The organism is Nostoc sp. DedQUE05 (assembly GCF_034530955.1).
Classification (GTDB): Bacteria; Cyanobacteriota; Cyanobacteriia; order Cyanobacteriales; family Nostocaceae; genus Nostoc.
In genome coordinates, this window is sequence record NZ_JAVRCB010000003.1 from 1 (window position 1) to 230,686 (window position 230,686).

Annotated in this window: 143 protein-coding genes, 1 tRNA gene, 9 pseudogenes and 1 riboswitch (1 of these 154 cut by a window edge); of the genes and pseudogenes, 79 read left to right on the forward strand and 74 right to left on the reverse strand. The window is 42.1% G+C overall.

Going from position 1 to position 230,686, the window contains the following annotated elements; genetic code table 11:
- Positions 1–35: 35 nt before the first annotated feature.
- The 6 genes from RMZ42_RS03225 to RMZ42_RS03250 all read right to left on the reverse strand — a co-directional run bounded on the left by RMZ42_RS03225 (position 36) and on the right by RMZ42_RS03250 (position 5,433).
- Positions 36–548: a hypothetical protein gene (locus RMZ42_RS03225; RefSeq protein ID WP_322670049.1), complete on the reverse strand. Its 513-nt coding sequence runs from the start codon at positions 546–548 to the stop codon at positions 36–38.
- 140 nt (positions 549–688) lie between these two features.
- A complete protein-coding gene (locus tag RMZ42_RS03230; protein WP_322670050.1) occupies positions 689–1,642 on the reverse strand; it encodes a class I fructose-bisphosphate aldolase in 954 nt (317 codons plus the stop codon).
- Complete coding sequence (gene gnd / locus RMZ42_RS03235; RefSeq protein ID WP_416211783.1) at positions 1,639–2,667, reverse strand: phosphogluconate dehydrogenase (NAD(+)-dependent, decarboxylating); 1,029 nt, start codon at positions 2,665–2,667, stop codon at positions 1,639–1,641. The genes RMZ42_RS03230 and gnd overlap by 4 nt, the downstream gene beginning before the upstream one ends.
- Positions 2,668–2,748: 81 nt before the next feature.
- The gene (locus RMZ42_RS03240) at positions 2,749–3,213 is read right to left on the reverse strand and encodes a hypothetical protein (RefSeq protein WP_322670052.1); all 465 of its coding nucleotides are present in this window, start codon (positions 3,211–3,213) and stop codon (positions 2,749–2,751) included.
- A 189-nt stretch (positions 3,214–3,402) separates the two neighbouring features.
- Positions 3,403–4,695 (reverse strand): NAD(P)/FAD-dependent oxidoreductase, encoded by a 1,293-nt coding sequence (locus RMZ42_RS03245; protein ID WP_322670053.1) that lies wholly within the window; start codon positions 4,693–4,695, stop codon positions 3,403–3,405.
- A 450-nt stretch (positions 4,696–5,145) separates the two neighbouring features.
- Positions 5,146–5,433: a hypothetical protein gene (locus RMZ42_RS03250; RefSeq protein ID WP_322670054.1), complete on the reverse strand. Its 288-nt coding sequence runs from the start codon at positions 5,431–5,433 to the stop codon at positions 5,146–5,148.
- 773 nt (positions 5,434–6,206) lie between these two features.
- On the opposite strand from RMZ42_RS03250, the pseudogene RMZ42_RS03255 reads away from it, so the two are divergent.
- The 8 genes and pseudogenes from RMZ42_RS03255 to RMZ42_RS34620 all read left to right on the forward strand — a co-directional run.
- Positions 6,207–6,329 (forward strand): annotated as a pseudogene (locus RMZ42_RS03255) (IS630 family transposase); the annotation flags it as partial.
- Positions 6,330–6,748: 419 nt separating this feature from the next.
- Positions 6,749–8,422 (forward strand): efflux RND transporter periplasmic adaptor subunit, encoded by a 1,674-nt coding sequence (locus tag RMZ42_RS03260; RefSeq protein ID WP_322670055.1) that lies wholly within the window; start codon positions 6,749–6,751, stop codon positions 8,420–8,422.
- A gap of 50 nt (positions 8,423–8,472) precedes the next feature.
- Complete coding sequence (locus RMZ42_RS03265; RefSeq protein ID WP_322670056.1) at positions 8,473–11,649, forward strand: efflux RND transporter permease subunit; 3,177 nt, start codon at positions 8,473–8,475, stop codon at positions 11,647–11,649.
- A 166-nt stretch (positions 11,650–11,815) separates the two neighbouring features.
- Positions 11,816–11,932: pseudogene (locus RMZ42_RS03270) on the forward strand (CemA family protein); the annotation flags it as partial.
- Positions 11,933–12,302: 370 nt separating this feature from the next.
- Entirely contained in the window at positions 12,303–12,788 is a 486-nt protein-coding gene (locus RMZ42_RS03275; RefSeq protein WP_322670057.1) for a hypothetical protein, read from the forward strand.
- A gap of 31 nt (positions 12,789–12,819) precedes the next feature.
- A complete protein-coding gene (gene rppA / locus RMZ42_RS03280) occupies positions 12,820–13,557 on the forward strand; it encodes a two-component system response regulator RppA (protein ID WP_322670058.1) in 738 nt (245 codons plus the stop codon).
- Complete coding sequence (gene rppB / locus RMZ42_RS03285; protein WP_322670059.1) at positions 13,535–14,932, forward strand: two-component system sensor histidine kinase RppB; 1,398 nt, start codon at positions 13,535–13,537, stop codon at positions 14,930–14,932. The genes rppA and rppB overlap by 23 nt, the downstream gene beginning before the upstream one ends.
- A 253-nt stretch (positions 14,933–15,185) precedes the next feature.
- Positions 15,186–15,281 (forward strand): annotated as a pseudogene (locus RMZ42_RS34620) (ATP-binding protein); the annotation flags it as partial.
- Positions 15,282–15,495: 214 nt separating this feature from the next.
- Here RMZ42_RS34620 and RMZ42_RS03295 read toward each other — a convergent pair.
- The 8 genes from RMZ42_RS03295 to RMZ42_RS03330 all read right to left on the reverse strand — a co-directional run bounded on the left by RMZ42_RS03295 (position 15,496) and on the right by RMZ42_RS03330 (position 53,571).
- Positions 15,496–17,532, reverse strand: coding sequence for an ABC transporter ATP-binding protein/permease (locus RMZ42_RS03295; protein ID WP_322670060.1), 2,037 nt, complete (start codon positions 17,530–17,532; stop codon positions 15,496–15,498).
- Positions 17,533–17,708: 176 nt separating this feature from the next.
- Positions 17,709–18,554, reverse strand: coding sequence for a phytanoyl-CoA dioxygenase family protein (locus tag RMZ42_RS03300; protein ID WP_322670061.1), 846 nt, complete (start codon positions 18,552–18,554; stop codon positions 17,709–17,711).
- A 66-nt stretch (positions 18,555–18,620) separates the two neighbouring features.
- Entirely contained in the window at positions 18,621–27,311 is an 8,691-nt protein-coding gene (locus tag RMZ42_RS03305; RefSeq protein WP_322670062.1) for a non-ribosomal peptide synthetase, read from the reverse strand.
- On the reverse strand, positions 27,308–37,324 hold the full coding sequence (locus RMZ42_RS03310) for a non-ribosomal peptide synthetase (RefSeq protein ID WP_322670063.1): 10,017 nt from the start codon (positions 37,322–37,324) through the stop codon (positions 27,308–27,310). The genes RMZ42_RS03305 and RMZ42_RS03310 overlap by 4 nt, the downstream gene beginning before the upstream one ends.
- A gap of 54 nt (positions 37,325–37,378) precedes the next feature.
- Positions 37,379–41,629, reverse strand: a complete 4,251-nt coding sequence (locus RMZ42_RS03315) for a beta-ketoacyl synthase N-terminal-like domain-containing protein (RefSeq protein WP_322670064.1) — start codon at positions 41,627–41,629, stop codon at positions 37,379–37,381.
- Positions 41,630–41,631: 2 nt separating this feature from the next.
- Complete coding sequence (locus tag RMZ42_RS03320; protein ID WP_322670065.1) at positions 41,632–46,845, reverse strand: non-ribosomal peptide synthetase; 5,214 nt, start codon at positions 46,843–46,845, stop codon at positions 41,632–41,634.
- Complete coding sequence (locus RMZ42_RS03325; RefSeq protein ID WP_322670182.1) at positions 46,842–52,628, reverse strand: type I polyketide synthase; 5,787 nt, start codon at positions 52,626–52,628, stop codon at positions 46,842–46,844. The genes RMZ42_RS03320 and RMZ42_RS03325 overlap by 4 nt, the downstream gene beginning before the upstream one ends.
- On the reverse strand, positions 52,603–53,571 hold the full coding sequence (locus RMZ42_RS03330; protein WP_322670066.1) for a polyketide synthase: 969 nt from the start codon (positions 53,569–53,571) through the stop codon (positions 52,603–52,605). Before RMZ42_RS03330 ends, RMZ42_RS03325 begins: the two co-directional genes overlap by 26 nt.
- Before the next feature lie 872 nt (positions 53,572–54,443).
- On the opposite strand from RMZ42_RS03330, the gene RMZ42_RS03335 reads away from it, so the two are divergent.
- From RMZ42_RS03335 to cheB, 8 genes are all read left to right on the forward strand, one after another.
- Positions 54,444–56,135 carry a CheR family methyltransferase gene (locus RMZ42_RS03335; RefSeq protein WP_322670067.1) on the forward strand — a complete coding sequence of 564 codons (1,692 nt, stop codon included), beginning with the start codon at positions 54,444–54,446 and terminating at the stop codon, positions 56,133–56,135.
- A complete protein-coding gene (locus RMZ42_RS03340) occupies positions 56,125–57,210 on the forward strand; it encodes a chemotaxis protein CheW (protein ID WP_322670068.1) in 1,086 nt (361 codons plus the stop codon). Before RMZ42_RS03335 ends, RMZ42_RS03340 begins: the two co-directional genes overlap by 11 nt.
- 530 nt (positions 57,211–57,740) lie before the next feature.
- On the forward strand, positions 57,741–59,198 hold the full coding sequence (locus RMZ42_RS03345; protein ID WP_322670069.1) for a methyl-accepting chemotaxis protein: 1,458 nt from the start codon (positions 57,741–57,743) through the stop codon (positions 59,196–59,198).
- 113 nt (positions 59,199–59,311) lie between these two features.
- Positions 59,312–59,557, forward strand: a complete 246-nt coding sequence (locus RMZ42_RS03350) for a hypothetical protein (protein WP_322670070.1) — start codon at positions 59,312–59,314, stop codon at positions 59,555–59,557.
- 216 nt (positions 59,558–59,773) lie between these two features.
- Positions 59,774–61,180: a HAMP domain-containing methyl-accepting chemotaxis protein gene (locus RMZ42_RS03355; protein WP_322670071.1), complete on the forward strand. Its 1,407-nt coding sequence runs from the start codon at positions 59,774–59,776 to the stop codon at positions 61,178–61,180.
- A 21-nt stretch (positions 61,181–61,201) separates the two neighbouring features.
- Positions 61,202–62,782, forward strand: coding sequence for a methyl-accepting chemotaxis protein (locus tag RMZ42_RS03360; protein ID WP_322670072.1), 1,581 nt, complete (start codon positions 61,202–61,204; stop codon positions 62,780–62,782).
- Positions 62,783–62,809: 27 nt separating this feature from the next.
- Positions 62,810–65,167 carry a hybrid sensor histidine kinase/response regulator gene (locus RMZ42_RS03365; protein ID WP_322670073.1) on the forward strand — a complete coding sequence of 786 codons (2,358 nt, stop codon included), beginning with the start codon at positions 62,810–62,812 and terminating at the stop codon, positions 65,165–65,167.
- A 156-nt stretch (positions 65,168–65,323) separates the two neighbouring features.
- Complete coding sequence (cheB, locus tag RMZ42_RS03370; protein ID WP_322670074.1) at positions 65,324–66,448, forward strand: chemotaxis-specific protein-glutamate methyltransferase CheB; 1,125 nt, start codon at positions 65,324–65,326, stop codon at positions 66,446–66,448.
- 37 nt (positions 66,449–66,485) lie between these two features.
- On the opposite strand, the gene RMZ42_RS03375 is transcribed toward cheB, so the two are convergent.
- The 6 genes and pseudogenes from RMZ42_RS03375 to RMZ42_RS03400 form a co-directional block, all read right to left on the reverse strand.
- On the reverse strand, positions 66,486–67,076 hold the full coding sequence (locus tag RMZ42_RS03375; protein ID WP_322670075.1) for a Uma2 family endonuclease: 591 nt from the start codon (positions 67,074–67,076) through the stop codon (positions 66,486–66,488).
- A gap of 94 nt (positions 67,077–67,170) precedes the next feature.
- Complete coding sequence (locus RMZ42_RS03380) at positions 67,171–67,764, reverse strand: Uma2 family endonuclease (protein ID WP_322670076.1); 594 nt, start codon at positions 67,762–67,764, stop codon at positions 67,171–67,173.
- A complete protein-coding gene (locus RMZ42_RS03385; RefSeq protein WP_322670077.1) occupies positions 67,703–67,864 on the reverse strand; it encodes a hypothetical protein in 162 nt (53 codons plus the stop codon). Before RMZ42_RS03385 ends, RMZ42_RS03380 begins: the two co-directional genes overlap by 62 nt.
- Before the next feature lie 162 nt (positions 67,865–68,026).
- A complete protein-coding gene (locus RMZ42_RS03390) occupies positions 68,027–68,410 on the reverse strand; it encodes a response regulator (RefSeq protein ID WP_322670078.1) in 384 nt (127 codons plus the stop codon).
- A gap of 97 nt (positions 68,411–68,507) precedes the next feature.
- A complete protein-coding gene (locus RMZ42_RS03395) occupies positions 68,508–70,550 on the reverse strand; it encodes a GAF domain-containing protein (protein WP_322670079.1) in 2,043 nt (680 codons plus the stop codon).
- A gap of 150 nt (positions 70,551–70,700) precedes the next feature.
- Positions 70,701–71,102: pseudogene (locus RMZ42_RS03400) on the reverse strand (transposase-like zinc-binding domain-containing protein); the annotation flags it as partial.
- Positions 71,103–71,387: 285 nt separating this feature from the next.
- Here RMZ42_RS03400 and RMZ42_RS03405 point away from each other — a divergent pair.
- The 11 genes from RMZ42_RS03405 (at position 71,388) to RMZ42_RS03455 (ending at position 101,170) form a co-directional block, all read left to right on the forward strand.
- Positions 71,388–77,582 (forward strand): non-ribosomal peptide synthetase, encoded by a 6,195-nt coding sequence (locus RMZ42_RS03405; RefSeq protein WP_322670080.1) that lies wholly within the window; start codon positions 71,388–71,390, stop codon positions 77,580–77,582.
- Positions 77,583–77,699: 117 nt separating this feature from the next.
- On the forward strand, positions 77,700–78,722 hold the full coding sequence (locus RMZ42_RS03410; RefSeq protein ID WP_322670081.1) for a TauD/TfdA family dioxygenase: 1,023 nt from the start codon (positions 77,700–77,702) through the stop codon (positions 78,720–78,722).
- A gap of 251 nt (positions 78,723–78,973) precedes the next feature.
- Positions 78,974–83,029 (forward strand): amino acid adenylation domain-containing protein, encoded by a 4,056-nt coding sequence (locus RMZ42_RS03415; RefSeq protein WP_322670082.1) that lies wholly within the window; start codon positions 78,974–78,976, stop codon positions 83,027–83,029.
- A gap of 11 nt (positions 83,030–83,040) precedes the next feature.
- The gene (locus RMZ42_RS03420) at positions 83,041–84,357 is read left to right on the forward strand and encodes an MFS transporter (protein WP_322670083.1); all 1,317 of its coding nucleotides are present in this window, start codon (positions 83,041–83,043) and stop codon (positions 84,355–84,357) included.
- 429 nt (positions 84,358–84,786) lie between these two features.
- Positions 84,787–86,013, forward strand: a complete 1,227-nt coding sequence (locus RMZ42_RS03425) for an ABC exporter membrane fusion protein (RefSeq protein ID WP_322670084.1) — start codon at positions 84,787–84,789, stop codon at positions 86,011–86,013.
- 27 nt (positions 86,014–86,040) lie between these two features.
- Positions 86,041–87,198, forward strand: a complete 1,158-nt coding sequence (gene devC, locus RMZ42_RS03430; protein ID WP_322670085.1) for an ABC transporter permease DevC — start codon at positions 86,041–86,043, stop codon at positions 87,196–87,198.
- Between the two features lie 84 nt (positions 87,199–87,282).
- The gene (locus tag RMZ42_RS03435) at positions 87,283–87,978 is read left to right on the forward strand and encodes a DevA family ABC transporter ATP-binding protein (RefSeq protein WP_322670086.1); all 696 of its coding nucleotides are present in this window, start codon (positions 87,283–87,285) and stop codon (positions 87,976–87,978) included.
- A gap of 297 nt (positions 87,979–88,275) precedes the next feature.
- Positions 88,276–89,763 (forward strand): serine/threonine-protein kinase, encoded by a 1,488-nt coding sequence (locus tag RMZ42_RS03440; RefSeq protein ID WP_322670087.1) that lies wholly within the window; start codon positions 88,276–88,278, stop codon positions 89,761–89,763.
- 378 nt (positions 89,764–90,141) lie between these two features.
- The gene (locus tag RMZ42_RS03445; RefSeq protein ID WP_322670088.1) at positions 90,142–90,687 is read left to right on the forward strand and encodes a hypothetical protein; all 546 of its coding nucleotides are present in this window, start codon (positions 90,142–90,144) and stop codon (positions 90,685–90,687) included.
- Between the two features lie 57 nt (positions 90,688–90,744).
- Positions 90,745–95,658: a polyketide synthase gene (locus RMZ42_RS03450; RefSeq protein WP_322670089.1), complete on the forward strand. Its 4,914-nt coding sequence runs from the start codon at positions 90,745–90,747 to the stop codon at positions 95,656–95,658.
- Between the two features lie 205 nt (positions 95,659–95,863).
- Entirely contained in the window at positions 95,864–101,170 is a 5,307-nt protein-coding gene (locus RMZ42_RS03455) for a non-ribosomal peptide synthetase (RefSeq protein ID WP_322670090.1), read from the forward strand.
- A 537-nt stretch (positions 101,171–101,707) separates the two neighbouring features.
- Here RMZ42_RS03455 and RMZ42_RS03460 read toward each other — a convergent pair.
- Positions 101,708–103,360: an alpha-keto acid decarboxylase family protein gene (locus RMZ42_RS03460; RefSeq protein ID WP_322670091.1), complete on the reverse strand. Its 1,653-nt coding sequence runs from the start codon at positions 103,358–103,360 to the stop codon at positions 101,708–101,710.
- A gap of 175 nt (positions 103,361–103,535) precedes the next feature.
- On the opposite strand from RMZ42_RS03460, the gene ppsA reads away from it, so the two are divergent.
- Together ppsA and RMZ42_RS03470 are read left to right on the forward strand one after the other, a co-directional pair.
- Positions 103,536–106,160, forward strand: coding sequence for a phosphoenolpyruvate synthase (gene ppsA, locus RMZ42_RS03465; RefSeq protein ID WP_322670092.1), 2,625 nt, complete (start codon positions 103,536–103,538; stop codon positions 106,158–106,160).
- Positions 106,153–106,437, forward strand: coding sequence for a hypothetical protein (locus tag RMZ42_RS03470; RefSeq protein WP_322670093.1), 285 nt, complete (start codon positions 106,153–106,155; stop codon positions 106,435–106,437). The genes ppsA and RMZ42_RS03470 overlap by 8 nt, the downstream gene beginning before the upstream one ends.
- Positions 106,438–106,550: 113 nt before the next feature.
- Here RMZ42_RS03470 and RMZ42_RS03475 read toward each other — a convergent pair whose 3' ends face one another.
- The 5 genes from RMZ42_RS03475 to RMZ42_RS03495 all read right to left on the reverse strand — a co-directional run bounded on the left by RMZ42_RS03475 (position 106,551) and on the right by RMZ42_RS03495 (position 112,915).
- Positions 106,551–106,928, reverse strand: a complete 378-nt coding sequence (locus RMZ42_RS03475) for a VOC family protein (protein WP_099099723.1) — start codon at positions 106,926–106,928, stop codon at positions 106,551–106,553.
- Positions 106,929–107,006: 78 nt separating this feature from the next.
- A complete protein-coding gene (locus tag RMZ42_RS03480) occupies positions 107,007–107,735 on the reverse strand; it encodes a peptidylprolyl isomerase (RefSeq protein WP_322670094.1) in 729 nt (242 codons plus the stop codon).
- Between the two features lie 63 nt (positions 107,736–107,798).
- The gene (locus RMZ42_RS03485) at positions 107,799–109,232 is read right to left on the reverse strand and encodes an HlyD family secretion protein (protein ID WP_322670095.1); all 1,434 of its coding nucleotides are present in this window, start codon (positions 109,230–109,232) and stop codon (positions 107,799–107,801) included.
- Between the two features lie 60 nt (positions 109,233–109,292).
- Complete coding sequence (locus RMZ42_RS03490; RefSeq protein ID WP_322670096.1) at positions 109,293–112,334, reverse strand: peptidase domain-containing ABC transporter; 3,042 nt, start codon at positions 112,332–112,334, stop codon at positions 109,293–109,295.
- Positions 112,335–112,360: 26 nt separating this feature from the next.
- On the reverse strand, positions 112,361–112,915 hold the full coding sequence (locus tag RMZ42_RS03495; protein ID WP_322670183.1) for a helix-turn-helix domain-containing protein: 555 nt from the start codon (positions 112,913–112,915) through the stop codon (positions 112,361–112,363).
- Between the two features lie 465 nt (positions 112,916–113,380).
- Between RMZ42_RS03495 and RMZ42_RS03500 the strand changes: the two genes are divergently transcribed.
- The 6 genes from RMZ42_RS03500 (at position 113,381) to RMZ42_RS03525 (ending at position 118,000) form a co-directional block, all read left to right on the forward strand.
- Positions 113,381–113,575 carry a hypothetical protein gene (locus tag RMZ42_RS03500; protein ID WP_322670097.1) on the forward strand — a complete coding sequence of 65 codons (195 nt, stop codon included), beginning with the start codon at positions 113,381–113,383 and terminating at the stop codon, positions 113,573–113,575.
- 143 nt (positions 113,576–113,718) lie between these two features.
- Positions 113,719–114,891, forward strand: coding sequence for an aminoglycoside phosphotransferase family protein (locus tag RMZ42_RS03505; protein ID WP_322670098.1), 1,173 nt, complete (start codon positions 113,719–113,721; stop codon positions 114,889–114,891).
- A gap of 51 nt (positions 114,892–114,942) precedes the next feature.
- Positions 114,943–116,034: a T3SS effector HopA1 family protein gene (locus tag RMZ42_RS03510; protein ID WP_322670099.1), complete on the forward strand. Its 1,092-nt coding sequence runs from the start codon at positions 114,943–114,945 to the stop codon at positions 116,032–116,034.
- Positions 116,031–117,047: an aldo/keto reductase gene (locus RMZ42_RS03515; protein WP_322670100.1), complete on the forward strand. Its 1,017-nt coding sequence runs from the start codon at positions 116,031–116,033 to the stop codon at positions 117,045–117,047. Before RMZ42_RS03510 ends, RMZ42_RS03515 begins: the two co-directional genes overlap by 4 nt.
- Before the next feature lie 46 nt (positions 117,048–117,093).
- The gene (locus RMZ42_RS03520) at positions 117,094–117,849 is read left to right on the forward strand and encodes a peptidylprolyl isomerase (RefSeq protein ID WP_322670101.1); all 756 of its coding nucleotides are present in this window, start codon (positions 117,094–117,096) and stop codon (positions 117,847–117,849) included.
- A complete protein-coding gene (locus RMZ42_RS03525) occupies positions 117,836–118,000 on the forward strand; it encodes a transposase (protein ID WP_322670184.1) in 165 nt (54 codons plus the stop codon). The genes RMZ42_RS03520 and RMZ42_RS03525 overlap by 14 nt, the downstream gene beginning before the upstream one ends.
- A 9-nt stretch (positions 118,001–118,009) precedes the next feature.
- Here RMZ42_RS03525 and RMZ42_RS03530 read toward each other — a convergent pair whose 3' ends face one another.
- On the reverse strand, positions 118,010–118,138 hold the full coding sequence (locus tag RMZ42_RS03530) for a hypothetical protein (RefSeq protein WP_322670102.1): 129 nt from the start codon (positions 118,136–118,138) through the stop codon (positions 118,010–118,012).
- Positions 118,139–118,308: 170 nt separating this feature from the next.
- Between RMZ42_RS03530 and RMZ42_RS03535 the strand changes: the two genes are divergently transcribed.
- The 9 genes from RMZ42_RS03535 (at position 118,309) to RMZ42_RS03575 (ending at position 138,688) form a co-directional block, all read left to right on the forward strand.
- Positions 118,309–119,034, forward strand: coding sequence for an AraC family transcriptional regulator (locus RMZ42_RS03535; protein ID WP_322670103.1), 726 nt, complete (start codon positions 118,309–118,311; stop codon positions 119,032–119,034).
- A 297-nt stretch (positions 119,035–119,331) separates the two neighbouring features.
- Entirely contained in the window at positions 119,332–119,700 is a 369-nt protein-coding gene (locus RMZ42_RS03540) for a hypothetical protein (RefSeq protein WP_322670104.1), read from the forward strand.
- 869 nt (positions 119,701–120,569) lie between these two features.
- On the forward strand, positions 120,570–120,899 hold the full coding sequence (locus RMZ42_RS03545; protein ID WP_322670105.1) for a beta/gamma crystallin-related protein: 330 nt from the start codon (positions 120,570–120,572) through the stop codon (positions 120,897–120,899).
- 249 nt (positions 120,900–121,148) lie between these two features.
- Positions 121,149–123,368, forward strand: coding sequence for a peptidase domain-containing ABC transporter (locus tag RMZ42_RS03550; RefSeq protein WP_322670106.1), 2,220 nt, complete (start codon positions 121,149–121,151; stop codon positions 123,366–123,368).
- A gap of 88 nt (positions 123,369–123,456) precedes the next feature.
- A complete protein-coding gene (locus RMZ42_RS03555; protein WP_322670107.1) occupies positions 123,457–124,827 on the forward strand; it encodes a polysaccharide lyase family 7 protein in 1,371 nt (456 codons plus the stop codon).
- 167 nt (positions 124,828–124,994) lie between these two features.
- The gene (locus RMZ42_RS03560; RefSeq protein WP_322670108.1) at positions 124,995–126,377 is read left to right on the forward strand and encodes an HlyD family secretion protein; all 1,383 of its coding nucleotides are present in this window, start codon (positions 124,995–124,997) and stop codon (positions 126,375–126,377) included.
- Between the two features lie 153 nt (positions 126,378–126,530).
- A complete protein-coding gene (locus RMZ42_RS03565; RefSeq protein WP_322670109.1) occupies positions 126,531–131,666 on the forward strand; it encodes a filamentous hemagglutinin N-terminal domain-containing protein in 5,136 nt (1,711 codons plus the stop codon).
- A 53-nt stretch (positions 131,667–131,719) separates the two neighbouring features.
- Positions 131,720–134,302, forward strand: a complete 2,583-nt coding sequence (locus RMZ42_RS03570) for a CHAT domain-containing protein (protein WP_322670110.1) — start codon at positions 131,720–131,722, stop codon at positions 134,300–134,302.
- Positions 134,303–134,560: 258 nt separating this feature from the next.
- Positions 134,561–138,688 carry a filamentous hemagglutinin N-terminal domain-containing protein gene (locus RMZ42_RS03575; protein WP_322670111.1) on the forward strand — a complete coding sequence of 1,376 codons (4,128 nt, stop codon included), beginning with the start codon at positions 134,561–134,563 and terminating at the stop codon, positions 138,686–138,688.
- A 168-nt stretch (positions 138,689–138,856) separates the two neighbouring features.
- On the opposite strand, the gene RMZ42_RS03580 is transcribed toward RMZ42_RS03575, so the two are convergent.
- The 5 genes from RMZ42_RS03580 to RMZ42_RS03600 all read right to left on the reverse strand — a co-directional run bounded on the left by RMZ42_RS03580 (position 138,857) and on the right by RMZ42_RS03600 (position 146,368).
- Positions 138,857–139,618, reverse strand: a complete 762-nt coding sequence (locus tag RMZ42_RS03580; RefSeq protein WP_322670112.1) for a DUF928 domain-containing protein — start codon at positions 139,616–139,618, stop codon at positions 138,857–138,859.
- A 25-nt stretch (positions 139,619–139,643) separates the two neighbouring features.
- Entirely contained in the window at positions 139,644–141,998 is a 2,355-nt protein-coding gene (locus RMZ42_RS03585) for a CHASE2 domain-containing protein (protein WP_322670113.1), read from the reverse strand.
- A 23-nt stretch (positions 141,999–142,021) separates the two neighbouring features.
- Entirely contained in the window at positions 142,022–142,987 is a 966-nt protein-coding gene (locus RMZ42_RS03590) for a DUF1822 family protein (protein ID WP_322670114.1), read from the reverse strand.
- Between the two features lie 33 nt (positions 142,988–143,020).
- On the reverse strand, positions 143,021–143,710 hold the full coding sequence (locus tag RMZ42_RS03595) for a sigma-70 family RNA polymerase sigma factor (RefSeq protein WP_322670115.1): 690 nt from the start codon (positions 143,708–143,710) through the stop codon (positions 143,021–143,023).
- A 138-nt stretch (positions 143,711–143,848) separates the two neighbouring features.
- Positions 143,849–146,368 (reverse strand): molybdopterin-dependent oxidoreductase, encoded by a 2,520-nt coding sequence (locus RMZ42_RS03600; RefSeq protein WP_322670116.1) that lies wholly within the window; start codon positions 146,366–146,368, stop codon positions 143,849–143,851.
- A 447-nt stretch (positions 146,369–146,815) separates the two neighbouring features.
- Between RMZ42_RS03600 and RMZ42_RS03605 the strand changes: the two genes are divergently transcribed.
- Positions 146,816–147,598 carry an alpha/beta hydrolase gene (locus RMZ42_RS03605; RefSeq protein ID WP_322670117.1) on the forward strand — a complete coding sequence of 261 codons (783 nt, stop codon included), beginning with the start codon at positions 146,816–146,818 and terminating at the stop codon, positions 147,596–147,598.
- Positions 147,599–148,273: 675 nt separating this feature from the next.
- Here the strand turns inward: RMZ42_RS03605 and zwf are convergent.
- The 3 genes from zwf to RMZ42_RS03620 form a co-directional block, all read right to left on the reverse strand.
- Complete coding sequence (gene zwf, locus RMZ42_RS03610) at positions 148,274–149,656, reverse strand: glucose-6-phosphate dehydrogenase (protein WP_322670118.1); 1,383 nt, start codon at positions 149,654–149,656, stop codon at positions 148,274–148,276.
- Between the two features lie 73 nt (positions 149,657–149,729).
- A complete protein-coding gene (locus RMZ42_RS03615) occupies positions 149,730–150,896 on the reverse strand; it encodes a DUF1822 family protein (protein ID WP_322670119.1) in 1,167 nt (388 codons plus the stop codon).
- A gap of 238 nt (positions 150,897–151,134) precedes the next feature.
- Positions 151,135–152,301, reverse strand: a complete 1,167-nt coding sequence (locus RMZ42_RS03620; protein WP_322670120.1) for a sigma-70 family RNA polymerase sigma factor — start codon at positions 152,299–152,301, stop codon at positions 151,135–151,137.
- A 184-nt stretch (positions 152,302–152,485) separates the two neighbouring features.
- On the opposite strand from RMZ42_RS03620, the gene RMZ42_RS03625 reads away from it, so the two are divergent.
- From RMZ42_RS03625 to RMZ42_RS03645, 5 genes are all read left to right on the forward strand, one after another.
- On the forward strand, positions 152,486–152,920 hold the full coding sequence (locus tag RMZ42_RS03625) for a hypothetical protein (protein WP_322670121.1): 435 nt from the start codon (positions 152,486–152,488) through the stop codon (positions 152,918–152,920).
- A 501-nt stretch (positions 152,921–153,421) separates the two neighbouring features.
- Positions 153,422–153,847 (forward strand): hypothetical protein, encoded by a 426-nt coding sequence (locus RMZ42_RS03630; RefSeq protein ID WP_322670122.1) that lies wholly within the window; start codon positions 153,422–153,424, stop codon positions 153,845–153,847.
- An 89-nt stretch (positions 153,848–153,936) separates the two neighbouring features.
- Positions 153,937–154,722: a hypothetical protein gene (locus tag RMZ42_RS03635; RefSeq protein ID WP_322670123.1), complete on the forward strand. Its 786-nt coding sequence runs from the start codon at positions 153,937–153,939 to the stop codon at positions 154,720–154,722.
- On the forward strand, positions 154,719–156,350 hold the full coding sequence (locus RMZ42_RS03640) for a hypothetical protein (RefSeq protein ID WP_322670124.1): 1,632 nt from the start codon (positions 154,719–154,721) through the stop codon (positions 156,348–156,350). Before RMZ42_RS03635 ends, RMZ42_RS03640 begins: the two co-directional genes overlap by 4 nt.
- A gap of 301 nt (positions 156,351–156,651) precedes the next feature.
- On the forward strand, positions 156,652–161,982 hold the full coding sequence (locus tag RMZ42_RS03645) for a caspase family protein (RefSeq protein WP_322670125.1): 5,331 nt from the start codon (positions 156,652–156,654) through the stop codon (positions 161,980–161,982).
- On the opposite strand, the gene RMZ42_RS03650 is transcribed toward RMZ42_RS03645, so the two are convergent.
- A complete protein-coding gene (locus tag RMZ42_RS03650; RefSeq protein WP_322670126.1) occupies positions 161,936–162,277 on the reverse strand; it encodes a hypothetical protein in 342 nt (113 codons plus the stop codon). The genes RMZ42_RS03645 and RMZ42_RS03650 overlap by 47 nt on opposite strands.
- A gap of 693 nt (positions 162,278–162,970) precedes the next feature.
- Between RMZ42_RS03650 and RMZ42_RS03655 the strand changes: the two genes are divergently transcribed.
- Positions 162,971–163,501: a hypothetical protein gene (locus RMZ42_RS03655; protein WP_322670127.1), complete on the forward strand. Its 531-nt coding sequence runs from the start codon at positions 162,971–162,973 to the stop codon at positions 163,499–163,501.
- A 285-nt stretch (positions 163,502–163,786) separates the two neighbouring features.
- A complete protein-coding gene (locus RMZ42_RS03660) occupies positions 163,787–164,059 on the forward strand; it encodes a hypothetical protein (RefSeq protein ID WP_322670128.1) in 273 nt (90 codons plus the stop codon).
- Here RMZ42_RS03660 and RMZ42_RS03665 read toward each other — a convergent pair.
- The 7 genes from RMZ42_RS03665 to RMZ42_RS03695 form a co-directional block, all read right to left on the reverse strand.
- Positions 164,043–164,558, reverse strand: a complete 516-nt coding sequence (locus RMZ42_RS03665; protein WP_322670129.1) for a GNAT family N-acetyltransferase — start codon at positions 164,556–164,558, stop codon at positions 164,043–164,045. The two genes, RMZ42_RS03660 and RMZ42_RS03665, sit on opposite strands and share 17 nt — an antisense overlap.
- Positions 164,559–164,721: 163 nt before the next feature.
- Positions 164,722–165,231: a GNAT family N-acetyltransferase gene (locus RMZ42_RS03670; protein ID WP_322670130.1), complete on the reverse strand. Its 510-nt coding sequence runs from the start codon at positions 165,229–165,231 to the stop codon at positions 164,722–164,724.
- A gap of 558 nt (positions 165,232–165,789) precedes the next feature.
- A complete protein-coding gene (locus tag RMZ42_RS03675; RefSeq protein ID WP_322670131.1) occupies positions 165,790–166,206 on the reverse strand; it encodes a hypothetical protein in 417 nt (138 codons plus the stop codon).
- Complete coding sequence (atzF, locus tag RMZ42_RS03680; RefSeq protein WP_322670132.1) at positions 166,203–167,588, reverse strand: allophanate hydrolase; 1,386 nt, start codon at positions 167,586–167,588, stop codon at positions 166,203–166,205. Before atzF ends, RMZ42_RS03675 begins: the two co-directional genes overlap by 4 nt.
- On the reverse strand, positions 167,585–171,181 hold the full coding sequence (gene uca / locus RMZ42_RS03685; protein WP_322670133.1) for an urea carboxylase: 3,597 nt from the start codon (positions 171,179–171,181) through the stop codon (positions 167,585–167,587). The genes atzF and uca overlap by 4 nt, the downstream gene beginning before the upstream one ends.
- Before the next feature lie 223 nt (positions 171,182–171,404).
- Positions 171,405–172,046 (reverse strand): urea amidolyase associated protein UAAP2, encoded by a 642-nt coding sequence (locus RMZ42_RS03690; protein WP_322670134.1) that lies wholly within the window; start codon positions 172,044–172,046, stop codon positions 171,405–171,407.
- 59 nt (positions 172,047–172,105) lie between these two features.
- On the reverse strand, positions 172,106–172,864 hold the full coding sequence (locus RMZ42_RS03695; RefSeq protein WP_322670135.1) for an urea amidolyase associated protein UAAP1: 759 nt from the start codon (positions 172,862–172,864) through the stop codon (positions 172,106–172,108).
- Positions 172,865–172,990: 126 nt separating this feature from the next.
- Positions 172,991–173,100, reverse strand: a riboswitch (guanidine-I (ykkC/yxkD leader).
- Between the two features lie 715 nt (positions 173,101–173,815).
- On the opposite strand from RMZ42_RS03695, the gene RMZ42_RS03700 reads away from it, so the two are divergent.
- From RMZ42_RS03700 to RMZ42_RS03710, 3 genes are all read left to right on the forward strand, one after another.
- The gene (locus tag RMZ42_RS03700) at positions 173,816–174,874 is read left to right on the forward strand and encodes an ABC transporter substrate-binding protein (RefSeq protein ID WP_322670185.1); all 1,059 of its coding nucleotides are present in this window, start codon (positions 173,816–173,818) and stop codon (positions 174,872–174,874) included.
- Between the two features lie 110 nt (positions 174,875–174,984).
- Positions 174,985–175,782 (forward strand): ABC transporter permease, encoded by a 798-nt coding sequence (locus RMZ42_RS03705; RefSeq protein WP_322670136.1) that lies wholly within the window; start codon positions 174,985–174,987, stop codon positions 175,780–175,782.
- A gap of 39 nt (positions 175,783–175,821) precedes the next feature.
- Entirely contained in the window at positions 175,822–176,592 is a 771-nt protein-coding gene (locus tag RMZ42_RS03710; RefSeq protein WP_322670137.1) for an ABC transporter ATP-binding protein, read from the forward strand.
- A gap of 111 nt (positions 176,593–176,703) precedes the next feature.
- Here the strand turns inward: RMZ42_RS03710 and RMZ42_RS03715 are convergent, their stop codons facing one another.
- From RMZ42_RS03715 to RMZ42_RS03730, 4 genes are all read right to left on the reverse strand, one after another.
- Complete coding sequence (locus RMZ42_RS03715) at positions 176,704–176,919, reverse strand: hypothetical protein (protein WP_322670138.1); 216 nt, start codon at positions 176,917–176,919, stop codon at positions 176,704–176,706.
- 201 nt (positions 176,920–177,120) lie between these two features.
- Positions 177,121–177,693: a DUF3611 family protein gene (locus RMZ42_RS03720; RefSeq protein WP_322670139.1), complete on the reverse strand. Its 573-nt coding sequence runs from the start codon at positions 177,691–177,693 to the stop codon at positions 177,121–177,123.
- 167 nt (positions 177,694–177,860) lie between these two features.
- Positions 177,861–178,070, reverse strand: a complete 210-nt coding sequence (locus RMZ42_RS03725) for a glycoside hydrolase family 15 protein (RefSeq protein WP_322670140.1) — start codon at positions 178,068–178,070, stop codon at positions 177,861–177,863.
- Positions 178,067–178,288 (reverse strand): SDR family NAD(P)-dependent oxidoreductase, encoded by a 222-nt coding sequence (locus RMZ42_RS03730; RefSeq protein WP_322670141.1) that lies wholly within the window; start codon positions 178,286–178,288, stop codon positions 178,067–178,069. The genes RMZ42_RS03725 and RMZ42_RS03730 overlap by 4 nt, the downstream gene beginning before the upstream one ends.
- A 446-nt stretch (positions 178,289–178,734) precedes the next feature.
- On the opposite strand from RMZ42_RS03730, the gene RMZ42_RS03735 reads away from it, so the two are divergent.
- A complete protein-coding gene (locus tag RMZ42_RS03735; protein WP_322670142.1) occupies positions 178,735–179,631 on the forward strand; it encodes a c-type heme family protein in 897 nt (298 codons plus the stop codon).
- Between the two features lie 45 nt (positions 179,632–179,676).
- Here the strand turns inward: RMZ42_RS03735 and RMZ42_RS03740 are convergent, their stop codons facing one another.
- Together RMZ42_RS03740 and RMZ42_RS34625 are read right to left on the reverse strand one after the other, a co-directional pair.
- Entirely contained in the window at positions 179,677–181,911 is a 2,235-nt protein-coding gene (locus RMZ42_RS03740) for a caspase domain-containing protein (protein ID WP_322670143.1), read from the reverse strand.
- 872 nt (positions 181,912–182,783) lie between these two features.
- Positions 182,784–182,872 (reverse strand): annotated as a pseudogene (locus tag RMZ42_RS34625) (IS5/IS1182 family transposase); the annotation flags it as partial.
- Between the two features lie 66 nt (positions 182,873–182,938).
- Between RMZ42_RS34625 and RMZ42_RS03745 the strand changes: the two are divergent.
- Positions 182,939–184,144: a sigma-70 family RNA polymerase sigma factor gene (locus RMZ42_RS03745; RefSeq protein ID WP_322670144.1), complete on the forward strand. Its 1,206-nt coding sequence runs from the start codon at positions 182,939–182,941 to the stop codon at positions 184,142–184,144.
- A 7-nt stretch (positions 184,145–184,151) separates the two neighbouring features.
- Positions 184,152–185,333, forward strand: a complete 1,182-nt coding sequence (locus RMZ42_RS03750) for a DUF1822 family protein (protein ID WP_322670145.1) — start codon at positions 184,152–184,154, stop codon at positions 185,331–185,333.
- Between the two features lie 523 nt (positions 185,334–185,856).
- On the opposite strand, the gene RMZ42_RS03755 is transcribed toward RMZ42_RS03750, so the two are convergent.
- On the reverse strand, positions 185,857–186,378 hold the full coding sequence (locus RMZ42_RS03755) for a phosphoribosyltransferase (RefSeq protein ID WP_322670146.1): 522 nt from the start codon (positions 186,376–186,378) through the stop codon (positions 185,857–185,859).
- A gap of 76 nt (positions 186,379–186,454) precedes the next feature.
- Here RMZ42_RS03755 and RMZ42_RS03760 point away from each other — a divergent pair, with 76 nt between their 5' ends.
- On the forward strand, positions 186,455–187,906 hold the full coding sequence (locus RMZ42_RS03760) for an MFS transporter (protein WP_322670147.1): 1,452 nt from the start codon (positions 186,455–186,457) through the stop codon (positions 187,904–187,906).
- Positions 187,907–188,056: 150 nt separating this feature from the next.
- On the opposite strand, the gene RMZ42_RS03765 is transcribed toward RMZ42_RS03760, so the two are convergent.
- Both RMZ42_RS03765 and RMZ42_RS03770 read right to left on the reverse strand, forming a co-directional pair.
- Positions 188,057–188,869, reverse strand: a complete 813-nt coding sequence (locus RMZ42_RS03765) for a pentapeptide repeat-containing protein (RefSeq protein ID WP_322670148.1) — start codon at positions 188,867–188,869, stop codon at positions 188,057–188,059.
- 10 nt (positions 188,870–188,879) lie between these two features.
- Positions 188,880–189,521: a hypothetical protein gene (locus tag RMZ42_RS03770; RefSeq protein ID WP_322670149.1), complete on the reverse strand. Its 642-nt coding sequence runs from the start codon at positions 189,519–189,521 to the stop codon at positions 188,880–188,882.
- A gap of 520 nt (positions 189,522–190,041) precedes the next feature.
- On the opposite strand from RMZ42_RS03770, the gene RMZ42_RS03775 reads away from it, so the two are divergent.
- From RMZ42_RS03775 to RMZ42_RS03785, 3 genes and pseudogenes are all read left to right on the forward strand, one after another.
- Entirely contained in the window at positions 190,042–190,272 is a 231-nt protein-coding gene (locus RMZ42_RS03775; RefSeq protein WP_322670150.1) for a hypothetical protein, read from the forward strand.
- Positions 190,273–190,362: 90 nt separating this feature from the next.
- Positions 190,363–190,686 (forward strand): annotated as a pseudogene (locus tag RMZ42_RS03780) (nitrogenase component 1); the annotation flags it as partial.
- 53 nt (positions 190,687–190,739) lie between these two features.
- Complete coding sequence (locus RMZ42_RS03785) at positions 190,740–191,999, forward strand: glycoside hydrolase family 10 protein (RefSeq protein WP_322670186.1); 1,260 nt, start codon at positions 190,740–190,742, stop codon at positions 191,997–191,999.
- A gap of 171 nt (positions 192,000–192,170) precedes the next feature.
- On the opposite strand, the gene RMZ42_RS03790 is transcribed toward RMZ42_RS03785, so the two are convergent.
- Genes RMZ42_RS03790 through RMZ42_RS03800 form a run of 3 tightly spaced genes read right to left on the reverse strand, consistent with a single transcriptional unit; the run spans position 192,171 to position 194,022 of the window.
- Positions 192,171–192,362: a DUF6887 family protein gene (locus RMZ42_RS03790; protein WP_190942379.1), complete on the reverse strand. Its 192-nt coding sequence runs from the start codon at positions 192,360–192,362 to the stop codon at positions 192,171–192,173.
- On the reverse strand, positions 192,359–192,535 hold the full coding sequence (locus RMZ42_RS03795; RefSeq protein ID WP_292828677.1) for a DUF6888 family protein: 177 nt from the start codon (positions 192,533–192,535) through the stop codon (positions 192,359–192,361). The genes RMZ42_RS03790 and RMZ42_RS03795 overlap by 4 nt, the downstream gene beginning before the upstream one ends.
- Before the next feature lie 5 nt (positions 192,536–192,540).
- Positions 192,541–194,022, reverse strand: coding sequence for a site-2 protease family protein (locus RMZ42_RS03800; protein ID WP_322670151.1), 1,482 nt, complete (start codon positions 194,020–194,022; stop codon positions 192,541–192,543).
- A gap of 102 nt (positions 194,023–194,124) precedes the next feature.
- On the opposite strand from RMZ42_RS03800, the gene RMZ42_RS03805 reads away from it, so the two are divergent.
- On the forward strand, positions 194,125–194,295 hold the full coding sequence (locus tag RMZ42_RS03805) for a hypothetical protein (RefSeq protein ID WP_322670152.1): 171 nt from the start codon (positions 194,125–194,127) through the stop codon (positions 194,293–194,295).
- 33 nt (positions 194,296–194,328) lie between these two features.
- Here the strand turns inward: RMZ42_RS03805 and RMZ42_RS03810 are convergent, their stop codons facing one another.
- The 3 genes and pseudogenes from RMZ42_RS03810 to RMZ42_RS34630 form a co-directional block, all read right to left on the reverse strand.
- A complete protein-coding gene (locus RMZ42_RS03810) occupies positions 194,329–195,351 on the reverse strand; it encodes a spore photoproduct lyase family protein (RefSeq protein WP_322670187.1) in 1,023 nt (340 codons plus the stop codon).
- Positions 195,352–195,454: 103 nt separating this feature from the next.
- The gene (locus tag RMZ42_RS03815) at positions 195,455–195,811 is read right to left on the reverse strand and encodes a hypothetical protein (protein ID WP_322670153.1); all 357 of its coding nucleotides are present in this window, start codon (positions 195,809–195,811) and stop codon (positions 195,455–195,457) included.
- Positions 195,812–196,029: 218 nt separating this feature from the next.
- A pseudogene (locus RMZ42_RS34630) lies at positions 196,030–196,377 on the reverse strand (hypothetical protein).
- 257 nt (positions 196,378–196,634) lie between these two features.
- On the opposite strand from RMZ42_RS34630, the gene RMZ42_RS03825 reads away from it, so the two are divergent.
- Positions 196,635–197,015 (forward strand): hypothetical protein, encoded by a 381-nt coding sequence (locus RMZ42_RS03825; RefSeq protein WP_322670155.1) that lies wholly within the window; start codon positions 196,635–196,637, stop codon positions 197,013–197,015.
- 521 nt (positions 197,016–197,536) lie between these two features.
- Here RMZ42_RS03825 and RMZ42_RS03830 read toward each other — a convergent pair.
- Positions 197,537–198,202 (reverse strand): 2OG-Fe(II) oxygenase, encoded by a 666-nt coding sequence (locus RMZ42_RS03830; protein WP_322670156.1) that lies wholly within the window; start codon positions 198,200–198,202, stop codon positions 197,537–197,539.
- 280 nt (positions 198,203–198,482) lie between these two features.
- The gene (locus RMZ42_RS03835) at positions 198,483–198,818 is read right to left on the reverse strand and encodes a hypothetical protein (RefSeq protein WP_322670157.1); all 336 of its coding nucleotides are present in this window, start codon (positions 198,816–198,818) and stop codon (positions 198,483–198,485) included.
- A 629-nt stretch (positions 198,819–199,447) separates the two neighbouring features.
- Between RMZ42_RS03835 and RMZ42_RS03840 the strand changes: the two are divergent.
- Positions 199,448–200,138: pseudogene (locus RMZ42_RS03840) on the forward strand (MotA/TolQ/ExbB proton channel family protein).
- Entirely contained in the window at positions 200,098–200,502 is a 405-nt protein-coding gene (locus tag RMZ42_RS03845) for a biopolymer transporter ExbD (protein ID WP_322670158.1), read from the forward strand. Before RMZ42_RS03840 ends, RMZ42_RS03845 begins: the two are co-directional and overlap by 41 nt.
- A gap of 171 nt (positions 200,503–200,673) precedes the next feature.
- Here the strand turns inward: RMZ42_RS03845 and RMZ42_RS03850 are convergent, their stop codons facing one another.
- From RMZ42_RS03850 to RMZ42_RS03875, 6 genes are all read right to left on the reverse strand, one after another.
- The gene (locus RMZ42_RS03850) at positions 200,674–202,107 is read right to left on the reverse strand and encodes a vWA domain-containing protein (RefSeq protein WP_322670159.1); all 1,434 of its coding nucleotides are present in this window, start codon (positions 202,105–202,107) and stop codon (positions 200,674–200,676) included.
- A 315-nt stretch (positions 202,108–202,422) separates the two neighbouring features.
- A complete protein-coding gene (locus RMZ42_RS03855) occupies positions 202,423–202,602 on the reverse strand; it encodes a hypothetical protein (protein ID WP_322670160.1) in 180 nt (59 codons plus the stop codon).
- A 113-nt stretch (positions 202,603–202,715) separates the two neighbouring features.
- Positions 202,716–202,784 (reverse strand) — tRNA-Phe (locus RMZ42_RS03860).
- A 32-nt stretch (positions 202,785–202,816) separates the two neighbouring features.
- Entirely contained in the window at positions 202,817–203,539 is a 723-nt protein-coding gene (locus RMZ42_RS03865; RefSeq protein WP_322670161.1) for a hypothetical protein, read from the reverse strand.
- A gap of 472 nt (positions 203,540–204,011) precedes the next feature.
- Positions 204,012–204,212 carry a hypothetical protein gene (locus tag RMZ42_RS03870; RefSeq protein WP_099100993.1) on the reverse strand — a complete coding sequence of 67 codons (201 nt, stop codon included), beginning with the start codon at positions 204,210–204,212 and terminating at the stop codon, positions 204,012–204,014.
- A gap of 510 nt (positions 204,213–204,722) precedes the next feature.
- Positions 204,723–209,465: a GAF domain-containing protein gene (locus RMZ42_RS03875; RefSeq protein WP_322670162.1), complete on the reverse strand. Its 4,743-nt coding sequence runs from the start codon at positions 209,463–209,465 to the stop codon at positions 204,723–204,725.
- A 291-nt stretch (positions 209,466–209,756) separates the two neighbouring features.
- Between RMZ42_RS03875 and RMZ42_RS03880 the strand changes: the two genes are divergently transcribed.
- Positions 209,757–210,080, forward strand: coding sequence for a YnfA family protein (locus RMZ42_RS03880; RefSeq protein WP_322670163.1), 324 nt, complete (start codon positions 209,757–209,759; stop codon positions 210,078–210,080).
- Positions 210,081–210,424: 344 nt separating this feature from the next.
- On the opposite strand, the gene RMZ42_RS03885 is transcribed toward RMZ42_RS03880, so the two are convergent.
- A complete protein-coding gene (locus RMZ42_RS03885) occupies positions 210,425–210,553 on the reverse strand; it encodes a hypothetical protein (protein ID WP_322670164.1) in 129 nt (42 codons plus the stop codon).
- 351 nt (positions 210,554–210,904) lie between these two features.
- On the opposite strand from RMZ42_RS03885, the gene RMZ42_RS03890 reads away from it, so the two are divergent.
- The 3 genes from RMZ42_RS03890 (at position 210,905) to RMZ42_RS03900 (ending at position 214,643) form a co-directional block, all read left to right on the forward strand.
- Positions 210,905–212,302: an ammonium transporter gene (locus RMZ42_RS03890; RefSeq protein WP_416211785.1), complete on the forward strand. Its 1,398-nt coding sequence runs from the start codon at positions 210,905–210,907 to the stop codon at positions 212,300–212,302.
- 178 nt (positions 212,303–212,480) lie between these two features.
- Entirely contained in the window at positions 212,481–213,338 is an 858-nt protein-coding gene (locus tag RMZ42_RS03895; RefSeq protein WP_322670166.1) for an SGNH/GDSL hydrolase family protein, read from the forward strand.
- 96 nt (positions 213,339–213,434) lie between these two features.
- Positions 213,435–214,643, forward strand: a complete 1,209-nt coding sequence (locus RMZ42_RS03900) for a 4-hydroxy-3-methylbut-2-enyl diphosphate reductase (RefSeq protein WP_322670167.1) — start codon at positions 213,435–213,437, stop codon at positions 214,641–214,643.
- A gap of 279 nt (positions 214,644–214,922) precedes the next feature.
- On the opposite strand, the gene RMZ42_RS03905 is transcribed toward RMZ42_RS03900, so the two are convergent.
- Together RMZ42_RS03905 and RMZ42_RS03910 are read right to left on the reverse strand one after the other, a co-directional pair.
- Positions 214,923–215,075, reverse strand: coding sequence for a lmo0937 family membrane protein (locus RMZ42_RS03905; protein ID WP_322670168.1), 153 nt, complete (start codon positions 215,073–215,075; stop codon positions 214,923–214,925).
- 171 nt (positions 215,076–215,246) lie between these two features.
- Positions 215,247–215,426 carry a hypothetical protein gene (locus RMZ42_RS03910; RefSeq protein WP_322670169.1) on the reverse strand — a complete coding sequence of 60 codons (180 nt, stop codon included), beginning with the start codon at positions 215,424–215,426 and terminating at the stop codon, positions 215,247–215,249.
- A 363-nt stretch (positions 215,427–215,789) separates the two neighbouring features.
- Here RMZ42_RS03910 and RMZ42_RS03915 point away from each other — a divergent pair, with 363 nt between their 5' ends.
- The 3 genes from RMZ42_RS03915 (at position 215,790) to RMZ42_RS03925 (ending at position 217,551) form a co-directional block, all read left to right on the forward strand.
- Positions 215,790–216,800, forward strand: a complete 1,011-nt coding sequence (locus RMZ42_RS03915) for a VOC family protein (RefSeq protein WP_322670170.1) — start codon at positions 215,790–215,792, stop codon at positions 216,798–216,800.
- A gap of 62 nt (positions 216,801–216,862) precedes the next feature.
- On the forward strand, positions 216,863–217,168 hold the full coding sequence (locus RMZ42_RS03920) for a hypothetical protein (protein WP_322670171.1): 306 nt from the start codon (positions 216,863–216,865) through the stop codon (positions 217,166–217,168).
- The gene (locus RMZ42_RS03925; RefSeq protein WP_322670172.1) at positions 217,168–217,551 is read left to right on the forward strand and encodes a type II toxin-antitoxin system VapC family toxin; all 384 of its coding nucleotides are present in this window, start codon (positions 217,168–217,170) and stop codon (positions 217,549–217,551) included. Before RMZ42_RS03920 ends, RMZ42_RS03925 begins: the two co-directional genes overlap by 1 nt.
- A gap of 10 nt (positions 217,552–217,561) precedes the next feature.
- Here the strand turns inward: RMZ42_RS03925 and RMZ42_RS03930 are convergent, their stop codons facing one another.
- Together RMZ42_RS03930 and RMZ42_RS03935 are read right to left on the reverse strand one after the other, a co-directional pair.
- A complete protein-coding gene (locus RMZ42_RS03930; RefSeq protein ID WP_322670173.1) occupies positions 217,562–218,128 on the reverse strand; it encodes a DoxX family protein in 567 nt (188 codons plus the stop codon).
- The gene (locus RMZ42_RS03935; protein ID WP_322670174.1) at positions 218,125–219,054 is read right to left on the reverse strand and encodes an SMP-30/gluconolactonase/LRE family protein; all 930 of its coding nucleotides are present in this window, start codon (positions 219,052–219,054) and stop codon (positions 218,125–218,127) included. The genes RMZ42_RS03930 and RMZ42_RS03935 overlap by 4 nt, the downstream gene beginning before the upstream one ends.
- A 612-nt stretch (positions 219,055–219,666) precedes the next feature.
- Between RMZ42_RS03935 and RMZ42_RS03940 the strand changes: the two genes are divergently transcribed.
- From RMZ42_RS03940 to RMZ42_RS03950, 3 genes are all read left to right on the forward strand, one after another.
- Positions 219,667–221,241: a GMC family oxidoreductase gene (locus RMZ42_RS03940; RefSeq protein ID WP_322670175.1), complete on the forward strand. Its 1,575-nt coding sequence runs from the start codon at positions 219,667–219,669 to the stop codon at positions 221,239–221,241.
- A gap of 56 nt (positions 221,242–221,297) precedes the next feature.
- On the forward strand, positions 221,298–221,414 hold the full coding sequence (locus RMZ42_RS34635) for an HPP family protein (RefSeq protein ID WP_416211784.1): 117 nt from the start codon (positions 221,298–221,300) through the stop codon (positions 221,412–221,414).
- Positions 221,415–221,639: 225 nt separating this feature from the next.
- Positions 221,640–221,987: a hypothetical protein gene (locus tag RMZ42_RS03950; RefSeq protein WP_322670176.1), complete on the forward strand. Its 348-nt coding sequence runs from the start codon at positions 221,640–221,642 to the stop codon at positions 221,985–221,987.
- 169 nt (positions 221,988–222,156) lie between these two features.
- Here the strand turns inward: RMZ42_RS03950 and RMZ42_RS03955 are convergent, their stop codons facing one another.
- Positions 222,157–225,120 carry a calcium-binding protein gene (locus RMZ42_RS03955; protein ID WP_322670177.1) on the reverse strand — a complete coding sequence of 988 codons (2,964 nt, stop codon included), beginning with the start codon at positions 225,118–225,120 and terminating at the stop codon, positions 222,157–222,159.
- Positions 225,121–225,706: 586 nt separating this feature from the next.
- Between RMZ42_RS03955 and ggt the strand changes: the two genes are divergently transcribed.
- Positions 225,707–227,470, forward strand: coding sequence for a gamma-glutamyltransferase (gene ggt, locus RMZ42_RS03960; RefSeq protein WP_322670178.1), 1,764 nt, complete (start codon positions 225,707–225,709; stop codon positions 227,468–227,470).
- A gap of 54 nt (positions 227,471–227,524) precedes the next feature.
- Here ggt and RMZ42_RS03965 read toward each other — a convergent pair whose 3' ends face one another.
- Positions 227,525–227,788, reverse strand: coding sequence for a hypothetical protein (locus tag RMZ42_RS03965; RefSeq protein ID WP_292785151.1), 264 nt, complete (start codon positions 227,786–227,788; stop codon positions 227,525–227,527).
- A 616-nt stretch (positions 227,789–228,404) separates the two neighbouring features.
- On the reverse strand, positions 228,405–229,004 hold the full coding sequence (locus tag RMZ42_RS03970) for a DUF1802 family protein (protein ID WP_322670179.1): 600 nt from the start codon (positions 229,002–229,004) through the stop codon (positions 228,405–228,407).
- Between the two features lie 71 nt (positions 229,005–229,075).
- Between RMZ42_RS03970 and RMZ42_RS03975 the strand changes: the two are divergent.
- Together RMZ42_RS03975 and RMZ42_RS03980 are read left to right on the forward strand one after the other, a co-directional pair.
- Positions 229,076–229,589 (forward strand): annotated as a pseudogene (locus tag RMZ42_RS03975) (aldo/keto reductase); the annotation flags it as partial.
- Positions 229,590–230,229: 640 nt separating this feature from the next.
- Positions 230,230–230,686 carry the 5' portion of a hypothetical protein gene (locus RMZ42_RS03980; RefSeq protein WP_322670180.1) on the forward strand. 263 nt of this gene lie beyond the right edge of the window, so only the first 457 of its 720 coding nucleotides appear in the window; the start codon lies at positions 230,230–230,232; its stop codon lies off the right edge, out of view.

The following is a 230,686-nucleotide window of genomic DNA, read 5'->3' on the forward strand; positions in this document are numbered from 1 at the left end:
GCTATTTTACCAATTAGAGGTTTTACTTAGCAAAGTTACCTTGGTAGACTACTAGCAACGATCGCACTGACAAAACTACCCGCGACTGTAGAGAGGTAGAGAATGGGTGTAATAATTTCTGGCTTACGTCCTCCCATCCATAGCTGACCAGAACGATATACGCCAAAGCTTAACTGACCAATTGCACCGACAACAAATAATGTGATGGCGATCGCACGAGAGTAGGGTGCGATCGCTAGCGCCACAAACATCGTAGACACAGGCACTAACCCGATAAAGCAACACAAAACAGGATGCTCAAATTCAGCTAAGGCATCTGCTCTCGCCCACAGCCATTTACCCACATAAAGCAGCAACAACACGAGCCAGATTGCAATTGTCAGCAACATAATTGCTTCGCTAATCCAGGTAGGCAAGTGCCAAAGTTTAGCAGCTACTCGCCAGCAACTACCTAATCCTGCCAAACCCAAAATCATGCCAAAAAAGGAAGCAGGAATGATGGCACGATAATCTTTCAATAGGGTAGGCTTTGGACGTGATTTTCTCATGATCTTTCCTGGCAGCAGTAGAGAGATGCAAGCGATGAAAAAAGTCAGGCATATTGGGGTGGGGAAGATTGCTTCAAGGTGAGGAGTCGGTTCGTAATAGAAACAAAAAACCCAATTTTTAGGCTGTTTTGATAGACAAATTAGGTCAGTGCAGGAGTGCGAATGGGTGCAGACTGTTCACTGTAAATATCCATGATTGTGTTGAGCAATCGCAGTGCATCTGGTTTGGAACGCTGGAAAGAATTGCGTCCGATAATCGAACCAAATCCATGTCCGGCATGAATGGCACGAACTTCATTGAGGAAAGCATCATCACTGTCGATCGGCCCACCCGAAAAAATGACAATCCGCCGTCCGTTAAAGGCACATTGCACCACATGATGCACTCGTTGAGATAATGTTGCGATCGGAATTTGCTCTTGCTCATACACCTTGCGGGCTGCATCCTGTTCGACGTGTTCGTTTGGTAGCTTCACCTTGATGATGTGAACGCCCAATTGAGCCGCAATCTGAGCCGCATAGCCAATCACATCGATCGCTGTCTCACCGACTTTACTTAAACCCGATCCCCGCGCATAAGACCAAATCATCACGACCAATCCATGTCGCTTTGCTATCTCGGCACAGGCTCGAATCTGCTGATACATCTCAAACCGATGAGCTGAACCTGGATAGATAGTGAAACCGATCCCCACACATCCTAACCTCAGCGCATCCTCCACGCTGCCAGTGAGTGCTTGCGTTGGGTCTGACTCAGCTAGTAACACATCGCGATCGTTAGCTTTTAGAATTAGGGGAATTTCACCTGCAAATTCTCGCGCTCCCGCTTCCAAAAATCCTAACGGTGCGGCATAGGCATTGCATCCTGCTGCGATCGCTAACTCAAAATGATAGCGAGGATCGTAGGCTGGTGGATTGGGCGCAAAACTGCTAGCTGGCCCATGCTCAAAGCCTTGATCCACAGGCAGCATCACGACTTTGCCAGTTCCAGCTAGTTTGCCATGATTCAGCAACCGGGCTAAATTAGTCAACGTTCCGGGATTGTCGCTGCCATACCAACTGAGAATTTCTTTTACTCGATGAGTCATTGTCATGATTTTATCTCCGCCTGTTGTTCTACGTGTCCGCCAAACTGGAAACGCATGGCAGACAGTAGCTTATCCGCAAAATCATTTTCGCCGCGTGAGCTAAACCGTTGATACAAGGCTGCGCTGAGTACAGGAACAGGAGTGCCTTCGTCAATGGCGGCTGCGATCGTCCAGCGTCCTTCGCCTGAATCAGACACGCGCCCCTCAAAGCCTGATAGGTCTGGTTGTTCCAGGAGGGCGATCGCAGTTAGATCCAGTAGCCAGGAGGCAATTACACTGCCCCGTCGCCAAACTTCGGCAATATCGGGCAGATTCAATTCATACTGATAGTGTTCAGGATTGCGGAGGGGGGTCGTTTCAGCATTAGCCACACGGTTTTGCTTACCCACATTGGCGTGATGCAAGATATTCAATCCTTCTGCGTAGGCTGCCATCAAGCCATATTCGATGCCATTATGCACCATCTTGACAAAATGCCCCGCCCCATTCGATCCGCAGTGCAGATAGCCTTCTTCAGCCGTACCGCCCACCTTTTCCCGCCCAGCAGTACGCGGAATATCACCCCGTCCAGGAGCTAATGATTTAAAAATGGGATCGAGATACTGAACCGTCATCTCAGATCCACCAATCATCATGCAATAACCCCGCTCCAAACCCCACACTCCGCCACTGGTTCCCACATCTAGGTAGTGAATGCCCTTTTGCATCAGATCGTTTGCCCGTCGAATATCGTCAATGTAGTAAGAGTTGCCCCCATCAATTAAGATGTCATCAGAATCCAGTTTTGCAGCCAGTTCCTTCACCATCTGCTCGGTTGGTTCTCCAGCTGGCACCATCAACCAAATCGCACGAGGTCTATTGAGCTTCTGGACAAAATCATCCAAGCTGTAAGTGCCGATCGCCCCTTCTGATGCAAGCAGTTTCACTTTTTTAGGTGTGCGATTGAACACCACACATTCATGGTTGTTTTGCAGCAATCGCCGAACAATGTTCGCACCCATACGTCCCAGACCAATCACTCCCATCTGCATAATTTTTCTCCAATGTAATTCTCGTTTGCATACAGTCAGTTCTGATTAGGAGGCGATCGCGACTCAGTTCGATGTATTGTTTTATCGATTGGATCGCTCAAATGTATATAACTGTGAGTGACCCGTTCTAGTGGGGGCTGAAATGACAAATCGACTCACACCTTGCTCCCACTTTGCGGTTGCATCAACAGTGTAAGGACTAGCGGTGCCAAACTGGTTAAGGCTGCTGGGTGGAGGGGTGAAAACCAGATGAAACTTACTTCCGCGATGGTAACCGCTAATTTGAGCAAAGTTCTCACCATCATTAGACTTCAAACTTCCGTACAGTTTGCCGGCAGGATCAATAAATATGAGTATCTGCCCCTGAGAACCGACAGTGCGGAAGGTTCCCGTCCAACTGCCCCGGTAGGAAAGTACATAGTCTTGAGAGGGATTTGGTTGAGCTTGGCTGACTATAAGCGCGAAGAGAGGCTGCGAACGTAGCAGTCCAATCATGCCAATCGTTAAGATTCCACCAATCAATCGTTTTGTTGTTCGTGTCTTCATCAGTGGTTCTCTTTAAATAGATGATTGATCAACTGTCAATCTGTCAGATCCCTCGTAACCATAGGGTTCTGAGGTGATGGTAGGAATCTCTTCAAAGTTTTCGCTTGGCGGCAGTGAGGAGGTTGTCTAATCCAGTGGCATACACAGATAGATGAGTGATCGCTCTCGTTGTTCAACCGAAGAGAGAGGCTATTTTGCAGTGGTTTCTGGCTTCATCTTGGGTCTGTGATAGCGATAGAAAGTTTCTTCCCTCAGCCATTCTGTGGTTGCCTTAAAGTCATGCAGTGGGGTGGGCAGCATTTCTAAATACACTGCACTGCGAATTAGATCGCCAGGTTTGCCAGTTATCTGCACTTTGTCAAACAACCTTGCTACCCCATTTCCTAAACCCAATTTCATTAGCGTACCCCGAAGACTCACATGGGCTGGGCTAGCGGATGCTCCTTTAGTAAGGGCAATCAAATTGTGAGCAATGCTTGCACCTTGCTGATATGCCACCTGGGCTAGAGCCGGTAAGGGTTGTGGCTGCACGGAAGCGCAATCGCCTGCGGCAAACACTTCTGGAAAATCCAGCAGTTGCAGAGTTGATGAGGTGACAAGCGGTAGCCCATGTTTATCCAGGTGATCTGCGGGAATTTGGGACTTGAGATTTTGGATGAGTGGGTTCACAGCTGTCCCGGCTGTCCAGATGGTGGTTTGAGTCAACAGCGTTTTTATCTCAGTGCTGTTGGCAGGTTGATACTCCAGGTGGTCTTGAGCAACTGCTTTCACCCCTACGCCTAGTATCAATTCAACAGGTACTGTTCGAGTTTTGAAAGCTTGGAGAGCCTCTTCCTGCAAACCCGCGTTGACATCGCCTGCGAGAATCGTCTTGCCATGATTGATTAAGAAAATGCGAATCTGACGAATATCGCCGCCAAGTTGGGCGTACCAGTCGGGTAACAAATCTGCCAGGGTTGCCGCCATTTCTACCCCTGTCGGCCCTGCCCCAACGACAGCAAATGTGAGGAGCGATCGCCGTTGTGTTTCGTCATCCGTTTGGCTAGCACGTTGCAAGCATTCTCGTAACTGGCTCTCCAGAGCGATCGCATTCTCTTGTGTCCGAAATGCGAATGCGTTTTTTTGTGCGCCCTCTGTTCCTAAATAACCCTGAATGCTGCCAACAGCTAAAACCAGATGATCGTAGATATAATCTGAGCCAGAAGCTAACTTAAGACGTTTTTCTTGCAAGTCGATCGCCACTACTTTGTCCTGTACAAAGTTGATATCACTGCCTTGCAGCAACTCTTTATAAGTCGGACAAACGACATCTTCTGACAATTCACCTGTCAATAGTTCATACAACATTGGCTTGAAGACAAACCGTTCTTGTGGATCGATCAAAACGATTGAGCGCAAGTCTTGCTGATGACGCAGATGCAAGGCTGTAAAAAGACCTGCAAAGCCTGCTCCGATAATCACTGTGGGGCGAGAAGAATTCATTTTAGGAAGTGGTTAATAAACAGCAGCAAGCAATTTAACCAACGGCTTAACAATGTCGCTCTCTTTGGTCAATTAAAGATGGGTAAGCAATCAACTACGATCGCCACTGATAGCAACATCATGTAAACGATCGACTACTTGAATAACGATCTGGCCAACTCCAAATCTGAGGGAGACTGCATTAATAACCAGACTTTATGAACAAAAATGCTTTCCAGGGCGATCGCAATAACTAGATACAGCCAATTGGTGATTTGGAACGGGTAGGTGAGCAGTAAGCTAACTGGAACCAGAATCAAAGTGTAGGCAAAAATTTATCAATGTCGTTTTGTACATCATGTTTACCCTACTCTTGAACGAGGCAGAAAAACTAGTCCAAACAAATTACCAGATGGGAAAAGCCTTCATTTACACAGGCGGTTTCTGTTTTCACATGAGATGGAAAAATATTCACAGCTTCGTGTTTGTCTGACATAGATTTGACTCTAACTCTTGCTCAGTCAACGTTTCAATAGTAAGGATTTGGCTGGATTCCGGTTCTATGGCTCGAATTGCAATTGTTTCAGCGTGGTTGTTGCCATCAGCTTGAACAGGATTTGCGTGTTGAAGCAATCTAGCAACCTCTTGGGCTACAGCAGTGAGTGCATGATTAATAGGAGAATTTCCAAAAAAGTTACTCTGAGTTGGAACTTTGGAATACTCAAAATTATCTTCAACTGGTAATGGTATACGTGTCATAAAATTATCCTCAACGAAATATTGATTGAGATTACTGACTCAATTAGTAGACGATCTAAGCTGTTTGAAATACTGAGAAATTATTCTGTTGCCATTCGACCATGAATAAGAATCAATAGCACAATTTAACTGACGATGACGTAAAGCCGATCGTGCTGTTGCCAAAACGCGAACATTGATGCGAGCAATGTACACTTGTTTAGATATATCAGGCAGGAATTGGGAAATATCAGGTCACGGTCAAGGCTAACTGATACTGTATGTTCAGCATCAGCGTTGAGCATACAACCCTCTTCTTACTCTCTTTGTGTCAAGTAAACTGAAATGTTGCAACTAAATTGCTCTCAATATTTGCTTGAATTAAATATATGCAATTAACTCTCACTTGTCGTCCATTCAAAGTTTAAAATTTTGTACAATACAATGATTGATGAATCAGTCCATATATCAATGTAAAGTTAGCTCCAACTAAGGTTGGAATCTAAATTCATACTAAAGTTCAACACTTAGAGCTTGTCAAGAAACAACTTTTACATTTTAAGCTGTAGATGATAGACTCAAGCGATAGCTTGTTGGTATGGCAAAAAGTAGACATGGCAACCTTAGAAGCTGTCAAGAAACAACTTTTACAAGTCTTAGAGAATATTGAGGTTTGATGAGATAGTGTAATTCCATTCGCCATGAAATTCATGTGGTGTAATTTGCACAGCTGCTATAGCAATCTGGAATCATTCATGAGAAAATACGGAAGAACTAGTAAGTAGTTTAAATGACTAAAAAGAGAATTTTACTTTTTTTTTCATTCTTTCTCTGTGGTCAAGGAGTTATTTGAGTTAGCAATCAATTGTCAAATTTTTGACTTCCCTAAGCTGCATGAATATAGTGTTTTCTCATGAATGATTTAGGATTGCTATATCTACAGAAATCCAAAAGTCTCTATATTCTGTGTACTTTATACTTATTAAAAACCTGTAATATTTAAAACAGAAATATAGTTTAAAGCTAATATAGTAATTTTATTTGATTTATCAGAAAAAACCTTTGAGATACCTATAGATACTTATTTTATGTTTACGTATTTTCTCAGGTTTTAATTTGGATTGCTATAGTTTTTTTTAATAGCGATCGCCATTAAAAATTTCACCCAAATTTCATATCGATATGAAACACTAAAAAAGGAGTACTATTCAAACTCCTTAAATTACTCACAAAAGCAATGTAACTAGCTAAAGAAAGCGGTAGTCCAAATTTGCACATTAAATGCCAACATCCAAAGGCGATTCTGCTTTCTCACTAACTTAGGACACAACAAGCTATGGGAATCTCTAATTTGTTTCAATCTTCTACTCCACTGCGTTATGTTTCATTGACAATGTTGATGTTACTACTAAGTACTCCTACTACTGTTTTAGCTGGTGGTGGTCATGACCACAGTGGCAGCAGTTCCTTTCAGGCAGGAGGCGAATCGACGAGTTCCGTTGAAGTAGATGCAGAAACCGCAAAACTGCTAGGAGTTAAGGTAGAACCAGTGCAACGCCAACGATTAGCTGTAGGTATTAAAACTACTGGGCAGATTGAAACTTTGCCTAGCCAGCAAGTAGAAGTCACCACCCCAATTCAAGGAGTAAAAGTAGTTGAACTGTTGGTAGAACCAGGCGCACTAGTAAAGAAAGGTCAACCCGTCGCCATTCTAACTAGTCCTGATTTAGTGGAACTGCGAGTTAACTCTCAGGAAAAACTGGCACAAGGACAGGCTGATTTACAGCAGGCTGAAGCTGACTTGAGGTTAGCACAACAAAACCGCGATCGCTATCAACAAATAGCCGACGCTGAAATCGCCCAAGCCCAAAGCCAAGTGGCATTTGCTCAAGAAAAGTATGAGAAAGATCGAGTGTTAGCTACTGAAGGTGCTTTGGCACGTCGCAACGCTCTAGAATCTCAAACCCAGCTAGCAGAAGCTAAAGCTAAACTAACTACAGCCAACAGCCGCCGCGATGTCATTGCGTCTGAAAATCAGCTAAAGCGCGCTCAGGCAGCAGTTAGTCTAGCAAAGTCAAATATTAGTCGCAGCAGTGCTATTTATGAAACGCGGCTGCTACAACTAGGAAACAGCGCTAATGCTAAAGGGCTAATTACAGTAACAGCTCCGATTTCCGGCAAGATTGTTGACAGGGAAGTTACTATCGGCCAATCGTTTGAGGACGCAGGTGGCAAGTTAATGACGATTGTAGATGATAGTCGGGTGTTTGCCACAGCGAATATTTATGAAAAAGATTTAGGCAAGGTAAGAACAGGTCAACCCTTAAGGATGAAGGTTGCTAGCGTACCTAATCAAACCTTTACAGGCAGAATTACACGAATTGGCTCAGTAGTGGCAGGAGAAACACGAGTAGTACCAGTACAAACCGAAATCAATAATGCCAGAGGACAGCTCAAACCCGGAATGTTTGCCGAACTTGAAGTTTTAACCGACCAAAAATCTTTAGCTACTTTAGTAATTCCCGCTTCTGCTGTAGTCGATGCCAATAATAAGAAATTGGTTTATGTCCAAAACGGTAATGCCTTTCAATCTGTGGAAGTTGAGTTAGGACAAATCTCTGGAGATTTAATTGAGATTAAAAGTGGTTTATTTGAGGGAGATTCAGTAGTTACTCAACGTGCGCCACAACTTTATGCACAATCGTTGAAGGGTGGTAGTAAAGAAGAAAATCACGAAGAAGGTGATTCGCACTCAGAAGAAATTGATGCTCAAACTAACAGCTTCCCTCTACCTTTATGGTTGCTAGGTGCAGGGGGAGGATTAGGCATTGCTATCGTAGCTTTCATGGGGGGTAGCTTCTGGTCTAGCCGTCGTATCCGTTCCGGTCTAGTACCAGTAAATGATGGTTTTAATTATGAAACCGAGGTTTATATCGATAACCACAAACAACCAACTGCCTCTATGTCTGCCGAAGAATATGAAAAATCACATCGTTCAGATAGTCATTAACATTTCATGAAAACAAAACCAAAAATTAGCAATCAACAATTTAATAAATAATGATTAGTGCAGTCGCTAAATGGGTAATTGCTCGACGCTGGTTAGTAGTAATTGCAGCATTTATTTCCACAGCAATCATATTATTTAATACCATCCCGCAAATGCCGCTGGATGTTTTTCCCAACTTCGCACCTCCCCAGATCGAAATTGAAACAGAAGCTCCTGGACTCGCTCCTGAAGAAATAGAATCTTTGGTGACATTACCAATTGAAAGCTCAATCAACGGTACACCAGGGATTAACTCAGTTCGTTCTTCCTCCTCAGCAGGACTATCTGTAGTCAGAGTCGTTTTTGGCTGGGGAACAGATATCTATCAAGCCCGCCAGTTGATACAAGAACGACTGCAACAAGCAGCGAATAAGCTACCCGAAGGAATTGAAACACCTAGACTTGCTCCGATTAGTTCGCCTATCGGCACTGTATTAAAATATGCTTTCACAGTAGAAAATGAGGGAGAAAACCAAAACCTCAAATCCACAATCGATTTGATGGAAGTACGCCGCATCATTGATTGGCAAGTGACAAACCGCCTTTTAGGAGTCCCTGGCGTTAGTCAAGTGTTAGTGTATGGCGGTGATGTGCGTCAGTATCAAGTATTAGTAGATCCGAACAAACTCAGAGCTTTTAATGTATCCTTACAGCAAGTATCTGAAGCAGTACAGGGAGCAAATGTCAATGCTCCTGGTGGCTTTTTAATCACACCTGATAAGCAAACTTTGATTCGGGGAATAGGGCGAATTGAATCCCTGAACGATCTAAAACAATCTGTAATTGTTGCCCGTCAAGGAACGCCTGTGCGGTTGGGAGATGTTGCCGACATTCAAATTGGCAGTGCGATTAAAATTGGCGATGGTAGCTTAAATGGCAAAGATGCTGTAGTGGTGATGGTAAATAAACAACCCCTAGCTGATACTCCTACCGTTACCCATGCCATTGAAACTGCAATGACAGAGTTGCAAGCAGGTTTACCGAAAGGAGTAAAGGTAACACAAACCTTCCGTCAAGCAGATTATATTGATGCTTCAGTAGAAAATGTCAGATCCGCCTTGATGGAAGGTAGTATTATTGCCGCAATTATCCTCATTCCTTTTTTGATGAATTGGCGGACTCTGGGAGTTGTGCTGTTGAATTTTGCCCTAACTTTTATATTTTCATTGCAAGTATTATCTTTTTTGGGTTTAGGGCTAAATACAATGACTTTGGGAGGATTAGCCGTAGCTATTGGGACAGCGATTGATGATGCGATTGTCTATGCGGAAAATATTGTTCGTCTATTGCGACAAAATAAGTCCTCTTCCAAACCTCGTCCAGTATTAGAAATTGTTTTTGCAGGAGTACAGGAAGTCCAGGAATCTCTAATTGGGGCAACTTTAATTACGATTGTTGTTTTTTCTCCAGTATTTGCCCTCGCAGGTGTAGAAGGTCGAATTTTTGGCCCAATGGGCATAACTTATCTAGTAGTGGTCATGGTTTCCAGTTTAGAATCATTACTGATAAGTCCGGCATTGTGTGCGATTTTACTTCCACAGGAAAAAATGCCGTTAAAAGAACCATTAATACCCCGAATTTTCAAGCAGTTATATTATCCTTGTTTAGATTTTGCTATCCACAGTCCCGTGATGATTATCTCTGTGGCTGTGGCGGGAATGGTAGCGGCAATAGTGATTTTTCCAGCTTTAGGACGGGCTTTTTTACCAGAGTTTCAAGAAACAACTTTGGTCAATACTTTAGCTCTTTATCCAGGCTCATCTTTAGAAGCTACTAACAGTGCCGCCTTTGTATTGGAGACTAAACTAAAAGATGATTCCAGATTAAAATATGTGCAATTACGGGCAGGACGCGCCCCTAATGACCCAGATGCAGCACCCGTAAATCTCGCTCACCTCGACATTGGCTTGAGCGACCAAGGAATGGAGAAACGTCAAGAAACAGTAGAATGGTTGCGAGAAGAATTTAATCAAGTACCGGGTGCAGCTGCCAATATTGGTGGATTTATTTCCCACAGAATTGATGAAATATTATCCGGGATCAGAAGTCAAATCGCTGTGAAAATATTTGGCTCAGATTTAGAAGAACTCCGCCGAATTGGTAAACAAGTTGAAGGTGTAATGTCATCTGTTTCTGGACTGGTGGATTTGCAATTAGAACCGCAAGTTCCCATCGAACAGATGCAAATAAAATTTGACCGCGTTGCTGCATCACGTTATGGTTTAACTGTTGGGCAACTATCTGAAATAATTGAAACTGCGCTCAATGGCAAAGTGGTATCGCAAGTTTTGGAGCAGCAACAAAGTTTTGATTTAGTGGTGTGGTTACAACCACAATACCGGAATAATTTACAAACAATTGAAAATTTATTAGTTGATATCCCTTCTGCTGGGGGAGATGCAGAGGCAAATAAAATTCCTTTAGCTAAGGTGGCTAAAGTTACTTATGCTACTGGCCCTAATACTATTAACCGGGAAAATGTCTCTCGTCTAATTGTAGTATCTGCGAATGCTCAAGGTAGAGATTTGCGATCGCTAGTCAATGAAATTCAAAACAAAGTCAAGGCACAAGTGCAATTGCCCTCTGGTTACTTTATTCAGTATGGCGGTCAATTTGAAGCCGAAGAAAGAGCCTCACAAAATATTTTGATTTTCAGTGGCATTTCCTTCGTAGTAATTACGGTATTAATGTATCTTTCTGTCAAATCTCTTGCTTCTACAGCAATGATTATGATTAACTTGCCCATCGCTTTAGTCGGAGGTGTAATTGCTGTAGCATTAACAGGAGGCGTTGTCTCAGTTGCTTCCTTAGTAGGTTTTGTGACTTTATTTGGTGTAGCTACTCGCAACGGACTGCTTTTAGTAGACAATTACATAACTAAATTTGGCATTGGAATGTCGTTAAAAGAAATCCTTATAGCCGGGTCAATGGAGCGACTCAATGCTATTTTGATGACATCATTTACTTCGGCTTTGGGATTAGTACCATTAGTCATTGCAGTAGGGCCAGGTAAAGAAGTTTTGCAACCACTTTCGATAGTAGTTTTGGGTGGTTTGTTTACTTCTACAGCTTTAACCTTGATAGTTTTACCAGCTTTATATTCTAAATTTGGCAAATTTTTATTGCCTCAGAAAAATCCAGCCTTTGTGGAGGATGGAAAAGTTACTAATTCTGTTTTAGAAAATTAATTTTCTCTATTCAAGTCCTTTTAAAATTTTTACATTACCATTCTGTACTTTCTGAAAAAGCAGCAGGTGAGTATAAAGTTGCTATTCTGTCTGATATCAATGCTGAAAAGGTGAACGGTCGCTTTACCTTTAAGCGATAATTAACAGCAAGTGGTAGCAATAATCTTTAGTTATTGATACTGTCCCAGTGGTCATGGATCCAGTTTTTAAATATTGGATATTCCGCTACCTCAATCGCAGTTCTCCTTCATCTGTTGCCACTTACCATAACATGAATGAATAATTTTTATAAATATATCTAACTTTCTACAAATACAAAAAATACTATATTTATGTCAATTTGTAACATAATGACAACAACTTTAAATACTAATATTTTGCTTCTTCAACTGTTTGTCAATATCGTTATATTCTAAAAATGAAGTTAGAGAGAGCTTTGAATCTATAACCAGACTACAAAAAAGTATACGTTTACGAAACCGTTACGGCTCCATCAAAGATCCTTATTTATTTTTATTTTTAAAAAATTCCTTGAACTAGCTAAAATTTCACCCAAATTTCATCTCACTTTGTCAAGCTATTAAGAGGTAACATCTTTCCCCGAAGATGATTCTGATAATTAATGGATATAGTGAGGTAATCATCAGAGCGTAATGAATAGAAAATTGATACACACTACGATTTTAGCCTTAATTATGGCAGTTTTAGTTCCAGCTACTTATGCAAATTATACACCACAATCTAGTAACTTTCCTCACGTTATTAGCTTAGGGGAATCTCCTCAAGGTATTCGCCACTGGAGAATTCTCAGACATACTTTAAAAATAGCAGTTCCCCAAAACGGCAAGGCTATTTCTCAGCTAATAATCGAAGCTCCAGCTAACATTGTTCTTAGAGAAAGTATTGATGTGTCCGAGGAATATGGTAAAGAAATTGCGGCAAAAGTTTCTATTCAAGGCAAAAAAGCTACGCTAGAATTTTCTGAGTCAGTCGCTCCTGGAACTATCATCATCGTAGAAATGAAAAATGTTAAAAAAATAGCAATGACCACTGGCGATCAGTTCTACAAGATATCTACAATTCTTGCTGGTATGAATGTAGAGTTACCAATTGGTGTCGCTCAATTGCGTGTAATTTAATGAACAAATTGCTAAGATACATCTCTTGATTATGAAAGTTTTGCTAGTGGAAGATGAGCCAGATTTGGGTGCATCGATTCAGCGAAAGTTGAGTAAAGAAAGATATATTGTTGACTGGGTTTTGGATGGAAATGAAGCCTGGATTTATCTAGAACATGATTGGACTCAATATACACTGGCAATTTTTGATTGGTTGCTGCCGGGAATGTCAGGTTTAGAACTGTGCAAGCGTTTAAGGGATCGGGGCAACGCTTTACCAGTGCTAATGTTAACCGCTAAAGATAGCATGGCAGATAAGGTTGCTGGACTAGACGCAGGGGCTGATGACTATCTGATCAAGCCGTTTGGCATGGCAGAACTACTGGCACGGTTGCGGGCTTTGCAAAGGCGAGCTTCCTTTGGAGGTGCAACACTTAGACCCCAGTTCCAGCCTTTACAATTGCACGTTGGTGGCCTTATCCTAGATTGCGGTAATTGTACAGTTTCTCGTCAGTATCCTAATGGGGAAAATAAGGTAATTTATTTAACAAAAAAGGAATTTCAATTATTAGAGTACTTGATGAAACGTCCTAATACAGTTATTACTCGCGACCAGATTTTGAATCATCTGTATGCTTTTAGTGCAGAACGCGTTAGTAATGTAGTAGCAGCTCAAATCCGACTTTTGCGACGTAAATTATCGGAGTATGGTTGTGATGGGCTAATCGAAACAATCCCTAGTATGGGCTATCGTTTCAATCCTGGCAATGCAAATTCGACTATTTCGTAAGACTCGCTGGCAATTGGCTACCTGGTATGCGGTAGTTATGGCTTTAATTCTGTCCTTATGCGGTTTCGTGGTTTATGAGGTAATTATTGATGCTTATGTGGTTTCTATCAACCGGGAACTGGAATCGGTAGCGGGTACACTTCATGATGTAATTGAACCAAATTTGAAACAACCTGGTATTACAGAGCCAGTTTTTCGGCAGGTTTTACCGAATATTTGTTTAGCCCAGTCCAGTTGTTCTACCCAAAAGATCCTTCGGCACGGTAAAACCACCCCTGATGAACACGGTATTTTTAGTCCTGTATACAAAGATAAGCAATATTACATCCGTTTTGTCGATGGTTCAGGACGGTTAATTGCAGTGGCAGGTTTCCAAGCGGATGAATTGCCATCGGCTGTGCTTCCCCAAGTTTGGCAAACACTCAAAGACTTACAGGGTAATCGTTACAGTCAAAAGTCTTTACTGCTGCACACTCAAGATAATCAATATTGGGGCTATATTCAGGTAGGGCGCAGTTTAAATGACCTTGATAATCGTCTCGCGGCTTTGAAAGTAATTTTGGCGCTAGGATTGCCAATTACGGTATTGTTAGTTGGTGGTTCTAGTTGGTGGCTGGCAGGGTTAGCAATGCGACCAATTGACTCTTCGTATAAACAAATGCAACAGTTTACGTCTGATGCCTCTCATGAGTTGCGTACTCCTCTAGCAGCGATTAATGCAACGGTAGAAACTTTATTTGATATGGAGTATCTATCTGAGGAAGCGCGAGATATTTTGGCATCTATTCAACGTCAAAATTATCGACTAGCTGAATTAGTTCAGGATATGCTGTTACTGTCTCGATTGGAACAGCAAACGCAGGCGACACAACAAATACATTGCTGTTTGAATATTTTGATTAATGACCTCTTGGAAGAATTTTCAGCATTAGCGGCTGCGGCTTCTTTGCAGCTAACATCTTTGGTGTTATGTCAAGAGCTTTTATACGTAATGGGAGATGAAGACCAACTGTTACGTGTACTTTCTAATCTAATTGCTAATGCTATTCAATACACCCCTGCTGGCGGTTATGTAACTGTCATCCTCAAACGCACCAACGGTCATGCTGTAATTGAAGTTCAAGATACAGGTATTGGCATTGCATCGCACGAGCAAAAGTGGATTTTTGACCGTTTTTATCGAGTGAACAGCGATCGCTCACGTCGTACTGGTGGATCTGGATTGGGATTAGCGATCGCGCAAGCAATTGTTCAGGCTCATGGAGGTAGTATACAGGTGCAAAGCCAAGTTGGTAAAGGTAGCTCCTTTATCGTTCACTTACCCTTGACAGAAAAACAGAAGCAACTGACCTGTCTATCAACAGATGAAAATTGAATACCCTCCTAAAAAAACTTAAGTTTGACAACTTGTCTTTTGACGTAGGCTATAGCTTGTGTGAAAGTTCCAAATAAAATGCCATATCTATTAAAAATCTTTAATATTTAGATGCGTTGCCCTGTAATGATAGCAGACACTAATTTTATCCTTAGTGATGCTAAATTTTCATCATCTTATTAATCCTTCAGACTTAAATGATTGGATTTCTCGTTACTTAAATCGCAGTTTTTTTCAGGCTTGGTTACTTAATGCTGTAATTAAAGTTCAAGATACAGGTATTGAAATTCCACAACACGAACTTAAGCGAATTTTCGATCGTTTTTATCGGGTGAGTAGTGTCAGGAGCGATCGCCTCATACCAACCACAAGATTTTCTCTGGGCAGGGTGTTGGGGGTAGGGTGTCGGGTGTCGGGAAAAATCAAGAAAAGTAAATATGAGTGGGGATACAAATAAATTTCTGACTCACTAGACCCACTCAGCCACACCCCACACCTAAAAGCCTGATATATAATGGGTTTGCCGTTAACAAGCGTGCCATTCGACTCTTATCCAGTCCGCTTTATAACTTTTTTGTCACCCCTTCAACCCATTTCCACACCTTTAAGTCTTTGTCATAGTGGCAGGTCAAGCCGTCCCTAGTAGTGATAGACTCACCTTTACTTGCCTTACTTCTAATCGTCTTAATGGAATAGAAGGTTAAGTCAGTCATTTCTTTATGAGAAAGTCCTATACTTTTAGCTTTTTGAGTCAATATTTCTGATTGATTTTGGGATTCATTGTTAGGCAAACTGTCTATAGTAATGCGAGTATTTTCAGTAGAGTTCTGGATAATTGTTTTTTGATTTTGATAATCTTGCACCGTCAAAAGTTGCCAACTGGAATCTTGTGAAAGTTCCAGAACCCAATGATGATAATTAAATAGACTTTCTCTATGCCCAACGCTAATAAACGTTGTTTTTGTTGCTTGTAATTGTTGATATAAACTTCCTTCATTTTTTAAATCCAAAGCACTTGTTGCTTCATCTAATATGGTGAACCTTGGATGAGTCACTAACAGGCGTGCGAAAGCGAGGCGTTGTTGCTCTCCCAGCGATAATATATTTTCCCAAGGAACTTCAGTATCAAAACCTTCAACTCGACTTAACAAGTTTTGCAGGTTTACTTGTTGCAAAACTTCTTTGAGTTCTGCGTCGGTCATTTGACGATTAGTTTTAGGATAGAGTAACTGTTGGCGCAAAGTTCCCAAAATGATATAAGGACGCTGGGGTAGGAATAAGACTTCTTTTAGGGAAGGACGCACTAGACGACCAGTTCCTGCGTTCCATAAACCTGCGATCGCTCTCAACAGAGAACTCTTTCCTCGACCACTCGGCCCTACAATTAATAAACCTTCTCCAGGCTGAACGTTTAATGACAAGTCTTCGACGATTACCTGCTCATAGTTTGGTGTTTGTAAGGTGACATGCTCAAAAGCGAAATGATTCTCTTCTATTGTTTTAATAGTACTGACATTCTCTGGTTCTTTAGTTACTGCTTCTAAGGCATCTGAGAACTCAGATAAACGCTCAACATAACTAGAAAATCGCCCAGAAACGCCAAATTCAGCGATTAATTCTTCCACAGCACTAGCAAACATATAGCAAGCTGTAGTAGCTTGTCCAATTTCTCCAAAATCCATATCACCTCTAATAAATAAAGGTGCGAGTACTAAAAGCGTAAAAAATTCAATTCCAGCACGGTATCCTCTGTTAAAAATTGCTTGATTTCTCTCCCAATTAATTTTTTGTTTAGCATTTTTTATGAGATTAATAAATCGGCGTTGAATTATATTCAGTTCCTGTTCTTCTCCTTGAAAAAAAGCTATCGACTCAGCATGATTGCGCACATGAGTTAGACAATAATTATAATTAGCTTTAGATTCGATTTCCGCTTGATTAATATTCATCAATTCTTGATTTAAGTAAACACCAATTAAATTGCCTATAACTGTATAAATAATTAAAACAACAGCTATTTGTTGAGAAATTGTCCAGACAATTATTATAAAAGTCATCATTTCCAGTATTTTTTCTAGAAAAATAGCTGAAAAACTGAGGGCACTACTGGTAATTGGTTCAATTTCTTGAGCTAAACGTTGATCTGGATTATCAATATCGACTTTAAAGTTAATTTTGTAATAAGCACGATTGTGCAAATATTTATTTAAAATATGCTTATTAAGCCATTGATACCAATCAATAGCAATTTGGTTTCTAATAAATTTAGAAAATCCTATTGAAAGCGTTATCAATACAAGTCCAACACCATAGATTAATAGAATATCAATAAATTTAGAATAGTCTTTTTCTTGAATAATAACATCAACTAAATAGCGGTGAACAAAACTATTAAAAGTATTTGCACCTACAACAGTGATTATTAGTAATATTAGGAGAATGAGCATTCCCCAGGCACGAATAACATCTGAAAAAGCTCTTTCTCCTGGCTTTGTTGGATACCAGTAAGGGCCAGCGATCGCTTTTACATCTTCCCAAAATTGAATAAAATCTGAGAAAGCATTTTTTGAGGGTTTAGCTTGAATAACTTGGGGTGCCATATTTTATAAATAAGCTGCAATCTTTAAGTTAACTTTAATGCTTTTTAGTGTTGAATAATCAGTAATCACTACCGTAGAAAATCTCCTTCATAATTATTTGAGTAGTTTCCACCCTTTGGTGGGCTAGAGGGGATCGCAAGACTTTGAAAACATCCTCTAGCCTCTCGTCTTGTAGGTTAAATCAGAACTTTGTCGCATAGAAGCTTTAGTGGTGTGTGGTCGCGGCTTACTAAAAATTCTGGTCTGGGTTGCCCTTTGAAGGTTGGTATATTATTGATACTGTTATAAGTAATAATCAACAGCCTGCGATCGTAGGGAGAAATATTAGGTGCTGATCCGTGGACTAAATTACAGTGAAAGAAGAGGACAGAACCTGAAGGGCCTTTTGGTGCGACGATACCTTTTTCATCAGCTAGCTTGGCGATCGTTTCTTTATCGAGGGAATACTTGAGAGCCGCACTTACATTAGATTTCCAGTCTTTTTCTTGACCGTTAACTTCAGATGATTTTATTTGTCCCAAGTGGAAAAGGCTCTCTTTATGAGAACCTGGAATGAAATAGACAGGCCCATTAAACTCATTACACTCATCTAAGAAAACTGCAACATTCAAGGCTTTTGGAGATGGCATTCCATCTTCTTCATCCCAAAATACAAAGTCTTGATGCCACGGCCATAAATCTCCGCCAAAAGCTGCTTTAAAGTTAATTTTAAATTGGTAAACATATACATCGCTATTGAGAATTTCATAAGCAGATGTTAAAAGGCTAGGGTGACGAGTTAAGGCATTAAAAGTCTCTGAATCGAGGTGGCATCCATGAAGGGCACGCACTGTTGTGTTGTCTTTTTCTAATATCCGCCCTGGCGTATCTTTTACTATCAAATCTTCAACAGCAACGTGCATTGCCTCAACTTCTTTTTGAGAGAAAAGCTCTGGGATAAATAATAGCCCATTCTCTCTATAATCCTTTATTTGCTCTGCTGTTAATGTTACGGTTTTTTCGATTGAATTGGTGTATAACATAACTATTGTTTTGATGGTGTAAATTAACTAAGTAAATTGAATTAATATTGCCAAACTTGGGCAGGCTTATACCTCATCATCTGTAGCTTTCTGTGCTTGTTCAATACAAGCTTGCAAACGTTCTGCTAATATCTGAACGTGGGGCTGATTTATCATCGTTACATGATTGCCTGGAACAAAATGGACATCTACTGGTTCGTCAGAAAAATTTCCCCAGCCCCAAGTTAAATCCTGCAAAATTTCAGCAGGTACTTCACTATTAGACTCATCAACAGTAGCAGTTTCACTAGCACGTAAGAGGGTAATTCGGCTGGAATAAAACTGTTGTGGTACATAACTAACTAAGCAGTTATTTTTGAGAAATTGCACCTTATTATTAAGCTGCGTAATTTCATCATCGGGGGGCAGAAGATCGGCATCTTTTAGTCGTTCGAGAACATATTTCAGCTGATCTTCCCAAACCAAAGATTCAAGAGTATCAATAGAAATATTCAAGTTCTTGGCGTAAACAACTTCGATCGCACGCGCAAATTCAAACAACCATTTACCGTTATTCCAATCAAAACCGATTGGATTTTCCTGATAAAACGGTGCTTTGGTATCAAGAATGGCAACTAAAGCAACCTTATGACCTTTGTCAAGTAACTGCTGCGCTATTTCAAAAGCTAATTTACCCCCAAAAGAATGCCCTGCCAAAAAATACGGCCCCTGCGGTTGGATAGCTAAGAGTGCTTGAATATACTGGGTGGCTACATCCTCAACGGAGGTAATTGGTTCATCTCCTTTACAAAGAGCATCTGCTTGAAAACTGTAAAATGGTTGGTCTGAACCCAGACAACGGGCTAAGTTGTACAGGTAAAAGGGATCGCCAGCCGCCCCTGGAAGACAAAACAGAGGTGGTTTAGAACCGTGGGACTGAATTGCTACTAAGGGAGATTTAGTTAAGAAGTTGGAATCCGCTTGTATAACAGTCGCCAATTGTTCAACAGTGGGATTTTGGTATAAGCTAGCGATCGCAATATCCTTACCAAACTGCTGTTTAATTTGCGCCATTAAGTAAGGCGTTAAAAGCGAGTGACCACCAAGGTCAAAGAAGTTATCTTGTACTCCTACCCTGTCAACTTTTAAAATCCTTGACCAGATTTGTGTTAGTTGCAGTTCTACTTGGCTACGTGGCGCAACAAATTTGTCTGCGTCACTGCTGTCAGAAGGTGCTTGCAATGCACGCCGATCTACTTTACCGTTGGGTGTTAGGGGCAAGGAATCCAGAATAACTATTACTGGGATCATGTAAGCTGGCAGTTTTGCTTTTAAGAACTGACGCAGTTGGCTAAGTGTCGGTACACATTGTTCATGGGGTACTACATAGGCGACTAAACGTTTATCACCTGGGGTATCTTCCCGGACAATGGCGACAGTTGTTTGAATTTCTGGATGTTGATTGAGTACAGTTTCAATTTCTCCGGGTTCAACCCGAAATCCCCGAATTTTCACCTGATGGTCAATACGACCCAAAAATTCAATATTGCCATCTGGTAAATAACGGGCTAAATCCCCAGTTTTATACAAGAATTCAGAATGAGAAAATTGGCCTTCTCTATCTCCCCTGCTTCGACCAAAGGGATTGGGGATAAATTTTTGCTTCGTTAATTCAGGACGGTTAAAGTAACCGTTAGCCAATCCAACGCCGCCTATGTACAGTTCACCAGTAACGCCGATGGGGACAGGTTGGAAATTACTATCGACAATGTACATTTGTGTATTGTCAATAGGTTTTCCTATAGGAGGATAAGCAGGCCAAGTATTTGGTGTACCTGAGAAAGTAAAAGCTGTTACCACATGGGTTTCCGAAGGGCCGTAATGGTTATGAAGCGAACAATTTTCTAAGTTATTAAATAAATTAACAATTGGTCGATTTACTTGCAGTTGTTCGCCAGTGGTAATAATTTCTGTGAGATTTTTGAACAAATGTTTTTGCTGTCCGTATACCTCTGCCAATTGCTGAAGCACAACAACTGGAAGAATCACCTTCTGTATAGGTTTGCTTGCCAGGAAGTGAATTAAACTGTCCAAATCCAAACGCACAGCTTCGGAAACTATAAATAGCGTTCCACCAGAACACCAAGCGGCGAACATTTCGTGAATGCTGGCATCAAAACTTAATGATGCAAATTGAAGAACTCCTACTCCTGTTTGTAGAGTAGCTAAATGCCATTGAATCAAATTAGTGATTGCTCGATTGGGCAAAGCTACACCTTTTGGTTTACCTGTAGAACCAGAGGTAAATATTACGTAAACTAAGTTACTAGCTTCTACATGAGTAACGAGATTTTCTTGGCTCCATTGAGAAATTACTGCCCAGTCAGTATCTAAACAAACAAGCTTTCCTTGATGTTCAGGTAGTTTGCTAATAAGTTGCTTTTGGGTAAGCAGTACCTTTACCTGGGTATCTTCGAGCATAAAGTGCAAACGCTCAATCGGATAGTCTGGGTCAAGTGGCACATAAGCACCACCAGCCTTCAGAATCCCCAAAAGCCCCACGACCATTTCTAATGAGCGTTCAACACACAATCCAACTAGCACATCTGGTTTTACGCCCAAGGACTTCAGGTAGTGTGCTAACTGATTTGCCCGACAATTCAATTCGTGGTAAGTAAGTTGTTGATTCTCAAACTCTACCGCTACTGCATCTGGAGTACGTTCTACTTGTTCCTCAAACAACTGATGGATACATTTATCAATTGGGTCATCCGTCTGAGTATCGTTCCATTCAGCTAATAACTGATGCTGTTCCCTTGGTGTTATCAGTGGCAAATGGGCGATTTGTTGCTGTGGGTTAGCTATAATTCCCTCAAGCAATGTTTGGAAATGACATAACAAACGAGCGATCGCACCATCATCAAATCGGCTCGTATCATAGTTAATCTTCATCAACAATTGCTTACCAGGAGCAGCAATTACAGTTAGAGGATAATTGGTTTGTTCAATGCTGTGAATACTTTCAATAGAGAAACTGTGATTGTGCGATTGTACTGCCTCATCCACAGGATAATTCTCGAAGACAACAATGCTCTCAAACAAAGGCGTTCCTCTAGAAACTTCGCTCCACCCTTGAATATCTACTAATGAATTATATGAGTATTGCTCAGACTCTACTTGTTGTGTTTGTAAATCCTTCAACAAAGTCCAGACTTGGGTATCATCTCCAACTTGAACTCGCACTGGCAAGGTGTTAATAAATATTCCTACCATTGACTCAATACCAATGAGAGACGGCGGACGACCAGAAACAGTAGCACCAAAAACTACATCTTTTTCTTGGTTGTAGCGACTTAGTAGTAATGCCCAAGTCGCTTGCACTAAATTATTTATCGTTAGTTGATGCTGCCGTGCAAAAGTCTGTAGGGCAGCTGTCGCTTGCTCTGTCAGTTGGATTTGTTGTTCGCTGTAACTAGAATTTAACTGCTGTCGTTTTGACGATGGTTTATCAACTGTCAAAGAAGTAGGTGAGGTAAAACCTTGAAGTTTTTCTCTCCAGAATTGTTCAGCTTGGGTTAAATCTTGTTTCTGTAGCCAAGCAATATAGTTGCGGTAGTTTTGGGCTGGTTGAACGGCTACAGTTTCACCCTGAGAAATTGCTTGATAAAAATACAATAAGTCTTTGAAAACCAAAGGCATTGACCAGCCATCAAGCAATAAATGATGAGAACTCCAAACGAATTGATAACTATCTGCACTCAATTGAATCAGACCCAGGTACATCAATGGTGCTTGATTCAGTTGGAAACCCTGTTGTCGCTGTGACTGTAAGAAAAGCTCTAATTGCTGTTGCTGCTCTTGGCTAGATAGCTGTTGCCAATCATGCCTGTTAAGGTTAATCTCCAACTGCCGATACACTACTTGAAGTGGCTGGGCTAATTGCTGCCAAACAAAAGCAGTCCGCAAGATGGAATGCCGTGCTACCACTTGCTGCCAAGCTTGCTCAAAAGCTGCTACGTTCAACTCACTTTTTAAAGTGAAACTTAACTGCTCAAAATATACTCCTGTATTTGGAGCATACAAACTTTCAAATAGCATCCCCTGTTGCATAGGAGAAAGCGGGTAAATATCTTCAATATTTTTGGAGTTAGTCTTGCCTAAACTTGCTAACAGTTGGTCAAGTTCTAGCTGTTTGAGCTTGGTTAACGGAAAATCTGAAGGTGTATAACCTCCACTCTCACCAGATGAACAATGAGCAATTAACCCTTGCAATGTCTCGACAAATTCTTGCGCCAGACTTGCGATCGTGGTTTGCTGGTGAACATTCGTGCTATAAATCCACTCAATTTGCAACCGATCTCCAGTAATAATGCTGTTAATGTCTAATAAATGAGCGCGGTTGTTCTGCAAACTTTGGCTGTGTCCGGCAGCTTCGCTAGCTGGCTGTATCCAAGAAGATGTATTGAGAAGTTGATCGAATTGACCTAAATAATTGAAACTGATTTCTGCGTGCGGTAATGCCTGTAGTTGAGCAGCGATTTCTACATCTTGACTTAGATAGCGTAATAAGCCATAGCCAATTCCTTTGTTGGAAATAACCCGTAGTTGTTCTTTGACAGACTTTAAGGCATCGGCTAGATTTTCTGTAACTCCCAGTTCTAAAACTACAGGGAAAATGGTTGTAAACCAGCCGATAGTGCGTGATAAATCCACACCATCAATAATATCTTCCCGGCCATGACCTTCTAAGTTGAACAGCACACAGTTAGAGTTAGTCCATCTGCTCAAAACCAGCACTAAGGCAGTTAATAACACATCGTTAATCTGAGTGTTGTAAGCCTTCGGTACATCTTGTAGTAAGGCACGAGTTTGTGCCTCACTTAACGAAACCGATACTGTACTGGCTCCTTCAACAGTATTTGCTCTTTGTGTATAGTCTACTGGGATGGAAGGAACTGCGATACGAGATTCATTCAGCCAATAAGCCACTTCAGATTTGAGGACTTGTGACTGTGCATATTCGGTTAATTTATTAGACCAATCTTTGAAAGAAGTTGTTTTAGTAGGAAGTTTAATGGCTTTACCTTGAGCAAGTTGCTGGTAAGCTGTTTGCAAATCCTCTAACAAAATTCGCCAGGAAACGCCGTCAACTACCAAGTGGTGGATGACTATAAGTAATCGCGCTCTTTTGTCAATACCCAGATAGAAAAAGGCGACTTGCACTAGATTTTCTAACAGATTCAAACTCGCCTGGAAGGAAGCCGCTTTAGCTTCAATAGTCGTTTGTTGCTCGCTCTCTGGGAGTGTCAATAAGTCTATTTGAGAGAAAGCAACGCTATCAGTCACAGCAGAGTGAATTTGCTGCCAAGTAGAGTCAGACTGTATAAAACGTAAGCGCAAAGCATCATGATGTACTAGTAATTGCTGTAATACTTGCTTTAATAACTCTGGCTTGAGGTCAGATGGTACTGAAAGCAGAAATGCTTGATTAAAGTGGTGCGGCTGTGAGAGATTTTGCTCAAAGAAATAGTGTTGAATTGGCGTTAGAGGTAATGTCCCTGTGACTAATCCTTGTTCTATTTGAATAACACTCTCTACGTTTGCCACTGTTGCTAACTGGGCAATTGTTTGATGTGCAAATAATTGCTTGAGAGTCAGTTGCAATCCTGCTTGCTTTGCTCTACTGATGATTTGAATACTAAGAATAGAATCTCCGCCAAGTTCAAAGAAGTTATCATGAATGCCTACTCGTTCTATTCTCAGGACTTCTGCCCAAATCTGCGCTAGTATTTCCTCGATTTGATTGCGTGGGGCTACAAAACTGACTTGGAGTTCTCCACGAGAGTCTGGTGCAGGTAAAGCACGGCGGTTTACCTTACCATTTGGCAAAAGCGGTAGGGACTCCAGCATCACAAAAGCATGAGGAACCATGTAAGCAGGCAGTTGGCTAGAGAGGTACTGACGCAGTTGGTTAATTGTAGGTGTTTGTCCGAGATACGGTACTATGTAAGCAACTATGCGTTTATCACCTGGAGTATCTTCGCAAACAATGACACAAGATGCTTCTACATCCCCGTGTTGGCTCAATACTGTTTCGATTTCTCCCAACTCAATGCGGAAGCCGCGAATTTTAACTTGATTGTCAATTCGTCCTAAGTAGTCGATATTACCGTTACTTAAGTAGCGTACCAAATCCCCAGTTTTGTAAAGGCGGGAATTTGGATTAGTACTAAATGGATTGGGAATGAATCTTTCGCTTGTCAGCTGTGGACGGTTGAGATAACCTTTTGCCAACCCCATACCACCAATGTACAATTCTCCTGGCACACCAATGGGAACAGGCTGTAAATACCTATCTAAAATATATACAGTCCTGTTAGGTAAAGGACGACCAATAGGAATTTTTTTCAGATTAATGTCTTGACTCAACTGGGGAAGAATTTCAAATAGGGTTGCCGTGATAGTCGTCTCTGTAGGGCCATAAGCGTTGATTAGACGAACACCAGACATTGGGCTTTGTTGCCAAATGGCAACATATTCGGGCAACATTACATCTCCGCCAACAATCACAAGTCTGAGTTTGCTGTTGGTATCTAACACTTGTGTTTTGACCCACTCTTGAGTCAATTGTTGCCAATAGGCTGTTGGGAGATTAACGACAGTAAGTTCAAAATCCGAAACTATTTTTTGGAAGTTTGTCGGAGTCCATACATCCGAGCCTCGGAGTACTAAGGTAGCGCCAACTATTAGTGTAGGTAATATCTGTTCTAATGAGGCATCGAAGTTGATTGAGGCAAACTGGAGTACGCGATCGCTCTTTCTAAGTGCATAAGCTTGTTGAATAATACAGCAGTGGTTGGCGATCGCGCCATGTGGAATCATAACCCCTTTGGGCTTTCCAGTCGAACCGGAAGTGTAAATTACATAAGCCAAGTTAGTTGCTTGCACAGAGGCGATACCTACGGTAAGCTGCGCGATCGCATTATCTTGACTTGATTGTGAAATAAATTCCCACTCAGTATCTAAACATACAACTTGCGCTTGATGCTGGGGCAACTTTTCAACGACTTGCTGTTGCGTTAGCAGTACCTTAACTTGAGCATCTTCTAGCATAAAGCTCAAGCGTTCTTGGGGATAGTCTGGGTCAAGTGGCACATAAGCCCCTCCCGCTTTGAGAATACCCAGTAGTCCCACGACCATTTCTAAAGAACGCTCTACACAAATACCCACCAGTGTATCTGCTGTTACACCCAAAGACTGCAAGTAATGTGCCAACTGGTTAGCGCGACAATTCAATTGCTGGTAAGTCAGTTGTTGATTGTCAAAGATAACTGCTACAGCATTGGGGGTACGCTCTACTTGCTCCTCAAACAACTGATGGATACACTTATCAAAAGGATAATCTACTTGAGTATCATTCCATTCAACTAATAATTGTTGTTGCTCAACTTGTGTAAGCATTGGTAATTGCGAAATTCGCTCCTTTGAATTAGTTACAATCCCTTCTAGCAAATTCACAAAATGACCAGTCATCCGCTCAATTGTGCTGGCATCAAACAAGTCAGTGCTATACTCCCAAACACCCACTAATCCAGCACCTGAGTTGTACATTGATAAACTCAAGTCAAACTTAGTAGTTGTGCTTTGTGCTGGTAAAGGACTGATAGTTAAGCCTGCAAGCTCTAGTTCCGACATTGGCGCATTTTGGAGTGCAAACATCACTTGGAACAGTGGTGTATGACTGAGATTCCGTTCTGGCTGTAATGCCTCAACTAACATTTCAAAAGGCAAATCCTGATGATTATATGCTCCTAGAGCTATTTCCCGAACGCGTCCAAGTAATTCGCTAAAAGTGGGGTTGTCTGCCAAGCTGGTACGCATGACTAAGGTATTGACAAAAAAGCCAATTAACCCTTCTATTTCAGAGCGATCGCGGTTGGCGATCGGTGTTCCCACCAAGATATCTGATTGTCCAGTGTAGCGGTAAAGTAGGATATCAAAGGCTGTTAACAGAGTCATAAAGAGAGTACAACCTCTCTCCTGGCTGAGTTTTGCTAATCTATTAGTCAACTCAACTGAGAGTGTAAATTCTTGAGTTGTGCCTGTGAAAGTCTGCACAGCAGGTCTTGGTCGGTCTGTAGGTAACGGCAATAAAGCTGGTGCATCTTTTAGTTGTTGTTGCCAGTAATTCAGTTGAGTTTGCAGTACATCCCCTTGCAACCAATCTTTCTGCCATAAGGCGAAATCTGCGTACTGAATCGGTAGAGGTGCTAAAGGTGACGGCTGACCTTGAGAATAAGCCTTATACAGTGTTGCTAGTTCAGAGACAAACACACCCATTGACCAGCCATCAGAAACCACATGGTGCATACACACTAACAAGATGTGTTCTGTCTGGGACAAAACTACTAATGTTGCTCTGATTAATGCTCCCTTTGCTAAATCAAACGGTTGAATAGCTTGTTGTTGCACCAATTTCTGTGTAGCAATTTCTTGTTCGCTTGGTGATAGATTTTGCCACTCAAGAACTGAGACTTTCCAATTCGTTTGTGTGTGAATGATTTGTATTGGTTGTTCATCAACAGTTACGAAGTTGGTGCGTAACGCTTCATGGCGATCGATAATTTCTTGTAAGCTTTGTTCTAAGGCAGCCCGATTGAGATTTCCGACTAGACGCAAAGCTAAGGGGATGTTGTATGTAGAACTGTTCGGCTCTAACTGGTCTAAAAACCACAAACGCTGTTGAGCATAAGATAGGGGTAATTCTTCAGTAATCATCTCTTGCTCCTTGGTAGAATGCGTGGAACAGTTAAGTCTAAGTTTTGTTGCTGTAACTTCCCGATAGATTGCGCTAGTTCAGCTATGGTTGCAACATTGAACAATTCGCTTAAAGAGAGTTGGACTTTGAAGCGATCGCGGATGCGTGAAACTAGTTGAGTTGCAAGTAGCGAGTGTCCGCCAAGTTCAAAGAAGTTATCATAAATTCCTACTTGCTCTAATCCCAGCACTTGTGACCACATTTGTGCCAGTGTTTCTTCTATTGGTGTGCGCGGGGCAACATATTTATCTGAAATTTCGCTTTGTAAATCCGGTATGGGCAAAGCACGGCGATCTATCTTGCCGTTAGGAGTTAGCGGCAATGACTCTAAGATGACAACAGCATTTGGCATCATGTAGTCTGGTAATTTTGTTTTCAAGAATTGCCGCAGTTCGCTGCCTAAAGTGGGTGTACAGTCCTGATGCGCTACCACATAGGCAACTAAGCGTTTATCACCTCTATTATCTTCACAGAGGATGACGCAAGATGCTTGCACATCACTATGTTGGCTCAGGACTGTTTCGATTTCTCCCAATTCGATGCGGAAACCGCGCATTTTTACTTGGTTGTCAATACGTCCCAAGTATTCAATATTGCCATCAGGTAAATAGCGTGCTTTATCGCCAGTTTTGTAGAGGCACGAATAGGAGTCAGAACTAAAAGGGTTGGGAATAAATTTCTGTTGTGTTAACTCTGGTCGGTTAAGATATTCCCTTGCTTGACCATCACCTCCAATATAAATTTCTCCTGGTACACCAACGCCCACGGGCTGTAGTTGGGAATTTAACAAATAGATTTGCGTGTTGGAAATTGGTTGACCGATGGGAATAGTTTTAGCGTTTTCGGGTACATCCTGCACCAAATACCAAGAAGTAAATGTTGTATTCTCTGTTGGCCCATAAACGTGGAGTAGTCGCTGCGGCGCACCATTTTTCAATACTTCTTTGACCCATTTCGGCTCGACAGCTTCACCGCCGAATAGAAGATGCCGCAGTGAATGGAAAACACAAGGGACTTCTTGAGCAATTTGATTGAACAAGGCAGTTGTCAAAAATAACACGCTAATACCTTGTGCTTGAATAAAGGTTGCAAAGTCTTGTGGCGAAAGTGCCAAATCTTTGCTCACCCCCACCAATCGCGCTCCGTTAAGTAGTGCGCCCCAAATTTCAAAAGTAGCAGCATCGAAGGCGTAATTTGAGGCTTGTGCAATTACATCTTGAGCAGAAATGCTCACATAGTTGGTTTGTTTGACTAATCGAACTACACCTCGATGGAGAACGCTAACACCTTTGGGTTGACCTGTAGAACCGCTTGTGTACATTACATAAGCTAAGTTATCAGCTTTGACGCTGGTAGTTGGGTTGTGTTGTGTTTGTTGGCTGATGATATCCCAGTGTGAGTCTAAGCAAACTACATTAGCTTGGCTGCCTAGCTTATCAACTAGCTTTTCTTGAGTCAATACGACTGATAGCTGAGTGTCTTCGAGCATGAAGTTTAATCGCTCTTGGGGATATTCTGGATCGAGTGGCACATAAGCACCACCCGCCTTGAGAATTCCCAACATTGACACCACCATTTCTAATGAACGTTCAACGCACAACCCAACCAATACTTCTGGTTTGATCCCAAGGGTTTGGAGATAGTGGGCAAGTTGATTTGCTCTGGCGTTTAACTCGGCATAAGTCAGCTGTTGATCCCCAAATATCACCGCCGTTGCATTGGGTGTTTGTTCTACTTGTACTTCAAACAACTGGTGAATACATTTATCTTGGGGATACTCTACTGCTGTGTTGTTCCACTCCACTAAAAGTTGATGGCGCTCCTCACTAGACACAAGAGAGTGCAACTCATAGCGTCCTTGTGGCTCCTTCGCCATTGCCGCTAGAACTCTCAGATAATAATCACTAATCCTGTTAACTTGTTCGGTGGATAACTCGCAGGAATCGTACTTTAAATTCAGTGTTATGTCAGAAGAGTTGGGACTGACGCTGAATTGAGCTAAGAAAGTAAAGTTTGTTTGTTCAAAAAACTTTCCACCTAGCAACTGTAAATTATCGAGTTCCAGTAGCTGTTCGTAGACATGGAAATGAGTGAAATTAAACGCCGTTTCAAACAGAGACTCACCACCCAAACTCCTCTGTATCTCCGCCAAAGGATAGCGACGGTGTGGCAACATTTCTCGTTCTGCTGCAAACACTTGTTGCACCAAATCTATCCAAGTGCCTCCAGCAAATTGCAGGCGGAATGGCAATGTATTCAGGAATAGTCCCAGAATTCGCTCACCATCATTTTGTTCAGGTCGTCCGTTAGCGGCTACCCCCGTTACTACATCCTGTTCACCACTGAGGAAATTTAATACTCGCAGATGGGCAGCCAAAAGCACACTCTTGAGTGTAGCTTCTGCGGAGTGAGCCAGCTGTTTTAAGCCAGCAAAAATCTCAGGAGCTAAATTTACCTCTTGCACACCAAGTTCTTTAGCATTGGTATGTTTTGGTACAGAAGACCAGCGAGGTAATTTGGTGAAAGTGCTGTCATTTAACTTTTCACTCCAGTATCGCTGAGTTTCTGGTGAAGCGATCGCTTGTTGCTCTAAAGCTACAAAATCCCGGAACGCAATACTAAATGGCGATACATAATCTACTGATTTGCCTAAAAGTGACAAGTAACGTTTAAAAAACTCACTCATCATTGAAGCAACACTCCACCCATCAAGAATGGCATGGTGGAAGCTCAAAGACAAATTAAATGTTTCCGGTGTGCGACGATGCACAAAGAAACGCAATAGAGGAGGATGAGTCCAATCAAAATGACGTTTCTTTTCAGCTTCAAACCAATTAGCTAAGGCAACTTCATGCTGAGAATGATCTAAATGACACCAATCTTCTACCTGCAAGGGAATCTCAATTTGCTGATGAACCAGTTGCAACGGAATACTAAATTTACTAAGCTCAAACGAAGTCCGCAGTACAGGGTGATGATTGATTAAATCTTGAATAGCAACTTGTAAAAGTTGAACATCAAACGGGGTTTTGAGATGGAAACTGAAAATGTCGTGATATGTACTATCTTGGCTGTACTCACTGTGGTAAACCATTCCCATTTGCAGTATAGCCAGAGGATAGGCATCCTCTACACCGTCGGGTAAATGTTCTTTGTCTGTTTCAGAAATGAGACTGAATGGTTGAGTTAATTCTAATTTTGTAGCGTCATTCTTTTGTGTTTTTAGTTCTTGAACTAGCTCGTGAATCGTCTGATATTGGAATAGCTGTGCAAGAGAGAGATTCAAACCTTGTTCTTTAGCTTGAGACAGCACTTGAATGCTACGGATAGAATCTCCACCTAAAGCAAAGAAGTTATCATGAATACCCACCTGCTCAATACCGAGAACATTAGCCCAGATAGTGGCTAATATTTTTTCTTCTCTTGTGCTAGGCGTGACAAAAACATCTTCTAGTTCTGGTCTTGCAGTGTCAGGTACAGGTAAAGCGCGACGGTCTATCTTACCATTTGCTGTCAGTGGGAGAGCTTCTAACTGTACAAAAGCACTTGGAACCATGTAGCTTGGCAGTTGGTTGCTGAGGAAGCGACGTAGTTCTTGGATTGTCAAAGATTGCCCCACCTGCGGCACTACGTAAGCCACTAAACGTTTACTTCGACTCCGGCTCCATCGAGCGAAGTCGAGATGCTCAGTACAAGTGTCCCCCGGTTCATCTTCTCGCACCACCACCACACTTTCCCAAACATCTGGGTGAGCAGCTAGTAATGCTTCAATTTCTCCCAACTCAATGCGGAAACCACGAATCTTGACTTGATTATCAATTCGCCCCAAATACTCTAACTCGCCATTGGGCAAATACCGTGCCAAGTCCCCTGTTTTATATAGTCGCGCTTTGTCGTAGTTGCTAAAAGGATGAGAAATAAAGCGTTCTGCTGTCAGTTCTGGACGATTCAGATAACCGCGCGCCACCCCAGCACCACCAACGTACATCTCACCAGGAACGCCAATTGGTACTGGCTGAAAATATTCGTCCAGCACATACACCTTGAGGTCAGGTATCGGACGACCTATAATACTGGCTGTGTGATTTAAATCTTCCTTGCTCAATGGACGATAAGTGACGTGTACAGTAGTTTCCGTAATCCCGTACATATTCACTAATTGGGGTGAGGTGTCGCCATGTCGCTCAAACCAAGGCTGTAAGCTCTTGATTTCTAAGGCTTCTCCACCGAAAATTACCAAGCGTAAGTTCAAATCGTTAGTGGTTAAACCTGACTGTTCAGCTTGAATTAATTGGCGGAAGGCGGAAGGTGTTTGATTGAGAATTGTGACTTGCTCTTGAGCTAATAACTGATAGAAGGATTCGGGCGATCGCGTCACTAAATACGGAACTACTACCAATCGCCCACCATACAGCAATGCGCCCCAAATTTCCCACACGGAAAAGTCAAATCCATAAGAGTGGAACATTGTCCATACATCATCTTGACTAAAGTGATACCAAGAATCCGTGGCTGCAAACAGACGCACTACATTTGAGTGGTTGACTAAAGTGCCTTTTGGTTGACCTGTTGAGCCTGATGTGTAGATGACATAAGCTAAGTTATCAGTTGTAGAGCCACTAACTGGATTGTCTTCACTTTCTGTAGATATGTCTTCCCAGTCTCGATCTAAGCAGAATACACGGGCGGTATGTTCCGGTAAGCTAGTGAGCAATTTCTTTTGAGTCAACAGTATCTGCACCTGTGAATCATTGAGCATATATGCCAAACGGTCAGTAGGGTAGTCTGGGTCAAGTGGCACATAAGCCCCGCCTGCTTTGAGAATTCCCAAGAGTCCCACAAGCATTTCTAAAGAGCGTTCTACACACAACCCAACCAGCGTATCTGCTTCCACACCCAATGAGCGCAAGTAATGAGCCAACTGGTTAGCGCGACAATTCAACTGGTGATAGGTGAGTTGTTGATTTTCAAATACAACTGCTACTGCATTTGGGGTACGCCCGACCTGTTCTTCAAACAATTCATAGATACACTTATCCTGAGAATAATCCGCCTGAGTATCGTTCCACTCTACTAATAACTGTTGTTGCTCAGGTTGTGTCAGCAGTGATAATTGAGAAATGCGCTCAGTAGGGTTAGAAACGATACTTTCCAGCAAGGTTACAAAATGCCCACTCATCCGCTCAATTGTGCTGGCATCAAATAAGTCAGTACTATACTCCCATACACCCACCATTCCAGTACTTGTACTGAGCGTAGTCGAAATAGGAGTGTTCTGCATTAATAAAGACAAATCAAACTTAGCTGTTGCGCTTTCTGCAATCAATGGGGTGACACTTAACCCAGCCAACTCGACTTCAGACATAGGCGCATTCTGGAGTGCAAACATCACTTGGAACAGTGGTGTATAGCTGAGGTCTCTTTGTGGCTGCAATGCCTCAACTAGCATTTCAAAAGGCAAATTCTGATGAGCATAAGCATCCATTGCCATTTCTCGAACACGAGTGAGCAATTCGCTAAAGCTGGGATTATCTGCCAAGTTACTACGCATCACTAAAGTGTTGACAAAAAAGCCAATTAACCCTTCTGTCTCACTGCGATCGCGGTTTGCAATAGGAGACCCTACTAAAATGTCTGCTACACCTGTGTAGCGATAAAGTAAAGTATCATAAGCTGCCAAGAGCGTCATGAACAAAGTTACTCCTTGCTCCTGGCTCAGTTTTGTCAGTCTATTAGTTAACTCAACTGACAGTGCAAACTCTTGATATGTGCCAGTGAAAGTCTGCACCGCAGGTCTAGGGCGGTCTGTAGGTAGGGACAATAAAGCTGGTGCATCTTTGAGTTGTTGTTGCCAGTAACTTAGTTGGCTTTGCAGTACATCTCCTTGTAACCAGTTTCTTTGCCATAAGGCAAAATCTGCATACTGAATCGGCAGTGGTGTTAAAGGTGACGGCTGACCTTGAGAATAAGCACTGTACAGTGCTGCTAATTCTTGGATAAACACACCTATTGACCAAGCATCAGACACCACATGGTGCATACACACTAACAAAATGTGTTCTGTCTCGGACAGCACTACTAAGGTCGCCCTGAGTAATGCAACACTTGCTAGTTCAAAAGGCTGAATAGCCTGTTGTTGTATTAATTGCTGTGTGGCTATTTCTTGTTCGCCTGGTGGCAGATATTGCCACTCAAGAACTGAGAGCGTCCAATTCGTTTGTGTTTGAATGATTTGAGAAGGTTTTCCATTAACAGTGACGAAATTGGTGCGTAAGGCTTCGTGACGATGAATAATTTCTTGTAAGCTTTGTTCTAAGGCTGCTTGATTGACATTTCCCACTAGACGCAAAGCTATAGGCAAGTTGTATAAGGCACTGTTCGGCTCTAATTGGTCTAAAAACCATAGACGCTGTTGAGCATAAGACAGTGGTAAGTCTGAATTATTTGCTCTTGGCAAGATAGGCGGCGCAGAGAGTTCTATCTCTTGTACTGAGCGACTTGTACCGAGCATCTCGACTTCGCTCGATGGAGCCGGAGTCGAGGTAAGTCGAAGTATTTGTTGCTGTAACTGCTCAATTACCTGTGCTAATTCGGCAACTGTCGCTTTGGCAAACAACTCACGCAATGGTAGTTCTACTTTGAAAATGTTACGAATGCGTGAAACTAGTTGCGTTGCTAGTAGCGAGTGTCCCCCAAGTTCAAAGAAGTTATCATAAACTCCTACTTGCTCCACTTTCAGCACTTGCGCCCAAATTTGTGCCAGTAGTTCTTCAATCGGAGTGCGTGGGGCTACGAATTTGTCTGAATTACTGCTGTCTACATCAGGTGCAGGTAAAGCACGGCGATCTACTTTACCACTAGGAGTCAGTGGCAAGGAATCCAACATCACAAAAGCATTAGGTACCATGTACTCTGGCAGCTTTGCTTTCAGGAATTGCCGCAGTTCGCTGATTGCCAATGTACAGTTCTGATGTGCTACCACGTAGGCAACTAAGCGTTTACTTCGGCTTCGCTCAGTACAAGTATCACCTGGAGTATCTTCGCGGACGATCGCACAAGATGCTTGCACATCACCATATTGGCTCAGTACTGCTTCAACCTCGCCTAACTCAATGCGGAAGCCTCGGATCTTAACCTGATTATCAATGCGTCCCAGATATTCGATGTTGCCATCTGGTAAATAGCGTGCTAAGTCCCCAGTTTTATATAATCTACTCCCTACTGCCTTCTCAAAGGGATTGGAGATAAATTTTTCTTGTGTTAACTCCCTTCGATTAAGGTAGCCCCGCGCCAAAGAGACACCACCAATGTACAATTCTCCCGGTATACCAACGGGTACAGGCTGTAGACACTTATCTAAAATGTAAATTTGTGTATTCGCGATCGGTCGTCCAATTGGAGGAAGTAACGGCCAATTCTCTATTGGATTAGCCAAAGTAAAAGTGCTGATTACATGGCTCTCTGATGGCCCGTAATGATTGTGCAAAGTACAATCGGTTAGTTTGCCCAACCACCCAGAAATAGCGGGAGTAATCTGCAACTGCTCCCCAGCAGTAATAATTTCCCTTAGATGACTATTAACTAATTCACTATCAACAGCGATTTCAGCTAATTGCTGTAAAGCAACAAAGGGAACAAACAGTCTCTCAACAGATTTTTGTTGGAGAAAACCTAACAAAGCTACTGGATCTCGGCGCAACTCCTCCGTAATTAAGAACAATGTGCCTCCCGAAAACCAGGTAGTGAATATTTCTTGGAAGGAGACATCAAAGCTAATAGGAGCAAATTGCAGCGTTTTTGCTCCAGTAGAAATTGTAGTATTTTGCAGTTGCCACAGAATCAAATTGCAAAGAGCAAGCTGATTCAGAGCTACACCTTTAGGTTGACCTGTAGAACCAGAGGTATAAATTACATATGCTAAATTAGTTGCTTGTACGCCAGGGATGAAATTATCCTGACTAGACTGGGAAATTTGTTGCCAGTCAGTATCTAAGCAGACAAGTTTTGCTTGATGCTGAGGTAGTCTCTCCTGGAATGATTGCTGGGTCAACAACACTGAAACTTGAGCATCTTCTAACATGAAACTCAGGCGTTCAGTTGGATACTCTGGATCAAGTGGCACATAAGCCCCACCTGCCTTAAGAATCCCTAATAGTCCCACGACCATTTCTAAGGAACGCTCGACACACAACCCAACCAATACATCGGCTTCAACTCCTAAAGACTTCAAGTAGTGCGCCAACTGGTTAGCACGGCAGTTTAATTGGTGGTAAGTCAGTTGTTGATTGCCAAATTCCACCGCTACAGCATTGGGTGTGCGCTTAACCTGCTCCTCAAACAACTGATGGATAGATTTATCTTTGGGATATTCAGTTTGAGTATCGTTCCATTCGACAAGTAACTGTCGTTGTTGTGCTTGTGTCAGTAGAGGCAATTGGGAAATTTGCTGCTGTGGATTAGTAACAATGCTTTCGAGCAAGGTCACAAAATGACCCGCCATCCGCTCTATGGTGGGCGCATCAAACAAGTCTGTGTTGTATTGCCACACAGTTGCCAGCCCAGAGGTAGTATTTTTAATGAATAAAGTCAAATCAAACTTGGCAATTGTTCTTTCTGTCGCTAACGGACTGACACTTAACCCAGTAAACTCTACTTCAGACATGGGAGCATTTTCGAGAACAAACATCACCTGAAACAGTGGTGTATGGCTGAGGTCTCGTTGTGGCTGTAATGCTTTTACCAACTCTTCAAAGGGCAGGTCTGGGTGAGCAGAAGTTAAGAGTGTCAGTTGCCGCACTCGGTTCAGTAACTGTTGAAAAGTGGGGTTGCCTGACAAATCGGTACGTAATACTAAAGTGTTGACAAGAAAGCCAATTAACCCTTCAAGTTCTAAGCGATCGCGTTTAGCAATGGGTGTGCCTACTAAAATGTCATCGGAGCCTGTATACCGATAAAGCAAGGTAACATAAGCTGCGAACAGCGTCATGAACAGAGTAGCTCCCTCTTGCCTGGTGAAATTAGCAACTGCTTGACTCAGTTGATTTGAAAGTTCAACACTGTAGAGTGCGCCTCGGAAAGTTTGAATGGCTGGTCTTGGTCTGTCTGTGGGTAACTCTAGTAAGGTAGGAGCGTTTTTGAGTAGTTGTTTCCAATAGTCAAGCTGTGTTTCGAGTATTTCTGCTTGTAACCACTGCCGTTGCCAAATAGCAAAGTCGGCATACTGAATTGGTAGCTCAGGTAACTCTGGAGATAAGTTATTGCTAAGGGCTGAGTAAATGGTTGCTAATTCCCGCATTATCACACCCATTGACCAACCATCAAAAACAATGTGGTGTATTGTGATTAGCAAGACGTGTTCTACCTCTGTGAGTTTAAGCACAGAAGCTCGAATTAAAGGAGAATTAGCAAGGGCAAAGGGTCGAGTTGTTTCTGCTGTGGCTAATTGCTGACAAGCGATCGCTTTTTCACTTTCAGGTAAATCTGTTAAATCTATGATTGGCAGACTTAAGATTAAGCTGTCAGCAATTACTTGGACTGGCTGCTCGTTGATGGTGTCGAAGTTGGTACGTAATGCTTCGTGGCGAGAGATAATTTTGTTGAGACTTTGCTCTAGTGCTACGACGTTCAACTGACCGTGCAGTTTTAGAGCTGCTTGTTCGTTGTAGAAGGGGTTATCTGGTTCCAACTGGTTCAATAACCAGATTTGTTCTTGGCCAAAAGACAGAGGTAAGTTCTGAGGACGATCGACTTTGATCGGGGATAAATCTGTGTTAGTAGCGATACCTCCAGTGAACTTTACTAACTCATTTTTCTGGTGCAGCAACGAAACAAGTTCTGCTTTACGGTTAACCAGTAAATTACGAGTGTCTGGTGTCAATACTCCTTTGGGGGCATTAACACGCAACTGCTCGCTCTCAACCCACAACTTCACACCCTGCTTAGTCAGATCGGCTACCAATTCTTCGATATTCATAGAAACTTACCTCCACGTCACTTAATTAGTAATTCTTAATTAAAATTTATTTAATCAAATTGTTATTTCTTCTCTATCAATTGCACCTAAATTAATATCTGATTCTGGTTGTTTCTCCAACTTTGGTGCTATTTCAGCTATAGTAGGAAATTCAAACAGATTTGTTACAGTTAATTGAATAGAAAAAGTATTTCGTAATCTAGATACAACTTGAACCGCTATTAAAGAATCTCCTCCTAATTGAAAAAAGTTATCATAGATTCCTATCTGTTTAATTCCCAAAAATTCTTGCCAAACAATGACAATTTTTTGCTCAATTTCATCACGAGGAGCTACATAAGTATTGGGTAAATCAGGTCTTGAATGGAGCGGAGATAATTCTTGCTGAAAAACATTCGGATTTCTTTGTAATGAAATCTCTGCTTCAAAGCCAGTTTCTTTTTGCTTATAAATTCGGCTAAATGCAGCTGATGCAGAAGCTTGAGCCATAATAATTTTATGCTCAAATGCTTCATTTTCAGGAAAAGCGGCAACTTGAACAAAATCTTGAGCGTGTAATGCGTCAAACCATTGGTCTTTAATGATAAAAGGCTGACCTGGGCTGCGTCTTGTATCATTTAAAGGTTTTAATAGCAGACCCCAACTAATATCAAAATCTATTTTCGCTTGAGTAATTTCCCACAGTAAGAGGAAGCCGCCAGGAGCTAATAAAGACCGGACATGGTAGAGTGTTTGATCTATATTTTGAGTTGCGTGCAAAACATTAGAAGCTATAACTATATCAAAGCTATGCTTCTCAAATCCTTGCTCAGTTGGTGACTTGTCTATATCTAATAACTTATATTCAACAAATGAATATTCCTTAAACTTCTGTTGCGCTTGAGTCAGAAACGCACTACCAATATCAGTAAAAGTATAGTTGGTTTGTTGGAATGGCAACACAGGTAATAAAGCTTGTGTAGACATACCAGTACCTGCGCCGATTTCTAGCACTCTCAGATGAATCGATGGTGGCAATAATTTGACTACCTGTTCTAAGCTTGAGCGCAAAATAGAGTTGTAGTAATTCATTAAAACAGATTCTGTATGTGAACCTTTATGTTCTTTTTGGTAAACCAGTTCATTGAAAATTTCTAATGGTTCTTGTTCACCAACAACAATAGCAGCTAAATTTTCACCACAGCGTTGCACTAAATCTAAATCTACTAAAGATGAATCAGCAAACCTCACTCTGACTTCTTCTAAATATTCATCAATATCATTTTGTGAACATGGCACTAGCCCAAAAAATAATTCCTCTTGTTGTTGTAGTTGTCCTTGTTCTACTAATATTTGTAACCATCTACAGAACAATTGTTGATAGCGGGAAGAAATATGGTATTGCGTTAAAAAATTCTCCAAAAAATACTTTTCTTCGGGATTACTAAAAGCCCGTAATTGCTGCAATGCATAATTTATGTAGGCTGTACATAAACTATCTAACCACTGTTTGTTTCCTTGATAGGTTAACTCGTTAAATTCTGCATTGTTCACACTTGCTTGTTTTTGACCTGCTTGTGTAAGCGATGTCCATAATTGCGATGTTGTGGGTATTTGCAACTTTCCCCAAGCTGCTTTTTGTGGAGGGTCAATCCAATAACGTTGGCGTTCAAAGGGATAAGTTGGTAAGGGAAGACGATAATATTCATCATGACTATAAAATCCAAACCAATCTACTTTGACACCAGTCAACCAGAGTTGACCTAATGTGGTCAATAAAACATGACTATCAAATTGCTTTTCTTGGGGATGACGTACCGAAGTTAAGACCGTTTGTGTGTCTGCTTTGTCTGGATGTCTTTTGACTAATGTAGTTAGTGTGTGTCCTGGCCCTACCTCTATTAAGACTTGCTCTGGTGTTGCTAATAATTTCTCTACGCCAGAGGCAAACAGTACTGTAGAACGCAGATGTTGAGCGTAGTAGTCGGGATTTGTGGCTTGACTGACTTTAATCCAAGTACCAGTCAGGTTAGAGATATAAGGAAGTTTTGGTGGATTTAAAGTAACTTTTTTGACTCGCTCTGCAAATGCCTCTAAGATTGGTTCCATCATTTGCGAATGGAAGGCATGGGAAGTATGCAGACGACGGCATTCAATCCCTTGAGTAGCAAGCTGACTTTGTAGTACTTCGATTTCTGGTATGGAACCGGAAACTACACATTGCAAAGGTTGATTAATTGCTGCTAGAGAAAGTTCTGTCCCTAATAGAGATTTTACCTTGTCTGCGGGCAGCGGAATTGAAAGCATTGCTCCAGTGGGTAGTTGCTGCATCATCTGTCCGCGTGCTGCTACCAAAGATAAGGCATCTTCTAGGGAAAAAACTTCTGCTAGAGTTGCTGCTACATATTCGCCAATACTATGACCGATCGCAGCTTGTGGTTCCACTCCATAAGACTGCCATAATCTAGCTAGGGCGTATTCAATTACAAAAATAGCGGGTTGAGCAATTCCTGTCTGTTGAAGTTGCTTTGATGCCTCATCAATATTTGATTCACTAGGATAAATAATATGGCGTAAATCCAGCCCTAGTAAAGGTTTAAGAATTTCTGAGCAATAATCAACTTGTTCTCTAAACACTGTCTCAGTTTCATAAATTTCCCGCGCCATGTTGACGTACTGAGAACCTTGTCCGGGAAACATAAAAGCAACAGGTCGTTCTGTAATTTCTGTGTAATTAGTAAAAACTTGTTTTGGATCTAAACTACTGAGAGCTTTAACAGCATCTTCTAAATCGTGACAAACTAACATCCGTCGATAATTAAAACCCCGGCGACCACTATTGAGGGTATAAGCAACATCACTTAAGTTAACTTCTGGATGCTCTTTTAAATACACTATCAAATTAGCTGTTGCCTTCTCAAGCGCACTCGCGGTTTTAGCCGATAAACACAACAATAAATATTTATTTTTGAATTTTGAATTTTGAATTTTGAATTGAGTTGCTTCTTCTAAAATCACATGAGCATTAGTCCCTCCCATACCAAAAGAACTAACCCCAGCACGGCGAGGAGTGTTATTTGTTTTCCATTCAGTCAGGGTTGTATTGACATAAAAAGGACTGTTGGCAAAATCAATTTTGGGATTAGGTGTCTGGTAGTGCAAACTAGGAGGCAGCATTTTATGTTGCAGTGCTAATACAGTTTTAATTAAACCTGCGACACCTGCTGCTGTATCCAAATGTCCAAAGTTAGTTTTTACCGAACCAATAGCGCAGAAGCCTTTTTTATCTGTAGTTTGATTAAAAGCTTGAGTTAAAGCGGCAATTTCTATCGGATCTCCTAAAGGTGTAGCTGTGCCATGAGCTTCGATGTAGGAAATTGTTTCGGCATCTACATCTGCTATAGCTTGAGCTTCGCCAATGACTGCTGCTTGACCACTCGCACTAGGCGCAGTGTAGCCAACTTTTATTGCACCATCATTATTGATGGCTGAACCTTTAATGATTGCATGGATGTGGTCGCGATCGCTTATTGCATCCTTTAATCTTTTCAACACCACAATCCCAGCACCGCTACCAGCAATTGTCCCTTGTGCCTTAGCATCAAAAGCACGGCAGTGTCCATCAGGAGAAAGAATCATCTCCGGTTGATGCAAATAACCTGTTTTTTGAGGAATGCTGATAGAAACTCCACCAGCTAAAGCTATGTCACATTCACCATTTAAGAGACTTTGACAAGCAAAGTGAACTGCAACCAAAGAAGTAGAACACGCTGTTTGCACATTTACTGCGGGGCCAGTCAAGTTGAGTTTATATGCAACTCGTGTCGGTACAAAATCTTTATCGTTAGAGATTCCCAGTTGTAGAGGGTCAATTGTTTCTAATAATTGATGATGAGGAATGAGATTATTGAGCAAATACCTACTCATCCCCACACCACCATAAACCCCAATTAAACCATTGTAAGTTTCCGGGTCATAACCAGCTTTTTCTACAGCTTCCCAAGCTAATTCTAAAAATAGGCGTTGTTGTGGGTCTATTAACTCAGCTTCTTTTGCACTATAAGTAAAGAAATTTGCATCAAACAAATCAATGTCTGATATAACAGCACTAGCTTTTACATAACTTGGGTTATTTAGTAAATCTAGGGAAACGCCAGAATTTATTAATTCTTCATCAGTTAGCGACGAGATAGTTTCTACTCCATCACGTAGATTCTGCCAAAATGATTCGATATCTTTTGCCCCTGGAAATCTACCAGCAACAGCAATTATAGCTATTTCAGAACCATTAAATTCATTATTTTTATGAACTGAATTTATTGTCATTTTTACCTTTTCCTCTGAGAACGATATTGTTGCCTGGATTCCAATTGTTGTTTTCTTAAAGATTTAACTTCGTTATCAGATTGAGTCCGATAATTATTTTGCTTTGTGGATTCTTCTTTGTAAGACTTAGTATTTAAGTATTGGCTCAAACTATGTATGGTTGGGTAATTAAACATATCAACTATTGACAGTTCCAGCCCCAATTCTTCTTGCAATTCGTGATTAATTTTTACCAGTAGTAACGAATGACCTCCTAGCTCAAAGAAATTATTGTAGATTCCTACCTTTTCTACTGCTAATGCTTTTTGCCAAATGCCAGCAATGATGCTTTCTACTTCTGTATTTGGCATTACATAATCTGATAGTTCCTGTTGTAAATCTGGAGCAGGCAAAGCACGACGGTCTACTTTGCCGTTGGGTGTCAGAGGTAAAGACTCCAGCATCACAAAAACATTTGGAATCATATACCCAGGCAATTTATTAGAAAGGAATTGCCGCAGTTCGCTCGTTGTGAGTGTACTTCGACTTCGCTCAGTACAAGTTATATCTTTTTGCGGCACTACGTAAGCGACTAAACGCTTACTTCGACCTCGCTCAGTACAAGTATTACCTGGAGTTTCTTCACGAGCAATGATACAACATATCTGCACATCACTATGTTGGCTCAGAGCTGCTTCAATTTCTCCTATCTCGATGCGGAAGCCCCGAATTTTTACCTGATTGTCAATGCGTCCTATGTATTCGATATTACCATCTGGTAGATAACGCGCTAAATCCCCAGTTTTGTAGAGACGACCAGTACCAAAGGGGTTAGTAATGAATTTTTCCTGGGTTAGTTCGGGACGGTTGAGGTAGCCTCTTGCTAACCCGACACCACCAATGTGTAGTTCCCCTGGTACACCCACAGGTACGGGTTGTAAATACTCGTCTAAAATATGAATCTGTGTGTTAGCGATCGCTTTACCAATAGATATTTTCTCATCGTCATCAGTGCATTTTGCGTTCGCCTTCGGCGTAGCTTTGCCAATCGTGGCGCAGACAGTAGCTTCTGTCGGGCCGTAGGCGTTGAAGAAGTTTCTACCTACAGACCATTGCTTAATTAATTCCGCAGAACAAGCTTCACCAGCTACGATGATTGTTTGCAGTGTCGGCAGTTCCTCACTAGGCATGACTGCTAACGCCGATGGTGGTAGGGTAATGTGGGTAATGCCATTCAGTGGTACTAATGGAGAAGGCCGACCTTGAGCATAAGCATTGTACAGCGCTGCTAATTCAGAGACAAACATACTCATTGACCAGCCATCAGAGACAACGTGGTGCATACACATTAACAATATGTGTTCTGTCTCGGACAGCACTACTAATGTCGCCCTAATTAATGCTCCCTGGCTCAAGTCAAACGGTTCAATAGTGTTTTGTTGAACTAACTTTTGTGTGGCTATTGCTTGTTCTGTTGCAGATAAATGCTGACACTCAACAACTGAAACTTTCCAATTCGTTTCTGTTTGAATAATTTGAGTTGGTTGTTCGTTAACTGTAATGAAGTTGGTGCGTAAGGCTTCGTGGCGATGAATAATCTCTTGTAAGCTTTGTTCTAGACCAGCTCGATTGAGATTTCCCACTAGGCGCAAAGCTATAGGAATATTATAGAAGGGGCTGTTTGGCTCGAACTGGTCTAAAAACCACAGACGCTGTTGAGCATAAGACAGTGGTAATTCTGCATCCTTTGTCCTTGGTAAAATAGGCGGCGAAGTTAGTTCTAAGTCTTGTACTGAGCGACTTGTGCCGAGCGGAGTCGAGGTAAGTCGAAGTATTTGTTGCTGTAACTGCCCAATTGATTGGGCTAATTCAGCTACTGTCGCTCTTGCAAATAACTCACGTAATGCCAGTTCTACTTTAAAGCTGGTACGAATGCGTGAAAGCAGTTGAGTTGCTAGTAGCGAGTGTCCCCCTAGTTCAAAGAAGTTATCATGTATCCCTACCTGCTCTACTTTTAGGACTTCTGCCCAAATCTGTGCCAGCATTTCTTCCATTGGAGTGCGCGGGGCGACAAATTTTTCTAGCAGTATGCTGTCTAATTCTGGTTTTGGCAGGGCGCGACGGTCTACTTTTCCGTTAGACGTGAGAGGTAAGGATTCTAAAAGCACAAAAGCACTGGGTACCATGTACTCTGGGAGCTTTGCCTTTAAAAACTGACGCAGTTCTGAGACTGTGGGAGATTGTTCTACCTGCGGCACTACATAAGCAACTAAACGTTTACTTCGACTCCGGCTCCATCGAGCGAAGTCGAGATGCTCAGTACAAGTGTCGCCCGGTTCATCCTCTTGCACCAACACCGCACTTTCCCAAATGGCAGGGTGAGAAGCCAGTAATGTCTCAATTTCTCCCAACTCAATGCGGAAACCGCGAATCTTGACTTGATTATCAATGCGTCCTAAATACTCTAAATCGCCATTGGGCAAATACCTTGCTAAGTCCCCGGTTTTATATAATTTTGACTGATTAAATATGTTAGAAATAAACCTTTGTTTCGTCAATTCTGGACGATTGAGATAACCACGCGTCACTCCAGCGCCACCCACATACATTTCACCCCTGACACCAATTGGCACTGGCTGAAAATATTCATCTAATATATACACCTGAAGATCGGGTATCGGACGACCAATAACACTAGCACTGTGATTTAAATCAACTTTGCTCAGTGGGCGATAAGTGACGTGTACAGTCGTCTCCGTAATCCCGTACATATTCACTAATTGCGGTAAAGTGTCGCCGTGTCTGTCAAACCAAGGCTGTAAGCTCTTGATTTCTAAAGCTTCACCACCGAAAATCACTAAGCGTAGGTTCAATTCCCCAGCAGTTATTCCTGACTGTTCAGCTTGAATTAATTGGCGGAAGGCGGAAGGCGTTTGATTGAGAACTGTAACTTTTTCAGTACACAATAACTGGTAAAAAGATTCAGGCGATCGCGTCACCAAGTAAGGCACAACTACCAGTCGTCCACCATACAGCAATGCGCCCCAAATTTCCCACACGGAAAAGTCGAATGCATAAGAGTGGAACATTGTCCACACATCATCTTGACTAAAGTGATACCAAGAATCCGTGGCTGCAAACAGACGCACTACATTTGAGTGGTTGACTAAAACGCCCTTGGGTTTGCCTGTGGAACCTGAAGTGTAAATGATGTATGCTAGGTTCTCGGCTGTTGCGGTGTTATCCAGATTTGACTTGCACTCTTGAGCAACTTTTTCCCAGTCGCTGTCTAAGCAAACAAGATGCACCTGATGTTGAGGAATAGAGTCTACTAATTGCTGTTGAGTTAATATCACCTTAACTTGAGCGTCTTCTAACATAAAGCTTAAACGCTCAGTTGGATACTCTGGGTCAAGTGGTAGGTATGCACCACCTGTCTTAAGAATACCTAGTATTCCCACAATGGTGTAGAGCGTTCGCTCCACACACAAACCAACCAAGGTATCTGATTTTACACCTAATGAGCGCAAGTAATGTGCCAACTGGTTAGCGCGACAGTTCAACTGGTGATAGGTAAGTTGTTGATTTTCAAATACAACTGCTACTGCATCAGGGGTACGCGCTACCTGTTCTTCAAACAACTGATGGATACATTTATTCTGGTGATACTCCACCTGTGTGTTGTTCCATTCGGCGAGTAACTGTTGCTGCTCAGGTTGTGTCAACAGGGGTAATTGCGAAATATTTTGCTGTGGATTTGCTACAATCCCTTCAAGCAATGTCACAAAATGCCCCGCCATTCGCTCGATAGTACTGGCATCAAAAAGGTCAGTGTTGTACTTGAAAATCCCAGCTAAAGAAGAATTTCCTTCTGCGAGCGTCAGATTTAGATCGAACTGACCATCCATCTGGGCTATTTCAAAAGGTTTGAGTTTTAATACTTCTTTATCTACTTCACCTCCTAACCAAAGTTGTTGCGTATGCTCAAACTGCCGCAAGTTCTGGAGAAGGAAGTTAAATACAGCCTGAAAAATAGGAGAGCGGCTCAGATCGCGCTGTGGCTGCAATCGCTCTACCAGTAGAGCAAAAGGAAAATCTTGATGCGCTATAGCTTCTGATACTGTTCTTCCAACTTGAATCAGAAACTCTTGAAAACTGGGATTTCCTGACAAACTCGCCCTTATGACCACAGGATCGACAAAATAGCCAACTAGCGGCATAAATTCAGGTTGAGTTCTACCTGAAGTGGGAGCGCCGACCAGAATATCCTCTTGTCCCGTATAACGATACAAGAGAACCTGAAATGCAGCTAGCAAAACTATGTATTGAGATATGCCTTCTGTTTGAGCTAGCCCTTTCAGTTCTTCTGTGAGTTTTTGAGGTATTTTGAAATTATAAGAAGCGCCGTTGTAGGTTTGTATGGGTGGTCTTGGTCTATCTATTGGCAAGTTAAGTACAGGTAATTCTCCTGCCAGTTTTTGCTGCCAATAGTTCCAAAGTTTTTCTCCTTGAACACTGGTTAATAATTCTCTTTGCCAACGAACGTAATTTATATAAGAGTGATCTAAAGGAATAAGAGTTGGCTGAACACCTGACTCTAATGCAAGATAGACCGTTATCAACTCTTCTATTATTAATAGAATAGACCAAGCATCAACAGCAATATGATGTACGGTCATTAACAATATATGTTCTTGCTGTGAGCGAGTGAACAAACGCACTCGCATCATTGAGTCGTTTTCGATGTTGAAGGGTTGTTGGTGTTCTTGAAGAACTCCTTCCTCCAAATCCTGTTCTCTCCAGTCACAGGAATTTATCTGTTGAAAGTCTGTGAACTGAGTTTGATGAATCTGCTGAACAACATTATTACCTTGCTTAAAAAATTTACTACGCAACTGCGGATGGCGGTCAAAAATAACTTGGAAACTTTTTTGTAAAGTCCTAACATTTACAGGAGAACATATACGGCACGCAAAGGATACGTTATAGGCGGAACTTTCAGGTGCTAGTTGCCACAAAAACCACAGTGCTTGTTGACCGTAGGACAGAGGATAAATATTTAAAATATCTGGGCGATCGCGCAGTAAATATAAAATTTCAGTTTTATGTTGTTGGAGTTGAGCAATTACATCAGGAGTCAACAAACTTTCAGAACCATCTATTAGTAATTTTTCTCCATCATGGCTCAACTCAAGTCCTTGAAAAGAAAGGTTTTGTAAAAATTTTAATAAATTCATAACTCTATCCTAATCTTCTTGCTATTCTTGACATTTCCTATTTGAAGTAGCTCATTCTTCTGCTGAATTTCTTGAGCAGATTCGTTATCAGAATCTAAATCTAGTTCTTGTATTAAATAATCAGTTAGCAACTCTACATTAGGATACTCAAAAACTAAATTTATTGGCAAAGAACATTTTAAAGTCTTTTGTAAATGATTTTTCAAGTCTAAAGAAGTTAGCGAATCCATACCTAGCTCAAAAAACTTTTTGTGTAAATCTATTGGTTCTGATTGCCAACCGAGGACTTTGGCTACTGCTGAACAAATACGATCCTGCAAAAGGTTTCGACGTTTGGTAATATTTGTTTTCTTTAATTCTTCAACCAAATCATGTTGCACAACCACAGTTTTTACTGAAGTTTCGATAAAGTTAGCAAACAACGGCGAAACTGAAGTTGATTTTTCCAAAAACTGCACCCAATTAATGGGCATAACTGCAACTTGGGTTGAGGATTGATACAGTAATTTATCGAGAGCAGCTAATCCCTGTTCTGGGGTAAATGTTCCAATACCCCGCGTTTTTGTTTGCTCATCTAGCTGACGCTGTGCAAAGGCTCCTATTTGCGACCAAGCGCCCCAGTTGATGCTCAAACCTGGTAATCCCTGAGCCTGACGATGATACGCTAAAGCATCAATAAAAGCATTGGCTGCTGCATGGTTGGATTGACCTGGATTACCAATTAAAGAAGCTATAGAAGAAAACATCACAAAGAAGTCTAAATGCTGCTTCTGAGTTAAAGTATGCAGATGCCAGGCTCCTTGTACCTTTGGAGCCAAAACTTTTGCAAAGCGTTGCCAGTTCTGTTGTTGTATAACGCCATCATCCAAAACACCAACAGAATGAATAATTCCTCGCAGTGGTGGTAAAGTTTGCTCAATTTCTCTTAGTAATTTTGCGATTTGTTCGATATCAGACACATCTGCCTGAACAACTTTTACTTGAGCGCCAGCTTGTTCTAATTCTTGAAGTTGTTCATTAACAGCAAGACTTGCAGGACTACGCCCAACTAGCACCAAATGTCTTGCTCCCTGCTGTACCATCCAATGAGCTACCAATAAACCCAAACCACCCATACCGCCAGTTATTAGGTAGGTACTATCCTCACGGAACCTTAGCCGCTTGTGTGCTGCTGTTTCTATGTCGTCTTTAGACTGGTAACGAACTAATCTGGCGACATAACGTAGGCGATCTCTGAAGGCAACGTGGTCTTCTTTTATGGGAAACCACATTTCTTCAAATAAGGCTTGCATCACTTCAGCATCTGCTTTTGGAGACAAATCTACTTGCACACAGTTGAGTTCTGGATGTTCTGTAGCAATTACCCTTGCCATTCCCCACAAGCTTGATTGAGCTACTCCTTCTAGGTTGGTAATTGCCACTGCTTCTTGAGTTACTAACCAGAGACGAGGATGAGTCAAGAAATTAACCCCTGTTAATGCCTGAACTAAATGCAGAGTGCTTCCACACCCTAGCAAAGATGCCGTAGCTAAATCGGCTGTGGTGAGTTCTGCGGCTTTAACTGTATCTAAACTCCAGCAATGAACGACACCATACAAAGGCAAGGTGCTATTAATTGCCTGCAATAACTTTTGATAATGTTGTGGATCGCTTGGGTTAATTTTGAACTGTTGTGGCGCTAATTGTTCATATTCCTCGCCGGCGAACACCAATGTACAAACTTGTGAGTGAGCATCTAGCTTTTGTGCTAACTGTTGCGCTATACCTAACCGATCTGCGAATAACAGCCAATGTTTTGGCTCAATTTGTACTGACTCATTTGGCGGTGCTACTTGTGCCAGCATCACCATTGCTGAAGACTGTTGAGATGGTGATAGATTAACTGTGCTTGTAAACCCAGTTTCTTGCAATATTTTTTGCCATTGAGCAGCACTAATCAAGGGATAGTCTGGACGCAATTGCAAATCGTTAAATCGCCACCATCCTGGAGTTAAGCCAAAGATTAAGTCTACCCAACGCTGACGTTGAGTTGTTTCCAATAAAATTAATATGCCCTGTGGTGCTAATAATTGCTTGGTGTGCTTGAGGGTTTGTTGCAAATCTTGGGTAGCGTGTAAGACATTGGCAGCCACAATTACATCATATTGCTGCTTTTCAAATCCTTGATTTAAGGGGTCTTTTTCAATGTCTAATACTTGATATTTTACAAATGGAAAATCCTGGAATCTTTCTTGGGCTTTTTGGGTAAAAGAGATACTAATATCACTGAAATGATATTGGGTTTGTTCTCCGGGTAAATGTGGTAGTAGGTAAGCAGTTGTTCCACCAGTTCCGGCACCAATTTCTAATATTCTTAATCCGCGTCCAGTTGGTAAATGCTCGACAATTGAGACTAGGGTTTGTTGGGCTAAGATATTCGTCACCTTTGTCAATGGCGAATTCTCATATAACTGGGCTGTAGTTGAGTCGTTTTCAGGGAAAAGCAATTGCAATGGGTCACATTCGCCCCGTAGAACTTGGGCTAATGATGCGCCGCAACGTCCTAGTAGGATGAATTCGGCATTTGCTATTGGATATTGAGTTAATAGGGTATTTAATTTAGCTTGCAAATCGCTAACTTCTGGCTGGCGAATAACTTGCCACTCCAAAGCTTTTGCCTCTAACACCCCTACTTCGGCTAACATCTCTAACAGTCGCTTGAATAGCCTTTGGTGTTGGCTGATTATACCTAATTGGTTAGCGATCGCATCTGTAGTGAAGCATTGCCCTAGTTGCGGTTTCCACCCCATTGCTATCAAGGCTTGCAGCACATAGTCAATACTGAGTGCTTCTAGCTCTTTGACTGCTGCTTCATAAAATTTTAGCTGTGGTTCAGCCATCAATTGAGAATGTTGTGGCTGAAGTTTACGACTAATTTCTGCAATTGCTGGCAGATAATCTGGAGACAGCTGCTCATTGCTAAAGCGCACTTGAGGTTGCCACTCTACTTTATATAGCCAATTCTCTAAAGAATTTTCTTTAAAGTCTCGCTGGAGACTTTGTAATAAAGTGTTAGGAGTTGCTTTTTTAGCCTCAAAACCTTTGATGTCTGCAATCAACTGTCCGTTAGCATCAAAAAGTTTGATATCTGCTAATAGCTTGTCGCTATTAGAATTATCTAACTGCCGTTGCATTGCATGACACCATAATTGCTGATTTTGAGGACGTTGGTAAAATCGGAAACTCTCAATTGCAGAGGGTACAAAAGTGTCTTCGCTAGGAAAGAAAGTGCCGATTAGTTGCAAGCAAGAGTCCAAAAGCCCCGGATATAATTGATACTTTTCTAAACCGTCTACTACTGAAAGCCATTTGAGCTTGCCTAAAGCTTCTCCTTCTTTGCACCAGACCGAATCAAGCCACTGGAAGCTGACACCATATTCAATCTGTCGCTTTTGCCAACTTTGGTAAATTTCCCCAGCAGTGATTTGTTGAGTACAGCGTGTCTGTATCTCTTGGAGTAAGACGGTTTCTGGTGTAGTATTAACGCCTTTCGTGATTTTTCCTGTGGCATGGACTAACCACTCACTTACTTGATTACTTGCGTTGGAGACTGTATCAAAGCTGATGAGTTTGAAAGATGCGTCACTCGCCTCTGGAGAAAGTACCAGTTGTACTGTGCGGACTTCGCCTTCAGGGACGACCAATGCCTGGGGGAAAACTATATTTTCTAACAGACAGGACTCACTGGCGAAAGTCAGATTTGCTGCACCCAATAGCAAGGAGAGATGACAGGCTCCAGGTACAACAATTTGGTTATAAACTTGATGATCTAATAAAAACGGTAGGGTTTGAGTACTGAATTCAGACTCAAACACGATTTCTTTGCTTAAGGGTAACTGGAGTTTTTTGTCTAATAATGGGTGCAGCTTTGTCGAGTTTCGTTGCTGTTGATGGCGACGCGGAGTATTCTCAATCCAATAGCGCTGCCTTTGAAATGGATAAGTGGGTAATGTAACTTTCTTGCGGGAATAGTCACGGTCAAACCCTGACCAATCTATTGCCATTCCGCCTACGTATAACTCACCCAAACTAGAAAGCAGTTGTTGCCATTCTGATACTCCCGGACGCAGAGAAGGCAACCATGAACCCACGCCTTCAGGCAAGCACTCACGCCCCATACCCAACAAAATTGGTTTAGGCCCAACCTCCAAAAAGACTTCATACCCAAGCTGATGTAATGTCTGCATACTATCGGCAAACCGCACTGTTTGCCGGATGTGAGTCACCCAGTATTGAGCATTGGCGATATTCTCGTCAGCAAGTTTCCCGGTGACATTAGAGACTAATGGTATCTGGGGTTGCTTGTAGGTTATTTGACTAGCTACTTGCTCAAACTCCTTCAACATGGGTGTCATCAACGGAGAATGGAAAGCGTGGGATACTTGTAACCGCTTCGTTTTTACCCCCTGTATTGAAAGTTGCTGACAAATAGCAGCAATGTCTTCACTGGCTCCAGATATAGCTACACTTTCGGGGCCGTTGATAGCTGCGATGCCTACGGCGGGCTTCTCTACGAGACGCTGCGCGAACGCCAACGCCACTGTGTCGTTAAATGGTGCTATAACTTTCCGCACTCTTTCCTCTGAAGCCATTAGTGAAACCATCTCCCCACCAGAAGGCAACTGCTGCATCAACTGTCCGCGATAGGCAATGAGTTTGAGTCCATCTTCTAAGCTAAAAACGCCAGCCACACAAGCAGCAACATATTCGCCTACACTATGACCTAGTACCACATTTGGCTCAATGCCCCAAGATTTCCATAGTTGATACAAAGCATATTCAATAGCAAACAACGCTGGTTGAGTATAGGCGGTTCGATCCAGTAAATGCTCAAAAGCTTCTTGGCTAGGATACAGTACCTCTAACAGAGAATGCTCCAAATAAGGACGGAGAATTTCATCGCACTGCTCTATAGTTTGGCGGAATATGGGTTGGCGATCGTAGAGTTGGCGACCCATGTTGATATACTGGGAGCCTTGGCCAGTAAACAAGAAGGCTATTTTTGGTGGCTGTTTGCTTAGTTGACCACTAATTAAGCCGACGGTGTCTTTCCCAGATGCGAAAGCAGTGAGTCGATCGATTAACTGCTCTCTAGAATCCGCCACAATAGCAAGACGGTAGTTAAAATGCGATCGCCCAGTGTTGGCAGTGTAACAAATATCTGTTAGCGGTATCTTTAAATCGGAGCTTCTTAAATAAATTTGATATTCTTTTGCCAGTTCTTTTAGAGCGCGATCGGTTTTTGCCGAAAGTGTCATCAAGTGGCTTGGACGCTCAATTTTTGTAGCCAGCGTTTCTTCTGACACTGGTGACTCTTCTAGGATTACATGGGCATTAACACCCCCAAAACCAAAGGAACTTACACCTGCTCGTCTAGGAATAATTTTTCCTTCTTTTGTCTTTAAATGTTGCCAGTCTTCTGTTTCTTTAACTATATAAAATGGACTACCATCTAACTTAATTCGGGGGTTTAATTCCTGAAAATTATTTATTCCTGGCAATTTTTTATATTTCATTGCCAATAAGATTTTTATGACTCCAGCAATACCTGCTGCTGATTCTAAATGTCCAATATTTGTTTTTACCGAACCTAATCCACAATAGTTTTCTGTAGTGGGTTCAATAGCATAGTGCTGATACAGTTGTGTATATGCCCGTTTTAAACCATTAATTTCAATTGGGTCGCCTAATGGCGTACCTGTTCCATGAGCTTCTATATTAAGATACAGTATCAGGTTGAATATTTGCTTTTATATATGCGGCTCTCACAACTTTTGATTGGGAATAAGCATTAGGAGAAGTTAAAGTTCGGGTATGACCACCATGATTTATGGCGCTTCCTTTAACTATTCCATAAATATAATTTTTATCTTCAACTGCTTTTTTTAAGGGTTTTAATAAAATAATACCTGCGCCTTCACCTCGCACATAACCATCTGCTTTGGCATCAAAGGCTTTGCATTTGCCTTCAGGTGATAACATCCCCAATTTGCTGAAAGATATATAGCTAGTTGGTGTACACAATACACTGACACCACCAACTAATGCCATTTCACATTCATTTTGATTAAGCGCATTTACAGCTTGATGAATTGCCACAAGTGAGCTAGAACAAGCAGTGTCTACAGGAATACTAGGGCCATGAAAGTTGAAAAAATAGGAAATTCGATTAGGGATAATACAAGTATATGTACCTGTAGAATTATATCCTTCAATGACTTCGCCCTTATCTTGTAATTCTTTATAATCGAAATTACAAACGCCAATAAAAACACCAACATTATTTCCTGATAATTCTAATGGTGAATAGCCAGCATCTTCAATGCATGACCAACTCAGTTCTAGCATCAACCTTTGTTGGGGGTCTATTCGATTAGCTTCACGAGCTGATGTCTGAAAAAAATTTGCGTCAAATTTATCTATATCTTCGATAAATTCTCCCCATTTGCTATTACTTGTATTAGGAATTTCAATATTTGAAGAATAAAAATTCTCAAGATTCCAACGCTCTTGAGGTATCTCTGTTATACTATCCGTTCCTTGTTCTAGATTTTTCCAAAACTCGTTATAATTGTTTGCTCCTGGAAACCTACACGCCATACCAACGATGGCGATCGCCTCTGTTTGAATATTAAACGATGACAAATCACGATCAAAATTATCTATTATTTCAGTCTCATTGTTCATCTTTAAATTTTAATAAATATTGGTTTAATTATTTAATTACTTATACTTCAAAATATCAGTTTTATAAAGGAAATGCAATCGACAATTAAGACACCTAAGTGGACAGTTAAGACATTTAAGCGGAAAGTTAAGACAGTTAAGACACTTAAGCGGAAAGTTAAGACAGTTAAAAATTTAATAAATAATAATTAGTAGCGGGCGTCGTATAATATTAAGTATGAATTGAGGCTCTCTACTTTCAGTAGTCCGATAAAAAATATCCTACATATGTGTAAGCACGGGAGACAGTGCAATCGCCACTCCTGCGCAGTGACGCTCCTGCATGGCTAACGCTCAGGAGAAAGGAGAAACCCTTCCACATGGCTGGCTCGACTTGACGATCCACCAGTTACTTTCAGAGCTTCTCCGACTTTCCCTTTTTAATTCGTTCATAAAACCCAATACTGCTTGATAAATTTTATACTAACTTCTAGATTAAAATTAATTATAGATTTAATTAATACAGCGTATTAATATTTTGTTATAGATATTTTTTGAAGTAATCCTCAAACTACGCGCCCATAAACCCTTTGAAGTATCTCATCAGGGTTAATTGTCATGTTTTATCAGTACTGCTAATGTTAATAAAATAACTTTAGGCTGAGATATGTGTTTTAGCGATCGCTTGTTTTTTGCCTGACCTCACAAAATCGCGTTGCTCCCGGAAGTGAGGTCAGTCACGACAACTTGCTCAAGGCAGTGAAAGTCTGTAGATGCATTCTCCGTATTTACTTATCTTTACATAATTTGGTTTTTTCGCGCCGACTTACTAAATCCAAATCAAGAGATTGAAATGGGAAACCTAAGCGTATTGGCTCGAAAATTATATAGTGATGAATCAAACGCTCGGCGATCGCCCCATTTTATTTGAATCCAATTCTCAACATAGTGATGACTTTATTTTGTTACAGATGGTCGATCTGATTGCTGATACATTCGGCATTCACATCAAACCACAGTATCAAGATAGATTAAAGAAAAATCTTTTAACTCGCATCCGGGCGCTAGGATTATGCTCACTCAATGATTACTATCAGTTCTTGGTAGCAAATCAATTAGTTCCTGGTGCGAAAGAGTGGCAAGAACTAATCTCTTTACTCACTGTCACTGAAACTTATTTTTTTCGGGATCAGGGGCAGATGTCGCTGCTCAAAAATCAGCTGCTCCCAGAGTTAATCGAGCGCAAAACTGTACTTAGTTTAACTCAGTACAACGCTGCTAATGGAGAATTTTCTCGGCCGACATTACGGCTTTGGAGTGCCGGGTGTTCGACTGGTGAAGAAGCTTACTCACTTGCCATTCTAGTGAAAGAACTAATCCCTGACAATCAGACATGGGACATTCTGATTTTAGGCACAGATATTAATCAACCCGCGATCGCCCTGGCTCAACAAGGAATTTACAGCGATTGGTCTTTTCGGACAACCACTGAAGAAATCAAAAATCGCTACTTTCGATCCCACAAAAAAGGTTGGAAAATCGATCCTGCTATTCAAGCAATGGTTACATTTCAACCTGGAAACCTGATGCAGGATAACTTTCTTGCTTACGCGTCTAGCATTCACGATTTCGATTTGATTATTTGCCGCAATGTGTTTATTTATTTTGACTTCGACGCGATCGCACAAATTATAAGCAAGTTTTACTGCTCTCTGACACCAGGAGGTTTTCTGCTCACAGGCCACACGGAATTATACGGACAAAAAACTGAACCGTTTCAAATCAAAAATTTTCCCCAATCTGCGGTTTATCAAAGACATACCTCACTCGACGAGCAGAGCAAAGTCTTGAATACCATAACACCTGCTGCCATTGAGAGCAGGGAAACCGAAATTTTTTCCCCCTCTCTCAATCCGGTTTGGTTAACAAATTTATCTGTTGAGGCGAGCAGGGAGAGAACAGAAGCAGAGGAAGAGAAATTGTTTAATATTAATAACTCTCTTCCCTCCCCTGCCTCCCCTGCTTATCCGAACCATCCCTCTCTCCCAAGCTTGGAGACAGGCTTCGACGTGAGCGCAAACACTCAAAGTCTTTTAGATGCAGCCAAAGCATCGCTAATTCAAGAAGCTTATGCCGATGTCATTCAAATAGCCCAACAAGTGATTGCTCTTGCCCCCCAAGACTTTCAGGCATATTGTTTGATGGCAGAAGCTTACGCGAATTTTGGCGATTACTCCCAGGCGAATCAGGCGTGTCAGCAGGCACTCCAAATCAGCCCATTGGCGATCGAACCCTATCATTTATTGGCTCAAATCGCCGAAGAGCAAGGAGATCGCGACAGTGCCAAATTATTTTTAAAACGTATTATTTATCTCGCTCCTAATTCTGTTACTGCTCACCTGGAATTGGGTTCTATATACGAACGAGAGGGAAATGAAAAACAGGCTCAAAAAACCTGGCGATCGCTTCTAGAAATTTTGCAAAATTTACCCCAAGAAGCGATCGATTCCCATAACCAGCAAACCACTGCTGAACTAAAAGCACACGTTCTTAAGCACTTAAATTCAACTAGTTATGAGCCATGAATCTTATTTAATGTTTAAACTCAATCATTCACGCTATGGCATTCCGGCTACAGCCGTGCAAGAACTCTTCTTTCTGCCAGAAGTGACTGCGATCGCACAAACTCCCAGCACAATTTTAGGCGTGATTAACCTACGAGGGAAGTTTCTCCCCGTGATGGATTTATATCAACGTTTAGAACAAGCGCGTCCCCCTTTTCAATTGACTGACAGCATGATTGTCGTGGAGTGGCAAACTCAACGAATCGGAATCATCGTCAATCAAGTGGATAGCGTACAAGCGATCGCACCCGATCGGATCGCTGCCAATGTTTGCGATCGATCGAAAGAGAGTTTGCCGGATAGATTGGTGGCTGGCATTGCCAATGTTGAGGAGGGCATCGTTACATTGCTCAATCCCGAACTGTTGGTGGAACACGCCTTTATAGAGACTGTTTTCAATCTAAATTCTGATTTTAACAACGGCTCAGTCAATGATGCACTAAAACATTCCTCTGATTCAGCCCTAAATCAGGGCTTATACGCTCATTTTGATTCGCAAGAGCGACAGATTTTGCAAGAGCGAACTGAAACTCTGCGGTGTTCGGTTGATGACGAAGATTCGGCGTCGCTCTTGCCTCTAGCGGTTGTGGGGTTGGCGGGTGAGTACTTTGGGTTTGGCTTGGAAACGGTGCATGAGTTTACCGATATTCACAAGATTACCCCGATTCCCTGCTGTCCGCCGCACATTGTTGGCAACATCAACTTGCGGGGCGAAATTGTCACCTTAATTAACATCAATAATGTGGTCGATCTGCCCATAAATGAGGTGCGATCGCCTACGGCGGGGCGTAGCCCATCGCATCAGCAAGCGGTTGTCGTGCGTCTGGAGCAACGAGTGGCGGGCATTGCCGTAGATGACATTTTTGATGTGACGTATATCCATCCCTCCCAAATGATCGCGGCTCCAATTGCCCTGCATTCTGCCAAAGACGACTATCTCCAGGGTGTCGCACCTTATCGCGATCGGATGATGAGCATCATCAATTTATCTAAATTGCTTACTTCAGAGGTGTTGGTTGTCAATGAAGAAGTCTAAGAGGATGTTTGAAAAGTCCTCTTGTTGGTATCGAAAAGTTATAGATCCCCCTAAATCCCCCGATAAATTGGGGGACTTTGATTCCAGTTCCCCCCTTTTTAAGGCTACCGTGTACACACAAGTTATCGAATTACTACCAGTTCTCGAATTACCCCACCCTAACCCTCCCCGTATGTATTGGGGAGGGAACCGGGTTTTTCTTGTTTCCCCCCAATACATCGGGGGGACTAAGGGGGATAATTCGACTTGTGTGTACACCGTAGCCTTTTTAAGGGGGGTTAGGGGGGATCTAAACGTGCTTAAAATCACAGCAAAACATTTTTCAAACAACCTCTAACGCTTATAAATCTAGGGTTAGGTTTTGTTTTACAGATTATCAATGAGATTCGCAGCAAACTCGCAGAGATAACGCAGTCGATATACAGAATGTTGTGCAATCTTCCGTTGATTCAAAAGTCCGATCGCAAAGATTACAAATGATAGAAATATTGGGAAATCCTTGAACTCATTCATTCACAACAGATAACAAAATGCAAAGTAAGCGAAATTGGAAACTGAGATACTGGATTATGGGCAGCTATGGAGTTCCCATTCTGGCGTTGATAATTTCTGCGGGGCTGATATTTATTAATATCAACCTGGTGAGTCAGCGATCGCAAGATTTAGTTTCTTCCTATAACGTTAATTCAGCGATTAATGCCCTTGCCACGAATGTGCAGAGCGGTTCTAAGTCAGTTCGGGGCTATTTGTTAGAAAAAAATCAGACATCCTTTGACGAATACCAAAAATCTCAAAGAAGCTTCAACGAGCTTTTGTCAAAGCTAATGTCGCTTGCCAGAACAGAGCAAGAGCAACAGTCATTAACCAGGCTAGAGGGACTGCTGAATAATTTAATGCTTGTCGAGGATGATTTGATTGGCAAAGTGAATCAAGGTAAGGTTCAGGAAGCTGTTGAAACCTGGAGTCACGAAAATGCTCGCAGTATGGTCGATCGCCTGACAAGTGCGATCGATGAAGTTCAGCGCCGAGAAGACCAGAATGTAATTTTGGCTGCCAAGCAACAGCAAGCAGCGCTCGATACGCTCAAGCTCACAATTTTGTCTGCGACTGGACTTTCCTTGCTGTTGTCGGTTTTGACTGGCATCTGGGTAATTAGCCGCACTGCTCGACGGATAAATGAATCAGCCAGTGCGATCGCTACCTCAACGGCTGAAATTGCCGCCACAATCGAGCAACAAGAGCGCACTGCTAACCAACAGGCAGCCTCGGTCAGCGAAACCACCACTACAATGGACGAACTCAGCGCCTCTGCTCAACAGTCTGCCCAGCAAGCATCCACTGCCTCAACCAGCGCTCAACAGGTCTTAAATTTGGCAGATCAAGGCAATCAATCACTGAACCGCACCCTGGAAGGAATGGCAGCCTTGAGCCACAGAGTCAGTGCGGTAGCAGACCAAATGCTGCGCCTGAACGAACAAACCAAGCAAATTGGCAATATTTCCGGGTTGGTGAGCGACTTAGCAAATCAAACCAATATGCTAGCGCTAAATGCAGCAGTAGAAGCAGTCCGGGCAGGGGAACAGGGGAAGGGCTTTGCAATCGTCGCCGCCGAAATTCGCAAACTGGCAGATCGGAGTAAGCGATCGGCTGAAAAAATTAATGTGCTGGTGAATGACATTCAATCCGCCATCAACTCAACCGTTGTGATGACAGATGAAAGTACAAAAACTGCTCAACAGGGGGCGGCAATAACTAAGCAGACGGTGGAGGTCTTTATCAGTGTCACCGATGCCGTCAACCGGATGGTGTTGAATATTCAGCAAATCTCGCTAAACGCTAGCCAGCAATCCATTGCGGTTCAGCAAATTTTACAAGCAATGAATGCACTTAATAACTCTGCTAGAGAGACAGCGATCGGCATCAGTCAGACTCGCGTTAGCACTCAGCAACTCAATGATGCAGCTTATAAGCTACAGAGTGTTGTGTAATCAGGGGCAGGGGGGCAGGGGGAAGGGGGAAATGGCTCCTTCCTGCTGCTGTGAAGCCTACTGTTACACACAAGTTTTTTAGAGTTACTGCGTAACGGAGAGTAAGTTAATTTTTGCAGGTCGATGTAACAAAGGTGCAGGTCAATGCAACAAAGATGCAGGTCGATGTAATAAAGATGCAGGTCAATGCAACAAAGATGCAGGTCGATGTAATAAAGGTGCAGGTCAATGCAACAAAGGTGCAGGTCGATGTAACAAAGGTGCAGGTCAATGCAACAAAGGTGCAGGTCAATGCAACAAAGGTGCAGATTAAGAGATTTGTGTGTATACCGCAATACTGTTCGGTTAAGCATTTTTAACTTGAAATTGGGCTTTGGTAAAAGTTACTGGGTTTGGGTTAAAAGCTTTTATTTCCCCTTTTCCCTTTCCCCCTGCCCCCTTCCCCCTTAACCAAAAGGTATTGATGTATACCGTAGCTTGATGGGTCAATCTAAAATCTAAAATCTAAAATCCAAAATTGTGTAATAGCAATATCTGGAAATTCTCGAATTTATTCACTTACAGGAGATCGCAAGATGGAAAGCAAACGAAACTGGAGACTAAGATACTGGATTATTGGCGGGTATGCAGTTCCCGTGCTGGCATTGTTAATTTCTGCCGGAGCAACGATCGTCAATATCAACACGGTGAACCAACGGTCAGAAAATTTATTGTCTTCTTATGACATTAACTCAATACTCGACGATCTTTCTGTTAGTGTGCAAAGTAGTTCTAAGGCAAATCGAAGCTATTTGTTAGAAAAAAATCAGCAATCGTTTGAGAGCTACCAAAAGGCTCAAAAGGATTCCAAGGAATTTCTAGCAAAACTGATGACACTTGCCCGATCGCAAGAAGAACGACAGTCTTTAACCAAACTAGAGGAACTGCTGAATAAACAGATTGCTTTTGACGATAACCTGATGGCAAGAGTGGATCGGGGCAAAGTCAAAGAAGCCGTTGCAAGCTGGAGTCAAGGAAATTCCCGCAATCAAGGGCAGGATGTGGTAGACATGATTGGAGAAATGCAGCAGCGAGAAGATCAGACTTTTGCAATTGCCGCAAAAGAGCAGCAAGAGGCGCTCAATGCGCTTAGGTTCACGGTGATGTTAGCTAGTGGACTCTCTTTGGTGCTATCTATTTTAATTGGCATCTGGGTCATTAGCCGCACTTCCCGCCAGATGAACGCCTCTGCTGGCGCGATCGCAACTTCTACAACCGAAATTGCTACGACGATCGAGCAGCAAGAACGTGCCACCATCCAACAAGCCACTTCTGTCAACCAAACTACCACGACAATGGATGAATTGGCGGCTTCCTCGCGCCAGTCTGCCGAACAAGCAGAAGCCTCAGCCGCAGGGGCGCGGCAGGTGTTGTTGCTGGTAGACGGTCGCACTCAAGAGGGTCAGTTCAGCCAATCGAGTCTACGCGAGAAAGTAGGCGATATTGCCGCCCAAATTCTCCATTTAAGCGAACAAACCAATCAAATCGGCACGATCTCCACCCTGGTTAGTGATTTAGCAAGTCAAACTAATATGCTGGCGCTCAACGCAGCAGTAGAAGCCGTGCGAGCCGGGGAACATGGCAAAGGCTTTGCGGTTGTTGCTGCCGAAATTCGCAAACTGGCAGACCAGAGTAAGCGATCGGCTGAAAAAATTAATCTACTGGTTTTAGACATTCAAAAGTCGACCAATTCCACCGTGATGGTGACAGATGAAGGCACGAAAACCGTAGAAAAGATTGTGGATGCCATCAAAACGATCGCGCTAAATGGTCAACAAATTTCCCTTACTTCCAATCAACAGGCGATCGCGGTGCAACAGGTGGTAGAAGCCATGAACTCGCTGAATATTTCCGCTAGGGAAACCGCCTCTGGTATTAGTCAAATTAAAGTCGGTACCCAACGACTGAATGATGCCGCCCAAGAACTAAAAGCCGTTGTCTAAAAATGTATTTGAGTTACAGCTATGTTAAAAAATATGTCTTTGCATGGACGATTGATGGGTTCGTTTTTGCTGATGGGCGGTGTTGTTTTGGTCGTTGGGTTTTTCGGCTGGCGGGGTACTCATCAATTAAGCAGCCATATCGACACCCTCAGTAATAACAGCCTCCCCAGCATCGACGGATTGTGGAGAGTTAATGAAGGGCAGACCCAGATCCAGTCGGCAGAGCGAGCGATTATCAACCCCGAACTCCCCGCAGCAGCCAAACAGTCTGAGTTAAATCGAATGCAGGCAGCCTGGAAGCAGATTAACGCAGGTCTTGAGGAATATGAAACCACACCCCGCAGCCCCGACGAGGACAAACTCTATCAGACGTTTAAGCAACAGTGGCAGGCGTGGAAGCAAGATCATGCTGCCTACCTTCAGGCTTACCAGGATTTTGCCCAATTAGGTGTTGTAAACCCCACTGCCAGACAGCTGGAATTGACCAGCCAGAAGCGAGAAAATTCTCCAGAAATGAAGGTGGCGATCGCTGCTGCCGAACGACTGACAAAACTCAGACAAAACGCTGTTGTCAAAAATGATGTTTCCTTTGCGGCTGCAACTAATTCATTGTTGCAACTGATCAAAATTAATCAGGATACTGCTGAAGATGCAAATAAAGCCGCCAGTGACGATACCCGCTTGACCACAGGTTGGGTGGTTACTGGGATTATTGCTGGGCCTCTAGGGGCAATCTTACTAGGATTTTTTCTGAGCAACAAAATTGCTAAACCGTTGACAGGCAAAATTGCTCAAATTGTTCAAACAATGGCTGCTTCCACCAATGAAATCGCCGCCACGGTTGAGCAACAAGAACGGACTGCGACTCGGCAGGCAAGTTCTGTCAATCAAACCACTATCACCATCGATGAATTGGGAGCCTCATCGCAGCAGTCAGCCGAACAAGCAGAATCGGCGGTAGCAGGCGCACGGCAGGCGTTGATCCTTGCAGGTAACGGTGCTGATGCTGTAAAACGCACCCTCAAGGGCATGGAAACCCTACAGCAGAAAGTCGCAGCGATCGCCGACCATATCGCACGCTTAAATGAACAAACCAAGCAGATTGGCAGTATCTCTGGTTTGGTGGGCGAGTTGGCAAGTCAGACTAATATGCTGGCGTTAAATGCGGCTGTAGAAGCAGTCCGGGCAGGGGAGCATGGGAAAGGCTTTGCTGTTGTCGCTGCTGAAATTCGCAAACTAGCAGACCAGAGCAAAAAATCAACCGAAAAGATTAACACCTTGGTAGGCGACATTCAATCTGCCATCAACATCACTGTCATTGTCACCCATGAAGGCACTAAAACTGTGGAAGAAGGGACGCGAATTGCCCAGGAAACGTCAGAATCCTTTGCAGGTGTAGAAGGTGCAGTGAATAACATCGTCATCAATAGTCAACAGATTTCACTCAATATCAATCAGCAAGCGATCGCCATTCAGCAAATTGTCTCTGCCATGAATGACCTAAATATTGCTGCGCGTGAAACTGCCAGTGGCATTAGCCAGATCCGCTCTGGTACTCAACAAATAAACGAGTCAGCGCAAGCACTTAAGGCAACCATTTAGTCGCTCAACCCCTAATTACTTAAAACTATGATGATCGATGATGAAGAACTGAGAGACGTTTTCAAAGTAGCCAGCGAAGAACATCTGCAAAACCTGGATGATGGATTACTGCATCTGGAAAACCATCCCAACGATCTGGCTGTCCTGGAAGCCTTGATGCGAGAGGCGCATTCCCTCAAAGGCGATGCCAATATGCTGGGAGTCAAAGATGTAGGCACTCTAGCACATCAAATTGAGCATATTTTGACTCAACTCAAGCAACAAGAAAACCCTGCGTCCTCGTTGGGCAATGATACAACAGAATCACCCTATGAACGCCTCGCTCATGCGATCGCCGCTATCCGCAAACTCGTTCATGAAGCCGTCACCGGAGAACCTGCCAAGGTTGATACCTTTTCTGTTCTGGCCGAATTGATGGGAGCGCAGCCAGTAAAAAGGGAAGATAATCCGACTCAAGAGCTAGAAGTCAACAGTACTGAAGTAATAAATACAGTAAAAAACAATACTTTTGATAAAGAGCGAGAGTCAAAGGAAAACGGAGCAATCCAAAATCCAAAACTTGTACTGAGCGAAGTCGAAGTATCCAAAATCGTTCGACTGAGCGAAGCCGAAGTCCAAAATCCAAAATCCCCCACCAATAGCTACCGCATCGAAACCATCCGCGTTGGTACTCGCCACCTGGATACGTTGATGACGCAAGCAGGGGAGTTAACTGTTACCAAAATTCGGATTGCTCATCGGCTGGGAGAAATTGAGGCGATCGCTAATTTGTGGGAAGAATGGAATCGAGATTTGTTCACTAATCGGTTTGCCTTCAGCCGAGAGCAACAAGGTGATTTCGCCCTCCAACGTCTAGAAACTTTTCATCATCACTCGGAAAAACGATTAGAGCAATTGGGCCATTTGGTGAAAACCTTGCAGAGTTCCCTTTCGGAAGACACAACCCGACTCGAACAACTAAGTAGCGATCTAGAAGAGGGTATTCGTACCCTGCGATTGCTGCCCTTTGCAACGATTTTCAACCTCTTTCCTCGGATGGTGCGCGATCTGGCACAGCAGCAGGGAAAATTGGTGCAGTTGATCGCAGAAGGCAAAGACACCCTTGCCGACAAACGCCTGTTGGAAGAAATGAAAGATCCGCTAATGCACATTCTGCGAAATGCGATCGATCACGGGATTGAGCCACCACAGGAACGGGAACGGCTAGGAAAACCAACAACGGCAACGATTCGGCTCAAAGCTTACCAAACTCCCACTAACATTGTGCTGGAAATCAGTGATGATGGGCGGGGGCTTGACCTGGATAGAATCAAACAAATAGCGGTGAAACGGGGCATTTGCGGGGAGGAAGAATCAGCAGCAATGACTCCCAGCCAGATCCAGGCGTTGATCTTCGCACCGGGATTTTCAACAGCCCCCCTAGTGACAGAAGTATCAGGGCGGGGTGTGGGGCTGGATGTGGTGCAAACCAATGTCGAGAAATTGAAAGGTACAATTCAGGTAGAATCGGTTCCTGGACTGGGATGTACGCTGCGCGTCAATCTCGGTATCACCTTGGCAACCGCCCATGTCTTGATTGTGCAAGTGAACCAAATGCCCTATGCCATCCCAGTGGAGTTTGTACAAACCGCTTGCTTGATAAAATCAGAAGAGATTTTTCCCTTGGAGGGACGGGACACAATAATTCGGGATAGTCAACCCATTTCGATTGTGCAGTTGGCCGATCTATTAGAACTGCCCCCGATGCCATCTGGGTTAACTCAAGAAACAGCACTTTCCTGTATTATTCTTCAGGTTGGGCAAGCACAACTGGGTGTAGTGGTGGATGCCTTAGTGGATGAGCAAGATGTATTGATTAAACCCCAAAGTCATTTACTTAAACGAGTCCGCAATGTTTCCGGGGCAACAATTTTAGGCACTGGAGATGTGTGTATGGTGCTGAATCCCCAGGATTTGGTGAAGTCAGCCCGATCGCGATCGCAGTCCATTTCTTCTACCCAAACTCGTCAACTTGCGCCTACAAAACCAACCGTTTTATTAGTGGAAGATTCTATTGCCACACGCACGCAAGAAAAGCGAATTTTAGAAACCGCAGGTTATCAAGTGATTACTGCTGTGGATGGTTTGGATGGATTGAACAAACTGCGATCGCACACCGTTGATGCTGTTGTTAGCGATGTGCAAATGCCAAATCTCGATGGCTTGGGGTTAACTGCTAAAATCCGCCAATATCAGGAATATAGCGAACTTCCAATTATCTTGGTTACTTCGCTTGCCAGCGATGAAGATAAACGTCGGGGTGCGGAAGCCGGAGCCAATGCCTACATTATCAAAGGCAGCTTTAATCAAGAAGCCTTGCTGTCAGCCCTCAAACGGTTAGTGTAGAGGTTTTCAGATGAATGAAGAATAATTTTCTCGTATAGCCGTAGTCACATAAGTTAGGACATTTTGAAAATGTGAATGCTAGGAATAGTTTTACCTTCTGCCTCCTGCCTCCTGCCTTCTGCCTCCTTCTATAAAATCTCAACTTAATGTCAATTCATGAAAAACTCTGCCCCGATTCGCGTCTTTCTGGTGGAGGATTCGCTCGTCGCCTTAACCATCCTCAAGCGAATTCTGGCGAGTTCCCCGGAAGTGGATGTGGTGGGAACTGCTCCCAATGGCGTGGAAGCATTGGAGCGAATTCCAGCCGCACAGCCGCAGGTAATCTGCACCGATTTACACATGCCCAAAATGGATGGACTGGAACTAACCCGCCGGATTATGGCAGACTATCCCCGTCCCATTCTGGTGATCAGCACCTCCGTCAACACTCAAGAAGATTCTCGCAATGTTTTTAAACTGCTGCAAGCGGGTGCTTTGGATGTTTTTCCCAAACCCAACATTGACTCACTTTCAGACTATGAACACATCAAGCACGAATTAATCAACCGGATCAAAGTTCTGGCAGGGGTTACAGTCTTTACTCGCCACACTTCCCGTGCGACGGTAGAACCCAGAAAGTATCCTGTTAGCCCTAAAAGTAAGCCAGAACCATTCAACTCAAAACCTGCCAGTAACTCGCAATTCCCGATTCGTAATTCCCCGTCCCTGCCGAAAGTCGTGGCGATCGGAGCCTCCACAGGCGGCCCCCAGGCATTGTACGCGATCCTAAAACAACTGCCTGCAAACTTTCCCGTACCCATTCTGTGCGTCCAACATATCAGCGAAGGATTTCTGCAAGGACTGGTAGATTGGCTAGCAGCAGAATGTTTCCTGCGGGTGACGATCGCCCAACCGGGAGAATTTCCCAAACCGGGTACTGTCTACTTCGCTCCCGAACGACAACACTTACAACTCGACACTCAAGGGCGATTTATCACCATCAGCACCCCTGCCGTTTCCGGGCATCGTCCCTCCGTCACAGCTTTGTTTCAAGCCGTTGCCACCTGTTACCCGCGATCGGCGGTTGGTATTTTGCTGACTGGCATGGGACGGGATGGTGCAGATGGATTACAAGCGATCGCTCAAGCCGGAGGCACTACCATTGCCCAAGATGAACAAACCTGCGTTGTCTTCGGGATGCCCAAAGAAGCGATCGCTTTGGGAGCCGCGCAACATATTTTGGCGATCGGCGAAATTGCTCCCATGCTATTGAATCGAATTTTCAGTTATAGGCTAGGTTAGGTATACCTATAACGTGCAACGCATCTTATCCAAGGGGCTAATTTTGTCCGAATGCTAGAATTTGAGCAGCACTCAGCTTAAAACTAGGAATAACTGTCGATGCCAGAGGAGTGTCGCCCATATAAATCGTGTCTTCATATTGCCCGTTCACCCATAAGCACAGCGTCACTTGCTGTATTTCCGGGTCAATAATCCAGTATTCCGCAATCCCTCGCGCCGCATATTCTGTGCGTTTGTAGCGGTAGTCTCGATCGCGATTCTGCTGTCCGGGTGACACCACTTCAATTACGATCGCAGGTGGCGGCATATCCCGTGTTAAGGTTGCCCGCTTTGCTCCTGCCAAGGCAGTTCGTGATTCTTCTGTATGAATCAGGATATCTGGCAATCGACACTTTGCCCGTCGCCCAGTTACTTCAACCTCTGTTCCCACAGCAATTAATGCAATTGGAAAATATTTTGCCAACTCAAATAACAGATATTTAGCAATGTCTAAATTGCCCTGGCTTTCAGTTGGCATTTCCACTAACTCTCCATCTACAAGCTCATAGCGCGTGTCAGTCCCGTCGTCATAGGCAAGGTATTCCTCCATTGTCATCAACTTTGGGACATTGAGTGCAATTTGAGTCATGGTTAGGAATCTCCGCGATCGCTGCCGTAAGGCTGTCAGGATAGAAAACTGGCTGTGCCAATTTTAGCAAATCTAATTCTGCACCAATGGTTTACTAATTTTGTCCAAATGCCAAAATCTGAGCAGCACTCAGCTTGAAACCAGGAATAACTGTCGATGCCAGAGGGGTATCACCCATATAAATCGTGTCTTCATATTGCCCGTTCACCCATAAACACAGCGTCATTTGTTGCCTTTCAGGGTCAATAATCCAGTATTCCGCAATCCCTCGCGCCGCATATTCTGTGCGTTTGTAACGATAGTCTCGGTCGCGGTTGTCTTGTCCAGGTGAAACCACCTCAACCACCAAGATTGGCGGTGGCATATCTTGGGTAATCGTGTTGCTGCGTTGTCCTGCCAGCGTTGCGTATCCTTCTTCACTCAGTATGGTCAGATCGGGTAAGCGCACCTTTGCTCGTTTGCCACTCACGACAATTTCCATATCTTTGAGGTTGATCAGCACAATCGAAATGTATTTTGCTAATTCCAACATCAGGAGTTTGGCAAGCTTGCAGTTTTCTGGGGATTCAGTCGGCACTTCTACTAACTCTCCATCTACAAGCTCATAGCGCGTGTCAGTACCGTCGTCATAGGCAAGGTATTCCTCCATTGTCATCAACTTGGGGACGTTGGGTGCAGTTTGAGTCATGGGTAGAAATCTCCGCGATCGCCGCCGCAAGGCTGTCAGAATAGAAAACTGGCTGTGCCAATCTTAGCAAATCCTCATTCTGCGCTAATGTTTTACCCATCGCACCCTGTTAAGCTAAACCACATCTAGTTTGCATATCTAAGATTTATATAACTATTGTGGGGTGGGCAGCGTTCGACTGAACTTCGACAAGTGTTACAGTGAGCCTGTCGAACTGCTCAGTTACCGCGATCGCGCCGAAGTCTGATGAACAAGCAGCAGATCAGGAGCCAATAAATTTTCGTACAGCTTCTCGCAATTGTTCAGCATCAAAAGGTTTGATCAGATATTCTGTTGCACCCGCCAGATGACCCTTCACCCGGTCGAAGGGGGAATCTTGAGAAGTCACCATAATCACGGGCAAATGCTGAAACTGGGGCAGGCTCCGCACCGTGCGGCAAAACTCCAACCCGTTTACATCCGGCATCTGCACATCCAATAGCAAGACTGAAATCGGTTGATGATAAATGATCGACAAGGCATCAACCGCGTTAGCGGCTGTTATTACTTGATAGCCCGGTTCTAACGCTCGTTTAATCATTTGATGAATCACAGGGCTGTCATCAAGTGCGAGAACAATCGGTGAGCTTGTCGTATCATTTGACATACTTTACAAGTCGATGAGTCAATCATCGTTGGCATTTAGCCTAGCATTCCCAAAGGAAGACTTGAACAATTGATATGTTGATAATTTTATACATACTTTAAGTACTTTTAACCAGAGGCTCAACCGGAATTTGAATCAAGAACTCGCTGCCTTTCCCAAGTTCTGAGGAGCATTTTAAAATGCCGCCATGTTTTTCAACCACAATTTGATAGCTGATGGACAGTCCTAGACCGGTTCCCTTGCCGATGGGTTTGGTGGTGAAGAATGGATTGAACAGTTTTTGCTGGGTTGTTTCTGTCATGCCAGAACCGTTATCTCGAATCCGAATCACTACACTATCTGCGTGCGAAAATTGGGATAGATCGGAACTACCCGATTTTTCTCTACTAATGAGTTCTGTTTGAATGGTAACGATCGGATTAGGCGTTTCATCTAAGGCATCGATCGCGTTACCCAAAAGATTCATAAATACTTGATTCAATTGCCCCGCATAACAATCAACAGGCGGTAAATTGTCGTATGCTTTAATCACTTGAATCTCAAACTTGGCACTAGTTAATTTCAACCGACTCTTCAAAATTAACAACGTGTTGTCAATCCCTTCATGGATATCCACAGGTTTCATCTCTGCTTCATCCAGACGCGAGAAGTTCCGCAGAGATAGGACAATTTGCCGAATTCGTTCTCCACCCATTTGCATCGATGACAATAGATTAGGCAAATCTTGCATCAAGAAATCAAGATCGATGGACTCTATCTTTTCCTGAATAGCATCAGTTCCATTGGGATAGGTTGCTTGATAAAGATGCAATAGTTCCAGCAAATCCCCAACATAGTTGGTTGCATAAGTAATATTACCGTTAATAAAGTTAACCGGGTTGTTGATTTCGTGGGCAACTCCGGCCACCAATTGTCCCAGGCTAGACATCTTCTCTTGCTGTACCAGTTGCATTTGGGTTTGCTGCAACTGGCTCAGGGCGTTTCCTAGATAGGTGGCTTGAGTTTGAGCTGCAAAGGCGGTTGCTCGTGTTTGGGCAAGCAGTTCTGCCTGATCGAGAGCGATCGCTACTTGATCGGTGACAGCTTTGAGTAACCGGACTTCGCTATCAGTCCATTGGCGCGAACCGCGACAGTGATGGCAAACAATAGCACCCAATTGACTAGAATGGGTTCTCAGTGGCAGCAACAGCACCGAGGTTACTGCCAGTTGATGCAGCAGGGCGCGATCCTCCGGGGTGAGTGCCTCTGAGGTAGTAGAAACATCCTCAATCCTTAGCATATCTAGATTTAAGATAGTTTCTGCCAGAACGGAGCTTGGGCCAAGGGAAAGTTCCCCCAACGCCATCTGAATCTCTGGGTTAGTCGCTTCGTGAGTCACCATAAAGTTGAACCGATCTTTGTTGGGCAGACACCACACAAAGTCACAGCGATCGACTTGCAACAGACTATGAATCTCATTTACTGCCGTTTGTAAAATCGTGTCCAGATCCAGAGAATTACGGATTTGATTTGCCAGATTAAACAGAATTGAATCTTGTTGACCAACTAATTCCTGAGTAATCAATTGCTGTTTTAGTTGTTTGATTTCCGGGATCGTTTGACGCAGCTTCGTGGTGTTGCGCTTTAGCTCCAATTGCGCTACCACTTGGTGGCTGAGTGTCTGCAATCCTTTTTGTTGTTTCTGACTCAGATCGCGCGGTTCAATGTCCATGACGCAGAGTGTACCCAAGACACAACCGCCAGTTATTACCAGGGGCACTCCGGCATAAAACCGGATATTGGGAGCATTTATAACGAAGGGATTGGTGGCAAAGCGGGGATCGGCCAAGGTATCTGGAATTACAAATACATCTGACTGGCGAATGGTGTAGTTACAAAATGCGAGGTCTCGGCGAATTTCTGTTAATGTGATTCCCACCTTAGACTTAACCAACTGGCGATCGGCTCCGATAAAACTCACCAGTGCCATTGGAGTTTGGCACAGATCGGCTGCCAGTGCTGTTAAGTCATCTAATGCCCGATTGGGTACAGCATCCAAACCCTGAAATTGATACACTGCTTTGAGCCGTGTCAGTTCGTTGGTGCAGGCCATCTTTGTGCAGGGGAGCATGGAATCAAGTAATAATTCAGGGATTTTCATAGTTTTATTTTAATTGAGGGGCGATCGCTAATTTGACACTGAAACAGGTACATTTGCAATCGCTACTCTAAGTTTTCTAAAGCTTTAGTTTTTATCAGTTTTTCTTTTTTATAAATATTTTAAATCAAATTATGAATGCGAGTTTAAGTATAACGCCGTCCATATGCAAATTTTGTTTTTTTGACCGCACAAAAGTTTCCAGTTTATCTAATTCCCTAACGGATGGTATTTTATCCGTTGGCGGTGCCTCCGGTAAGTTTTCGCTAATTTGTTTTACCCAGTTAATTATAGTCGTGCGATCAACCCCTGTCTGACGTTCAATTGCTCTAAAGCTAGCACCATTAACGTATGCTTTTAAGCATTCTATTTTTTCTCATCTGAGTATCCTTTTGGTGGGCTGTAGACATCAATGAATTGGCGTTAGCGTTCGCGTAGCGTCTCGTAGAGAAGCAGGGCGGAACGCACGTCGCAATTAGTACATATGTAATTCTGTTTACCTCGCCGCCAGCCATTTTTCCTAATCTCAGTACAGCCGCAGTATGGAAAATTCACAGTATGGCACCTCAATTCCTCCCACTATTATGCAACCCCGACTTTTCAATAAAGCAGCGAGGGTTCAGTTTTTCTGCCAGACATCTTCTCAAAGCCGCTTTACAACTAGCATACGAGCTTAACTTCTCGCTTATACGCCCAAGATCGGCAATGCCAAAACAAGATATGTAAAGAAGTGACTGCATAAATTTATTGAGCTTGCCCTATAGAAGTTTTGACCTACACTAGCCACTTACGTTGTGTAACTTTACTAAAGTTATCTTTTTAAATAAAAGCAATAAATTTATGAGTGATTTACTAAAGCGTTTAGAACATCTATCGCCTCAAAAACGCGAACTTGTTCTGCAAAAATTGTTGGCACAGCAATCTTCTCCAATCAACAATAAACCTAAAGTTCCACGAATTGAATCTGTTAGCACTGATAAACTAATTCCTTTATCTTTTCCTCAACAAAGACTTTGGTTTCTCGACCAAATAGAGGGTAATAGCGCTGCATATAATATGGCTGCTGCGGTAGAAATTACTGGTAATTTGCAAGTATATATCCTCGAAAAAATTATTACAGAAATCATTCAACGTCATGCAATACTTCGCACTAAATTTAAAACAATTGATGGAAATGCTGTCCAGATAATTACACCTTGTTTAACAATAGCTGTTCCAGTAATTGACTTACAAACATTGCCAGCAGAAGAACAGTTTGCCGAGGTAGAATGTTTGGCAATTGAGGAGCAACTACAACCTTTTGACCTGACAAAAGATTGTTTGTTGCGAGTGACATTACTACATTTGGCATCAGAGTCTTATGTATTGCTAGTAACGATGCACCATATTGTTTCTGATGGCTGGTCGATGGGGGTATTTCTTCAAGAGTTTTCCAGTTTATACACAGCTTTTTCTCAAAATCAACCTTCTCCACTACCGGAATTAGCCATCCAATATGCTGATTTTGCTCATTGGCAGAGGCAATGGTTGCAAGGTGAGGTATTAGAAAATCAACTCAACTACTGGCGGCAGCAGTTAGCTGGTATCCCACCAATATTAGAATTACCTACAGACCGTCCGCGTCCTCCAGTTCAAACCTTTCAAGGTCAAACTTTACATTTTGAACTCAACCAAAATCTTACAAAACAATTAAATATCCTGTGTCAAAAGTCAGGGGCAACTATGTTTATGACCCTGATGGCAGCTTTTGTAACTTTACTGTTCCGCTATAGTAACCAGTCAGATATTGTTATCGGTTCCCCGATTGCCAACCGCGATCGCCAGGAAACACACTCACTAATTGGTTTATTTGTCAATACATTAGTACTGCGGACTAATTTAGAAGGAAATCCGAGTTTTGCAGAATTACTAGAAAGGGTGCGACAAGTTGCTTTAGATGCCTATGCTCATCAAGATATGCCTTTAGAGAGATTAGTTGAAGCTTTGCAACCAGAGCGATCGCTTTCTCACATGCCTTTATTCCAAGTAGCATTTGCCATGCAGAATGCACCGATGGGTAAATTAGAATTACCCAACTTGAGCTTAAATCTCTTAAAAATCGAAAATCGTACAGCGAAATTCGATCTGACGTTATCAATGCAAGAAACCGAGTCAGGACTTTTAGGAGAATGGGAATTCAATAGCGATTTATTTGATGCTACGACTATTAGCCGCATGGCAGGACATTTTCAGACTTTGCTGGAAAATGTTGTGGCTAACCCTCAGCAAAAAATTGCGGAATTATCATTATTAAGTGCTAGGGAGCAGCACCAGTTACTTGTAGAGTGGAACGATACCCAAACTGATTATCCCCAAGGTAAATGCATTCATCAGTTGTTTGAAGAGTGGGTAGAACAAACACCAGATGCAGTGGCGGTAGTCTTTGAGAATCAGCAACTTACTTACCGAGAGTTAAATCATCGCGCCAACCAATTAGCACACCAGTTGCAAAACTTAGGTGTAAAACCAGATGTCCTGGTGGGTATCTGTGTTGAACGTTCCCTAGAGATGATCGTTGGGTTATTAGGGATTCTCAAAGCAGGTGGTGCTTATGTACCTTTAGATCCTAATTATCCGAGCGATCGCTTGGCTTTTATGCTCGATGATGCTCAATTACCAGTGCTATTGACACAACAGCGATTGGTTGAGAAGTTACCACAGCATCAAGCAGTCACAATTTGCCTGGATGCAGACTGGAACCAAATTGCCAACAATAGCAGCTCTAATCCTGTTAGTGCAGTTACCGCTTCTAATTTAGCGTATGTAATTTATACCTCTGGGTCAACGGGTAAACCCAAGGGCGTGATGGTGGCACATACTGGGTTATGTAACTTAGTAATAGCGCAAATTCAGATTTATAACGTCCAAACTGATAGTCGCATTCTCCAGTTTGCCTCCTTTAGTTTTGACGCTTCTATTTTTGAAGTTGTGATGGCTCTGGGAACGGGAGCTAGACTTTACCTGGGAACAAAAGAATCTTTATTGCCTGGTTCATCGTTAATTGAACTATTGCAAAACTACGGCATTACCCACATCACTTTACCACCATCAGCTTTAGCGGTCTTACCTGCCGAAGAACTCCCAGCTTTGCAGAATATTACTGTAGCCGGAGAAGCTTGTCCTCCCGACTTGGTTGAACGTTGGTCTTGTGGTCGGCGTTTCTTCAATGCCTACGGCCCAACAGAAGCGACTGTCTGGTCAACAGTTGCAGAATGCAGGGGTAACATCACTAACAAACCCCCCATTGGTCGTCCAATTGCCAATACACAAATATATTTGCTCGATGGAAATTTGCAACCTGTACCCGTTGGTGTTTCTGGGGAACTGCATATTGGTGGCATTGGATTAGCCAGAGGTTATCTCAACCGTCCTGAGTTGACACAACAAAAATTCATTCTTCACCCCTTTCAAAGAGGCAGGGGAGCAGGGGAGCAGGGGAGCAGGGGGGAAACAGAAGACCAATCCTTTAATTCCAAACGCCTCTATAAAACTGGGGATTTGGCACGTTATTTACCTGATGGTAATATTGAGTACTTAGGACGTATCGACCATCAAGTTAAATTACGCGGCTTTCGCATTGAATTAGGAGAAATTGAAGCTTTACTCAGCCAACACCCAGGCGTAATTCAAAATACAATCATTGTCCGTGAAGATATCCCTGGCAGTCAACGTTTAGTTGCTTATACAGTTCCTAATTCAGACCAAGTACCAACAATTAGTGACCTGCGACGATTCCTGAAGGAACGGCTACCTGAGTACATGGTACCGTCGGCTTTTGTGATGTTAGATACTCTGCCTTTAACACCAAACGGCAAAGTAGACCGTCGGGCATTACCTGCACCAGAATCCCGTCCTGAGTTAGAAGTCAACTTTGTAGCTCCACGTACCCCACAAGAAGAAAAGTTAGCAGCGATATGGGCGGATGTGTTGAGATTGCAGCAAGTTGGGATTCACGATAACTTCTTTGAAATTGGTGGCGATTCTATCCTGAGCTTGCAAATTATTGCCAGAGCCAACCAAGCCGGAATTCAATTAAATATCAAGCAGTTATTTCAGCATCAGACAATAGCTGAGTTGGCTGCTGTGGAAAACACAACACAGAGTATCAAAGCAGAACAAGGTTTAATTACAGGTTCCTTACCATTAACACCTATCCAGCATTGGTTTTTTGCACAAAATCTACCTCAACCAGCCCATTTTAATCAGTCAGTGTTGTTGGAAGTACCAGCAGACCTGAAACCAGAAATATTAGAACAAGCCTTGCAGCAATTATTATTGCACCACGATGCTTTACGTTTGAGATTTATCCAAGAAGGGGAAAGCTGGTTACAAACTAATGCTGATGCTGATGGTACAGTAACTTTAACTTGTGTAGATTTATCAGCCATGTCTGCGACAGGGCGAAGCGCGATCGCCTCACAAGAAAAACAAGCAGCCCTAGAAACTACTGCTAACAGGCTACAGGCTAGCTTAAATCTGTCACAACAGTTAATGCAAGCTGCCCTGTTCAACTTTGGTGCCGAACAACCCGCTAGATTGCTGATCGTTGTGCATCACTTAGCTGTGGATGGTGTTTCGTGGCGAATTTTGGTAGAAGACTTATTTAATGCTTATCAACAACTAAATCGGGGAGAAACAATTCAACTTCCAGCCAAAACATCTTCCTTCAAAGAATGGTCGCATCGCTTAGTTGAATATAGCAACTCAGAAGCACTCGCAGCCGAAATAGACTTTTGGTTGGCTCAGTCATCCGGCTCTACTTCTTTGCCTGTAGACTATACTCAAGCAGTTAATACCGTTGTTTCATCTGCACAAGTTTCGGTATCTCTCAACGAAGAACAAACCCGTGCTTTGCTGCAAGAAGTTCCTGCTGTTTACAACACCCAAATTAACGATGTGTTGTTAACTGCTTTGGTACAAAGTTTTGCTCAATGGACTGGTGAATCTTCCCTACTCGTTGATGTTGAAGGTCACGGACGAGAAGAACTGTTTGCAGACATCGATTTGTCGCGCACTGTCGGGTGGTTTACTTGTCTTTTCCCCATTAAATTAGAATTGGCAGCGATCGCCGATGCTGGTAAAACTTTAAAATCAATTAAAGAACAACTACGCCCTTGCCAAAAACGGGGTATTAACTACGGGATTCTCCGCTATCTCAGTCCCAATTCAGCAATTCGCCATCAACTCGCAACTGTACCCCAAGCACAAGTTAGTTTCAACTACTTGGGACAATTTGACCAATTATCGGAATCTGGATCGTGGAAATTGACCCAAGAATCTGCTGGTGCAGAGCAAAGCAAATTAGGCGATCGCACTCACTTACTAGAAGTTAACGCCTTAGTAGCATCAGGTAAGCTGCAACTTAATTGGACTTATAGCCAAAACATTTACCAACAATCGACTATTGAGGCTTTAGCTGCTGGTTTCATCAATGCACTAACAGATATTATCAATCACTGTCAGTCTGCTAATGTTGGTGGTTATACACCTTCAGATTTTCCCGAAGCTGAGTTAACTCAAAAATATCTGGACAATTTGATTGCAGAAATGGCAATCCGTGACACAGCCAGCAAAAAGAAAAATATTGAGTCGATTTATCCCCTTTCCCCGATGCAGCAAGGTATTCTCTTTCATAGCCTGTATGACCCAGAGTCTGGGGTGTATTGCGAACAGTTAAGCTGCACTCTCCACGGATATATTAATCCAACAGCCTTTGCCCAAGCTTGGCAACGAGTAGTTGAGCGTCATCCAGCTTTGCGTACCTTCTTTGTCTGGGATAATCTTGACAAGCCGCACCAAGTCGTTTGCAAAACTGTAAATCTACCTTTTGCTGCTGATGACTGGCGTTCTCTATCGCCTACCCAGCAACAAGAACAACTTACAGCTTTTCAAGAAGCAGATAGAAACAGGGGTTTTGAACTTAACCAAGCTCCCTTGATGCGTTGTAGTCTCATCCAAACAGCAGATGATACTTACGAATTTGTCTGGACTTTCCATCATTTGTTGATAGATGGATGGTCTTTACCTATCGTGGTTCAAGAAGCTTTTGCTTTCTATGAAGCTGCGAATCGGGGTAATGATTTATATCTAAAAACCCCCCGTCCCTTCCGAGATTATATAACTTGGTTGCAACAACAAGACCTTTCCCAAGCCAAAGAATTTTGGAAGCGATCGCTTCAAGGTTTTACAGCCCCAACTTTACTAATTGCAGATAAGTCTGTTGTTCACAATTCCCAGCAAAAGCAAACTTATCACGAGCAGCATATTCAATTATCACAAGCATTAACAACTACGCTGGAATCTCTAGCTAGACAACATCAATTGACTCTTAACACTGTAGTACAAGGAATTTGGGCACTGTTACTCAGCCATTACAGCAGTCAAAAAGATGTAGTATTTGGCACAACTGTATCCGGTCGACCTCCATCTCTTGTGGGTGTAGAAACTATGGTAGGCATGTTTATCAATGCGTTACCAGTACGGGTACAAGTATTAGAAGATTCTCAAATATTACCTTGGCTGAAAAATTTACACATACAGCAGGTAGAACGGGAGCAATACTCTTATACTCCCTTAGTGGAAATTCAACGGGTAAGTGAAATAGTTAGCGGCACACCAATGTTTGAGACTAACGTCGCATTTTATAATTACCCGGTAGATCCTGCTTTGCAAAATTCCAATAGGGGCTTAAAAATTGACAACATCAGTAATTATGAACGCACAAAATATCCTTTGATGTTAGTAATTATGCCTGGTGAAAATTTATCTGTGGGACTGAGCTATGAAGGCAACCGCTTTACTCACGATACTATTGCTGACATTCTAGACAACTTTGCAACTATTGCTAACAAAATTACTGAACAGCCTGATGCTAAGTTGAAAACATTAGCAGAAATACTTGTCCAAGCAGACAAACAAAAACAACTCATCAAAGACCAAAAAATGGCAGCAACAGCAATTAATAAGTTGAACAAATTCAAACGTAAATCCGCTTAAGTTTCTGGCGTTGCTAATCAAGTGTAAATGTTCCTCACGCAGAGAAGCAAAGCATAGTCTTTTATCCTCTGCGTCTCTGCGTGAAACAAAAAAATATATTAACCAACACGAATCAAAATGAACGACTTAGAACTAACAACAAACAGCATCAAAAAACTACAAATCGGCAAGCGCAAAGTAGTTGAAAAATTAGTCAACATAGAACTGCTCAACTCAGCCAATCCTCTACCGTTAGTTATTTCACCTGCTGTAGATGGAATCAATTTAATTAATTGGACGCAGCAAAACCGCGATCTGATTGAAACTAATTTACTTAAAAATGGTGGCATACTTTTCCGAAATTTCCACGTCAATACAGTCGAAGATTTCCAAAGGTTTGTGCAGGTGGCTTCAACCGGAGAACTCTTAGATTACACCTATCGTTCAACGCCACGCACAGAAGTAAGCGATAAAATCTACACTTCAACTGAATATCCCGCAGATGAAGCAATTCCCCTACATAACGAAAATGCTTACTCTCCCATTTATCCCATGAAGATATGGTTTTTCTGCGTTAAAGCATCTGAAATTGGCGGAGAAACACCAATCGCTGATAGCCGTAAAATTTTTGAACGCATCAACCCGTCTATCAAAGAACGGTTTATCGAAAAGAAAGTTATGTATGTGCGAAATTATGGCGATTTAGATTTGCCTTGGCAAGAAGTTTTTCAAACCACAAATAAATCTGAGGTAGAAAGTCATTGCCGCAAGTTGGGTATCTCTTTTGAATGGACAGGTAACAATACCCTCAGAACAAGCCAAGTTTGTCAAGCTGTTGCCAGACATCCAAAAACTGGTGAAATGGTATGGTTTAACCAAGCTCATTTGTTCCATATTTCCAGCTTGAAAGTAGAAGTACGCGACTCATTGTCTGCATTACTCAAAGAAGATGAATTTCCTCGCAATGCCTATTATGGTGATGGTTCTCCTATTGAAGTCTCTGTTTTAGATGAAATCCGGGAAATATATCGCCAAGAAGCAGTTATTTATCCTTGGCAGGAAGGAGATGTGTTGATGCTGGACAATATGTTGGCAGCACATGGACGGATGCCATTCGTCGGCAAAAGAAAAATTGTAGTTGCGATGGCAGAATCTTGTTAAAGCAGTTTTCTTTTGCTTTTTTTCAACGCAAAGGTACGCGGAGGTTAGCGCAAAGGTACGCAGAGGGTTTTTAATGTTATCCTCCCAAATGCTTATTAGGTAAGTATTTGGGAGTTTTTGTTTAAAATCTGGCAACTTACAGCATAAATTGATTTGACTACCCCTATTAAAACATTGATGCAGGTGCGACTTCGTTCAATTTACATAACTTGTATCGCCAGTATTGATTAATTGAAAAGGATTTCAATTTTATGCACGCTGAAATGACCAATTTGATTCGCATTTCTCCTCAGCAAAAGCATTTATGGTTGCAACAAAAGGATAATTATCAAGCTTATTGCTCCCAAATTGCGATAAATATCGGAGGTAATCTTAACCCTGATATTCTTAAATTAGCTTTAGCAAATATCAGCGATCGCCACGAAATATTTCGCACTGCTTTTCATTCCTTACCAGGTATGAATATTCCATTACAATCAATTAGCGATGCTCCGAAGAGAGCTGCCAAGGGCGATCGCAGCACAATTTCACTTGGAGAAGACGACTGGAGTAGTTTAACTTCTCAAGTACAACAAGCTAAAATTGATGCGCTTTTCCAAGATCAAAGCCTCCGAGTTTTTGATTTTGAACAAGCCGCAAGTTTACATTTTATCTTAAGTAAATTAGCTTCAGACAAGCATATACTGTTTATCAGCTTGCCTGCTTTATATGCAGATATAACAACACTCAATAATCTTATATGTGAAATCGGTCGTTCTTATACAGCATGTTTACACGGCGAAGAACTATCAGATGAAGCGATGCAATATGCAGATATTTCTGAATGGCTAAATGAATTATTAGAGTCTGAGGAGACAGAGACAGCAAGAACTTATTGGCATCAGCAAGATATTTCTTCTGTATTAAATTTGCGAATTCCCTTTGAAAGTAAAAATGTCAATCAGTCATCTGGAGAAATTGTATTTGTACCTCAATCGCTCTTTTTGAAGGTTAATCGAGATACGGTAGAAAAACTGGAAATATTGCAAGAAAATTATCAAACTTCAATTGAAGCAATTTTATTAGCTTGTTGGCAAGTACTACTTTGGCGGTTAAGCGGTCAGTCTGATATTGTGATTGGGACTGCTAGCGATGGACGCGAATATGACGAATTAAAAGAAGTTTTAGGACTTTTAACTAAATATTTGCCCACTCATTCGCACTTAGAGGATACTTTAAAATTCTCAAAACTTATGGAAAAAGTTTCTGAGTCTTTTCGTTTTGCCAAACAATGGCAAGAGTATTTTGACTGGGAACATCTAACCGCTACAAATGAGAAATTTGCTTCTCGTGCATTTTTTCCTTTCTGTTTTGATTTTACAAAACAATCACAGAGCTATGTAAATGCTGATATTTCCTTTTCGGAATCTAAAAAATCCGCCAACGTAGAGAAATATCAAATTAAGCTCTCCAGTGGCTACAGCCAAAATAATTTATTTTTGAATTTTGATTACGATTCTAGTTTAGTTTCAGAGGATAGTATCAAAATCATTGCTGGACAATATCTGACATTAATAGAAAGTGTCACTCATAATCCAGAAGCAGCAATCATTGATTTAAATATGATTGGTGAAAGCGATCGCCAAAAACTATTGATTGATTTTAACAATACAAAAACAGAATTTCCACAAGATAAATGTATCCATCAACTATTTGCAGAACAAGTAGAACGCACACCCAAGAACATCGCCATTGAATTTAATAACGAGCATCTCACTTATGCACAATTAAACGCCAAGTCCAACCAGCTAGCGCATCAACTACAAAAGTTGGGAGTAAAACCAGAAGTATTGGTAGGAATTTGTGTAGAACGTTCCTTAGATATGCTGATTGGTATCCTTGGTATCCTCAAAGCAGGTGGTGCATATATACCATTCGATCCCACATATCCCCAAGAACGCCTGGGATTTATGTTAGAAGATGCTCAAATTCCTATACTGTTAACTCAACAAAGACTTGTAGATAAGTTTGTTGAACATAACACCCATTTAATTTGTCTCGATCGAGATTTCCCGGAAAATGTCACACTCAGCATTGAAAATCCTGTAAGCGAAGTCACGCCTGAAAATTTAGCTTATATAATCTATACCTCTGGTTCTACAGGAAAACCCAAGGGAACTATGATTCCTCACAGAGGTTTAGTTAATTACCTGAGCTGGTCTACAAACGCTTATGCGATCGCCCAAGGTTACGGCGCTCCAGTACAATCTTCCATAGGGTTTGACGCAACGATTACCAGCTTATTCTCACCGTTATTGGTCGGACAAAGGGTAGTACTGTTGCCTGAGAAGGAAGAAATTGAAGCATTGTCAGCACTTTTGCAGTCTGATAAAAACTATAGCTTGGTTAAAATTACTCCAGCTCACCTAGAAATGCTCAATCAGATGTTACCTAACCGCGAAGGTGTAACGAAAACGAGAGCATTAATCATCGGTGGTGAAGCATTATTGGGTAAAAGCTTGAAATTTTGGCGCGATAATGCTCCAAATACCAGAATAATTAACGAATACGGCCCAACCGAAACTGTTGTTGGTTGTTGTGTTTATGAAGTTGACGAGCAAACTTCTTTATCAGGTGCAATTTTAATAGGTCGTCCTATTGCAAATACTCAACTTTACTTGCTTGATAAAAATCAAAAACTTGTACCAATTGGTGTTCCCGGCGAACTATATATTGGTGGTGCAGGAGTAGCTAGGGGTTATCTCAATCGCCCAGAATTAACACAACAGCGATTTATTCTCAATCCTTTTAGCGATGAACCTAATTCTCGCCTATATAAAACAGGGGATTTAGCGCGATATTTACCTGATGGTAATATAGAGTACCTCGGACGCATTGACCATCAAGTTAAAATTCGCGGCTTCCGCATTGAACTAGAAGAAATTGAGTCTTTACTGGCTCAACATCCCTTAGTAAATTCTGTTACGGTTATTGCCAGGGAAGATCAACCTGGAGACAAACGTTTAGTAAGTTATATTGTTCCTCAAGAGCAAGCCCCAACAAGTAGCGAACTGCGCCAATTTTTACAGGAAAAGTTACCCGAATACATGATACCTTCTGCCTTTTTAATGTTAGAGGTAATACCTCTAACCGCTCATGGCAAGGTAGACCGGCAAGCTTTACCGCAACCCGATACATCTCGTCTCGGTACACTCAAAACCGAATTTTTAGCACCACAAAATGATTTAGAACAGAAATTAGCTAATATTTGGGAAAATCTACTCAACGTCCATCCTGTGGGAGTAAAGGATAATTTCTTCGATTTGGGCGGTCACTCGCTGTTAGCTGTACGCTTAATGGCTCATCTTAACCAAGAGTTTGGTAAAAACTTGTCTTTAGCGACACTTTTCCAAAATCCTACAATTGAAAAACTGGCTAATATTCTTCGCCTAGAAACAGAAATATTATCTTGGTCTGCCTTGGTAGAAATTCAAAAAGGTAATTCCAAGTATCCTTTTTTCTGCTTACCTGGGGGTGGCGGCAATGTCCTCTATCTACATAATTTAGCTCGTTATTTAGGGGAAAACCAAACATTTTATGGGTTGCAAGCACCTGGTTTAAATGGGGAATCAGAACCATTGATTTGTGTTGAGGATATGGCAGCTTATTATATCCAGGCGATAAAAACCGTTCAGCCTGAAGGGCCATATTTTCTTGGAGGTCACTCTTTTGGAGGTATTGTTGCTTATGAAATGGCTCAACAGTTAATCAAATCAGGAAATGAGGTTGCTCTGGTTGCGATTTTAGACGCTCCGGCCCCGGTTGCTAGCGACAAACCCTTATATATTGATGTCGATGATGCAACTAGACTGACCGAAACTGCTCGTCTCATCGAACGCTGGGCAGGCAAAAACCTAGATATATCCTATGAGATGCTCCAGCCGCTAGAACTCGACGAACAATTGGAATATCTCAAAGAGCGATTAATCACCGTTGATTTACTGCCTGCTGGTACTGATACAAAGCAAGTGCGTGGTTTGGTGCAAGTTTTCGAGGCAAATCTGCAAGCTAGTATCAAATATTTACCACAAGAAGCTTATCCCAATCGCCTGACTCTGTTGCGAGCTAGCGAAGTGAATGCGGAGGATGCTGCACTTTTAACTGATTTACGCGAAGATCCCGCTTGGGGATGGGGACAGTTTTCCGCTCAAAACATCGATATTCACGTTGTTCCAGGCGACCATATTACGATGATGGCTCAACCTCATATTCTAACTGTTGCAGAACAGCTAGGAATCTGCATTGAGCAAGCAAATGTAGGTAAATAAGGAGTATTGAAATGAGCCAACATCCAAAAAATACAGGAATGCAAATTTTTACCCTCATCTGGTTTGGACAGATGATTTCCCTCATCGGCTCTCAGTTAACTAACTTTGCCTTGGGTGTATGGGTATACCAGCGAACTGGTTCGGTAACACAGTTCGCCCTCATTTCACTATTTACTAGCTTGCCCATGATTCTGATTTCCCCTGTAGCAGGTACGCTGGTAGACCAATTTCCCCGCCGTTGGATGATGGTATTTAGTGACTTAGGAGCAGGTATTTCTACGGGGGTAATTGCGATTTTGTTAGCGACAGATGATTTAGCCATTTGGCACATATACGTAGGCGCTGCCATTAGTTCCTGCTTTAGTGCCTTTCAATGGCCAGCTTATACAGCTGCTACCACTCTCCTTGTCCCGCCACAAAAACTGGCACGCGCCAACGGTATGCTGCAAATCGGGGAAGCAGCTGGTCGGTTGGTTGCACCAATGCTAGGAGGTGTACTGCTGCTGTTTCTCGAAATTGATGGCATTATCTTCATTGATTTTGCCACCTTTGTTTTTGCTCTGAGTACTCTGTTACTAGTTCCGTTTCCCAAACAGTACATTGATAGACATCGCGCCGAAAAAACTCTTTGGTTTAAGGAAGCATCCTACGGCTTGGTATATTTAGTGAAAAGAAGAGGACTGTTTGCACTGCTACTTTTCTTTGCCGTTAACAATTTTCTTGTCGGCATTGTGCAGATGCTAATTACACCTCTAGTCTTGTCTTTTGCTTCAGCTACAGACTTAGGTACAATTATGACCGCTGGTGGTGTGGGAATGCTGGTCAGTAGCGTTCTCATCAGTACAGTCAAATCGCCGCAGCATTTAATTCTCAGTATATTTACTTTTATGCTGCTAGGTGGAATCTGCATTACCTGTGCAGGATTTTATCAATCTGTTTTAGTCTTAGCACTGATAGCTTTTCTATTTTTCTTTGGTCTACCAATTATTAACAGTTCAGCCCAAGTTATTTTCCAAAAGAAAGTACCCTCCAGTCTCCAAGGTCGAGTTTTTGCAACAATCGGAGCGATCGCTAACGCGTCACAGCCTTTTGCTTACACAGTTGCAGGGCCAATGGCAGATAAAATCTTTGAGCCATTAATGACTCCGAACGGACTTTTAGCAGGAAGTATAGGAAAAATTATTGGTGTCGGTCAAGGACGTGGTATTGGTTTGATGTTTATTGTCATGGGAATACTAACTGTATTGGTAACAATTATTGCTTATCAGTATAAATCGTTGAGACTGGTAGAAAAGATTGTGCCCGATGCTATTAACCCAAGTTGCTAAGTAGAAGGCAGGAGGCAGGAGGCAGAGGGCAGAAGGTAAAACCCAATTACTGACAGGGTTTCACAGGTTGACGTTTTACATTTAATTATGTCCACCTACTTAATTGTACTTCCTTAAGTCATAAAATCCCCTCCAGATGAGAAATACGAGGGGTTTATGCTCAACGAAATAATGCCATCTATACTTAGCACTTAACACTCTTGCTCCCCCAGCTTAACTTTATTAACTGAACCATATTGGGTGGGGAAAGCCATACCACAAGACAATTTGGGATATTTTTTGATTTATCAGTTCCCAAGCAAATGCATAAAAGAATTGGCTTACCCCCTATCAAGATACAGAGCGAGATGATTCGGAATTGAAGAATATTTACGAATTACAAATCTCAACATCTAAAATTGCACGAATATTAAATGAGGTTGACCTCCAATGGACATTTTTCGCAAACCAATAAACTTTGATACAAAATCTAAAAAGTGGAGGCTAGCTTTAATAGTTCCTGTAGGACTAGCGGCTGTTGGTGTACCAACCTATATTTTTTCCACTAGCTCAAATTTTAATTTGCAATCTACGAAGCAGAGTAATATTGCCCCAGTAGTTCCAGTTCAACAACCTGTAAATCCAACAGTTGCAGCTTTGGGACGTATCCAAACAAAGGATAAAATCATTAACTTATCTGGTCCATCAGCTTTGCAAACTGCTAGGTTAGATCGGGTTGTGGTAAAAGAAGGCGATAATGTTCGTCGCGGACAATTAATTGCTGTTCTTGATAACGTCAGTCAACTGCAAACAAGCCTAAATAAAGCACAAATAGGTGTTCGAGTTGCTCAAGCGCAACTGATGCAAGCTAAAGCGGGGACTACAAAACAAGGAGAAATTGCCGCTCAACAAGCACGCATTGCAGATTTAGAAGCGCAGTTTCAAGGAGATATTAACATTCAAAAAGCTAAGATTGCTGGATTGCAAGCGCAGTTGAGAAATGCCCAGACGGAATATGCACGCTTTCAATCTTTATACGACCAAGGAGCTATATCTGCGGTCACTAAAGATACTAAAGTTTTAGCAGTAGAAACTTTGCAAGCACAATTCAAAGAAGGTAAAAGTTCTCTCAACCAAACTTTATCGTCGTTTCCCAATCAGATTAGACAAGCTAAAGCTAGCTTGGAAGAGTTAAAAGAAGTTCGTCCTGTAGATGTGCAGGTTGCTCAAAGCGAGTTGGAAAAAGCAAAAGCAGCTGTTCTGGAAGCCAAAGCTAACTTAGATTTAGCTTACGTGAAAACCCCAATGGGTGGAAAAATTTTAAAAGTTAATACTTTTCCGGGAGAAACTATTAGTGAAAAGGGAATAGTCGATCTAGCTCAAACTCAAACTATGTATGTAGTTGCAGAAATTTACGAGACTGACATTAACAAAATTAAAGTAGGTCAAAAAGCTTTGATATCGAGTATTGCATTACCTAGAAAATTTTCTGGAACTGTTGAAACAATAGGTGTCCAAATAGGTAAGAGAAATGTTGTCAACAATGACCCAGCCATCAATATAGATTCAAGAATTGCAGAAGTAAAAGTTCGCTTAAATCCCAATGATACTGACGAAGCCGCTAAGTTTATTAATCTGCAAGTCAATGTCAAATTAGAAACTGATATCAATAGTTAAGTTAAATTAATAGATAAATACTAAAATATGAGCGCTACAACACCAGTTGCTTGGTTACAATTAATTCATCGCAAATCCCGACTAGTAGTAACAATTACTGGCGTTACTTTTGCTGTGATGTTGATGTTTATTCAATTGGGTTTTCGAGACGGTCTTTTTGAAGATGCTGTTGTATTCCATAAAAAAATACAAGCAGATTTAGTACTGTTACATCGCGATACCGAGCGCTTTTTTGATATGAAAGTCTTTCCACGACGCTATTTGTATAACATCTCAGCAGTTGATGGCATCGCATCAGTTAATCCTTTCTATTTTTCCGTTACAAATTTCAAAAATCCTGAAACTTTTGTCAATAGACCAATCGCTATTGCTGGTTTTACACCCGATCAACCTGTTTTTAATTTGCCAGAAGTAAATCAACAGAAAGAACTGATAAAAGCTGCTAACACTATACTATTTGATAGACTTTCTCGACCTGAATTTGGCCCAATCGTTGCAGAATTAGAAAAGCATGGAGAAGTAATAACAGAAGTATCTAATCGCCAAATAAAAGTGAAAGGATTATTTTCTCTAGGAGGTGGGGTGATGACAGCTGATGGTGTAATCATCACCAGTGATTTAAACTACTCTGAGATTTTAAACCACCCATTAGAAAAAGTTCAGATGGGAGTCATTCAGGTTAAACCTGGTGTTGACCCTGAAAGTATAATCAAAAAAATCTCAAAAGACTTACCTCAAGACGTGAAATTAATGACTCTAGAAAATTATATCAAACTAGAGAAAGACGTTTTAGCACAATCTACACCTATAGGATTTATTTTTAATATGGGTACTGTGATTGGCTGTGTATTTGGTGGCATTATTGTTTATCAAATTCTATACACACAAATTTCTGATAGCTTATTTATTTATGCAACATTTAAAGCTATTGGATACGCAAATTCTTACTTGGTAAAGGTGGTTTTACAACAAGCAATTTTAATGTCCTTGATTGGATATATCCCTGGATTTGCTGTTTGCATGTATCTTTATAACTTTGTTCAAGAGGCTACCCGTTTACCAATGATTATGACTATTACTAGGGGTGTAACAGTTATGTTGCTCACAATTGTTATGTGTTCTCTTGCAGGAATGTTAGCGATGAATAAACTTCGTTCTGCTGACCCTGCCGAACTTTTTGGCTAAAGTCATACCATCATTAATAACCTTAGCCTTTTCGGAATATTTACACCACAAATTTATCTATCCTCTAATTTTGAGGTAATCACTATGTCACAAGGTTCTATCATATCTGTTCAGCATCTCAACCACTACTTTGGTAAAGGCTCATTACGAAAACAGGTTTTATTTGATGTTAGCTTGTCAATTCAATCTGGTGAAATTGTAATTTTGACTGGCCCTTCTGGCTCAGGTAAAACAACTTTATTAAGTCTAATGGCTGGTTTACGGAGTGTGCAAGAAGGTAGCGTGAAAGTTTTGGAAAGGGAAATATATCGAGCTAGCAATCAGAAGCTATTACAACTACGCCGTCAAACTGGATATATTTTCCAAAAACATAATTTAGTACCTTTTCTAACTGCTAGTCAAAATGTACAAATGACTATGGAATTGGCTCGAAATATGTCTCGTAAAGAAATGTGTAACCGAGCAGAAGCAATGTTGGAAATAGTAGGTTTGAATCACCGCATTCATTATTATCCTGAGCAACTTTCAGAAGGACAAAAACAACGTGTGGCGTTTGCACGAGCGCTAGTTACTCAACCTAAATTAATTCTTGCTGACGAACCAACAGCATCGCTAGATAAAAACAGTACTCATACAGTCGTTGAAATTTTAAAAGAATGCGCCAGATATCAAGGTTGTTCCATTCTTTTAATTACTCATGATAATCGCATCCTTGATATGGCTGACCGCATCATTCACATGGAAGATGGTCAGTTAAAAAATGATGTACGCGCTGCCTAATAAGTAGTAGACAAAAATTCATAAGGTCAAATAAAACTTGATTTCTAGAGACCTTAACTGTAAGGTTTCTATTTACATCTAACTAAAGTAAAGCTAAATTATCTATGACAATTTAACTGCTTGGCAAGGCCATACTAGCAGTATATTTTTGATACATATGTTCTTTAGCGTTTGTTTTCCCATGAAGGAGGAAAGTTTTATTTATTCGCTAAATGTCTGTTTTCTGCATAATTCTTGAGGATGCAACACTATTAAAGAAAAAAATAATGTTTGCTCCAAATTAATCGGGTATTAGAAATGATTACAAAAATTGAGTCAGGAACTTTAATAAATAACCGTTATCAGATTCAGAAATTTCTTGGTAAGGGAGGATTTGGACGAACTTACCTAGCATTAGACAATCAGCGATTTGATGAACCTTGTGTTTTGAAAGAGTTTGTACCAACAGCGTCAAAAGCAGAAAATCTACGGAAATCCCAGGATTTATTCGAGCGTGAAGCAAAAGTTTTATACCAGATTCAGCATCCTCAAGTCCCCAAATTTTTAGCTTGGTTTATAGATAACCAACGAATCTTTATTGTTCAGGAATATATTAACGGCAAAACTTATTCTGAAATTTTCTCAGAACGCTTGGTGCAGACAGGTCAGCCTTTTTCTGAAATAGAAGTGAGAACATGGCTGACAGATGTATTGCCAGTTTTAGACTATCTCCACGAACGTAAAATAATTCACAGAGATATTTCACTAGAGAATATCATGCTACCTCATAATCAATCTAAACCTGTGTTGATTGATTTTGGCACAGTTAAAGAAAATTACACGCAGATTATGTCTGCTGATTCTCTAAACTTTTATAACTCAATTCGTATTTCAGTAGTTGGAAAGTTTGGTTATTCTCCACCTGAGCAGTTACGTTTAGGATATTCCTATCCTTCTAGTGATATCTATGCACTTGGTGTTTGTACAGTGATTCTTTTAACTGGAAAAATGCCACATGCTCTCTTAGATGAATCACTAAATTGGCAATGGCGTTCTCAAGTCAATATAAGCGATGATTTTGCCAAAATTATCGAAAAAATGTTAGTAGAAGAACCAAATGCCCGCTTTCAGTCAGCTAAAGAAATTCTCCTTGTCTTGAATAATCTAGACAGTAGTTCATCTGTTTTACCTCGTTTTGACTTCAAAATCACATCTCCGATAAAGGCTATTAAGATTCGTAGACAAAAAAAAGAAACTAATAAGGCATTAGAAGAACTATTAATTTTACAAAATTTAGAACGTAATCTGAGACAATCTAATAATATAAATGAAAATATTAGTCTGCAAAAACCTATTTATCTCAACTTAAATTTATCAGAGTATATAAAGCAAAAATCGAGTGTTAATTCTGAGTCTTCTACTCATGCCTTGATTAAAAACTCGACAATACTCACAAAAATTAATAATTTTTTAACGAAAATAACTACTAAGGAAGTAGCAGAAAATAATGAGTGTAATAACAAAATTTATATTCAACTTAACATACATAATTTTCTGGATAATTGTTCGGTAACTAGTAATTTACAGCTTTTTGAACTTCTCAAGAAAGAATATACTAACTTTGTTGGGCCAATTGCACAGCTAATTATTAATCAAGTACTAGTAAGTTTTCCAGATTGTTCTATTAAACAAATTATTGAAATATTAACAGCAGAAATTCCTGAAAAATTAATGGCAGAACAGTTTCAAAAGCACATGTATAAGATAATTGAATCAAAATTGTATATTTTACAAACTACTGAATAAGTAGCTGTAATCAACTGTATGTCAGAATAACTTTTGTAGGCGATCGCAGCTCCCAAAGCGCTTTAAATCTAGGGTTTTTCGCCACATCAATATTTATAAGTTAACTATATCGCTTATAAATCCTTTATAAATTACTTAATATTTTATTTTTTACTCTTTTCCTTCAAAGACGCTATATGAAAAGCGATGGCGGAGGCGTTCGACAAATTATTTAGGGTTTTATATATTTATTAATATTTGCTATTTACGGTTATCTTTTCTAAAAACTGCTTTTTACTTGCATAATTTTGTAGATTAGATCGGTAATATACATTGTAAGCAACTTTCCTAATCTTTTGAATGAATTTACTCATCTTAGTTATATATTAGAGTAGAAAAATGAACTTTTTAGTATTGGTTAATCAGCAGCAAGAAGAAAGACAAATTCTTGATGAAAGTAACCTCAACCTAAATAAACATTCTGTCAGGAACATAATTAGTATTCGAGGTGCTAATTATTCCACTCAAACTATTGAAAAAGCCGTAAATCAAAGCCATCCTTCCTTAAGACAAAATGCAGGAGTGGCATTTACCGTCGAAGTTAATTATCTAGAACGACTAGTAGTTATTCAGGAAGTAAAGAGAACCTATTCACGTATTCTGAACGTGGATGAAGTAATTCAAGCTATCCGTTTTGCTGTGTTGGAAGAACATGGATTGCAAATATATGCTGTAGTACTTCTAAAGGCAACTAGTCTCCCAAAAGACTCTGATGGAAAGATTGACCGTCAAACTTGTCAGAAAATTTTTCTGAATGCAACTTTGGATGCAATCCATACTTGGACAGTAAACCCTCAACAAGATTTGCAGCAACTACAGGCAGATGTAGATGCTTTGTTAGAAAACATACAAATGTCTCAACAGGCACAGTTCAAAGTCTCTTAACTTCACTATTAATTACAAACTCCGTCCATTACTAGATTTCTTATAAGGAAAAAGCAAATGATTACTAGCCTCAACAATTTTGCCAATAAAAATAATGTTAACTTTTCTACTTTAATAGGCCTTTTAACTTATAGAGCGCACAATCAACCTGAGCAAACAGCTTATACTTTTCTTGTTGATGGAGAAACAGAAAGCGTTAACTTAACTTATCAAGAATTAGATCGAAAAGCACGCGCGATCGCTACTCAACTTCTGCAACAGGGAGTACCAGGTTCGCGGGCTTTGTTACTGTATCCACCTGGACTAGAATTTATCGCCGCCTTTTTTGGTTGTTTATATGCTGGTTTTGTCGCAGTTCCAGCTTATCCACCCCGACGCAATCAAAAAATGTCTAGGCTACAGGCGATCGTAGCTGATGCTGAAGCGGTAGTAGCATTGACTACAGAATCTATATTGACAACCATCTCGCCTCAATTAGCTGAAAATATTACATTGGCGGTGATACCCTGGATCGCAACTGATAGTATTAACATCGGTATAGTTGAAAATTGGCAGCATCCAAATGTCAATAGTGATACTTTGGCTTTTCTGCAATACACTTCGGGTTCTACTGGCACACCGAAAGGAGTAATGATTACCCACGGTAATTTATTGCATAATTCCCAATTAATCTATAACTTTTATCAACACACACCCCAAAGCCAAGGTGTAATTTGGCTGCCACCATATCACGATATGGGATTAATTGGCGGGGTTTTGCAACCGATATATGGTGGTTTTCCAGTAACGCTGATGGCACCGGTTGCTTTTCTGCAAAAGCCTTTCCGTTGGTTGCAGGCGATTTCTAATTACAAAGCAACTACCAGTGGCGGCCCAGATTTTGCTTATGACCTCGCCTGTCGCCAAATTACCCCCGAACAACTAGCAAGTCTTGATTTGAGTAGTTGGAAAGTTGCGTTTACAGGTGCTGAACCGATACGGGCCGAAACACTGGAACGTTTTGCCGAAACTTTTGCTCCTTGCGGTTTCCGTCAAGAAGCTTTCTATCCTTGTTATGGGATGGCGGAAACGACTTTAATTGTATCTGGCGGTTTAACATCTGAAGTTCCAATTGTTCGTCATATTCAAACCACAGCTTTGTCACAAAACCAAGTCATAGATACTACTGCTGAAGCTGGCGGCAAAGCGATTGTTGGTTGCGGTAAAAGTAGCCCAGACCAAAAAGTATTGGTTGTAAATCCCGAATCATTTATGCCTTGTGCAGATGGACAAGTGGGAGAAGTTTGGGTATCAGGGCCTAGCGTTGCTCAAGGTTACTGGAATAATCCCGAACAAACAAAAAATACTTTTCATGCGTATCTTGCAGACAATACAACTGGCCCTTTTTTGCGGACTGGAGATTTAGGCTGTTTACAGGATGGTGAGTTGTTTATCACTGGCCGTCTCAAAGATTTAATTATTATTATGGGTCGCAACCATTATCCGCAAGATATTGAATTCACCGTGGAAAATTGTCATCCGGCACTACGTCCTGCTAGTGGTGCAGCCTTTGCAGTCGAAATCAATAACTCAGAAAGGTTGGTCATAGTCCAAGAAGTCGAACGCTCTCATCTCCGCAAACTCAACGCTGATGAAGTCATAGCAGCAATTCGTAAAGCTGTAGCCGAACACCATGACTTGCCAATTCATGCCATTGTCTTAATTAAAACAAACAGTTTGCCGAAAACTTCTTCCGGCAAAGTGCGACGCAGTACCTGCCGGGCTGAGTTGGAAGGTGGTACTCTTGATGTAGTTGCCCAGTGGAGTGCTGATGCTCCCAACAAAACGCAAGAATCAATTGCACTACAAGTAGAACAAACAGTCAACACCGAAGCGATCGCAGCTTGGTTAGTTGCAAAAGTTACTGAACAATTGCAATCTCCCCAGGAAATTAATATTGACGAACCGCTGGCACAATACGGGCTGGGTTCGTTGGCAGCCGTGAGAATTTCTGGAGAATTACAAGAATGGTTAGGACGGGAACTTTCACCGACGCTGTTATATGATTACCCTTCTATCGCTGTTTTGGCACAATATTTAGGTGATGGAGTGTCACAACCGAAGATAATAGCGCAGCCGCAAACAGAAAATAATGCGATCGCGATCGTTGGTATTGGTTGCCGTTACCCTGGTGCTAATAACCCAGAAGCCTTTTGGCAATTACTCCGTAATGGTGTTGATGCTATTAGTGAAGTACCTAAACAGCGATGGAATATCGATACTTTCTACGATCCAAACCGTGCAACACCAGGCAAAATGAATACTCGTTGGGGTGGCTTTTTAGAGCAAGTAGACCAATTTGACGCGCAATTTTTTGGCATTTCCCCACGCGAAGCAGAATCTCTCGACCCGCAACAGAGATTATTACTAGAAGTTAGCTGGGAAGCGCTAGAAAATGCAGCTTATCCACCAGATAAATTAGCAGGAACCAATACAGGTGTCTTTGTCGGGATTAGTAATTTTGATTACTCTCAGTTGCAATCCAAACAAATTACTGGATTAGATGCTTACACGGGTACAGGTAACGCTTTTAGCATCGCCGCTAACCGTATTTCCTATTTGTTAGATTTGCGCGGGCCGAGTTTGGCAGTAGATACAGCTTGTTCTTCATCTTTAGTTGCAGTTCACCAAGCTTGTCAAAGTCTGCGTCAGGGAGAATGCGAACTGGCCTTAGCTGCTGGTGTAAACTTAATTCTCACCCCACAATTGACGATTACATTTTCCCAAGCCGGGATGATGGCTAGTGATGGTCGTTGTAAAACTTTTGATGCCGATGCTGATGGTTATGTCCGGGGAGAAGGTTGTGGTGTAGTAGTTCTCAAGCGTCTTAGCGATGCGCGCCGGGATGGTGATAATATCCTGGCAGTGATTAAAGGTTCGGCAATTAATCAAGACGGACGCAGCAACGGACTGACAGCACCCAACGGCCCAGCCCAACAAGCAGTGATTCGGCAAGCGATGCAAAATGCAGGTGTGTCACCTGATGAAATCAGTTACATTGAAGCCCACGGTACTGGAACCTTTTTAGGCGATCCTATCGAAATCAATTCCCTAAAAGCTGTACTGACGCCAGGGCGATCGCCGGAAAATCCCTGTGTGATTGGTTCGGTCAAAACCAACATTGGACATTTAGAAGCAGCAGCGGGAATCGCTGGTTTAATTAAAACTGTACTATCGCTAGATCGCGAGGAAATTCCACCCCATCTGCACCTCAAACAAGTTAACCCCCACATTTCTTTGGCTGGAACGTTATCCATCCCCACTGCATGTGTACCTTGGCATCGAGACGATAAACGGCGCTTGGCTGGTGTATCTTCTTTTGGTTTTGGTGGTACTAATGCCCATGTAATTTTAGAAGAAGCACCTCTTCAAAAACAAACAGGCGGCGATGAACGGCAGATGCATCTTTTCACACTCTCTGCTAAAAGTGAAAATGCTTTGCGCGATTTAGCACGAGATTATGAAAATTATCTTAGTAATAACCCTGATGCGTCATTAGCAGATATTTGTTTTACGGCTAATACCGGACGTTCTCATTTCGAGCATCGCCTAGTTGCGATCGCTCAATCTAACATCCAATTACAAACGGGACTTGGTGCTTACACGGCTGGTAAAAAAACATCTCAGTTAGAAAGCGGTAAAATTAGCGGCAAAAAGCATCCCAAAATCGCTTTTTTATTCACAGGTCAGGGTTCCCAATATCTAAATATGGGTCGCCAACTTTACGAAACTCAACCGACCTTCCGCGCTTGTATCGACCAATGCGATGAAATTTTGCGGTCACATTTAGATAAACCTCTGCTGTCGGTTTTATATCCTAAAACTGAAAGTAGCTGCATCGATGAAACTGCCTATACCCAACCAGCTATATTTGCTGTAGAGTACGCTTTGGCGCAATTATGGAAGTCTTGGGGTGTGGAACCAACAGCAGTAATTGGTCACAGTTTCGGTGAATATGTGGCTGCTTGCATTGCTGGAGTATTTAGTTTGGAAGCAGGACTGAAGCTAGTTACCGAACGATCGCGCTTGATGGAAGAAATCAAGTCAATCGGTGCGATGGCTGCGGTGTTTGCCAATGAAGCGCAAGTGCAAGCTGTGATTGAATCTTACACAGAACTTACCATATCTGCGGTTAATGCTCCTAATAATATCACCATCTCTGGTGCGATCGCCAAAGTTGAGGCAGCGATCGCCCAATTCACAGCCCAAGGAATTGAGACTCGACGCTTGAATGTATCTCATGCTTTCCATTCTCCTTTAATGGATGAAATGCTTGATGCTTTTGAACAAGTAACAAGCCAAGTCAAATTTCAAGCACCACTGATTCCTTTAGTTTCCAATGTCACCGGGAATTTTCTACCAGCAGGACAAGTACCTGATGCCAAATACTGGCGATGCCATACGCGCCAAGCTGTAAGATTTATGGCAGGGTTGAATACTTTATTGGCAGAAGGTTACGAATTATTCATAGAAATTGGTGCTAAACCAGTTCTTTCTAGTCTGGGTAAACGTTGTCAGCAAAGCGAAGATTCGGTTTGGTTGCCTTCTTTGACTGCAAAGCGAGATAATTGGCAAACATTATTGGAAAGTGTATCAGTATTGTATCTGCGAGGAGTAGATATTGACTGGACGGGATTTGAAAGGGATTATTCGCATCAGGTACTTCCAGTTCCTACTTATGCGTTTCAAAGAAAACGTTACTGGGTTCAATCGCAAAATTCGGTTGACAGTACACAAGTAAATCTCAATAGCAATGGTTCTAAACCTGTTGCTTTTAATGGTGATGCTAGAAGAATACCATCTCAAGCATTGGTAGAAAAAATGCTCAAACAACAACTACAGATTATGTCTGAGCAATTAGAAGTTTTGCGTAGTCATAATTTGTCTACAGACAAATTCTTGCCATTCCAGAATGGAATACGGTCAAGATAAGCCCAAATTTAGCGAAAAATAGAACGGTAAGTCAGTGATTGCATAAATTAATTGACTTACCCCTATGAAAACATAGGCGATATATAGGACTCATTTTATTTTTGCGAAGCTCAGTACACATTTATTTCTTCTCTTCTTCCTTTTATATATAGCCCCTGAAAAAACTAATCAGATTAAATTCCAACCAAGCAATTGATAAAAACTCATGAACACATATACTCTTAACACTGATAATTCTTATTTTCAAGTTCCCAGTCAACCCTATAAATGCCAAAAATTATTAACAGAACTACGTACAATTATTGCAAATTTACTCAAATCCGATCCAGAAGATATTGATGTTCATGCTCATTTTTTAGACATGGGTGCTGATTCAATAGTGCTAATTGATGCCATTCGTCAAATTGAAAATACTTTTGGAATTAAAATTACGATTCGTCAGTTATTTGAAGAACTAACAAACCTGAATGCGTTAGCAAATTATATTGATGAGAGTATACAACAAGAACCTATCAAATCTCAAATTCAAGAACAACCCGAAATATCACCCTCTCAAGCCTCAGAAACGACATCTGAAACATTAGTAGAAATCGTTCTTCGGCAGCAGTTTGAATTGATGTCCCAACAGTTGGAAATCTTGCGTAATTCAAGCTTATCAACAAATTTAAATTCTTCCCCTAGCCCACATAAAGAAACGAAATTTGCCCATAACCCAGTAGAATTACACAACTCAACCGCAAAAAAAGATTTTCCCTCTTCTTTCTGGCGAGTTGAACAATCGTCAGCCAAAATCCTCACCCCACAACAACAACAATATTTAGATTCTCTGATCGCCCGTTATACCAAACGTACAGCAAAATCCAAACAGCGATCGCAAACCTATCGCCCTGTCCTCGCCGACAGAAGGGCTTCTGTCGGATTTCGTCCCGAAACTAAAGAAATCCTCTATCCTATTGTTGGCGATCGTTCTCAAGGTTCAAAAATTTGGGATATTGATGGCAATGAGTATATAGATATTTCTATGGGTTTTGGCGTACATCTTTTTGGTCATGATGTTCCCTTTATTACAAAAGCTCTAGAAAATCAACTCAAGCAAGGGACGCAAATCGGCCCCCAATCTCAACTTGCTGGTGAGGTAGCAACTTTAATCTGTGAAATGACAGGAATGGAACGAGTCACTTTCTGTAATTCAGGTACAGAAGCGGCGATGACAGCAATGCGTATAGCCCGTGCAGCTACAGGTCGTGCCAAAATTGCTATTTTTAAAGGCGCTTATCACGGTCATTTTGATGGCACCTTAGCCATACCACAAACATCTGAGGATGGAAAATTACCAGCACACCCAATGGTTCCAGGGGTGCTGCAAAATATGGTTGATGATGTTTTGCTTCTGACTTATGGGGCTTCTGAATCGCTTGATATTATCAAAGCCAATGCTCATGAATTAGCAGCAGTTTTAGTTGAGCCTGTACAAAGCCGCAAACCCGATTTACAACCTAAAGAATTTCTGCAACAGTTGCGAGAGGTAACACAACAACTAGATATCACCTTGATTTTCGATGAAGTAATCACAGGTTTCCGCGTTCATCCGCGTGGAGCGCAAGCATGGTCTGGTGTTGATGCAGATATTGTCATTTATGGCAAGTTAATTGGTGGGGGAATGCCAATCGGGGTGATAGCTGGAAAAGCAGCTTATATGGACAAAATTGATGGTGGTATGTGGAACTATGGAGATGAATCTTATCCAGAAGTGGAAACGACATTTTTTGCTGGTACTTTCTCCAAACATCCTTTGACGATGGCAGCAACACGAGCCACACTCCTACACCTCAAAGCTGAAGGAGCTACCCTCCAAGAGCGATTGAATCAACGTACATCACAGTTAGCCGCAACACTCAATACTTACTTTGAACAAGAAAATATCCCTGTCCAGATAGTGCATTTTAGCTCGCTTTTTCGCTTTACTTTATCGGGCAATTCTAGCTATCTATATCAGCCTTTAGAAATGGATTTGCTGTATTACTCTTTAATTGCAAAAGGCGTTTATATTTGGGAAGGACGCACCTGTTTTCTATCTACTGCACACACAGATGAAGATATAAATTATGTAATTCAATCAGTCCAAGATAGTGTACAAGAATTACGCACAGCAGGTTTTTTTCCCAAAAAGCTAAAATTATCGATAGTCCAAAAGCAGACACATAACACATCAGACAAATTGAGAAATTCTGTAGCTTTGGAAACCCAAATTAAAAGTGAATTAGAACTAAAACCAGCATTCAAAATTCCTCTGAGTGATGCCCAAAAGCAGCTTTGGTTTTTAGCTCAAATTGGTGACAATGGGTCTTTAGCTTACAACATTTCCCTCAATATTCAATTACGGGGTACACTTCATCTAGCAGCCATGCGTCAAGCAGTGCAGCAAGTGATACAACGTAATGAGGCTCTACGTACAACTATCAGCAGTCAAGGCGATTTTCAAGAAATATTACCATCACTGCAAATAGACGTTCCTGTAATTGACTTTTCAAATGTAGAAGATGGCAACTTTCAACTAGCCCAGTGGTTGCAAAATGAAAACCGCGAATCTTTTGACCTCACCAACGGGCCTTTATTCCGCGTTCGGATTTTGAAATTAAAAGACCAATTGCATATATTAGTTGTTAGCGCCCATCACATTATTACTGATGGCTGGTCAATCAGCGTTATCTTGCAAGAAATGATTGCATTGTATTCAGCAACTTGTCAGGGTGATGTTTGCCGGCTAGAACCACCAATGCAATATAGTTCATATCTCGACTGGCATCGTCAATACTGTGAAACAGACGAGATGAAAGCTCATGAATCTTATTGGTTACAGAAGTTTGCTAGCCCAGTTCCAGTTTTAGACCTGCCCACTGACCGTCCTCGCCCACTAATCAAAACTTATCAAGGTGGCAGACAACAGTTACAGCTTGACAGTAGCTTAAGTGGTGCCATCAAACAATTCAGCAAGCAAAACGGTTGTACCCTATTTATGATGCTGCTGTCTGCATATACTGTCTTACTCTATCGCTTAACCAACCAAGACGACATTACCATTGGTATTGCTGCTGCTGGACGCTCTCTTGAAGGTAGTGAGCGACTAGTTGGTTATTGCAGCCATCTGCTACCGATACGCGGTCAAATTGTCGGCGATGCGACATTCGTCGAACATCTCAAAACTTGCAAAAGTTTGTTGTTGGATGCCTATGAGCATCAAGATTATCCTTTCGCTAAATTAATTGACAAACTGGGAGTAAAGGCTAGTAGCAGCATATCTCCTTTGGTGAACGCCACCTTTAACCTGGAGCGCCCCGTAGACATTCCCCAAATGTATAATTTGTCAAGTAGCTTGTTATCTCAATCTATAAGTTTTGCTGACTACGATCTAGGCTTGAATGTGACTGAGATTGAAAACGAGTTACTGTTGGAATGTGATTATAATGCAGACTTGTTTGATGCTGCCACTATTGACCGCATACTTGGACATTACCAAACGTTATTGATGGCGATTATTGCCAGCTCCCAAACATCGCTCTCGCAATTATCCTTATTAACAGCAACCGAACGCCATCAAATACTGGTTGAGTGGAATAACACTCAAACCGACTATCCTCAAGATAAATGTATTCATCAAATATTTGTACAACAAGCACAATTGACTCCGAATGCTGTAGCAGTAGAATTTGCTGAAGAAAAACTGACCTACCGAGAGCTAAATCAGCGTGCTAACCAATTAGCGCATTTCCTACAAAGTTTAGGTGTAAAACCAGAAGTGCTTGTAGGCATTTGCGTTGAACATTCTGTAGAAATGTTAGTAGCGATGCTGGGTGTTCTCAAAGCTGGTGGTGCTTACGTACCCCTAGACCCGGCTTATCCTCAAGAACGCTTGGCTCATATGCTAAGTGATTCTCAAGCCTCAGTGCTACTGACAAGTGCTGAATTAGAGAGTCAACTGCCTCCACACTCTGCAAAACTAGTACTATTGGATACGGATTGGCAAGCGATTTCTCGTCAATCAATCACGAATCCTGTTAGTGTTGTTGAGCCGACAAATTTAGCCTATGTGATTTATACTTCTGGTTCTACTGGCAAATCGAAAGGGGTACTAATTCCGCACCAAGCCTTAGTAAACCATAACTACGCTATAGCTAAAAATTATGAGCTAAAAGTGAGCGATCGCGTCCTACAATTTGCAAGCTTTAGCTTTGATGTAGCTGCCGAGGAAATATTTCCTACTTGGTTGAGTGGAGCAACTTTGGTACTACGACCAAAGAAAATGTTTGCGATTGCAGATTTTGTGCAATTTGTCAAAAAACAAGAATTGACTGTCCTAAACCTGCCAGTAGTATACTGGCAAGAGTGGGTTTCCCAAATGCCCCATATCAGCTGGGCAGAGAATGTACGTTTATTGGTTCTTGGTAGCGAAAGAGTCCCATTAGAGCGGTTTATTACTTGGCAACAGCAAGTAGGTAGCAACGTTAGTTGGCGAAACGCTTACGGCCCTACTGAAGCTACAATTACAGCTACAGTCTATGATTCCCAAGTGAGTTTAGAACATCAAACAGCTTCTTCACTGTTTATTGGTCATCCCATAGCTAATACTCAAATTTATATTCTCGACCATCATTTGCAACCAGTGCCTATCGGTGTTGTAGGTGAATTGCATATTGGTGGTAATGGTTTGGCACGAGGTTATCTTAACCGTCCAGAATTAACAGTCGAAAAGTTTATTTTCAACCCCTTTAGTAATGAACCGACAGCCCGCTTGTACAAAACAGGAGATTTAGCCCGCCACAGAAGCGATGGTACTATTGAATTTATCGGTCGAATTGATAACCAACTGAAGATTCGCGGTTTCCGTATTGAGTTGGGAGAAATCGAAGCAGCGCTGAGTCAACATCCACAAGTCAGAGAGTGTGTAGTTATAGCCAGCGACGATCAATTAAATAATCAGCGATTGCAAGCATATATTGTTTTTCATCAAGAGCAAAATGTAGATAGTAGGGAACTGCATCGCTTCCTCAAGCAAAAATTGCCTGAGTACATGTTACCCTCTACTTTCTTCCAAATAGAAACCATACCGCTTACCCCTAATGGTAAAATCGATCGTCTTACTCTAAATCGCTTGGGTGTGTTAATCAACAATATTGAAGTGAATATGGTTTCACCCCGCAACCCTATCGAGGAGTTACTAGCTTCTATTTGGGCTGAAGTTCTAAACTTAAAACAAGTCGGTATCCACGATAATTTCTTTGAATTGGGAGGCAATTCGCTCTTAGCTATGCAACTTGTAAATCAGATCAACGAAGCCTTCTTGATAGAGTTACCGTTGCGTAGTTTATTTGAATGCTCGACAATCGCTCAAATAAGCGAATTGGTACAGACTCACAAACTTGAACAAGTAGAAAGTGATGCTATAGAACAAATTTTAGCTGAAGTTAATGAGTTAATGGATACAGAAATCGAACAAATGCTTGCCAACTTTTAGTAGACTAACATAGCAGGGTAAGCGCATCTCAAACGCTATTGACAAGCGGGTTTAGAGGTATCCTTATGTTGGGATAAACAAGCAGCAAGAATAGTCAGCATTCTGAAGCATGAATTACCCAACTCTTTACCAAAGCTTTCTCGTTGAACAAGAAAAAACTTTTCCCCACAATGCCAAGAAGTCAAGAAGTCTATTTTTTACTAACTCAAACAATGTACCAATACGAGTTCTCGATATGCTATCTGACGTTGGTGTGCGACTAGAATTTTGGTAAGGCTCAAAGACAGCCCCGCCCCCATAGTTAATAATCCCATGATGCTGGATAAGAGTTAGCTCTTTTTGCTTGGGAGGAACTGACCTTTTAGCGATCGCTTTCTGTACCCAACTTTTTCATGCCATCCATTCAGTCCACTGGGGCGCATCTGTCACCAGTTGAGCAAACAAGTCTTGGCAAGCGTCTTCAAACTCCAACATCACGCCACAGCGCCGATCGATCGTTAAGGTACTGAGTAATTGATGAGGCAGTATGTTGCTTTATTACTGCAACATCTTTAACAGAACCTCTGGGCTGTCCATTTTATCCATTACAACCTCAATAAAAGCAAGTTGGTCACGGTTTTGTTGAGCTGTTTCTAATGCTTTGTCTAACTGCGATTCGGTACTAACTTTAATTGCCCAGGCATTGCCAGCAAAAACCTTAGGGAGCTGATGATAATTCCAAGGTTGAATGTCGTTATATGGCATACGTTCACCGTGAATATCACGCTCTATAGTATATCCATCATTGTTAATCAACAAAATAATCGGTTTTAGATTATAGCGTAAGATGGTTGAAAGTTCTTGTGCAGTCATTTGGAAAGACCCGTCACCAACCAGTAGGATAGAGCGACGTTGTGGTGCGGCGATGGCACAACCAAGTAATGAACCAACAGAGTAACCAATCGATCCCCAAAGTACTTGCCCAACAAAAGTAGCTCCTTTTGGCAAAGGAACGATAGAAGCGCCAAACAAACAAGTTCCAGTCTCAGCAACGATAATGTCATCTTCTTGGAGAAAATGAGCAAATCTATACCAAAAATGCTGCTGCGTAATCGGTGCCGAAGAGTCGCCAACGATAGGCTCTATAAAACCAGCATCTAAATTTTCTGTTGCTGATTTGAAGTAAAGCGTTTGACGGTCGCGGTACTGCAACCGTTGGCTTAAAGCAGAAAGCACATCTGCCATAGCGACATTGTTGTATAAAGCATGTTTAACTTTTACATACTGCCCATGCACTTCAATAGTTTGGCTGGGATCGAGTTTGGCAGAAAACTTACCTGTGTTGAAATCAGTCATCAAAGCACCGATAGTTAAAACACAATCTGCCTGCTCAATACGTTTTCTAACAGATTCCTCACTGGCAGCACCATTATATATGCCGATGAATTGGGGGTGGGTTTCTTCTAGCAATCCTTTTCCCATGTTCATCGTCGCATAAGGGTATCCGGTAGCTGTTAGCAATTCTCGCAATTGTTCATGCAAATGATAGCGAGCTACACCAATATCAGCAAGGATCACAGGTTGGGAAGCTTTTTCCAGTATGTTTACACAGACATCAATTATTTCTGCTATTGTAGCGCCATCGCTCTGAAATACAGGGGGTATAAAGAAATCAGACGGTGCAGACACCTCAGCTAGAGCAACATCCATCGGTATGGAAATATAAACAGGTAATTTCTTCAGCAAACAGATACCTAAAACTCTGTCAATTTCCGTTGTTGCATTTTCATTTGTTAAATATGCTTGAGCCACCGTTACCTGTTGATACATTCGGGCAAATATTGAAAAATCACCAGTACCAAGCGTATGATGGACAAGTGAACCAAGAGCTTGAATTTTAGTTGCAGGAGCACCGGTAATCGCTACAACCGGAACGTGTTCAGCATAAGCGCCAGCGATACCATTAATAGCACTGAGTTCACCAACACCAAACGTAGTTACTAATGCCGCAACACCATTAAGCCGACCATAACCATCGGCAGCATAGGATGCGTTAAGTTCGTTGCAAGTAGAAATTAACTCGATGCCATTGTGGTTAACAATATAGTCGAGAAATTCCATATTGTAGTCTCCAGCAACCCCAAAGATATGCTTGATGCCAATTTGCTCCAGACGAAGCAATAAATAGTCGCCAACAGTAAACTTTGCCATTGTCTTAACCAAATTACCCCTTTAGGGTATGAAAACTATAACTGAGATGCGTATCTCTGAAGTAAGAATAGGATTGTGACTTTTGCCGACGCCCATGTACACCGACCGTCGAGAGTCGATCGGTTGTGATGCAGTTAAAATTACCAAAGTATGAATTGCCAAAGGAAGGAAACTGATGAGTTCATTTGTGCTTTGTTTTCAAGATATTGATAAAACAAAACTCAAGGTTGTTGGGGGCAAAGCTGCTAACCTGGGGGAACTATCCAGGATTGAGGGAATCCACGTACCGGATGGCTTTTGTATTTCTACTGAAGCTTTTAAAAGAATCATTGGGGAAATGCCATCGATTAATGAATTACTCGAACAGTTATCGCATCTATTGATGGAAGACCGGCATAAAATTGGTGAACTTAGCGGTGAGATTCGCTCTTTCATTGAAGGTATAACCATTCCTCAAGATATTAATGAAGAGATCGCCCGCCTCCTCTCCAGGTTTGATGAAAAAAATGCCTATGCAGTACGATCCAGCGCAACTGCTGAGGATTTACCGACAGCCTCTTTTGCAGGCCAGCAGGATACGTATTTGAACATTATCTCAAAGGAGGCAATCTCTCAGCATATCAGCAAGTGCTGGGCATCGCTATTTACCGAGAGAGCAGTAATTTATCGCCTCCAAAACGGCTTCGACCACCGTAAAGTTTACCTGTCTGTGGTTGTTCAGAAGATGGTATTACCGCAGGTGGCAGGAATTTTGTTTACTGCCGATCCCGTCACTTCTAATCGGAAGGTGTTATCCATTGATGCCAGCTTCGGACTTGGTGAAGCTTTGGTCAGAGGTCTGGTGAATGCTGATATCTATAAAGTTTGTAACGGTCAGGTTATTGATAAGAAGATATCCACCAAGAAACTGGCTATTTATGCCTTAAAAGATGGCGGTACGAAATTACAGGAAATTGAACAACACAGACAGAATAGGCAAGCGCTGACGGATGAGCAGATTTTGCAGCTTGAGCGCATCGGTAGGAAGATTGAAGAACATTTCGGCCGCCCCCAGGACATCGAATGGTGTTTGGTTGATGATACATTTTATATTGTCCAGAGTCGCCCCATCACGACTTTATATCCGATCCCGGAAGCGAGCGATCGCGAAAATCACGTTTATGTATCTGTTGGTCATCAACAAATGATGACCGACCCCATTAAACCATTGGGATTGTCTTTATTTCAATTAATAGCTGCTCGACCCATGTATAAAGCTGGTGGAAGGTTGTTTGTTGATATCACACCCGATCTGGCTTCACCTGTTAGAAGAAAAATTCTAGTAGATGTGTTGGGAAAATCCGAACCGCTCATAAAAGACGCACTGATGACTATCATAGAGCGAGGAGATTTCATTGAATCGTTACCAGACGATCAAAAAGAACTAAGTCCCGGTAAAAGCAATAAATCTCCATCGCCTGCGGATTTTCAAACACTAAACGAATACGATCCGACAATCGTTTCTGATTTAATTAAGAGTAATCAAGTATCGATAGACGATTTAAAACATCACATCCAAACGAAATCAGGATTGGATCTAATTGATTTTATTCAAGAAGACACCCAGAAATTAAAGAAGAGTTTATCCGATCCACAAAGTTTTGGTGTGATTATGACTGCTATGAATGCTTCATCATGGATCAATGAAAAAATGCAGGAGTGGTTAGATGAAAAAAACGTAGCAGACACGCTTTCTCAATCTGTACCCAACAATATTACTTCATCTATGGGTCTGGAACTATTGGATGTCGCAGATGTAATTCGTCCTTATCCTGAAGTAATTGATTATTTACAACATATAAAAGATGATAGCTTTTTGGATGAACTGGTTAAGTTTAATGGGGGAAAGGAAACCCAAGACGCTATCTATGCTTATCTCAACAAATACGGAATGCGATGTGCCGGAGAAATCGATATTACTAAAACTCGTTGGAGTGAAAAACCAACTACACTTATCCCCCTGATTCTCAGTAACATCAAAAACTTTGAGCCTAATGCTAGCAAGCGGAAATTTGAGCAAGGACGACAGTCAGCTTTGAAAAAAGAACAAGAGTTATTAGATCGATTGAAGCAATTACCGGATGGCGAACAAAAGGCCGAAGAGACAAAACGAACGATCGGTCTAATTCGGAATTTCATCGGTTATCGTGAATATCCAAAATACGGCATGATTAATCGCTACTTCGTTTATAAGAAAGCTTTACTCAAAGAAGCCGAACAACTCATACAAGCGGGCGTTATTCATGAAAAAGAAGATATATACTATCTCACTTTTGAAGAACTTCGCTCAGTCATACGCACAAATAAACTTGATTACCAGATTATCGGCAAACGAAAAGATGAGTACAAATTATATGAAAAACTAACTCCCCCCCGTGTTATCACGTCTGATGGTGAAATCATTGCAGGTCGGTACAAACGAGAAAATCTCCCTGCCGAAGCTATTGTAGGTCTACCTGTTTCCTCCGGAGTTATAGAGGGACGAGCGCGTGTCATCTTAAACATGGAAGATGCCGAGCTAGAAGATGGAGATATATTAGTCACCTCCTTTACTGACCCTAGCTGGACACCATTGTTTGTATCCATAAAAGGCCTAGTCACCGAAGTTGGTGGACTGATGACACATGGAGCAGTTATCGCACGTGAATATGGCATAAGTGCAGTTGTTGGAGTAGAAAATGCTACCAAGCTGATCGAAGACGGACAGAGAATTCGGGTTAATGGAACGGAAGGCTATGTAGAAGTGGGATTCGTTGGCTAGAAACTATACCCCGCAAGGGATTGAAGGATTATCCGCAAGATTCTCAACCCTCCGGGTTCGCAGTTCCTACAACAAAGGGAACCTCCGCAACGGACTGCTCACCTTGACAACTGATGAATTGGCAAGTAGGAGAAAAAGGAAATCTGGGGATGGAGAAAGTAGCGAAGCGATCGCTCTTAAAGCAAAGCGTAGCCAATCGATTTTCTCTCTTACTGCCAAAAGTTCTGCTGATGTGGACTATTGGAGTCATAAGTGGGGAGTTGGTGGGAAATCTTGAGTCAAGATTCGTTTTACAAGCTTTTTTAGGCTAATCCCCACTAAGACAGTTAGGTTAAATTGCAAATGAAATCATATCCCTGCCTAATTCCCCGATTTAGGTGTAAATCCAGGTTAAGACTGCGGATTTTGCCTAAGCCCTAACAAATTTCCGTCAATATCCTTGAAAGTGGATAATTGCACTCCATGACCAACATCTGTAATTGGCCCAACTGAGACTCCTTTTTCAGTCAGGCTTTGACGAGCAGTAACTATATCATTGACAACAAAGGTACTGACAGTATTACCTGGTTCAACTGAGTTACTCAAGTTCAATCCGATTGCAAAGCGTGGAATATCAGGAAAACTAAACTGTCTCCAGCTAGGTGTGTCATATTTTTCTTCAGGAACTAACCCAAGCTTGGACTTGTACCACTCGGCACTAGCTTCGAGATTAGTAACGTCTAGTTTGGTGACAAAACTATATTCACCAAAAGTGTTTTTCAATGTCATATTCTACTGTGCTAATCCAGAACTTTTGTAATACAGCTATTATAAGCTTTTTAGGATAAAATACTGCAAGCTTACCAATTATAGGGTAAAATTTAGATCCAAAATTTTACGCTTTAGCCATTCAGAAAACAAGTTTGAGAGAATTTTTAAGCGCAACATCTCGTCCAATTGTGGCTCAATAATTTCCTCAACCAAAATTAGATGTGCCCCAATGGATGTCAATATTGGTTTGACAACTTGCGGTGGAGTTGCCGCAAAGACAGCAGCAGAAATTTCTGGTTTCAAATCTGCACGGCTTAATATCCCTCGATATCCTCCTTTTCTGCGTAGTTCTGTATCTTGAATATATTGATGAGCAATTTCATGAAAACTTATCTCACCTTCACCCAATGCGTAAAACAGTTCCATAGCCAAATCAAAATCATCTAAAACGATTTCATACATAACTATCTGGGCATAATCAATCTGATGTTCTACAAAAAAAGATTCAACTTTATCTACAAACAGATATTGAGCTAATTTTGAGGAAATTACTGTGTAATAAACTAATTCTTCAAACTCGTCTAGAGATAAACTGTGTCTCTGTAGCCATGACCAAGTAGCATCAGCACCAGTCAAATTGTTCATCAAACGCAAGTTATCTGCCGCTTGCTGTAGTTCTTCTGGCTCAACTTTAATATTAACTTCTTGTACCGTATGTGAAATAATCTTGCGAGTAAGAATACCTTCAATCACAGAAGGAATTTGACATGAAATCTTGACTTGGTTGATAATTTCTTCGAGAGAAACAGTTGCCACTTCTAACATAGTAAAACTTCTTAACGATCGAAATGAAATAGAAAAGATAAACTTTTTGATAGTTCTTGATTTTTAGAGTTTCAAACCACCTTTTTGCAACTTTTTAAACGGGTCTAACACAAAATCAACAATACGGCGCTGCCGAACAATTACCTCAGCAGTTGCTGTTTGACCAGGCGTTAAAGCAATACGTTTGTTTCCACTTTGAATATAAGTCTGCGGCACTGCAATTTCTAATTCAAAATTTTCTATGTTACCTTGAGCAGTTTCCACAACTTTGGAGTCTGGTGAAATCCAGTGGAGTTTGCCTTCTATCACTCCATAATCTTGGAAAGGATAAGCATCAAATTTAAGTTTAACTGGCATTCCTACACGCAAAAAGCCACTTTCTTGACTAGGCATCTGCGCTCTGAATATCAGAGGTACTCCATTAGGTGCAATCTGAGTAACCATCTGCCCTGGTTGTACTACTGTCCCGGCGTTATTGATAGACAACTGGAAAATTGTGCCAGCAATCGGAGCGCGGAGTGTTTGCTGTTGTAATTGGAATTGTAAAGAATGAATTTGCTTTTTAGTTTGAGAAATTTCTGATTGTAAATCTACAACTTGAGCTTGGAGTTCTTTGAGTTGTTTGTGACTATCCAAAACTGTAAGTTCACCTGTGCGTCTAATACGTTGATTGGTACTTTGCTGTTTAGCAATCTCGGTGTTGGCCTGTTGAATATCTGATTGAGCTTGTTCTAGCAGTCTTTGACGCTCAAACATTGCACCTTCTATTTCTTCTAATTTACTTTTGGAAATAGCGCCCTTTTGCAAAAGATATTGATAACGTTGTACCTCATTTTTAGCTAGCTTAAGGCGACCAAATTCTAGGGCATATACTTGTTTACTAGAATTAAATTTTTGATGTATTTGGTCAAGTTGAGCAAGTTGCTCAGATTCTTGAGCTTGATTTTGCAATTGCTGAGTACGTAAAGACATTTCCAGTTGATTTTTTAATAGCTGAAGCTGATTAACTCGATTTTGTTGACCTTCAAGTTTTGCCTGAGTTTGTTGCAGTTCAGTACGAGTTAATTCTGATTCTAATTCCAGTAAAGTTTGCCCGGAAAGTACAGTTTGACCTTCTTTTACCTTGATGGCTGTAACTTTTCCGGTAACAGGTGCATCTAATCTCACAGTTCTCCCTTGGGGTTCAAGTCGTCCTCTGGCGCTACCTGTTTCGTCTACTTTGGATAGCATTGCCCAAGGTAAGACGATCGCAGCAAATACTACTAGCCAATACAACAAGCCGCGTGTCCAAATCCGTGGTAAGGTATCAATCAGTTCTTTTGTTAAAGAAGACCAGTCTTCACCCAAAGGTGCATAGGATTTTCGCTCTTGTGATGATAGTGTTTTTTTGGATTCTTTCAAGTCTAGTTGATTATTAGGGTAGTGACCGTTCTGACTGAACTGCTCTTGGGTAGTAAATTCATTTGGCATAATTGGTAATACAGTTTTGGATTTCAAATATTGGATTTTTCTGGTTTCTAGCAAAACTAAAGAACGAAAAATGAAGAGGCTTTTAGTTCAAACTGCTATGGTAAGTTGCTGTTGATTCAGGTAAAAGTAGTGACCGCGTTTAGCCATTAATTGATCGTGAGTTCCACATTCAACCAAAAGACCTCTATCTAGCACCAAAATTTTGTCAGCATTGCGTACTGTTGAAAGGCGATGAGCAATCACCAGCGTTGTTCTATCTTGAAGAATTTTGTTGAGGTTAGTCTGGATGATACGTTCAGATTCAGCGTCAAGACTGCTGGTGGCTTCATCTAAAATCAGCAGTTGGGGATTTCCGACAAGGGCGCGAGCGATCGCTAGCCGTTGTCTTTGTCCACCAGACAGGGTTCCTCCTCCCTCACCGATTTGTGTTTCATAGCCCATCGGTAATTCTTTAATAAATTCATGCGCTCCCGCTTGTTGCGCTGCTTCTATGACCTCTTCTAAAGTTGCTTCGGGATAACCTAAACTAATATTTTCCCGAATCGTACCACCAAAGAGAAAAGTATCTTGGTCAACGACACCAATTTGAGAACGGAGCGATCGCAATGACAAACTAGTAATATCATAGCCGTCAATCAAAATTTTCCCTTCTGTGGGAGGATACAGCCCCAATACCAACTTGGAAATGGTCGTTTTTCCCGAACCACTGCGCCCTACAAGTGCGATCGTTTGCCCTGGTTGCACCTCAAAACTGATGTTTTCTAAGGTGTTTCTATCACTTTCTGGATGATAACGAAAAGTAACTTTGTCAAAGCAAATATAACCGCGAATTGGCGGTAAAGATTGATGAGACTGGTGTTGTAAATCTTCTTCTGGTTCAGCGTCAATCACATCATTGATGCGTTCAACGGCAATTAGCACCTCTTGCAATTCATTCCATAGCAAAATCAGCCTTTGGAAGGGATTAATAACATTACCCAGCAACATATTAAAAGCAATCAGTTGCCCAATTGTGAGTTCATTCTGAATCACTTGCCATGCCCCAAACCACAGTAAAACTGTGGTGACTACAGCTTCAATACCAGAGCTAAATATTTGCAGTGTATTGCCAATTACCTGCCCAGAAAAAGTTTTTTTCACTGATTTACCAAAAAGTTCTTCCCAATGCCAGCGGACTGTTTGCTCAACAGCCATAGACTTAATCGTGCGGATACCAGTGAGAGACTGGATCAAATACCCAGTTTCTTCATTATGTGCGCCAAAAATCTCGCGGGAAACACGCTGTAAGAAAGGTGTAGCAATCAGCGCCAATAATACGAATGGTGGCACAATTACTAAGGTCATTAATGCCATCTTCCAGCTATACCAAAACATCAATCCTACATAGACAAATACTGTTAGTAAATCGAGGAAGATAGATAGGGCTTCACCAGTTAAAAAACGTTGAATTTTGCGATTTTCCTGCACGCGGGAAATAATATCGCCAACGTAACGGGACTCGAAATAGTTCAGAGGTAAACGGAAGGTATGACTAATAAAACCCACAATCAAGGCTAGATCGACTCGGTTAGCTGTGTGGTCTAGAAGGTATTGCCGCAGTCCAGTTATGGCAACTCTAAAAAGGCTAAAGATTACCAAGCCGATGCCTACAGCCGTTAATGTTAGGTCACTGCGCTGCACAACTACTCGGTCTAACAATAATTGCGTAAATAGGGGTGTAATCAGGCCAAAAATTTGAATGAGGATGGAAGCAATAAATACTTCCAACAACACCAGCCAGTGAGGTTTAGTTAATTCAAAAAACTGCCAGAAAGCAGTACTAGCTTCTTTTGTCTCTTTGAGTAAGGCTGTGGGTTGGAGTAATAAAGTATAGCCAGTCCAACCTGCTTTAAATTCTGCATAAGTGAGGGTACGCTGACCAATAGCAGGATCTCCAACGATAACGCGATCGCCTCTGACTTCGTAGACGACAATATAATGTTTGCCTTCCCAATGCACAATTGCAGGCAAACTTTGCTGGGCAAGTTTATCAAGGCTGGCTTTTACAGGTCGAGTCGAAAACCCGATGCTTTCTGCTGCTGCTGCTAAACCTCGCAGCGATGACCCATCCCGATCGACGTTGGCAATGTCTCGCAGCCGATTGACGCTAAAACGCTTACCCCAGTAAAGACCAACCATCACTAAGCAAGCCGCACCGCAATCAGATGCACTTTGTTGTTCAAAAAAAGGATAGCGTCGAGTAATGCGTTGCCATAAATGACCGATTTTTACAGTTGGGCTAGGGAAATAGGCTTTATTAATTTTTTTCTGGAACTGGTTTTTTGGCTCAACAGTAAATTGAGGAAATATAACAGGCTCAGACGCTGTTACTGGGTGGTTATTGGCTGATGGGTTAGCATCAAGTTCAGCCAGTTGTGGCACATATTGCTGTGCTGTTTCCCAATGCGAACAGCTGAGGCTGTATAGTTGCGTTGGTTGAGTTACTTGCCAACCACGTTCTTTAGGTAACTCAGATAAGGCGTAAATATTGCCAGCAGTGAGTTTGAGTCCTGATGTGTGCAGTAGTTCGCCGCGACGCAGTATCCAAAGTTGTTGGTCTTTGAGTAAAGAAGATGGAAGTTTGTTAATTTGGAGATTGTGCTGCTCTAGCAATGGTTGTATTTGCATTACACCTTCGTAAGCAGCATTATTCAGCGCCGCATTTTGGCGACATAACAGCAGTAAATCCCAAAGTACAGCTTGACGGTGAAGATGCTGCCCAATAGAGGGATACTTGCGGATGAGCGATCGCAAACAATTTCCTGGAATATAGCAAACTTTGAGATTTACCGAAGCCCTAGCAGTGTAAGGTTGAAATTCCTCCTCTGGAAATAGCGTTAGTTGAGCAAATGATGTTCCCGCACCTACAGAAGCGATTAAATTATCGGTGCGATCGAGCAATCTGACTTTACCTGCCAAAATTAGATAAATACCTACGTTTGCATCTGCTGTTTGCCAGAACAGTTTGCCTGCACTAGGCTGGAGAATTTCAATTTGTTTGATGCAGTCTGAAAATTCCTGTTCTGAAAGAGTCTGACCCAGAGTTTGGGCAAGCTGTTGAGTGGAAAATTCTGTTTTGTTCTGAACCATGATTTGTTGGGAGTTTAATGGCAGAATTAGTTACTTGTTGTAGCGAAATTCAATGACCACCGAAAATCAGGCTCTGCATTTGGTAGCAGGTTGTTTATAGTAATCCGAGGATTTTTTGTGTTATTAGTTTCTTTCTCGGCAGTTTTGCGTGTCTGTCGAGTTGAAAGTCCCATCTCTTTGAGCAAGCGGTTAATGTGGCAACTGCTAACCTTAATTCCCAGTTCTTTTGCCAGATGCTTGCTTAACCATTGGCCTGTCCACCGCTCAAATGAATAGCCATACTCACGCGGACTATGGCTTGCTAGTTCTTGCAAACGAGCCAGATATTGCTCATTCACAGCTTTGGGACGACCCATTGGGCGATCGCTCCAATGATGAGCTTGACCTGTTTGGGCGATCGTAATCCAGTGCCGTGCCGTCTCCTGAGAGCATCCTAACGCTTCACAGATTTGAGTCTGAGATTGGCCTGCATCTGCCAATAATATGATTTCAATACGACGGCGGTATTCTGGACGTAAATCTGCTTCTAGGCTTTTCAACAGAAGCTTGCGCTGAAACGCTGTTAAGTATAAACCTTGCATATTCACAGCAATTCCTCCTGGTATAACTTGCAATGCCCAGATAGAAATCAATCTGGATCATCCTTGAGAACCTCTGTTACTTCTCTGAATCAAAACTCTGGGAATTCCACAACTCGTTACAAAGCTTTACAAGAATCAGATGAACGGTCAAAAGTGTGGCTTTTCAGGCTTTGGTGGTGTGACAAACTAAAAACAGCACCATCTACAACAAAAAACATAGCTTCAGTTTCAAATTAGATGATCCGGAGTAGTGACGCGCTACTGCACTGTAATTTTTCAGAGAAAAGTAGTTTTATTTTTAAATATTAAATGTTTGAATAATTAAAACATAATTCCTTGAATTATGCATAAAAAATAACTTTTGAAGTCTTGAAATTATAGATTGAATCTCCGAAGATTTAAATGTGATTAGCCAATACACAGCTAATCCAATTCAAAACAACTTCATCTAAGAGGAAAAATTCAATGGCTACTATCAACATTTCTGACTTGCGTCCTGCTGGTTACGAGCTATTTTCTGATTCTGAAGGCTACATGAACGAGGTAGGTGATGGCGAACTTGACATTATCAATGGTGGTTCTACCCCAATTTCTGCCACCCTCATCATATCAGCTCTTGTGACCTCACACGTATGGTTGACTTATGAAGCTTTTAAGTAATGCATCTCCAGGCAAAAGTAAGAGATAGGTAAAAAATTCGGCGTTGCTCAAAAGTAATGGTTTTGGAACAATAAAATCAGCTTTTGAAGTATCTAAATCATTACTACTTCAGCAACGCCCAATACTCAATTACAAGGATAACTATGACACTTATATTAAGTTATAAAAACGTTTTCGAGTATCTACTTAAACAGAAGCTCTGTACTCAGTCAGACAAAGATTTGAACCAGGTTGATCTAAAGGTTGCCAAAAACTTCAATTTGCTACTGAGTTTACAGGATGGTCGTAAACTCCTCGTTAAACAGGAGCGTCACGATCAAGAAGGGAGAACTGCTGGCGAGTTTCTGAATGAATGGCGAATTCAAGATTTTTTACAACAATTTTCGGAACTAAGCTATATTCGTCCATTACTCTCGGAAATACTTCATTTGAATGCAAATGATTCAGTTATTGTTTTCAACTACCTCAATAACTATAGCGATCTAGCTAATTTCTACACAAAGGAGAATATTTATCCAACAGCGATCGCAACTTCAATCGGAGCTACTCTAGCTACAATCCATCGCGCTACTTTCAACCGTCAGGAATATCAGGAATTCTTCTCTCACAATTCTGAGGGTGTAGGCATTGAGCAAACTCCTAAATTTCTTCGTGGGCTAGAACGGATTAGCCCGGAAGTTTTCGGTCAGGTTCCAGCAGACGGTCTGAAATTTTTTGCTCTTTATCAACGCTACGATAGCCTGGGAAAAGCGATCGCAGAACTCGCCACTGCTTTCGAGGCTTGTTGTCTAACGCACAATGATCTAAAGCTGAACAACATTCTCTTGCACAACGATTGGGAGCAAACTATTTCTCAAGCAGAGCAATCGAATCATAGTATTATTCGATTGATAGATTGGGAACGCGGCGCTTGGGGAGATCCTGCATTCGATTTAGGAATGCTCATTGCCAGTTATCTACAATTTTGGCTTGGTAGTTTGGTTGTTAGCAAAGCGATCGATATCGAAGAATCCTTGCGCCTAGCGATGACACCGCTTGAGATGATTCAGCCTTCTATTGCAGCCCTTACTCAAGCTTATCTTAGTAATTTTCCAGAAATTTTAGAGCATCGCCCTGATTTTTTGAGACGACTTGTGCAGTTTTCTGGTCTTGCATTGATTCAACAAATTCAGGCAATGCTTCAGTACCAAAAATCCTTTGGTAATACGGGTATTTGTATGCTTCAGGTTGCCAAAACTTTGTTGATCCGCCCAGAACAATCAATCTCGACTGTTTTTGGAGTGGCAGAATCTGAACTCATACATACTAATTCGTAATTCGTAATTGCGCGAAGCGGTACTACCTTTTTATTGTTTAACTAAAACATTATGCAACTACTAGATTCTCCTCAAAGTTCACTATCAACTTGTGTGCTAGATTCTCTGCAAGACATAGCCAACAATGTTCAAATCAAGCCTGACTTTTGTATTAGCCATCCAGCTTACAAAGCCTTTGAAATTCCTGCTGAGGTAGTAATTCGTTTTCAACGAATACCTTTGGAGCTTCAGAATAAGTATCTGAGCCTACAACTACAAAGTTTTCTCTACGGTATCTATTACAACGGTTCTATGAAAGATGCCCTAGCAGAAGATGCAAGTTCACCCGATCTAGCGCTTCATCAGAATCTAGAAAACAATACTTTTTTGGGAGTAGACTTAGAGTTTTACGATCGCCTACATAAAAGCAACACTGGCGAAGGCTATTTCGACCCAGGTTGGTCTGTACTGCGCCAAGAAAGTGATGGGAGTCTCGCTGTTACCAAAGGCGGATTGACTTTGCATATTGAGCGCGATCGCCATTTACAACTTACTGAGCAATCCGCATCTGTAGGCAATATAGTCGCTATCCGTATGCCTCGTAATTTAGTTCAAAACGGATTTTACATGGCTGTTAGCGATGCAGGGCCAGATACTCATCCTCAGATAGTTAGAGTTTACTTTAACTTGACACCCGAAGGTGCGATCGCTGTTATGGAAAGCCTGACACGGCAACTGAATCAAATCAAAATTCCCTTCACCTTTAAAGTACTATACAACCCTTCTGATTACGGACGCTATGACAGTGGGGTTCTCTACTTTGAGAAAACTAATTATGAAGCAATCCGGCAAGTGCTAAAAAATGTTTATGCAGAAAACCAATCGCATTTCCGCACCGAAGTACCCTTGTTTACAAAGTTACTTGCCCCTGGACTTGCACTAGCAGAAGAACCAGATTGCAAATTTGCTGCTGTAGAGAGTTTTGGGATGAACCGTTGCCAAGTTGTTGCCAATGGCTTGCTAGAAGCACGGGCTACAGGTGATGAATCGCCCCAAAGTCGGATGGCAGCTATCCATCAGCACTTCTCTCTTCTAGGGATTGATTGGCAGCATTCTTACCTAAATGCCAACTCTCTTGACATCTATACCCCTTTAGACCAATGAAACTAACCGATCTTGCATTGCCTAAAGTAGCCTCAGTCAGCGAAGTTAATCATGTAACAAATAATTTCCCAGAGTCCGATTTACCGTTTTACCGCAAACTAGGGCGGACTGATTTAACAGTCAGTTGTCTCGGTCTAGGTGGTGGCGGTAGCATCTCTAGTGAAGATACCCTTTACGCTTTCGAGCGTGGAATTAACTACTTTTTCTACTCTAGCGATTTGCACCACTATCTTTACAGTCCGATGTCTGGAGCATTGCGTCAGCTTTGTGGACGTGGCTCCTCAGTGCGAGAGAAAGTGGTGCTGGCAACCGTGACTTATATCAAAAGTCCAGAAATGGCGCTAGCCGCTCTATTAGACCAATTCGTAGAGTTAAATATTGATTATATTGATGTGTTGTTCTGGGGCTGGATTGGTTCTAACGATCGGTCAGTTTTACAGAATTGCTTGCAGCTTTCTCCTGATTTAAGAGGCAGCAATAGCGTCTATCAGCGCACCATTGAAAGAATGTTTGGCGCTTCCGAAAGACTCAAAAAAATGGGAGCCGTCCGCTATATTGGTGCTTCGTTTCATGATATTGATTTGGCGCAACAATGCTTGCATAACGACCTATTAGATGTGGTGATGGTCAGACACAATGTCGCACATCGGTCTGCTCAGAGTCAGATATTTAATCAATTGAAAGCGCAAGACCCTTCTCGACCAGGTATCGTCACCTTCAAATCTACAGGTTCTCACTCAGGCGCACTTTGGGATGCTCCGGTTGGTTTACCTGAAAAATGCTGGCGGCCTACTGTTCCTGATTTATACCGATATTCGTTAACGCAAAACTGTGTTGATGTTTGTTTAACAGGTTTGACTAAACGCGAAGAAATTGATGCGGCGATCGCTGGCGTTGAGCAAAGTAAGCTAACAAGTGCTGAAGTTGAATACATGAATCTTTATGGCGAATTACATCGCAATCAACTAACAACCTCTGAAATTCCCTCTGAAAAACTGATTTATCGCAGCTAAACAGCAATAATTTTATCCAAATCAACTTTTACAAGAGAACAAAACAATGACAAAAACTTTAGAAAACATAGAATTAGTGTCCGTGCCAGAAATTGCTCTAGCAACAGATGAAGATATAATTGCTTACCTGCGCTATTCTCACAAAATAGCTGAATATGCAGTTTTAGCTGAACGAAATGCATTTATTTTAAATATCTGTCAACAGTTTGGCTTAACTGTTACTGATGAAGAATTGCAAACAGCCGGAGATGCATTTCGGCTCGAACATAAATTACTAGGAGTTTCTGAAACCTTGGCTTGGCTGCAACAACAACGAATTACTGTAGATGATTGGTCTAAAGGTACTAGATTAGAATTACTTACGAAAAAGTTAAAAGAATATCTGTTTGGAGATGCTGTTGATGGTCATTATCTGAGTAATCGTAACGATTATCAACGTGTAGCCTTATCTCAGATTTTAGTCAGCGATTTAACAGAGGCTAAGAAAATAATTTATGCAATTAAAGAATCAAATGAGTCCTTTTGTGCTTTAGCACTAGAGTATTCCAAAGGTAAACAGTCTAAACAAAATGGTGGGTTTGTTGGTATTCGCTTTCTTTCAGAATTAATACCAGAGATTGTACAAGCTATTTCTCAAGCAAAAGAAGGCGAGGTGATTGGGCCAATAAATACAAAACTGGGTTATCACATTCTCAGAATTGAGAAGTGGTTCCCTGTTGAATTCAGTGAAAGTCGAGAGCAAGTATTAGAATCTCTCTATCAAAATTGGCTACAAGCAAATACTATCTCTGCTTCCAAATAACTTTCCCAACTGGAAGAGTGTCTATCATTACTATCGACAGTGGCGCAAGAACGGGACTTGGCAAAAAATTCACGCGCGGATGAATAGTCAACAAGGCGCGGATTATGATTTACCAATTCTTTCAGGCGAGCGACGTATTGCTCAGTTTTAGGTCGTTCCATCAAGCGATCGCTCCATTTTTGGGCTTGTCCTGTTTGGGCGATCGTAATCCAGTAGCGTGCAGTCTCTTGAGAACACCATAGAGCTTGGGAGATTGTACGCAGATGCTGACTATGAGGGTTTTGCTCAAACCTATAAGCCTGATAAGGTTTTGATATTTACCACACCTGAAAAGTATGTAACCCGCCTTTGCCATTAGTTTTGTGAAGTAATTTTACAAAAACTAATGCCTTGCGTAAAACACAGACATAACTCTCTGAGTAATAGCTAGCAACTCAAAATCATAAGTTTTGTGGAAGTATGGTTTCTAGCAACGGGATTTTAGAACAAGGCAATTTTCAAGTCACACTGCCGCATATCTGGGATCGTGATACAAGCGATGTCTACGACGAGCTTCTCTTACGCCAGCAGAGTTCCTTAGCCTTACAAAGAACCAACAGAGCGTTAGAGTCAAAAGTGCAAAAGCTTTTAGCTGAATTAACGACTGCTAAAGAGCAATTTTGTTGTGAGAAAGCTTCCGATCAGCAGACACAGACAGAATTAGAAAAGTCCCTTTCTTTGCTTCAGGCAACCTTAGATTCTACAGAAGAATTATTGGAAGCGATCGCTCCTCGACTGGAAAAACACGTTACCTCAAAGCAGTGGATATCAGAACCACAGCAGCTCTTTCCTACTTGCCCTCAACTAAAGAAAGTTTTTGATTATATCGAAGCTAATTATTATCAATCGATTGGTTTAAGTGACGTAGCTGTTGCAGTTGGTTACTCCGCAGCTTATTTAACCAATCTAGTGCGACGCAAAACTGGAAAAACAGTAAATGATTGGATCTTTGAACGCCGGATGCTAGCTGCGCGTGCCTTGCTTCTGGAAACCAACCAGCCAGTTAATCAGATTGCTTGTGCAATCGGCTACCAGTATGAAGGATATTTCTTTCGTCAATTTCGCCAGTTTCATGGGACTACACCTCAAGTTTGGCGTAATACTCAGCGTTCTAATTTTAATGTCAATCAATTGCAACATAATTAATAGTTTTAACAACAAAATGTACATTGTCCCTAAAATTTTTATTTCCTACACTACTAAATATAGGAATGCAACTTGATTCTTGAAAGCAGACTAAGACTAAAAGCTTTATCTAACAATGCTCATATCTTGGAAAGCTTGCACTAATCAAACCAGATTCCTATTAATACAAGGTTACTTTTACAAAACGTAACTTGTAAAAGGTGGAGATTAAGTGCACAAGTTTTGCAGTAAGTTTCCAAAACCACAGTTCCTCAAGGAACGACACAGAACAATTAACACTTCAATAGGAGAGAAAAGATGAAAGACGATCAACATGAACAACTATTCACCGAATTAACTCCCGAAGCCGCCGCTGTTGTTGAAGGAGGTGGTAGCTTCAAGTCTACTGTTAAATTTGATACTTTTCTAACTTCACGAGCGTTTAATGTGCGACCCGGTGGAACAATCAAACTCACTTCCAACACCAAATCAGCTAAGAGTAACCCATCCTTTGCTGCAATTATTAGAAATGTAAATACTAATAATTCAAATGGAAAGGTAGCCAGTGTTGGTAAAGATACCACTACATGGACTAGTATCCGGGGAGGCAAATATGTAATAGACTTTAGAGATGATAAAGACGGTATATTTGTCACTGGCAATATAAGAGTTGACTACACCTCCTGATGCAGCACATGAAGCTAAACGCTCAGGAGTCTGATCAAACAAACTGATTAGACTAGTAGAACATTTACGGCGAGCAAGGCTTTCCCCATGTTCGCCTTTCTGAATTTTATCGTTATCTCCTTGACGGAGCGATGTCTACGACGGCTGCGCCAACGCTTACTATACCTCTATCCAATAGTCCTATTCTCTCGTGATTTATTTTCATAAAATTATAATAAGATATAGTGTAAAATACTTGTTAATTCGTTGTTTCATGACTTAACGGTAAAAGTCAGATTCGCCTTTCTCGTTGATAAAAGCAGATATAAGATATTTGTTGTTGATTATCTTGAAAAAATCATAACTATTCCATTCTAATAATCAAGAAAAAATATAGATTTATCAAAATGTTTATTAATAATAAAGTTGGGACTAATACTCAGCATTCTAATGTTAGTGTCAATGAATTGCAACATAATTAATAGTTTTAACAACAAAATGTGCATTGTCCCTAAAATTTTTATTTCCTACACTACTAAATATAGGAATGCAACTTGATTCTTGAAAGCAGACTAAGACTAAGAGCTTTATTCGATAATGCTCATATCTTGGAAAGCTTTCATAAATCAAACCTGATTCCTATTAATACAGGCTTACTTTTCAAATAAAGTAGCTTGTAAAAGGTCGATATTAAGATGCTTTAGCCATCTTATTGGCAATATACAACAGAACAAATGACACTCTATTAAGAGTGAAAAGATGAAAGACGATCAGCAGCAGGACAATTGTTACTTTGATCAAGAAATTGTACATTGTGCTCGAAGTTTGGGACTTCTAAAGTATTAATCGTCAACAAAGTTCACATTCTCTAAACAGTATAAGGAGAAAAAATGAAAGACAATCAACTTTTTGTAGAGCTTTCCTTTGAAGAAGCTAGTACCATTAAGGGTGGAGGGGTAACACTTTTTAATGACATCGATTTTCGTGGTGAGAAATTAACGACACTCGGCAATCCAAACCGTACATACGTTGGGAATGATTTTAACGATCAAGCTTCCTCAATTAAGGTTGCAGGAGGAACGTGGCGTTTTTATACAGATGCAAATTACAAAGGTGATCACTGGGATCTAGGACCAGGCGAGTATCCTTGGGTCGGATTAGTTGGGATACCTAATGACTCAATCTCATCCTTCGAACTGATCTCAGGCCCGGGCTTTTAGCCTGAGGTTTATAACCCCAGGTGGTTGTTGAGACTGGTGCAAGATTTCAGAAAGTAACTGGAAGTTGGAGATTTTAGTTTCCAGTCCTTCTGGAGAATAACTCTGGGTTAAGCACTTACTTTTGCTGAACATATAAGCTCTGAGCTGGTAGGGGCGAGACATGTTTCGCCCCTATTTTTTGCTTGCTTGTAATAGAAAAATTTACACTCTGTCCGAATAGCGAACCATTTATAGGTACAGGTCTTGAAGATGCGATACCAAATTGTACTTCAACACAGTGAAGAAGACTGCGGTGCTGCGTGCCTCGCCACTGTTGCCAAACACTACGGACGCACCTTTGCCATTAGTCGAATGCGGGAAGCAGTTGGTACAGGGTCGCGGGGAACTAGTCTGCTAGGGTTAAACCGGGGTGCAGAAACTTTAGGATTCAATGCCCGTCAAGTTAAAGCTTCTCCACAACTGCTCGACCAATTGCATAAAGCCCCTCTACCAGCCATCATTCACTGGAAAGGCTACCACTGGGTAGTTCTGTATGGGCAGAAGGGGAAAAAATACGTAATCGCTGACCCAGGTGTAGGCATCCGCTATCTTACCCGCGAGGAGTTGCTCAAAGGGTGGGGCAATGGCATCATGCTGCTGCTAACGCCAGACGACAGCCGCTTTTATCAGCAATCAGATGATAAAATTGGCGGCTTTGGGCGTTATCTGATGCGGGTTTTACCCTATCGCGCTATTCTGATTCAAGCGATCGCAATTAATATTGTCATCGGACTACTTTCGCTTGTCTCTCCCTTAATGATGCAATTGCTCACCGATGACGTGCTAGTGCGGGGAGATACCCAACTGCTAACTGTGGTGGCAATTGGTGCGATCGCTATGAGTCTATTTAGCAGTGCGATCGGTTTGGTACAATCTCACTTAATCGGTCACTTTGGTCAACGCCTGCAATTAGGACTGATTCTAGAATACGGGCGACAACTGTTGCGTTTGCCCCTCTCGTATTTTGAAGGACGACGCAGTGGGGAAGTAGTCAGCCGGATTGCCGATGTGGATCATATCAATGAGCTAGTTTCCCAAATTGTCCTCGGTTTACCCAGCCAATTTTTTATCGCCTTGGTTTCCTTGGGCTTCATGCTCTTTTACAGTTGGGGGCTGACTTTGGCTTCCTTGGCAGCCTTTCTGATTGTCACCCTCGTCAACCTGCTTTTTCTCCCAGCTTTGCGCCAAAAAACCCGGAATGCGATCGTCTTGGGTACAGAAAACCAAGGCTTTCTCGTTGAAACGTTTCGCGGTGTCCAGGTGCTAAAAACTACCCAAGCCACTCCCCAAGCTTGGCAAGAGTATCAGGCAAATTATGGTCGGCTTGCTAACTTGGGCTGGAGTACGATGAAGCTGGGGCTTTACAGTGGCACAATTACTAATATTATTTCTACTTTTACTAGTATTGCCTTACTGTGGTTAGGCTCATATCTGGTGATTAATCGCACTTTGAGCATCGGTCAGTTGCTAGCATTTACTGGCATGAGTGGCAACTTTCTCGGCTTTTTGAGTTCAGTCATCGGCTTAGTTGATGAGTTCATCACTGCCCAGATTGTCATCCAACGCTTGACGGAGGTGATTGATGCTACCCCAGAAGACGACAAAGACGAGAAAAAGCCTTGGGCAGAACTGAAGGGCGATATAGGTATTACTTGCACTAACCTTAATTTCCACCATGCAGGTAGAGTTGACTTGCTGCAAGATTTTTCGCTGATTATCCCTGGCGGTCAAGTTATTGGGCTGATTGGTAAATCTGGGTGTGGTAAAAGCACCCTCGCCAAACTGCTTGCTGGTTTATATTTCCTCCAATCTGGCAATATCCGCTATGGCATCTATAATCAGCAAGACCTTTCGATGGAATATCTGCGTCAACAGGTGGTGCTAGTACCCCAAGAACCTCACTTTTGGAGTCGCTCAATTCTTGAAAACTTCCGCTTCAGCTATCCTCAAATCGCCTTTGAACAAATTGTGCAAGCTTGCGAGATTGCTGGTGCAGATGAGTTTATTAGTAAACTGCCTGATAAGTATCAAACTGTTTTAGGCGAATTTGGCGCGAATCTTTCTGGTGGACAACGACAGAGATTAGCGATCGCTAGAGCTATAGTTACTGACCCACCCATATTAATTTTAGATGAATCCACTGGCGCTCTCGACCCAGTGAGTGAAGCCAAACTGTTAGATAAACTGCTATCCCATCGGCTGGGCAAAACCACAATTATGATTAGCCATCGCCCCAAAGTGATTGGGCGCGCTGATTGGATTGTACAGATGGAAGAAGGGCGTTTGAAAATCCAAGGCACTCCAGAGGCTCTGCGCCATCAACCTGGTGAACACTTAGACTTCTTAGACGGTGTCGATCTATTTACAAATGGTTTAGTAGCTAAATCTTCCAATCACTCTAACGGCAAATTCAGCGCAATCAGCAAATAAAATCATCTATGACTTACGCATTGACAAAAAATATCATCCATGCATTTAAATAACAACTCATTGTTCAACATTCAACAGAGGTTAAAGAATGAATACAAAATTTTCAAAGCTGTATTTTACGATCGCTGTCTCGGCTGCAATCATCGGTAGTGCTTCTGTCGCGTTGTCTGCCGTTGTATCGTTCAGCGATGCTACTGCCACATCTACTAGTGGTTCGTTTGTTGCGGACAACGCTATTGACAAAAATAAGAATACCCACTGGGAGGCTGACGCCGATGGTGCTTCCATAACTGCGAGATTCAATAGCTGCCAGCGCGTAGACGATCTGGTGCTTAACTGGTACGGCACGAACAAGTATACCTACAGCGTAAAGCTTTCCAAGGACAATGGTGCAACTTGGACTACTGTGGTCAGTAAAACCTCTGGCAAGGGCAATGAAAACAAGCAAAACGTCGACGACCAAGCCGCCAACGCGATCGAGATCGTGGGTGATAACGATTCTAGATTGCGTATCGACGAATTGAAGATTAATTCCCTGGGTTCGACCAATGGCTGTACGAGCAGTGGTACTTCAAATTCCTCAACTGGTGAAAGCAGTGGTACTTCCAATCCCTCAACTGGTGAAAGCAGTGGTACTTCCAATCCCTCAACTGGTGAAAGCAGTGGTAACGCTCAAAACCCGGCCGATGTGCTTGATCTAAGCAAGTGGAAGATCACCCTGCCAATCAGCTTGAATTCCCCGCCCAACTCAAACAAGGCAACGGAAATTAAGCAGCCGCAACTCAAGACATACAGTAATTCAGAATATTTTCGTCTGAATGCTGCGAAGAATGGTGTGCTTTTGAAAGCGATCGCTGGCGGCGCACGTACAAGCACAAATACTGCTTACGCCCGTTCTGAACTGCGTGAAATGCAGGGTGATGGAACGGAATCCGCTGCCTGGAACTGTAAGAATATCGATCGTGGCATGTACCTGGAACAGACTCTGTTACACACCACCACGAAAAAGCCGGAAGCCACCATCGCCCAGATCCATGACTCAGAAAACGACCTGATGATGGTGAAGTACTTCGGCCCTTCCTTTGCCAACGGCTCGACGGACATCGGCAAGCTTGAAGCCCGCTTTAACAACGACACTACTACCAAGCTTCTCGACAGTACCTATAAAATCGGCGATCCAATGACTATCGACATTGCTGTTACATCCGGTGGCAATGTTAACGTCACCTATAAAAACCTACGTTCAGGTGTAACCAATAGTACTGGTACAGTAAAGCTGACGGGTATTATCGGTTCTTGTTACTTCAAGGCAGGCATATATATTCAAGCTTGTTCAAAAACTGATATTTATGGCAACACCAACACTGTGTGTGCGAACAAAAACTTATCTGCTAATAAATACGAGACTGACCCTTACGCTTACGCCGAAATAGAAGTACGCAAAATTACCCTACGCTAATCCGCAGAAGCTTTCAGCTTTTGTGATGTCTGGCTTTCTTAATTTTAAATTTTGAATTTTGAATTGGTATTATCCTGTCTGGCTTTCTTAATTTTGAATTTTGAATTTTGAATTTTGAATTTAGTTGCATTGTCTGTCTAATTTGTCAATACGTAAGTTCAATCATCATGGTTAGCTATTCCAACTCAGACTACTTGCCCCCAATTCAAGACAACGAGTTTCTCCCGCCACTTGGTCGTTGGACTACTTGGGGCGGACTAGTTCTTGTCTGTGCTGTGGGATTAGGCGTTCCACTTGCCTCTATTACCAAATATAAAGTGACTGTTAAAGGACAGGCTGTTGTTCGTCCTGCTGGTGAGTTACGGCTCGTTCAAGCTGCTACGGAAGGTCAGGTAATGCGTGTCTTTGTTGCAGAGAATCAAGTTGTCAAAAAAGGCGATGTGATTGCTACTATTGACAACTCGAAGCTAGAAACTAAAAAGAGCCAACTGCAAAGTAGCATTGGGCAAAGTCGTTTACAACTTTTTCAAATTAATGCCCAGATTAATGCGATTAATAACCAAGTTTTAGCTGAAACTGAGCGTGTCAACCGTGTTATCGCTGGCGCTGAAGCTGAATTAAGCGGTCGTAGCCGGGACTATCAAGATAAACTTATTACTACTGCGACTGATGTAGAAGAAGCGGATGCCAATGTCAAAGCTGCGGATGCTAGTTTGAAAGCAGCCCAGTCAAAGCGAAATCGCTATGAGACTGTAGCCAAAGCCGGAGCCTTGTCTCAAGATCAATATGAGGAAGCACAACTAGCTGTTCGCCAGCAAGAACAAGCTCTCCAAGCAGCTAAAGCTAAATTGCAAAATGTCCAAACTGCTCTTAATCCTAGTAATGCACAAGTAGCGATCGCTTCTCAACGCATTGCCCAAGAAAAAGCTACCGGTCAAGCTAACATTGCTACTTTAAATAAAGAACGCCTTGCTTTAATCCAGCAACGAATTGAAATTCAAAAACAGCTAGAACGCGACACCCGCGAACTCCAACAAGTAAATATCGACCTCAACCAGGCTGTGATTACTGCCACAGCAGACGGGATTATTTCTAAATTAAACCTGCGAAACTCCGGTCAAACAGTGCCTGCTGGAGAGGAAATTGCCCAAATTGTCCCCAGTGATGCTCCCTTGGAAGTTAAGGCAGCGATCGCACTTCAAGATAAAAATAAGTTAAAACAAGGTCAAACGGTACAAATGCGGGTTTCTGCCTGTCCTTATCCAGATTATGGTACTCTCAAAGGCAAGGTTAAGACAATTTCCCCGGATGCGATTGCACCTGTTGGGAATGCTGCTAATGCCAGTGCCGCAACATCTGCCAGCCAAAAGATGGCAGCCGTTGGTACATTCTATGGGGTAACAATTGAGCCAGAAAGCCTTTCTCTAGGTAGGGAAAAACATCAATGTGCTATCCAATTAGGAATGGAGGGTACAGTCGATATTATTTCTAGAGAAGAGACTGTGATGCAATTCTTTTTGAGGAAGGCAAGGTTGATTGCAGACATTTAGTGCGTTGGCGTAGCCCGCACTTCGGCAAGCTCAGTGACCACCGCAGGCATTGCATTGTAACTATTCGTAATTATTTCTCGCAATCCTACTGTGGGTTTTCTATCTATCCTTATAAGAGGGTGTAGTGTACTTGCTAGTTATTCAAGGGTTGCAATGTTTAAAATGACGCGATGTAGGCAGCATTGGTGCTGGAAATTCGCACTGGGAAGTTGGTTGGTGATGGGTAGTGCGATCGGCGAAGGTGTATTGCAGACATTCGCTTTCCCTTTTAATTGCGCTTTTGCCCAAATTACCCCCGATAGCACTCTACCCAATAATTCGAGAGTTACAACACAAAATAACATCAGTACCATTGAAGGGGGAACCCAAGCTGGAAGCAACTTATTCCACAGTTTTGGGGAATTTTCTGTCCTCACTGGCGGCACTGCAATATTTAATAATGCTGCGGATATTCAAAATATTATCAGTCGGGTAACGGGTGGATCGGCTTCTAATATTGATGGGTTGATTCGGGCTAATGGTACAGCTAACCTGTTTCTAATTAATCCCAATGGAATTGTATTTGGTCAGAATGCTCAATTAAATATTGGTGGTTCTTTTGTTGCGAGTACAGCGAATGCACTGCAATTTGGAAATGTCGGATTTTTTAGCGCAACTGAGAAAAATATCCCTTCACCATTGTTGACTATTAATCCTTCAGCATTGCTATTTAATCAGATTAATCAAAACGCAGCAATTCAAAATAACTCAGTTGCACCCGCAGGAAAAGATCCAGCAGGCTTTGATGCATTAGGTTTACGAGTGCCAGATGGAAAAAGTTTACTGCTGATGGGTGGTAATGTCAGCATGGATAGGGGACGATTAAATGCTTTTGGTGGACGAGTTGAGTTAGGAGGATTGGGCGAACCTGGTAGTGTAACGCTGGGTGTAGACGGCAATAATCTCAGCTTGATATTTCCTGCGGATGTTGCGCGAGCTTCGGTATCCCTTACTAACCAAGCTGCGATATATGTAGAAGGTGCTGGTGGCGGTAATATTGCAGTGAATTCCAAGAATCTAGAGATTTTAGGAGGAAGTATTTTAAGCGGTGGTATTGGGCAAGGTTTAGGGACATCTGAAACAGTTGCAGGAGATATCACGCTTAATGCTACTGGAGAAATCAAAGTTGCTGGCGGGAGTAGTGTTCAGAATCTTGTGCGTTTGGGGACAGTTGGTAATGGGGGTAACATTACTATTGATTCTAGTTCTTTCTCATTACGCGATGGCGCTCAACTCGAAGTCTCAACCTTTGGACAAGGGAATGCAGGCAATGTGACAGTGGGGGCACTCGATGCTGTTGACCTTGCAGATGCTGGCATCCTCAGCACAGTGGAAGCAGGGGGCGTAGGTAAGGGAGGTAATATCGACATCAATGCTGCAACACTATCACTAATTGATGGCAGTCAACTAGTAACCATTACTCGTGCTGCATTTAATACCCAACCAGCAGGACGAGGGGATGCGGGGAATGTCAATGTTAATGTTACAGGTACTGTTGATATTGCTGGGGAGAAAAATGGTTTTTTTAGTGCGATTCGCAGCAGTGTGGAAACGGGGACAGTTGGCAATGGAGGTAACATTACTATCGATTCTGGTTCCTTCTTGTTAAGCGATCGCGCTGTACTTACTGCCTCAACTTCGGGACTTGGGAATGCGGGGAATGTGACAGTGCGGACACTTGATGCTTTTACAGCCGCTAGTAATACTTACATCTTCAGCACAGTGTCAGCTGGAGGTGTAGGTAAGGGAGGTAATATCGACATTAATGCTGCAAAAGTGTCACTAATTGATGGCGCTCAACTTATTGCCTCAAGCTTTGGACAAGGAAATGCAGGGAATGTGACAGTGCGGGCACTTGATGCTGTTGACCTTGCAGATGCTGGCATCTTCAGTACAGTAGAAGCAGGGGGTGTAGGTAAGGGTGGCAATATCGACATTAATGCTGCAAAACTATCACTAATTGATGGCGCTCAACTGGCAACCGTTACTCGTAGAGCATTTAATATCCAGCCAGCAGGACGGGGGGATGCGGGGAATGTCAATGTTAATGTTACTGACGCTGTTGATATTGCTGGGGAGAAAAATGGTTTTTTTAGTGCGATTCGCAGCAGTGTGGAAACGGGGACAGTTGGCAATGGAGGTAACATTACTATCGATTCTGGTGACTTCTCATTACGAGACGGCGCTCAACTAACTGCCTCAACTTCGGGACTTGGGAATGCGGGAAATGTGACAGTGCGGGCACTTGATGCTGTTGACCTTGCAGATGCTGGCATCTTCAGTACGGTGTCAGCAGGGGGTGTAGGTCAGGGAGGTAATATCGATATCTCCGCTGCAACCCTCTCGCTAAAAGATGGCGCTCAACTGCAAACTGCTACTCGTGAAGCATCTACTAATACACAGCCAGCAGGACGGGGGAATGCTGGGAATGTCAATGTTAATGTTACAGGTACTGTTGATATTGCTGGGGAGAAAAATGGTTTTTTTAGTGCGATTCGCAGCAGTGTGGAAACGGGGACAGTTGGCAATGGAGGTAACATTACTATCGATTCTGGTGACTTCTCATTACGAGACGGCGCTCAACTAACTGCCTCAACTTCGGGACTTGGGAATGGGGGGAATGTGACAGTACGGGCACTTGATGCTGTTTCAGTGGCTAGTAATGCTTCTATCCTTAGTACAGTAGAAGCAGGGGGTGTAGGTCAGGGAGGTAATATCGATATCTCTGCTGCAACACTATCACTAATTGATGGCGCTCAACTGGCAACCGCTACTCGTGGAGCATCTAATACCCAGCCAGCAGGACGGGGGAATGCGGGGAATGTCAATGTTAATGTTACAGGTACTGTTGATATTGCTGGGGAGAAAAATGGTTTTTTTAGTGCGATTCGCAGCAGTGTGGAAACGGGGACAGTTGGCAATGGAGGTAACATTACTATCGATTCTGGTGACTTCTCATTACGAGACGGCGCTCAACTAACTGCCTCAACTTCGGGACTTGGGAATGGGGGGAATGTGACAGTACGGGCACTTGATGCTGTTTCAGTGGCTAGTAATGCTTCTATCCTCAGTACGGTGTCAGCAGGGGGTGTAGGTCAGGGAGGCAATATCGACATTAATGCTGCAACACTATCACTAATTGATGGCGCTCAACTGGCAACCGTTACTCGTAGAGCATTTAATATCCAGCCAGCAGGACGGGGGGATGCGGGGAATGTCAATGTTAATGTTACTGACGCTGTTGATATTGCTGGGGAGAAAAATGGTTTTTTTAGTGCGATTCGCAGCAGTGTGGAAACGGGGACAGTTGGCAATGGAGGTAACATTACTATCGATTCTGGTGACTTCTCATTACGAGACGGCGCTCAACTAACTGCCTCAACTTCGGGACTTGGGAATGCGGGAAATGTGACAGTGCGGGCACTTGATGCTGTTGACCTTGCAGATGCTGGCATCTTCAGTACGGTGTCAGCAGGGGGTGTAGGTCAGGGAGGTAATATCGATATCTCCGCTGCAACCCTCTCGCTAAAAGATGGCGCTCAACTGCAAACTGCTACTCGTGAAGCATCAAATACACAGCCAGCAGGACGGGGGAATGCGGGGAATGTCAATGTTAATGTTACTGACGCTGTTGATATTGCTGGGGAGAAAAATGGTTTTTTTAGTGCGATTCGCAGCAGTGTGGAAACGGGGACAGTTGGCAATGGAGGTAACATTACTATCGATTCTGGTGACTTCTCATTACGAGACGGCGCTCAACTAACTGCCTCAACTTCGGGACTTGGGAATGGGGGGAATGTGACAGTGCGGGCACTCAATGCTGCTTCCCTCGCAGATGCTTCTATCCTCAGTACGGTGTCAGCAGGGGGTGTAGGTCAGGGAGGTAATATCGACATCAATGCTGCTTCTTTCTCATTACGAGACGGCGCTCAACTAACTGCTTCAACTTCGGGACTTGGGAATGGAGGGAATGTGAGAGTGCGGGCACTTGATGCTGTTTCAGTAGCTAGTAATGCTTCTATCCTTAGTACAGTAGAAGCAGGGGGTGTAGGTCAGGGAGGTAATATCGATATCTCTGCTGCAACACTATCACTAATTGATGGCGCTCAACTGGCAACCGCTACTCGTGGAGCATCTAATACCCAGCCAGCAGGACGGGGGAATGCGGGGAATGTCAATGTTAATGTTACAGGTACTGTTGATATTGCTGGGGAGAAAAATGGTTTTTTTAGTGCGATTCGCAGCAGTGTGGAAACGGGGACAGTTGGCAATGGAGGTAACATTACTATCGATTCTGGTGACTTCTCATTACGAGACGGCGCTCAACTAACTGCCTCAACTTCGGGACTTGGGAATGCAGGCACAATTAAAGTTAATGCTGCTGATTTTTTCACCATTTCTGGCAAGAGTTCAAGCTTTAATAGTGGCTTGTTCGTTAACTCCCAAAGTCCAACGGGTACTGCTGGAGATATTATCGTCACCTCACCTAGAGTTACCTTAGATAACAGTGCTACACTTAACGCCCAATCTGCATCGGGTAACGGTGGCGACATCAACTTACAAACTGATTTACTGCTTCTGCGCCGCGGCGCTCAAATTTCCACTACCGCAGGTACAGCACAAGCTGGTGGTAATGGTGGCAACATTACCATCAATGCCCCGTCGGGCTTCATTGTCGCCGTCCCAAGCGAAAATAGCGACATCACTGCTAATGCTTACACAGGTACAGGTGGTAGAGTAGATATTCAAGCCTTTGGTATCTATGGGATTCAACCCCGCTCTAACCCAACTCTCTTTAGTGATATCACCGCTAGTTCTGAGTTTGGTGTAAACGGCACTGTCGAACTCAATACACCCGGTATCGATCCCAACAGTAGCTTAGTTAATTTACCGACCGTACCAGTTGATACTCAAGTAGCACAGACTTGTTCCGCAGGTGGAACTTTAGCTAAGAGCCGTTTTACAATCACTGGACGCGGCGGTTTACCACCTAATCCGGGTGAAGCCCTCAGCGCTGACGCAGTGCAGGTAGATTTGGTGACTCTCAACTCAGAAGTAGGTAAACCCTCTACTCCAGCAGTCTCCACAAATCTCACTAACCCAACACCACATCGCATAGTAGAAGCTACTGGTTGGGCGATCGCTGCTAATGGCGATATAATTCTCACTAATTCTGCACCCATCACGCCTCATTCTTCCTGGCAGAAGACAGCCGATTGCCGTGCGTTAAATCAACATCAGGGAGGTTGAGCAACTTCCACTGTCTATTTTTAGTAAAGACACGGTGCGAGGAGGGCAAAAACATGGCAAGGAAAAAATCTAGATTACGGATAATCAAACGCTTTTTAAGTGTACTGCTGCTTTTAGCTATGTTCTTAGGCGCTCTTTTATTGCCCCCCACTTTCGCACATGTAACTGCGGAAAACTCCAATGTTCAAAGCTTGGCTGATGCCCAAAACTTGGTGAAACAGGGGAGAAAATTCTATGAAGCCGAGCAATTTAATGATGCAACTGCAACATGGCTACAGGCTATCTCTGCGTTAAAAGTCCGTGGGGATGAACTTACACAAGCGATGATACTGGGCAATTTATCATTAGCTTATCAGCAATTGGGACAGTGGTCAGAAGCAGAAAGTGCGATCGCTCAAAGTCTTAACTTATTACAAACTGCTAAAGACACCAAAGACTCCTCGCAAATTCTAGCTCAAGTCTTAGATATCAAAGGTCGTCTGCAATTGGCTCAAAGCAAAGCTGAAAATGCCCTGGATACTTGGCGACTCTCAGCTGAGATTTATACAAAAATAGGCGATGAAAGGGCGGTTATTCAAAATCGGATTAACCAAGCGCAAGCTTTGCAAGCTTTAGGGTTTTATCGTCAAGCCGAGAAGACATTAAGGCAAAGTACCCAGATTCTCCAAAGTCAACCTAACTCACCTGTTAAAGTTGCAGCTTTGCATAGTCTCGGCAATGTCGTCCAAGTCACTGGTGATTTAGAAACATCTCGGCAGATATTGCAGCAAAGTTTAGAATTAGCTTCATCGTTGCCAGATCGAGAAGCGATCGCTGATATTCTCCTCAGTCTGGGTAATACAGCCCGCGTACAGCAAGACACGCAAAAAGCTATAGAATTCTATCAACAAACTATCAAAACTGCAACCTCACCCACTACACGCATCCAAGCTCAAGCCAATCAACTAAGACTACTACTGAAAACTGAGCAATTGTCAGCTTTTCAAACATTGTCTTCTGAAATTAAAACTCAGCTTAACGATTTACCTTTGAGTCGTACAGCAATTTCTGCCCGCATTAACTTTGCCCAAAGTTTAATGCAATTCCGAAAAAAAATTGCCGCAGACACTCCCTCATGGTTGGATATTGCTCAATTACTGGCAACTGCTATTGAGCAAGCAAAAAGTTTGCAAGATAGACGCACCCAATCCTATGCTATTGGTGTCTTAGGGCAAGTTTACGAACAAACTCAACAATGGTCTGATGCCCAAAACCTCACCCAACAAGCCTTGCTCATCGCTCAAGATATCGATGCTAAAGATATTGGCTATCAATGGCAATGGCAACTGGGACGTTTGCTGAAAACTAAGGGAGATATCAAAGGAGCAGTATCAGCTTACACAGAAGCAGTTAATAATCTCCAAGCCCTCCGCAGTGATTTAGTTGGTGTCAATTCTGCGGTGAAATTTTCCTTTCGAGAGGAAGTTGAACCAGTTTATCGACAGTTGGTTGATTTACTTTTGCAATCTCAAGGTAACTCGAAACTGAGCTTTGAAAATCTTCAAAAAGCCAGCAATACAATCGAATTACTCCAAATAGCAGAACTAGAAAACTTCTTTCGCAACAACTGTTTAAATGCTCAAATTCGTAATCCAAAAAAAGATCCAACGGCAGCAATTATTTATCCATTTATTTTGCCAGATCGACTAGAGATCATCATCGAGTTGCCTCAACAGCGTTGGTTGCACTACACTACTCCTGTAGTTAAAAAGGAAGTCGAAACTACTTTAGCTCAACTACAGGAAAATTTACCCAAACCCCACACCCTGCGACAGGTTCAGTCTTTATCCCAGAAGGTTTACAAATGGATCGTTCAACCTGCTGAAGCTGCTTTAGCTGAAAGTAACACTCCTACTTTGGTGTTTGTGCTGGATGGCTGGTTGCGGAATATTCCGATGGCAGCTCTCTACGATGGCAAACAGTATTTAGTTGAGAAATATAATATTGCACTCACCCCCAGTTTGCAACTGATTGAACTCAAACCAATGGAGAAGGAATTAAAGGCAATAGCCGCAGGATTGAGTGAAGCAAGTTCGGGATTTTCTGCACTACCCAACGTCAAACTTGAATTAGAAGAAATCCGCTCTCAAGTCCCTAGCACCATCCTTCTAAATCAAGAATTTACCAGCAAAACTTTGCAAAATCGGATTAATTCTTTATCTTTCCCGATTGTTCATCTTGCAACTCATGGTCAGTTTAGCTCCAAGGCTGAGGAGACATTTATTGTTGCTTGGAATGAGCGTATTTATGTGAAAAAGTTAAATGAGTTAGTGCGAACAATAGAGCAAAATAGACCCGAAGCGATTGAATTGCTCATTCTTAGTGCCTGTCAAACAGCAGCTGGGGACGAACAAGCTGCACTGGGAATTGCTGGTGTCGCTTTTCAGGCAGGCGCACGCAGTACGATCGCTTCTTTGTGGAACTTAGATGATGAGTCTACTGCTGTGTTGATGAATCAATTTTACCAAGAGTTAGCCAACAAAAATCTGACTAAAGCTGAAGTACTCCGTCGCGCCCAGCTAGCTCTGTTGCAAAATCCCAAATACAAACGTCCCAGGTTTTGGGCCCCCTATGTTCTGCTAGGTAATTGGCTGTAGTTTTATATAAGTCAGATTGTATTGCAATCTGGTTTTTTTTTCATCGAGCTGCAATTCGATTGTTTTGGCTAACAATGCGATTGTTTCGACTGATGAATTATATTGTATAAATTTATGTAAACAAATTAGTCAGTTTTGCGTAACATTAAGGCGATCGCAACTGAGAATTATCAGAGGTGACTGCAACCACCGTAAACCCACATTAGTGGTGTGACATAACCAAAAGTTTAGCAATTAATGTTTGCCTAAAGAGGTGCAATGTCCAAGATAAGTATTCGTTGGAGTTGGTTTATCGGAATTGCAATATGTGGTTCAAGCATTGGGAGTCCAAATTCCGCTTTTGCCGACATTATCCCGGATGGCACTTTGTCTAATAACTCTAGTGTCAAATTAGAAGGGAACAACAGCATCATTGAAGGAGGAACCCAAGTAGGTGGCAACTTGTTCCACAGCTTTCGGGAGTTTTCTGTACCTCCTAACGGCGCTGCTTTGTTTAATAATGCAGTGGATATTCAAAATATTATCAGTCGGGTAACGGGTGGATCGGTCTCTAGGATTGAGGGATTAATTGGTGCTAACGGCACAGCTAATTTGTTTTTGATAAATCCTAACGGAATTATTTTTGGTCAGAATGCTCAATTAAATGTTGGTGGTTCCTTTGTGGCGAGTACAGCCAATGCACTGCAATTTGGAAATCGAGGATTTTTTAGCGCGAGCGATCAAAATATCCCTTCACCGTTGTTGACTATTAATCCTTCAGCATTGGTGGTTAATCAGATTAATCAAAATGCAGCAATTCAAAATAACTCAGTTGCACCCGCAGGAAAAGATCCAGCAGGCTTTGATGTATTTGGTTTACGAGTACCAGCTGGAAAAAGTTTATTGCTGGTCGGTGGTAATGTCAGCATGGATGGAGGAGAATTAAATGCTTATGGTGGGCAAGTTGAGTTAGGAGGGTTGGCAGAACTTGGTACTGTAGCACTGGGTGTAAATAGTGATAATCTCAGCTTAAAATTTCCTGATAATGTTGCGCGAACAGATGTATCCCTTACAAATCAAGCACGTATATATGTAGATGGTGCTGGTGGCGGTAATATTGTAGTGAATGCCAGGAATCTAGAGATTTTAGGACTAACTTTCCTAAGTGCTGGTATTGGGCAAGGTTTGGGAACACCTGAAACTGTTGTTGGAGATATTACCCTCAATGCTACCGGGCAAATCAAAGTTGCTGGGAGCGGAGTCGGCAATCGTGTGCGTTCGGGTTCAAAAGGTAATGGGGGTAACATTACTATCGAGTCTGGTTCCTTGTTGCTACAAGATGGCGCTGCACTTGTAGCCGAAACCCTTGGACTTGGGAATGCGGGGAATGTGACAGTACGTGCACTAGATACTGTTTCCCTTACAGATGCTTCTATCCTCAGCACAGTGAGATCTGGGGGTATAGGTAAAGGTGGCAATATCGACATCAATGCTGCAACATTATCACTAATTGATGACGCTCAACTTGCAGCCTCAACTTCGGGACTTGGAAATGCAGGGAATGTGACAGTGCGGACACGAGATGCTGTTTCTCTTGCAGGTAATGCTGTCATCTTCAGCACGGTGGAATCTGGGGGTGTAGGTAAAGGAGGTAATATCGATATCTCAGCTGCAACCCTCTCGCTAAAAGATGGCGCTCAACTACAAACTATTACTAGTGGTGCATCTGCAACAGCGCCAGCAGGACAGGGCGATGCAGGGAATGTCAATATTAAAGTTACTAGTGCTGTTGATATTGCTGGGGAGAAAAATGATTCTGTTAGTGCGATTGGTAGCTCGGTGAGAACGGGGACAGTTGGTAATGGAGGTAACATTACTATCGATTCTGGTTCTTTCTCTCTAAGTGATGACGCTCAACTTGCAGCCTCAACTTTTGGAAAAGGAAATGCAGGGAATGTGACAGTGCGGACACGAGATGCTGTTTCTCTTGCAGGTAATGCTGTCATCTTCAGCACGGTGGAATCTGGGGGTGTAGGTAAAGGAGGTAATATCGATATCTCAGCTGCAACACTATCACTCATTGATGGCGCTCAATTGCTAACCATTACTCGTGGTGCATCTGCAACAGTGCCAGCAGGACGGGGGGATGCAGGGGATGTCAATGTTAATGTTACTGGGTCAGTTAATATTGCTGGAAAGAAAAACGGTTTTGTTAGTGCGATTGGTAGCTCGGTGAGAACGGGGACAGTTGGTAATGGAGGTAACATTACTATCGATTCTGGTTCTTTCTCTCTAAGTGATGACGCTCAACTTGCAGCCTCAACTTTTGGAAAAGGAAATGCAGGGAATGTGACAGTGCGGACACGAGATGCTGTTTCTCTTGCAGGTAATGCTGTCATCTTCAGCACGGTGGAATCTGGGGGTGTAGGTAAAGGAGGTAATATCGATATCTCAGCTGCAACACTATCACTCATTGATGGCGCTCAATTGCTAACCATTACTCGTGGTGCATCTGCAACAGCACCAACAGGACGAGGGAATGCGGGAAATATCAATGTTAATGTTACTGGCGCTGTTGATATTGCTGGAAAGAAAAATGATTTTGTTAGTGGGATTTTTAGTGAAGTGCAAACGGGAACAGTTGGTAATGGGGGTAACATTACTATCGATTCTGGTTCCTTTTCTCTAAGCGATCGCGCTCAACTTTCTGCCTTAACTTCGGGACTTGGAAATGCAGGGAATGTGACAGTGCGGACACGAGATGCTGTTTCTCTTGCAGGTAATGCTGTCATCTTCAGCACGGTGGAATCTGGGGGTGTAGGTAAAGGAGGTAATATCGATATCTCAGCTGCAACCCTCTCGCTAAAAGATGGCGCTCAACTGCAAACCCTAACTCGTGAAGCATCTGATACCCAGCCAGCAGGACAGGGCGATGCGGGGAATGTCAATGTTAAAGTTACTAGTGCTGTTGATATTGCTGGGGTGAAAAACGTTTTTATCAGTGGAATTGGCAGCTTGGTGCAAAAGGGGACAGTCGGTAATGGGGGTAACATTACTATCGATTCTGGTTGCTTCTCTCTAAGTGATGGCGCTCAACTTGCAGCCTCAACTTCGGGACTTGGAAATGCAGGGAATGTGACAGTGCGGACACGAGATGCTGTTTCTCTTGCAGGTAATGCTGTCATCTTCAGCACGGTGGAATCTGGGGGTGTAGGTAAAGGAGGTAATATCGATATCTCAGCTGCAACCCTCTCGCTAAAAGATGGCGCTCAACTGACAACCATTACTCGTGAAACATCTGATACCCAGCCAGCAGGACAGGGCGATGCAGGGAATGTCAATGTTAAAGTTACTAGTGCTGTTGATATTGCCGGGGTGAAAAACGGTTTTACCAGTGGGATTCGTAGCTTGGTGAAAACAGGGACAGTTGGCAATGGGGGTAACATTACTATTGATTCTGGTTCCTTTTCGTTAAGAGATGGCGCTCAACTTTCTGCCGAAACCCTTGGACAAGGAAATGCAGGCATAATTAAAGTTAATGCTGCTGATTTTTTCACTATTTCTGGCAAGAGTTCAAACTTTAACAGTGGCTTGTTCGTTAACTCCCAAAGTCTGACGGGTACTGCTGGAGATATTATCGTCACTTCACCTAAAGTTACCTTAGATAACGGTGGCAGACTCAATGCCCAATCTGCATCAGGTAACGGCGGCAACATCAACTTACAAACTGATTTACTGCTTCTGCGTCGTGGCGCTCAAATCTCTACCACCGCAGGCATAGAACAAGCTGGTGGTAATGGTGGCAACATTAATATCAATGCCCCATTGGGCTTTCTCGTTGCCGTTCCAAACGAAAATAGTGACATCACTGCCAATGCTTACACAGGCAGTGGTGGAAGAGTAGATATTCAAGCCTTTGGTATCTATGGCATTCAACCCCGCTCTAACCCAACTTCTCTTTCGGATATCACTGCTAGTTCTGAGTTTGGTGTAAATGGTACTGTAGAACTTAACACGCCGGATATTGACCCTAACAGTGGCTTAGTCAATTTACCAACTGTACCAGTTGATACCGAAGTAGCACAGACTTGTCAAGCTGGTGGAAATTTAGCTAAAAGCAGTTTTACAATCACTGGACGCGGCGGCTTGCCACCTAATCCAGGTGAAGCTCTTAACACTGATGCAGTGCAGGTAGATTTGGTGAGTCTCAATCCAAACAGTGATAACCGCGATCGCTCCTTTGTTCCCAGCAAAATAGCTACCCCCGCACCAGAACCGATCATAGAAGCTACTAATTTGGCGCTAAACCAAAAAGGGGAAGTCGTCTTGACAGCAAATCTTCCCACCACTACGCCCCATAGTCCTTGGTTGAAGCCTGCATCTTGCAGAGCAATTCCTAATTCGTAATTTCAGATTCGTCAGATTGCAATCTGATTTTTTTTCATCGCTCTGCAATGCCATTGTATCGACTGACAATGCGATTGTATCGACTAACCATGCGATCGCATCGACTAACAATGCGATTGTATCGACTAACAATGCGATTGTATCGAATGCATGAATTTTGAATTGGTATTACTCACTCTCTAAATTGCAGCACTCCACCCTTGGTTCAGTTGCAAAATCATTCAAACCAACAGCTTGCAACAGCGCCGTCCAAGAAGTATCTTGCGAATTAGAGCGACGCAATTCACTAGCAGCACTCAGCGCTTCATACCAAATACCATTAGCCGCATAAAGGTTTATTTGCTGGCGTGGTGTTGCTTTTTCTAATTGAGTTTTTAAAGCAGGTTTTAGTTGCTCTCGTTTTACATAGCCTTCAACATTAGCAATAATTTGGTTATTCTTATTACAGTAAATGTTGAAATACCAACGATACCGCTTACCTGTCTCTAAAGGTGCTGCTTTTGAGGGCAAACGAAAACTAACTACTCCTGGTGTCCCCGTTAAAGAAGTTTTGTAAGTAGTTTGATTTTGTGCTTCATCTTCTAGCACAAACTCTCCAGATGCAAAATCCGATGCATAAGGAACATAAAATAAGAAACTAGGATGCTCTGCGATCGCTTCTCCAAACACCAATTCTGAGTTTGAATAAACAGGTACTAAAGCTGTGAGCCGCTTTTGAGAAGAAGTCAGTGGCTGATTGATATCCTGACCACAGCCACGGCTACCTGCTTCCGTTCGCTTACCTGGTTCCCCGATGCCTTTTGGTGGAGGCGGCGCCGCAAAAATTAATGATTGATTTAATTGTCCGTTGGAATTTGCAGGCTGTGCTTGCACATCTATACAACTAAGGAATGTTAAACTAACGGCGAGGAAAGTTTGAATCTTTTGCATAGATAATTTCATTTTTATTTATGGCTCAAGTTGTAGAAGTCAGTTGTCGCTGTTGTGAAAGTAGGTAAATTGCCACTGTGCCGCCAGTAACGACTAAAACCAAAGCTGACGGAACTAGGGGAACCCAAATCCCTTGATAAAAGAGAATTAAGCAAAGCACGTATAAGACCCCAAATACACCTCCTTGTGCCAGTACTAAATATACTCCCGACCGATCGCGCCAAGGAAATATCTGCACAACGGTAAAAGCGATCGCACCTCCAACCACTGACCAACCCCAAATCCACAACATTTCACCCCAAACAGGCAAAACTGAGATCAAAGGTCGCTTATCTATAACAGCACTCAGTAATTGACTCACCATTTGTGCTTGCAAAATCACTCCTGGTATTTCTTCAGAAGAACCCTGTCCAGTTATGTAAGGAGTAGGAATATAATCACGGAAGCTTTGGGCAGTGGTACCAATGAGAACAATTCGGTCTTTGACTTGTTCGGGATTGACTTTACCCTTAAGAACATCTGTCAGCGTGACTTGAGGAGCAATATCTATTGGAGAACCTTGGTAAGAGCGGTAATTGAGCAATATTTGATAGCCCTGTGTATCCGCTTGTTGATAGCCTCCCGTGTGCGATTCTCCTTTGGAGACATTTGACGATCCCAACCTCTGAAAAACAACGTTACCTAGCTGCAAATTTCCTTGGGGGGTGTATTGAGCAGAAATTCCTTCTTTTTCTAAGTAGTGGAATGCTAGTTGAGCGTTAAGGGCGTAGGGTGCAGTACAAAGGGAGGTTGGGTCTGCTGGTTGCATTGCCAATAAATGACGACGCAAAACATTGTCTGAATCTGGGATAATATCACTAAAACCTTGGCGTTCTGGTGGAACCTCTTTCGGGGATGGAACTCCTGGATAGTTTTGTGTGCGATCGCTAACTTTGCAAATTGCAAAGAAATTGGTTAAAGAAGCTTGGTTAGGTTGTACCGGATCGCTACGATAAATATCCAAGCCAATACTTCGGGGTTGCAACTTTGCTAGTTTGTCCAAAAGTTTCGTCAGTGCCAGATTTGACAGCGATCCACTTCTTTGCTTTTGCTCTGGTAGGTAAAGATCGTCTTCGGTGACAGTGACTATCAAAAGGCGCGAATCTTGCTTTTCTTGGGGACGCGATCGCATTAATTGGTCGTATGAGAGCAATTCCCATGTTTGCAATCCTCCTTGGTGTCTTATTCCTAAAACACCAGCAGTTATCAGCAAACTCAAAATTAACAAACTTTCGAGACGGCGAGTATTAAAAAACCATCGAGACTTTAACCAAGTTATTGGCACTACACCAGGATGTTCGCTAATTACTGGCAACCAACTTGCACCTGGATATTCCTTTTCTATTCCTTTGAGCCTTTGTCTGGCAATGCGAACCGCAGCATATATAGATTGTCCTGATGAAAAAACCTCCAGAAAATGCTTTAAAAATTTTTGAGCTACCCGATCTGGCACTGGTTCCCGCATGACAATAATTTGCGGAATCTGCAAATCTTGCAGTTCTCGCGCTAATCCTAATCCATCACAGGAGTTAAAAATCGCTAATTGTAAACCGTTGGCAACAGCATTTCTCAGTGCATGTCTGAGTTTATCAATTGTTAATTTATCTGTCTGATTAATATAAATACAACTACTTTCACCCTCGCTCTTACTATGACCTGCGAAAAATAAGATATTCCAAGGTTGTTTCCACAATTTTTCATCGATGTCTGAATATTGAGGTTCTACTAAAAAAGTTGTAGCGGCATTAGGTAATTTTTCTAGTAACTGGCGGTCTTGCTCCACATCAATACCATCACTATCGCCTAAAATTGCCAAAATTCTAATTTTATTTCTCCAGAGCGATGTCTGCAATGCACCTATTACTGTTTCTGATTCTGGAACACTGAGAACAACTTCAGCTTTGAGATAATCTCGATCTATCAAATCCCACAAATGCCAAGGAAGTTTCTTGAGTTGCAAACAATGAGTGCGAATCAACACCCGCACTTCCTCTTCTGGCATCAGGTGTTTAAGCCATTTTTCGCGCACGGGACGAAAAGACTCTGATAGCAACCAATTGTTTAAATACTCCCGCACCTCACTAGCTTTTGTGTCGCACTCCTTACGCCGCTGGGAGATAGAACCATCGTAAATAATTTTTTTGGCTTTGATGCGGGTAAATTTCCACAAGCTGCGATATGTGGACTGCCACTGTTCAATAGCTGTTGCCATATTTAGATTGGAGGGCAGCTTGCCAGTAATTTCTGTAGTCGGGCGTTTGCCCTCTTCTCCAATTTCCAGCGTCACCTGTACACCTAAGTCCAAATCACCATCTAGCTTTAGCACAACTAACTTTCTCATTGGCAGCACCCCTGTTGTTGTTCTTAATAAATGGCAAAATTTTCTGTGATGCTGATATCTCCCAAAACAAGTTTAACGCTGAAACATTCTCCCAACTCACAACTAAACTCTAATTGAATATTCTTGTTGCTGTTTCTAGTTTGGGCTTCCATCACAGATGCTCCTTCAGAATCCAGCACAATTAAATGGAGATTTGGTGGTAGATAATGTTGTCCATTTGTCGGATGCACTTCTACGATAATGTCCATTTCTTGCTCATTGTTTGGAGGCAGACTAACAACTAAAACCACTGCTTGCTCCCGTAAAACTTTTCCTAAATCAATCAGTTTGCCTCTACTAATAAAAGTGCCTGCTTCACTTCTCAGACTCAAAGCTGGATTGACACCTTGAGTGCCTAAAAGAGGTTCAATTTCTTGCCAACCAGTTTCAAAAATATTCTCCAACCATTGCTTCAAGTTAACTAAATCCTGATTCCAGGTAAGCGAATCATCAACTATTTCAGCAAGCTGTAATTGAGAAAGTTCTTCTAAATAATCCAAGAAATCGTCTAAAGGTTGCAATTGGTTAATCGGGAACAAATCAGTTTGTACCTGCTTGACAAATCCTAGCAGTGTTGCTTCTCTAAATGATTTGCTGATTTGCACAGCTACATAGCCAATTCGATTTGACTGTACTTCAGGTGGTACATAAACAAATTCTGCATCTTCTAATACTGGGCGACATTCTAACAAACCCAAGTTTTTTAGTGACAAATCAGCGACATCCATCAATGTCTGTTCTATGACATTCCAACTGTCACTTTTATTCAAGTCTGTCTCAAACCCCATGCAACGTAGATAAGAATTTACGAAAGACACAGACAAAGTATTGAGATAAACTTGTTCAGCTTTTGCTTGCGTGGCTTGTTGTCGTCGTAACTCTTCTGCTCGATGCCTTCCATCTACAGGTATTGGGGCTGAAAATGTTAAAAATTCTCTGGTTTTGCTCATATTTTTGCCTAGCTAGTTAGATTATATTAAAGATTAAATATATAAATATTCTTGAAACTTATTAGCAAACTTTTTCAGACAACGTTGGTAAAAAGTATGGAGAGATGTGATTTCAATGCCCCATTCTGCTGAAATATCTTTCCAAGTAATACCTGAACATCTTCTTGTAGCTATAGCTTGAAAATTTGCCTCTGGATGACCTTTGATATGTTCTTTGCAAAAAATTAATTCTGGATCAGTTTCTATACATTCTCTTACTTGTTCAAACAAAGATACAGGTTGAGATGAGGGTATATTTTCCCAGTGAGAGCTTTCGAGATTTATTTCATTTGTTTTGCCGAGAACTTTTGGGATAGCCTCTGGAAAAAAGCGTCTAGTTAATAGCATATTTACCCAAGTCACCACTTCGCCTCGTTCTGGGTCATACTTATTAATATTGTTGTCTTGACAAATATAGAAAAATAAATTTTGTACTGCCTCATCATAGATATCTTCATAAGCTAGTTCAAATTGACCTTTATAAGGATGAACAAGCTTACCTGATTGCCAAATAGCATTAATCAGGCTTGTTAAAGCTATCCGCTTTTCCTTGGTTAGGTGTGTGTATTTTTGGGCTGCAAGTGCTAATTCTTTAAGTTGTACATCTAGTTGTTTTCTTGGGTCATTAGCCATAAAAGACCTCAAATCAGAAGCTACCAAGTTATTAATCGCACTATATCTCATGTATTAATCCTGACTTTTACACAAAGCAGCCACAATTGTTACAAAACTTTTTGCTCGTGCATTAAATCCGATCGTTGGCGTTGCATAATGGCGATCGCATGATTCATACTTGGATTCAGCAACGCCCCTTAGATATTTCTAAGTAACCTTTTTTAGCCGACAGGCAAAGCATTTAAAAGCTTGCTGTCCTGAAAGATTGTCATAGTACTTTTGGTCTATTAAGACATTAGCAGCTTCATAGTATGGAGTTGCCAAATCCTCAGCCATCTTCTGTTGGGAGCCGAACCAATTAGGGACAAAAATAGTGTCTTCTCGAATTCCTTGCCAAAGTAGTGCTGTACCTTTGATTGCTCCTCTGGGGCTTTCAACAATAATCTCATCACCATTTTCAATCCCAGCAGTTTGTGCGGTTTTTGGGTGAATTTGTACCAGGCGAACACCATTCATTTGCTTGCCTGTATAAGTCCAGTGGGTAACAGAGTGGAAATGAACTACACTTGGTCTGCCAGTCATTCCCATGAGCGGGTACTGCTTGTGTACCTCACCAGAAGATATTTTCCCCAATTTGACCTTTTGAGTCAAAGCCTGCGGATTTACGGGATTTTTGACAAACTCAGATGCATACTCAATAGTAGGATGCTTACCTGTTACCTCTGGATGGGTATAAAAGCTAGGCAGAGCAGAGTGTCCAGCCTCAGCTAACCGAGTTTGCAATTGTGGAGTGTAAATTTCTACTTTGCCACTAGGAGTCAGAAATCGCTTACCAATATTATTAGGATTAAGGGCTTCTGCGGCTTCATACCAAGAGGGATGATCCAAATAAAGTGTACTGACACCAGGATGATTCACTGTTGGGCAAGGCCAGCGCAAAGGTTCTTTTCTTTGGGATAGTCTTTGTTGAGTCATGCCCCCCATTCCTGGGGTATTCCTTAGAAAAGTTGCCCATAAATTACCATAGTCTTTCCAAGAAGAAGGAAAGTTATCCCTCCAGTATTCAGGCGGATTGCGTTTGTCTAATTTAGCTGTGGCGTGTGCTAAATCAATCCAAATATGCCAATCTGGTTTCGACTCCCCTACTGGAGCAACCACTTGTTCTTGCCAACGGATTGCTCGATCGTCCCGCCGCATATAAACGGTTTCCATTTCAAAACCACTAGTTACCGGCAAGATAATATCAGCATAGTACGCTGACTCTTCCATGAACAATCCAGTGTAAACATAAAATTCTAATTGCCGATAAGCCTGTTGTACTTTAACTGTGTCAGAACAAGCCAGCAGGGGATTGCCTTGAGTAACGATCGCTTTAAGCTGATAAGGTTTGCCTGAAATAATCGATTGGGCAAAATAATCTGGCCCAACTGGCAAGGCGATATCTTTATTAGGTGTTTTACCAATAATCGCTGGTAAATTCAAGCTCCCTGGCCAAGTGTTATGCATGAAATTGCAACCACCACCATTAATTCCAATATTGCCTGTAATTGCAGCCAGAAATGTTAAACAACGGTAAGTGTCAAAAGCTCCTAATTGATGAGAAATCCCAGCATTGCAGAAAATAGCAGCAGGCTTAGTTTTGGCATAAGCTTCAGCTAGAAGTCTAATTTTTGATGCTGGAACATCCGTGACAATTGAAGCCCACTCTGGTGTGTAGCTGAAGCTTATTAGGTGCTTTTTGAGTTCATCAAAACCCAGTACCCACCGTTTTACAAAGGCAGCATCGTATAAGTTGTTAGTCACTATGTGATAGAGCATTGCCAAAACCAAAGCCAAGTCTGTATGTGGTTTCGGTGCAATCCATTCATCAGCTTGCGCTCCTGTAGGAGTCAAGCGGGGGTCAATCACTACTAATTTGGCTTTAGTCTTAGCACGGCTTCTCAGAAGATAGGCAAAGGTTACAGGATGTGTTTCTGCTTGATTCGTACCTAAAAACAGAAACAATTTTGCACTTCCCAAGTCTTCTTTTTTCGTCGCATCATCTATTCCGTAGCCGTTTGTAAAATTGCCTAACCCAAATGTCCATGCCAAAGCATTGCCACCTGCATCGTTGCATACAGGCCCAACATCAGTATTATTAGGACTACCCAGCAGACTAAAGTAGCGCTCAACCAAAGAACCCGTTCCCCGTGGTAATCTCCCAGAGGTTTTATTTGCGATCGCTCTAGCTTCGCCTGCATCCCTAAGTGCCAAAAACTTGCTAGCAATAATTGAGAGAGCTTCATTCCAAGAAATTGGCTCAAATTGAGAATTGCTGTCACCTTTGTCTCCACCAACCCGCTTCATTGGGCTTTTCAAGCGAAAGCGATTGTAGACTAGCTGGGTCATCATTGGCCCCTTAATACAAAAGCCACCTGCTTGTACTGGGTCATTTGGTTCACCTAAGACATCTATAATCCGCCCGTTTTTGAGATGAACTTTCAAACGGCACAGGGAATTGCAGAATTGACAAGCACTATTTACAATCTTGTCTGGCTGTAGAGCAGCCGATTTCTGAGTAAAATCAAATTCAGTACTTTGAAGAGGGATTGCCTGTTCTTGCTCAACACTTGCTGCATCAGCTACTTCTTTTTTGAGTAACTCTGCTCCACCAACAGCAGCTGTACTAATAGCCACCCCTTGAAGAAAACCACGCCGTGAGGTCTTTTTCCTACCCTTTGATGTCATGGAGATCCTCTCCCTACATATCGCGCTTATTACAGCATTTCACAAATAGGCGCGCAATTTAACTGCGTTCTAATAGATTACTACATAAGTAGCTAAACAAAATTAATTACATAAAGTTAAGCCATGAAACTCTTATCCAGATTAGAAACTCATGTGTAAATAATTCTGTGCGATTACTTACTTGACCAGCTTAAGATATGTAATCCTTTGTTTTCTGCTACTTTTTCCCCTAATTACCTAATCGTCCTTGGTGGTTAAAGTTGGGTCAAATACTAATGCTCCGTCAGTTAATAGTACGATATAGCAATAGTTACATGAAGCCGAATTTCACTTAACTGAGAACCACTATATATAATCCTTGAGAAAGTTTCGTCAAACCTGTGGGTTTGTTACTGTTATATAACAGTAGAAGTAATTTATCAGGTTATAGTGAGTGAGGTTGTTGTTTTGAAATCCCAATTAACTAATCATCAGGTCGAATTACAGGATTGCACTATTTTTTATCAGCAAAGTAAGTTGGAGTCGAGTTCAATCCCAATTCTATTTCTGCACGGATGGGGAATCTCTACCCAGCCTTATCAAGAAGTGCTGACACTACTAGCACAGCATCATACGATAATTGCTCCTGACTTGCCTAGTTTTGCGAGATCGAGTTACTCTGGGCTAATTCCTGATTACGTTAGCTATAGCAAATTTCTCCTTTCGTTCTTGGAAGTTTTAGAGTTAGAACATTTTCATGTAGTTGGGCAATCATTTGGCGGAGGTATTGCTATTACCTTATCTGCAATTGTTCCAGAAAAAGTTACCAGTGTAATTCTGATAGATAGTACAGGAATTCCTACGCTATCAATACCGAAGATAATCCTGCGAAGAGCGATCGAAATGACCTTTCAACTGTTTTTACCAAGACGGAGGTTGAAATTAATTGATATTCCTTTGGTTTTCTGCTATAACTTGTTATTTAATACCGGAAATGTTATTCAAGGATTACTAATTTCTTTGTACGAAGACATCAGCTATTTACTACCAAAAGTCCTAGCGCCTTGTTTATTATTATGGTCAGAGAAAGACCTAACTACGCCATTAAGTAACGCTCAAGAAATGGCGGCCATTATACCCAACACTAAGTTAATGACTGTAGAAGAAGGTTGTCACGAATGGGGACTTTGGTATCCTGAAAAATTTACCTCACTCATACTGGATTTTATTTGTCAAATTGAGAAATATTAATGTAGCTAGTACCGCAAGGCCCAAATCACTCATTCAAAAGTCAAAAAGCTTCTTGTATAGGCTTCTCAGTGATTTAAAATAGTCTGTTTTTTTTTTAACGCCGACCTGTACTATAGGACTCATATTTGATTGCGTGAAAAAAACTCAGTACAGCTTTATTCCTTCTTCCCAGTCCCCAGTCCCCATTACCCCTTATCCCCAGAGGGGGCCCCACCATCCCCAGTCCCTAGTCCCTACGATTAATTCAGAAATCAAATCAGATTGCTATAGTAGAGATAATCATTTGTTTTGGTCAAGTTATACCCTTAGTGCGATCGCAATCAGGCGGGCGAAACAGCGCCATCGCACAAAAATTGCTGGAAAAAATTGATTTAAAGTTGGATTATGTCAGTCGATTGGGGTCGAGGAAAAACCGGGAGTGGGTTTACCAGGGTTAAAAATGCCATATCTGCTGGAAACCTTGATATCACTCCATTGTGGCAACCCAAGTAAAAATCTAAGTTCTAAAGTTTCTTACTTTGAGGTTTTTAAAAGCATTTTTAGCCCCTGCTTGCGACTGGCGATCGCTCAAAAGAAGAGATGGGCAATACTTTTGTTATAGAACTAATCGAAAAACTCATCTCCTCAGATTAGTATGCCGATGGCGGCAAACTAAGCTATATTGACTTTTTTTAATTAATCATCTCTAGCTAATGGGTTGTACCACTGATCCGTTGGCAAGAGCAGTCGATCTGACTCAGGTGGGCCCCATGTATTTGGCTCATACTGATAAATGGGTGTGACGTTATCGAGAATTGGCTGGACAATCCGCCATTCCTCTTCTACGGTATCTTCTCGTACAAACAAGGTAGGATCGCCCTGTATGGCATCACCCAATAGACGTTCATAGGGTTCCATCTCGTCGCCACCTCCGTAAAAGGCTAGGAGTTCATTCGTAGAGCCGATCATATCTTCTCCAGGGATTTTAGTGCGAGCGCCCAATCCCACAATTACCTCTGGATCTAGTAAAAAACGAACATAATTACCGTTTTTTTGTCTTCCCTCCTGGAACACATCTAAAGGTGGACACTTGAACTTGACCATTACCTCAGTAGTTTTGACAGGCAATTTCTTCCCAGCCCGAATGTAGATGGGAACTCCTGACCACCGCCACGTATTAATAAATAACCGCACGGCAACAAAAGTTTCTACTTGGGAGTCAGGAGAAACACCTTCTTCGTTACGGTAATCAGAAAATTGACCGCGAATAATATCATCGGGTTGCACTGAAGGTATAGCTTTGAGAATACGCTCTTTTTCATCCCGAATGGAATCGGTAGCAGTACTAGCGGGAGCATCCATGCACACTGAAGCCAATACTTGCAGCATGTGGTTTTCCACCACATCCCGAATTGCGCCAGTTTCCTCATAGAAGCGCCCCCTTCCTTGAATGCCAAAGTCCTCTGCCATCACAATCTGGATGCTTTCAACATAGTTGCGATTCCAGATGGGTTCGAGAAAAGAGTTGGCAAACCGAAAATAGAGTAAATTCAGCAGTGGTTCTTTGCCCAGGTAATGGTCAATGCGATAGATGGATGATTCGGGAAAAACTGATGCCAGAATTTGATTTAACTCGCGTGCTGATTTCAAATCCCGTCCAAATGGTTTTTCAATTACCACCCGCGCATTTTTAGCACAGCCTGATTCGCCCAATCCTGACACTACTTGTGCAAACAAGCTTGGTGGAATTGCCAAATAGTAGAGGGGATGAGTAGCATCACCAAGGGCTTGACGTAATTTTTCGTAAGTTTCTGGTTTGTTGTAGTCACCAGCAACGTACTGGAGTAGACCAGAAAGTTTCTCAAATGCGTCTCGATCTATACCACCATTATGTTCTAAGCTATCACGTGCCCTTTCCCTAAGTTGATCCGTCGTCCAAGATCGTCCGGCAACCCCAATCACTGGGACATTGAGATTGCCCCGTCGTACCATTGCCTGAAGGCTAGGGAAGATTTTCTTGTAGGCTAAGTCACCTGTTGCCCCAAAAAATACCAGTGCGTCTGAATCAGGAGTTCCCATGACTAACCTCTTTATTGCCTATCTCACAAAACCAACAAAATCATCCCGCAAATATACAACGCCTAAATTCTTTTTAAAACTTGAGTATTTCCCAATTATAATTGTCGGGAAAAGGTTCTATTTCCCAGACTATGCTTTCTCCTGCTTCTAAGGCAACTTCTACGTAGAGTTGTTCTACAGCCGTTGCAGCTACATCTTCATTATTGGGAAAAGGCTGTAAATCTTCGGTAAGTAATCGGAGTTTAAAACCACCAGGAATAGCTGCACCGATCGCAGCGTTACGTAATTCAAAACGCCAAATAGTTGCATCTGGCTCACCTTGTGGTATAATCAAAAGTTCGTAAATTTGACCTGCGATCGCCAACCGACGAGAGAGAATAGTATTTGCTTGTATGTCTTCCACACCCCGCGCCCCAGCAGCACTAAGTTGTAAATCAAAGCTTCCCCAACCGACAGCCTCAGCAACTTGAGAAATACCGCTTTGCAACCATTGGATAACTGACCATTGTTCTGGTAATCCTAAGCGTCGTTGATATAAATTTTGTCGCCAACCGCCATGTTGAATTAATCCACCCCACAGTTGAAAAGGGATTTCTTGGCGGGGTGTAAGTAGTTCCGGGTTTCCCAGACGGGCAATTAAATTTTCTGCCTGTTGTGGCGATAAGCTGGGAATCTCTTCAATAGCGCTACGGGTGGGTTCTTCTGGGCACAATTGACGCGCCAGAGCTAAAACGCTGATGTCGTTGATTATATCAGTAGCATCGAGGGAATAAGTGCGATCGCTGGCATCATAACTACCTTGAGTTTTCAGTTTTTCATGGTTGCAATAACCCCAAATCCTGACGTAGCCTTCATCTGGCTCGACTTGCACAGCTAAATAATAATCACCTACCCAACTAGGAATATCCACCCATTCTTGAGGTACTCGCAATTCACTCAAATCAATTGCCTCGCTTGGTATCAAGACTAATCTTGTTGCCTCAACGGTGAGTGCAATTCCATTAACCAGTTCCCAAAAACTGGGTAAAGCAGTGGTAGTTGGCCAAACTTTTGTCTGTGGTGTCCAGTCTTCTTGCAACCATAACAAGATAGCATCCAGGCAAAGTTGATTAATATAAGCTTGATAGCGAGAACTAGCATTAGAAAAAGCTTGATTATTTAAATCCGCTTGGTTTTGGGTAGTTGTAGGGATTTCCAAAACCATATCTGTTGGGTTGATGAAAGTAAATACAGTAGTCATAGGGATTGGGGATTGGGGTTGAGATTCTAAGTTCAGCTTTGCGTAAAATCGTTGCGAATTGAGGGTTGAAATTTAAACGCATAGGCGCTTCGCCTTCCCGCAGGGTAGGTTCGCAAAGGTAAACGCAAAGGGGCGCAGAGAATTCACTACGAATTAATGAAATGTTGTAAGTAGTTAGATTAACGAGGTTTTCAGGTGGATGAACGAGATTTTAACTCTCCTTGTCCCCACTCCCCAGTTATCCACCATAGTAATTTTTCAACCATTCCTCCATTAGTGTGTTTATACTATGCAGTAGGTCTGAAGTAACGGAAATATGCAAACTATCTTTACTCCAATTAGCTAAAAAGCGTAACAAAGTTTCTTGAGCTTTTTTTAGTCGTCGTGAGACAGTATATTGCTGTATTTGTAATTGTTTGGCAATTTTGTCTTGAGTTAATTCTTCAGCATAATAAAGTTGTAAAATTTCTTGTACTTGCGGTTCGAGTTGAGCGATCGCAGCCACTAAAACTTTGTTAATCTCAGTTTGTTGGAAATTTCTTGTTTGTTCTTCTTCAGCAGCAAGAATTTCATTAATCAGAGATTCTTGTTGTGTTCCGGGAATATTATCAAGCCACTCCCACGAATCATCGCCCCCTTTAGGGATATTGAGAGAGTCAACAGGAAAATAACGATAGCGGCGTGCGGCTTTAGCAGCAGTTAAAAGCCACTTTTCTAGGGTTTGGGAATTGACTTGCTGACTACTTTGTGAATTATAAGCTTTAGCGATCGCCTCCCAAGTCTCATTGTCTGGTTGGGAAATTTGACGAGAAGTACCTTTTTGTGTTGGGATATATTGAGTTTTGAAACAGTTCCAAGCTAGGACATAAGCATTAATATCTTCTGGCAATAAACCTGCATTTTGTAAAGACTCCACCAAAAATTTTTTAGTAATTTTTCGTAATAATCCCCAATCTGTACAAATATCAATTTCACGATTTTGGCGTAAATTTTCCCGAATAGCACTGCTAAAGAGAGCAGTAGCGTAGTTTTTTAAAATAAAGCCTCCATCTGGATTAAATCCTTTGAGGACTTTATCAACTTGAGCGATCGCAATCTGAAAACAGTCTGATAGCTTGTACTGAGTACTCGCAAAACTGTTAACTGTTTTTTGGGATGCCCAATAACAGGATTCTTGCAAGTAAGCTGCCAGATGCTCTTTAGCCAGTAGCTTCGTTTCAGAGATAAGCCAAAATTTATACCAATATAAAACCCAAAAATGTTCCGAAGTTTCTTGAGGCGTGCGGTTGAGACAACTTTGCATACTGCGACGTAGCTTTGATTCCGTCGCCCAACTACTGAAGCGATCGGCGTCAAATTGCACAAAAGTTGAAAATATTTCGATGATGCTTTGCCGAGGATGCATAAAAAATTGTCACCCAACCTATAGGAAGACTGAAGGCGTTAAAGGACGCCTACACAAACTTTACTACAAGGTGTGAGGATTATATTTCGACTTCAATGAAATATTTTATACTTAGCCAACTGGTAATCGTGTCTACTTATCAATAAATTACAAAAACAATTACGAATAATGGAGTGTGACTAAAATGTTGAAACGTTCTTTGAGTATTATTGCTGCTAGTAGCATCTTAACTACTGCTTTAATCAATCCTGCTTTAGCTGTACCTGCTGACTTTATTGGTACTTGGGTAAATAAAGATGCCAATACTTCTAATATTACTCGTTTAGTAATTACCTCAGGTGGTAGCAACAAATTAAATATTCAGGTGTTTGGCAAATGTCATCCTAGTGATTGCGATTGGGGAACTGCACCATTAGTTACCTATGGTATTAATGTCCAAGATACTAATCATAAATATGCAACAGCCAACTATAATAAAGGGTTCGCAAATTCCTTCCTAACCTTGGGATCTGCTCATCAAGAATTACTGTTGCAAGGCTACACGCAGTTTTTAGATAATAGCGGCAGGCAGAATTACTATTCTCGTGAATACTTTCAAAAGCAAACAAGAGTGAGATAAATGCTCGCTAAAAATCAGCATCAATTATTACTCTAACAAAACTAGAGAAGTTTGCAAGTAACTGAGATACACAAAGCAAGACTGAAAATAAGATAGAAAAAGTTTATAGTTCTTGCCTCAAACCCCATAGCTTTGTACTTCAAAACTGCTGCAAAATCTAAAATTTATCCCAGCATTAAACCTCGCCCCTACGGGGTTTTTCTATTTTTATTCATTGAATTATTCTCAAATAAGACTTACGCAATAACTCTCTGAAACTCTCATTCGTACCCTTCGGTAACGCCAAGGGCGAACGTGTCCTTTGCGGTTCGTTTTCCCATTATTTTGCGTAAGTCCTGTCAAAAAATAATTCTCAAAAGTTTTGCCAAGACTGCATAAAAATATCAAAGCAAACCTATTGACTAAGTGTAAGGTTAAAACTGAAAACTTAAGTAGCCGTACAACCTTTACAAATCCAGTCATAACAACACAAACAAGAAACCAAATTAAAGGATAATCAGAATGAAAATTACAAGTTCAACTTCTACACGTTTAGCATTAGTAATGGGTTTAGCAATAGCTAGTTCAATTATTAGTACTGTAGCTAAAGCTGAATCTATCCCACAAGTAAATTCTCATGGGAGCGTATCAAATAAGCCTTTTATTACTAATTCTGCCCGTCGTGACACTCTTCATAATTTGAATCAAAGACCGTTGAATAGTGTCTTAGAAACTGACGGTGGTAAAACAAAAGAATCGAGTGATAAAGGCAAAGATTCTAGCGATAAAGGTAAGGATAGTAAAGAGACTTGCGAAAGTGGTAATTGTGGTGGTGGCCTTCTAGATAGAGCTAATCCAGTTATTTTACCAGCAGATCAACTGAAAATCCCTGTACTACGAAATGCGCGTCCTCAAACTTTAATTAAAGTTAACAAGCCAATCTTCTAAAGAATAGAGATTGTGAAAAAACAGATTCCCGACTTTTTGAACAAGTCGGGAATATAAGCCTCCGATAAAAAAATGATGGACTAAATATTATGGATTTATTAATTATTGGTTCGAGTGATGACATTTTTTGCCAAGCAGTTAACGAATTGGTTAGACAAAAAGGTTATACGAGTGCAATTTTAGATGTTTGCGATGCTGCAAGAATGTTTTCTATCAGTGTTACTTCTGGAAAATCATATATAACACCAGAAATTCCAGTTATTTTACGTATTCCGCCACAGATGCCGATTCGCGCTAGTTTTGATGATTCTTTTATTTATAATGAGTGTCTTGCTACTTTATGGGCAGCGATGACATTATCTAAATCACCAGTAATTAATCGTCCAACTGCAAATAGTCTTTGGGGTAATTTATCATATTCTTCTAACTTGACTAAATTAAAGGCTGGTTATACTAGCAATCTAGAAGTATTCTCTTCGCAAGTTCCACCATCACCGCAAGCATTACTCGATAAACAATGGTATCTCCAAGATTTAACTACTTATAATACTGCTGCGTATCCAGAAATTCCTGAAGGGGTGGGGCCATTTCGCGGAAGTTGGGTTTCGGCTAACCTTGAATATGAAATTGTTGTTGTTTTAGAAGATAAAGCATGGCGTTGTACCAATACATCTCTAGAACATTTGCAGTTAGAAGAAAAAAGTATTTCGCTACTGAGAAATTTAGATTTGGTATTTGGCACTGTAACTTGGAGTATTGATAGCAATCTAGAGAGTGCCAATATTGCTCGGATTAACCCTTATCCATCGCTGGAAGAAATACAGTTTGTTTGGTCAGATTTTGTTCCCGCACTTTTGGAGACTATTTTCTCATGATTTATGCAATTGGTCTTGATTCAGATCGCACTTTTTGTCATTTTGTTAACTATGCTGAATCTCGTGGTGTCGAAGTCCAAGTAATTAATTTACGCGAAGTTATTCAAAATGGAGATTGGCGGCTAGCATTACCCGATGATAATCAAAGCTGGATAAGTTGTTCTAGCCAAAAATATGTATTAAATCCTCATGGTTCTTATTATTGTCGGTTGATTGACCTTTCAACCGTACAATCAGATGTACAAGATGCGATGCGATGGAAAAGTCTTCTTGCTGCACTTTGCTGTTGGCTAGAACATATTCCCGGTAATGTAATTAATCGTCCTGGTGCTGGCGCAAATAATTTCTCAAAACCGCTTCATGAGTTTCATCTAAAATCTTTAGGTTTTCAAGTTGCTGATAGCGTTACTAGTTCCAATCCAGAAGTTCTAGCTGAGTTTGCTAACGCTGGATTAACAATTGTTAAGACAACATCGGGTGTTCGTGCCGATAGTAGACTGGTAAAATCAGAAGAGTTTCTCGATTTCCACCCAGACGCTGGCCCAGTTCATTTGCAAAGATATATAAAGGGCGCTGATGTGCGGGCGCATGTAGTGGGTGATAGAGTTCACGCAGAATTAATAAAATGTCCACAGGTAGACTATCGCCATTTTCATGAAGAAGCTGAGTATATCGAGTGGGAGTTACCAGAAGCTTTACATCAACAAATTATTAATGCAACTGCTGCGTTGGGATTAAAGTTTGCAGGTTGGGATTTTAAAGTTACTAACGATTTAGAATACTGGTGTTTAGAAGTTAATCCAATGCCGGGATACGATGGATATGATATTCGGGCAGATGGGAAAATAACTGACTCGCTATTAGCTTTGCTTACAGAAGATATTGTAGGAAATAGTATTAGTTGGGATACAGATTCTAGTAATGAAATTTTCTCAGAACAAATCGTGACAGTTGAACAGTGTAATGATATTTGTTCTGTAATTCATAGTTTAAGAGAATTATGGATAAAACGAGGAAACTCTCCAAAGTTTTTCTATACTTTAGGTACGGCTAGTTACTTAGATTTCTTAAATGAACCTAATTTTTCTAGAGATTATTATACTATAGCTCGTGAATATAATCTACTTCTAGAAGAATATTTAGGTTGGCTTTATAAGTTAATCAAAGAATATTTAGAGCAGACGCTTGTAAACCCTGTAGTGTATAAACCAGGTGCAGCGCTGCCCGGTTTTCATATTTGGCAAGATTCTAATCTTATCACCAAACCAAATGCTACCACACACTTCGATTTGCAGTACCGAAACCTCAAATGGGATGAAGGTATCGATACTATAAACACAATATCCTTTACTTTACCAATTAAACTGCCGAAAAGTGGGGGTGGGTTGAATGTTTGGGATTTCAACTATATAAATGATTATAGTCAAGCGATCGCAAGCAATGTAGAAATTCTTAAACGATTTAGAACCAAAACTTTTCATGATTACAAAGTTGGTGAAATTGTCTTGCACAGTGGGCACACACTTCATCAAATTGCACCAACTACTTGTATTTATCCTGACGATGAAAGAATAACTCTACAAGGTCATGGATTGTTTTGCGATGGTCAATGGTTACTCTACTGGTAATACATCTCTCAACCTCTGACAAGTCTTTGTATAGAAAATTTATCGACTTGGGGCTGCGATTCAGTTTTTATTAATTCTAGTATATGAATCTTATCTGAGTTGTAAGTTTATGCTAATTTTATCCTAAAGTACAAGTTACAGACTATTAGAGATAAAAGACTTTTGAGAAAGTTTTAGCAAGTTTGCAAATGTTTTGCTGTTGTTAAGCGGTTATTTAACTTCCTGAATAATCATCAATAATTTGATTTTCTTAAGTTACAACAGTATCTACCTTATTTACAACGCATTTAGGACTACTGTAATGCCACCAATTGGGATCGCTAGTCGCTCAACTTCAGTCAAACAAACTACAACTCCTAAGCTATGGCTAATGTTGGTGGGAGTCAATCAATATCAAGATGACGGACTACCCAGCCTTAGTTATTCAACAGTAGATTGTCAGGGTTTAGCAGAAGCATTAGTAGATGCTTCTGCACAATTTACTCAAACAGAGGTAACAATACACCATGATTTTGCACCGCAACCACCATCTTTAGAAAACATCCGTGCTAGTCTGCGGCAAATTACTACTGCGGCTCAACCTATTGATACTATTCTATTTTATTTTTCTGGACATGGGATTGTAGAAGCAAACACGCAGCAAGCATTTTTGTGTTTGGCAGATACTGAAAAATCTCATCTCCAAAACACAGCTTTAGCTTTGCAAGAACTTTTGCTATTGTTGGGTAATAGCGGAGCGCAAAATCAGCTTGTTTGGCTAGATGCTTGTCATAGCGGCGGGATGATGTTTAGAGGTACAACAATAGAATCATTGCTGAATGCTACACCAAAAATGGTTGAAGTATTACAGCAGCGTGCTGCTAAAAGTAAAGGTTTTTATGCTTTGCTTTCCTGTGATGCTAACCAGCAATCTTGGGAGTTCCCCGAATTGGGACATGGGGTGTTTACTTATTATTTAATGAAAGGATTGCAAGGTGAGGCAGCAGATAGCCAAGGCTTAATTTATGTGGATAATTTGTATCGATACGTATATCATCAGACTCTCCAATATATAGATAAAAGTAATCAACAATTGCGGCTGATTAATCAGCAGAAAAAAGCTAAAGGAGAAACTCAACTTTTTCGAGAATATCCCTTGCAAACTCCTAAACGAATTGTTGAGGGAGTTGGGGAACTAATTGTAGGGAAAAGATTAACCCAGGCAACTCTTGGAGTGCATCGCCGCATAGGAATAGTAGTACAGGGATTATCAGTCAGCAAAACAACACTAGATATTAGCAAATTTCTCGGAACTGCTGGAGATTTTGCACTAGAGTATTTGCCAGCAACAAAAGTATCTGCCGATCGCATAAAAGAAGCGATCGCTCGTCATTTACAACAACCAGCATCAGAAGTGATTCTGCTTTATCTGCGCGGACGAATTGAAGAAACAGAGGCAGGCGAATGGTTATTGCTGGCAGAAAATATCCGCATCAAGCGTTCTTGGTTGAAACAACAGCTACGCCTCTGTACAGCTCAACAAATTATTATCCTCGATTGTCCTGTAGCTAATACATCCTTGCAAGGTTGGGTAGAAGATTTGCAAATTGACTCCCACCAAGGACAATGTTTAATAGCCTACGCCTCACCTGCTGAAGAACCAGAACGCTTCGCCCAAAAATTTCTCGATACTTTGATGGCGACAACGCAAGCAGATGGACTCTCAGCCGCCGGAGCGATCGCTCAACTACAATTATCCTTGGCAGGTAGCGGTGTGACTCTTTACATCTGGCTATCAGGCACGCAAGGCATTATAGAAATTCTCCAAGCAAAAACTTACACGAACATCCCAGAAACAACCACAGGATTGGATTTGGGAGTATGCCCTTACATGGGACTAAATGCTTTTTTGGAAGAAGATAGTCAGTATTTTTACGGAAGAGAAGCTTTAACTCAGCAGTTAATTCACCAACTACGCGATCGCTCTTTTCTAGCCGTCATCGGTGCTTCTGGAAGCGGCAAATCTTCAATTGTGCAAGCTGGTGTAATTCCTCAACTGCGATTGGGCAAACAAATACCCAGCAGCGAACAATGGTGGATTAGAAGCATTCGTCCAGGGGCAAATCCTCTTGAAGCTTTAGCGCGGCGGCTTGGGGGAGTAGGGGGGCAGGGGAGCAGAGGGGCAGGGGAGGCAGGGGGAGCAGAGGAGCAGGGGAGCAGAGGAGCAGGGGAGGCAGGGGGAGGGGGAGTAAAAGAGCAAAAGAATTACTCTTACCCAATCCCCAGTCCCCATTACCCCTTATCCCCAGTCCCCAGTCCCCAATCCCCTCATCTTTTGTTAGAGGGAATATTTCACCAAGGGGTAGAGGGATTTGTTTACTGGATACGCAACCAGCCCCATCGAGTTGTGGTGCTAGTGGTAGATCAGTTTGAGGAAATCTTTACTCTAGCTCCGACTCCAGACAGAGAGCTATTTTTAGAATTATTGCTGGGAGCGGTGCAATATGCTGGCGATCGCTTCAAATTAATTATTACTTTACGCGCAGACTTTATTGCCTCCTGTTTAGAAATACCAGCACTAGCTAAAGCTTTGCAGGATTTGAGCGTGTTAGTTCCACCGAAGCTAAGTTTGGATGATTATCGGCGCGTGATTCTCAACCCGGCTCAACAAGTCGGGTTAAAAGTAGAACCAGAACTGGTGGAAGTATTGTTGCGGGAGTTAAATCACTCACCAGGAGATTTACCGTTACTGGAATTTGTTTTAGAGCAATTATGGCAACATCGAATTGCTGGTGAGTTGACTTTACAAACCTATCAAGAGCAACTAGGCGGAATTCAAGGAGCATTAGAGCGATCGTCTCAAGCTGTTTACGAAAGTTTAGATCCCCAAATGCGAGAGTGTGCTAAATGGATTTTTTTATCTTTGACACAACTAGGTGAGGGTACAGAAGATACACGCAGGCGGGTACATAAATCAGAGTTAATAGTCAAAAAATATCCCGCCGCATTGGTAGAAAAAACCCTCAACGCCTTAACTGCTGCCAAGTTAGTGGTGATGAATTTAGAAGAAGAAGTAACAAAAGGACAAAGTAGACAAGGAGAACCAGAAAACATTTCTCCCCCTACCTCCCCTGCCTCCCCTGCCTCCCCTGCCTCCCCTGCCCCCCTACTCCCCTTCTCCCCTTCTCCCATCACAGTAGAAGTCGCCCATGAAATCCTCATCCGTCATTGGTCAACTTTACGCTGGTGGTTAGAAGAAAACCGCGATCGCTTGCGAAAACAAAGGCAAATTGAACAGGCTTCCCAATTGTGGCTGCAACGTAGTCAGCAAGCTGATTTTTTGTTGCAAGGAGTACGGCTAGCAGAGGCAGAAGATATCTATATTAAATATACCGACGAACTTTCTGCTGATGTGCAACGGTTTATTGAAGCTTGTTTAGTACAAAGAAAACAACAGCAACTACAAGAAAAAACCAGACTCAAGCAAGCCCAAAGGGCTGTAGTTGCACTCAGCGTTTTGGGATTAGCGGCTGTCTGTTTTGGCTCTTTAGCTTATTGGAAATCCCAGGCTGCTCAATTGCGAGAAATTGAAGCATTAAATGCCTCATCTCAAGCTAATCTTTTATCACATCAGCAGTTAGAAGCACTGATTGCCAGTGTCAAAGCAGGTAAACAGTTAAAAAACACTTTTGGCGCACCAGCCGAGGTGCAAACTCAGACTCTTAATGTTTTACAACAAGTAATTTCTGGAACCCAAGAGCGCAACCGTTTGGAAGGGCATAGCGCTGAAGTATCGAGCGTGAGTTTCAGTCCTGACGGCAAAACAATTGTATCGGCTAGCAACGACAAAACGGCCATAATTTGGGGACGGGATGGCACAAAGTTACGAACATTAACAGGGCATACTGATATAGTACGGAGTGTCAGTTTCAGCCCAGATGGTCAAACGATCGCAACTGCTAGTTTCGATCGCACCGTCAAGCTGTGGAGAACTAGCGACGGTGGTTTAATTAGAACACTAAAAGGTCATACTGCGGAAGTTCAGAGCTTATCTTGGTCTGCCAACGGTAAGACGATCGCTACTGGTAGCGCCGATCGCACTGCTAAAATTTGGCAAGTTAGCGATGGTCATTTACTGAGAACTTTTGGCGGATATAGGGATTTTGTTAATAGTGTCAGTTTTAGCCCTGATGGTGAAATTTTGGCGATCGCTAGTGCAGATAAGACTGTTAAACTTTGGAGTGTTAGCGATGGATTGTTGCAAAAAACACTACTTGGACATAGCGCCGGAGTTTCCAGTGTCGCTTTTAGCTCCGATGGTCAAATAGCTTCAGCTAGTGTTGATAAAACCGTGAGACTCTGGCGCAGAGATGGCACACTGCTAAAAATTATTGCAGCGCACAATGCAGGAGTTCTCAGCGTCAACTTCAGCCATGATGGTCAAACCCTAGCTTCCACCAGCGCTGATAGCACAATCAAACTTTGGAGTTCTCAGGACGGCTCTTTACGCCAAACTTTATTAGGACATAGCATTGCAGTCTACAGCACCAGTTTTAGCCCAGATGACCAAACTTTAGTCTCGGCTAGCGCTGATAAAACTGTTAGACTTTGGCAGCGAGATAATCCTCTATTCAAAACTCTGACAGGATCTCAAGGTCAACTCTATAGTGTGAGTTTTAGCCCCGATGGACAAACTCTAGCTACCGCAGGTCAAGACACTACGATCGACCTTTGGCGGACTCAGGACGGAACTTTGCGTCAAATCCTGGAAGGTCATAGTACTTCAGTTTATGGACACAGCGATGAAGTCTACGGTTTAGCCTTCAGCCCTGACGGCGAGACATTAGCCTCAGCAAGTCTTGACCATTACATTAAACTTTGGCGGACTCGTGACGGCTATATGATTAAAACCCTCCAAGGTCATCAACGCGAAGTCAATAGTCTCAGCTTTAGCCCAAATAGTCAAATTCTGGCCAGCGCCAGTGCTGATATGACCATTAAACTTTGGAATATTCAGCAAAAAGCTTTAATTAAAACTCTCCAAGGACACACGGCTGAAGTTTTGAGCGTTCGTTTCAGCCCTGATGGTCAAGTACTGGCCTCAGCTGGTAGAGATAACAAAGTTTTGCTTTGGAGAGTTAAAGATAGCAAGTTACTGTATAATCTCCCAGGACATACTAACGCTGTCAACGCCATCAGTTTTAGTCCTGATGGTCAAGTACTCGCCTCGGCTAGTGCTGATAAAACTATCAAACTCTGGCAAGTCAGCAATGGAACTTTACTACAAACTCTTACAGGACATACTGATGCCATCTACAGCGTCAGCTTTAGTCCTGATGGCAAGATAATAGCCTCAGCGAGCGGTGATGGAAGCATTAAACTTTGGAACCGTGAAGGCAGAGAACTCAAAACTCTTCCAGGTCATACTGATGCAGTATTGAGCGTCAATTTTAGCCCCGATGGGAAATTTTTGGCTTCTGCCAGTTTTGATGGTACAGCTAAACTTTGGCGTCTTCAAAGCACAGAACTGCAAACCCAAGATTTAGACAATCTACTGATTCGCAGTTGTAAATTGCTGAAGGATTACCTCAAAACTAACCCGAATATTAGCGACCAAGAACGGGGTTGGCTATGTTCAGATTTACGGAGCTAGAATCGATCGTATTTTGTAAACCTGTACCCAGTTGCAACAACACATCTTTGCGAGGAGGTCTGGGGCCTGGGCCTTTTATCGGCGAGTTCCCACCGGTTGGGCCCGGTGATTGGCCATCGTCTGGGTTCCTGAGTTGATTCTCAATTACAGGAGTTTGAAACTTCCCTTGTACCAGAACTGGTTGTAAATTACCAACTTTAGGTGTAACAAGTTGTACAGGATTTGCCAAAGTAGGTAATGCAGTGAATAATATCGTTGGTAATGCGATCGCTAAACCCAAAATTTGCTTTTGCATATCAAGCCTTTTTCCTTTTAATATATACTTTCAGCTGAACTACTAGGGAGCCTGTACCTCTGTAGACACTTAGCTACAAAGGCAAGCAACAGTATTCCAGATTTTGGGTTTAAAACCCTTCACTGACTTAATAGATCCAATTGAGTGTTTTCATGCAGTTTTCTGAGTAGTGTTTCCAGAACTGAGGCCAAAGCGCCCGATTGGGCGGAATGGATAGCATGCATAGTCCCGTTTCCAGTCTGTGCGATCGCAAATACAAGGGTGATAAAGTTCAATTAACAGCGATACAAGAGATGGCTGTTAACTAAACTTTTCGATCAGTCTATACAGTTAGTGCCAGCATACTAGCTTTATTGTATAAACCTACCAATTTCCTAACTGCGCTGCTGACTCAGCGCTTTTCTTATCTGACTATCTTTTCATATTTCAAGACTTAAGTTATTAAATCTCACCTTATTTTGATATCATGTCCGCTATACACAGCAAGGCTTTTCGATGTCACGGCAGACTTCGCCGATTTATTCTGCCACTTTGTGACCTGACCCGATGCGACAAAAAAAGTAGCTTTTTACTGGATTTGAAATGCTACTGTGAAAAATAGTTATATTGCGATCGCCTCTGGTGGGCGGTTACGCCATCGCTAAATTCTCGGCAATTCTTTGTTATGTCTATGTTTGGATATGGTATTAATTAATGCTCATCTGTGCTAATACTCAAATTCCTTTTCCCCGTTCCCTGGTTTATGCTACCTATCGTGACAAACTGGTTGAACTAGTTCCCTATATGCCAAACGTGCGCGACATCGAAGTTAAATCACGTAGTGAAGTAGGCAGTAATATTTATACTGTTAATGAGTGGCATGGTGGTAGCGAAATTCCAGCAGCAGCCAGAGTTATCCTCAGTGAAGATATGCTCTCGTGGACAGAATACAATACGTGGAATCAGGCTCTATTTACAGTTGAATGGCGTATTGAAACTCACGCTTTCACAAAAGCAGTTAAGTGTTCTGGCAAGAATCGCTTTCTATCAGACGGCAATACGACAATAATTGAAAGCCGTGGTGAACTAGCAATTGACCCAAAACAAATCAACGGAGTACCATTCTTCCTCACAAGTACAATTGCTAATGTAGTTGAAGATTTTTTAGGAAAAAATATACAACCTAACCTACTAGCAATGAGTGCTGGAGTGCGCCAGTATCTAAAGCAAAATGCCAGAGATTGATCCCAAATCAAGAGCGTTAAATTGCTTAGTGGTATCTTTCATGTACTAGACTAAACAGCGATCGCTCTATTTTCCTCTCTACGAGACGCTACTCGCGTTCGCTTGATTGGGGGCAGGGTAAAAAACTTGAGAGCAATCTTTTTACTGGCTATGAATAGTTGTTACATTGTGCTTTACATCACTTTATAAGTTATGACTCAAGGTGCTAAAAGAATTGTTGTTGGATGGTTGTGTCTACACAAGAGTCTAACAAGAGTTAATTTCTTTACCGCCTAAGAGAATTTCATGCTCAAACACATATCCAGAATCGTAGCCGTCTTCATCTTAACTGTGGGGTCTGCATTTACATCTGTTGCTGCATTACTGGCAAGTGTCCCCAATGTGGATATGAGTTTGACCGCGACTGGTCAGCGCGGGTGCATTGGGATTGCGCTGAGTGCGGCTTTCTGGATGATATTGTATAGAACCCATTTGATATCTCAGAAGCGGCGACAAGCGTTTATTTGCTTAACCGAGCAGTATCGTAACCAGATGAATTTCCTCATCCACTATGAATAATGCTATCGAGTTGGAGTTCAAGATAGATAGTTTTAAATCCACTGTTGTTTAGAGATTCACCAATTTGGTAAAAACCGCGTTTGAGATAAAGCATCCGAGCTACGTAAGAAGAGGGATGTTCCCAAGTATACAAACGTAAGTACCTTTTTGCTTTTGCTTGTGCTAAGTCGATGGTAAAGTCTAATAGCTCTTTTCCAATTCCTTTTCCTCGAAATCGTGATGCTACACAAAACCAGCCTAACCAGTTAGCTTCTTGTTCGTCTTCGCTTTTGCAGTATAACCCAGTCAACCCAATTACTTGGAAAGATTCCTCATCGATAGCAACCCAGTAATTGAGTTGAGTAATTCCGCTGTTTGAAAACCATTGAGCATATTCATCTAGATATAAACTTGCCACCAGCGATTGCCCATCACTACTATTACTCACGCCTGGAAAAACCTCGTCTCTTAACTGAATTGCTTGCTCCAAGGTTGCTATCGATAATGATTCAATATACATAGCACTAGTCACTCAAACTTAAAGTAGCCATACCTATATCTAGGCTACTATCTCAATTAATCTGTAAATTTTTCGGTGAGCAGGCAGTACTTAAGTGGTAACCATCATTCCTGCCATTCTTCCTCTTTATCCCGAAAAACTAATTCTACCGTAGCTTTCTTACCTAATTTGCTTTTCCTCTTTGAGTTTGTTTTTTTGTAGTTGAGCATGGCACTAAATCGAAACGAAATACGAGCAAGTCCTGAATCTGAATGCTGTTTTCGTAGCTTGGCTGAGGTAAATACCAAAAGTAGTCCTGGCGCACACAATCCATCCGAAATCCACACTTTTGATAAAAAGCAATGTTGGCAATACTTGAATTAGATGTGCCAACGAGCATCTGCCTCTTGCCGCGTTGCCTTGCCTCTTTAACCAACCAAGCAATGAACTCCTTACCTAAACCCTGCCCTTGAAACTCACGGGCTATAGCCAGTTCCATAATTTCGCAGGGATCGCTGCGCCATTTCATTGTTGCTGCACCAACCAAGTGTTCGCTGTCGTCCATACGATATACAGCATCAACGAGGTTAGCAAGCCCCCATCGCAGTGCACGCTCCGATTGTTCTGCCAACAGTAGTATCGGAATCAGCGCCTCAAGTTCGTCGTCAGGAGCTTGTCGAATAGCGATCGCCATTCATATTCCCCTTTAATCAGAATTTATTTTTCAAAACTATAGTACCAAGTTGAATTAATCGATTTGACACTCAAAGCCGAATAGCACGCTTGTAAAGCTGAAACATGGTCAGGGCAGGGGTTAGGGTGTAGGGTGTGGGGTGTAGGGTGTAGGGTGTAGGGTGTAGGGTGTAGGGTGTAGGGTGCAGGTTTAAAGCCTCGCCCCACGCGCACGAAAAATCCTTATTTCGCAAGGCAGGTAAAAGCCCCACCCGGAGTGTCTGTCTTAATTTCCCTACACCCCACACCCAATACAACCTGCACCCTGTTCACTTTTCTTGATTTTTCCCTACACCCAACACCCTACCCCCAACACCCTGCCCAGACGAGCTTTCAGCTTTACAAGCGTGCCATTCCACTCAAAGCCTAATACCAATTCACAATTAGCATCTTTTGAACCTAAGACTTTAGAGCAACCGCCAACAACGGGGAGAAAACGCCGGAAAAAACGGGCTATTTCTAAACCTACACCCCACACCCCAAACCTGTAACCCCGCCCCAACGGGGCTTGGTCATCGCTTCAGGAATCTGACAAACTAGCAAGATAATTGCGCCACCCGCCATACTGGGAAATATCTTGTGCATCGGGAATCACATAGGGTTCACACAAAAATCCTTTGACTGAGGAACCGTCTTCCAGGTCTAAGGTGCCAATCACTAGGGGTGGGGGTACGGCGGCGACAAAAGTACCAAAGCCTTCTGCACTCAGTTGCCAAACTTCTATTTCAATGCCTACCCCAGAACCATCAAGAACTTTTATTAATCCAGGTTTGGGTGGTTGGGTATTGGCAAGGGCATAAAAGCGATAGGTAGAGGCGGTTTTGCAGGTTTTTAGTAGGGTGGCATGGCGCTCTTGCAGTTGATAGTTTAAGGGTTGTCCAGTGAGATGAGCGCCAACAACAGCAATAGTAATCAGATTAGTGGATGTAATTGTCATGGGGAAATCTTTAGAGAAGTTGTTTTGCCATAAGTAACGCCCATCTGATGGTGATAGCGGATACCCAATTGGCACAGGGATAAATCTTGAAAACTTTGCCCGATTAAAGTGATGCCAGTAGGCAAACCGTTGGCACGAAAGCCAGAGGGAAGGGCGATCGCACACAAGTCCATCAAGTTGACAAAGTTGGTGTAGTAGCCCAGGTTAGTGTTGAGAGCGATCGCATCAGCTTCTACTTCCGCTTTGGTGTAGATTGTCCCGGTGGTAGGTAACGCTAGAATGTTGACTTTTTGCCACTGCTGTGCTGCTTCTTGCTTGAGTGCTTCTAAAGCGTAAAAACCTTTGAAAGTATCTACTGCTGTGTAGCGTAAACCATTGCTAATTATTTGGCGGACAACGGGATGCATGGCATCAGCTTGAGTTTCAAAAAATGATTGAATAGCGGCGAGCCGTTCTGCTACCCAAGCACCGGAGTAGAGTAAATCAGCAGCTTGCTGAAAGGGCTGAAAATCAATTTCTACAAGATTTCCGCCGATCGCTTTTAACCTCTGTAATCCTTGCTCATACAAATCTGCTGCGGCTGCATCACCGAAGAACTTTAATTGATCTGGCTTGGGGACTCCAAAGGAAAATGATGATGGAATTGCTGCGGTTTGTGGTGGAATTTGACGAGAATAACTATCGCTGGTATCAAAGCCACCGGCAACTTGCCAGACGATCGCAGCATCTTGGCAATTCAATGTGAAAATGGAAACGCAATCGAGCGAACGACAGGCAGGCACTACGCCGGAAGTACTTAATACACCTCTGGTAGGCTTGAGTCCGACAATGTTGTTAAACGCTGCTGGAACTCGTCCAGAACCAGCTGTATCAGTGCCTAGAGAAAAGCTTACTAACCCCGCCGCGACTGCCACGGCGGAACCAGAACTAGAGCCACCGGAAATATAATCGTCGTGGAAAACACTGCTACAGGCTCCATAAGGCGATCGCACCCCAACTAACCCTGTGGCAAACTGATCGAGATTGGTTTTGCCGATCAAAATTGCCCCGGCTTGCAGTAAGCGATCGACTACCGTTGCCGTTTTTTCTGGAATGTAGCTGTAGGCTGGACAGGCAGCAGTCGTGGGCATTTTTGCCACATCAATGTTATCTTTCACAGCGAAGGGGATACCGTAGAGGGGCAAGTCATCTAAATTTCTGCTAGCGAGAACTTCAGCTTGAGCGATCGCTTCTGCTTGTGGTAATAGATGAATCCAAACGGCATCGTTTCCCCGTGCAGCAATCCGGCGATAAATTTCCTCAATGACATCAATTGGTTGCAATTGAGCGGTTCGATAAGCTGTAAGCAGCGATTCAATATCCAGGCTGATTAAGTTCGTCATGGTGCTTCTCCTCGGATAATTGCTAATATCTGTCCGGCGGTGACGAGTTGCCCAGGTTCGCAGAGGACTTCTACTACCGTTCCTGGATCGTCCGGTAACAGAGTCATTTCCTGCTTCATTGCTTCCAGCACAATTACACCGGTGTCTTCCGTAATGCGATCGCCTGCTTTAATTAACACTTGCCAGACATTTGCTGTTGTAGGGGCGCTGAGAGCGTAGCAATCATCAGGAATAGTTGTTGTTGCTGCTGGTGGGAGATCGGCTGCGACGATTGTGTTTTCATCTTCGGCTGTAGCTGTCCAGCGATCGCGTTCTTCTCGAAAGGCAATTCGCTGGCGGGTTTGGCATTTCGTTGTTTCTTGGGCAATTTCTTGCAAAAACTGTTGATAGTCGCCAAATTTAAACGTGGTTTCTTCAACTTTTAGTTTGAACTTGCCTTCAATAAAATCCTCTCGGTGGCGCATTAACTCCTCGTGAGAAACTGGATAAAACCGAATTTGATCGAAGAATCGCAATAGCCACGGTTTACCATCTGTAAAATCTGCGGTTTGTTTGTAGCGATTCCACATCTGCACGGTGCGTCCAACAAACTGATAGCCACCGGGCCCCTCCATGCCATAAACGCAGAGATATGCACCACCGATGCCGACTGCATTCTCAGGAGTCCAGGTACGGGCTGGATTGTATTTTGTGGTGACGAGGCGATGACGCGGATCGAGCGGGACTGCCACTGGCGCACCGAGATAAACATCGCCTAAACCCATCACTAAGTAACTGGCATTAAAAAGAATTTCTTTAACTTCTGCAATGCTACCCAGTCCATTAATCCGCCGAATAAATTCAATATTGCTAGGACACCACGGTGCATCTTTTCGCACCGACTGCATATATTTTTGAATGGCTAGTTGAGTAGATTCATCATCCCAGGATAACGGCAGATGTACAATACGAGTTGGCACTTCTAGATCGGAAATATCCGGTAGATGAGATTCGATGTTTTGTAATGCGGTAACTAAATTTGATTGCGAAATGATGCGGCTATCGTAGTGAATTTGTAGCGATCGCATTCCCGGCGTTAATTCCAAAACCCCATCAATTGGGTGCGTTTGCAGATGAGTCATTAACTCATGTACCCGGAAACGCAACTTCAAATCCAGTACTAAATCTCCATATTCAATCAGCAAGTATTTATCGCTCGCTTGACGGTAAGTAACAGCAATTTGCTCATCAGTTGCGGGAATTTCTGCCACAATTGCCTGATATTCGGAACCGTCAGCCTCCAGAGTCACTGCTTCCCCTGCTTGTAAGATTTCGATTTGCCGATCCGACTGTAATTCTTGTTGCAATGCTTGCTCAAAGGTGAGGCGACGGAATTGAATCGTATTCCCTGGTTTGAGTTGCCCAATTTTCCAGAGTTGTGCTTCGGCGATCGTGGCAGGGCAGACAAAACCGCCTAAACTCGGCCCATCCAAACCCAGGATGATTGGCATATCTCCGGTGAAATCGATTGTCCCAACGGCATAAGCATTGTCGTGAATATTAGAAGGATGTAGCCCCGCTTCACCGCCATCTTGCCGCGCCCAGGTTGGTTTTGGCCCAATCAACCGAATTCCTGTTCGTGCTGAGTTGTAATGTACTTCCCAATGAGTATTGAAAAAAGTCTCGATGTCTGCATCGGTGAAGAAATCTGGCGCACCGTGAGGCCCATACAAAACGCCAATTTCCCAATGATTGGAGTAGGTGGGAATCAATTCCGGGGAAATGGGCTGCGGTTGGGACGTAGAGGGATGCAATTTCAGGACATCGCCCACCTGTAAGGCTCTGCCGCCATGTCCACCAAACCCACCCAGAGTAAAAGTTGCTTTACTGCCTAAATAATCGGGTACATCAAACCCGCCTTGCACGCTAATATATGTACGGAAACCATCGCCCTGAATGTTGCCCAACCGTAGCGTACTTCCTGCTTTTACCGGAACTGCCGTCCAATAGTAAATCGGCTGTTTATCTAGGGTAGCTTTCATCTGCGCTCCCGTGAGGCAAATTACCGTGTCGCAATTGAAGCGCACAGAGGGGCCAGTTAAAGTACACTCTAACCCAGCTGCCGCTTCAGGATTGCCTAAAATCCGGTTGCCCAACCGAAATGCTAAAGAATCCATTGGGCCAGAGGGCGGTACACCGACATTCCAGTAGCCGACTCGTCCAGGATAATCTTGAATGGTGGTCATCGTGCCTGCAACTAGCACATCAATTGTGTGAGGGCGATAGGTAAAGGTATTAGTAAATTTTGTGGTGATATTGCCCTGAATAAACGTAGAATCGGCAATAATTTGGCGCAGATATTCCAAATTGGTTTCAATGCCGTCGATGCGAGATTGGGCGAGGGCAGTTTGGAGAATAGCGATCGCATCTTCTCTTGTTTCTCCATGCACAATTATCTTCGCCAACAATGGATCGTAAAACGGCGACACTTTTGTGCCAGTAGCAATCCAGGTATCGCAGCGAATATCAGGAGCAAATTGCACTTGAGTTAACTCACCCGAACTCGGCTGAAAATTTTTATTTGGATCTTCGGCATACACCCGCACCTGAATTGAATGCCCTTGCGGTTGGTACTGGTAGGATGTCAACTCCAGCGACTCGCCCGCTGCCTGACGCACCATCCACTCTACTAAATCCACACCTGTAATCGCTTCTGTTACGCCATGTTCCACTTGTAAGCGAGTATTCACCTCTAAAAAGTAGAACTGTTGGGTATCTACATCGTAGATAAACTCAACCGTACCAGCCGATTGATAGCGAATTCCCTGGCCGAGTTTAACGGCAGACTCATACAAGCGCTGCCGCAGAGTATCACTAATGTTCGGTGCAGGGGCTTCTTCAATGACTTTTTGATTGCGCCGTTGCGTTGAACAATCGCGTTCACCAAGGGCAACGACATTTCCTTCACCATCACCAAAAATTTGCACTTCAATGTGCCGCGCCCGTTCGATGTATTTTTCTAAAAATACTCCACTCTGGCTAAAATTATTCCGACTTAACCGTTGGACATTTTCAAATAAGTCTGCCAAAGTGTCTTCACTGCGGCACAACTGCATTCCAATACCGCCACCCCCTGCGGTACTTTTGATCATCACAGGGTAGCCAATTTCTGCTGCTGCCTGTTTCACCTCTTGCAAATTATCTAGCAACAAACTACCGGGGACAAGTGGCACTCCAGCAGCTTGTGCGATCGCTCTTGCTTCATGTTTGAGTCCAAATCGCCGCAGTTGATCGGGTGTGGGGCCAATAAAGACAATCCCTGCTTCAGCACAAGCTTCGGCAAACGCCACATTCTCGCTCAAAAAGCCATAGCCGGGATGAATCGCCTCAGCACCGGTTGCTTGTGCTGCCGCCAAAATCGCCTCAGTCCGAAGATAACTTTGCGCCGCCGCAGCTTCTCCCACACAGACAGCTTCCCCAGCCGCAGCAACATGGGCAGCATGGGCATCGGCTTGGGAGTAAACTGCAACCGAGGCAATACCGAGGCGATCGAGGGTGCGAATAATCCGGCAAGCAATTTCACCCCGATTAGCAATCAAAACTTTGTTGAACATCAGCGCTAAGATAATTCGTAATTCGTAATTCGTAATTCGTAATTACGCTCGCGGACTCTTTCGCGCTACGCTAACGTAATTAAGTTTTGTAGGATGTGTTACGCCGCAGGCTAACGCACCTTACTAAGCTAAAAATCTTTTAATTTGCATCCTCAAAAAAAGGAATCTCTTATGGGGTGGGCATCTTGCCCGCCCTAATTGTACAAATTAAATGCGCGATAGCCTACACTGCGTCCCAAACAATTAATCGGATTGGTGTGGGATTATAAGCATTGCACGGGTTGTTGATTTGCGGACAGTTAGAAATCAACACCATCACATCCATCTCTGCCCGCAGATCGACGATCTTCCCGGCTTCTGAAATACCATCGACAATTTCTAACGTGCCGTCTTCGCTAACGGGAACATTCATATAGAAATTCACATTACTAACGAGATCGCGTTTGTTCATCTCGTATTTGCTCAGTTCCAGTAAATAATTCTCGACACAAGCGTGCAGATGCTTCTTGTGCAATCCATAACGCACTGAGTTGCTTTCCATACTACAAGCTCCACCCAAGGTATCGTGTTTGCCACACTGATCGTGGATGACAGTCATCATCACGTTGCCTTCGTTGGAAATCAACTGAGTGCCTGTAGTAATGAAAATGTTGCCTTGACGGACAATAGTATCGGGAGCGCTATAACGCTCTGAAGAATCATTAGCGTTGTAAAATAATGTATCAACGGCTTGATTGCCTAGTAAGTCGATAATCCGTAAAATTTGCCCTTTTTTGATGATTTTAGACCAGGGCTGACGGGCAGCCAACTCGCGATCGTAAATTGCTGTTGCTGGATCGAGTTCAATGGGTAATGTTGCGACCATGATGGGACTCCTGTGCTATTTTCAAATGCAAAAAAATTAAGTTACAGATTCCAGCCCAACTACTCTTGAGCAAACAACGCATCAGTGTTAGTGAAACCACGAATCACTTGTTCGTTTGCAGTGCGGCACAGATCGTCCGGTGCAGGTGCAGGCGATTTCCAAACGGTAAGCTGAATTGGCTTAGGCTTATACACTGTATCGGGGTGCAATACATGGGGACAGTTGGAAATAATTACCAACACATTCATTTCCGCCCGCAAATCAATAAAACTGCCGGGTTTTTCCTCGCCTGCGACATATTCCAAATCCCCATTCGGACGCACTGCTACCCGACTGAACAAATTGAGGTTAGGCATTAGGTCTTTGCGGGTTAAACCACGCTTGCCCAAAGCCTTGAGAAAATTGTTGCGGGAGTTGTTATAATCGCTTTCCCCATATTTGTTGTAAGACCCCTCGCCGTATTTTGCAGCGTTGCTAGCAGCATTGCTGCAACCACAAATCAGATCGTGATAGCCGGAGGTATCCTCTGTGATGGAGAACAAAATGCGTCCCATGTCAGAGTAAATTACCATGCCCTTTTTAAGGAAGGCGTTGAACTGAATCTTGGCGGTATCTGCCACATTAACCCGCTCGATGGGGCTATCCGCGTTGTAGCAAATCATCGAAACACCCTGAGATCCTTCCAAATCAGTTACACGCAAGGTGTTTCCCCGTTTGATCGCGTAATGCCAATACGCACCACCAGGCAGCTTTTCATCAAGCAAAATCAGGCTCGGATCGATTACCCCCATATTCGGCAGAACAGATGCTTGCACCATAAAATCCTCTTGTTACGGTTGGACGATCGGTTTAGGAATTGCCAAAGGCTCAACCTCTGGAATTGAAGAAACGATTGACTCAAATAACAAAGCCCAGGAGATTACCAATACAGTCATACTGTCTGGCTCTCCCGGGCTTTTTTCCCGCCGTGTGACCGACTCGCTCAGAGTCGGCTGCTTCTCTTGGACCAGCCATCACACACAAAGGCGCGATCGGAACCCTAGAAGCTCATCCTTATTCAGTTTGTAATTTGAGTTTGCTAAACTTCGACAATATTGTAAATAGGGCGTTTCCTATTTAGGTTAGCATTTTTACACAATATTTGTTCATTATGTTTTTAGCAGGAGTAATCAAAGAAATTTGTATCCGTAATTACTTTTTAACAGTTTTGTGCAGCTAAAAATTATCTGAATCTGCTATTGAAAAGCAATAAAGTGGCAGGCGCGATCGCTCTGAGGCAGCGATCGCTTTTTTGAAAAAACCATGCAAATATCTACAAACCCTCACCTTTTATTTGATTATCGTATCATTGAATACAATTTGGGGATTCGCTCGTTGTTACAGTGTTCGGTGAAAAGAAAAAACAAATGTAGGTTTTCAGTATTCTACTTGTTCTAGATAGTAGGTTCTTAAATGAGCAATTGTCTGGAAAATTTAAAAGTTTAATTGAACGCAAAATTTATAGACTTCTAGGGTTCCGGTTTGGGTTAAACGGAGCAAGTGTTGAACTTGTTTCTGGATTAGATACAAATGCTGGTCCAAGAGAAGTCGGTAAGCTAATTGGTTGTGAATTTTGAGCGCCTGATTAGTTTATTACACGGCGGGGGAAAAGCCCGGGAGGAAGTTTTCAGCTATTAAATGCTGAATGATTCTTTCTGGGCTTTGTTATATCAATTCAAGTTTATTGCCCTTTACCTTATTATTTGCAATTAAAAAATATTATTTTGCCTATGAAAAAGCGATCGCTCCTCACAACTTGCCTGTTATTTTTAGTTGTTATGTCTTTAGCTGTAAGCTGCACAAACCCAGCAGTATATATTAAAACTACCACCGAAGCCGAGGCAGCAGCAGCCGTTAACAGCAAAGCTAGAACGATAAACTTGGGTTTCAGCGCTTGGCCGGGTTGGTTTCCCTGGCAAGTTGCTCAAGAGCAAGGAATTTTTAAAACTAAAAATACAACCGTTAACCTTAAGTGGTTCGATGGCTACCTTGAATCCATTAGCACCCTTGCAGCCGGACAAATTGATGCCAATAGTCAAACCCTTGGTGATACGCTCAGTTCAGTAGCAGGAGGTGCAGATCAAGTCGTGGTGCTAGTCAACGACAACTCGACCGGCAACGATAAAGTCATCGTCGCAGGAGGAATCAACAGCGTTGCAGATTTGCGTGGTAAAAAAGTGGCTGCCGAAGAAGGCACCGTCGATCACTTTTTGCTGTTGCTGGGCATGAAACAAGCTGGCTTAACGCCCCAAGACATTCAGTTTGTGCCTTTGGAAACAGGAAAAGCGGCTGCTGCTTTTGCTGCCGGTCAAGTTGATGCAGTTGCCGTTTTTGCACCGTTTACAACACAGGCATTGCAGCGATCGGGTAGTAAAGAATTGTTCAGTTCTAAAGACTTTCCGGGTGCAATTTCCGATCACTTGGTCGTGTCGCGTAAATTTTTGAATGAACATCCCAAAGAAATTCAGACACTTGTTGATTCTTGGTTTGCCACGCTCGATTACATCCGGGAAAACCAGGATCGTGCCTACATCATCATGTCAAAACGGGCAGGTGTGCCAGTTGAGGAATACAAACAATATGCCGATGGTACGCGCCTTTTCACAGTTGAAGAAAATCTGAAAGCTTTTCAACCTGGCAACAACATGGCTTCTTTACTGTATGCTACCGAGCAAATGAGCCAATTTCTGATTGATGTGGGGTTGGCGAAAAACAAACCGAATACAACATTTTTATTTGACGATCGCTTCGTTAAAGCCTATATGCAAAAGCGAACTAAGTCTGGATAAAACTAGCAAATTCGGTGTTACTTGTCTGCCTGAATCCCTCACCCCAAATTTAAACGATGAGCCACAGCACTCCGCCTCGCTCGCTTCAACCATTCACCAAACCAAAAACCATGAAATCTACGATTTTTTGGCGGCTGGTCGAAGATATCCCTAAGCCCCTTTATACAGTATTAACCATTACTTCGATTGCCCTGCCACTATTGCTCTGGTGGGCAGTAACCAGCTTCGGCAACATCGATCCCAAGTTTTTGCCAACGCCAGCGAAAGTTGCAGAAGCCTTTGAGCGCTTGTGGATGACACGCGAACTGCTCAAAGATACTGTAGCAAGTCTTTGGCGGGTTGCTGTTGGCTTTTTGTTAGCAGCAAGTTTCTCAATTCCAGTCGGGATTTTGATGGGGAGTTTTCCCAGCATTCGCGCTTTATTAGAGCCGCTGTTTGGTCTAATGCGCTATATGCCTGCACCCGCCTTTATTCCACTGCTGATTCTCTACTTGGGCATTGGCGAAGAACCGAAAATTATGCTGATTTTCATCGGCGTGTTTTTCTTCAATACGTTGATGGTGATGGATACTGTAAAGTTTGTGCCTAAAGAGTTGATTGAAGCAACCTATATGCTGGGTGGCGATCGCTGGGCAACACTAACTCAGGTGATTTTACCGCACGTTCTTCCCGGCATTTTGGATGCCTGCCGGATCAACTTAGCTGCTGCTTGGCAGCTTGTGATTGTGTCCGAACTAATTGCCGCAAACGAAGGATTAGGAAGACGCATCAGCGTTGCTGGTCGATTTTTACGAACCGATGAAATCTTTGTTGGACTAATTGTGATTGGCATCATCGGATTGACATTTGATTTGTTGTTTCAGTATCTGCTTCGCGTCACCTGCAAATGGACAACTCAGCAGCGATAAACAACTCGATAAAACATTCAACTCACAGAGGCTAAACCAATGTTTTTGCAAGTCAATAAGCTCAACAAACACTTTCCGACTCAATCCGGTACGCTCGTAGTTCTCAAAGATATTAACATGGCAATCGAGCAGGGCGAATTTATTTGCGCGGTCGGTGCCTCCGGTTCCGGCAAATCCACGCTACTCCGCCAAATTGCTGGACTCGATAGCCCGACATCGGGAGAAGTACGCATTGATGGCAAGCAGATCGCTGGCCCAGGCCCCGATCGCGGCATGGTGTTTCAGAACTACACGCTCTATCCCTGGATGAACGTGCAAGAAAATACCGAGTTTGGACTCAAGCTACAAGGCGTTCCTAAAAAAGAGCGACGCGAACAGGCAAGCTACTTTCTCAGCATCGTCGGCTTGTCCCGCTTTAGCGGTTCGCTACCCAAGGAGCTATCGGGTGGGATGAAGCAGCGTGTTGCGATCGCCCGCGCCCTTGCGTCTGAACCTAAAGTGTTGCTCATGGATGAGCCGTTTGGTGCGCTCGATATCCACACTAAAGAATCGATGCATGAATTTATACTTGACCTCTGGCAGCGCACCAACATTACAATTTTCATGATTACCCACGATGTCGAGGAAGCCGTTTTCCTGTCCAACCGCATCTATGCCTTGGGTGCTTGTCCTGGCACAGTACGCAAGGTAATGACCATCAATCTGCCGGAGCGTAGCCCCACGATCAAGCGTCATTCCACCTTCCACGACTATCGCGATGAACTGATGGATCTGCTGCGGCAACATGGCAAGGAAGCCGTTGCAGCATAAGATAAAAAATGGTTCAATGCTTTCGCCAAATACAGAGTATGAAGCAAGCCAAAGTCGATCGACTACATAGAGGGCAAGGAGCTAAATTAGAAACGCTCACTTTTTCTGTTCTCAATACCGCTTAGAGTTTAACCGAACTGTATTGAGTGTAGTTGTACTTATATTATTAGTGACTAACACGACTTCACTAAGAAACAGTTCATCCCGATTTAGCCATCGCTCGAAAATCGAATCGCGCTCATCATCAATGGCTCGATCGAAATGTGGTGAGAAATCCGGGCTAACCCGCTTCCCCGACTCCAGCGATCGCCGTGACTGGTTAGACAAACTCAGTTGCTCTAGGTTCTAAAATTCATGCCAGAGATTCATCAAATGGAATGGTGAGGTTGAATATCGCCTTAATATGCGGTGCCTGGAGCTTGGAGAAATCTACTGGTATGCCAACCCAAAAATATTAAGTGGAGACAGGCTCTTGTGCAGAGGAGCAGGGGAGCAGAGGAGAGTTCAAATACCAAGTTCCAAGCAGGGCTATTGATCCAACCAGTTAAGCAACCCAAGCGAAGTAGCGCCTCCTACAAAATGAGCGCCAATCAGATTGACGTTTGCTAAAACCACAAAAATATCTAGGGAACGAATGACATTTTCAGGTCTATAGACTGCCACTCCTTGAGGCAGAGCTAGAGTTTTCGATAGTACAGCTATAACGGTCACTTCAGCTGCTAAAAAAGCTAATAACAGTCCGATCGCACTAACAATTAAGCCAATTTGTAAGACTTGAATCACGTCCTGTTTGCTTGGATGTAATTCACGATTAGGCGACTGTAAAAGTTTGTCTAAACGCCTGTATTGGTTCACCCAATAGAGTCGGAAACACAGCACTAAAATTCCCATAGTTCCCAAAAATACTCCAAAAGCCATAACCGAATTTGTTGTAGTTTGGGGAGTGAGATTACGGCTAAATATAGCCAATAACAAAGCCAAGCTAGAAATAGCACCTAGCGCTAACTGTAGCCAAAAGCTAATCGGTCTGACTATATGAAAAGTAGCTGCGAATTTTTGCTTAGTTGGTACAGGTAGGTATGAATTTAAATCATTTGTCATTTTCCTCTCCTTAGCCCTAATACAATATCTTTAATTAAAAACTCATTACCCAAAATTAACTGATATCTTGTAACTTCTTTTCTCCCTTAAGTATTATTTGAGATAATTCCAGCCAAGCCTAAGTAAACAAAGAGACACTTTCTACTACACGCAACACTATGTTGATTTCAGGAAGTTTCAAGAACCTTATTCAAATTCCATGCAGCGCTAATCAGTGCCAGATGGGTAAACGCTTGCGGAAAGTTTCCCATCGCCTCACCAGTGGCACCGATCTCTTCGGCGTATAACCCCAGATGAGTTGCATAACTGAGCATCTCTTCAAACTTCAGTCGTGCTTCGATCGAGCGAGCCGGATCGATCCGTCCAGCGCGAGTCAATCCATAAACTGCGCCGCTTCAGTGGTAAACCCAATGTCTGGATACACGCCGGCATTATCGATCAAAACATCTAAGCGCTCAATCTTTTGGTGCAGGGTTTTTATTGCTCGATCGATAGAGCGATCGTCAGTGATATCCAATTCGATGGGAATTACTTTTCTTTGTAGTTTCTCAGATGCAAGTTTGGCGTTATCAAAGGAGCGCGAAGTAATAATCACTTCTATTTATATAGGACTCATATTTGATTTTTGCGAGGCTAGGTACACCTTTATTCCTTCTTCCCAGTCCCCATTACCCCTTATCCCCAGAGGGGGCCCCACCATCCCCAGTCCCTAGTCCCTACGATTAATTCAGAAATCAAATCGGATTGCTATAGTTTGGGAGTTATTGTTGTAGACAATCTCAAAATTGATATTAATAAGCGACAAGTCTATAAAGCAGGTGGGCGGATTCATCAACGGGTGTAGAGTACACCTGGTTTTCTCACAAAGCCAGAGAAAAGAAGAGTCAAAAACTGCCAAAATGTCTTTTATCTATCCTCAAAGACTTGTTTTGATTATCTGTCTATTATTAAATATTTGTCTTTCCTAAGCTACATGAATCACTCGTTTAGGATTGCTATAGTTATAGTATATTACTAGAACCTTAAATACTAAAAATAGTTATGAAAATTGGAACAAAAGTCAATTTAATTGTAATAATAGCTTTTCTCGGTGGGATTTTAATTAGTGGTACTGCTTTATCGAGCGTTCTTGAACAAAAGGCAGAACAAGAGGTGTCTTCTCAAGCAATAATTGCCATGCAAATTGCAAATTCACTTAGAGAATATACCAATGACCGCGTACAACCATTATTGTTACCGAGAGTAGACACTCAAGAACAATTTATTCCAGAAGTTATTCCAACATTCTCTGTTAGAGAAACTTTTGAAATTTTACGTAAAACCCAAGGATTTAGTAATTTTATCTACAAAGATGCTGCGCCAAACCCCACAAATATGAGGGATATGGCGGACAAATTTGAAGCCGATATTATTAATAAATTTAATCAACAACCAGAGTTAAAAAGTCTATCCGGTTTCCGAAATGTATTTGAAAATAAATTATTTTATACCGCTCGACCTTTTAGAGTTGGCGAACAAAGTTGTCTGCGTTGCCATAGCGCTCCCGAAGTGGCTCCTCAAAGTCAATTAGTAACCTATGGAAAAGAACATGGGTTTGGGTGGAAGTTTAATCAAATTGTTGCCACTCAAATTGTTTATGTTCCGGCTGAGGAAATTTTTAAAACTGCTCAGTGGTCTTTTTATCTAATCTTAGGACTTTTAGGGATTATTTTTACAATCATCGTTATTATTATTAATTTCTTGTTAAAAAAGACAGTGCTACAGCGTCTTAAAAGAATGGCTAATGTGGCAGAAAAAGTGAGTATCGGTGATATGGATGCCAATTTTGGTAAACAAGACAAAGATGAAATAGGAGCGTTGGCGGACGCTTTTAACCGGATGAAGTATAGTTTAGAAATTGCTCTGAGTATGTTAAATAATAATACCAATACTAGATAGATATACTTTTTTGCCGCAAGCTGCTAGCGATAAATGTTCGCTAACTTATTTTAATTTACCAAGCATCCTATGTTCAAACTCTAAAGCCTTCTGCTTATTAGAAATTTTTGCTGCCAACTTGCTTACAAATTCTAGTACGGAAATTTGCGGTTCAGATTTCAAAATCTTTTGAGTTAAAAAATTAGCAATTGGTCCAACTGCATAGGCTAACTCGCGCTCACATTTACTGATAAATCTGGGATCAATGCCTGAAGAATTATCTGACGTGGTTTTAGATGCAACAGTAGATTGTTTTAAAATAGCTATTGCTTGCTGCTCAAAACTTTGTTGCTGTTCTGGTAACAAGTAAAAGGTTAATTGTTCTACTAATTCTTTAGAGTTAGTTACCTTTTTTAAAGTTCTTTTTAAAATGGTAAGCGCAATCGACCCTAATGATAGCTTCAGCAACTGTTCTAATTTAGAATACTGTTCTGAGTTTAGCTTGAAATTTAATTGAGGTTGTGTTTTTTCTAAATAATCAGCAGCAATAGGAGCAGCAACAGAGACGGGATGATTTGGAAATCGCTGGGAAGCAAATTCTAGTTTGGGTAAATTATTAACGTCTTTGGGCAGTAAATTTTCCTGATTTCCCTGTTTGTTTTCCTCGTTTAATGGTACTTCCTTTGCTTGTAAATCTTGAAAAACTATACCAATATTACCCGGTAAAATATCAATGACTGTTTGTGTAGCTAATAGCCAGACATCAAGTTCGACACCTTTTGCTGATAAATGCGTTTGTAATTGAGTAATCCATTTGGCAATTGACAACCCAACTTGCGGATTGGCTGCAATCAGTGTTTCTAGAAGTGTTTGAGAAAATAGTTCTGGCTCCTCTGCTGTGGAAGCACCGATAATTATACATTGTCCCTGTTCCGTGCCGCTATGCAAATCTTCTATCCAGTTGTTTAGGGAAGTAGCCTCAGGACAATCCAGAATAATTATTTGTTGAGACTTTGCAGCGCGTCGTAACTCGTGTCTTAGCCAAGAACGACTTAGACGCATTCCATCGCCTAAAACTAACCAGGCTTCTCCATCTTCGATTTCCTCGATGTGCCCGCGTAAGTATAATAAGGAGGTTGGTGTATTTTTGATTGTTCCTAACTGCGAAACGGATTTAGTTGCTGATTCACTACTCCAATGTAGAAAGTTTTGGATTGTTGCTCGTATTTCTGACCAAGATTTGCCTTGCTGAGGAAAAAATTCTACCTCAAAGCCGCCAGCCCCAGCAAATAGCCGACTCAAGTCTGTTGTAGTTTTCTTATTTGCAAGTCCATCGATTACCAGCGCCCGTCGCTGTTTGTGAGATTCAACCGTATCAGGTTTGAATCCAAGAATTAATTCTCCTACTCCTTCCACAATTCGTTTGGGTGTTTGCAGGGGATATTCTGGATGGAGTTTACTGTCCCCACGATCGAGCTTTTGCTGATTAATTAGACGCAGTTGCTGATTTAATTTATCAATATATTGCAGCGTCTGGCGATAAACATATTTGTAAAGACCGTCGGCTTCGATGACACCCTGTGAGTCAGCGGCTTCACCTAATAGCCCCTGCATTAAGTAGTAAGTAAATAAACCATGCCCTAGTTCTGGAAATTCCCAGGATTGTTGTCCTCGATCGCATGATAGTAAGGCACAAAATCCTTTACTTTGTGATGCACGTTGTTGTAACACCTTCATGAAGGTTGGGGCACAATTAAATAAATTATCAGAGATGTTTCCGTCTCTAGCACTACCAGCGTTTCCCCTTAATAACTTGAAGTCTCCACTATGACAGGTGTCTAAACAAACTATTTGCTGATTTGCCGCAGTACCCTCCAACATCTGTAATAATTCTTGCAAATCCAAGCCCGTACTCAGCAAGTCATCTTTGCGAGTATCTGCTAAACAAAGTACAGCCTGCTGAGTATTAGGCTCTAACATGCCATGTCCAGAAAAATATAGCAGAAGCGAATCCTCGGATCGAGTTTGCGAAACAATTTGTCGCAGGCTGCGACGAATTGTTTCCAAGGTCGGCGGTTGTGCCGCCAAATCATTATGAATAATTACTTCTTTATTAGGAAACCCCTGTGTAGCTTTTATTAGTGCTTCTTTTAACCCTTGGCAATCCACAGCTGGGTAACGCAAAGAAGGTAAGCCCGAATCTTGGTAATCGTTAACACCTACTAATAAAATCCAGAGCTTGGCTTTTCCTGTTTTTAGTGTATTATCTGAGTAACTAGAACCAACAGCTATTGGAGACATCTTTGCTAGTTTTATCCTAAAATTACTGTTTATAATTAACTTTTTTAAAGTTATACTAAACTCAAAATCTCCGAAAGGCGTTACTTGAAAAAATTACTTTACCTTTCATTTTTTATAGCAAGAATTTTGTAGTCACGTATTGAAACCCGCGTGCTGCTGGTGCGATCGCAAAATCTTGTATTTTTGATGCATAACAGCCTCAGCATTAAATATCAGCATACTGGATATTGACCACTACGGCATAGCCACAGGCATATCTATAAATATTTTATGTGCCTAATAAATCAGGAATTCAGCACATTGATGGTATCTTGAACAACAGCAATCCAGTTCCTGTTTAAGAGAATCTCCACGTAAAATGCGCCGATTCCCAACTGAAGGTCGCGATTCTATCTTAACGTGTACTCAGATAGATTGCCTTTAATCTGAATCTTGTCCAACTCGCTGGATGCGAAAGCTTGAATAATCGCAAATTGGTTAGACGCAGTGTAGAAACTGCCAAGCACAAATATATCTTTACTACCTCCAACGATCAGTTTATCCTCTAAGAGGATGCTTGAAAAGTTTTTTAGAGGTAAAATATTATGCTAATAGCCTCATATAATGCGGATCATGGCAAGATAAATAAAAGTCTCCGATGTTTCGGGCAATAACTCGCACGTCTCTGATTAATCGCTGATATCCCATCAGCCGACCAAAAGTTTGTTCTGACTTTTCACGGTAAGTCTTAAAACACCGAAAAAGCGTGGGTTTTTCCACAAGATAATTATCAATAGCTCTGAGCTAATGATAATGGTTAACAGAAAAATCAGGGCTTGGAAACCCTCAAAATGACCTTTTCCACATACCGTGAAAAGTCAGAAAGTTTGTTCGACTACCCAACGTTTTCAAGCAAAACAAAGCCTTTGGCTTCTTCTGGTTGCAGAACCACCTGCACAATCCAACGGCAAAAGTTCATTACCCGTTACATAAACCAGGACTTTTTAGTTGATAACTTAAGACTTATGCAAGAATGAGTAGTTATTTTATGCGTACTCGTAAAAGTATCAATGAATTATTTACAACTTTTTTACAATTAGATGCTGACAGAATAATTGGTTGGGCAATCGATCCTAAACTACGGCGAAATCTACTTAATTGTCAGGCAAGTCTATCGCAGCCAGAACATTCAGAGAATTTTTGGATATGTTATTGGTATAAATTGTGGCAAATTCAACCAGAAGGTCTGGCAAGAGAACATTTTTCGGCTTATTTACAAGAACCGTGTTATTGGGCGGCTTACAAAATAATTACTAATCTTTCTGCTACTCAATACACAGTATCTGACTGCTTTCAAATGGTCATAACTAGTGTAGATAAAATTTTAAAAGGATTTAAACCCAACATGGGTTTTAATTTGAATAATTATGCGAGTGCAATTTTCAGTAACGAGATTAAGGAAATACTGCGATCGCACAATGAAATTGATATTAGTACTAACTGGCGATTGTTACGGAAACTGACTCAAAAGCGTCTGGTGGAGTCTTTACAAAATGTTGGCCTGAGTGGAGAGACAATACAACGCTACGTATTAGCTTGGAAATGCTACCAAGCACTATATGCTCCACAGCACCCTACAGGTACTCGCCAACTGTCAAAGCCAGATGACTCTACATGGATTGCGATCGCCCAGCTTTACAATTCGGAACACCACACCCAACTTTCCCAACCAGGGATGGAGTGCAACCCGCAAACGATAGAAAAATGGCTGGTTGCTTGTGCCAAAGCAGTACGAGAATATTTTTACCCCAGTATGGCTTCTCTGAATGCGCCTAGAGGGAATGACGATTCTGGAGAGTATCAAGATATATTACCGCAACTGAAGCAGGACTCCTTAATGACGGAAATCATTGCTCAAGAAGAATTGCTTGAGAGACAGTCAATGCAATCTCAAATCAGCAATGTGTTAATTGCAGCGTTGGACAACCTGGATGAGGAGGCACAAAAGATAATAAAACTTTACTATAGCCAGAATTTGACTCAACAGCAGATTGCCCAACAGATGGGAATTAAGCAATATACCATTTCTCGTAAACTCGCCAAAGCAAAAGACTCGTTACTACTCAAGCTGGCAAACTGGAGTAAAGAGTCACTGCATATTTCTCTAAACTCACTCATACTTAACTATATCAACACCGTTTTAGAGGAATGGTTAAAAGCTTACTATAGTCTTTCCTCCTCTAAGTTGGAGTAGTATCAACATGATGTTTAATCCAGGCACAATCAATTTAATAAACTCTACACATTTGTGGTTAGAAATTCCTGAAACCGAGCAAACCAAACTTTGGCAGCAAAATCAAGCGTTTTCGACGAGTAATCGCCGTTGGATGGCATATCTCAACCGCTTGAGCTTGAATGCTTTTCTGCCTTGGCTACGATCGGAACATACTCCCAATGCTGCTGTTTTTCCTAATATTGCCGCTTTGCCCAGCGTTTGGGAAGTAGTCGATGGCGTAGCGATTTCCCTGGAAGAAAAACGGTTGGTATTAATTCCATCTGAAGCAGCAGATTTAAGCGAACTGCGCGTTCCTCAGGAGTGGGTGGATATTCCTACCTGGACAGCAGATTATTATCTAGCGGTACAAGTTAATTTGGAAGAGGGTTGTATACGGATTTGGGGATATACGACCCATACTCTACTGAAAAGTATGGGTAGTTACGATGCAAGCGATCGCGCTTATTGTTTGGATGGAGAGGATTTAATTTCTAACCTCAATATCTTGTGGATGGCAAGTCAATTATGTCCCGAAGAAGCGACCCATGCTGAAGAAACTGTACCACTGGCAGAATTAGCCCTCGCGCAAGCACACAACTTACTTCAACGTCTAGGAAATCCTAAAGTCATTTTACCACGGCTAGCAGTACCATTTTCAATTTGGGGAGCGCTCCTAGAACATGGAGGTTGGAGACAGCGATTGTATGAACAACGCCAAGGACAACAACAACAGTGGTCGATTAATCAATGGTTGCAAACTGGGGTGTCAGATTTTGCACAGAAATTTGGCTGGGCGAGTATTGAGCCACAGTCAAATTTTGCATTAGCTAGGAGTTCACAGCAACCATCAACATTGCCAATTTTAGTGCGGAAAGTCACCATTGCCGGACAACAATACAAATTGCGCGTACAGCCTAAAACTAATATTGAAGATAGAGTATGGCGCATTGAACTGCATAATGCAAGCAAAGGCGAGATGATTCCCAGTGGATTTAAATTGAGACTTTTGACAGAAGATTTACAACCATTTGATGGAAACCAAGTACAAGCAAAAACTGCTGTAGATAGGCTTTACATTGATGTCGCTCTGGGCGATCTTCAAGAAGGATTGGTTTGGGAGATAGAACCGACGCCAGAAAACTTTGAACGCGAAATCTTACTTTTTTAACTCACCTTCCGCACCCCAACTGTCACACATCAACAAAAAGCGGACAGAGATAGTACACAGGAATTAAGTTCGATTCAAAATTTAACAGACTTAATGTCACTATGACTACATTGTGATTGGTGCCTGTTAGTCCGGTATGGCTAGAGAAACTCGGCTATGAAAAGCCCCAAGAGGAACAGGTACGCATGGATATAATATACTACGCGCATCTATCGCCGCAAACCAGGAAACCTCCAAGGCGATCTCTCGACAATCATCACACCTCTCCCTAACTGGCGCTGTGGAGTCATATTGGCTCAAGAAGGCGATCGCTGGATCGTGAGCATTGCTGGTTATCTGGGCGATCGCTACTTAGTAAATTAACGTGAGTTCGACAAGCCCTTTTTTGACCTCTCCCCCAACCCCTCTTGGACACCCAGAGAAGAGCCAAAACCCTAATTTCTCGTTGCTCCTCCCTTTCCCCGTGGGAGAGGGAGGTTGTCCGGGAGAGGTTCATCGAACTCACGTTAAATTAGTCCAATAATCAACACAGTTGGCTTACCTTAGCCGCAAGTTCGGCGGGGTTCATCTGCTCGTAATGTTCAAAAGGTTGATGAATCCAGGGGTTATCAGGTAGATAATCAACATAATAATTGGGTGCTATAACTGAACAAGCTTTATACCAAAGAACGGCGGTGCGAATTTCTTCAATGGGAAAATCAGTATTTTGTTTGAGCCAAGGTATAGTTTGCTGGAGTGTTACCCCAGAGTCTACTAAGTCATCCACTAGGAGAATGCGCGAACCTAACTTTTCCGCAGTCATTGTCAAGTGACGGGAGAAAATTAAATTACTTCTTTCTTGCTTACCAGTGCCATTGTAATAAGATGAGGTTGCTAAAATTGCTAGCGGCTGCTGGTATATACGGGAAAGAATATCTCCGACTCTTAGTCCTCCTCTGGCAAGACAGATAATCTGGTTAAATTCCCAACCGGATTCATAAATCTGAATAGCCAGTTGTTCAATTTTTTGGTGATAATCTGACCAAGAAACATAAAGGTCTGGCATAAGTCTAACGGGAGTGGTAGATGGCAGTATTGAAGGCGATTGCAGACTTTTTATTTTAGTATGAGTGCAAAGTTTTATGAATAATTCTGCTGCTGATGGCGATGCCAAACGAGATCCTCTCAGTGAAAAACTCGACTTAAAAACAAAGTTAGCTTACGGTGCAGGAGATTTAGGCCCAGCAATTACTGCAAATATCTCCGTCTTTTTTCTGCTGGTTTTCTTCACGAATGTTGCTGGTATCCCTGCGGGTTTAGCTGGCAGTATTTTGATGATTGGCAAAATCTGGGATGGCATAAACGATCCGTTTGTCGGGTTCCTGACTGATAAAACGAAATCTCGGCGTTGGGGTCGTCGTCTTCCTTGGATGTTTTATGGGGCTATTCCCTTTGGAGTTTTCTTCTTCTTGCAGTGGATTGTACCGCGATTTAGTGCAAATCAGAGTGATAATATTTGGCCATTATTTTGGTATTACGTAGCGATTGGGGTGATATCTCAGGCGTTTTACACAGTTGTGAATTTGCCCTATACGGCGATGACTCCAGAACTGACTCAAGATTACGACGAACGCACCAGCCTTAACAGCTATCGCTTTACATTTTCTATTGGTGGCAGCATTTTATCGTTGATTTTAACGCAAATTGTTTTTTCTCAAATTAGCGATCGCCAACAACAATATCTTGTTTTAGCAGCCATTTGTACGGTAATTTCGATTTTCGGATTATATTGGTGCGTTTTTGGAGTCCGCGATCGCATTTTGGCTTTTGAGGCTAAACGCAGCCAAACCGAGGAACCTGCATCTCTCCCCTTCTTTGAACAGCTACAAATTGTCTTTAGTAACCGACCTTTTTTATTTGTTATTGGTATATATCTTTGCTCTTGGCTAGGCGTACAGGTAACAGCCAGCATTATTCCCTATTTTGTAGTCAATTGTATGGGTCTTAAAGAATCAGACGTGCCCACAGTGATGATTGCAGTCCAAGGAACTGCTTTGGTGATGCTATTTGTCTGGGGAGCGTTGAGTAAAAAAATCGGCAAAAAAGTTGTTTATTTTCTGGGAATGAGTTTGTGGATTATAGCAGCAGCAGGACTATTTTTCTTACAGCCTGGTCAAATAGTTTTGATGTATGTGATGGCTGTGATGGCAGGTATTGGTGTATCAACAGCTTATCTAATTCCCTGGTCAATGATTCCAGATGTGATTGAATTAGATGAACTGCAAACCGGACAACGCAGAGAAGGCATTTTTTATGGCTTCATGGTTTTGCTGCAAAAATTTGGTTTAGCTTTGGGACTATTTTTGGTGGGAAATGCTTTGCAAGTAGCTGGTTTCAAAGAATCTGTAGCCGGAAGTCCATTACCCATCCAACCGGAATCAGCACTGTTTGCTATTCGCGTTGCTGTTGGCCCCATACCGACAGTTTGTTTGATTTTTGGCTTAGTTTTAACGTATTTTTACCCAATTACCCGCGAGATGCACGCCCAAATTATGCTGAAACTCAAAGAAAGGCAAGAGAACAGGGGGAGTTAAAGAGCGGGGAAGGGAGTAGGGGGCAGGGGGCAGGGGGCAGGGAGCAGGGGAAGAATTTTGAATTTTGAATTTTGAATTTTGAATTTTGAATTTTTAACTAATGACTAATGACTAATACCTATTAACCTTTTCCCCAAACCCAATTCTGAGTTAAAAATGCACAAAGCGAGTGATATTAGGCATAATTGTTTCTTGAAGATTTACGCCGCTGAGGTTAGCTCCCCGAATGTCAGCTCCTCTAAGGTTAGTTCCTCTAAGATTCGCTCCTGCCAAATTCGCATCTCTAAGGTTAGTCCAACTCAAATCAGCTTGACTCAAATCAGCTTCACTTAGGTTAGCCCGCAACAAGTATGCACCACTGAGGTGAGCCTTGGTCAGATTAGCTTTGTATAAGTCAGCTTTGTAAAGATAAGCCCCTAAAACATCTGCTTGGTACAAACTCGCTTCACTGAGGTCAGCTGCAATCAAATTAGCTTCAATCAGGTTGGCAAAAGTGAGGTTAGCCCGAATCAACTTCGCTGCACCTAAATCGGCATCTCTCAAGTTAGCGCTTTTTAAGTCAGTGCCAATTAGATTAGCAGATGCGATCGCAGCACCTCTAAGATCCACCCCGCTTAAGTCAGCTCCAATCAAATTGGCATGACTCAAATCTGCCTGCGTAAGTATAGCGCCACTCAAGTTAGCAACACTGAAGTTAGCCGCACTCAGGTTAGCTTCATTCAAGAAGGCTTTATAAAGGTTGGCACTACTGAGGTCAGCACCACTGAGGTTTGCCCGCACAAGTAAAGCATTACCCAAATCAACTCTTCTCAAGTTTACCCCTTGGAGGTTTGCACCTCTGAGGTTATCGCCTTGCAAATTCGCGGCGCTCAGGTCTGGTTCAATCTGGGGATTTTTCTTTCTCCATTCAATCCATTTAACTGCACCTGCTTTGAGTAAAGTTAGATGCTCTCGATTTGCCATTTTCTCTTTTTTACTCCTGACGCCCACCCAGAGAATTTACCCGACCAGCGACACTTTCAATAGCCGTTAATGCTCCTGCTGCTCCTGCTAGGATATCCTGTTCTTGTCCACCTAAGTAAAGCCGTCCAAAACTACCTACAGCTTGAACTTCTAAAATGTTAATCCTCGCTGCTTTTTCCGCTTCATTGGCAGCTAGTGCGGCGTAAGCAGCAGGCTCCACTTCTAATACATACAGCGTTTGGCCTGCTAGTAGTAGCTGTCCTCGGCGCGTGCGATTAATCAGTTGGGTTTGATAAGCATCGATGTTGCGGATAATCTGACTAGAAATAACCCGCGGTTTCAGACATTCCTCTCTTTTGACTCCCAGTGCCGCCAAAATAGCTTGACCAGCAGCTCTGGTTTCGCCTTGAGAGCTAGAATGAACTTCCAATAGTCCATATAGTCGTTCCACTACCTGTACTCCCGGACGGACAGAGGCAGATTTCAGGGCGATATCCGTAATTTTATTAATTTCGATACCAGGAGATATTTCAATCCACAGTGATGTATCTCCTGGTAATGGTAAGAAGCCTTGGGCTACTGTTCCCATATATGCTGCATGTTGAGGTTGCAGGCTGTCGAGAAATACGAAACTGCGTAATTCTATGCCCAAGATTTTGCTCTCCAGTGGTGAGGGTAAAAGTTATCTATATGCGAGATATAAGTGCCTAACTTGACAATATAGGGTATAAAAAAGCGCAAAATCTGTTAAACGGATCTACACCCGTATGTCAAATGGCAATTATAGAAGCTAATGCTTATTTAAAAGACCATTGTCGTCTTGGGATAAAATCTACTTTGAACGGACGACATAATTTTTGTTTAACACGGCTGCTTTGTAAACATCTTGACCCTTTTACATTACCCCAGTTTTACCCCAAATATTTCCCCAACATCTCCCAACTGGAATCGCAAGGAATTTAGATACCAATAAATAGACATCTTGCAAAAGTAACAAATGCCAAGATGTTGGGGAAAGGGACTCATGTTAAAGGGTAAGGGAAAACTCCATACCTTTACCCTTTACCCGTAACCCCATTCCCCACAAGTATTTTCACAAACGCCCGTAAGTTCCTTTCTTTATCCTCTCAATCAGGTAAATAAGCAGATACAAAGCACTTAAACACCTTGCCGTGGTTTGGGATTTCGGCGCGATCGCCAATGTTCGGCAAAAGGGGCGATCGCGATTTTTCTGGTATATCTATCAAGTACTGGGCAAGTCTCCTTCTGGTAAGACATTATCTATGCTGAGTACCCACGGTATGCCTTTGTCAATTGGAGAACTGAGAGTAATTTTAGCTCTATTGGCAAACTGTTTTAAGCGATCGGCAAATTGGGGAACAGTTTTCATGATATTGCGATAACTTTCCATGCTATTACAAATCAGGATCGACGTCAAAACGCCACTATTGATTTGGAAATACCAATGACAACTTGATAACAAAATCCGTGTCATGCGATCGCTAGGAGTTGAGATTCACTCAGCAGTAACAACAACACGCTTTCCTTTGCTCGAAAAACTGCCGATCGAGAGCGTTACTATCGGCGATTTGGAAGACTTTGAGCAATTGGCGGTTGGGTCTGATTTACTCATTACCAACTCTCATGGAGTAGCGATCGCTCAACGTTTAAAAATTCCTCTCTATCGTCAAGGGATTCCGATTTTTGACCGCTTGGATAGTGGTGAGTTCTGCAAAGTTGGCTATCGAGGTACTATGCAACTTTTATTTGATATTGGCAATCTGTTTTTAGAGCAGGAAACAAAGGTTAAGCATTAATATTATTTATCATGCCAATGTTTCCTTCACTGACACAGACATTTTAAATCATGATGAAAAGGTTTGTAGAGTGGTGTGTTGAGTTTTCCTCTTGGTGGAATATTCGCCAGAGTAGAAAGTCTCTTTTGTTTATCGTTATGCTTACCTTGAGTGCGATCGCGACGCTGATTTTGTCGTTCCCATTGAACGCTCAAATAAATCTGCCGTCAACGCCAAAAGCTGAGTTAAGGGGAGTGTGGTTAACAAATATTGATAGTGATGTGTTATTTGAGCGCGATCGCCTCAAAGGATCTTTGCAACGCCTTGATGAACTCAATTTTAACACCATATATCCGGCGGTTTGGAATTGGGGATATACATTGTATCCTAGTAAAGTTGCACTAAAAGTGATCGGGCGATCGCTCGATCCCACACCCGGACTCAAAGGGCGAGATATCCTCAAAGAAATTGTCGATGTGGGACATCAAAAAGGCTTAACAGTGATTCCCTGGTTTGAATTTGGCTTTATGGCACCAGCGGATTCTCTATTAGCTAAAAATCGTCCCCAATGGCTCACCAGTCGCAGCGATGGGACTCGGATTGTCAAAGAAGGGACACATAATCGCGTTTGGTTAAATCCCTTTCGCCCAGAAGTACAACAATTTATTCAAGATTTAATCGTTGAAATTGTTAGAAACTACAATATCGATGGTATTCAATTTGATGACCATTTTGGTTTACCATCAGAATTAGGATACGATGCTTATACAGTAGCACTTTACAAAAAAGAACACGGTGGTAAAGCTCCCTCCAAAAACTTCAAAGATCCAGAATGGATACGCTGGAGAGCTAATAAAATCACCGAGTTTATGAAGCGGGTATTTACAGCTATCAAAGCTACTAAAAAAAATTGCCTGGTTTCCGTTGCTCCTAATCCTCAGCGTCTTTCCTACGATTTCTTTTTAGCAGACTGGCAGAAGTGGGAACGGCTAGGAATCGTCGAAGACTTAGTTTTGCAGATATATCGTGATGACTTGAATGTTTTTATCAGCGAATTAGAGTATCCAGAAGTGAAAGCAGCCAAGAGTCATATTCCAGTGAGTGTAGGCATTTTGGCTGGGTTGAAAAACCGATCTATACCAATGCAGCAGATTCAAACACAAGTGCAAAAAGTACGCGATCGCAATTTTGCTGGAGTTTCTTTCTTTTTCTATGAAACCCTTTGGAATATGAGCAAAGAAAAACCTCAAGAGCGTCAAACTGCCTTTCAGAAAATTTTTCCCACACCAACAGCTTACCCGAATTTGCTAGCAGGTTGGAAACCTTTCAGTTAATTTTCCTCACAAGGTGTCTGTGAACACATCGCTTAATTTAAGCGAAGGTTCACCCCTTTGGGGTGACGCTCGCAAGCTCGCTAACGCTGCGCTAACGTCAGTCGCTCATGGGGGAAACCCCCAAGACCGCGCTGACTCACCGACAATCACTTAAGAATCTTTCATGGTAATTTAACTAGCTTGCTGTCCAAACCGTCTTTGTAAATCAGCCTCCGCTTCCTCAATAGTCATCGGCATCTGTTTTGGAGATTGGGCACGTCTCCTGTCGATGTAAATATGAAATGCTTCATCGTCGTTGCGATGCTCCAAAATATAGGTTCTGAGCTGCTCTAAAGGCATTTGTTGAAAGTTAGGTTTTGTCATAACCAAAGAATTTCTCCAGTTGGTGTTACCTCAGCTTCGATTGAATTATTCGCCAAGATATAAATATTTCTGGTGCGCTCGTCTAATCTTACAAGGTCTATTCTTTTATAAACTCTGGTAAGTTGAGCGCACACCCGAATTGCGGATATTGCTTGTTTGGGTGTAGGCTCCATAAACACTATCCTATTCCCAAACGCCCAGCCAGGCCAGGAGTAAGAGGTAGAAGCGTGGTAATCATCAAGAAGAGAGCCAAAAGCCCCAAAGCGGCTCTAGCATCATCGGGTTCAGTGACTTCATTCAAGCTAGGGCGTTCTTGATCCCGTTGCAAAAAGAAAATGACGATCGCCCAATACATGGCAAGAGTATTACCGAGAGACACTAGCGCTAGTAAAATTAAAGTTGCGACCGTTGCTCGTCCTGCGGTTTTGCGTCCATAAATCGCCTGAATAATTCGCCCACCATCTAGTTGTCCTGCTGGCATCAAATTCAAAGCGTTAATTACTAACCCCAGCCAACCAATCACTACTAGGGGATGAACGCTTACCAAGGATGACTGCAACGCCGAACCAAGGACAACTCGCGCCAAGCTTCCCACCAAAATCGACCCTTGGAAAAACTGATTTGGCAATTGAAATAAACTACCTGGATGAGAAAGCAGCAAGCCTGTCACCAGCATTAACAAAGAGACAATACCACCTGCGGCTGGCCCTGCCAAGGCAATATCAAATAATACCTTGCGGTTGGGCAACAGAGACTCAAAGCGGGTAATTGCACCGAAGGAGCCAATTTGCACTGCGGGGAGAAAAAAGGGCCAGCTAAGGCGAATTTGGTGACGCTGGGCAAGTAACCAATGACCAATTTCGTGAGCTACTAAAATCGAAAAGATTCCCGCGCCTATGGGCAAAGCTTCTTGAAACCGCCCTGGATTGCCAAAAAAATCAAAATTCAGTAGTAATCCCGCAGCTTCTAAACTTGTGGCAATGGTTGCTATCAACAGAACACCTGCAAAGGCTTTTTGCGATAACAACATCGGCCGGGGATCGTTGCGGCTCGGTAGGACAATCACCACAGGTCTACCGTCTGTATTTTCCACTAAAAACAGACGATATTTATCGCCAAGGCGTTGTTGTAAACTTGCAGTTAGACGGTTGTGAGTCTCTTCTGGTTCTCCCCGTAGATTGCCTTTAAAAATGGCTCCATCTTGGTAGGCGATCGTTTCTGTAGCAAAAAATGTATCGATACCGAAAATACCTTTAACTGCATTCAAGTCTTCTTCTGGTATCGGTGGGATCTCCGGTTTCAGTTCTGCTACTTTTGGTTGTGGGGAATTTGCTTCAAGTGAGGAAGCAGCAGCGAGTCTTTCTGTAGCGCGTTGCTTGAGGATGGTATCTTGCCCAGCTTGGCGTAACTGTCTGCCCAAGTAGACGTACAATCCGGCAGATGTCACCACTAAGAACAATATACCCGCTATATTAATGTAAATCCCTGCGGCAAACAATCCAAAAAACAGGAGCCAGGGGGTCATCAACACCACCGACTGTAACCAGGCTAAGATTCCCAGTTTACCAAAAGGTCTGGCGCGATAAAAGCCCCAGCCCAAAATGCCTAAAGCTACCAGTAGGATTGCCGCCAGGATAGAAGTTTCTGATAAAGTAAACATCTCCAAACCTTTGCTATTGAGACTAAGCCAGAACAAGTCCGGTATTGCAGATACACTTAATAATGTATAACGCCGCCTGTAATCTGCCCAAATTATCCCGCTTTGCGTGGGCGTAGCCAAACCCAGGCAACGGGTAAAAAAGTTTGTAGTCAGGACTTTAGTCCTAGATTTTTAAGCACGCTTTGTGCTTACTACAAACCCATCAAAATTAATGGGACAGACCACAAAGAGCGATCGCTATATGATGCGATCGCTCTCTCGTCCAATAATTAATTTGCTTAAACTTTATATGAGCGAAGTATTCTTCTAAGTCCAATAAAGAATTTCAGCATTTGGAAAGCGCCTACTAATCTCACTCTCAAAAAAGCTACGCAACGCCTTCATTGTGTCTTTCTCATAAACGTACTTCGTCCCACCAAACTTATTTCGCTTGACACTGCGTTTTGCCTCATCCATCTCTAATTTTGATTGCGGATACCAAGTTTGTAACACTTCTTTTGACCCAGGTGTGAACCGATGCGAGATTAACTCAAAGGTAAGGTTACAGTCAAAATCCAGTGCCTCGTTTATCTGCTCAAACAAACGACTATAGTGCATTTGCCAATCGTCTATCGGCATAATTGGCGCAATAACCAAGCCTACTGGATAACCGCCACCGCCACGCTCTTGTGGTAGCGCCAACCGTCGCAATGCATTCAGTCTGGATGCTACGGATGCCGTGCCACCTTCAAACTTACCAGAAATCGGTGCGGCATTAACGCTCATCCGACAGCGAGTATGCCCATTGTGTGGTAAATCGAGTAATCCATCCACAGCATCAAACTTCGATACCCAACGTAGATGTGCATTAGGACGAGTGCCAAAGTAACGGATACATTCAGCAAGACTTCCAGTTAAATGCTCAATACCCAATGGGTCTGTATAACAGCTAACTTCAAAACTTGTGGTTTTCCCCTGTTGTTCGTAGTTAGCTAAATTCTTTAATATCTGCGGTAAGTTAGCAAAAACGCGGATGACAGGTGGCCCCGACAAGCTACCCGCTAGGTAGCAGTATTGACAATGAGCCGGACAACCCTCGGCAAGGTGAAACTGCCAATCCGCAGAAGGTGGGATCGGACTCAGTTTAAAAGAACTGGGTGGTGCAGTAACCACCGCTAAGGTACGCTTGGCGATGTTATAAGTATCCCGCTCAGATTCACCACGCAGTCCCTTCAGGCGGTTCTGTGATAGTTCTTCTATTGGTAAGTTGAGTGACTGCACACGTTTAAGAATCTGCTGCCCCCAATCCTCATCTAGGGCAGCAGGTGTAAACAGTACCCGTTCAGGTATCCACAACCTTGGCGATCTTGTTTGTGTATCTGATACTGAAACTTGGTCTGTAATGGTATTCAGCAATATCTTTCTCCGTTATTTAGTTTGCTGATTTCTGCAATTAATTTTCCAGGACTTGCTTAATTCGTCGCTCTAACAAATCAAGATCCAAACTGCCTTCATCACGGTTAATTCGGCGCACAGTCGAATTAACATTAGCTAAATTAACCAATAAATCTTGAAGAATTTCCTGCTGTTGACGGGCTTGAGTAATTTCGCGTGGTTCTTGTACTAAATCACGCACGATGGTATCTTCAGCGCGAGAGGCGATAATTGGATCGTTTTGCCCTTGAACGTGAACAAAGGTTCGTCGCCCAGGCCCTCGTTCTTCTTCTATTGGTATAACTGCTGTTACTTGGTCAGAACGCACATATTTGCCAAATCCCAAATGAACTAGTTCTGATGAGAGTATTTTCATATAATTGAAGCGTTATTTTTATGTCTTACTTATATTGTAAAATATAGGGAAGTGACTTAAAGCCATAGACCATACGGGTTATACCCAATTCACTGTAGTAGTTTCCTTTCCCAATTGCTGCTTGATATCTCTATTTCAATTACACTATTCCTACCAGCTTTCGGACTTGTTCTGGGGTTTCACTGGCAGGATATTTATCTTGCTCTGATTTAATATCCTTATCTGCGATCGCGTCCACTTAGGCAAATGCCAGAACTGACAACAGTTAAATCAGTTTTAGCGATCGCACTACTATGGCGAACACCATCAGCAGTTGTCCAATCGAGTGTCCAGTAATCGCTGCGATCGTGGAATTGATTTAAGGTACCGCTACAACCGTTGCTGTTTTTTCATCCACAGCCTGAAAGATGCCCCAACCTTCAAATGTTACTAGGCTTTGGGCTGAAGGTGTAAACCATTCCGGCTACCCGTGTGCAAACTCGTCCACCTTTGACGCAGGGCGCGAGAAATTGGGTGGTATGTAATTGTGCTTCTGCGATCGCAATTTGGTTGATTAGCTTACGGATGTCATATCATGTCCGCTTGATTGCTTATTAAACCCGAAGAACCCCACCCCGCCAAAGCTACGCCTTGTCTCCCCTCCCCGCTTGCGGGGAGGGGTTGGGGGTGGGGTGTAATGACTGTGGTTAGCATAACTAATTATGCGGACATGATGTCAGTCATCATTATCTCTATTTACGCATAATTACCCAAGATATTCTCAGTATTAAAGTATATAAAAAACCATAATTGTCGGACAGTAAACCCAAAAAATAGAAAAATAATGACTACCCAAATACAACAAATATCAGAGTCCCGAAAAAAGTTAGCATCTGCTTACCGTGCAGTTTACGCAATTGGAGTTTTGAGTATTTTTCTAAGCATAATATTCTTTGTTGCTGGTAGTCGATTGCCCGATCATCTAATATTGGTTTTTTGTTCTTTATTTATTGGTTTACTCTATTTAGTTCTAGGTTTTTTTGTACAACGTAAATCAAAAATTGCACTAGGTATTGCAGTAGGATTGATGTCGCTAAATGTGTTAACAGGCATTTTCAATATGATTCAAACTGGTAAACCGTTTGGCTTGATTGTTCCTATGATATTTTTAGGTCAGACTATAGGAGGATTTAAAGCTATAGAAGTATTAAAGTCAAAAACTTGAAGTTAATTTTAATTTTGTTAATCAATATCCTCCTACTTAGAAAGTAGTACAATTCCTGCGTGCAAGTTGGTGGAGCATTGCGTGTTCTCAGTTACTAAAGGGACTCCGCTGGTGAGTTTTTACACACTCTTTTAAGGATGGCTACTTTTAAGCCTACCTTCCAGGTTCTTCGTACTCCCCGTTCACACACGCCCACTGTATTTGACAGTGTACCGTTCCTCTCGTACTAGTATGTAGGCTCCAAGAGTTGGGGCACGCAGGATATTAATATAATACAATATACTATATAAAATTGGAAGAGATGAAAAGAGAGATTTTACAGCAGTGCGATCGCGATCATCAGCTCAGAAACGTCTGCTGAAAACCTTATTATTTCGTCAAATTACAAAAGTTTTCAATCTACTGAATGTAAGTTAATCGTTTTATTTCTAAACTAACTAACCTCACTAGGCGTTTCCGTATTCGCCAACAGCGTCACATCATTTGCGAACCAATCTCCCCTTTTCACGGGATGTGAAAAGTCAAGCCGGAACAGGTTGCATTTGGCTCTCTGCCTCCCTGACATTGCGGTTGTACTCCTCAATCAACTGAGCTTCTTTTTCACTAAAGAAAAATGACACAAGCGCAAAGCGTCGTCCTTTTGTAATGTCTGTAACCTCATGGAGTAGCGAACTCGAAAATATTGCTGCACAGCCTGTTTCTGGCTGGTATAAATCTGTCCCGTACTCTGGAAACCTTAGATATCCCCCTTCATATTCCCCTGCATTCAGGTTAATGGTCATAGAAAGGCGACGGTAAGCAGTATTCTCTGTACAATTGTCACGATGTAAACCCAGGTATCCACCATTACTTGCCTCGTAGCCAAAAATACTAAAACCCTCAAATCGAGTAACTTGAAAGTGAAACGCTTTCTGAATTTCAGGGCGAACCCGATTCCGAATGAAATGCTTAAGGCGCTCTAGTGTCTCTCCTTCTTTAAGACAATGGTTTCGTCGAACAGCTTGTTTATAGTCAATACGTTCACTCCATTTTCCGTTCTCTTTAATTAGGTGAGTAGTATCTTGATTTCCTTCAGTTTCCCAAATGTGAATAAGGTGTTTACAAAAATCAACATCTAAAACGTTTGGGATGAAAAGAACTGGTGCCTGCATTGTGATTTTACGGGGGCAGTCTGTAGATTGGGTCATAACTTTACTAATTCTTATTCCAAGAAAAATGTGAGCATTCAGAGTTTAGCGGTTAGCTATCTAAAAGATGAAATGGGTATGCTTTGTATCGACGCTGAGGGGTTGTTGGGCTTAACCTTTTTCGTAAGATATGTTAAGTACTAATGTTGATATGTGGGCGAACCTTGTGTTCGCCCTGAACGAGTGTAAAAGGCCCCCTTACTACAACAAAAAAGTTAGTTTTAATTTCATGTAGATTGAGGCTCAATTAAGGGGAACGGTAGAACCATTCTCATCAGTGTTATAGTACAGAACCTACACCAAGTTTTGCTATCCCTAAGTTAGCTATCCCTAAATCAGATGTTGCTAAGTTAGCTATCCCTAAATTAGCTATCCCCAAATCAGATGTTGCTAAGTTAGCTATCCCTAAATTAGCTATCCCTAAATCAGATGTTGCTAAGTTAGCTATCCCTAAATTAGCTATCCCCAAATCAGATGTTGCTAAGTTAGCTATCCCAAACTCAGATGTTGCTAAGTTAGCTGTCGCTAAACCACCTATGATGTCATTGCATTCTTTATCATCTAAATCGGTCATCGAGATTTCGGAATCCAGTTTGTAGATATTAATTTCAGCCATTTGGAAATGTTCTCCTAAGTTTTGTCTGCAAACTACAAAATTTCTAATTTTGAGTTGCTAGCGACTAATGCGATTGATATCTCTCTTTTATGCAAAGACTAAGATTGTATGTAACATTTCTTCACAAAACTGATTTTGCAGACCGATGAATCATGTAACACTAGCCAGTAGGGTGTGTTAGCGACAGCGTAACGCACCATCATCAAGGGTTTGTGCGTTACGAACTGTGTTCTAACACACCCTACAATACCTAATTTTGTTCAAAAATCAAATATGATTCCTATAGATATATGCATAAGCTTGGCAGTTTCTAGGACTTAGGCACTTTACACATTGACTATTATGTGAAGAGTTAGCCTGTTAAACTAAAAGTCCTACCCTGCCTCGTTCCCAGGCTGTGCCTGGGAATGCAATCAAGGTGGGCTACTACCTACTTGTTTGAGGAGAGGCAGAGCCTTGTAACGAGAGGTAATTCACAGTTGGCTGTCTTTGTCAATGCATAAGTTCTATAGACTTCACCGAACTTTAGAATATGTATAATTTGAACAAATATTGACAAATTATCTCAACAGCATGGTATTTTATTGATAATTGTTCTTGAGTTATTTGCATAAATTTAAAGGGACTAGATGGAACTAGGTGGAATACGTGAATTGTTTGAAGCAGGCGGTGCTGTCATGTGGCCTCTGCTCTTCTGCTCAATTTTGGCATTAGCCTTAGCTGCCGAGCGTACAATCTTTTGGTGGAAAATTTATAATCGTCAACAGCGTGTATGTAGCACGAGATGTTTTGAATTTGTACCGTTTAAATAATGTAGTTGGGGCTATAGAAAAACTACGAAAAAATATTGATTTACCCATAGCACGCATTTTTATTTTTACTTTAGAGCTTGAGAACCCGAATCCAGAAGAGTTTCGTTTGGCATTGGAAACTGAAGCCAAAGTTGAGATGTCGTTACTTAAGCGTTTTAATCATATTTTTGACACAATTGTTGGACTTGCACCTTTACTTGGTCTTCAGGGAACAATATTTGGGTTGATGACAACTTTTGCATCTTTAAATATTGGTAATCTTGGTGCTACCAATAAAGCTGGTTTGACGGCAGGTATTAGTGAAGATTTAATAGCTACTTCATTCGGATTGTTAGTAGGTATTATGACACTCACATTTGCCAGTATTTTTCGAGGCTTATACCAGCGTGAAATAGAACGTATTGAGGAGTATGGCGGACACTTAGAACTAATCTACCTTCGTCGTTTTCAACCAACAGAAAAAGCTTATGAAGTTACCCAAAGAACCGAATATTCCGGCACAAATTAACATTGTGCCATTACTTGATGTAGTTTTCACTCTTTTGACGTTTTTTGTTATCTCGACTTTGTTTTTAACTAATTCCGAAGGGCTGCCAGTAAATTTACTTAAAGCTAGCACTGGACAACAATCACAAACCCCACAGAAAATTACAATTACGATCGATTCACAAGGACAAGTAAGCTTAAATCGCCAACCAACTACTTTTGATGCTTTGACAGAAAAAATACGTACTTTAGTTGGCAGTAATCAAAATGTATTAGTAGTGATTAATGCCGATGAAAAAGCATATATGGGGCTGACGGTAAGTGTAATGGATAAGGTGCGAAAAGTTACTGGTACAAAGCTGGCGATCGCGACTCAAAGGCAATAAAGCTCTTTGTGTTGCCAAAATCCCAACAGGTAAACTCAAACTGAGAAGAGTTTTTCGAGTTTTCAAATATTTCTTATTTAGTTGCTTGGCTTGAAAAAAGTACAAGTAGGTAACATTGAAAAAATTCAATGCTTACTATTTATGATAATAAGCATTGTCATACTTTAGAACCTACTTATCATCCCGCACAGGCAACGGCATATCCAAAATCTCCATCAACAAATCCAGGCGAGAGGGACGCGTCAGGAGTGGGACGATGTTCGGCAAACTGTAGTAGTCACCCGCGAAAGTGAACGTATCTACAGGTGCTTGCTGCTGCTTTAGTTGACTCTCCACCCAGTTGTAATGAGTACCCACACGGACAATCACCACATTGGGCATTATCGCTAACTCCCGGCAGTAGTTCTTGTAGACTTCACCGAAGTAAGGAGCAGCATTTTCGCCCTCATCCGTCACCAAAATTATTTGGTCAACTACCTGCTTTTTCTTCCGCATTGCTTCCAATGCACAGCCGATGCTAGTACCACCGCCTGCCTTGATGTGCTGGAAGGCGCGTTCCCAATCGCTTAACTCCTTGCCTTTTGCCGTAACAGCGTAAGGAATTGTGTCAAAGGCGTAGACAAACAGTTCTGCCTTAGTGATACCAGAAATTAGAGCAGCGAGTTGCAAACCCGTCGCGATCGCATTTTCCATTGAACCAGACTTGTCCACTAGTAAAGCAGTTGGACGAGCGATCGCACCACGCCGCTTTACCTGTTCGTTTGTCACCTTTTCCAGTTGAGCAACCGTGTCTGCGTCAAAATCTCCTACGTCTGCGGCAACCTGTGCTTTGAATGCTGAGACACGCCCACTCTTAGACGCTGCTTCTAGTTTGGAATCAATCAACTTCTTGACTTCTGGATGATCCATTGCACCTCTAGTCTGGAGAGACTTGAGGTTGTTGATCGCTTCTTGTGGAGACATGCTGTTGATTAACGCCACCAAGACAACTGGTGTAAGTTGCACGATTGCACCAACTGCGATCGTGTATGGAATTTTGAACTCCACAATCAGCCGTGCCTGTTCTGCGGCATTTTCTGCCTTAGCAAGCTGCTTCAGCACATTTGCCAAGGAACCCTCTGGAGGAGTATCGCCAAATAGAATCGCATTTGCCCGCTCATTTGGCTTGATGTGCAGTGAAGCGTATAAGTGCTTCATTGCTTTACGACCTCTGAGCGCAGCGCGATCGAACAGAGCCGGATTGCTCTCCCGTGCTTTTAGGTAACGCCGTACCGCAGTCCGAGCGGAACGAGGCAGTTTATTCTGCTGCTGTTTCATGAAGTCCACCACACGAGCCACTTGATAGGGAGGAAATTCTTGCAGCATCATAAATCCAGCATCTCGGTGTTCAGTCAAATTGCTAGTTAACAAATGAGCAACAAACACCTCCTTGTGGTCGCGGACATCACCATAACGCTGATACCAAACTGCCAAGTGTCCGTAGAAGATGGGATCGAGTTCAACAATTAACTGATGAATTTCTGCGACTTGCTCAAGCTTGCGGTGAGGAGTTGTGAGCAAACTGTTGAGCATTTCCAAACGCAGATCGCGTTCTGCGGTGTTCATTATGAACCTCCTTTAAGAATTTTGGATTTTGGATTTACGATTTTGGATTGCAATCAAAAATCCAAAATCTAAAATCTAAAATTGAAGGAGGCAGATGTTGCACGCGGGGCGATAAAGTCACCGCGCAAGTTGTAGAAGCATTGGATATAACTTATGCAGAGTTATGTAAGCTTCTGCGATCGGGGCGCGGCAACAACTGCCAAGTAAAAGGGACTGGGGATTAGGGATTGGGGACTGGGTAATGAGCGGAAAATTATCGAATTTGCTCTTACTCCCTAAAAGTAGTAGCTGCGTAAGCTGCCATCATATCTGCCGCTATTGCGACAGCACTTTTTGAAAGCAGCGACCAGAACCACAAAGACAAAGGTCATTGTTACCAAGTTTTTCTTGTAGTTCCTTGTCGCCATGAACAAGGCGATCGCCACGTTTAACAGCTTTTTCAGATGGGTAGCCACGACGACGTTTGCTCGATGGTTCAAAAGCAGAAATCGTCAAATTCGTCGAAATCTTCAGGCTCGATGTTGAAAGAATTAATCTTTTTCATCGTTCTCACCTCCATATTTAAATGAAATAAAATCGCTTCGTGCAAGTCGAAAAAGCTGTTGATTCACACACGGGATTTGAACCCGTAGTTGCTCGATCTTCAGTCAAGTGCCTTACCATTCGGCTAGTATGTAAGCTTTTTCAGTTAGGGCACGAAGTGAAAATTTTAGGTTTTAGAAAGTTGATTTAAAATAAATCGAATTTCTTTCTTGTTACACTGCTGTTTCTTAACAGCGTAAATCATTCGACCTGTATATGCCACAGAATGATGAATTATACCTTTGACAGCATCCCTCACATAATGAATGGGTGGCGATGGCAAATCTTCAAAGGTAATTAAATACCAAATTTCGTTTAGCTTCTGGTATTGATGATAATTATCAATGATGACAATATCAGATTGTTCCTGCTTTTGCTTCTGCTTTCGAGGTATTTTCTCGGCTGCACAAAGAATTCCAGTTTCAGGATGGATATAGAAGCGATCGCGATGGCTTACATCTAGCTGATTTCGATACCCTTGATAAGGCTTGCTATAAAAACCACCATCAATTATTTCCACATGCCGTTCAACGTAGTCCCACACATGATCGATAACATGCTGTCCTGCCATTGTATTGGGATCTAGTCGTTGACACAGTTGACTGTAAACGTCATTCCAAGGCTGTCCGACTTTTGAGCGTAAAAATCTACGCAGAGGGCCGAGATGATCTGAAAGATACTTAGATTTATTTATTGGTTTAATCAGGTAAGAATTCAACAATCCATCCTGAATTGCATCCTGGGTGATTTTGTATAATTGCTTCTTAAAGCCAGTCACCTTTTTGAGGCTAATTCTCCTCCCACCGCGAGGACGCTCAATTACAATCTCGCTCAAACGATGTTCGCTCATATCTCACATTCTTTAAATGCAATTGTGCTAATTGAGTTGTTATTAAACATGAGTTAGCTAACATCATTGAACTCACCTCCGTATTGAGTAAAGGTTATAGATAAATACGATTTAAATAATTGAAATTCCGCGCAAGTTAGCAAAGCAGTTTTCACGATTGCCTTTACCAGTTTGGCTACGCTCCCATTAGCGGGAGCGGCAGGAATCGAACCTGCATTCCGTTGCCGGAGTGTGTGTAGACTTCACAAGTTAGGGCGCAGAATTGAGTCTTAAATCATTCCGTGCAAGTTCAAAAAGCTTTTTACAGCTACGGCCGCTCTTACCAAATATTGGCAGTGGGCACGCACGCTAAATCTGCGAGAGACTTAGAAATCATGCTTCGCTTAGTCCGATCGCTCGAACTTTACTACCTTAGGGCCGTTATGAATGTGTATGTATGCTTCTTCTGTTAGGGCACGGATGACTCGGAAATTTAACCATAGACAGCTTCCGGACGAACAATCAGATCGCCACTAGGACGGCGATCGATTACGTAAGCAGAAAGGCGATCGCTATTCACATCTAAATGCCGAGCAACGCGCTCCTTCACTGCCAGATCGTTCATCCCTGCTGCAATTCCCAATTGTGTTTTTGGCACATCAACAGAACGTCCTTCAAATCGAATATGAACCATTACAATCACCTCTTGTTTTAATTACGAATTGATATTAGTGGATCTGATCGGGATTGAACCGATACCCTCCCTGTGAGAGTTACACTCACACCTCGTGCGAGTCGAAAAAGCTGTGGTTACACCGCAGGAATCGCACCTGCAACTTATCGTTTTAGAGACGATCGCTCTACTATTGAGCTAGTATGTAAGCTTTTTCTGTCAGGGCACAAGTGACATCTGGGAACTCTACCGTTAGAGCTACAGACCCAAGGAAAGCATTATTGCAATGCTTTTGAGGAGGCTTTTTTTTGTATACTACAAACGTAATACATAATTTGCATAATGTCAAGTGTCGGGATGAATCGGGCAATTGTCTTTGATGTAGTGTCCTTGATGTCGTGTCATCGAAACCATTGCCCGACAGCATCGACCATTTTTCACCATTTGGCACGAGCGCGGCGGAACCAATACCTTTTTTCATAACAGTCTTTCAACTCAACACCACAATCTTGGTTTTTATATCAAGTCCGGTTAATCACTTATGATTACCGCATCTGTGCAAAAATCCCAAAAGCCCCTTTCCCCCTGCTCCCTGCTCCCTGCTCCCTGCCCCCTGCCCCCTGCCTCCTTCACGACTTTGTTTTTAATTAAAAAGTATTGAATACAGTTGACAAATTCTTCTAATTCTAAAATTAAATTAGTAGTACCTCTAAAGTCTCGATCGCTAGCTAATTGTTCTAGTTTGTCAGTTGCTAAGTACATAGCTGTAGCTCCAATGTTGGCACTAGCACCTTTAAGGTGATGAGTTTCTCGTGCTATTTGCCCAAAGTCATCAGCTGCGATCGCTGCTTTAATTATCTCTAAACGGGGTTTAATATCTTCAACGCATATTTGCAATAAATTTAATTCAAATTCTCGATCGTTTCCTGATATCTGATGCAAGTGTTCCCAATCAATTGCTAAGTCAGTGGAAACTGTCTGTTCATACACACCTGCCTCTTGCTGGGAAACGATCGCACCTGTCCAATATTCTAAAGTCTGTGCCAATTTTTCTTTAAATACTGGCTTACTCAAATAGTCGTCCATTCCGGCATTTAGACAAGTTTCTTCGTCTTCTTTCATCACATTAGCTGTCATCGCAATCACTACAGGACGATGACCCAATGCAAAAGCATCCTCTTGCCAACGATGAATTTCTTTTGTGGTTTCCAAACCGTCGAGAATTGGCATTTGGCAATCCATTAAAATCAAATCGTAAGGAATTTTTTCTAAAAGCTGCAAAACTTCCTTTCCATTAGCAACGACATCAGCTTTATAGCCCAAACTCTGGAGTTGCTTTAGTGCTACTTTCTGATTCACCAAATTATCTTCGGCTAAGAGAATTCTTAACTTGGATTTAGTAGAAGGATTAGAGGGACAGGAAGTAAGAATACTTGAAGTTTCTGTACTCGGAATTTCTTCTGTAGCCTCTAGCTTTCTGCCTCTACACCCTTGTTCTGATTCCGGCTGAGTTTCTAAAATGGCATCAAGGAGTCGTGATGGCTTAATGGGTTTGAATAAATAAGTAGCAAATCCAATTTTGAGCGCCTGTTGTACTTCATCCCGTTGATTAGTAGAGGCGAGCAGAATCAAAGGAATCTTAGCAATTGCAGAATTGGCTGGAATTTGTTCTTTTATTGTCATGCCATTTGTTTGGGCTATTTGCATATCAACCAAGGCAACATGATATGATTTCCCCTGCTCGCTAGCTTGCTGAATAACTTTAACGGCCGCAGCAATACTGTCAGCTCGATCTACCTCCATTCCCCAATGAGTAGCTTGATGGGAGATAATTTTATAATTAGTAGTGTGGTTATCCACTACCAATAAGCGGCGATTTTGCAAAAGTCCGCGTTCGCATTTTGGCTCAACAGGCTCAACTTGTTTGGTAAAAAGCAACTCAAACCAAAACTTAGATCCTTTGTCCATCTGACTTTCTACCCCGATCGCTCCTCCCATCAAAGTTACAAGTTGTTTACAGATGGCTAATCCCAAACCGGTACCACCATACTTGCGAGTGGTTGAAGCATCCACTTGGGTAAATGGCGTAAAGAGTTTGCGTTGGTCTTCAGGGCTAATGCCAAGACCTGTATCTGTAATGGCAAAATGGATAGTGGCTGTAGTCAAAGAAAGCGATCGCAATTCGGCTTGTACTAATATTTCGCCAGCGCTGGTAAATTTGATCGCGTTGCTGATTAAGTTCATCAAAATTTGCCGCAGCCTACCAGTATCTCCTTTGAGTTGAGTGGGGACATTGCGATCGATTATTGCAGCAATTTCTAATCCCTTGTTATGGGCTGAAGGAGCCAATAATTCCACCACGTCTTCTACACAAGTGGATAGGTCAAAATCGAGAGTTTCGAGAGCCATCTCTCCAGCCTCAAGTTTGGAAAGATCCAAAATCTCGTTGATTAAACTTAAAAGAGCGTCTCCACTACTCCGAATTATTTCAATAAAATCTCGCTGTTCTTCGTCTAAAGGAGTATCTAACACCAAACTAGTCATCCCCAATACAGCATTCATCGGAGTGCGAATTTCATGACTGATATTTGCCAAAAAGGCACTTTTCGTCTGAGAAGCTAATTCGGCTTGGCGACGGGCAATTTCAAGTTCTTGTCGCTGACGAGTTTCTGCTGCTAATAGTTGGGCTTGGGTTAAAGCAATACCTACTTGGTCAGCTATTTGCCGCAAAAGATCGGTTTCAAAACTAGACCAGTGGTGGGAATCGTCACACTGATGAACTATGAACAAACCGCTAAGTTCTTCTTTAACAAGAATAGGTACAACCAAATTAACTTTGACCCCAAACTGTTGCATTAATTCCAGATGGCTTTGTTCAACTTCCAAAAGATCCAAGTTATCCAGTCCGAAAACCTTGCCTTGACGGTACTGCTGTAGATAGTACTGTTGGAGATATTCTGCTTCAAAGTAGGGGGCGGCGTTGTTTTGCTCTTTGATTGCTGGTAAGCCAGAAACTACTGCTTCAACAACGGTGTTTGCAGTAGTTTCTGGCATCAGCTGATAGATTAAAACTCGGTCAGTCTGGAGAATCTTTTGTACCTCTTCGACAGTGATTTGGAGAATTTCTTCGATGTCCAAAGATTGACGAATCTTCAGGGTGATTTCGGTAAATAGTTGCGATCGCAAATTTTGGCGTTGTATTTCTTCTTCAGCCTGTTTACGTTGGATAAATTGCCCTACTTGCTCGCCGATAGAATTCATCGTTTTTACTAAATCTTCGTCAAGGGGCTGGATTTCCCGGTTGAAGCAGGTAATCACACCGAGGATTTTGTTACCGCTGCGGATCGGAAAACCAAAAGCTGCGTGTAGTCCTACTTGAGCAGCTATTTTGAAGTTAGGGAAATTAATATCTTTAGCGATATCAGCAATCCAAACCGATTCAGAACTAGCCCAAACCCTTCCAGGTAATCCAATTTCGGGTGCAAAGGTGGTTTGCCGCTTCAGTATTTCAAACTCTTGCATCTCAATGGATGCTTTATGCCAGATATCGAGAAAATGCAGCACATTTGCTTGCTCATCAACCATCCAAATTTCACCTAAATCCCATGCCAAACTCTCACAGATTCCTTGCAATATTTGGTGAGTAGCTTCGCTAATTGTGGCGGACTCTGCTAGAACGCGGGTTGCAGCATATTGTGCAGTTAGATGCTGTTGTGTTCGTTTGGCATTGGTAATGTCAATGCCAGTAGCAACTATGTATTCAACACAGCCCTCATAGTCTTTTAAGATGGTATTCGACCAGGCAATCAGCCGCCGACTACCATCTTTCATTACCCAATAGTTTTCATAATTATGGAAAAGTTGACCAGATCGTAACCGATCAAAAACTGCTTTAACTGGCTCCACTTCTTCAGGAAGTAATAACAAGTTCCAGCTATACCTACCCCTCACCTCATCAAAAGAGTAACCAGTTATTTGCTCACAGGCTTGATTGAAACGAACGATTTGTCCTTGAGAATCGAGAACTATTACCAACGCACCGACCGTATCAAGGACTGCTGAGATAAAGTTGCGTTCTTGATTTAAGGTTTCTTCTGTTTTCTTCCGCTCAATAACCTCACGATAGATCGAGTAGTAGACTACAGCAAGAACGATAAAACTTAGGCAAATAGCGATCGCCAATGTGAAAATTGTGTTCCGAGTCCAAGTCTTTGCTGCTTGTGACTGCTGTCGTATTCGTCCCCTGTCCTCGTTTTCCATCTCAGCGATCGCCTTGCGGATATCATCCATGAGATTTTGTCGATCGTTTTTCAGCAGTACTTGCAACGCTGCCTCTAATCCCTTATTCTGGCGCAAATCGATAGTCTGTTTTAGTTCAGTAAGTTTAGCTGTTATCAGAAATTCAAGCGTTGCAATCTGCTTTTGTTGGTTCGGTTGAGTTGCTGTTAAATTCTTCAGCTTGGCAATTTCTCGATCGACGTTACTAAGTGCTGTTTGATACGATTTTAGATAAAGTTTTTCTCCAGTGAAGATGTAACTACGTTGCCCAATTTCAGCATCCTTTACCTGGGACAGTATTTCCTCTTGGCTGTTAAGTTTTTTATAAGTATTTTTTACGATACTGCGATTAAAATTACTAAATACTCTTGTATTTTGATCGGAAACCACCCCAATCAGAACTAAAATTAGTGACGACAAACCAAAACTTGCTGCAATCTTTTTGAAAAATTGCTTGCGTACCCTCTGTACCTGGTTGCTTTTCTTGCTAACAAGTACCAAACTTGCTAAATTTCGGCGCAATTCCAGTTGCTTTATGACTTGACGACCTAAAGTTCGTAATGCCTCTATTTGTTCTGGATTAAGTTCTCGCGGTACGTAGTCAATTACACACAGGGTTCCGAGGGCATATCCTTCAGAGTTAGTTAAAGGTACACCAGCATAAAACCGAATATTTGGGTCAGATGTCACCAGTGGATTTGTTGCAAACCGTTCGTCATCTTTTGCATCAGGCACTACCAAAACATCAGACTGGAGAATGGCATGGGCACAGAATGCGAAATCTCGGTGCGTTTCTGAGACATCCAAACCGATTTTTGACTTGAACCATTGGCGATTTGTATCAATTAAGCTAATTAAGGCAATAGGAGTCTGACAAATATACGAGGCTAAACGAGTCAGATCGTCAAAGGTGGCTTCTGATGGCGTATCGAGAATCTTATACTGCAAAACTGCATCGATTCTCTGGGCTTCGTTATCAGGTAATGGTGCTTTCATCCTTGAGCCTTATCTACATTCTGGGGAGTGGGGAAATGAGGGGACAAGTGGGATCGGGAAGACAAGTTAGACAAGGGAGACAAGGGGACAAGGAGACAAGGGGGAATTATTGAACAAGTCTCTCCCAAGTCTCTCTGCTCTTCCTTGTCTACCTTGTCTCTTCTCCATGCTCCATGCCCAATGCCCCATACCCAATTTGGTCAATAAACTTACCTTTAATTAATGACAATAGTTTACTTAAAACCGTTAGCGTAATTTTACTGACTTATATGTTGTTAAATAATCGATCAAATGCTTAAGTCTCTGCTGTATTTTTTGTGGGCTGGTTTATTGGAAATTGGGGGCGGCTACTTAATCTGGTTGTGGTTGCGCGAAGGTAAGCCGTCCTGGTTGGGCATATTGGGCGGAATTGCTTTAGCTTTCTATGGGGTTATTGCAACTCTCCAACCAACAAATTTTGGCAGAGTCTATGCGGCTTATGGCGGCGTGTTTATCGCAATGGCAATGCTTTGGGGTTGGAAGGTAGACGGGGTAACTCCAGACCGCTACGACTTAATCGGAGTATGTTTAGCTTTAGTAAGTGTTTTAATTATCATGTTTGCCCCCAGAAGTTAAGTAAAATTTCTAGATTATTTTGAACTTTTATATAGGACTCATATTTGATTTTTGAAAAAAACTCAGTACAGCTTTATTCCTTCTTCCCAGTCCCCAGTCCCCAGTCCCCAGTCCCCAGTCCCCAGTCCCTAGTCCCTACGATTAATTCAGAAATCAAATCAGATTGCTATAGTGTTCCCTGTTAAACAAATAATAATCTCACGCAAAATTGCAAAAGTTTTTTCGCAACTAACCTGTTAGAAGCAGGCATCTAGATATCTACGTGTTTATGAGGGAAATATAAAGAGAACTGACGATGCAGCATTCTGCAACTAGATGAGGTATAGTTCTCCCTAACCCTCACGCTACTTGCTTCTCTCTTCTCTAAGATGACGATCGCACGCACGAGTAGGATATTTCTCTACCTCATATTGGCGTAGCCTCTGTCTTTGCACCCTGTTCGCGATCGCACGAGAAGTTGAAATTTGCTGCATATTTGGGCAAATTATCGGAAAATACTGACAATAATTTACAATAATCGTCACATATCACAATTATTTTGGTTTGTAACAGTAAGTAACTAAAAATTCGTAATTTTGTCCGGCTTGAATAAAATACTATTCTTCTATTCTTTAAAAAAAAAGATGCAATGTAATGATTGCGTGTTTATACGCTAATTTAAATCTTGGCAACTACAATCAGGTATATATTTTTGTTAACATTTCAAGAAAATTCAAGTTAAGTAACTTTCAAGACAAAAATGTGTCAATAAAAGTAATCAAATGTAGTTAAGGATACAAATTCTTGGTGTTTAGGAAGAAAAAAAAGTGTTGAAGAAAGTTGTGATGATTGGAGCTATCACCCTACTATTTTTAGGAGGGCCGTTGATGGGCAATGCTTTTGCCCAAACCCCAACTGCTGCCCCACCTACTGCTGATACTGGAGACACAGCATTTATGCTGATTTCAGCAGCACTTGTGCTGCTAATGACACCAGGATTGGCGTTTTTCTATGGTGGATTTGTGCGATCGCGCAACATCCTAAACACATTGATGATGAGCTTTGTGTTAATGGCAATCGTCGGAGTTACCTGGATTCTGTGGGGCTATAGTCTTTCCTTTGCGCCAGGTTTACCATTTATCGGTGGATTGCAATGGCTGGGTTTGAATGGTGTCGGATTAGAGATAACCGATTATCTCAAAGGGTCAAACCCGCCAGAAGTCGTCTCTTATGCCGGCACAATACCCCATCAGGCATTCATGATCTACCAAGCCATGTTTGCCATTATCACCCCAGCCTTAATTTCTGGGGCGATCGCAGAGCGGATGAGTTTTCGCGCCTATTCGCTGTTTGTCCTCCTGTGGTCAACCTTTGTTTACGCTCCTCTAGCCCACATGGTATGGGCGAAAGGTGGATTTTTAGGTTTGTACGGTGGATTGGGTGCCCTCGACTTTGCAGGTGGCACAGTAGTTCATATTAGTTCTGGCGTTTCAGCCTTGGTAGCTGCGATCGTCCTTGGCCCTCGGAAAACCCATCCCGATCGCCTTAGCCCGCCCCACAACGTTCCTTTTATTTTGCTGGGTGCTGGCTTGCTGTGGTTTGGTTGGTTCGGTTTCAACGCTGGAAGTGCCCTATCTGCTGCCAGTGGAACTTCTGGTAATGTAATAACAAATTTAGCAACAACAGCCTTTGTTGCTACTAATACAGCGGCGGCGGCGGCGGCTTTAATGTGGCTAATTTTGGAAAGCGTTTTACGAGGTAAACCAACCGCCGTGGGAGCAGCTACAGGAGCTGTTGCTGGTTTGGTGGGTATCACCCCCGCCGCCGGATTTGTCACACCGTTATCAGCAATTTTAATTGGTTTTATCACCGCCTTAGTTTGCTTCTACGCGATCAGTTTCAAGCACAAACTAGAAATTGACGATGCTTTAGATACTTATCCCGTGCATGGGGTTGGTGGTACAGTAGGGGCGATTTTGACGGCTATCTTTGCCACGACTCAAGTCAACGGAGGAGGTAAAGATGGAGTACTGCGTGGTAATTTGGGTGAATTGGGAGTTGAACTAGTAGCAATTGTCGTTGCCTATGTAATCGCAGGTGTTGGTACGTGGATTATTCTCAAAGTGATCGATGCTACAGTCGGGCTGCGAGTCAAAGAGGAAGCTGAATTGCAAGGTATGGATATCAACGAACACGGCGAAGAAGGTTACAACTCCGAGTTTGGCGATCGTCCTACTCAATAGAGAGTGCTGAGTTAGAAGTTGGGAGTTAGGGGTTAGGAGTTTAGAGTTTGGAGGAAAGAACTTTCTGTTTGCTTCTCCAATCCCCAATCCCCAATCCCCAATCCCCAATTTAAGATTGTGTAATTTGCGATCGCTAGCGTTAAAATTTGATTCAAATAATTGGTAAATTTCGCTAGTCGTGTCTACATCTCTTAAAACCTTTCCTATCTGGGCATTTTTCTCGCTGTTAACCAACGGCATCCTAATGTTGGCGGTCATTCTGCTCATTTGGCAACAGCAGAGATTGGCCGCTTTTTTTGGGATAATCGCATCCCCACAGCCAATCAACCTGAATAATTCACCGCAAATTGCTACACCTGATTTAGGTCGCCGTCACCAACTCACTTATCAAGAGTGGATAGATATCCTCAACCAAGAAGCCAAGGTCGCTGCTGACCAACATCCTCCGCATTTAACCATCCTGGCGGGAGATTCTTTGAGTTTGTGGTTTCCCCCTGAGTTATTACCCGAAGGTAAAAATTGGCTCAATCAAGGAATTTCTGGCGAAACCAGCAACGGACTTTTAAAAAGATTAAAAATATTTGACCGCACCCAACCAGAGGTGATTTTTGTAATGATTGGCATTAATGACCTAATTCGGGGCATGAGCAATGCAGAAATTTTAGATAATCAGCGGCAAATTATCAATTATTTACGAAAGACTCATCCCACAGCGCAAATCGTTGTCCAATCGATTTTGCCACATGGGGCAGAAGAAGCAACTTGGAAAGGACGAGATAAACTATTGGCTGTTGCCAACAGTCGCATTCGCGAGTTGAATCAGCAAATACAAAGCATATCTACCAAAAAAGGTGTCAAATACCTCGATTTACATCCCCTGTTTACCAACAAGCAAGGAAATCTCCGCCGCGAATTTACTACTGATGGCTTACACTTAAGTCCTGAAGGCTATATGGTTTGGCGTTCTGCATTGCAGATTTATAGCGAGATTGAATTAAAACCCCAGCGTCAACGTCCTGCGAGAGAAAAAGGCTAAAGCCCAAAAAGAAGTAATATCTTTGAAGACAACTCTGTATCAATCGCGTCTAGGCGCGAGAAAATAAGAAATAGTGAGTTTAAGTAGATAAATCTAATGGATACAAAAGCTTTTAAGCGCAACCTCCAACATTCAGAAAATTACAATCGCAAGGGCTTTGGTCATCAAGCAGAAGTTGCCACGCAGTTGCAATCTGAGTATCAGAGTAACTTGATTCAGGAAATTCGCGATCGCAATTACACTCTGCAACGGGGTGATGTAACAATCCGACTAGCACAAGCCTTTGGCTTTTGCTGGGGTGTAGAACGTGCTGTGGCCATGGCCTATGAAACTCGTCAGCATTTCCCCACAGAACACATCTGGATTACTAACGAGATTATCCACAACCCTTCTGTAAATAAGCGGATGCAGGAGATGGAAGTAGAATTCATCCCCATTCAAGAAAAGAATAAAGACTTTTCTGTTGTTGGAATTGGTGATGTGGTCATATTACCCGCTTTTGGGGCTAGCGTTCAAGAAATGCAGATACTTCACGATAAAGGCTGCAAAATTGTTGATACAACTTGTCCTTGGGTATCTAAAGTTTGGAATACAGTAGAAAAACACAAAAAAATCGATTATACATCAATAATTCACGGTAAATATAAGCACGAAGAAACAGTTGCAACTAGTTCCTTCGCTGGCAAGTATTTAATTGTGTTAAATTTGCAAGAAGCAGAATATGTTGCTGACTATATTATCAATGGTGGCAACCGTGAAGAATTTCTGACAAAATTTGCTAAAGCTTGTTCGGCAGGATTTGACCCCGATCGCGATTTAGAAAGAGTTGGCATTGCTAACCAAACTACCATGCTTAAAGGCGAAACTGAGCAAATCGGCAAGCTTTTTGAGCGGACTATGTTACAGAAGTATGGCCCCACTGAGTTAAATCAGCATTTCCAAAGCTTCAACACCATTTGTGATGCCACTCAAGAACGGCAAGATGCCATGTTGGAATTAGTGGAACATAATTTAGATTTGATGGTAGTAATTGGTGGGTTTAATTCCTCGAATACTACTCAGTTGCAACAAATTGCCTTTGAGCGAGGAATTCCTTCTTACCATATTGATACTGTTGAACGCCTTAAATCAGTATCTTCTATTGAACATCGGCAATTAAATGGGCAGTTAATAACTACAGATAACTGGTTGCCTGATGGGGAAATTGTTGTAGGCATTACTTCTGGTGCTTCTACGCCTGATAAGGTAGTAGAAGATGTAATTGAGAAGATTTTTAGATTAAAAGCAACGGCAGCACTAGTTTAAAAGTTCTCAGAGGGACTTTCAAATAAAAACATCCAACTACTTATGAGGTGGGCAGCATTCGACTGAACAAAGCCAAAGTCTTGCCCGCCTTACAAAAGTATTTTTGCTGTATTATGCAGACTGCAATAATCCCGAATTCTTACTTTTGAATTCCTCTTTAATTGTTTGCAATTGCCAAGATAATGAGTGAGGTACAAGAACTGCATCCTTAACCTCTCTTTGCAAGCGAGGAAAGGACTATAATGTACCTTCACTACGATGAGGAAATACTATATTTATTCACACATCACGCGTTTTGAAAAAATTATAGATAGCAAGGCCAATAGCTAAAAGCAACACTGCATGAATGAGATTTCCGGCAATATGAAGTGCCAGTCCTAATGCCCAAAAAGCAACCAGTATAACAACAATACCCCAAAGTATACTCAACATATTATTTGTTCTGAATTAAATCAGTTTTAATTTGTTCAAATATTTTACTCCCTAGCTTCACTTTTATCCATTTGCCTGAAGAAAGATTACTTTGAGTGATGGCGCACAGTCATTTGCTATGCTTAATCTTTCGTTACTATTTAATTAGATAAAGATAACGGTTTTGAACTGTCAGTTAACTGCCCCCATCACTATCTCAAGCAACAGGATTGCTTTATAGTCGGAGTCTGCGCGAGTTGCGCCATAATTGCCACTAATCAACCGCAACCGTCGTGCGATCGCCTGCAAGCTGGCAATTATTGAGTCACGTCCAAAAACGGCAACAAACCAGGGAATACCAGCAGCAGGCATCCAAAATTGACAGTAACTTTTGTAGGCATTTTCAATTAACTAATCTGTGGTTTTAATTTCCCGGTTTCCAACAAGCGGCAAGTTTTCTTTAACTAGCTATTTTGGTAATTCTGGCATGATTTTAGAGATTTGCAAGAATTAACGCTTCTAGCCATTGGGATAATAAATATCTCTACCGAAAGAACTATAAAAATTTCATCACGATTTCATTATTGGATGAAATCTTTAAAGGATAAATTCAGTTGCATGTCTTTCTTCAGCTAGAGATAAATTTTATAATATTTTTGATATTGATTGATTTATGCAAGACTCATATTGAATTTTTGCAAAGCTAGTACATAATAAGTACAAAGTCTGTTGAATATGTCTAGTCAAACCGATGTACAAGTACAAAGAATTAGAGCTATTGGCTTAACAGTGACAAACTGCGTAGGCGTAGCCCGTCGTAGACATCGCTCTTTGGATTTCTATACACAAGCACTTGCTTTTGAATTAGTTTCTGACATTACTGTTGAAGGACAGGATTACAGCGATTTAGAAGGTGTGACTGGGGCAAAAATTCGCATTGTCACTTTGCGATTAGGTGATGAATTTATCGAGTTGATGGAGTATCTTAATATTCAGGGTAAATCCATCCCCAGCGATTCACAAAGTAATGATTTGTGGTTTCAACATATGGCGATTGTAGTGAGTGATATGGATCGTGCTTATGCTCACTTGCGTTCATTTCCCATTGAACCAATTTCAGTTGCTCCCCAGACAATACCACCTGAGAATAAAGCATCTGGTGGTGTCCGCGCTTTTAAGTTTAAAGACCCTGATGGTCATGATTTAGAGTTAATTTGGTTTCCGCCTGATAAAGGACAAGATAAGTGGCATCAAAACAGCGTAGACGCGGAGCGGCTTGTCGGTAGACATCGCTTGTTTTTGGGAATCGATCATAACGCAATCGCTATTTCCAATACCGAGCAGAGTCTACACTTTTATCGCGACCTTTTGGGAATGCAAATTGATAGTCGCAGTCTCAACTGGGGTGCAACCCAATCTCGCTTGGATAATTTACCAGGAGCCGAAGTCAAAATTACAGCACTACGACCTGTTCAAGATGGTATGGGAATTGAACTGTTAGACTATATTGTGCCTAAAAAAGGCCGCCCAATGCCGAGTGACTGGAAAAGCTGCGATATTGCACATATGCAAATTGAGCTTGTCGTAAATAATCTTGAGCAGTTAGTGGATAAACTACGGCGTAACGGGGTTGAATTTGTATCGTCGCAGATTGTACAGTTTGCAGATAGTACAAGTCCTTATCGGCAAGGTTGTTTAGTTAAAGATCCTGACGGACACGCAATCTTGCTAATTGCGGAATCTTGATGTGGGAAGCGGTAGGTCGTTGATTGGCTATAATGCTTGTAGTGAGTAGGACATAAATAAAAATGTCAGAAAAAACTTTTGATATTGCTTACTTATCTGATAATTTACTTGAGTTATTATCAGATATCCAAAATAATGTTGAAATTACGCTAACTCATCAAGGGGTTCCTTGGGCAAAGGTTTTACCTCTGTCTCAAGCAGAGTCTATAGTTGAAAAAGCAAGTTTAAATCATGGCTCGATGGTGATGATTAGTGAAGATATCTTAGAACCCAGAGTTGCAGGTTTTTGGCAAGGACAGGTTAAGATTTATGATGATTTTGATGAAACTTCCGAAGAGGTGATTGCTGCTTTTTATGGGGAAGATTAATGAGTTTTCTGCTAGATACTCATATCCTGCTATGGTTTTTAGAAAATGATTCTAAGTTGTCAAATCAGGTACGAGAGATAATTACTAATCCTGAAAATTTAATTTTTGTCAGTGCTATTAGTGCTTGGAAAATTTCGATTAAACAGTCTTTAGGAAAGTTAATAGCTCCTAGTAATTTAGAGGAGGCTTTGCACTTTAGTCGATTAGAAGTTTTAGCGATTACGTTGGCACATGGAATAAAGGTTGCTGATTTGCCAATGTATCATAAAGATCCTTTTGACCGGATGTTAATTGCTCAGGCTTTGGTAGAAGGTCTAACGATAATTACTGTAGATCAAAAGTTTAAATTTTATGATGTGGCGTTGTTAATAACTGAATCATAAATATGATAATTCACCTTCCAAAAATCATAGTATCCAGCGAATAAGCACCAGGGCCTAAAACTGCGATCGCAATCAGCATAACGCAATACATAAAAGCCTTTTCCCAACTTGGGGGTTCACCTTGTCCTAAAGCACCCTGATACTGTTCTTGAGGAATTAAGTATGGATCTTGAGCTACAAAAGGCTTACTTCCAGTGATGTGCAAATATATCGCAAAAATCATTGAGCAGAGAATGGGCAAAGTTGCTAAGAGTGTGAGGAATCCAATAATCAAAAAAATTCCGCCACCTAACATTGATGCAGCTGATAAAAAGCAAAGAAAGACAGGCATTTTTAGAGACTCAGCCCACCGTCGAAGATGCGTTATTTTGGGATAGCCGTGTAATATAAACAACCAGCCAAGGCTAACTCTGAGAAGTAAAAGTGCCAATCCTGGGAATCCGTCAGGATACACCGGAGAAAGTGAACTTAACAAGTGTGGACTTAGCTGTGGGAAATTAAATGCAGCTAGGAAAAAAGCGAGTTCCTTCGGAATAGCTTTGCTTAACGCTACACCCAACCCAAATTGATAAATCATAGTTGTACACCACGGGTATTAAGGTCGATAACATATAACGAATGACCGGCTGTGATAAATAGGCGTTCACGAAGTGTCCCTGAAAGGGAATCGCCTTCTTTACCACCGAAAGTCAGGTTAGCTGATGTCTCCGGTACAAAAATTTTTCCTAAGCGAGTTCCATCGGGGGCGTATATCTGCACGCTATCTTGAGAGGTAGTAAAAACATTGCCATATTCGTCAACCCGCAGTCCATCTGGTTGTCCTGGCTCAATGACTGCAAATACACGCCCATTCTTTACATAGCGCTTGCCTACAACCTCATAGACGCGAATATGATGAGGCCCCCCAGGAATATTAAACGCGGCTGTATCTGAAACATATAAAAGGCTTTCGTCTGGACTGAAAGCCAACCCATTAGGGCGCACCATGTCTGTTACTACAGGATAAATCTCAGCAGTTACCGGGTCAAAGCGATAGACGTAACTTCCAGGTTGTTCCTGTTCGCCGCCATACCCTTGATTTGGCTCGGTAATCCCATAAGGCGGATCGGTGAACCAAATTGTACCGTCACTTTTGACTACCAAATCATTTGGACTGTTCAGGCGTTTGTTTTGGTAGCGATCGACTAAAACCTTCCATTCACCGTCTTGTTCGCATCGGATAATAGCACGCAAACCAGAGGAACACGCAACCAGACGACCTTCCAAGTCTCGATAATTACCGCTTTGGTAATCAGATGGATCTCGTAAGACAGTCACATTGTCAGTGGGACTCCACCGCAACAGGCGATTGCCGTGAGCATCACTCCATACAACACTGTCATCTTCATGGAAGTATACAGGCCCCTCGCTATGGACTGCACCGTTGGCAAGCTTTTGAAGTGAGGCTCCTGGGCGTACAATAGCACGCAGGCGATCGTCATAAATCTCAATGGCTTCAGGCATAGAAATCTTCTGTTATTTAACTTGGCTACTGACGATAAATAGCAGGTCTAAATTAATACTAAAATACTGTAAATGTGTATTTAATATCGTGTAACAAAATGAATGTAAAATTTCTAGCTATTTTCATCACTTACTAAATACAAAATTGAAGTTAGTTATTACAAAATCAATTCTATTTTCTTACTCTCAAATAACATTGCACCATAGATATAGATTGCACCAAAACAGACTATTGTTGTTAACAGCAAAAGTATTTAGTATTTGTATTAAAAACTAAATATTTTTTCAGACAATCAAATTGCTGGTTTAGCAAAAAAGGTCAAGTTAAATTTATTTGTTAATTTTCTCAAGAGATTATATGGCTAATTCACATAATAGAAAGAAAAAATGAAATTAAAATGAAATATTAACCTGTCTTTAGACATAAATAAATATTAACCCATTAGAAAGAAGCAAGATTGTAGTTAAAGCTTTAGTCTAAGCATAAGAATCTGTCTTTAGAGCTATTTAAATTTTGATAAAACTTATAAATTAACTTAAAATATTGCCAAATTACTTTGTGGCATCAAATAAATTAAACCGTAATTAATATGAAATTACTAATTATCAATTATGACTAGTATCACAGAACATTACGACATCATTATTATCGGTACAGGAGCCGGTGGAGGTACATTAGCCCACCGCCTTGCACCCACAGGTAAAAAAATTCTAGTACTGGAAAGAGGCGACTTTTTACCGAGAGAGAAAGCTAACTGGAATCCAGAGGAAGTCTATCAAAAACATCGTTACCATACACATGAAGAATGGTATGACAAAGAAGGTAAAGCCTTTCAACCTCAGACAGGCTACTGGGTTGGTGGCAATACCAAACTCTACGGTGCAGCCCTAATTCGATTCCGGGAGCGAGATTTTGAAAGGGTAATTCATAAAGGAGGAATTTCTCCAGAATGGCCTTTGAAGTATCAAGACTTTGAGCCATACTACACCCAAGCAGAAAAGCTGTATGACGTGCATGGACAGGAAGGAGAAGACCCCACCGAACCACCTCGCAGCGAACCATATCCCTATCCGCCAGTGAGTCATGAGCCAGATATGCAGTCCCTTGCTGATGGCATTCGGGAACTAGGTTATTACCCATTTCATTTACCACTAGGATTAAAGCTCAATGAAAGCGATCGCACCAAGAGTCCCTGCATTCGCTGCGATACTTTTGATGGATACCCTTGTCTCGTACATGCAAAAGCTGATGCTGATGTCAACGCCATTCGTCCGACTCGTGAAAAGTATACCAATGTTACTCTCTTAACTAATGCCAAAGTCTTGCGGCTGCATATCAGTGAGTCGGGGCGAGAAGTGACGAAGGTAGAAACTGAAATTGCAGGAGAGCAACATTGGTTCACAAGCGATATTGTGGTTGTTGCCTGTGGTTCTGTCAACTCAGCGGCTTTGCTGTTACGCTCTGCTAATGACAAACATCCCAACGGATTAGCAAATAGTTCCGATCAAGTGGGGCGGAATTTCATGAAACAGTTGGAAACAGCCATAGTTTCCATACATCTAGAGGTGAATCACGCCAACTTTCAAAAAACGATCGCTGTCAATGATTTTTACTGGGGAGAGCCGGATTTCCCTTATCCGATGGGCATGGTGCAGAATACAGGTAATGTCCTAGCTGATATGATTCCCGGAGAAGCACCGCCACTGATGGCTCCATTTGTCAAGCTGATTCCTCATTTTGAGCGCCATTTGCTGGCCGAGCGATCGGTTGGCTGGTGGTTGCAAACAGAGGATTTACCAGACCCGAATAATCGGATTCGGGTGGTAGGCGACAAGATTCATGTTGACTATACATTGAATAATATTGAAGCAAGCGATCGCTTAATTCACCGATGGACATCTGTACTCAAATCAATCCCTGGTTCTGCTAAACACGTCTTGCCATTTAGCATTTATCCCCGCACTCATATACCAGAACAAGCAGTTGCTCATCAATGCGGTAGTTGTCGATTTGGCACAGATCCTAAAACCTCAGTCCTGGATCTCAATTGCCGTACTCATGATGTCGAGAATCTTTATGTTGTAGATAGTAGTTTCTTTCCGTCAAATTCGGGAGTTAACCCTACACTGACGATTATGGCGAATGCATTGCGTGTTGGCGATCTGCTTGCAGCACGCTGCGCGTAGCAAGATCCCAGAGGGTGCGCTAACGCATAGCTGAAGGACTGTTAGGTTCGGGTTATGTGTCTGGTGGAACCGCAACGATCGTTACCATTGTGCTGATGATCCTGTTAGATGTGATGCATCCTCCAGCCGTTTCTACATCCTTAAGCTTTGCTTTAAAAGCTGGCAATGAATAGGACTTACGCAAAATCATGAAAAAACGAACCGCAAAGGAGGCAAAGGAACAAGAGTTTCAGAGAGTTTTTGCGTAAGTCCTAATGAAAATAACCTAGTTTTGTTTGGGCTGTCTGTAGGCATCACTGCCCTGTTAGTTGGATTACAACGCTTCGCTCCGTGGCTTCTGGCACACCTGAGCCAGAAGTAGTTTCATACTGGATTATAGTTTCAAGGAGAAACAGATTATGAACGAAGAACACTCTACTTCTAACCAAGAACATGAAAATCAAACGCCCCCAAATACTCATCCTATTGCAACAGGATTGGGAGCAGCTGGAGGCGGAATTGCCGGAGCCGCACTAGGCCGCTCAATTGGTGGTAAGGTTGGTGCTGCAATTGGTGGCGTTGCAGGTGCGATCGCACTTGGAGTTGCAGCCAATGAACTGGCAGGATACACCGAGCAATTCATTGAAGAACTCCAGCCGACAGTAAGCTTAGGATTAGGAGCAGATCGCAAACCAATTGAATTACCTAGTCACTATAGTTGGGAAGAACTACAAGCACTATCAAAACCTCAAGGGGAAAAAATCTAGAACCGCAAAGTTTGCTAGAGAATGAGTTCGACAAGCCCTTTTTTGACCTCTCCCCCAACCCCTCTTGGACACCCAGATGAAAGCCAAAACCCTAATTATCTCGTTGCTCCTCCCTTTCCCCGTGGGAGAGGTTCATCGAACTCACGTTCAATTACATCGAGGATAACGATTAAACAACCACAAAATTATTGTTCGTTAGTGACAACCCAGGAGATAATCCGGCAAATTGTACCTGAGTAAATGCGCCTGCACTACCATCAGAGTCAAAGAACAATGCACCTGTAGTGGAGTTATAAATAAATCGCTGGCTACTAGTAGTTGCGGATTCTCCAAGTGTAAACTGACTTGCTTTAAGTACACCTGCTGATAAACCGCCACCAAAACCAGCAGCCGACACCTGAATTATTTCATTCGGTTCATTAACGGCACCGAAATCACGTATCAAATCGAGACCTTCATCGAAACTATTGAAAACAAAGGTATCAGTACCACCTTCTCCAAAGAGGCGATCGTTACCCTTGCCACCGATGAGGATACCATCGCCACTGCCACCTGTGAGAGTATCATCACCATTACCACCTATGACGGTGTTATTACCAGTCGCACCAGAGGCGATCAGGGAATCATTACCATCGCCCCCATCTAATATGTTGGCATTTGAACTGCTGACATCTAATGTATCGTTACCAACACCACCGTTGAGGGTGTTATTACCTGAGGTATAAGAGGCGATCAGGGAATCATTACCGTCGCCCCCATCTAATAGATTATTGCCTGTTGAACTGCTAACATTTAATGTATCGTCACCAACACCACCGTTGAGAGTGTTATTGCCAGATACGCTACCCTGAACGTAATTTCCGAATTCATCTTGAATGTAACTCAAGACCTTTAAAGAATCGTTACCATCGCCTCCATTGAGGAGGTGATCCCCTGTTGAAAGACTAATATCTAAGAAATCTTCACCAGCGCCGCCATCTATTGTATCGTTACCATTGCCTGAGCGGAGCGTATCATTACCATTGCTTCCGATTAGATAATCATCGTAGTTTGTACCTGTGATATTTAATTGTTCGATATTCTTGTAGCTAAACACTGTTGTGTCCGGCGTCGTCGAAATTACTACAGTGTTATTAGTAGGGTTGAAAGTCGAAGTAATTCCGGTGGTAGCACTGCTATAACTCAAAGACAAAAAGTCGTTACCTGTTCCCCCGTCTACTGTTTGAGTTACTAACGTCGATAGGGAGCCGAAATTAAAGGAATCATCGCCATTGCCACCATTGAGGATATTATTGCGATCGCCACCATCGAGAGTATCATTGCCATCGCCCCCATTGAGAGTATCATTGCCATCGCCACCCCTCAAAATGTCATTGCCACTTAAGCCTTCAATAATGTCATCACCCCCTTGACCATTGATGACATCATTTGAATTGTCAAATCCACTAACATTGTTGTCTAGGTTGTTTAGGAAGGTGACTGTATTTTTTTTAAAGACACTGTTTTGGGTGGAGTTAGCATCGAAGACATCAAAGCTGTCAGCGATCGCAGTTTGCCCATAAAACAGAATATTGCCCAAATCTACAGTCGCTCCAGTAGATTTGGTGAGGTTATCCAAGTTTTCCAGAGCAAAGTTTTCCAGGATGAATCTGGTATCACCATACCCTTGAAAGCTGATTTCTAAACTTGTGCCATTCTGGGTAAGAAGCAAATTTTTGGCAGTGAAACCACTATTGTCCTGGAATATCAAAGTATCCACTTCGGCAATGACTGCTGCTGTCGGGTTTATTCCCTTACCTACTCCAGTAAAATCGGCGATTGTATAAGTGCCAGTATTAATCGGGTCTGTGCTTCTTACGCCATTCGTGTTGTCTCCGATTAAGCCTTTGTAAACAAATTTATCCTTACCACCGCCGCCTGTGAGGCTATCTTTACCACCACCGCCTGTAAGGCTATCATCGCCATTACCACCGTTGAGGGTGTTATTACCAGTGGCACCAGAGGCTGTTAGAGTATCATTGCCATCGCCTCCAGAAAGCAGGTTCTTGCCAGATGACCGAGAGCCGAAGTAGGAGTCCGAATATTGGTAAACATAGCCAGAAATGTCTAGAAAATCATTGCCATCGGCTCCAAAAAGCAGGTTATCGCCTGACGATCCACTAGCGCTCAAGGTATCATCACCAGCACCACCTTTGAGGGTGTTATCGCCTTCTGAGCCAGAGATAGACGCTGAATACTCCCCACTGCTTCCACTCCCAGAGATGGAGAGAGAATCATTGCCGTCGCCTCCATCTAAGAGGTTATCGCCAAATGAACCGCTAGCATTTAAAGTATCATCACCAGCACCACCGTTGAGGGTATTATTGCCTAAAGAGCGATCGTCGTAGTCTGGTGCGTAGGAATAGTACTTGTAGCTGCCAGAGGCGAAGAGAAAATCATTGCCATCGCCACCATTAAACAGATTATTGCTTGAGGGAGAGTCAGCATACAGAGTATCGTCACCAACACCACCGTTGAGGGTATTATTGCCTGCACCACCCCTCAAAATATCATTGCCACTTAAGCCTTGAATAATGTCATCACCCCCTTGACCATTGATGACATCATTTGAATTGTCAAATCCACTAACATTGTTGTCTAGGTCGTTTAGGAAAGTAACTGTGTTTTTTTTAAAGACAGTGCTTTGAGTGGAGTTAGCATCGAAGACATCAAAGCTGTCGGTGATGGTAGTTTGCCCATAAAACAGAATATTGCCCAAATCTACAGTGGCTCCAGTAGATTTGCTGAGGTTATCAAGGTTGGACAGGGCAAAATTTTCCAGGATAAATCCGGTATTACCAAACCCTTGAAAGTTGATTGACAAACTTGTGCCATTCTGGGTGAGGAGCAAGTTTTGAGCAGTGAAGCCACTGTAGTTCTGGAAACTTAGGATATCTACTTCGGCAATAACTGCTGCTGTGGGGTTTATTCCTTTACCTACTCCACCGAAATCGGGGATCGTATTAATGTAGTTTGAGCCGCCGTAAAGAAATATATCGTTGCCACCGCCACCAGTTAGGGTGTCGTAGTTATCGTAGTAATCGGAAGTGCCCTGTAGGGTGTCGTTACCGCTAGTTCCAATGATAATTGCCATAAGTTTTTCCTACCTGGATCGATTTTTGGAGTAACTTTAGTTGTCAATAATCGAGTTAATGCTGTTTGATGGCACAAATAATCTGCCAAAAGTTGAAGCTTTCGGCATACCTTATTCAGTCTTTAGATAGAGCCGCAAATTGTTCATTAAAGACTTCCTTTTTAATTCACTGGCAAACATTACTATCCGAGTATTAAGGACTATCTAAGTCTTAAGCACTGTACAAAATTTAGTTGGTTTGTCAACGCATAAGTCTTACTAGTTTCAAAATAGGTAGGGGACACTTGAGACAGCACAAAACAGGAAATCTTTATAAATTCGTTATCAGCGTAGCTTGCCGCCGTAGGCCTCGCCTTTGAAAATTCTATCTGGAAATAGGAAACATCAAAATAACCCAACAATAACTAAATACCGAATATTTACTTAGATGTCTATCTTTTAAAAAAATCTTTGCATACTCTTCATATTCATAATCGTTCAAATAATGGGGGTAGGAGAGTGATGTCTACGGCCGCAAGCTACGCAAACAATGGTAATCAAAATCTGATAAATTAAGTACACCAAGATGCTATATATATAATACTTTATGAGTAATGGTATAAAAAAGCTTGCTGTTGCTAAACCCAAGCGAGTTGCGATCGCAATCTTTTCTTTCACCGTCCTCTTTTACAGCCAAGTTGCATCAGCTGCCTTAACTTTACCCCTACGCAGCAAGAAGGGGATGGTGGTTTCAGCCCATCCCCTAGCAAGTGAAGCGGGAATTTTGATGTTACGCAAAGGGGGTAATGCAGTGGATGCAGCTGTAGCCACAACCTTTGCTCTTTCTGTAGTTGAGCCTTTTTCAGCCGGAATCGGTGGCGGCGGATTTTTATTGATGCACTCTGAGAAAACTGGCGAGATGAAAGCGTTAGATTTCCGCGAACGCGCACCCCTAAAAGCCACAAAAAATATGTATCTAGATGCAGCAGGAAAGGTGCGTCCGAATGCAAGTATTAATGGTTATTTGGCAGTAGCGACACCAGGAACGGTGGCGGGACTTTATGAGGTGCATCGCCGCTATGGTAAGCTTTCTTGGCAAGAGGTAATGAAACCTGCGATCGCACTCGCTAAAGATGGCTTTATTCTTGGCAATGTGCTAACCGAAAGGCTGAACCAGCGCCAGGAAGCAATTCTCAAGAATCCCGCAGCGCGAGAAATTTTCACTCGCAATGGTGAATTTTATCAACCAAGGGAAAAACTTGTGCAGCGCGATTTGGCACGCACTTTAACAGCAATTGCCGAAAATCCCCAAAGTTTTTACACCGGAAGCATTGCTCGGGCGATCGCTTCTGATATGGTAAAAAATGGTGGTTTAATTTCTCTCGAAGACCTGAAAGCCTACAAACCAATCTGGCGCACTCCTGTTTGTGGCAACTTCCGCAAAGCTAAAATCTGCTCAATGCCACCACCATCATCAGGAGGCGTTCACCTATTGCAGATTTTAAATATTATCGGTGACACCGATCTAAAATCTTTGGGATGGCATCATCCAGACGCGATACATTTAATGGTAGAGGCAATGAAAATTGCTTATAGCGATCGCTCAAAATATTTAGGCGATCCTGATTTTGTCAAAGTCCCCGTACAAGAACTGCTCAGTCCAGCTTACGCCAAAAAACGCCGTCAAGAAATTAATATGCAAATGGCTCGACCCTCCACCGAAGTCAAGCCAGGAGATTTAAATTCAAAATGTCTGCGTCTTCCTTCATCCCCTTGTCTTCCGCACGAATCTCTCCAAACCACTCATCTGAATGTTGTGGATGAACAACACAACGCCGTCAGTCTGACTTTCACCATTAATCTCAGTTTTGGTGCTGGTGTGGTGACACCGGGAACTGGAATTATTCTCAACAATGAGATGGATGATTTTGCCGCTGCGCCAGGAGTGCCTAATGCTTTTGGTTTAGTTGGTAACGATGCCAACAGCATTGCACCCCGCAAAACTCCTCTATCCAGTATGACTCCTACAATTGTCACAGAAAATGGTCATTTTCGGATGGCGGCGGGTGCGCCTGGTGGTAGCACCATCATCACCCAGGTTTTGCAAGTAATCCTGAATGTGCTGGAATACAACATGGATGTTGGTGCGGCTATTTCTGTTCCACGCATACATCATCAATGGCTGCCAGATGAGTTGCGCGTTGAATCTTGGGGCTTGGATGCTTTGACTTTGCAAGACTTACGCCGTCGGGGGCACAAAATTAAGGAAACTACTCCTTGGGGTAATGGTAACGCGATCGCTATTACATCTGATGGAATTTTAGAAGGAGCCGCCGATCCTCGCGGCGAAGGTTCCCCCAGAGGTCTGTGAGGAAGACGCGGGGACACAAAAAATAACTAATGACAAATGACAAATGACAAATGACTATTGATTTTGGATTGTTGACTCTGCGTAGCTGCTGCTGCCAAACTCGTTTGCCCGTGCGCTAGGTACTAGTGTCCAACCTGCTTTCAAAAGTTTTTGATAAGTTGCCCAACCTTTAGAGCCACCTGGTATTTGATAATCTGGGACTGCAAAATGTCCAAAAGCTGTGTAAGGACGCCAAGGTTGATTGGGTTCTGTCTGCAAATACAAAATTTTCTCTCCATCGCCACCAGACTTAGATAACCAGCACATTTGTCGATGCATTGCAAACTCCTTTGCTTTTAGCTAATGATGCATAGTAGCTGATCTTTGTCAAGCTAATTATCACCCTTGGGGATAATTTTTGCCTAGTACTTTAGACAAAATGTAATTAAGTTCTATCCACTGCGAGATAATTGCTTAATAACTTATAGCCTGGAAGACAGCTGCTAACGGGACATAAAGATAAACAGCCTTGGCTCACCTTGTTTATTGGGTGAGATTTTTCTCATGTTATCCGCGTTTTTTGCGATCGTGTGTAACAATCACTACTATTTTAGCTGAGGCTCGGAATTAGACTATTTGTTTTTCTGCTGAGATATATAAGCGCAGATTCTAGAAGTTATACCAATTTGAAAAAAGAATGCGACAAACAGACCATTTGTAGAGACGCGATTCATCGCGTCTTTACCCAAGGATGTGTTGCAATCATTAATTGAATTAGTATTAGTTATAAATCGTTGATTAAACACTTTGAGCAAACAATATAAAATCTATTTTGATGTTGGTTGTATAAATCTTCCGTTTGATGACGAGAAACAATTTCGTATTTATCTATAAGCTAAATTTAAATCCCCGACTTTTTAAAAAAGTCGGGGATTTGAGCAAACAAGTTGGGTTATTAGAAGGATGGAGCATACAACTTATCGCCGACAATTTCGCGAATTGTCTCTACTAGTTGGCTGTATGCAAAGTTAGATAAAACTGGTTGTGTTGTTTGCAACTGAATTTCTCGATCTAAATCAATCCATGACTTGCAGCCAGCGTATTTGGCGTAATAGGGAATTTCTTGCTCAAGCGGTAGTTTATATGTCCGTAGGAGGAGGATATAAAGGGGCTGACGTGCCTTCCATTTGAGGCGATCGCTAATAAAATGCTCGTTCCAAATATGGAAGGGAAGTAAGTTGTTGACAATAGATTCGTCACTACAGGGCAAAATATCTGTAATTTCAGCCCAACTACCAATGCGAACTGTTTCAGGATGCCAGCCTGATGTTACTGGATAGACGTTATTGGCATATTCAGCTTTCAGCATGAAAGCTTGTTGATGTTCATAAGTAGGATAAAGCAGAATTTGCTTGTGAGCAACTTGGAAATGTCCATTTCGTTCGTGGATACCGCCTTTGCGGAGCAACATAATTGTTTTGCCACTTTCCAAGGCATTTATGGCAACTGCCCATTCTTTGAGAGCATGAAAAGTTGTAGTCAATTCCATCGGCATCTACTGTAACTCTGATTTAATTTGAAGCTAAGACTGATAAAGTGTGAACCTATCCAAGGCAATAAATTAGGAAAGCGATCGGTGTTTCCAATTTTTCTGGCGTCCAGTTAGCAAAAACAGCAAGTTATAGACGTATTGATAGTTTACAACCACCCTATTCTTTATTCTGGAGACAGGTAGAACAAGATGCATTGCCCTATTGTATCGAAAACAATATTTCTATCCTTGCTTATTCGCCTTTAGTACAGGGGTTGTTAACAGGAGATTTGCTCTCAGTCATAAATTTGACCCAATAGATAACCGTGCTAAAAATAAACTGTTTCAAGGCGAAACTTTGAACTTGCCTAACAAGCGCTAGAAAAACTGCGTCCTATAACTCTTCTTAATAATTGTACCCTTGTTCAGTTAGCTTTAGCCTGATTAATTGATCAACCTCAAACAAACGCACAGACGCGTCATAGCGGCTTGTCGCCAAATGCATTAGCCGCCCAAATCAAGCTTTCTACAGCCGAATTGGCAGAAATTGATGCCATTAGCAGTATTGTCACCGATCGTCTGGATGACAATCAGATTATGTGGAATTGATGACAATGTAGTTTTGTTGCGATGCTTAATCTATCTAAGATCCCTTTAACTTTCTTCAAAAGAGAGTTGGGGATCAAATTTATGGGCTAGATTGCAAAATCTAACAAAACATCAACTTTCGTAAACCAAGGGTTGCAACTCACAAATGTAAGTGATAATTTAGATAGTAGGACACAAAACAAAATAAACCAAACAAAAGGGTCAATGACTTAGTGTCCCCTCGTCATCAGCCCAAGCAAATTTCAGCATATCAAATGTGATAAAAGTGGCAAAAAGCCTAATGTAGAAGGCAAAGCCAAATCCTAAAGCGGAAAAACGCAAGAATGCTGAGTTTGTTAGTTTTTTTAGTCCACCCTAGTTATTAACCTTCAGTTAGTTAATCAGTTTAAAATTTGAAATCTGTAAACTCGATAAAACCTGGTCAACCTCGACCAGGTTTTTGGCATTTTATTGTAATATGATTTTCTCAGTACGGCAGAGATTATGGGTGGGGCTTTGTTGGGTTGAGCGACAGATAAACCCAACCTACATCAGTATAATTTTTAGTCTTAGCTGAACTGTATTAAAGCGTATTGGACTCTAGCTAATTTTCCAGCAGCGAATAAAATAAGACAGCAACATATCCTGCGAGGAAAATTTGATGAAAAATTATCGCTTTTTAACTAAGATTACTACAATTATGATTGTAGCTGCACTTTCTTTTTCTTGTAAATCTTCTGTTAGTAAAAATGCAGAACAGGCAAAAGCAACTGAGAAACCGAAGCCAGAACAAAATCTTATCTATGGCGATTTAATTATTAAAGAACAATCAGATTATCTAATGATTCCTGTTAGTCTTGCAGAACAGAATGAAGATAAAGGAGTTGATTTAAACCTTTCACGTTCTTATGAAAAGGAAAGAAATAATCAATTGTATAACATCATCTTTTATCAAAAGCAAGGTGGTGAAGCTCATCTTTTATTAAATAAAAAAGCCATTGTCGCTTCCTTCGATTTATTGGAAGTAAAAGCGGCTAACAAGCCTAATACAAGAGTTTGGTTATATAAAATTATTGACCAAGATACAAATATAGATAAAAAACTTAATAGCGAAGATG

Coding starts and splice junctions, on each gene's coding strand:
- RMZ42_RS03225 (WP_322670049.1), bottom strand. CDS start 548: ATGAGAAAATCACGTCCAAAGCCTACCCTATTGAAAGATTATCGTGCC.
- RMZ42_RS03230 (WP_322670050.1), bottom strand. CDS start 1,642: ATGACAATGACTCATCGAGTAAAAGAAATTCTCAGTTGGTATGGCAGC.
- gnd (WP_416211783.1), bottom strand. CDS start 2,667: ATGCAGATGGGAGTGATTGGTCTGGGACGTATGGGTGCGAACATTGTT.
- RMZ42_RS03240 (WP_322670052.1), bottom strand. CDS start 3,213: ATGAAGACACGAACAACAAAACGATTGATTGGTGGAATCTTAACGATT.
- RMZ42_RS03245 (WP_322670053.1), bottom strand. CDS start 4,695: ATGAATTCTTCTCGCCCCACAGTGATTATCGGAGCAGGCTTTGCAGGT.
- RMZ42_RS03250 (WP_322670054.1), bottom strand. CDS start 5,433: ATGACACGTATACCATTACCAGTTGAAGATAATTTTGAGTATTCCAAA.
- RMZ42_RS03260 (WP_322670055.1), top strand. CDS start 6,749: ATGGGAATCTCTAATTTGTTTCAATCTTCTACTCCACTGCGTTATGTT.
- RMZ42_RS03265 (WP_322670056.1), top strand. CDS start 8,473: ATGATTAGTGCAGTCGCTAAATGGGTAATTGCTCGACGCTGGTTAGTA.
- RMZ42_RS03275 (WP_322670057.1), top strand. CDS start 12,303: ATGAATAGAAAATTGATACACACTACGATTTTAGCCTTAATTATGGCA.
- rppA (WP_322670058.1), top strand. CDS start 12,820: ATGAAAGTTTTGCTAGTGGAAGATGAGCCAGATTTGGGTGCATCGATT.
- rppB (WP_322670059.1), top strand. CDS start 13,535: ATGCAAATTCGACTATTTCGTAAGACTCGCTGGCAATTGGCTACCTGG.
- RMZ42_RS03295 (WP_322670060.1), bottom strand. CDS start 17,532: ATGGCACCCCAAGTTATTCAAGCTAAACCCTCAAAAAATGCTTTCTCA.
- RMZ42_RS03300 (WP_322670061.1), bottom strand. CDS start 18,554: ATGTTATACACCAATTCAATCGAAAAAACCGTAACATTAACAGCAGAG.
- RMZ42_RS03305 (WP_322670062.1), bottom strand. CDS start 27,311: ATGATTACTGAAGAATTACCCCTATCTTATGCTCAACAGCGTTTGTGG.
- RMZ42_RS03310 (WP_322670063.1), bottom strand. CDS start 37,324: ATGAATATCGAAGAATTGGTAGCCGATCTGACTAAGCAGGGTGTGAAG.
- RMZ42_RS03315 (WP_322670064.1), bottom strand. CDS start 41,629: ATGACAATAAATTCAGTTCATAAAAATAATGAATTTAATGGTTCTGAA.
- RMZ42_RS03320 (WP_322670065.1), bottom strand. CDS start 46,845: ATGAATTTATTAAAATTTTTACAAAACCTTTCTTTTCAAGGACTTGAG.
- RMZ42_RS03330 (WP_322670066.1), bottom strand. CDS start 53,571: ATGAACAATGAGACTGAAATAATAGATAATTTTGATCGTGATTTGTCA.
- RMZ42_RS03335 (WP_322670067.1), top strand. CDS start 54,444: ATGAATCAAACGCTCGGCGATCGCCCCATTTTATTTGAATCCAATTCT.
- RMZ42_RS03340 (WP_322670068.1), top strand. CDS start 56,125: ATGAGCCATGAATCTTATTTAATGTTTAAACTCAATCATTCACGCTAT.
- RMZ42_RS03345 (WP_322670069.1), top strand. CDS start 57,741: ATGCAAAGTAAGCGAAATTGGAAACTGAGATACTGGATTATGGGCAGC.
- RMZ42_RS03355 (WP_322670071.1), top strand. CDS start 59,774: ATGGAAAGCAAACGAAACTGGAGACTAAGATACTGGATTATTGGCGGG.
- RMZ42_RS03360 (WP_322670072.1), top strand. CDS start 61,202: ATGTTAAAAAATATGTCTTTGCATGGACGATTGATGGGTTCGTTTTTG.
- RMZ42_RS03365 (WP_322670073.1), top strand. CDS start 62,810: ATGATGATCGATGATGAAGAACTGAGAGACGTTTTCAAAGTAGCCAGC.
- cheB (WP_322670074.1), top strand. CDS start 65,324: ATGAAAAACTCTGCCCCGATTCGCGTCTTTCTGGTGGAGGATTCGCTC.
- RMZ42_RS03375 (WP_322670075.1), bottom strand. CDS start 67,076: ATGACTCAAATTGCACTCAATGTCCCAAAGTTGATGACAATGGAGGAA.
- RMZ42_RS03380 (WP_322670076.1), bottom strand. CDS start 67,764: ATGACTCAAACTGCACCCAACGTCCCCAAGTTGATGACAATGGAGGAA.
- RMZ42_RS03385 (WP_322670077.1), bottom strand. CDS start 67,864: ATGGGTAAAACATTAGCGCAGAATGAGGATTTGCTAAGATTGGCACAG.
- RMZ42_RS03390 (WP_322670078.1), bottom strand. CDS start 68,410: ATGTCAAATGATACGACAAGCTCACCGATTGTTCTCGCACTTGATGAC.
- RMZ42_RS03395 (WP_322670079.1), bottom strand. CDS start 70,550: ATGAAAATCCCTGAATTATTACTTGATTCCATGCTCCCCTGCACAAAG.
- RMZ42_RS03405 (WP_322670080.1), top strand. CDS start 71,388: ATGAGTGATTTACTAAAGCGTTTAGAACATCTATCGCCTCAAAAACGC.
- RMZ42_RS03410 (WP_322670081.1), top strand. CDS start 77,700: ATGAACGACTTAGAACTAACAACAAACAGCATCAAAAAACTACAAATC.
- RMZ42_RS03415 (WP_322670082.1), top strand. CDS start 78,974: ATGCACGCTGAAATGACCAATTTGATTCGCATTTCTCCTCAGCAAAAG.
- RMZ42_RS03420 (WP_322670083.1), top strand. CDS start 83,041: ATGAGCCAACATCCAAAAAATACAGGAATGCAAATTTTTACCCTCATC.
- RMZ42_RS03425 (WP_322670084.1), top strand. CDS start 84,787: ATGGACATTTTTCGCAAACCAATAAACTTTGATACAAAATCTAAAAAG.
- devC (WP_322670085.1), top strand. CDS start 86,041: ATGAGCGCTACAACACCAGTTGCTTGGTTACAATTAATTCATCGCAAA.
- RMZ42_RS03435 (WP_322670086.1), top strand. CDS start 87,283: ATGTCACAAGGTTCTATCATATCTGTTCAGCATCTCAACCACTACTTT.
- RMZ42_RS03440 (WP_322670087.1), top strand. CDS start 88,276: ATGATTACAAAAATTGAGTCAGGAACTTTAATAAATAACCGTTATCAG.
- RMZ42_RS03445 (WP_322670088.1), top strand. CDS start 90,142: ATGAACTTTTTAGTATTGGTTAATCAGCAGCAAGAAGAAAGACAAATT.
- RMZ42_RS03450 (WP_322670089.1), top strand. CDS start 90,745: ATGATTACTAGCCTCAACAATTTTGCCAATAAAAATAATGTTAACTTT.
- RMZ42_RS03455 (WP_322670090.1), top strand. CDS start 95,864: ATGAACACATATACTCTTAACACTGATAATTCTTATTTTCAAGTTCCC.
- RMZ42_RS03460 (WP_322670091.1), bottom strand. CDS start 103,360: ATGGCAAAGTTTACTGTTGGCGACTATTTATTGCTTCGTCTGGAGCAA.
- ppsA (WP_322670092.1), top strand. CDS start 103,536: ATGAGTTCATTTGTGCTTTGTTTTCAAGATATTGATAAAACAAAACTC.
- RMZ42_RS03475 (WP_099099723.1), bottom strand. CDS start 106,928: ATGACATTGAAAAACACTTTTGGTGAATATAGTTTTGTCACCAAACTA.
- RMZ42_RS03480 (WP_322670094.1), bottom strand. CDS start 107,735: ATGTTAGAAGTGGCAACTGTTTCTCTCGAAGAAATTATCAACCAAGTC.
- RMZ42_RS03490 (WP_322670096.1), bottom strand. CDS start 112,334: ATGGTTCAGAACAAAACAGAATTTTCCACTCAACAGCTTGCCCAAACT.
- RMZ42_RS03495 (WP_322670183.1), bottom strand. CDS start 112,915: ATGCAAGGTTTATACTTAACAGCGTTTCAGCGCAAGCTTCTGTTGAAA.
- RMZ42_RS03500 (WP_322670097.1), top strand. CDS start 113,381: ATGGCTACTATCAACATTTCTGACTTGCGTCCTGCTGGTTACGAGCTA.
- RMZ42_RS03505 (WP_322670098.1), top strand. CDS start 113,719: ATGACACTTATATTAAGTTATAAAAACGTTTTCGAGTATCTACTTAAA.
- RMZ42_RS03510 (WP_322670099.1), top strand. CDS start 114,943: ATGCAACTACTAGATTCTCCTCAAAGTTCACTATCAACTTGTGTGCTA.
- RMZ42_RS03515 (WP_322670100.1), top strand. CDS start 116,031: ATGAAACTAACCGATCTTGCATTGCCTAAAGTAGCCTCAGTCAGCGAA.
- RMZ42_RS03520 (WP_322670101.1), top strand. CDS start 117,094: ATGACAAAAACTTTAGAAAACATAGAATTAGTGTCCGTGCCAGAAATT.
- RMZ42_RS03535 (WP_322670103.1), top strand. CDS start 118,309: ATGGTTTCTAGCAACGGGATTTTAGAACAAGGCAATTTTCAAGTCACA.
- RMZ42_RS03540 (WP_322670104.1), top strand. CDS start 119,332: ATGAAAGACGATCAACATGAACAACTATTCACCGAATTAACTCCCGAA.
- RMZ42_RS03545 (WP_322670105.1), top strand. CDS start 120,570: ATGAAAGACAATCAACTTTTTGTAGAGCTTTCCTTTGAAGAAGCTAGT.
- RMZ42_RS03550 (WP_322670106.1), top strand. CDS start 121,149: ATGCGATACCAAATTGTACTTCAACACAGTGAAGAAGACTGCGGTGCT.
- RMZ42_RS03555 (WP_322670107.1), top strand. CDS start 123,457: ATGAATACAAAATTTTCAAAGCTGTATTTTACGATCGCTGTCTCGGCT.
- RMZ42_RS03560 (WP_322670108.1), top strand. CDS start 124,995: ATGGTTAGCTATTCCAACTCAGACTACTTGCCCCCAATTCAAGACAAC.
- RMZ42_RS03565 (WP_322670109.1), top strand. CDS start 126,531: ATGTTTAAAATGACGCGATGTAGGCAGCATTGGTGCTGGAAATTCGCA.
- RMZ42_RS03570 (WP_322670110.1), top strand. CDS start 131,720: ATGGCAAGGAAAAAATCTAGATTACGGATAATCAAACGCTTTTTAAGT.
- RMZ42_RS03575 (WP_322670111.1), top strand. CDS start 134,561: ATGTCCAAGATAAGTATTCGTTGGAGTTGGTTTATCGGAATTGCAATA.
- RMZ42_RS03580 (WP_322670112.1), bottom strand. CDS start 139,618: ATGCAAAAGATTCAAACTTTCCTCGCCGTTAGTTTAACATTCCTTAGT.
- RMZ42_RS03585 (WP_322670113.1), bottom strand. CDS start 141,998: ATGAGAAAGTTAGTTGTGCTAAAGCTAGATGGTGATTTGGACTTAGGT.
- RMZ42_RS03590 (WP_322670114.1), bottom strand. CDS start 142,987: ATGAGCAAAACCAGAGAATTTTTAACATTTTCAGCCCCAATACCTGTA.
- RMZ42_RS03595 (WP_322670115.1), bottom strand. CDS start 143,710: ATGAGATATAGTGCGATTAATAACTTGGTAGCTTCTGATTTGAGGTCT.
- RMZ42_RS03600 (WP_322670116.1), bottom strand. CDS start 146,368: ATGACATCAAAGGGTAGGAAAAAGACCTCACGGCGTGGTTTTCTTCAA.
- zwf (WP_322670118.1), bottom strand. CDS start 149,656: ATGGGAACTCCTGATTCAGACGCACTGGTATTTTTTGGGGCAACAGGT.
- RMZ42_RS03615 (WP_322670119.1), bottom strand. CDS start 150,896: ATGACTACTGTATTTACTTTCATCAACCCAACAGATATGGTTTTGGAA.
- RMZ42_RS03620 (WP_322670120.1), bottom strand. CDS start 152,301: ATGCATCCTCGGCAAAGCATCATCGAAATATTTTCAACTTTTGTGCAA.
- RMZ42_RS03625 (WP_322670121.1), top strand. CDS start 152,486: ATGTTGAAACGTTCTTTGAGTATTATTGCTGCTAGTAGCATCTTAACT.
- RMZ42_RS03630 (WP_322670122.1), top strand. CDS start 153,422: ATGAAAATTACAAGTTCAACTTCTACACGTTTAGCATTAGTAATGGGT.
- RMZ42_RS03635 (WP_322670123.1), top strand. CDS start 153,937: ATGGATTTATTAATTATTGGTTCGAGTGATGACATTTTTTGCCAAGCA.
- RMZ42_RS03640 (WP_322670124.1), top strand. CDS start 154,719: ATGATTTATGCAATTGGTCTTGATTCAGATCGCACTTTTTGTCATTTT.
- RMZ42_RS03645 (WP_322670125.1), top strand. CDS start 156,652: ATGCCACCAATTGGGATCGCTAGTCGCTCAACTTCAGTCAAACAAACT.
- RMZ42_RS03650 (WP_322670126.1), bottom strand. CDS start 162,277: ATGCAAAAGCAAATTTTGGGTTTAGCGATCGCATTACCAACGATATTA.
- RMZ42_RS03655 (WP_322670127.1), top strand. CDS start 162,971: ATGCTCATCTGTGCTAATACTCAAATTCCTTTTCCCCGTTCCCTGGTT.
- RMZ42_RS03660 (WP_322670128.1), top strand. CDS start 163,787: ATGCTCAAACACATATCCAGAATCGTAGCCGTCTTCATCTTAACTGTG.
- RMZ42_RS03665 (WP_322670129.1), bottom strand. CDS start 164,558: ATGTATATTGAATCATTATCGATAGCAACCTTGGAGCAAGCAATTCAG.
- RMZ42_RS03670 (WP_322670130.1), bottom strand. CDS start 165,231: ATGGCGATCGCTATTCGACAAGCTCCTGACGACGAACTTGAGGCGCTG.
- RMZ42_RS03675 (WP_322670131.1), bottom strand. CDS start 166,206: ATGACAATTACATCCACTAATCTGATTACTATTGCTGTTGTTGGCGCT.
- atzF (WP_322670132.1), bottom strand. CDS start 167,588: ATGACGAACTTAATCAGCCTGGATATTGAATCGCTGCTTACAGCTTAT.
- uca (WP_322670133.1), bottom strand. CDS start 171,181: ATGTTCAACAAAGTTTTGATTGCTAATCGGGGTGAAATTGCTTGCCGG.
- RMZ42_RS03690 (WP_322670134.1), bottom strand. CDS start 172,046: ATGGTCGCAACATTACCCATTGAACTCGATCCAGCAACAGCAATTTAC.
- RMZ42_RS03695 (WP_322670135.1), bottom strand. CDS start 172,864: ATGGTGCAAGCATCTGTTCTGCCGAATATGGGGGTAATCGATCCGAGC.
- RMZ42_RS03700 (WP_322670185.1), top strand. CDS start 173,816: ATGAAAAAGCGATCGCTCCTCACAACTTGCCTGTTATTTTTAGTTGTT.
- RMZ42_RS03705 (WP_322670136.1), top strand. CDS start 174,985: ATGAAATCTACGATTTTTTGGCGGCTGGTCGAAGATATCCCTAAGCCC.
- RMZ42_RS03710 (WP_322670137.1), top strand. CDS start 175,822: ATGTTTTTGCAAGTCAATAAGCTCAACAAACACTTTCCGACTCAATCC.
- RMZ42_RS03720 (WP_322670139.1), bottom strand. CDS start 177,693: ATGACAAATGATTTAAATTCATACCTACCTGTACCAACTAAGCAAAAA.
- RMZ42_RS03735 (WP_322670142.1), top strand. CDS start 178,735: ATGAAAATTGGAACAAAAGTCAATTTAATTGTAATAATAGCTTTTCTC.
- RMZ42_RS03740 (WP_322670143.1), bottom strand. CDS start 181,911: ATGTCTCCAATAGCTGTTGGTTCTAGTTACTCAGATAATACACTAAAA.
- RMZ42_RS03745 (WP_322670144.1), top strand. CDS start 182,939: ATGCGTACTCGTAAAAGTATCAATGAATTATTTACAACTTTTTTACAA.
- RMZ42_RS03750 (WP_322670145.1), top strand. CDS start 184,152: ATGATGTTTAATCCAGGCACAATCAATTTAATAAACTCTACACATTTG.
- RMZ42_RS03755 (WP_322670146.1), bottom strand. CDS start 186,378: ATGCCAGACCTTTATGTTTCTTGGTCAGATTATCACCAAAAAATTGAA.
- RMZ42_RS03760 (WP_322670147.1), top strand. CDS start 186,455: ATGAATAATTCTGCTGCTGATGGCGATGCCAAACGAGATCCTCTCAGT.
- RMZ42_RS03765 (WP_322670148.1), bottom strand. CDS start 188,869: ATGGCAAATCGAGAGCATCTAACTTTACTCAAAGCAGGTGCAGTTAAA.
- RMZ42_RS03785 (WP_322670186.1), top strand. CDS start 190,740: ATGAAAAGGTTTGTAGAGTGGTGTGTTGAGTTTTCCTCTTGGTGGAAT.
- RMZ42_RS03790 (WP_190942379.1), bottom strand. CDS start 192,362: ATGACAAAACCTAACTTTCAACAAATGCCTTTAGAGCAGCTCAGAACC.
- RMZ42_RS03795 (WP_292828677.1), bottom strand. CDS start 192,535: ATGGAGCCTACACCCAAACAAGCAATATCCGCAATTCGGGTGTGCGCT.
- RMZ42_RS03800 (WP_322670151.1), bottom strand. CDS start 194,022: ATGTTTACTTTATCAGAAACTTCTATCCTGGCGGCAATCCTACTGGTA.
- RMZ42_RS03815 (WP_322670153.1), bottom strand. CDS start 195,811: ATGAAAATACTCTCATCAGAACTAGTTCATTTGGGATTTGGCAAATAT.
- RMZ42_RS03825 (WP_322670155.1), top strand. CDS start 196,635: ATGACTACCCAAATACAACAAATATCAGAGTCCCGAAAAAAGTTAGCA.
- RMZ42_RS03830 (WP_322670156.1), bottom strand. CDS start 198,202: ATGACCCAATCTACAGACTGCCCCCGTAAAATCACAATGCAGGCACCA.
- RMZ42_RS03835 (WP_322670157.1), bottom strand. CDS start 198,818: ATGGCTGAAATTAATATCTACAAACTGGATTCCGAAATCTCGATGACC.
- RMZ42_RS03845 (WP_322670158.1), top strand. CDS start 200,098: ATGAAGTTACCCAAAGAACCGAATATTCCGGCACAAATTAACATTGTG.
- RMZ42_RS03850 (WP_322670159.1), bottom strand. CDS start 202,107: ATGAACACCGCAGAACGCGATCTGCGTTTGGAAATGCTCAACAGTTTG.
- RMZ42_RS03865 (WP_322670161.1), bottom strand. CDS start 203,539: ATGAGCGAACATCGTTTGAGCGAGATTGTAATTGAGCGTCCTCGCGGT.
- RMZ42_RS03870 (WP_099100993.1), bottom strand. CDS start 204,212: ATGGTTCATATTCGATTTGAAGGACGTTCTGTTGATGTGCCAAAAACA.
- RMZ42_RS03875 (WP_322670162.1), bottom strand. CDS start 209,465: ATGAAAGCACCATTACCTGATAACGAAGCCCAGAGAATCGATGCAGTT.
- RMZ42_RS03880 (WP_322670163.1), top strand. CDS start 209,757: ATGCTTAAGTCTCTGCTGTATTTTTTGTGGGCTGGTTTATTGGAAATT.
- RMZ42_RS03885 (WP_322670164.1), bottom strand. CDS start 210,553: ATGCAGCAAATTTCAACTTCTCGTGCGATCGCGAACAGGGTGCAAAGA.
- RMZ42_RS03890 (WP_416211785.1), top strand. CDS start 210,905: ATGATTGGAGCTATCACCCTACTATTTTTAGGAGGGCCGTTGATGGGC.
- RMZ42_RS03900 (WP_322670167.1), top strand. CDS start 213,435: ATGGATACAAAAGCTTTTAAGCGCAACCTCCAACATTCAGAAAATTAC.
- RMZ42_RS03905 (WP_322670168.1), bottom strand. CDS start 215,075: ATGTTGAGTATACTTTGGGGTATTGTTGTTATACTGGTTGCTTTTTGG.
- RMZ42_RS03910 (WP_322670169.1), bottom strand. CDS start 215,426: ATGCCTGCTGCTGGTATTCCCTGGTTTGTTGCCGTTTTTGGACGTGAC.
- RMZ42_RS03915 (WP_322670170.1), top strand. CDS start 215,790: ATGTCTAGTCAAACCGATGTACAAGTACAAAGAATTAGAGCTATTGGC.
- RMZ42_RS03920 (WP_322670171.1), top strand. CDS start 216,863: ATGTCAGAAAAAACTTTTGATATTGCTTACTTATCTGATAATTTACTT.
- RMZ42_RS03925 (WP_322670172.1), top strand. CDS start 217,168: ATGAGTTTTCTGCTAGATACTCATATCCTGCTATGGTTTTTAGAAAAT.
- RMZ42_RS03930 (WP_322670173.1), bottom strand. CDS start 218,128: ATGATTTATCAATTTGGGTTGGGTGTAGCGTTAAGCAAAGCTATTCCG.
- RMZ42_RS03935 (WP_322670174.1), bottom strand. CDS start 219,054: ATGCCTGAAGCCATTGAGATTTATGACGATCGCCTGCGTGCTATTGTA.
- RMZ42_RS03940 (WP_322670175.1), top strand. CDS start 219,667: ATGACTAGTATCACAGAACATTACGACATCATTATTATCGGTACAGGA.
- RMZ42_RS03950 (WP_322670176.1), top strand. CDS start 221,640: ATGAACGAAGAACACTCTACTTCTAACCAAGAACATGAAAATCAAACG.
- RMZ42_RS03955 (WP_322670177.1), bottom strand. CDS start 225,120: ATGGCAATTATCATTGGAACTAGCGGTAACGACACCCTACAGGGCACT.
- ggt (WP_322670178.1), top strand. CDS start 225,707: ATGAGTAATGGTATAAAAAAGCTTGCTGTTGCTAAACCCAAGCGAGTT.
- RMZ42_RS03965 (WP_292785151.1), bottom strand. CDS start 227,788: ATGCATCGACAAATGTGCTGGTTATCTAAGTCTGGTGGCGATGGAGAG.
- RMZ42_RS03970 (WP_322670179.1), bottom strand. CDS start 229,004: ATGCCGATGGAATTGACTACAACTTTTCATGCTCTCAAAGAATGGGCA.